Source organism: Agromyces lapidis (assembly GCF_009749405.1).
In the GTDB taxonomy this organism is placed as follows: Bacteria; Actinomycetota; Actinomycetes; order Actinomycetales; family Microbacteriaceae; genus Agromyces; species Agromyces lapidis.
Genome location: NZ_WBIQ01000007.1, coordinates 113,109 through 338,873, shown reverse-complemented (window position 1 = coordinate 338,873; position 225,765 = coordinate 113,109). Strand labels below are relative to the sequence as shown.

Here is a 225,765-nt window from a genome sequence, read left to right as displayed (position 1 = left end):
GTCGCCCGAACGCGCGAACCCTTGCCGACGACCGTGATGCCGCTGTCGGTCACGATGAAACCGCGCGCCAGATCTTCGCCGCGGTCGACGCCGATGCGCGCCCCCGCCTCGACGACGACCTCCTTGTCGAGGATGGCGCGCTGCACCGTCGCCCGTGCGTCGATGCGTGCGCGATCGAACAGGATCGAGTCGGAGACGTGCGCGCCCGACCCGACGACCGCCCACGGGCCGATCACGCTGCGCTCGACGTGCGCCCCCGAGATCACCGAGCCGAGCGACACGATCGAGTCGATCACCGTGCCGAGGGTGCCGCGTGCATCGCGGGTGAACTTCGCCGGCGGGGAGTTCAGCTGCTGGCTGAAGATGGGCCACTCGCGGTTGTAGAGGTTGAAGACCGGCATCACCGAGATCAGGTCCTGGTGCGCCTCGAAGAAGGAGTCGATCGTTCCGACGTCGCGCCAGTAGTAGCGGTCGCGGTCGGTCGAGCCGGGGACCTCGTTCTGCTTGAGGTCGTAGACGCCGGCGTCGCCCTGCGCGACGAAGGCCGGGATGATGTCGCCGCCCATGTCATGGCTCGAATCGTTGCGTTCGCCGTCGCGGAGCACGGCGTCGATGAGTGCGTCGGCGTCGAAGACGTAGTTGCCCATCGACGCGAGCACCTCGCCGGGGGAGTCGGGGAGCCCGACCGGGTCGGTGGGCTTCTCGAGGAAGCGGTGGATGCGGCCCGGGCGCGCGGGGTCGACCTCGATGACGCCGAACTGGTCGGCGAGCGCGATCGGCTGGCGGATCGCCGCGACGGTCGCCGAGGCGCCCGACTCGACGTGCGCGTCGATCATCTGCGAGAAGTCCATGCGGTACACGTGGTCGGCGCCGACCACGACGATGATGTCGGGGCGCTCGTCGTAGATCAGGTTGAGGCTCTGCAGGATCGCGTCGGCCGAACCCGAGAACCAGCGCTTGCCGAGCCGTTGCTGCGCGGGCACCGAGGCGACGTAGGAGTTCAGCAGGCCGTTCAGCCGCCAGGTCTGCGAGACGTGGCGGTCGAGCGAGTGCGACTTGTACTGGGTCAGCACGACCACCTGACGCAGGCCCGAGTTCAAGAGGTTCGAGAGGGCGAAGTCGATCAATCGGTACTGCCCGCCGAACGGCACCGCGGGCTTCGCCCGGTCCTCCGTCAGGGGCATGAGTCGCTTGCCCTCACCACCTGCGAGGACGATACCGAAGACCTTGCGCGAAACCATGAGGCAACTGTAACCAGCCTGCGCGACTTTGCCGCGTTCGGGTTTCGGCACGTGTCCTCCGCCCCTGCGCTACCGTTGCCTGCATGCGCGTCGACCTCCTCACCCGTGAGTATCCGCCCGAGGTGTACGGCGGTGCCGGCGTGCACGCCGCGGAGCTCGTCCGCGCGCTCCGCGCGAGCATCGACGTGCGCGTCCGCTGCTTCGGCGCACCCCGCGACGAGGCAGGAACGCGGGCCTACGCCATCCCGAGCGACTTCGACGAGGCGAACCCCGCGCTGTCGACGATGGCGGTCGATCTGCTGATGGCCGGCGACGCCGCCGGGGCCGACCTCGTGCACTCGCACACCTGGTACGCGAACTTCGCCGGTCTCACCGCGAAACGCCTCCACGGCATCCCGCACGTCGTGACCGCGCACAGCCTCGAGCCGCTCCGGCCGTGGAAGGCCGAACAGCTCGGCGGCGGCTACCGGTTGAGCTCGTGGGTCGAGCGCACCGCATTCGAAGACGCCGACGCGGTCATCGCCGTGAGCGAGGGGATGCGCCGCGACATCCTGCGCGCGTACCCCGACCTCGACCCGTCGAAGGTCGACGTCGTCGTCAACGGCATCGACCTCACCGACTGGGCGCCGTCGCACGACGCCGACGCGGTGCGCGCGCTCGGCGTCGACCCCGAGCGGCCCTCCATCGTGTTCGTCGGCCGCATCACCCGGCAGAAGGGGCTGCCGTACCTGCTGCGCGCCGCGCGCCTGCTGCCGCCCGAGGTGCAGCTCGTGCTCTGCGCAGGCGCACCCGACACCGACGAGATCATGGCCGAGGTGACCGCACTCGTCGACGGGCTCCGTGCCGAACGCGAGGGCGTCGTCTGGATCGACCGCCACCTTCCGCGCCACGAGCTGACCGCGCTGCTCACCGCGGCCACGACCTTCGTCTGCCCGTCGATCTACGAGCCCCTCGGCATCGTGAACCTCGAGGCGATGGCCTGCGGGGCGCCGGTCGTCGGCACCGCGACCGGTGGGATCCCCGAGGTCGTCGACGACGGCGTCACGGGCGTGCTCGTGCCGATCGAGCAGGCCGACGACGGCACCGGCACGCCGCTCGACCCCGAGCGGTTCGTCCGCGATCTCGCCGAGGCGCTGACGCGGGTCGTGGGCGATCCGGCACGCGCCGCCGAGATGGGCGCCGCCGGGCGGCGCCGCGCCGAGACGCACTTCGCGTGGGACGCGATCGCCGCGCGCACGATCGAGGTGTACGAGCGGGTCCTCGCTCGCTGACCGGATGTGCGCCCGCTCGCCTGCGTCGGGCAGGCCCCCGGCTCCCGATAGCATTGACGCATGGCGAGTGCGAGTACAGTTCTGCAGTTCCGCGACGTGTCGGTGGTTCGTGACGGCAATACGATCCTCGACGCGGTGACGTGGAGCGTCGCCTCCGACGAACGCTGGGTGGTGCTCGGCCCGAACGGTGCCGGCAAGACCACTCTCCTGCAGATCGCCGCAGCGGCCATGCACCCGACCTCCGGCAAGGCCGAGGTCCTCCAGGAGGCCCTCGGCAAGGTCGACGTCTTCGAGCTCCGCCCGATGATCGGCTTCGCCTCGACGGCGATGGCGCGCCGCATCCCGCGCGATGAGACCGTGCTCGACGTCATCCTCACCGCCGCGTACTCGGTGACCGGCCGCTGGAACGAGGAGTACGAGGGCATCGACCTCCGCCGCGCCGAGCGCGTGCTGAAGGAGTGGGGCCTCGACGGCTTCTCGGGCCGCCGATTCGGCAGCCTCTCCGACGGCGAGCAGAAGCGCGTGCAGATCGCGCGCTCCGTGATGACCGACCCCGAGCTGCTGCTCCTCGACGAGCCGGCGGCGAGCCTCGACCTCGGCGCCCGTGAGGAGCTCGTAGGTCTCCTCGGGGGCTACGCCGCCTCGCCGTCGTCGCCCGCGATCGTCATGGTCACCCACCACGTCGAGGAGATCCCCGTCGGGTTCACCCACGCGCTCCTCGTCAAGCAGGGCGGCATCGTCGCGGCGGGGCCGCTCGCCGAGGCGCTCACCGCCGAGAACCTCAGCTCGACCTTCGACATGACGATCGAGCTCAGCGAGCGCGACGGCCGCTTCGCCGCGCGCGCCGTCTGAGAAGTTCTCGCTCCGATTCTGCTAAACTCGTTAGCTGGCCCTACCGCCGATATGCTTTCCCGCTGATGAACGGCACCGCGAAGGTGTCTCGTTCGTGCAGCAGGAGCTCGAAATCCATCGTCCGCTCTCTCAATCGAAATCCAAGGAAGTCTCCATGAAGACCGACATCCACCCCGAGTACAACGCCATCGTCTTCCGCGACCTGGCTTCGGGCGCCACGTTCCTCACGCGTTCGACCGCGACGAGCGACAAGTCGATCGAACTCGACGGTGTCACCTACCCGGTCATCGACGTCGAGATCTCGAGCGAGTCGCACCCGTTCTACACGGGCAAGCAGCGCATCATGGACTCGGCCGGCCGCGTCGAGAAGTTCAACCAGCGCTTCAAGGGCTTCGGCAAGTAATCCAGCCGAACCGAGGGGGCGGGCGACGCGAGTCGCCCGCCCCCTCGCCGTACCCGCCGCGCCTGCTACGGTCGCCGGATGACCACGCGCGATCAGGCTGACGCACGCCGAATGCGGTTGCCCACGCTCGGCGACGGCCGCGTCCGCCTGCGCGCGTTCGGGCCGCAGGATATCCCGCTCATCATCGAGGCGGCCGATGATCCGATGATCCCGCTCATCACGACGGTGCCGCGGTCAGCAGATCAGCGATCGGCGCGGGCGTACCTCTCGCGCCAGGCGCGCCGGCTCGCGACCGGTGAGGGCTACTCGTTCGCGATCGCCGACCACGACGACCGTGCCAGGGGGCAGATCGGCCTGTGGCCGCGTCGCGACGACGGCGGGCGCGCAGGCATCGGCTACTGGCTGGCGCCGTCGGCAAGGGGGCGGGGCTACGCCTCGGCTGCGGTCGGGCTCGTCGTCGACTGGGCCTGGACGCTCGGCCGGATCGAACGACTGGAGCTGTTCATCGAGCCGTCGAACGCCGGCTCGATCTCGGTCGCCGAGTCGACGGGCTTCACCCGCGAAGGGCTCCTGCGATCCTGGATGCCTGTCGGCGGGACGCGACGCGACATGCTCGTGTACTCCCGCATCCGAGATCGGGACGGTGCCGCCCCGGCTGCGCTCAACGGACCGGCCACGCCCCGGAGGTCGTGAACTCGGGCTCGCCGTTGCGGCGACGCCACGACTGGTAGCTCTCGGCCTGCTCTCGGCACCAGTCGACCTGACGGGCGTGCAGCTCGGCGACCGCGACCGTTGCGAGTTCGGGGTGGGCGCGGGCGATCGCCTGCGCCACGCGCCCCGCCGCGATCGCGTCGGCGCCCGCGTTGTGGGCGTCGTCGAGCACGACGCCGTAATGCTCGGCCGCCGCAGAGAGGGTGCGCTTGCCGCGACGGTACCGGTCGACCGCCTTGTCGATGACGAGCGGGTCGATGACGGGCCCCGGGCCCGGCAGGGGAGCGAGACCGTAGCGGGCGGCCTCGCGCTCGAGGATGGTGAGGTCGTAGGCCGCGTTGTACGCGACGATCGGCAGGCCGCGCTCGGCGGCGTCGGCGAGGGCCGCGATGATCTCGCCGACGGCGGTGGCCGCCGACTGCCCCTCGAGGCGGGCGCGCTCGGTGGTCACCCCGTGGATGACCGAGGCCGCCGTCGGGATCTCGATGCCCGGGTCGACGAGCCACTCGCGCTGCTCGAGCACCTCGCCGTCGGCGCCGAGCACGCCGACGTGCGCGGTGACGATGCGGCTGACGTCGACGTCGATGCCGGTGGTCTCGAGGTCGAAGACGGCGAGGGTGTTCGCCCACAGGGCGGCATTCGTGGCATCCATGTGCGAAAGGCTATGCAGCGCCACCGTCATCGCCGGCGCGGCGCGGCGCGTGTCCCGGCATCCGAGAGGTCTGCGCCCGGCGACGCGGCTTTCGCGCAGGCGGAATCCGTAGAATGGCCGGGATGATCGAATCGCCCTACGCCGCCGCGCTCGCCCGCATTCCCGTCAGGGCCCACCGGGTCGACGTCGACGGCACCGACACCGCTTGGTGGGAGTACGGCGACGCGGATGCCCCCGTGCTCGTGCTCGTGCACGGCTTCCGCGGCGATCACCACGGACTCGAACCCGTCGTGGCCCAGCTGCCCGGCTACCGCATCGTCTCGCCCGACCTGCCGGGCTTCGGCGAGTCGGCGACCTTCGCCGACCGCGAGCACGACATCGACGGCTACGCGCGCTGGCTCGGCGCCTTCATCGAGGCCGTCGGCATCGAGGGCGACTACGACCTGCTCGGGCACTCCTTCGGATCGATCGTGTCGTCGGCGGCCGTCGCGGGCGGGCTCGCCCCGCGCCGGCTCGTGCTCGTGAACCCTATCGGCGCCCCCGCCCTGCAGGGGCCGCGCGGCGTCATGACGCGCCTCGCGGTGCTCTACTACCGCGCGGCCGCCGCGCTGCCCGAGAAGGCCGGCTTCGCGCTCCTGCGCAACGGCGCGGTCGTGCGGGTGATGAGCGTCACCATGGCGAAGACCGGCGAGCGCGACCTCCGACGTTGGATCCACGACCAGCACGACCGCTACTTCTCCGACTTCGGCGACCGCGACCAGTTGCTCGAGGCGTTCCGGGCCTCCGTCGGCCACGACGTGAGCGAGTACGCCGAGCGCATCACCGTGCCGACCCTCCTCGTCGCCGCCGAACGCGACGACGTGACCCCCATCGAGGCGCAGCGCCGCCTCGTCGGCCGGTTCCCCGATGCGACGCTCGAGGTGATCCCCGAGGTGGGACACCTCATCCACTACGAGACCCCCGGCGACGCCGCCGCGCGCATCGGCCGCTTCCTGCGCACGGAGTCGCACGCATGAGGGTCGTCGTCGACTGCCGCTACACCCGCATCGGGCACCACGACGGCATCAGCCGGTTCACCGCGGGCCTCGTCGGCGAGCTCGCGAAGCTGCACCCCGTCACGATGCTCGTGAGCGACCACCGTCAGCTCGACATGCTGCCCGACCTGCCGTGGCAGCTCGTGAGCTCGCCGACGAGCGCGCGCGAGCCGTTCGTGGCGCGCCAGGTGCGTCGCCTGCGCCCCGACATCGTGTTCTCTCCGATGCAGACGATGGGCTCGTGGGGTCGCGACTACCGCCTGCTGCTGACCCTGCACGACCTGATCTACTACGAGAACCGCACGCCGCCGCGAGACCTGCCGGCCCCCGTGCGCCTGCTCTGGCGGCTCTACCACCTCGCCTGGTGGCCGCAGCGGCTGCTGCTGAACCGGGCCGACGCGGTCGTCACCGTCTCCGAGACGACGGCCGGGCTCATCCGCGAGCACCATCTCACCGATCGTCCGATCACGGTCGTCTCGAACGCCTCCGACGACCTCGGTGCACCCGAGCTGCCGCGCGCCCGCCCCGAGGGGCATCGGCTCGTGTACATGGGCTCGTACATGCCGTACAAGAACGTCGACACGCTCGTGATGGCCGTCGCGGCACTGCCCGACCACGAGCTGCACCTCCTCAGCCGGATCGGCCGCGAGGAACGGGAACGGCTCACCCGGCTCGCTCCGGAGGCACGGCTCGTCTTCCACGACGGCGTGACGGATGCCGCGTACGCCGAGCTGCTCGCGGGCGCCACCGCGCTCGTGCACGCCTCGCGGGCCGAGGGCTTCGGCATCCCGCTCATCGAGGCGATGCGCCTCGGCACGCCGGTCGTCGTGAGCGACATCCCGATCTTCCGCGAGATCGGCGGCGACGCCGCGCTCTACTTCGATGCGGGCGACGCCGATGACCTCGTTCGGGCGCTCGGCGACCTCGAATCCGACGACATCTGGCAGGAGCACTCCGCCCGCTCGGTCGAACGCGCGGCGCAGTACACCTGGGCCGGCTCGGCTGCGACCCTGCTCGAGCTCATGCGGCGCACGGTCGCCGAGCACGGTGGGCGCGGAAGGCGTCGCAAGCGGCGCTGAGACGTCGGGCGCCGCCGCCCGGCCGATCAGTCCTCGGTACCCGTGAGCCGTTCGGGCTCGACGAGCTCGAGTGCGCCCGCGGCATGTCGCAGCAGGTGCACCGAGCCGTTCGTGATCGCGTACCCCGCTCCGGGCAGCGTCCACTCGCTCAACCCGAGGATGAGCGAGTGGATCACGCCGCCGTGCGAGACCACGACGACGCTGCCGCCGGGGTGGGCCGCCGCGATCTCGGCGAGCGCAGCGCTCGCACGGGCGATGACGGTGGAGCGCGGTTCGAGCCCCTCGATCGTCGCCGCCTGCGCCTCGACCGCCATCCGGCCGGCGTGGTCCAATCCCTCGAGCACCCCATGGCTGCGCTCGGCGAGCGAACCCATGAGTCGTGGCGCGGGCAGCGCGAGCACCCCGGCGATGATCTCGGCGGTCTCGGTCGCGCGCGCGAGCGTGCTCGCGTACACGGCGTCCCAGTCGTCTCGGGCGAGCCGCTCGCCAGTCTCGGCGGCCTGCGCGCGCCCCGTGTCGTTCAGCGGGATGTCGGTCATGCCCTGGATGCGACGCTCGCGGTTCCACTCGGTCTCGCCGTGGCGGACCAGGGCGATCAGCGTCGGTTCGGGGTGTGGCGAGGCATCCGTCATGTCGAAGACTCTCGCATGTCGCGGGCCGCGTTCACGAACCGAGCGCCTCGGCGAAGGCGGTGAGCGTCTCACTCGCACCGGCGTCGATCTTGACGGCGGCCCGGGAGTCGCCCTTCGTGACCCCGCGGTTCACGACGATGATCGGGAGCTTCCGCCGTCGCGCCTGCTCGATGAGACGCACGCCCGAGTTCACGATGAGCGAGGAGCCGGCGACGAGGAACACGTCGGCGCCCGCGACGAGGGAGGCGGCGGCCTGGAAGGTCGGTGCCGGCACGAACTCCCCGAAGAACACGACGTCGGGCTTCAGGATGCCGCCGCAGACGGTGCAGACGGGAATGACCATCGACTCGACATCATCATCGACGACGACGTCGCCGTCGGGCGCCTGACGGACCGACTTCTCGAGGTCGATGCCCGGGTTCAGCAGCGTCAACTCCTCCGCGATCGCCTGCCTCGCGTAGTGCTGGCCGCAATCGAGGCAGACGACGCGATCCATGCCGCCGTGCAGCTCGACGACGTGGCGGCTGCCCGCGCGCCGGTGCAGTCCGTCGACGTTCTGCGTGACGACGCCCGCGACCGCACCCGCGGCCTCGAGCGAGGCGAGCGCGAGGTGTCCTGCGTTCGGGCGGGCGCTGCCGAAGTGCCGCCACCCGAGATGGCTGCCGGCCCAGTAGCGCTTGCGCGCCTCCTCTGTGGCGAGGAATCGCTGCACGGTCATGGGCGTGCGCACCGGAGCCCCCTCTCCGCGATAGTCGGGGATGCCGGAGTCGGTGCTGACCCCGGCCCCGGTGAGCACCGCGATGCGCGCCCCGCGCATGAGGTCGATCGCCTCGCGCACCAGTTGCCCGGTGTCGGGCGTCGCGTCGATTCCGATCTCCACGGAGGCTCCATTCAGACGAGGTTGACCTGATTGTAAACACCGTCGTTTTCCGGATTGTTTCCGAGGCTGGCACTCTTGAGGGGAGGAGATCCATGCACATCGAACGAGTCCGCGACGCGGCATCCGATTCCGTCGCCGACTACGCACGGCTCACCGACGTGACCCTGCGCAGCGCCCGAGAGCCGGAGCAGGGGCTGTACATCGCCGAATCGGCGAAGGTCATCGGGCGGGCGATCGCCGCTGGGCACCGCCCGCGCTCGGTGCTCATGGAGGAGAAGTGGCTCGCCGGGCTCGAGCCCGTGCTCGCCCCGTTCGACATCCCCGTGCACCTCGCCGACCCCGCACAGCTCGAGGAGATCACCGGGTACCGCGTGCACCGGGGCGCCCTCGCGGCGTTCGAGCGGCCCGAGCTGCCCGACCCGGCCGAACTGCTCGCCGGCGCCCGGCGCGTGGTCGTCCTCGAGGACATCGTCGATCACACGAACGTGGGGGCGATCTTCCGATCGGTGGCCGCGCTCGGCGCCGACGCCGTGCTCGTGACGCCGCGCTGCGCCGACCCGCTCTACCGCCGCAGCGTGCGCGTCAGCATGGGCACCGTCTTCCAGGTGCCGTGGACCAGGCTGCCCGAGTGGGGCGAGGCCGCCGCACTCCTGCACGGCGCCGGGTTCACCACTGCCGCCCTCGCGCTCGCCGACGACGCGGTGCCGCTGCGCCGGCTCGCCGCCGACCCGCCCGAGCGCCTCGCCCTCGTCTTCGGCGCCGAGGGCGACGGCCTCAGCCGCAGTGCCCTCGAGGCCGCCGACGCGGTCGTCACGATCCCGATGCGCCACGGCGTCGACTCCCTGAACGTCGCGGCAGCCGCGGCCGTCGTGATCTACGCCCTCGCCCTGCCGGAGGAACAGACCCCGTGACCGATACGACCGCGCACGCGGACACCGCACGCCCCTCCGACCCCGACGAGCGCCGGCGCGTCTACCGGCGCCGTCGCATCGTCGTGTTCGGCAGCCTCGCCGTCGTGATCGCCCTGCTCATCGGTGGCGGGGTCTACACCGCGAACGCGCTCGGCGCCCCGGTGCCGGCCGCCGCGCCCGAGGTCGAGCAGCCCGCTCCCGTCGTCGCCGCGGCGCAGCCGCTCGCGCTGCCGGGCTTCGGCGGCTACGCCGTGGGCGCGGTCGGCTTCGACGGGCTCCTCGCCGCGGGCAACGCCGATCAGCCGATGGCGTCGGCGAGCATCACCAAGATCATCACCGCGCTCGTGATCCTCGAGCAACACCCGATCCCTGCGGGCGAGAACGGCCCCGACATCGAGTACACCGACGCCGACGTCGACATCTACTGGGACATGATCGCCCAGAACGGCTCGGTCGCGCCCGTCGAGGCCGGCGCGACGCTCAGCCTCCGCGAGAGCCTCGAGGCGCTGCTGCTGCCGTCGGGCAACAACTACGCGATCTCGCTCTCGAACTGGGCGTTCGGCTCCGAACAGGGGCTCGTCGACGCCGCGCGCACCTGGCTCGACGCCCACGGGCTCGCGAACACGCGCATCGCCGACGCGAGCGGCCTGTCGCTCGAGAACGTGTCGACGCCCGCCGACCTCGTGCAGCTCGGCGAGCTCGCCCTCGCCGAGCCCGTGCTCGCCGAGATCGTCGCGACGCAGGAGGTCGACATCCCCGAGCTCGGCACGCTCGAGAACTCGAACAAGCTGCTCGGCACGCACGGCGTCGACGGCATCAAGACCGGCACCACCGACGACGCCGCGAACCTGCTGTTCTCGGCCGACTACGCGGTGGGCGACACGACCGTGACGGTCGTCGGCGTGGTGCTCGGCGGCGAGAACCACGCGATGCTCCGCGAGGCGATCGCGAAGCTGCTCGACAGCGTCGCACCCGGATTCCACGAGGTCGTGCCCCTCGAGGCCGGCCAGGAGCTCGCCGGCTACGACACCCCGTGGGGCGACACCGCACGCGCACGGGCCGCCGACGGGGCATCCGTCGTGGTCTGGAGCGACACCCCCGTCGTGGTCGAGGTGCGCGCGGAGCCGCTCACCCTCGCGGACGAGGGCGAGGAGGTCGGCACCGCCGTCGTCCGGGCGGGCGCGCAGGAGATCACCGTGCCCCTGGTGCTCGACGCCGAGATCGACGACCCGGGCACCTGGTGGCGGCTCGCGAACCCCTCGGGGCTCGCGCCCGCGACCGCTCAGTCCGGCAGCGAGTAGGGACCCGCGTCGGGCCGCTTCGGCGAGACCAGGTCGCCCGACGACTGGTGGCGGATGCGCCGCACGACCCACGGCACGAGGTACTCGCGCGCCCACGCGAGGTCTTCGACGCGAGCCTGACGCCAGGTCGTCGACGGCAGCGGTTCGGGCTTCAGCGGCTCGAGGTCGTTGTCGACGTTGAGGGCCGAGAGCACCATGCGCGCGACGGTGTGGTGGCCGAGGGAGTTGAGGTGCAGGCGGTCGGGCGACCACATGCGCTGGTCCTGGATCGCGGTGAGCGCCCACTGATCGGCGACGAGGCAGTCGTACTTCGCCGCGATCGTGCGGAGGTTCTCGTTGTAGATGGCGACCTTTCCGCGGATGCCGCGGAACACGGGCGAGAAGCCGACGTCGACACCCGTGAACAGCACGATGGTCGCGTGGTCGCGCGAGAGGCGTTCGATCGCGTACTCGAAGCGAGCGGCGATCTCGTCGGGATCCGTGCGCGGGCGGATGACGTCGTTGCCGCCCGCCGAGATCGTGATGAGGTCGGGGCGCAGCGCGACCGCGGGCTCGAGCTGCTCGTCGATGATCTGCTGGATGAGCTTGCCGCGCACCGCGAGGTTCGCGTACGCGAAGTCCTCGGTGCCCTGCGCCAGCTCTTCGGCGACGCGGTCGGCCCAGCCGCGGTGGCCGCCGGGGACGGAGGGCTCGGGATCGCCGATGCCCTCGGTGAACGAATCGCCGATGGCGACGTAACGCGACCAGGGATGCTGCTGGGTGACCATCACTCCATTCTGCACAACGTGTCGGTTCGAGGATGTCGCAGGGCTCCGCTACCCTCGAATCCAGTGAGTACAGCGACACCATCCGGGGCCCATCCGGGCACCTCGGCGGCCGAACACCTCTCACCCTCGTTCCCCGAGCGGGCCGCCTGGGGTACCGCGTCGAAGCTGCGGGCCTGGCAGGCCGAGGCGCTCGAGCAGTATCTCGACGAGCTCCCGCGCGACTTCCTCGCCGCCGCGACGCCGGGCGCCGGCAAGACGACGTTCGCGCTCCGCCTCGCCGCCGAGCTCCGAGGCCGACGCATCATCGACCGCATCACGGTCGTCGCGCCCACCGACCACCTGAAACGCCAGTGGGCCGACGCCGCGGCGCGCGTCGGCATCCGGCTCGATCCCGGGTTCCGCAACGCGCACGGCCGCTCGGCCAGGCACTATCACGGCGTCGCCGTCACGTACGCGCAGGTTGCGATGCGGCCCGCGCTGCACCGCGAGCTGACGCTCTCGGGGCGTTCGCTCATCATCCTCGACGAGGTGCACCACGGCGGTGACACGCTCTCCTGGGGCGATGCGATCCGCGAGGCCTTCGAGCCCGCGACGAAGCGGCTCTCGCTCACCGGCACGCCGTTCCGCTCCGACACGGCCCCCATCCCGTTCGTGCGCTACGAGCCCGATGCGCAGGGGGTGCGCCTCTCGAAGACCGACTACGACTACGGCTACGGGCGCGCCCTCGCCGACGGCGTCGTGCGTCCCGTCATGTTCATGGTCTACGCCGGGCACATGCGCTGGCGCACGAAGGCCGGCGACGAGATGGAGGCGAAGCTCGGCGAGGACAACACGAAGGACATCACGTCCTCGGCGTGGCGCACGGCGCTCGAGCCGAGCGGCGAGTGGATCCCCGCGGTGCTTCGGGCCGCCGACCGCCGGCTGACAGAGGTGCGGCAGTCGATCCCCGACGCCGGCGGGCTCGTGCTCGCCACCGACCAGACCGTCGCGCGGGCATACGCCGACATCCTGCAGCAGATCAGCGGCGAGCCCGTCACCGTGGTGCTCTCCGACGACAAGGAGGCATCGGGCCGCATCGAGGAGTTCTCGGGCAACACCCGGCGGTGGATGGTCGCGGTGCGCATGGTCTCCGAGGGCGTCGACGTGCCGCGCCTCGCGGTCGGGGTCTATGCCACGAGCTCCTCGACGCCGCTGTTCTTCGCCCAGGCGATCGGGCGCTTCGTGCGGGCCCGCCGCCGCGGTGAGACCGCCTCGGTGTTCCTGCCGAACGTTCCCGTGCTCATGGCGCTCGCGGCCCAGCTCGAACGCGAGCGCGACCACGCCCTCGACCGGCGCGGCGGCGCCGACGCCGACGACGACGGCCTCGACGACAGCATGCTCGAGTCGGCGAACCGCGAGGAGCGCGCTTCGGAGGAGATGGAGTTCGGCACCTGGGAGGCGCTCGGCTCCGACGCCTCGTTCGACCGGGTCGTGTTCGACGGCACCGAGTTCGGCACGCTCGCCGAGCCCGGCAGCGACGAGGAGTTCGACTTCATCGGCATCCCGGGGCTGCTCGAGCCCGAGCAGGTCTCGGAGCTCCTGCGCCACCGGCAGGCACGGCAGGCGCGCAGGGCGGGGGAGCGTCGCAAGCACGCCGCCGCCGCTCAGGCCGACGGCGAGCACGATGACGGCGCCTCGTCCGAGCCGGTCGCGCTCTTCCGCACCCTGAAAGAGCAGCGCTCGCTGCTCAACAGCATCGTGGGACTCTACGCCCGCCAGAGCGGCCAGTCGCACTCGAGCGTCCATGCGGAGCTGCGGCGGGCGTGCGGCGGGCCCGAGGTCGCGCAGGCGACGGTGACCCAGTTGCAGTCGCGCATCGAGCTCGTGCGACGACGACTCTCGGGGCGATGATGGTCGCGTGAAGATCAACGGGTTCGCCGACGTGTGCCTGCGCACGCTGATGCTGCTGGGGGCGCAGCCGGGCGAGCAGCTCACGAGCCGCGAGATCTCCGACCGCATCGGGGTGCCGTACCACCACGTCTCGAAGGCGGTGCTCGAACTGCGACGGCGCGGTGCCCTCGACGTCGCGCGTGGCCGCATGGGCGGCGCCCGCATCACCGAGGCGGGGCTCGCGCTGAGCGTGGGCGCGCTGCTGCGGTCGCTCGACGGTCATCAGGATCCCGTCGACTGCATCACGAGCGACGGCACCAGCTGCCCGCTCATCGCGGGGTGCCGATTGCGATCGGCGCTCCATCGGGCGCGCGAGGCGTTCTACGCGACGCTCGACGGGCTGACGGTGGAGGCGCTCACGGCGAGCCCGTCGCTCGTCGCGCTGCCGATCCCCGGCGTGCGCGAGGCATCCGGCGCCGTCTGATTTGCACCCGCTTTTCTACAGGGTGTAGAACTGATCTCGGAATCTGGCATAGCAAATGCCAGATACGAAGTTCCGAGGAGAACCATGCTTTCCGAGCAGTCCCGTCCCGTCATCGAAGCCACGCTGCCCGTCATCGGCGAGCGCATCGGCGAGATCACGCCGAAGTTCTACGCCCGCCTGTTCACCGCGCACCCCGAGCTGCTCGACGGCATGTTCAGCCGGGCGAACCAGCAGAACGGCACCCAGCAGCGGGCGCTCGCGGGGAGCATCGCCGCCTTCGCCTCCCACCTCCTCGCGCACCCCGACACCCTGCCCGAGGCGGTGCTCTCGCGCATCGCGCACAAGCACGCCGCCCTCGGCATCCCCGAGTCGGGCTACCCGATCGTCTACGATCACCTCTTCGCCGCCATCGCCGACGATCTGGGCGACGCCTGCACGCCCGAGGTCGCCGCGGCCTGGACCGAGGTGTACTGGCTGATGGCCGACGCCCTCATCGCGATCGAACGCGGCCTGTACGCGCGCCAGGCGAACGACGTCATGTGGGCCGAGTGGCGCGTGACCGCGAAGGAGGCCGCGGGCGCCGGGTCGATCACCTTCCGCCTCGCGCCGGCCGATGAGACGCCCGTCACCCGGGCGACACCGGGCCAGTACGTCTCGGTGCGCGTGCAGCTCGCGGACGGGCTGCACCAGGCGCGGCAGTACTCGCTCTCCGACCGGGTCGACTCGCTCACCGAGCGGGTGTTCACGACGAAGCTCGACGAGGGTGGGGAGGTCTCGCCGTTCCTGCACGGACACGTGAACGTCGGCGACGTCGTCGAGCTCTCGAACCCCTACGGCGACATCGAGCTCGACGACACCGACGCGCCCATCGTGCTCGCGACGGCCGGCATCGGCTGCACGCCGAGCGCCTCCATCCTGCAGTCGCTCGCGGGGTCGGCGTCCCGGCGCCCCGTCCTCGTGCTGCACGCCGAGCAGCGTGCCGAGAACTGGGCGCTCGAAGCGCAGATGCGCGAGGCTGTCGCGGCGCTGCCGAACGCCGAACTCCGCCTCTGGCTCGAGGAGCCCACGACCGCGGCCGACGCGGAGGCCGGCTTCATGAGCCTCGACGGCGTGGAGATGCCGGCGGGAGCGAAGCTCTACCTCTGCGGGCCGCTGCCGTTCATGCGCTCGATCCGGTCGCAGGCCATCGCCGCCGGGGTGGCCCCGACCGACATCCACTACGAGGTCTTCGGACCCGACGTCTGGCTCGCCGCGTAGGGGGCTCTACGGCCGAGGACGTCGGCGGCATCTTCCGTGCCACCGGCGCCCTCGGCGGTCGTCAGGATCGCCTCGCCGTCCCGCGCGCAGGAGGCACGGGGCATCCGCGGCCGGGCGATACCATGTCGCCCATGGCTCGCCGCACCCGGGTGCTCGTCGTCGCGATCATCGTCTCGTTCATCGCCTTCCTCGACGGCGCCGTCATCAATGTGGCGCTGCCCTCGCTGGCCGAAGAGCTCGGCGGCGGTCTCGCGCTGCAGCAGTGGGCGGTCGACGCGTACCTCCTGACGCTCGGCGCGTTCATCCTGCTCGCCGGCTCGCTCTCGGACTCGTTCGGGCGCGCGCGCATGATCCGCATCGGCCTCTACGGCTTCGGCGTGACCTCGGTCGCCTGCGCGATGGCGCCCGACGGCGTGTTCTTCGTCATCGCCCGCGCGTTCCAGGGTGCCGCCGGCGCACTGCTCGTGCCGAGCTCGCTCGCACTCATCGTCGCGACGTTCCCGATCGCCGAACAGGGCAGGGCGATCGGTCGCTGGACGGCGTGGACGACCGTCGCGTTCCTCATCGGGCCGCTCTTCGGCGGGCTGCTCGTCGATCTCGTGTCGTGGCGCCTCGTGTTCTGGATCAACATCATCCCGATCGCCGTCGCGCTCGTGATGCTGCGGGGCATCGCGCGCGACGAGCCGGTCACCGAGCGCGCCCCGATCGACTGGACCGGCGCCGCGCTGTGCGTCGCCGGCCTCGGCGGCACGGTGTTCGCGCTGATCGAGGGAGAACGGCTCGGCTGGGGTTCGCCGATCGTGCTCGTGCCGCTCGTCGTCGGCGTGATCGCGCTCGGACTCTTCGTCTGGTGGGAGCGGCGCACCCCGCAGCCGATGCTGCCGCTCAGCCTGTTCGCGGCGCGCAACTTCGCCGCGGGCAACCTCGCCACGCTCTTCATCTACGCGGCGTTCTCGCTCGGCCCGTTCGCGATCACGATCTTCCTGCAGGAGTTCGGCGGGTTCTCCGCCACCGCCGCGGGCCTCGCCACGCTGCCGCCGACGATCATGCTCGTGCTCCTCGGCTCGTGGTTCGGCGGCCTCTCGACGAGGTTCGGCCCGAGGATCTTCATGACCGCGGGGCCGATCATCGTCGCCCTCGGCTACCTGCTCACGCTCGCGGTGACCGAGGAGGTCGTCTTCTGGACCGAACTCCTCCCCGGAATCGTCGTCTCTGGACTCGGCATGGCGATCACCGTCGCCCCGCTCACCGCCGCGATCCTCGGCGCCGTCGATCCCGCCAGGGCGGGCATCGGATCGGCCGTCAACAACGCCGTCGCCCGCATCGCGGGCCTCGTGGCGATCGCCTCGATCGGCGTCATCGTCGGATCGACGCTCGACGTCGACGGCTACCACCGGGCGGCGATCGCGACCGCGGCGCTGCTCGTCGTCGGGGGAGTCGTCTCCTGGCTCGGGATCCGCAATCCGCCTCAGGCGGCGCGCGTCGAGGCGCCTTCGTCTGCGTCGCCGGCCGACTGATCGGCGACGGGGCCGCCGACTTCCGGCGCGCCCGCCGCGTCGAGTGCGGCGAAGAGGTCGGCCGCGAGGTCGTCGACGTGCTCGAGCCCGATCGAGAGCCGCACGACGGCCTCGCCGGGCTTCGCCTCGCCGGCGACGGGTCGGTGCGTGAGCGACGCCGGATGCTGCACGAGCGAGTCGACCCCGCCGAGCGAGACCGCGTGGGTGACGAGCTCGCACGACTCGGTGAAGCGCACGGCGGCGTCGAAGCCGCCCGCGAGTTCGAGCGCGATGATCGAGCCCGGACCCTCGAGCTGCGTGCCGAGGAGGCCCAGCGGGTCCTGCCCGGGCAGGCCCGGGTAGTGCACGCGGGCGACCGCAGGATGGCCCGCGAGACGCTCGGCGAGCTCGCGGGCGGTCGCCTGTTGGGCGCGCACCCGCAGCGGCAGCGTGCGGAGCCCGCGGTGCAGGAGGTAGGCGGCCATCGGGTGGAGGAGTCCGCCGGTGAGCGCCCGTACCCGGCGGAGACGCTCGACCCAGTCGCGGTCGGCGGCGACCACGCCGCCCATGACGTCGCCGTGACCGCCCAGGTACTTGGTCGCACTGTGCAGCACGAGGGTCGCGCCGTGCTCGGCCGGTCGCTGCAGCACCGGAGTGGCGAAGGTGTTGTCGACGAGCAGCGGCACCTCGCCCGCGGCGTCGGCGAGGCGGCGCAGGTCGACGAGCTCGAGCGTCGGGTTCGCGGGCGTCTCGACGACGACGAGCCCGGTGTCGGGGCGGATCGCGCCGGCGACCTCGTCGACCGTCGCCCAGGTCACCTCGGTGCCGAGCAGGCCGCTCTCGAGCACGTGGTCGGTGCCGCCGTAGAGCGGGCGCACCGCGATGACGTGGGGCCTGCCCGCCGAGGCCGTGGCGATGAGCACCGCGGCGAGCGCGGCCATGCCGCTGCCGAATGCGACGGCGCCGTCGGTGCCCTCGAGGCCGGCGAGCGACTCCTCGAAGCGCGCGACGCCGGGCTGCCAGAGTCGCTGGTACACCGCCGAGCGCCCCTCGCCGAGATCGTGGCCGGTGGCGAGCTCCTCGTAGCTGAGCCCCCCGGTCTCGACCGAGCCGAGCGGGTTCGTGGTCGAGAAGTCGATGACGGGAACGTGGGATCCGCTCTCTCGGACGCCGTTCATTCCGCCGTGGACGGCGCGGGTCTCGAGGTGCGACGACGATGTCTGCATGGCTCGCACTGAAGCAGATTCTGCTGAATCTCTCAAATCGGTCCGCACGATCATTGCGATACTCTGGATGCCTCGCAGAATCTGCAGAATCGATCCGCTTGGAGTCCACGCATGGCGCAGAAACCAGAACTCGACCGCGTCGACCGCGCACTGCTCCAGGCGCTCTCGACGAACGCCAGGGCCTCGGGCGCCGCGCTGGCCGCCGAGGTCGGCGTCGCGGAGTCGACCGTGTCGCTGCGGCTGCGCCGGCTGCAGGCGCTCGGCACCGTGCGCGGCTACCGCGTCGAGGTCGACCTCGCTTCGCTCGGGGTCTCACTGCAGGCGCTCATCGCCGTGCGGCTCGTGAAGCACGACCGCAGCGAGATCGACGCGTTCCGTGCGCAGGTTCCGCACCTGCCGGGCGTGCTCGGCGTGTTCCACATGGCGGGCGCCGAAGACTACCTGCTGCACGTCGCCGCGCGAGACGCCGAAGAGCTGCGCGAGTTCGTGCTCTCGCACCTCACGGGTCACCCCGCGGTCGCCCACACCGAGACGAACCTCATCTTCGAGCACGTCGACGGCGACGGCTGGAACAAGCTGGTCGGCTGAGGCGAGCCGGCGATCACCAGGATCTCGGATCCTCCCGAGCCGGTGGCGCCGATCGGGTGGTGATCTCCGAGATCACGGCGTCGACCGACCCCGGCTCGCGCCGTTCGGCGATCCGAAATGCTGTCAATCCGGGCGAAACGGCGGCCTCGCTGCGTCGACGCCGATAGCGTGAACGTCGGCCGTGACCGCGGCCGCGCACTGGCGCGGGTACCCGGCGGCCTCCCCATCCACCGGTGCGCCCGTGACGACGGAGGAGAGCACATGACCGACGAGCAGCCCCAGGGCACCCCCGCCGACCGTGACCGCTGGCGCCGTTACCTCGCGGCCGAACGTGCCGAAGCGGCCGTCTACCGCGAACTCGCCGCCCGTCGCGACGGCGAGGAGCGCGAGATCCTGCTCGCCCTCGCTGCGGCCGAGGGCCGCCACGAGGCCCACTGGCTCCGCCTCCTGGGCGGCGACGACCGCGGAGTGCCCCGCGCCGACCTCCGCACCCGCATGCTGGCGTCACTCGCCCGACGCTTCGGCTCGATCTTCGTGCTCGCGCTGGCCCAGCGCGCCGAGGCCAGGTCGCCGTACGCGAGCGACCCGCACGCGACCCCGGCGATGGCGGCCGACGAGCGAATCCATGGCGAGGTCGTGCGCGGTCTCGCCGCGCGCGGGCGCCGCAGTCTCGCCGGCACGTTCCGCGCCGCCGTGTTCGGAGCGAACGACGGACTCGTCTCGAACCTCGCGCTCGTGCTCGGCATCGGCGCGACCGGCGTCGCCCCGGGGGTGGTGCTCTTCACCGGCATCGCGGGTCTCCTCGCCGGCGCGCTCTCGATGGGCGCGGGCGAATACGTCTCGGTGCGTTCGCAGCGGGAGCTGCTCGAGGCATCCGCCCCCGACCCGACTGCGCGCGAAGCGCTGCCGCACCTCGACGTCGACGCGAACGAGCTGGCCCTCGTCTATCGGGCGCGCGGCATGGAGGAGCAGGAGGCGGTCGACCACGCCGCCCTCGTCGTCGCCCGCGTGCAGGCAGCCGAACAGGTGCACGCCCCGACCGACGCCCTCGCCGTCGCCGAGCACGACGACGAGGCCGTCGGCACGGGCATGTCGGCCGCGATCTCGAGCTTCCTGTTCTTCGCCTCCGGCGCGCTCATCCCCGTGCTGCCGTACCTCTTCGGCATGACCGGGGTCGCTGCGATCGTCACCGCGACCGTGCTCGTGTGCATCGCCCTCCTCCTCACCGGCGCGACCGTCGGGCTGCTCTCGGGCGCGTCGCCGCTCAAGCGCGCGTTCCGCCAGCTCGCGATCGGAATCGGCGCCGCAGCCGTCACCTACCTGCTCGGGCTCGCGTTCGGTACGAGCCTCGCCTGACTCGTCGCCTGCGTCGGCGCGGGCCCGCCGCCGGGGCGGTCGCCCGGCGGGCCACCGTCCCGGCGTGAGGCGATGATCATCAGGCAGGCGATCAGCGCGATCGCGGTGCCGAGCGCGCAGAGTCGGACGACGACCGCGGACGCGCGCGCGCCGAAGCGCCCGCGGGCGAGCGCGAGCAACCCGAGGCCCGCCAGCCCGCCCGCGGCGTTCGCGATCACGTCGGTCGAGTCCGTGCTGCCGATGGCGAGCACGTACTGCAGGGCTTCGAGCGCGAGGCTGAGGGCGGCCGAGATCGCCGTGACCCGCCACCATCGCCACCCCGGGGCGAGCAGGCCGAGGTAGACGCCGAACGGCACGAAGAACGCGATGTTCGCGAGCACCTCGCGGGGCGCGCTGGCCCCGAACTCCGAGGTGTCGGCGAACGGCACGAGCTTGATCACCCGATCCTGCGCCTCGCCGATCCAGGGCGTCCCGCCCTTCCACAGCACGATCCACACGAGCAGCGCGAGATACGTCGCGAACAGCACGATCACGAGTGCCCGGGCCGGCATGCGAAGCCGGGATGCCTCGGCGGCGGGTGCGGCCGGTCGGGTCGTCGTCGTCGTCATCGTTGCATCCGCGGATCCTCGGTGGGGTCGGCGTACGGCTCGGGGCAGCCGTCGGCGACCGCCGCGGGACGCAGCTCGAAATGCCACGACTCGTTGGCGTAGATCTGGCAGAGCCCGTACGCGGCCCCGTGCTCCGAGAGCCACGAGGTGGCCTGCCACTCGCCGAGATCGATCGCGTCGCCCTGCACATGCGGCGAGGTCTCCGCGGTGGCGACCCAGCGCGCCGCCTCCTCCGCCGAGCCGTACTCGGCGACGGCGTCCCGCAGCAGCTCCTCCTGGTACTCGGCGGATCGCCAGCCGCTGTTGACGACGAAGGCGATGCCCTCGGCCTCGGCGTCCGTCGCCGCACGGCGGACGGCGTCGAGGAGCACGGGGTCGAGATTCGCGACCGCCGCCTCGCCGTCGTCGAAGACGGATACGCCGGCGCCGACACGACCGTCCCCGTCGACCGCATCGTCGCCGTCGCGTGCCGGCCCCGCACCGGGGATCGGCTCGCCGCCCGTCGGCGGCATCGCCGACGACGACGGCCCGCCGAGGGATCCGGCGACCGCCGTCACGAGCATCGTCGCGCCGATCGCGAGCGCGAGCGCGAGCGCGATGAGGAGGGCGAACGGGTTCGCACGGCGGGCCGCAACCGGGCGGCGTGCGGTTCCGATGCGGTATGCGGAGGTTTCAGGGCGGGCCTTCGTGGTCATGCAATCAGCCAACGGGAGCGGCTGTTGCCGGAGCGTATCCGCTTTCGCATACACCGGCGATATGCGCCGCCTCGTACCATCGGAAGCGTGCGCGTGCTGATCGTCGAGGACGAACCACTCCTGGCCGGAGCCATCCGTGACGGGCTTCGGCTCGAGGCGATCGCCGCCGACATCGCGGGCGACGGCGACACCGCGCTCGAGCTGCTGAGCGTGAACTCCTATGACCTCGCGGTGCTCGACCGCGATATCCCGGGCCCGTCGGGCGACGAGGTCGCCCGACGCATCGTCGCCTCGGGCAGCGGGACCCCGATCCTCATGCTCACCGCGGCCGATCGGCTCGACGACAAGGCCTCCGGTTTCGAGCTCGGCGCCGACGACTACCTCACCAAGCCGTTCGCGCTTCGCGAGCTCGTGCTGCGGCTCCGTGCGCTCGATCGACGACGCGCGCACAATCGGCCCCCGGTTCGCGAGATCGCGGGGCTGCGGCTCGATGCGTTCCGGCGGGAGGTGCACCGCGACGGGCGCTACGTCGCGCTCACCCGCAAGCAGTTCGCGGTGCTCGAGGTGCTCGTCGCCGCCGAAGGCGGGGTGATCAGCGCGGAGGAGCTGCTGGAGCGCGCCTGGGACGAGCACGCCGACCCCTTCACCAACGCCGTGCGCATCACCGTTTCGGCGCTGCGGAAGCGACTCGGCGAGCCGTGGCTGATCGCCACGGTTCCCGGAGTGGGCTACCGCATCGACACCGGGCGGACCGCCGCCGACCGGGCGGGCGGGCGCCCGGACGACGGCGGTGAAGGGCATGGGGACGGTGACGTACGTGGATAGGGCACCGGGGCTCAGCGTCCGTCTCAAGCTCACCCTGAGCTACGCGGGCTTCCTCATGGTCGCCGGCGCGCTGCTCCTCGCGGTGGTCTGGGCGTTCCTCCTGCGCTATGTTCCGGCCGAGGCGATCGCGACCATCGGCGGCTTCGTACCGGGGCGCGACGACCTCATCCGGGCCTTCGCGCCCGCGGTCGCCTGGGCCCTGCTCTTCCTCCTCCTGCTCGGGCTCGCGGGCGGCTGGTTCCTCGCCGGCCGGATGCTCGCCCCGCTGCGGCGCCTCACTGCGGCCACGCGGCGGGCCGCGACCGGTTCGCTCTCGCACCGCGTCGAACTGGAGGGCCGTCGCGATGAGTTCCGCGAACTGGCCGACAGCTTCGACGCGATGCTCGCGCAGCTCGAGGCCCACCTCGACGAGCAGCGTCGCTTCGCCGCGAACGCCTCGCACGAGCTGCGCACTCCGCTGTCGATCACCCAGACTCTGCTCGAGGTCGCCCACGACGACCCGCAGAGCGACACCACGGCCCTCATCGAGCGCCTGCAGACGGTCAACACGCGTGCGATCGAGCTCACCGAGGCGCTGCTCCTGCTGAGCCGCGCAGACCAGCAGTCGTTCGCCCGCGAGCCCGTCGATCTCTCGCTGCTCGCCGAGCAGGCTGCCGAAACGCTGCTTCCGCTCGCCGAGCAGCGCGGCATCGCGCTCGACGTCTCAGGAGACGTCGCCGTCGCGCTCGGCTCGCCCGCGCTCCTGCTGCAGCTGACGACGAACCTCGTGCACAACGCGATCGTCCACAACCTGCGTGCCGACGGCGCCGTGCGGGTCACGACCGCATCGCGCCCGGGTGAGGCGGTGCTCGTCGTCGAGAACACCGGCGAGCGACTCGACCCCGCGCTCGTGTCGACGCTGACCGAACCGTTCCGCCGTGGAAACGTACGCATCAGAACCGATCGGGGCGGCGTCGGACTCGGCCTCGCTATCGTGAAGAGCATCGTTCGGGCGCACGGCGGCACCCTCACCCTCGCGTCACGCGACGGGGGAGGGCTCCGCGTCGTCGTGACGCTGCCGGCCGCGTCGTGACCACCCGCTGCCGATGATCCCTTCGCCCCCGAGGAGTCCCATGACCCGCCCTGTCGCCCTGATCACCGGCGCCGGCCGCCGCAACACGATCGCCTGGGCGATCGCCGTCGCTCTCGCCGCCGACGGCTGGGACATCGCATTCAGCCACCTCGGCGAATACGACCGTCGGATGGCCCTCGGCGGCGACCCCGATCGCGACCCCGCCGCGCTCGAGGCCGAGCTGCGCGCGCTCGGTTCCCGGGTGATCGCGCTCGACGCGGATCTCGCCGACCCCGAGGTGCCGGCACGACTCATCGCCGCCGCGGCGGAGCTCGGCCCGGTTCGCGCACTCGTGCTCTCCCACGCGCAGGGCGTCGACTCGGGCATCCTCGACACCTCCCTCGAGAGCTTCGACCGGCATTTCGCCGTGAACGCCCGCGCAGCCCTGCTGCTCGTGCAGGCGTTCGCACGGCAATTGCCGGCCGCAGGCGGCGGCGCCAGCGGCGGCGGCGGCGGCGGGCGCATCGTCGCGCTCACGAGCGACCACGTCGTCGGCAACGTGCCCTACGGAGCGTCGAAGGGCGCCCTCGATCGCATCGTGATCGCCGCTGCCCGCGAGCTCGCCCCGCTCGGCATCACCGCGAACCTCGTGAACCCGGGCCCGGTCGACACGGGCTGGATGGATGAGGCGACCCGCGCAGCGCTCACCGCCCAGCAGCCCACGGGCCGGCTCGGCACCCCCGACGACGCGGCGAGGCTCGTGCGCTTCCTCGTGTCCGACGAGGCGCGCTGGGTGACCGGCCAGCTCATCCACAGCGACGGCGGCTTCTCGATCTGAGCCGGAGACCGTGACGGCTCCGCGCGCGCGGCTCCGCGCGCGACGGGTTCAGGCCGGCGTGGTGACGAAGTCGATGAGCTCTTCGACCCGGCCGAGCAGGGCCGGCTCGAGGTCGCCGTAGCCGCGGACCTGCCCGAGGATGCGCTGCCACGCGCGGGCGATGTCGGCCTGGTCCTCGTGCGGCCAGCCGAACGCCTCGCAGATGCCGTGCTTCCACTCGGTGCCGCGCGGGATGATCGGCCATTCGGTCCTGCCGATGCGTGCCGGCTTCACGGCCTGCCAGATGTCGATGTACGGATGCCCCACCACGAGCACGTGCGCGCCGTGGGGGCCGCGGGCGACGGCGTCGGCGATGCGCTGCTCCTTCGAGCCGGGCACCAGGTGGTCGACGAGCACACCGACCTTCCGCCCCGCACCGGGGCGGAACTCCGCGAGCGTCTCGGGCAGCACGTCGACGCCCTCGAGGTACTCGACGACGACCCCTTCGACGCGGAGGTCGGCGCCCCAGATCTTCTCGACGAGCTCGGCGTCGTGACGCCCCTCGACGAAGATGCGGCTCGGCAGTGCGACCTTCGCGGGAGATGACTCGGCGACGAACGAGCCGGACGCGGTGCGCAGCCGGCCGGTCGGCGCCTTCGGCTTCGGTGCGACGAGCTGCACGGCGCGACCGTCGACGAGGAAGCCGTGACCGAGCGGGAACATCCGGTGCTTGCCGAAGCGGTCCTCGAGGGTCACGGTGCCCTTCGCGACGCCGACCACTGCACCGCAGAAGCCCGACTCGGCGAGTTCGACGACGAGGTCGCGTTCGGCCTCGACCGCGGGGATCACCGTGCGGCCTCGGGCGCGCCAGTCGCCCGAGAGCACGTCAGCGCCGTAGCGGTCGGTCGGATCATGGTCGAAGGGAGGCGTCGCGGGCACCGATCGAGGCTATCGGAGGCCGGGCGACGTCGCTGAACGACACGAGCAGCCGCGGGCAGGCTGCAGGCGAGCCGCGCGGCAATGTTCACCGGAAGTCGCGCGAACGGGAGGGCGCGGCGACGGTGAGCGACTCGAATCGGTCGACGATGAGATTCGTCACTCCCTCTTTCGAACGCTCGAGGATGCCGCGCACGACCATCGCGGGTGCCTCCCGGGCGATGCGCCGGTACCGGTTCCAGACGCCGACCCCGGCGATCACGTTGAGGGTGCCCGATTCGTCTTCGAGGTTCAGGAAGGTGATGCCAGAGGCCGTCGCAGGGCGCTGCCGATGCGTCACGACCCCGCCGACCTCGACCCGCCGACCAGATTCGACGTCGCGCAGGCGATCGATGCGGATCACCCCGCGCTCGTCGAGCCGCTCGCGGATGTGGCGGATCGGATGGTCGTCGGGGGAGATGCCGGTCGACCAGAGGTCGTAGACGACCTGCTCGGCGGGCGAGAGCATCGGCAGGAGCGGCGGCTGCACCACGACCACCGAGCCCGGCAGGAACTCGGCGCGATCCTGCGCCGCCTCGCCGGCCAGCCACAGCGCCTCGCGTCGGGAGAGCCCGAAGCCGTCGAAGGCGCCGGCCGCGGCGAGCGCCTCGAGCTGCTCGGTATCGAGCCCGGCCCGCCGCGAGACGTCGGCCATGTCGCGGTAGGGGCCGTGCGCCTCGCGTTCGTCGACGATGCGCTGCGCCACCTGCTGGCCGATCGCCTGCACGTCGGCGAGGCCGAGCCGCACGGCGAAGGCGGCGTCGCGCCGGTGCTCGGCCGAACGATCGGGCGCCGAGCGGTCGAAATCGCCGATCGGGGGCTGCTCGGCGTCGGTGCACGAGTGGAGCCCGCTCGGCGGGCGGCGGCGGTCGTCGGGCGACCACGTGGCATCCGCCCCACCGCCTGCGCTGCCCGAGCCGACCGCCGGCTCGAGCACCTCGAGCCCCGCGTGCGCGCCCGAACGCAGCACGTCGGGTCGCAGCACCCGCACCCCGTGTCGGCGCGCATCGGCGGTGAGGGTCTGCGGCGAGTAGAACCCCATGGGCTGCGCGCGCAGCAGTGCGGCGAGGAACGCCGCGGGGTAGTGCAGCTTCAGCCAGGAGCTCGTGTAGACGAGCAGTGCGAAGGCGAGGGCGTGGCTCTCGGCGAAGCCGAAGTTCGCGAAGGCCTCGATCTTCGCGTAGATCGCCTGGGCGTCGTCGTCGGAGATGCCGTTGGCCGCCATGCCCTCGAAGAGCTTCGCACGCAGCTTCGAGATCTTCTCGACCCCGCGCTTGGACCCCATCGCCCGGCGCAGCAGGTCGGCGTCGGCGGCCGTGCAACCGCCGACCGCGACCGCCATCTGCATGAGCTGCTCCTGGAAGAGCGGCACGCCGAGGGTGCGTTCGAGAACCGGCTTCAGATTCGGGTGCAGGTAGCTGACGGCCTCCTCGCCGGTCCGACGGCGGATGTACGGGTGCACCGCGCCGCCCTGCACCGGGCCTGGCCTGATGAGCGCGATCTCGACCACGAGGTCGTAGTACCGGCGCGGCTTCAGCCGGGGGAGGGTGCCCATCTGCGCACGGCTCTCGACCTGGAAGACGCCGATCGAATCGGCCCGGCAGAGCATGTCGTATACGGCGGCCTCTTCTTTGGGAATCGACTGCAGTTCCCACACCTCGCCCGTGTGCTCGCGCACGAGATCGAAGGTGTACTGCAGGGCGGCGAGCATGCCGAGCCCGAGCAGGTCGAACTTCACGAGGCCCATCCAGGCGCAGTCGTCCTTGTCCCATTGCAGGACCGTGCGGTTCGGCATGCGGGCGTGCTCGATGGGGCAGACCTCGCCCACCGGCCGGTCGGTGAGCACCATGCCGCCCGAGTGGATGCCGAGGTGGCGCGGGAAGCCGAGCACCTGCTCGGCGAGCGCGATCACCGGCGCGGGGATGTCGTGGTCGTCGGTCTCGACGACGGCCCCCCAGCGTTCGACCTGCCGCGACCACGCGTCCTGCTGCCCGGCGCCGTAGCCGAGCGCCTTGGCCATGTCACGCACCGCGACCTTCGGCCGGTAGCTGATGACGTTCGCCACCTGCGCGGCGTTCTGCCTGCCGTACTTCGCGTAGACGTACTGGATGATCTCCTCGCGCCGATCGGAGTCGAAGTCGACGTCGATGTCGGGCTCCTCGTCGCGCAGGGCCGAGAGGAAGCGTTCGAAGGGCAGGTCGAACTTGATCGAGTCGACGGCGGTGATGCGCAGCGCGTAGCAGACGGCCGAGTTCGCCGCCGAACCGCGCCCCTGGCAGAGGATGCCTCGCCGCCGGGCTTCGCTCACGAGATCGTGCACGATCAGGAAGTAGCCGGGGAAGTCCTTCTGCTCGATCACCGCGAGCTCGTGCTCGAGCCGCGCGCGCACCTGCTCGGGCACCCCCGGATAGAGCTCTGCGGCGCCCTGCCAGACGAGTTCGCGCAGCCAGCTCATCGAGGTGTGCCCCGCTGGGACCTCTTGCCGGGGCAGCCGCGGACGGGCGCTGCGCAGCGTGAAGCCGAGTTCGCCCGCGAGCACGACCGAGTGCTCGACCGCACCCGGGTAGCGGGCGAAGCGGGCCGCCATCTCGGCGCCGCTGCGCAGGTGCATGCCGTCGGAGGCCGGCAGCCACCCGTCGAGCTCGTCGAGGCTGCGCCGGGCGCGCACCGCCGCGAGGGCGTTCGCGAGCCGATGCTCGGGCGGGGTCGCGTAGTGCACGGCGTTCGTCGCGAGGAGGGGGAGCCCCGCCCGTTCTGCGAGCCCCGCGAGCACGTCGTTCGCGCGCTGGTCGGCCGGGGCCCCGTGATCGAAGAGCTCGACCACGACCTGCTCGCGTCCGAAGAGCGCGATCAGGCGGTCGAGCTCGCGCCACGCGGCCTCCGCGCCGCCGAGGTCGAGGGCGCGGCGAACCGCGCCCTTCCGGCACCCGGTGGGGATGACCCATTCGCCGCCCGCGCGTTCGGCGAGCTCCTCGAGCCCGTAGACGGGACGGCCCTTCTCACCGCCCGCGAGCTGCCCGGCGGTGATCGCCGCGGCGAGCCGATGGTAGCCCTCCTCGCGGCGGGCGAGCACGAGCAGGTGCTCGCCCTCGGGGTCGGCGGCGCCCATCTGCGGGGCGCTGAGTCCGAGCGAGAGCTCGGCACCGAAGACGGTGCCGAGCTCTGGGAAGCTCTCGGCCGCCTCGGCGAAGCGCACGATGCCGTAGAAGCCGTCGTGATCGGTGATCGCGAGTCCGGCGAGGCCGAGCCGATGCGCCTCCTCGACGAGCTGCTCGGGCGCCGAGGCGCCGTCGAGGAAGCTGTAGTTCGAGTGCGCGTGCAACTCGGCGTAGGGCACCACCGGCCCGTCGGGTGCGGCGAGGCCCTCGCTCGGCCGGTACGGCTGGCGCTTGCGGCTGAACGCCGGGCCGTCGCCGCCGTCGGCGATGAGCTTCGATGCGCCGGGGTTCGGGCGACGCCGGTCGGAGAGCGTGCGCTCGAGCTCCGACCAGGGGATCTCGGGGTTGTTCCAGCCCATCAGTCGTACCTCGCCTCGGCCCACCAGCCCTCGTCGTCGCGCACGAGCAGCCACGCGCAGCCGTCGTGGTCGACGATCTGGAAGCGGTGCACGCGGCGGGCCCGTTCGGCGTCCCACCAGCGTTCGACGACGGGCCACGGCCCCGCCCACGCCCGCACCTGCGCGGAGGCGCCGCTGCCGACCGCGAAACGCACGGGCGGGGCCGAGATCGCTCCGCGCTCGTCGATCGCGACGGGGGCACCGGCCGCGTCGAGCAGGGCGACCGGATGCCGCTCGCGGAACACGCTCGCCGGCGCGAGCGCGGGCAGGCTGCCGGGCCACGGCGCCTCACGGCGCTCGGGTGCGCGATCGCCCCACGGCACGAGCACCTGACGGTCGGCGAGCATGCGCCCGCCGCCGACCGCCGCCGTCACCACGCCCTCGTGCCCGAGCATGCTCTGCACCCGGGTCAGCGCGTGGTGCACGCGCTCGTCGGGCCCCTGACCCCAGAGCCCGGCCTCGTGGTTCGCGGTGCCGTCGACCCTCTCGGGGATCACCCGCAGCTTCGTGATCGGCGAGGCGAGCCCGGTGTCGGCGAGGCCTGCGCCCTGCAGCTGCCAGCGCACCCGGTCGACCACGTCGGCCGGGGTGAACCAGCGCGGGTGCAGCCAGCTGCGGGCGGAGTGCCCGCCCCGTTCGTCGTCGAGCTCGACCCGGATCGCCGTGCATACGAGCCGCGCCGCACGCATGCGGTCGATGAACTCCTCGGCCCGTACCCGGAACGCGAAGGCGAGCTGGTCGATGCGGTCGAGCGGCGGCTCGAACTCTGCGGTGATCTCGAACTCGGGCGGGGGAGTGCGGGCCGCGACTCCGGTCGCCTCGCGCCCGGCCGCGCGATCGTGGCCGAAGGCGCCTGCGGCGCCGAAGCGCCGGCGCACGTCGCCGTGCGGCAGCGCGGCGAACTCGCCGAGCGTGCGCACGCCGAGCCGGTTGAGCAGCGTGCGGGTGCGCTCGTCGACGACGAGACCGACGGGCAGCGGCGCGAGGAACGCAGCGGAGCCGCCCGGCGCTACGATGCCCACGGGCGAGGAGCGCACGGCCCGCGCCGCCTGCTCGGCCGCGAAGGGGCCGTCGGCGATGCCGACCCGGGCGCCGGCCACCCCGAGCCGCTCGACGGTCTCGAGGAGGGCCTGCGCCGCGGCATCCTCACCGCCGTAGTACCTCGCCGGCCCACGCGCGCGCATCGCGAGCGTGCCGGGGCGCACGATCTGCACCCCGGGCACGGTCTGCTCGACCTGCCGAACCACCGGTTCGAAGGCGCGCACGTCGAGCACCGGGTCGTACGGCAGCACCGTGATCGCGGGGGAGCGGTACTGCGCCTCGCGCAGCCGGAGCCCCCGCACGACCCCGTCGCGACGGGCGGCCGCCGAGCACGAGTGCACCGCGCCGCCCTCGGTGAGCGCGAGCGGCGCCTCGGGGTCGAGCCCGGCCTCGCGGGCTGCCGCGAAGACGGGCCAGTCGGGGCACCAGAGCACGATCGCCCGGGCGGGGGAGACGGCGGTCATGCCGGTCTCCGGAAGTCGGCGTGGAGCACCGGAGCGAGCCTCGATGCCGCAGTGGACGGGCGCCCCGTGCCCGCCCCGTCCGGGTCGTTCGCCGACTCGGTGGCCACCGCGAACCCGAGCGCGCGATCGGGCAGGCGCAGCCTCGAACGCCGCCGCTTCGCGAACCCGCCCCGGCCGGCCGCGCTCACGACGACCTCGCGCTCGTCGAGCAGGCCGTGCCCCAGTTCGAGGCCGTGCCATTCGCTCATCTCGACGCCGAGGCTCGCGTCGGCGCCGGGCCAGGCCCCTGCGGCGATGAGCGTGGCGCCGCGCTCGCGCAGGCGGGCCGCGAGCCGTGACGCCTCGGCGGGAGCGACCCGATCGGCCGGCCGGACGGCGACGACGGGGATGACGTCGGCCAGGGCCGCCACCACCGCGAGCCACTGCCGGCCGGGCTCGGGGACGAGCACGAGCCGTTCGAGTTCGATGCCGAAGCGGGCGGCCGCCTCGACGCCGAACTCGGGCATGCCCACGACGGCGACCCAGCGCCCGCTCGCCGAGGGCGCCGCGAGCAGCGCCATCACGAGGGTGGTCGACCCCTGCGCCTCGACGACGGTGCCCTCGCGCAGGCTGCCGCCCGGCAGGAGCCCCGCGAAGGCCGGGTGGGTGGGCACCGCGCGGGTCTCGAGCCGGGTGGACTGCATGCCCTGGATGCGCGCCTGCAGCTCGTCGACGCGCTCGAGCCGAGCGGTCGAGGAGCGGAGCGGAGCAGCCGGGGTCACCTCTTCAGTTTCGAACAAATGTTCGAATACGGCAAGTCGGATGCACCGACCGTCCACCCGGTTCGGATGTCGGCGGGGCGGGGTAGCCTGACGCCATGTGCGGACGCTTCGTCATCTCCGATACCGCCCCCGACCTGGTGGCGCTCTTCGACATCGACACGGTCGGCGAGGGGCTGCCCGAGCCGAGCTGGAACGTGCGGCCGACCGAGCAGATCCCGGTCGTCATCGAGTCGAACAAAGAGGGGCCGGTCGTACGGCGCCTCGAGTCGGCGCGCTGGTCGCTCGTCCCCTCGTTCTCGAAGGAGCTGAAGCTCAAGTACCCGACCTTCAACGCCCGGTCAGAGGGGGTCGCGACCTCCTCGGCGTTCCGCGCCTCGCTGCAGGGCAAGCGAGCCCTCATCCCCGCCGACGGGTACTACGAGTGGCACACGGTCGGCAAGCGCAAGACGCCGTACTTCATCCACTCGGGCGAGGGCCCCATCGCCTTCGCCGGGCTGTACTCGTGGTGGCGCGACCGCACGAAGGCCGACGACGACCCGGCGCGCTGGGTGCTCACCGCGACGATCATCACCGCCGACGCGACGGGCGGGCTCGCCGACATCCACGACCGCATCCCGGTCATGCTGCCGCCCGAGTTCTGGTCGACCTGGCTCGATCCCGAGACGAGGGGCGACCAGTCGCTCGTCGATGAGGCCGTCGCCGCGTCGAGGCCGATGGTGCCCGAGCTGCGTTTCCACGAGGTCGCACCGCTCGGCGACAACGGCCCCGAGCTCATCGAGCCCGTCGAGCCGAGCGAGACGCTCTGACGCACCGCTTTGAGCAGCAACAGGCCGCATCACCCGTCGCGCAGCGAAGCGCAGACGAGCCGAGGAGGATTACGGCTGGTCGTTCGCCAACGGTGAGAGCGGCCGCTCGAAGAAGGTCTCGAGGACGACGGTCGCCTGCGTGCCGCTCACTCCGTGGATGGCATAGATCCGGCGCAGCACGTCTTGCAGCTGCTCAGTGGTCGCGGTCCTCACCTTCACCAGCACCGAGGCGCTGCCGGCGATGACATGCGCCTCCAGGATCTCGGGCAGCGCGGCGAAGTCCGGCGCCGAATCTCCCATCCAGGACGTCGAGTCGACCATGACGTAGGCGAGGACGTTCCTGCCGACGGCAGCCGGGTCCAGGTCGACGGTGGTGCGCTTGATGACGCCACGTTCCCGCAGCTTGCGGACGCGCTCATGGGCCGCGCCGGCCGACAGGCCGACGGCCTGACCGAGCGCGGCATAGGGCTGGGTGGCGTCCTCCTGGAGCCGAGCCAGCAGGAGGCGGTCGAGGTCATCCACAGTTCTCCATTCGGCTTGAAGTGCTTGTGACAGTATCCCATACTGTGATTCGTCAGCATCATTGGTTGACATTCGGAGTATGGGTTTGAGGAGTGGACACGATGAGCGGCGATCGCGTGGGGCTGTACGAGATGCTCGATGAGCGGTTCCGAACCGGAAGGTGCATGAACGGCGACGAGGCGCTCGAGGTCCTGTTCACCGGCTGCCGCTGGGCCGAGGGGCCGATCTACGTGCCGACGTGGCGACAGGTGGTCTGGAGCGACATCCCCAACGACCGGATGCTCCGGTGGGATGAGGAGACGGGTGCGGTCGGCGTCTTCCGCCGCTCCGCCGGGCACAGCAACGGCAACACCCTTGACGGGTGCGGCCGGCTGATCACCTGCGAGCAGGGCAATCGACGAGTGACCCGGACCGAGCACGACGGCACCGTGACGGTGCTGGCCGACCGGTGGAACGGCAAACGCCTGAACAGCCCGAACGATGCGGCCGTGAAGTCCGACGGTTCGATCTGGTTCTCCGACCCCGACTTCGGAATCACGAGCGACTACGAGGGGTATCGCGCCCAGAGCGAGATCGGCTCCAACAACGTCTACCGGATCGATCCGGACACGGGCGGGGTGCGCCTCGTCGCGGACGGATTCGGAGCGCCGAACGGACTGGTGTTCTCGTCAGACGAGCGGCAGTTGTTCGTCTCCGACACTCGAGCGGGCGTCATCCGGGTCTTCGCTGTGCGTGACGACGGCACACTCTCCGACGGCCGTGTCTTCGCTGAAGCGGCGGAACGCGAGCGTGCCCGCTTCGACAACCTCCGTTTCGACGACGGCGGCCGCCTGTGGGTCGCCGCGATGGACGACGGCGTGCACTGCTACGACCCCGACGGCACCTTGATCGGCCGTCTCAATATTCCCGAGGCGGTCGCCAACATCTCGTGGGGCGGCGCCAAGCGCAACCGCCTCTTCATCGCGGCAGAGACCAGCCTGTACTCGGTCATGATGGGCGTGACCGGCACGCACCCGACCGGGCCGGGGCGGCGGCCCTGGCTCGAGCCCGCAGCGCGGTGAACGCGGCTTCGACTCACCAGACGGGCCTGCTCGGTCACGCCGAGGTACTCGGCCTTCACCTGCAGTGGGCGGAGTAACCCGACCGCTCGGTTGACGCGGGTACCCCAGGGGTCGAGACTCCGACGACGCACCGTGGGTTCCGACCCCGGAAACGCAAGAAGGCCGGATCAGCATCTGATCCGGCCTTCTCGACACAAGCGTGCGCGAGGGGGGACTTGAACCCCCACGCCCGTTAGGGCACTAGCACCTCAAGCTAGCGCGTCTGCCATTTCCGCCACCCGCGCTTGTGTTTCTCCGCTGATCTCTCAGCGGCCGTAGAAGAGATTAGCACGGTTTCCGGGGCCGTTTTGACCAAACGGCGCCCTGCGCTGGCCCACCCCGATGAAACCCCGGATGGCATGCCGAAAAACCGGTTCCGGACGACCTTCCCCGACGTCTGGAGCCGCGGATCGGGGCCAGCGACTAGCGTGGAGCACATGGCCGAGGCATCCGAGAATTCAGCGACGAACCCCGTGACGAACCCGACGGGGGCTGCCCTCGACGAGACGGCCGTGATCGCCCGCGATCTCATCCGGTTCGACACGTCGAACTACGGCTCGGGCAAGGCGAACGGCGAGCGCGAGGCCGCCGAGTACGTCGAGGCGAGGCTCGCCGCCCTCGGGCTGGCGCCCCAGATGTTCGAGCCCGAGCCCCGGCGCACGAGCGTCGTCGCTCGAGTGCCCGGCAGCAACCCCGAGAAGCCGGCGCTCGTCGTGCACGGCCACCTCGACGTGGTCCCCGCCGACGCCCGCAACTGGAGCGTCGACCCCTTCGCCGGTGAGATCCGCGACGGACTGCTCTGGGGACGCGGAGCCGTCGACATGAAGGACATGGACGCGATGATGCTCGCCGCCCTCGGCGACATCCTGAAGTCGGGCCGGCTGCCCGAGCGGGAGCTCGTCTTCGCCTTCTTCGCCGACGAGGAGGCCGGCGGCGGTGCCGGTTCGAGCTGGCTCGTCGACCACTACCCCGAGCTCTTCGCCGGGGCGACCGAGGCCATCAGCGAGGTCGGCGGGTACTCGATCACCGTCGGCGGCCGGAGGGCGTACCTGCTGCAGACGGGGGAGAAGTCGCTGCTCTGGATCAAGCTCGTCGCCCGCGGTGTCGCGGCGCACGGATCGCGTCGCATCCGCGACAACGCGATCACGCGACTGGCCGAGGCCGTCGCGGTGCTCGGTCGCACCGACTGGCCGATCCGGCTCACCGACACGACGCGCGAACTCCTCGGCGAGATCGCGGGTGTGCTCGGCGTCGACCCCGAGCAGGTCTCGCCCGACGAGCTCGCCCTCGCGACCGGCTCGGCCTCGGGATTCATCACGGCCACGCTCCGCACGACCTCCAACCCGACCCTGCTCGAGGCCGGCTACAAGCACAACGTCATCCCCGACCGGGCCGAGGCGCTCATCGACATCCGCACCCTTCCGGGCGAGGAGGAGGCGGTGCTCGCCGAGGTGCAGGCGCTCGTGGGCGACGACATCGAGATCGAGATCGTGCACCGCGACGTCGGGCTCGAGAGCTCGACCTCCGGCAGCCTCGTCGACGCGGTGAAGCACTCGCTCGCGGTGCACGATCCGGGTGCGCCGGTGTTCCCGTACCTGCTGTCGGGCGGCACCGACAACAAGGCGCTCAGCCGGCTCGGCATCGACGGCTACGGCTTCGCTCCGCTCCGGCTGCCCGAAGGCTTGGACTTCCCTGCGATGTTCCACGGTGTTGACGAGCGGGTGCCGCTCGACGCACTAGTCTTCGGGAGGCAGGTCCTCCGCGACCTGCTCCTCGAGTACTGACCGGCCCGCCGCAGGCCGAAGCAGAGATCCGCCGCGCGCGGAGACGGAAGGCGACAGCACCACGTGATCGAAGCGCTCATCCTCGGATTCGTCCAGGGCCTGACCGAGTTCCTCCCGATCTCCTCGAGCGCACACCTGCGCATCCTGGGGGAGTTCCTGCCCGGCGCGCAGGACCCGGGGGCGGCGTTCACCGCCATCACGCAGCTCGGCACCGAGACGGCCGTGGTCGTGTTCTTCTGGCGCGACATCGTGCGCATCGTCTCGCACTGGTTCGGCTCGTTCACGGGCCGCGTGCCCCGCAACGACCCCGATGCGCGCATGGGCTGGCTCATCATCATCGGCTCGATCCCGATCGTGGTGTTCGGCATCCTCTTCCAGGACGCGATCGAATCGACGCTCCGCTCGCTCTGGATCACGGCGACGATGCTCGTCGTCTTCGGCATCATCCTCGGCCTCGCCGACTGGGCGGGGGCGAAGCGCCGCAGGCTCGACCAGCTCACGTATCCGCACGGCGTGCTCTACGGCTTCGCGCAGTCGCTCTCGCTCATCCCGGGCGTCTCACGCTCGGGCGGCACGATCACGATGGGGCTCCTGCTCGGCTACGAGCGCGCGGCGGCCGCCCGCTACGCGTTCCTGCTCGCGATCCCCGCCGTCTTCGGCAGCGGCTTCTTCCAGCTCGTGAAGAGCCTCGACGAGCCCTCGGTCTACGGCCCCGTCGAGACCGCGGCGGCGACCCTCGTCGCCTTCGTCGTCGGCATCCTCGTGATCGCGTTCTTCATGAGCTGGATCTCGAAGCACAGCTTCCTGCCGTTCGTGATCTACCGCATCGTGCTCGGCGGGCTCATCTTCGTCCTGCTCGGCACCGGCACCATCCAGGCCTGATTCGCCCGTCGCCGCGTCGCCCGATGCGCGCGGGAGTGCCGCCCGGGTACGTCGGGAGCGTCCTCGCGCGCCGTCGGGTTCTCGCGCGCCTCGTGGCGCGAGCCTCAGCCCGCCGCGCCCGTCAGGGGGCGGCGGGGCCGCCGCGCCCGTCGGCGCGTCCCTCGGGTCCGTCGCCGCGGCGACGGAGGTAGCGCTCGAACTCCTTCGCGATCGCCTCGCCGCTCGCCTCGGGGGCGTCGACCGCGTCGCGGGCCTGCTCGAGCTGCGTGATGTAACCGGCCATCTCCTCGTCCTCCGCGGCGAGCGCGTCGACACCGGCCTCCCAGGCCTGTGCGTCGACCTCGAGGCTGCCGCGGGGGATCGAGAGCCCGGTGAGCTCCTCGAGCTTGCCGAGGAGGGCGAGCACCGCCTTCGGCGACGGCGCGTTGTGCACGTAGTGGGGGACGGACGCCCAGAGCGACACGGTCGGGATGCCGACGCGCTCGGCCTGGTCGGCGATGACGCTGAGGATGCCCACAGGGCCCTCATACGTCGAGCGCTCGACGCCCAGGGCGTCGCGAACCTCGGGGTTCTCGCTCGACGCGAAGACGGTCAAGGGCCGCGTGTGCGGGGCGTCGGCGAGCATCGCACCGAGCAGCACGACGCCGTCGATGTCGGCGGCGAGGGCCGCGTCGACGAGCTCGGCGGCGAAGGCCTTCCAGCTGCGCGCGGGTTCCGCGCCCATGAGCACGTGCAGTCCGGATGCCCCGGGGCCGGTCACCGGGTCGTCGAGGTCGACCCGGCCGCTGGGGCCGAGGATCGCGGCCCCCGGCCACTCGATCCGGCGCGCACCGTCGTCGCCCGTGACGATCGTGGGGCGGGTGAACTGGTAGTCGAAGTAGATCTCGGGGTCGACCGCGGCGATCTCGACCAGGCCGAGCCGCTCGCTGAGCAGTTTCGCGGCACCGGTCGCCGCCTCACCGGCGTCGTTCCAGCCCTCGAAGGCGACGACGAGCAGCCTTCGACCTTCGAATCCGGCCGGCTGATTCACTGCTGGTGCCCCGCTTCCCGCCCCGGACGCCCGGGGTCCTCTCCACAATAGGGCGTGCCCGTAGACTTGGGGGTTGTGACCACACGCCTGCCTGCCGCCGCCCTCTGGGACATGGACGGAACCCTCGTCGACACCGAACGCTATTGGATGGCCGCCGAGGAGGAGCTCGTCGAGGCCTTCGGCGGCAGCTGGAGCCACGACGAGGCGCTCGCGCTCGTCGGCAGCGGCCTCTGGGAGTCGGCCCGGGTCTTCCAGGCGAAGGGCGTCGACCTCGACGCCGACACGATCGTGAACCGCCTGACCGGCCGGGTCAGCGAGATGCTCGTCGAGCATGGGGTGCCGTGGCGTCCGGGGGCCCGCGAGCTGCTCGAGGCGCTGCGCGAGGCATCCGTGCCCACCGCGCTCGTCACCATGTCGCTGCGCTCGATGGCCGATGAGATCGTCTCGGCGATCCCCTTCACCGCGTTCGACGTGATCGTCACCGGCGACTCGGTCGAGCACGCGAAGCCGCACCCGCAGCCGTACCTGCAGGCGGCCGAAGCACTCGGTGTCGACATCGCCAGGTGCGTCGCCTTCGAGGACTCGCCGACGGGTCTCACCTCGGCCTTCACCGCCGGTGCGGTCGCCGTCGGCATCCCCAACATCCTCGAGCTCGACGACGCACCCTCGACGGTCATCTGGCCGACGCTCGAGGGCACGACCGTCGCCGACGTCGCCGCGCTCCTCACCGAAGAAGAGGTCGCACGATGAACGCGAGCCGCGGCGAGCAGAGCGGGCCCTTCCGCGTCGGCGACCGTGTGCAGCTCACCGGCCCCAAGGGCCGCATGCACACCATCACCCTCGAGCCGGGCCAGATGTTCCACTCGCACAAGGGCCTCATCGCGCACGACGACCTCATCGGCCTGCCCGACGGCTCGGTCGTCGCGAACCAGGTCGGCATCGAGTACCTCGCACTGCGCCCGCTGCTCAGCGACTTCGTGATGTCGATGCCCCGCGGCGCGGCGATCGTGTACCCGAAGGACGCCGCGCAGATCCTCGCGCAGGCCGACATCTTCCCGGGTGCGACCGTGGTCGAGGCCGGTGTCGGTTCGGGGGCGCTCTCCCTGTGGCTGCTCCGGGCGATCGGCGCGAACGGGCGACTCCACTCCTTCGAGCGGCGCGACGACTTCGCAGAGGTCGCCCGCGGCAACGTCGCGACCTTCCACGGCGCGGTGCCCGAGAACTGGTCGATCGGCCTCGGCGACCTCGCCGAGGTGCTGCCCGAGACGGTCGACGACGGCAGCGTCGACCGGGTCGTGCTCGACATGCTCGCACCGTGGGAGTGCCTCGACGCCGTGTCGGCCGCACTGAAGCCCGGCGGCGTGCTGCTCTGCTACATCGCGACCGCCACCCAGCTCTCGCGCGTCGCCGAGGCGATCCGGGCGACGGGGGAGTACACCGAGCCCCAGTCCTCCGAGACGATGGTGCGCGGCTGGCACGTGCAGGGCCTCGCGGTCCGCCCCGACCACCGCATGATCGCCCACACCGGGTTCCTCATCACGGCTCGCCGCCTGGCGCCCGACACCGTACTGCCCGAGCTCAAGCGCCGGCCCTCGAAGACCGAGTTCTCGGCCGAAGACGTCGAGGCATGGACGCCCGGCGCGCTCGGCGAGCGGCAGGTCAGCGACAAGAGCCTCCGCAAGCGCGTGCGCGCGGCCGGCGCCGCGGCGCGCAAGGCCGGTTCCACAAGCCCCGCCGACGAGACCTCCCCGTCCGACTCGGACGGGTAGGCTTTCATCGCCCCTCCGCGACCCATCGAAGAATCGAGGATCAGTGCGCTCGTCATTCGCGCTCATCGCCACGGCCGGCCTCGTCGCCGTCGCCCTCACCGGCTGCACCGCCCAGGCGCCCGCGCCCGAGGCCACCACGGGCGGCTCGTCCGAGCTGGTCGAGGCGACCGGTGAGTTCGGCTCCGCGCCGAAGGTCGACTTCCCGACTCCGCTCATGCCGAGCGAGACCGAGTGCACCGAGATCATCGAGGGCGAGGGGCCGCTGCTCACCGAGGGGCAGATGGCCCTCGTCGGACTCGCCGTCTACAACGGCGCCACCGGCGACGAGCTGCAGGTCACGGGCTTCGGCGATGAGGACGCCGTGCCGCTCACGGTCTCGGACACGACGCTGCCCGGCCTGATGAAGGGCCTCACCTGCGCACGCGAGGGTTCGCGCGTCGCCGTCGTCGTCCCCGAGAAGGACGGCTTCGGGCCGAACGGCAACGAGTCGATCGGCATCGCCCCCGGCGACAGCCTCGTGATGGTCCTCGACGTGCAGCGCGCATTCCCCTCGCGGGCCGACGGCGCCGTGCGCCTCAGTCGCGACGGGTTCCCCGCGGTCGTGCTCGCACCCGACGGGCGTCCCGGCATCACGGTGCCGAAGAACGACCCGCCCGAGCAGACCGAGGTCGAGGTGCTGAAAGAGGGTTCCGGCCCGGTCGTCGAGTCGGGCGACACGGTGGTCGTGCAGTACACGGGCGTCCTCTGGGACGACAACAGCGTGTTCGACTCCAGCTGGGAGAACGGCAGCCCGGTGACGTTCACGGTCGCCGAGGGCGAGGGCTCGCAGGTGATCCCCGGCTTCTCGAAGGCGATCATCGGCCAGACCGTCGGCTCCCAGGTGGGCGTCATCGTCACGCCCGAAGACGGCTACGGCGACCAGGCGAACGCGAAGATCCCCGCCGGGTCGACCCTCTTCTTCGTCGTCGACATCCTGGGCGTGCTCTGATCGCGCCTGCGCGTCCGACCGACGCGAGCGGTTCAGTATGATCGCTCCTGTGGCCGGGGGAGAGCGCAGGAGCGAAGTGAAGGTGCCGGTCGAAGACCGACTGTTCAGTCTGGTGCTGGCGCTGCTCGCGACCGAGACGGGGCTCTTGAAGTCCGAGATCCTCTCGACCGTGCGCGGCTACGCCGAGCGATTCGACTCCGCGGGGGCGAACGCGAACCTCGAGCGGCAGTTCGAGCGCGACAAAGACGACATCCGCGAACTCGGCATCCCGCTCGAGACCGTCGAATCGCCCGATCGACCGGGCGACAACCAGGCACTGCGTTACCGCATCCCGAAAGGGCAGTACGAGCTCCCCGAAGAGGTGCGGTTCACGCCCGACGAGCTCGCGCTCCTCGGCCTCGCGGCCGAGGTCTGGCGCGAGGCATCCCTGTCGGCCGACTCGCAGCGCGCGCTCACGAAGCTGCGCTCGCTCGGCATCGAGCCGCACGAGCCCGTCATCGGCTACGCGCCGCGCCTGCGGGTTCGCGATGCGGCGTTCGAGCCGCTGCGCCAGGCCCTCGATCGTCGGCAGGCGGTGCGATTCCGATACTTCAAACCGGGTGAGCAGGCGCCGCGCCAGCGAACGGCGAACCCGCTCGCGGTCGTGCTGCACGAGGGTCGCTGGCATCTGCACGCCTTCGACCTCGACGCGCAGGAGCCCCGAACCTTCCTCCTCTCGCGCATCGTCGGCGAGGTGACCACCGTGCCCGGATCGAGCTTCGAGGCGCCGCCGCCGGGCATCCAGGACCAGGTGATCGCCGACCTCAGCGCGCTGCGCCTCGCGAACGCCGCCGATCTCGCGGTCTCCGCGGGCAGCGATGCAGAGGTGCGCCTCGGCAAGCGCGCGGCACTGCGCGACGAGGACGCGGGCGTGATCCGGCTCCATTACACCGATGCCGCCGTCTTCGCCGATGAGCTCGCGGCGTACGGACCCGAGGTCCGGGTGCTCTCGCCCGGCTCGCTCCGCGACGCCGTGCGAGCGCGGCTCACGGCGGTCGCCGAGGCGCATCGCGAAGGAGACATCCGATGAGCGCGAAGCGCGCCCGCCCGCTGAAGGCGCCCGACAAGCTCGTCTTCCTGCTCTCGTTCGTGCCGTACCTGCTCGAGCAGCAGGTCGTCGACGTCGACGAGGCCGCCGCGCATTTCGGCATCGGCGCGGAGGAGATCCGTGATGCGGTGCGGCTGATCGCGACCTCCGGGCTTCCCGGTGCGACCGGCACGTATCAGCCGAACGACCTCTTCGACATCGACTGGGACTCCTTCGAGGACGACGATGTCATCGTCATCGTGCATCATGTCGCGATCGACGACGCGCCGCGGCTCTCCGCGCGCGAGGCGTCCGCGCTCATCGCCGGCCTCCAGTACCTCTCCGCCCTTCCCGAGAACGCCGGGAGCGCCTCGCTCGCCGCGCTCATGCAGAAGCTCACCGCCGGCGCCTCAGCGGCGCCGAGCCGCCTCGCCGTCGCCGAATCCGAGGCCGATGCCTCGCTCGCGCGCATCCGCGAGGCTGTCGCGGGCGGCCGCCAGCTCGAGTTCGACTACCGCAATGCGCTCGGCGTCGGCGGGCGCCGCCGCGTCGACCCGCTGCGCATCCTCTCGCAGGACGCCGACTGGTACCTGCAGGCCTACTGCCACACCCGGGAGGACGTGCGCAACTTCCGTGTCGACCGCATGAGCGACCTCGTCGTCTCCGAGGTGCCGATCGACGAGCACCCCGAGCGCGAGGTGCCCGACACCCTGTTCCAGACCTCGGAATCCGACTTCGACGTCGTCGTGGACGTCGCGCCCGAGGCGCTGCCGCTCCTCGCCGACTATCTCGCCGATTCGACGACCGTCGAGGTCGACGGGCGCCTGCGCGTCACCCTGCGTCTCGCGCACGTGCACGGCCTGAAACGGCTCGTCGCCGGGCTTCCCGGCCTGGTGACCGTCGTCGGGCCTCCCGAGGCGCGCGCCGCGGTGGCGGGATGGGCTGAAGCGGGCCTCGCGGGCTACTCCGATGCCGAAGACCCCGCACGCTCCGACGACCCCCCGCGCTGACCCGCCCGACGCGACGCGCGGGCATCCGTCCACGGGAGTGGACGGACGGAAACCTCCGACAGGTAGACTGTCGCCAACATCCCCCGAGAAACGGACGAATACCTATGTGGCAAGGCTTCACCGGTTGGCACGCGCTGATCATCCTCGTGGTCATCCTGCTGCTGTTCGGCGCCCCCAAGCTTCCGGCGCTCGCCCGCAGCCTCGGGCAGTCGATGAAGATCCTGAAGACCGAAGTGCGCTCCGACAAGGGTGACGGCGACGCAGCCGCCGCTGACGAGCAGCCGAAGTCAGAAGAGCCGGGTTCCGGCAAGAGCGCCTGACCTCGATGACCGCGGTGAAGGATCGCGGAGAGAAGAACCGCGAGAAGCGCATGTCGCTCGGCGCGCACCTCATCGAGTTGCGCAAGCGGCTGTTCATCTCCGCGATCGCGATCGTCGTCGGCATGGTCGCCGGCTGGGTGCTCACCGACCTGTACGTCTGGGACGCCATCCAGGAGCCGGTCGTCCGCGTCGCCGAAGCACGTGGGCAGGACGCGGCGACGGCGATCGTCTTCCCGACGATCTCGAGCGCGTTCGATCTGCGCCTGCAGATCGCACTGACCCTCGGCCTGGTGATCTCGAGCCCGGTGTGGCTGTACCAGATCTTCGCGTTCCTGGTGCCCGGCCTGAACAAGAAGGAGCGCAGCTTCACGCTCGCGTTCTTCATGACGGCGATCCCGCTCTTCTTCGCGGGCTGCGCGGCAGGCTGGTTCGTGCTGCCGAACATCGTCGAGCTGATGACGAGCTTCGTGCCCGAGGGTGCGATGTCGCTGCTCACGGCGAAGGAGTACATCGACTTCGTGCTGAAGCTCGTCGTCGCGATCGGCATCGCCTTCGTCGTGCCGGTGTTCATCGTGCTGCTCAACTTCGCGGGCGTGTTCAGCGCTGCGGCGATCATCAAGTCGTGGCGCGTCGCCATCCTCGTGATCGTGCTGTTCACGGCGATCGCGACGCCCTCGGCCGACGTGGTCTCGATGTTCATGCTCGCCATCCCGATGATCGGCCTGTACTTCGCGGCCTGGTTCATCGCGAGCCTGCATGATCGCCGTGTCGAGCGTCGCAACCGACTGGAGTTCGGCGACGCTGTCTAGGCTGGAGGGGTGATGAGCCTCTCGCCGGCCGAGCGCTATGCGCTGTCCCGTCAGCAACGCCGGCAGCCCCGGCTCGCCGAGTTCGCCGCGTCGGTGGGCTTCGACCTCGACCCGTTCCAGCGCGCCGCCTGCGCCGCGCTCGACGACGGCCGGAGCGTGCTCGTCGCGGCGCCGACCGGGGCCGGCAAGACGGTGGTCGCCGAGTTCGCGGTCTACCTCGCCATGCAGGAGCCCGGCGCGAAGGTCTTCTACACGACGCCGATCAAGGCGCTCTCCAACCAGAAGTACCAGGAGTTCGTCGACGCGTGGGGCGCCGAGAACGTCGGCCTGCTCACCGGCGACACGAACGTCAACTCGGGTGCCCGCATCGTCGTCATGACGACCGAGGTGCTGCGCAACATGCTCTACGCCGAGTCGCCGCTGCTCGACCGCCTCGCCTACGTGGTCATGGACGAGGTGCACTACCTCGCCGACCGCTTCCGCGGCGCCGTGTGGGAGGAGGTCATCATCCACCTCCCCGAGGCGGTGCGACTGGTCTCGCTCAGCGCGACGGTGTCGAACGCCGAGGAGTTCGGCGACTGGCTGCAGGCGGTGCGCGGCGACACCGATGTCATCGTGTCCGAGGACCGGCCGGTGCCGCTCGAGCAGCACGTGCTCGTCAAGCAGAAGCTCGTCGATCTCTTCGACTCCTCGGGGCAGGCCGCGACGCATCGGGTGAACCCCGAGCTGAAGCAGCTGGCGCGCATGGGCGGGCGTTCGATCTCGCAGCGTTCGCAGCGAGGTCGGCGTGGCGGCGACCGCGGCCGGTTCCACCAGGGCGGGCCGGGCTCGGGGCGGCTCGACCGGCCAGAGGTCGTGGCCCTGCTGCAGGGCAAGAACCTGCTGCCCGCGATCGTGTTCATCTTCTCCCGCGCCGGGTGCGACCAGGCGGTCCGCCAAGTGCTCCGTTCGGGCATCCGGCTGACCGAGGCGCACGAACGCAGCGAGATCCGCGCGATCGTCGAAGAACGGGCGAGGATGCTCCGCGACGAGGATCTCGCGGTGCTCGGCTACTGGGAGTGGCTCGAGGGGCTCGAGCGCGGCGTGGCCGCCCACCATGCGGGCATGCTGCCCGCGTTCAAGGAGATCGTCGAGGATCTCTTCCAGCAGAAGCTCGTGAAGGTGGTCTTCGCGACCGAGACGCTCGCGCTCGGCGTGAACATGCCGGCCCGTTCGGTCGTGCTCGAGAAGCTCGAGAAGTTCAACGGCGAGGCGCGCGTGCCCATCACCCCGGGGGAGTACACGCAGCTGACCGGTCGGGCCGGTCGGCGCGGCATCGATGTCGAGGGGCACTCCGTCATCCAATGGGTCGACGGCCTCGATCCCGAGTCGGTCGCGGCGCTCGCCTCGCGGCGCAGCTATCCGATGAACTCGAGTTTCAAGCCGACGTACAACATGGCGGTGAACCTCATCGACCAGTTCGGGCGCGACCGCACCCGCCAGATCCTCGAACTCTCCTTCGCGCAGTTCCAGGCCGACCGCGCCGTCGTCGACCTCGCCAGAACCCTCCGCAAGCAGGAGGAGTCGATGGCGGGGTTCGAAGACGCGATGCGCTGCCATCTCGGCGACTTCGCCGAGTACGCGACGCTGCGCCGCGAGATCGGCCGGATCGAGCGGCAGTCGTCGAAGGGCAATCCGTCCCACGCCCAGCGCGAGCGCATGCAGCGGGAGCTCGTCGCCGCCCGCAAGGCGCTTCGCGCCCATCCGTGCCACGGCTGCGCCGAACGCGAGCAGCACGCGCGCTGGGCCGAGCGCTGGTGGCGTCTGAAGCAGGAGCACGACGAGCTCCTCCGGCAGATCCGCACGCGTACGGGGCAGATCGCGAAGCAGTTCGACAAGGTCGCCGAGGTGCTGACGAAGCTCGGCTATCTCGAACGCGACGAGCAGGGGGCGGTCGTCTCGACGCCGGCCGGTCGAACCCTGAAGCGCATCTACGGCGAACGCGATCTGCTCGTCGCCGAGTGCCTCCGGCACGGCCTGTGGAACGGCCTGGATGTCGCGGGGGTGGCCGCGATGGCCGCATCGCTCGTCTACGAGCCGCGACGCGACGATCGCAACGTCGACTTCCGTCTGCCGCGCGGCGGCTTCCGGGAGGCCTTCGATCGCACGCTCGACGTCTGGAGCGCGCTCGACGACCTCGAGCGGGATCACCGCCTGCCGGGCAGCGACCAGCCGTCACCCGCGCTCGCGTCGGCGATGCACTCGTGGGCGCGAGGCGGCGACCTCGGCGGGGTGCTCGAGGACACCGAACTCGCGGCGGGCGACTTCGTGCGGCTGACGAAGCAGGTCGTCGATCTGCTCGACCAGATCTCGATCGTGGCCGACGCCGAGCTCGGAGCCACGGCGCGCGCTGCGATCGATGCGGTCCGTCGCGGCGTCGTCGCCTACGGCACGGTCGCGTGACGACGGCGCTATCGGCGCGCGTGACCCGGCGGTGCGTCGCATAGGCTGATCTGGTGCCCGAGAGCCCCACACGTCGCCTCCTGCCGCTGCCACTCTGGGCCGCCTTGCTCGCCGCCGCGGTGGGCGGTTCGGTCTACGACATGGGGTTCCCCGGGCTCGGCATCTGGCCGCTCGCCTTCGTCGGCATCGCGCTCGCACTCCTCAGCCTCATCGGTCGACGGGCGTGGGACGCGGCGCTCGTCGGGTTCGTCTTCGGGCTCGCGTTCTACCTGCAGCAGGTGTCGTGGACCACGCTCTATCTCGGCCCGATCCCGTGGCTCGCGCTCTCGATGCTCGAGGCGCTCTTCGTCGCGGGCGGGGCGGTGCTCATCACCCTCGCATACCGGTGGGTGCCCCGCGCGAACGACTCGCGCTGGGTCCGCCTGATCGTGCTGCCGCTGCTCGTGGCCGGCCTCTGGATCGTGCGCGAGACGGCGACCGGCACTCTGCCGTACGGCGGGTTCCCGTGGGGGCGCGCTGCGCTCAGTCAGGCCGAGAGTCCCTTGGCGGAACTCGTCTCATGGGTGGGGTCGACCGGTCTCGGCTTCGTGATGGTCGCGATCGTCGCCGGGGTCATCGAGTGGGTGCGGCTTCACGGATGGCGCGACCTCCGCACCGCGGTGCCGGTCGCCGCGCTGCTCGTCGTGGCCGTCGTGCTGCCGGCGTGGCCGACGACTGCGGTCGGCGAGCTCCGCGTCGCGAGCGTGCAGGGCAACGGCCCCTCCGGCTACTTCGACGAGCGCGCCCCCGGCGATGTGCTCGCAGCTCAGCTCGCGGCGACCGAGCCGATCCTCGACGAGGAGGGCGTCGACGTCCTCCTCTGGCCCGAGGGCGGCTCCGACATCGACCCGACCCGCAGCGCGGCCGCGGCCGAGGTGTTCGACTCGCTCGGCACCGCCCTCGACGCCCCGGTCGTGCTGAACACCGTCACGGTGCGCGGGGAGGAGTACTTCAACACGTCCCTGCTCTGGCGTGCGGGGGAGGGCGCCGTCGACAGCTACGACAAGCGGCATCCCGTGCCCTTCGGTGAGTACATCCCCGACCGCTGGTTCTACGACGCCATCGTTCCCGAGCTGACCGGGCTGGTGCAGCGCGGGTACTCGCCCGGTGTGAACCCGCCGGTGTTCGACCTCGGCCCGGCCGTCGCCGGCCTGGCGATCTGCTTCGACGTCATCTACGACGAAGTGATCTGGGAGGGCGCCCGCGACGGCGCGGAGGTCTACCTGCTGCAGACGAACAACGCCGACTTCCGAGGCACCGACGAGAACCAGCAGCAGCTCGCGATCGCCCGGCTGCGAGCGATCGAGACCGGTCGCTCGGTGGTCAACATCTCGACGGTCGGCACGAGTCAGGTCATCGATCCGACGGGTCGGGCGATCGACGCCCTGCCCGCGGACGAGCCGGGCGCGATGGTGACCGACGTCGAGTTGCGGCAGGGCATCACCCCGTCGGTGGCACTCGCGGGATGGGTGCCGATCACGATCGTGCTCGCGGCGCTCGCGGGGCTCATCGCTGCGGGCGTGCTCGCGACCCGATCAGGGTCGCGTCGGGTACCGCGCGACTGAGAATTCGTCGCCGAGCGCTCGGCTCAGGCGCCGATCTTCTGCTGGCCGCGACGCGCGCGCAGGTACGTGAGACGCTCTTCGAGCAGCTCTTCGAGCTCGGCGCGCGTACGGCGCTCGAGCAGCATGTCCCAGTGGGTACGGGCGACCTTCTCGCCCGAGCGGTCGATCTCGACCGGCTTGGAGTCGACGAGGAGGGTCGCTGCGGCGCCGCACTGACGGCACTCCCAGGTCTCGGGAAGTTCGGCGTCGGCCGAGAAGGTCATGACCGTCTCGTGGCCGCAGGCCTCGCAACGATACGTGTGCTCCGCACGGTCGGCGAACACCACGCCGTCTTCGCTCTGCAGGCTCTGTGCGCCGATTCGCATGCCTCGAAGGCTCCGGTCCGCCATGGTGTGCTCCCTTACTCGATCGTCTGACATTGTCAACGATCAAGCTGGGCGTTCCCTTTCCGCAGCCTGATGTTTTGCGGGGAATTCTCAGCTTCGAGCCGCGATGACCTGCATCGCGAGGTCGGCGCGATCGGTGACGAGCCCGTCGACGCCGAGGTCGAGGAGACGGTTCATGTCGGCGGGATCGTTCACCGTCCAGACATGCACCTCCGCGCCGACGCGGTGCGCGAGATCGATGAGCGGACGCGTCGCGAGCCGCACCGGCCCGCTGCGCTCGGGGATCTGGAGCGCGAGCCCGCCGTGGAGGGCGCGAGTGGCCGAACCCGGGGAGCGGAGGAATGCGGCGCTCCGGAATCGGAGCACTGCGCTGCCGCCGACCGAGGTGACGGCGCCCGGCGCGAGCTGCGCGAGGCGCTGCCGACGACGCTCCGAGAAGCTCGTGAGCAGCACCCGGTTCGCCGACCGCGTGCGTGCGATCGCGGCGATGGTCGGTTCGACCGCCGCCTCCTCTTTGACGTCGATGTTGAACCGGGCGTCGGGAAAGGCGTCGAGCGTCGCCTCGAGCGACGAGAACCCCTGCCCGTGGCCGAGGTCGATCCGGCCGAGCTCATGCATGGTCAGCTGGCCGACGGCGACCTTGCGGCCCGCGACGCGTTCGAGCGACGGGTCGTGCGACACGACCGCGATGCCGTCGTGGCTGGCGTGCACGTCGGTCTCGAGGTAGGCGGCGCCGACCGCGATCGCCTTCGCGAACGCGAGCAGGGTGTTCTCGGGCGCATCGACCGCGAGGCCCCGGTGCGCGAGCACGCGGGGCCCCGTGGGCTCGAAGTACGTGGAGGCCACTCGGTGACTCACGCCTGCGGCGGGAGAGTTCCGGGCGGGGCCGCGGCTGCGGCTGGCCCAGCACCGCTCGCCGGGGCGGCACCCGCCGCCGGGGGAGTGAAGGCCCGGCCGATGCCCTTGAGCGCCTCGGTCAGCTCGCTCGGGATGACCCAGAGCTTGTTCGCGTCGCCCTGCGCCAGCTGCGGCAGCATCTGCAGGTACTGGTAGCCGAGCAGCTTCGGGTCGGGGTCGCCCTTGTGGATGGCGTCGAACACCGTGAGGATCGCCTCGGCCTCGCCCTGAGCGCGCAGCACGGCCGCCTTCGCGTCGCCTTCGGCCTGGAGGATCGCGGCCTGCCGCTGCCCCTCCGCGGTGAGGATGGCGGACTGCTTGGTGCCCTCGGCCGTGAGGATGAGCGCGCGGCGGTCGCGCTCGGCGCGCATCTGCTTCTCCATCGAATCCTGGATCGAGATGGGCGGGTCGATCGCCTTCAGCTCGACGCGCGACACGCGAATGCCCCACTTGCCGGTCGCCTCGTCGAGGACGACGCGCAACTGTCCGTTGATGTTGTCGCGCGAGGTCAGCGCCTCCTCGAGGTTGAGGCCGCCGACCACGTTGCGCAGGGTCGTCGTCGTCAGCTGCTCGACCGCGCCGAGGTAGTTGGCGATCTCGTACGTCGCCGCGCGGGCGTCGGTGACCTGGAAGTAGACGACCGTGTCGATCGAGACGACCAGGTTGTCCTCCGTGATGACGGGCTGCGGAGGGAACGAGACGACGGTCTCGCGCATGTCGACGAGCGGACGCAGCCGATCGATGAACGGCACGAGGATGTTGAGGCCCGGCGTGAGCGTCTTGTGATAGCGGCCGAGTCGTTCGACGACGCCCGCGTACGCCTGGGGGATGATTCGCACGGATCGGGCGATGACCACGATCACGAAGATGACGATCGCGACGACGACGATCGTCACGATGATGCCGGACACGTCCATTACTCGGCCGTTCTCCTCTCTACGGGCACGACGACGGCCGTCGCACCATCGATGCCGGTGACGAGCACACGCCCGCCGACCGCGACATCCGCCTGCTCGGTCGCCGGCGACAACCGGGCCGTCCAGGTCTCGCCGTTCTGCAGCCGGACCTGGCCGCCGTGCCCGCCGACCGTGTGCACGACGGTGCCCTCGGCGCCGATCAGTGCATCGACGTTGCTGCGCGCCGGGTCTGAACCCCGCCTGAGCGCGCGGAGCAGCGGCGGCCTGAGCACCAGGATCAGGGCGACCGCGACGATCGCGGCGATGACGAACTGCGCCCACCAGGGGATGCCGAAGAGGCCCGACAGGAGTCCGGCCACGCTGCCGAGCGCGAGCATGAGGAACGTCATCTCGAGCGTGAACACCTCGATCGTCGCGAACGCGAGAATCAGCACGAGCCATGCGATCCACGCGTACTGGGTCAGCACATCCAAATCGGGTCTCCTTCGCACGCGGGTCGGCTGATTCGAAACTAGCAGTGCCGGGAGCGGCATGGGGGAGTTGATAGTCTCGGTTCGCCGCGGCGACGCTCGTGCGCCGGCCCGCTCTGAACTTCGAGGAGACCTCCAGTGACCAACCCTCTCGCTCCCGGCTCGCTCGCCGGCCGCGTCGCGCTCGTGACCGGATCGTCGCGCGGAATCGGCGCCGACACCGTCCGTTCCCTCGCCGCAGCCGGCGCCTCGGTGGTCGTGAACTACCGCAGCAAGGCCCCGCGCGCCGACAAGGTGGTCGCCGAGATCGTCGCGGCCGGCGGTACCGCGATCGCCGTCGGGGCCGACCTCACCGACCCCGCCTCGGTCGCCGAGATGTTCGAGCGCACGGTCGCCGAGATCGGGCCGATCGACGTGCTCGTGCTGAACGCCTCGGGCGGCATGGAGACCGGCATGGGCGAGGACTACGCGATGCGCCTGAACCGCGACGCGCAGGTCAACGTCGTCGACGGGGCGCTCCCGCACCTCGCCGAGGGCGCGCGCATCGTCTTCGTCACCAGCCACCAGGCGCACTTCATCCGCACGACGCCGACGATGCCCGAGTACGAGCCCGTCGCGCTCTCCAAGCGCGCCGGAGAAGACGCCCTGCGCGCCAAGCTCCCCGAGTTCGACGCCGCGGGTGTCGAGTTCGTCGTCGTCTCGGGCGACATGATCGAGGGCACGATCACGGCGACGCTCCTGGAGCGCGCGAACCCGGGTGCCATCGACGCTCGCAAGCAGGACGCCGGCCGCCTCTACAACGTGGCCGAGTTCGCCGCCGAGGTCGCCGCAGCGGTCGTCGACCCGGTGCCCGCCGACCACACGCGCTATGTGGGGGATGTCTCGGGCTTCGCCCCCGAAGCCTGAGCCGACCAGGCGAGAACGAGAAGAAGGCCGGCCCCGGAGCATCCGGGGCCGGCCTTCTTCATCGCCGAGAGGCGGGCGCTCAGGCGGTCGCGCCGCGACCGAACGTGAATGCACGCACGATCTGCACGATGCCGAGCACGATGAGGCTGATGCCCACGATGATGAAGAGCACGACGGCGCCCCAGATCGGCGAGAAGAGCAGCACGATGCCGGCGACGATGCTGAGCAGGCCGAAGAAGATCGCCCAGCCCTTCGACGGTGCGTCGCCGACCTGCACGAGCGCGACGACGCCCTCGACGATCCACAGCACGCCGATCAGGATCGCGATGAAGACCGCGAGGAAGGCGGTCGTCGCACCGAGGTTCGCGAACGCCAGCACTGCACCGACGATGAACAGAAGGCCGAGGATGATGTCGAGCGCCCTCGCGCCGCCCGAGATCCCCTTCGAGAAGATCCCGAGGCCGAGGTAGGCGATGCCCGCGATGAGGAAGTACACCGCGAGGATCGCAGTGAGCACGACGGCCGAGTCCTTCGGCCAGAAGGTGATCAGGATTCCGACGATGAGCGCCACCGCGCCGCTGATCCCGAGGGTCGCGCGGACGGTGTTGATCGCTGACTTCGAGAGTTCTTCGGAGTCCAGTGAGAACGTGGCGAAGAGCCCGGTGCTCTGCGGGTTCGACATGGGTGTGTCCTTTCGTGGGGCGAGTTGAGGCAAGGTTATGGCCGAATGCAAGCTGGGCATTGGATGTGAATGCGCGCGTCGCAATGCGACGGAGTGCGTCGGAGGAGTGCCGTTCGCCGACGCCGCGCCTCGCATCGGTCATGAATCGAGAAGCCGCGGATGCCTCGGGCGGACTACCGTGACGCCATGTGCCTCATCATCCGCGCCCGTGAATTGCCGGTCGACGAGCCCGTGACCGCCGACGGCGCGGGTTCCGCGTCACCTGACGATGTCGGTGCGAACTGCTTAGATCGAATGATCGACCTCGAACAGGGCGGGCCCGAGGCGCGAGCTGCGCAGGTGCCCGACCCCCGACTCGCGATGGAGAACCGATGAGCACCGCCTCACCGCACCAGGCCGACCGCCACGACCTCATCCGCGTGCAGGGCGCGCGCGAGAACAACCTCAAAGACGTCGACGTCGAGATCCCCAAGCGCCGGCTGACGGTGTTCACGGGGGTCTCCGGATCGGGCAAGAGCTCGCTCGTGTTCGACACGATCGCCGCCGAGTCGCGGCGCATGATCGACGAGACGTACAGCGCGTTCGTGCAGGGCTTCATGCCCTCGGTGCCGCGGCCCGACGTCGACGTGCTCGACGGGCTCACGACCGCGATCCTCGTCGACCAGGAGCGGTTGGGCGCGAACCCCCGGTCGACCGTCGGCACCGTGACCGATGCGAACGCGATGCTGCGCATCCTCTTCTCCAAGCTCGGCGAACCGTACATCGGCGGGCCGACGGCGTTCTCGTTCAACATCCCGACGCAGAAGGCGAGCGGGGTGATGACCGGCCCCGGCGGCGAGAAGAAGATCGTGAAGGACGCGATCTACCTCGGCGGCATGTGTCCCCGATGCGAGGGGCGCGGCTCTGTCTCGGACCTCGACCTCGCGCAGATCGTCGACGAGACGAAGTCCCTCGACGACGGCGCCATCATGGTGCCCGGCTACACGGCCGACGGCTGGATGGTGAAGGGGTTCTCGCAGTCGGGGTTCTACCCGGCCGACAAGCCGATCGAGCAGTTCACCGAGAAGCAGCGGCACCTGTTCCTCTACGGCGAGGTCACCAAGGTCAAGATCAGCGGCATCAACATGACCTACGAGGGGCTGATCCCGAAGATCACGAAGTCGATGCTCTCGAAAGACCTCGACGCGCTGCAGCCCCACATCCGCGCCTTCGTCGAGCGGGTCGCGACGTTCGCGCGATGCCCCGAGTGCGACGGCACACGCCTGACCGAGGGTGCCCGTTCGTCGAAGATCGACGGCGTCAGCATCGCCGACGCGTGCCGCATGCAGGTCACCGATCTCGCCGCATGGGTGCGCGGGCTCGACCTGCCCGAGGCCCGGCCGTTGCTCTCGGCCCTCAGCGCGAACCTCGACGCGTTCGTCACCCTCGGGCTCGGCTACCTCAGCCTCGAGCGACCGAGCGGCACCCTGTCGGGCGGCGAGGCGCAGCGCATCAAGATGCTCCGGCACCTCGGGTCCTCGCTGACCGATGTGACCTACGTCTTCGACGAACCCACCATCGGCTTGCATCCGCATGACATCCAGCGCATGAACACGCTCCTCCTGCAGCTGCGCGACAAGGGCAATACCGTGCTCGTCGTCGAGCACAAGCCCGAGACCATCGCGATCGGCGATCACGTCGTCGATCTCGGCCCCGGGGCGGGTCGCAACGGCGGCGAAATCTGCTTCGAGGGCACCGTCGAGGGGCTCAAGTCGAGCGGCACCCTCACGGGCCGCCATCTCGACGACCGTGCGACGCTCAAGGCGTCGGTTCGCGCCGCCGACGGTGCGATCGAGGTTCGCGGCGCCGACGAGAACAATCTCGAGAACGTCGATGTCGACATCCCGCTCGGGGTGCTCACGGTCGTCACCGGGGTCGCCGGCTCGGGCAAGAGTTCGCTCATCCACGGATCGGTCGCCGGGCGCGACGGCGTCGTCTCGATCGATCAGGCCGCGATCAAGGGGTCGCGGCGCAGCAACCCCGCGACCTACACCGGACTCCTCGAGCCGATCCGCAAGGCGTTCGCGAAGGCGAACGGTGTGAAGCCGGCACTCTTCAGCGCGAACTCCGAGGGCGCCTGCCCGAGCTGCAAGGGTGCGGGCGTGATCATCACCGAGCTCGGCTTCATGGACACGATCGAGACCCCGTGCGAAGACTGCGGCGGCAAGCGGTTCCAGGCAGGGGTGCTCGAGTACAAGCTCGGCGGGCTCGACATCACCGAGGTGCTCGACCTGCCGGTCGCCCAGGCACACCGCTTCTTCGACTCCGCAGAGGCGAAGCTCCCGGCCGCGGTGAAGATCCTGAAGCGTCTCGAAGATGTCGGGCTCGGCTATCTGAGTCTCGGTCAGCCCCTCTCGACGCTCTCGGGCGGCGAGCGGCAGCGCGTCAAGCTCGCCATCGCCATGGGGGAGCCGGGCGAGGTCTACGTGCTCGACGAGCCGACGACCGGTCTGCACCTCGCCGACGTCGAGAACCTCCTTGGCCTGCTCGACCGATTGGTCGATTCGGGCAAGTCGGTCATCGTCATCGAGCACCACCAGGCCGTCATGGCGCACGCCGACTGGATCATCGATCTTGGTCCCGGTGCCGGCCACGATGGCGGGCGCATCGTCTTCGAAGGCGCGCCGGCCGATCTCGTCGCGTCGCGGTCGACGCTCACGGGCGAGCACCTCGCGGAGTACGTCGGCGCATGAAACAGCCTCGTCTCGCTGCGCCCCGCATCGATGAACTCCGACTCGTCGACCTCGTCGAGGGCGACGAGGCCGAGCTGTCGGCGAGCCAGGCGCTCGAAGGGCGGCGGTTCACCGGCCTCGATCTCAGCGAGCGCGACCTGACCGGTCTCCGGCTCACCGAGTGCGAGCTGCGCGGAGTCGTCGCGCACGACGCACGGCTTCGCGGCTCGGTCATCAGGGAGACCCTGATCGAGCGGCTCGAAGCGCCGGTGCTGCACGCACCGCGCGCCGAGCTGCGCGACGTGGAGATCTCAGGATCTCGCCTCGGTTCCGTCGAGTTCATCGACAACCGCTGGCAGTCGGTGCGGTTCGTCGGCTGCAAGCTCGGATTCGTCAACCTCCGCGGCTCCGAACTCCGCGATCTCCGCTTCACCGATTGCGACATCGAGGAGCTCGATCTCGGCAATGCCCGGGCCGAGCGTGTCGCATTCGACGGCTGCGAGCTCCGAGCGCTCGCCGTCACCGGGGCGACGCTCCGTGATGTCGATCTCCGAGGGCTCGATTTCACCGCGATGTCGACGCTCGACGGCATTGCCGGTCTTCGCGGCGCGACGCTCGACCACATGCAGGTCGCACTGCTCGCCCCGAGTCTCGCGAGCCACCTCGGCATCAGAATCGCCGATTGACCGGGTATTCCCGCACGCAAGCGAATCGATCAGTTTCAGAGAAGACCAATCGGTGCACCCGTCGATAGTGTCGGAGACGAGAGCTTCAACACCCAACCGCCCGAAGGGGATCGATATGGCCGAGACGAAGGCGACCGCTGCGAAGACGAAGTCGTACGACGGGTTCACCGAGGAGGAGCGCGCGGCGATGAAGGAGCGCGCCGCTGAGCTCAAGAAGAGCGCGCGCGCCGGTACGGCCGCAGAGAAGGCGGCCGCGGCCGCCCAGGAGGTCGTCGACAAGATCGCCGAGATGGAGGACGCCGATCGACTGATCGCCGAGCGCATCCACGCCCTCGTCCTCGAGCACGCACCGCAGCTCGCACCGCGACTCTGGTACGGAAGCCCCGCCTACGCGCTGAACGGCAAGGTGCTCTGCTTCTTCCAGGAGTCGACGAAGTTCAAGCTCCGCTACTCGACCCTCGGCTTCAACGACGTGGCGAAGCTCGACGACGGCACGATGTGGGCGACCTCGTTCGCGATCACCTCGCTCAGCGAGGCCGATGAGGCCCGCTTCGTCGATCTCATCACGCGCGCCGTCGTGTGATCAGCCAGAGCTCAGAACTCAACCGCCCGACCTCCGGGGATACGGGTGGATGTGGTGGGGGAGAGGGTGCTGTCGTCGTACTACGCCGCACCGCTCGCGGCGGTCGGCGAGATCAGCAGTCGTCCGAATTCGGCGAAGACCAGGTCACCGGAGCGTCGGGCAGACGGCGACACCGTGTCGAGGTTGACGAAGCCGTGGACCATTCCCTCGAGATCGTGGTGGGCGATGAGACTTCCCGCGGCCTCGAGACGATCCGCCAGCTCTGCGCCCTCATCATGGAGCGGATCATGTTCGCTTGTGACGACGATCGTCGGAGGCATCCGAGTGACCGGAAGGGTCAAGGGGCTGTAGGCGTCTGCATCGGGTCGTACACCGGGAAGCCACTTCTCGATGAACCACTGGAGCGCCTCGGTCGTCAGGCCCCACCCGCGCGCCTTCGAGCGGGTGCTCTCGCGGCTCAACTCGAGGTCGGCGTTCGGGTTCAGGAGGAGCAGCCCCTTCGGCATCGTGCCGTGCGCGACAAGCCGACGAGCGGCAAGGTACGCGATGAGAGCGCCTGCGCTGTCACCCGCAAGGCCGAGCGGGGTCGTCGGCAGCTCACCGAGTATCGCCTCCAACACCGCGACGACATCGTCGACGGCCGCCGGCGCCGGATGCTCCGGAGCAAGGCGGTAGGCCACGGCGACGACGTCCACATCGCCCAGCACGGCGAGCCGTCGACAGGCGCGGTCATGCGATTCGAGGTCCCCGAACACGAAGCCTCCGCCGTGAACGTAAACCAAGGTCGGCCGGGGGCGATCCAGGTGCAGGTACCGGCGAACGGGGACGCGCACCTCGCCTTCCACGAACGAGTCCTCGACCATCGGCAGCTCTGGGCCTCGCGGGCGGAACCGCCCAGCACGGAGTTCTCGGAGCACGGGCTCAGCCTCCGGCTCCCGACGAACGGTGTCCAACCACCGGGTTAGTTCCTTGTCCGCGATCACCGGCCCACATTATCGAGGTTCCGAGCCGCCTTGGAGCCCGAGATTCCGGCTGCAACGGGGGAGAAGCACGATCGTGAAGGCGCTTCTTCAGTTCCGGGCCGGCTTCCCGTTGAATCGACCGCTTCATCCCTGCTCGGCCCACGCCTGGAGCTGACCGGCCAGTTCCCGATCGGTCAACCGCCGTACCATCCGATGATTCCCCACTCAGCGTCGACGGCACCGCAGATCGCGTTGATCTCGTCCTGAGCTGCTCCGATCTTGTCGAGCTGGTCGGACCACGTCGCCGGGTCGTCCGACCTGCCCAAGTGGACGTTCATCGCATTCGCCGCCTCTTTCAGCCGGGTCACCGGAGCGTCGAGTCCCGAATCCTCCAACGATTCGTCGATGCGATTCAGGTCCCACGCTGCCGTGAAGTAGAGACCACCAGCGGTTTCGGCGTCGATGGCGCCCTCGGGCGCAGCCTGCACATTGAAGATCAGCGACAGGGGAGTCGTGAGTTGATCGCACGCTTCGGCATCCTCCGTCACGGCCGGCGATGGCGGCGCCGTGGAGGCGGGCGCACCGGCACCGGTCTGGGTGCATCCCACCAGCAGCGCAACGAAGGCGCAGGCGATGCCGGCCGAGACGATCTTGTGCGGCTCGACTTCAGCAGCGGACAGTCGGCGCATCCCGTTAGGCACTGGGCTCATCGGCAGGATCGGGGAGGTATGCCGTGAAGTCGATCGGTTGGGTCGTCGGTTGCTCCGAGTCGATCGGCCCGCGTGGGAGCATCGTCGATTCCTTTCTCTGCCGGAAGCGCGACTGATGCGACGAGATCGTGCAGCCAACCGCTGGTACATGGATATGTCCGGCAATGACCGATCGGTTCCACCATTTGTTCATTCGTTCTCGAACGCTCGTGATTATGTCGGAAAGGATGCGACGAGCCGTCGTCACGCGCTGCGTGCACGGCATCGCTCTTCCGCGCTCGTTCGATATCAACCGCGAATCGGATGTCGACCTGGGCGAATTAGCGACGCTGAACGGCAGAACGACGCGCCAATCCCGCAAAAGAAGACAATGCCGATAATGCACATTATGTCGGCAAGTGAATCCAGAACTTGCAGGAGCATGCAGGATCTGGAAGATCTGCTCATCCCCTGTTCTACGCCATATATTGAGTCTGATCTGCTATTTCTCGTGGAGCGACGCGCTCCCGCGGTCGGTGAGTGAAGGATGGCCGCAGCATCGACGAAGAACTGCGCGGCCAACGCAATGCGAACGGCTGAGCTATTTCGGCCGGCGAGTGCGGATCCCGGCCGACGCGGCGGATCTACTCAGCGAGACGTTCATCGTGGCGTGGCGGCGCGGCGACCGAATGCCCGTTGAGCCCCAGCAAGCCCGGATGTGGCTGTTCGGCGTCGCGAGGCGGGTCCTCGCGAACGCCGCCCGTGGCGCCGCCCGCCATTCCAACCTCACGGACAAGCTGCGCGCGCATCTCGATTCGCTGCCGACCGAGCATGTCGACACAGAAGCCCTCGACATCCGCGCCGCTCTCGACGCCATCCCCGACGACCAATCCGAACTGGTACGTCTCGTCCTCTGGGACGGATTCACCGTGCCCGAGGCAGCCACAATCCTCGGAATCAGCGATTCGACCGCGCGCGGTCGATACCAACGAGCCCGCGCCCAACTCCGCGAACTCCTCCATGAGCACCAATACGAAGGGAACACGCCGTGAATGCACAACCGATCGACCCGGCCGCTATCTCGTTGCCGCCTACTCAGCCGGTCGATATCACCGACTATCTCCCCGATCCGAGGAACGAACCGACCGCCTGACCGGCCCGATAGCGGGTGCCCACCGGACTCTCATCAGGCGGTGACCGTAACGATCGATCGGCAGTTCGCGACTCCGGCACACCGGCTGTGTCTATTGACTTTCGATAGGACGCCTATCGAAAATCGATGGATGGATCACGGCCTTCCACGCCCATCTCGTAGACTCGTGATCTTCACCCAGTCGCTTCTGGGTGTGCTGTTCCTCGTCGGCGTTGGGGCGATCGTCCTCCTACCCGGCATCAGTGCGGAGATCGCGGCGAGCCTCCCGGAGTACGCTGATCTGCGCATGCCGCTTCTCGCCTTGTCGACTGCGTTCATTGTTCTCACACTCGTCGCGCTGGGCGCGCTCTCACTGCTCGTGCACCGCATCTACTGCGGACCAGTGCTTGCCCACACATCAATGCTCTGGGCCGACTTGCTCGTCACCTCGCTCGGAGGGGCGGTGGTCATCGTGATCACCAGCGTCGTCGTAGTCAGCAACGGGCAGGCGGGCAGCCCGTTCCTCGGCCTCATTCAGGTGATCGTCTGTCTCGTTCTCGTCGTGTTGGCCCGCGTTGCCTTCGTCCTCCGATCGCTGATTCGGCGCGCGATCCCGATGCGCGTCGAACAGGATGAGGTCATCTGATGCCGATCCGCATCTCGATCGATCGACCGCGTGCTGATCGGGCGCGGTATGAGCGTCGGCGACTTCGACGAGGCGATCGGCATCACGCCTGCGAACGTCAGATTGTGCACTCTGTCGAACAACGCCAATGACACCTCCTCCCCCTTCCTCCGGCAGGCTCGGGCCGGAGTGAGATGAGCGTCGGCCGCAGCATCTGTCGTAGACAGCAACGAGTCGTGCCCACCGTCAGGCGGCGGGACCCTGGCTGCGACGGGAACAGGTGGCCACGGGCCATCCTTCGCTGCGGGTCTCGCGCTGACCGTCGGCGGACTCCTGCTTCTCGGCCAGATGGGCCTGCGCCGGCGTCGCCCCAGGCCGGGAAACTCGACCAGCTAGGTATTGTTCAAGAACTCCCGCCGCACCTCCGCGACTCCGTTCAGCTCGCCTCGCAGCTGAAGGAGGAACCCGAGGCCTCGGTCCTCCAGAGTGGTAGCGTTCCCCCAATCGCCGGAAGCCCACCTCTAGCAGGGCTCGCCGCGCGCTCCTATCCTGACGGTATGAAGCTGACGCTCGCGCTCGTGGTTGGCGCGATCGCGACGCTTCTGTCGGGGTGCGGGGTATCTAGTGCGACGAGTCTTTCTGTGCAACGTGCCGGCGGTTCGATCATGATCGCCGCCTCGACCGAACCCGACGCCGTGATGGAGGCCCAGATCGTCGGTATCTTGACCCGCACCGCGCAGGGATGTCTCGCGGTCGCCTCCGGCAGTGAGCTGCATGTTCTCGTGTTCCCGTTCGGTTCCACGCTCGCGGAAGCCGGGCAGAGCGTCGAGGTGCCCGAGATCGGAACCGTGCACCTCGACGATCCGATCGAAGGCGGCGGCGGCGGCTACATCCACCTGTCAAACATGCCGGAGGAATGCCGTCTGGGCGACGAGTTCGCCGTCTGGCAGACCGTGAGCAGCTGAGCGCTCACCCTCGCGCGCATGGATTGTCCAGTGTGCCGCGCGGGCTCAGCTCGGTTGACGGCGCACCTGAAAGCGCAGGTGAAGCACCCGGTTGCCCTGAATCACCACCTCGGGATCCTCCAGCAGATGCTGCGCGTCGACCGATCCGAAGTAGCGCTTGCCGGACCCGAACACGACGGGTACGACGTCCATACGCACCTCGTCGACCAGACCCGCGGCAAGCATCTGGCCGCCGACGTCACCGGCGGCGACCTCGATCATGCGGTCCCCCGCAAGCTCCTGCGCCTTGGCCACGGCCGCCTCGACCCCGTCGACGAAGTGGAACGGCGCCTCGAGATTCCAGCCCTCGGGCGCGGGGCGGTTCGTCACGACCACCACGTGGTCGATCCCGCTCGGAGGCGTCCCATCCCAGCCGTCCGTCAGATCGAAGACGTGCCGGCCGGCGATCGTCACCCCGATCTGATCCCAGTACTGCCGGGTGTAGTCGTAGGACGCCTGCGACACCTTCAGCACGCCGCTCTCGTCCAATGGGACATCCCCGCTGGTCAACCAATCGAACAGTGGTCCTGGCTGGTCGTTCTCGTCCGCGATGAAGCCGTCGATTGACACGGAGGCGTACATGACGATTCTGCCCACGGTGCTCTCCTCTGCGTCGGGTGCCCCAGAGCAAGCGTGTCGTGAGCTGTCGCGCTTGTAAAGAAGCCGATCGGCGATCGGCGGCCGATTGTCCAGAGCGTCACCGGGATGTTGCGAAAGACCCGCTGCCGCAGGCGACGGTGATCGAGTCCACCAGACTGGTTGCATGACCGAGCCCTACATGCTGATCAGCGACGCCCCTCCCCTCGAGGACTACCTGCGCCTTCGTCGCGAATCAGGATTGTCACCCAAGACCCCTGAGCAGGGTGCCGGTGCGATCGCCGGCAGCTGGTCGGCGTGCCACATCGTCGACACCGCCGGCACCGTGGTCGCCATGGGCCGCACCATCGGCGACGGCGGCTGGTACTTCCACATCGTCGACATCGCCACCAACCCGGCACACCAGCGCCGGGGTCTCGGCCGACAGGTCATGGAATGGCTCATCGCCGACGTGCTCGAGCGTGCCCCGGCAGGCGCGTACGTCAGCCTCATCGGAGATCCTCCCGGGCAGCGCCTCTATCGTTCGCTCGGTTTCAACGACGTCACCCCGAGCCTCGGAATGGCAATGCGATCGGCCTGACCACTCCCCGCGCGAATCAGCGGAGAGGAGTTGTCAGCGGGCCACGAATGCGATCGGCGGCGGCGTCCCTGCTGTCCGGTTCGCACTGGGAGCATCGCGGAAGGCCGGGTCAGGACCTTCATCGAAGCCGCTTCTTCGACGAGGATGCCACTGACCGTCCGCTGATCGATCCGGTCCGCGAAGATCGGGTGCAGCGCCGCCCGAACGACGAGACTTGATGACGAAGGAGGCACCGTGATCACCGCACTGAACCGGGTCATCGACGCCGTCGAGGCCCATCTCACCGACGACCTCGACCTCACCGTGCTCGCGCGAGAGCTCGGCACCACCGAGTACCACCTCCGGCGAATGTTCTCGTCGCTCGCCGGCATGCCGGTGTCCGAGTACGTCAGACGACGGCGCATGACCGTCGCCGCGGCCGAGGTGCTCGGCGACGACGAACTGCTCACCATCGCGGTTCGTTACGGCTACGGCTCCACCGAGGCGTTCGGCCGTGCGTTCCGGGCGATGCACGGCGCGATGCCCGGCGAGGTTCGCCGAGCCGGCGGCCCCCTTCGCACACAACCGCAACTCAGGTTCCGCCTGACCGTCGAAGGGTCCACCCCGATGCACACCCGAATCGTCGACCGCCCGAACTTCCGGCTGATCGGCCACGCCGCGCGAGTGCCGCTCATCCACCACGGCGCCAATCCGCACATCCAAGCGCACATCGCCGCCCTCCCCCTCGAGGAGCATGCCCGGCTCAAGGCACTGAGCTCCGCCGAGCCTGCCGGCCTCCTGCAGGTCGCCGCCGACGTCGACCCCGACGCCATGGAAGGCAGCGAACTGACCTATCTGCACGGCGTGGCCGTCGGCGAAGCGACGGACGCCCCCGACGATCTCGACCGGATCGACGTGCCGGCCGGCACGTGGGCGGTGTTCCGCAGCGACGGCGCGTACCCGGCGACGTTGCAGGCGACCTGGGCTGCGACGGCGACCGAGTGGTTCCCGTCGAATCCGTGGCGACTGCGGCCAGGGCCGTCGATCGTGTCGATCCTCGACCGCTCCCCCGACTTCAGCACGGCGACGTGCGAACTGTGGCTGCCGGTCGAACGCGCCGAGACGACGTGACGCTTCGCACGACCTCGCGGTCGCCCGCCGCGTCGCCCGCTCAGAGCGACTTGCGCATCTGCTGGGTCGTGACCACGTAGCCCGCCGAGTCGTACAGCGAGATGGCGACGGCGTTCGGCCCGAACACGTTGAGCTCGAGCGCCCCGACTCCCGCCTGACGCACCGCCTCCTCGACAGCGGCGAGCAGCGCTCGTCCGAGCCCGCTCCCCCGCCGCTCCTCGACGATCTCGATGTCGTAGAGGAAGGCGACGTCGGGTGCACCGCGCGGGTGGTCGAGCCCGACCCAGGCGCGGCCGACCGGTTCGCCCGCTGCGTCGACGCCGCGCAGCACGAGCATGCGCGGCGTGTCGACACCCTGCGGGAGCGCGGCCGCGTTCTCGTCGAGCGCCCGCTGCACGGCGCCCTCGCGCGGCCAGCGCCCGGCCGTCACCTGTTCGTCGGCGTACGCCTCGGCGAGGTCGCGCTGCCAGTCGGCGTACTCGACCGGAGCCATCGTTCGTACGGTCACCGTCACCATGCGAGCCATGCTGGCACAGCACATCGGTGCCGGTCGAGTGGAATGGAGCGGACGACGGGGTTCGAACCCGCGACCTTCACCTTGGCAAGGTGACGCGCTACCAGCTGCGCTACGTCCGCAATGGGGCGTTCACCCCGGTATCGACCCGGTGAGGGCCGACTCGAATGAGTATACCTGAAACGGGATACATCCATTCGCCGCGCGGCATGCTCGCCGGGCGTCCGAGACGCCGCGACCGGCCCCGCGCCCCGGCGGCCGCCGCCGCGCGGGACGATCGACGTCAGCCCGCCGAGGACTGCGCCGCCCGCTCGGCGCGCCGGCCGCTCAGCGGCATGCCGAGCTCGTTCAGCGGGGCGTTCGTGGGCCGCTCGGGCAATCGCTCCTCAGTCGGGCACGTCATCACGATGTTGCCCGCCGTGTCGTCGAATCGATGCTCGGAGATCGCCTCTCCGCAGACCGGGCACGGCCGGGTCTGCAGTTCCGCGGGATCGTCCTGCTCGATCCCTTCGGTGATGGGCGGGGCGCCGAAGATCGGCTCGAGTGCGTGATCGACTCGATCGAAGAACCGGGTGAATGCGTTGCCGTCATCAGGGCGGCTCGCTGCGTCGCGTGCCATACGCCAGATGCTACGCCCTGAGGCATCCTCATTGCCAGTGTCGCGGTCGTAGGCTGACTGCATGACGGATGCCTCGCTCCCCCGCCCGGTCACGATCATCACCGGCGCGAGCCGCGGTATCGGCGCTGCGATCGCCGAACGCCTCGCCGCCGAGGGCCACGATCTCGTGCTCACCTATCGCGAACGCGCCGACGAGGCCGACGCCGTCGCGCAGCGCTGCAGTGCCGCAGGTGCGAAGGTGCTGCTCCTCCAGGCCGACCTCGGCGACCTCGACGCGGCGGCGAACGTGGTCCCCGCGGCGATCGCCGCGTTCGGGCGGGTCACCGGTCTCGTCAACAACGCCGGCATCACCGGCCGCATCGGCCCGTTCCTCGACGCCCCGCTCGAGGAGACGGAGCTCCTCTTCCGCGTGAACGTGCTCGCGCCGATCGTGCTCACGCGGGCGGCCGTCGCGCACATGGCGACCGACCGCGGCGGTGCGGGCGGGTCGATCGTCAACATCTCCTCGGGCGCGGCGAAGTCGGGCGCACCGAACACCTACATCCCGTACGCGATGAGCAAGGCCGCGCTGAACGCGCTGACGACCGGCGCCTCGAAGGAGTTCGGGCCGGTCGGCGTGCGCGTCAACACCGTCTCGCCCGGCACGACGCGCACCGAGATCCACGCGGCGGCCGGTCGCCCCGACGCGCCCGATGAGCGCGCCCCCGGCATCCCGATGCGCCGCCCCGGCGAAGCTCACGAGATGGCGGGCGCCGTCGCCTACCTGCTCTCCTCCGACGCGAGCTACACCTCGGGGGCCGACATCCGCATCGCCGGCGGCAACTGAGCGCTTCCTGCGAGCGCTCGCAGCGACGAGCGCCCGGTCAGTGCTCGCCGAATCCCGAGGCGGCGAGCTCGGCGAGGGCGTCGACCTCGTCCGACCCGGCGACGTCGTCCGTGGCGATCTCGACCTCCGCGCCTTTCGTCAGCCCGAGCGACATGATGCCGAGCAGGCTCTTCGCATCGGCGCCGTTGACGGTCACCCGGTGCGCGAATGTCGCCGCGAGCTTCGCGAGTTCGGCAGCGGGCCTGGCGTGCAGGCCGTCGGCGTTCACGAGCGTCACGGTCCGCGAATAGCCGGATGCCCCGGCGCCGGCGCTGCTCGGGAGGTCGGCGTCCGCCGCGGCCGGCTCCGCCGACCCACCGCCTCCCTCGCCACGATCGCCGCGTGCCGACTCGGCTGCAGCCACCACGGCGTCCAGCGCGTCACCGGCCTCAGCCGCCACCGACGCCGCGACCCCGCCTTCGACGAGGGGCGCGTCGACGAGCCGCACGCGTGCGCGCAGCTCGTCGTCGAGGAAGTCGAGCGCCGTCTCCGTCGTCAGGATCGCCGAGCCGAGATCGCAGAGCACCACGACCCCGCTGCCCGAGTCGGCGGCGGCGATCGCGGCCGAGACGAGGTCGAAGCTCGTGCCGATGCGACCGTCGTCGGTGCCGCCCGCGGGTTCGAGCGCCGCGGTCGGCGCCATCTGGCGGGCGAGTTCGACGAGGCCCGCGGCGATCTGCGACGAGTGCGAGACGAAGACGAGACCGACCTTGCCCGGGGTCCCTCCGCTCATGCTCCGGCCCCGTCGGCCGCGGCGTCCGCCCCGGCGCGCAGCAGCAGCGCGCTCGACTCGGCGCCGGGGTCGCGGTGGCCGGCCGAGCGCTCACCGAGGTAGCTTGCCCGTCCCTTGCGTGCGACGAGCGGCTCGGTGGCGACGGCTCCCGCTTCTGCGGCGGTCGCCGCGGCGGCGAACACCTCGGCGGCGTCGGCGCCCGCGCTCGCCGCGGCCGCGGCGGCCTCGACGGCCGGCGTCCACGCGTCGACCATCGTCTTGTCGCCGAGCTCGGCTTTGCCACGGCTGACGATGCCGTCGCGGGCGGCGGCGAGCAGGCCGGCGACGGCCGCGCCGTCGAGCGAGGTCGCCCCGCCGACCGCGCCGGAGGCCTTCAGGTACGCCGTGCCGTACAGCGGCCCCGCTGCCCCGCCGACCGTCGAGATCAAGGTCGTCGCGACGAGTTTCAGCACGTCACCCGGCGTCGAGCCGGCGGGCAGGTCGTCGAGCTTCGCACCGACCGCCTGGAATCCGCGGTCCATGTTCTCGCCGTGGTCGCCGTCGCCGATCTCGCGGTCGAGCCTGATCAGCTCGACACGGTTCTCTGCCATCTGATCCGCGCTCCGCCTGACCCAGTCGACCGCCCAGGTGATGTCCAATCCCACCGGTTCCCCCTCGCTTCTCGTTCTACCGGCCCCATCGCAGTGCAGCGGTGTGCACCGGGGCATCCCAGAGTTCGATCATCTCGTCATCGAGCTTCAGCAGGGTGATCGACATCCCCTGCATCTCGAGCGAGGTGATGTAGTTGCCGACGAGCGATCGGGCGATCGGGATGCCCCGCTCCGCGAGCACCTCGGCCGCCCGGCGGTAGGCGAGGTAGAGCTCGATCTGCGGTGTGCCGCCCATGCCGTTCACGAACAGCAGCGCGCGCTCGCCGGAGGCGTACGGCAGGTCGTCGAGGATCGGTTCGAGCAGCCGGTCGACGAGTCGGTCGGCCGGCTCGAGCGCGACGCGCTCGCGGCCGGGCTCGCCGTGGATGCCGATGCCGATCTCGATCTCGTCCTCGGCGAGCGTGAAGCTCGGCTCACCGGCGTGGGGCACGATGCACGGCGTGAGGGCGAGGCCCATCGACCGGGCGCCCGCGTTCACGCGCTCGGCGATCGCGACCACCTCGTCGAGCGAGTCGCCGCGCTCGGCGGCCGCACCCGCGATCTTCTCGACGAGCACGGTGCCGGCGACGCCACGACGCCCCGCCGTGTACAGCGAGTCCTTCACGGCGACGTCGTCGTTCGTGATGACCGCGCGCACGGTGATGCCCTCGGCCTCGGCCAGGTCGGCCGCCGTCTCGAAGTTCAGCACGTCGCCCGTGTAGTTCTTCACGATGTGGAGCACGCCCGCGCCTCCGTCGACCGCCTTCGTCGCCGCCAGGATCGGATCGGGCGTCGGCGAGGTGAACACGGCACCCGGCACGGCGGCATCCAGCATGCCGAAGCCCACGTATCCGGCGTGCAGCGGCTCGTGCCCGCTGCCGCCGCCGCTCACGATGCCGACCTTGCCGGCGATGGGCGCATCAGCGCGCACGACGTGGATCGGGTCGGTCTCGACCCTCACCAGATCGGCATGCGCGAGCGCGAATCCTGCGACCGACTCGTCGACCACGCGCTTCGGGTCGTTGATGATCTTCTTCACGGAAACCCCTTCCGCCGCGGCTGCCTGGGGTCGTGCGGCTATGCATCGACCCCGACGCAGCACTCCTCCGCCAACCTACGCCCGCGAGCGCCTCGTATGTAAGGGGCATTCCGACGATTCCGGCCCGGCCATTCCCCCCGATGGGGCCACGAGACTATCGTGACCCTTGAGCGGGGGCGACGAAGCTCCCGCATCGGAGGGGGTTGAAATGAATCTCGGAGTCATCTTCCTTTCGGAGATGGTCGGCACGGCGATGCTGGTGCTGCTCGGTTGCGGCGTGGTCGCCAATGTCGCGCTCATCAGGAACAAGGGTCACAACGGCGGGTTCCTCATGGTGAACATCGGCTGGGGCCTCGCGGTCTTCGCCGGCGTCATCGTGTCGTATGCGTCCGGGGCCCACATCAACCCGGCGGTCACGCTCGGTCTCACTGCGAACTTCCTCGGCAAGGGCGAGACCGAGTTCGTTCCAGGCATCCCCATCGACGGGGCGTCCATCGCGACCTACATCGGTGCGCAGATGGTCGGCGCGTTCTTGGGTGCCATCTTCTGCTGGCTCGCGTACAAGCAGCACTTCGACGAGGAACCCGAGGCCGCCAACAAGCTCGGCGTGTTCTCGACCGGCCCGGCGATCCGTTCGTACGGGTGGAACCTCGTCACCGAGATCATCGGCACCTTCGTGCTGGTGTTCGTCATCCTCGGATTCGGTTACGGCGGAACCCCGGCCGAGCTCGGGGCGATTCCCGTCGCCTTCCTCGTGATCGCGATCGGTGCGTCGCTCGGTGGTCCGACCGGCTACGCGATCAACCCGGCCCGAGACCTCGGTCCACGTATCGCGCACGCCATTCTGCCCATCAAGGGCAAGGGCGGCAGCGACTGGTCCTACTCGTGGGTGCCGGTCGTCGGCCCCATCATCGGCGGTCTCATCGCCGGGTGGTCGGCGCTCGCGCTGCTCCCCGTGCTCGGGTGACCAGCGGCGGCGGGGCCGGTTCCGGCTCCGCCGCCGAACCGCCCAGCCATCGAAACGAGCGTGCGCGGCGACGGGCCTCGCGCGCATGAATGAGAGGAAGTCATGGCCGACTACATCCTGGCGATCGACCAGGGCACGACCAGTTCCCGCGCGATCATCTTCGACAAGGCCGGATCGATCGTCTCGACCGGGCAGCTCGAGCACGAGCAGATCTTCCCGAAGGCGGGCTGGGTCGAGCACGACCCCGCCGAGATCTGGCGTAACACCCGCGAGGTGATCGGCCAGGCCCTCGGCAAGGCCGATCTGACCCGGCACGACATCGCCGCGGTCGGCATCACGAACCAGCGCGAGACCGCCGTCGTGTGGGACAAGACGACCGGCGAACCGGTCTACAACGCGATCGTCTGGCAGGACACCCGCACCCAGCCCATCGTCGACCGGCTCGCGGCCGACGGCGGAGTCGAGCGGTTCAAGGAGCAGGTCGGCCTGCCGCTCGCGACGTACTTCTCGGGCACGAAGATCGTCTGGATCCTCGAGAACGTGCCCGGCGCGCGCGAGAAGGCCGAGGCCGGCGACCTGCTGTTCGGCACCACCGACACCTGGGTGCTCTGGAACTTGACCGGTGGCCCCGACGGCGGCGTGCACGCGACGGATGTCACGAACGCGAGCCGCACGATGTTCATGGACCTCGAGACCCTCGCCTGGGACGACGGCATCCTTGCCGCGTTCGGCGTGCCGCGCTCGATGCTCCCCGAGATCAAGAGCTCGTCCGAGGTCTACGGCACCGTCGAACCCTCGAGCCTGCTGCGCGAGGTCCCGGTCGCCGGAATCCTCGGCGACCAGCAGGCGGCGACCTTCGGTCAGGCCGCGTTCGACGCCGGCGAGTCGAAGAACACCTACGGCACGGGCAACTTCCTGATCTTCAACACGGGCGAGGAGATCGTCCACTCGAAGAACGGGCTGCTCACCACGCTCGGCTACAAACTCGGCGACCAGCCGCCGCACTACGCGCTCGAGGGCTCGATCGCCGTCACCGGATCGCTGATCCAGTGGCTGCGCGACAACCTCGGCCTGTTCTCGAGCGCCCCCGAGGTCGAAGACCTCGCGAAGTCGGTCGAGGACAACGGCGGCGCGTACTTCGTGCCGGCCTTCTCGGGGCTCTTCGCGCCGTACTGGCGACCCGACGCCCGCGGTGCACTCGTGGGACTCACCCGCTTCGTCAACAAGGGCCACATCGCCCGGGCGGCACTCGAGGCGACCGCGTTCCAGACGAGGGAGGTGCTCGATGCGGTGAACGCCGACTCGGGCGTCGAGCTCACGGAGCTGAAGGTCGACGGCGGCATGATCGCGAACAACACGCTCATGCAGTTCCAGGCGGACATTCTGGGCGTGCCGGTCGTGCGCCCGGTCGTCGCGGAGACGACCGCGCTCGGCGCGGCCTACGCTGCCGGTCTCGCGGTCGGCTTCTGGTCGAGCCTCGACGAGCTGCGCGCGAACTGGCAGGAGGACTCCCGCTGGGAGCCGTCGATGGACGCCGCGGAGCGCGACCGGCAGCTCCGGCTCTGGAAGAAGGCGGTCTCGAAGACCTTCGACTGGGTCGACGAGGACGTGAAGTAGCACACGTCGAAGACCGCGCGAGGGCCCTGTGGATGCCACGGGGCCCTCGCCGCTGTCGGGGTCAGCGCTTGGTCGCCGCGATCCACTCGTCGAGCTTCGCGGCGGCGGCGCCCCGGTCGATGGTCTCCTCGGCGATCGCCATCTTGTCGCGGAAGCGGTCGAGGATCGGCCGCTGGAACTGCGACGGGTCCTTCGCGAGCTCGAAGGCGACGAGACCGGCCGCCGCGTTCAGCACCACGATGTCTCGGACTGGTCCGCGCGCACCGCCGAGCACCTCGTGCACGATCGCGGCGTTGTGCGCGGCGTCGCCGCCGGTGAGCTGGTCGATGCTCGCGCGGGCGATGCCGAGGTCGCGGGGGTCGAGGTCGTGCTCCTTCACCGTGCCGCCCGACACCTCCCACATGTGGCTGTGTCCGGTGGTCGTCAGCTCGTCGAGCCCGTCGTCGCCACGGAAGACCAATGCGGTGGCGCCGCGGGTCTGGAAGACGCCGACGATGAGCGGCACACGGTCGAGGTGCGCGACGCCGACCGCAGAGGCCTCGGGTCGGGCAGGGTTGCAGAGCGGACCGAGGAAGTTGAAGACGGTCGGCACCCCGAGCTGAGCCCGGACGGCTCCGGCATGGCGGAATCCGGGATGGAACGCTGCGGCGTAGGCGAAGGTGATGCCCGCCTCGTCGAGCACCTTCGTCACGCGCTCGGCGGGCAGCGCGAGGTCGAGTCCGAGCGCCGCGAGCACGTCGGAGGAGCCCGACGCCGAGCTCGCCGCGCGGTTGCCGTGCTTGATCACGGGGACGCCCGCGGCCGCGGCGACGATGGACGCCATGGTCGAGACGTTCACGGTGCCGAAGCGGTCGCCGCCCGTGCCGACGATGTCGAGCGCCATCGGGTCGGCGTCGAGCGGAACGGCGTGCTCGAGCACGGCATCGCGGAAGCCCACGATCTCGTCGACCGTCTCCCCCTTGATGCGGAGGGCGACGAGGAAAGCTGCGAGCTGCGCCTCGGTCGCGACGCCGGTCATGACCTGCTCCATGCACCAGGCAGCATCCGAAACACTCAGATCTACCCCCTGTAGAAGGGAGTTCAGGATGTCGGGCCAATTCTGGTGAGCGGGCATGTCCCGATCCTATCCGCCGGATTCGCGGCGGATTCACGGGCTTCCCACAGCCCGACTTAGGGTTCCCTTACCTCGCTCGCGCGACACGGTCCGCACGGATGACGAAAACTCAGGCCTGATTTCGGCCATAATGGGGGGGTGACGAGCACCTCAATCACTTATCAGGCGAGCGCGCCCGTGATCAATCGACCGAACACCGTAGCGGTGGGAACGATCGTCTGGCTGGGCAGCGAGGTCATGTTCTTCGCCGGCCTCTTCGCGATCTACTTCACGCTGCGATCGACGTCGCCCGAACTCTGGGCGTTCGAGGCCGATCGACTCAACTTCCCGTTCTCGCTGACGAACACGATCATCCTCGTGCTCTCGTCGTTCGCGTGCCAGTTCGGCGTCTTCGCGGCGGAGCGCATGCAGCCGTACGCGACCGGCGCGTGGTACAACGTGGCGAAGTGGGGCATGGTCGAGTGGTTCTTCCTCACCTTCGCCATGGGCTCGATCTTCGTCGCCGGCCAGGTCTGGGAGTACGCGACCCTCGTCTCGGAGGGCATCGCGATCGACTCCAACGCCTACGGCTCCGCGTTCTACCTGACGACCGGCTTCCACGGTCTCCACGTCACGGGCGGCCTGATCGCGTTCCTGCTCATCATCGGCCGCGTGTTCGCCGTCAAGAACTTCGGCCACCGCGAAGCCACGAGCGCAATCGTCGTCTCGTACTACTGGCACTTCGTCGACGTCGTCTGGATCGGCCTCTTCCTCGTCATCTACGTACTGAAGTAAGCCGCCCCGAGAAGCGTCAACCCTCATGCCCGTGAACAGGAAGAACCACATGACTCGCTCGAAGCGACGCGCCGGACGCCGGCACCCGCTCGCCACCGCCGCGCTCCTCGCGCTCGGTCTCGTCTTCACCGGCGGCGCCTACGCAGCGCTCAGCACCGGCACCGTCGCCCAGGCCGAAGTCGACCCGAACTCGCAGCAGACCATCGAAGAGGGCAAGAAGCTCTTCCAGGCGAACTGCGCGACCTGCCACGGCCTCGAGGCCCAGGGCACCGACAACGGCCCGAGCCTGATCGGCGTCGGCGCCGCATCCGTCGACTTCCAGGTCGGCACCGGCCGCATGCCGATGCAGATGCAGGGCCCGCAGGCTCAGCAGAAGCCCGTGCAGTTCACCGACGAGCAGGTCAAGCAGCTCGCCTATTACGTCGCCTCGCTGGGCCCCGGCCCCGAGATCCCGAGCGACCACCTCGTCAACGGAGGCGGTGACGCAGCCAACGGTGCTGAGCTCTTCCGCATCAACTGCGCGATGTGCCACAACGTCGCGGGCGCCGGCGGCGCGCTGACCGAAGGCAAGTTCGCTCCCCCGCTCACGGATGTCTCGGGCGTCCACATCTACGAGGCCATGGTCACGGGCCCGCAGAACATGCCGGTGTTCAACGACCTGAACATCTCGCCCGAAGACAAGCGCGACGTCATCACGTACCTCAAGTACGTCCAGGACAACCGTTCCCCCGGCGGATTCGAGCTCGGCTCGCTCGGCCCGGTCGCGGAGGGCCTGTTCATCTGGATCTTCGGTCTCGGCGCGATCGTCGCGATCACCGTGTGGATCACGGCGAAGTCCAACTAGCGCACGCCCGGCACTGAAGAAGCTACGAAGGAGAACCATGGCACAGGACGACCACAGCAGCGCGGAGATCGCCGCTGCCGACTCGTCGCACGCCGCGCACGATTCAGCCGTCTCGCCGGGTACCGCGGTCATCGCCGCTGACGCGTTCGAGAACCCCGGATTCCCGCCGCACCGGCCCCGCGTCACCGACGAAGACCCGAAGCGCGAGAAGCGTGCGCAGCGCACCGTCTACACGCTCTTCTACCTGTCGATCCTCGGCAGCGTCTGGGCCATCGCCGCCTACATGCTGTTCCCGATGGAGTCGAACAACGTCGGCGACGTGCGACTGAACAACATGTTCATCGGCCTCGGTGCGACGCTCGCGCTGTTCGGCATCGGCTTCGGCGCAGTGCACTGGGCGAAGGCGATCATGACCGACGTCGAGCTCGCCGACGAGCGCCACCCGATCGGCGGCTCCCCCGAGACGCAGGCGGCGGCCGCGCAAGTCTTCGCCGACGCCGACCGCGAGTCGGGCTTCACCCGTCGTGCAGCGATCCGCAACAGCCTCATCGGTGCCCTGCTGGTCTTCCCGCTCCCGGCCGTCGTTCTGTTCCGCGGGTTCGCCCCGCAAGACCAGATCCCCGTCGAGCTGCTCAGCCACACCATGTGGAAGAAGGGCACGCGCCTCGCGCTCGACCCCTCGGGCACGCCGATCAAGGCCGCCGACGTCACCATCGGCAGCGCGTTCCACGTCATCCCCGAGGGCCTCACCGAGCTCGAGCACGGCAAGCTCGAAGAGAAGGCCAAGGCGGCAGTGCTGCTCATGCGCCTGAACCCCGAGGAGCTCAACGAGCTTCCCGAGCGCGAGAGCTGGTCGTACGAGGGAATCGTCGCCTACTCCAAGATCTGCACCCACGTCGGCTGCCCGGTCGCCCTGTACGAGCAGCACACGCACCACCTGCTCTGCCCCTGCCACCAGTCGCAGTTCGATGTGGCGAACCACTGCGAGGTCATCTTCGGCCCGGCCAAGCGGCCCCTGCCGCAGCTGCCGATCGCCGTCGACGATGAGGGCTACCTCATCGCGCAGAGCGACTTCACCGAACCCGTCGGCCCGAGCTTCTGGGAGCGCCATTGAGCACCGCACCGTCCGCCACAGCGCCGCAGAAGCGGTCGTTCACCGCGGCAGCCTCCGTCTACGTCAACGAACGGACGAGTGTCGCCGGCTTCGTCAAGGAGCTCGGTCGCAAGGCGTTCCCCGACCACTGGTCCTTCCTCCTCGGTGAGGTCGCCCTCTTCGCCTTCGTCGTGGTGCTCATCTCGGGTACCTTCCTGACGTTCTTCTTCCAGGCGTCGATGGCAGAGGTCCACTACGACGGCTCCTACGTGCCGCTCAAGGGCGTCGAGATGTCGGTGGCGATGGCCTCGACGCTCGACATCTCCTTCGACATCCGCGGAGGTCTCTTCGTCCGTCAGATGCACCACTGGGGCGCGCTGCTGTTCGTGGCCGCCATCGGCCTGCACATGCTGCGCATCTTCTTCACCGGTGCGTTCCGCAAGCCGCGCGAGCTGAACTGGGTGATCGGCTTCATCCTCTTCATCCTCGCGATGGCCGAGGGCTTCACGGGCTACTCGCTCCCCGACGACCTGCTCTCGGGCAACGGCCTCCGCATCATCGACGGCATGGTCAAGGGCATCCCGCTGATCGGCACCTGGACCTCGTTCCTCCTCTTCGGCGGTGAGTTCCCCGGTACGCAGATCGTCGGTCGTCTCTACACCCTGCACATCCTGCTCCTCCCGGCGCTCGTGGTCGCGCTCGTGGCGCTCCACCTCGTGTTCGTCGTCGTGCACAAGCACACCCAGTACGCAGGCCCGGGCAAGACCCAGCAGAACGCCGTCGGCCCGCCCATCCTCCCGATCTACGCGGCCAAGGCCGGCGGGTTCTTCTTCATCGTCTTCGGCGTGCTCGCGCTCATCGCTTCGATGTTCACGATCAACCCGATCTGGAACTACGGCCCGTACGACCCGTCACCCGTCTCGGCCGGTACGCAGCCCGACTGGTACATCGGCTTCGCCGACGGCGCCCTGCGTCTCATCCCGCCGGGCTGGGAGTTCGTGTGGCTCGACCGCACCTGGTCGTTCAACATCCTCGTGCCGCTCATCGTGCTCGGTGGATTCATCGTCACGGTGCTCATCTACCCGTTCATCGAGGCCTGGGTGAAGGGCGACAAGCGCGAGCACCACATCGCCGATCGTCCCCGCAACGCCCCGACCCGCACCGCCATCGGCGCCGCCGGTGTCACGTTCTACGCCGGCCTCTGGGCCGCAGCGAGCTCCGACATCCTCGCAACCCACTTCTGGCTGACCATGGAGGGCGTGATCCACGCGCTCCAGGCCACGGTCATCATCGGGCCGTTCATCGCGTACTTCATCACGAAGCGCGTCTGCATCGCCCTGCAGAAGAAGGACCGCGAGATCGTGCTGCACGGCTACGAGTCGGGTCGCATCGTCAAGCTCCCCGGTGGTGAGTTCATCGAGGTGCACCAGCCGCTCGACGAGTACGAGCGCTGGCGTCTGGTGAGCTTCGAGAGCTACGAGCCGCTCATGATCCGTCCGAACGCCCGTGGCAAGATCACGGTCGGACAGCGGATCCGCGCCTCGTTCTCGCGCTGGTTCTTCGAGGACCGCATCGCACCGGTCTCGAAGGGCGAGCTCGAAGCCGGCCACGACGGCCACCACTGACGCACTCGTCTGACAGTTCCGGGCACCGAACCATGTCGATCGACTCGACTTGGCTTCGGTGCCCGAACTGTTTCCTCGACCTCTCCCCCGTCGACGACCGCACGTTCGGGTGCGCGACGGGCCATCGATTCGACCGGTCGAAGCACGGTTTCCTCACGCTGCTCCCTCCGAAGGCGCCGCGCACAGTGGGCGACGATCCAGCGATGCTGCGCGCCCGCGCCGATCTGCTCGGCAGCGGTGCGTACGCCCCGATCTCCACTGCCCTCGTCGACGCCGTCCGCTCGATTCCCGATGCGACGCAGGCGAACCCCGCCGGTCGCCCCGGATCCGGGCTGCGCGTCGCCGACCTCGGGTGCGGCACCGGGCACTACTCGTCGGAACTCGCTCGTGCCCTGCCCGAACTCGAGTTCCTGCTCGCCGACCGCTCCCCCGACGCGGTCCGCGCGAGCCTGCGCGGGCTCCCCGCCGCGACCGGAGTGGTGCTCGACATCTGGCGTCCGCTCCCGATCCGCACCGGCCGCGTCGACGTCATCCTCAACGTGTTCGCACCGCGCAACCTCGAGGAGTTCGCGCGTGTACTCGTCCCTGGCGGAAACCTGCTCACCGTCGTGCCCACCGAGCGGCACCTGATGGAACTGCGCCGCGACGGCCTCATGCTCGACATCCCCGGCGGCAAATCCTCACGTCTGATCGAGCAGCTCGCAGAGGCCGGCTTCGCGTTGAGCTCGAACGCCCCGGTCGAGTACGCCCTCGATTCTGATGCGACGACGAGACTGCTGCTCGCCGAGATGGGGCCGTCTGCGCACCACGCCGCGGCACTCGCCCAAGACGCCGCAGGCGGGCGCGCGAAGTCCGACGCCATCGAGTCCGTCACGGTCTCGATCGAACTCCTTCACTTCACTCTGGCCGCGCACACCTGAGACGACTGGCACGGGTGGCGTGCGAAACCAGGTTCGCGGTTCCATACTGACTGCGTGGACGACTGCTGCAGCGCCGGTGACGACGGCCGTGCTCACAGGGAGACCGGGGCCGGCGGCAACGAGCGCTACGACGCCGTCTTCGACGAGCGGTTCGCCCATCGTGTCGCGCGGCAGTACACCAAGCGGGGCCTGACGCTGCCGGAACAGCGGATCGTCGACTACCTCGTCGACGAGGTCGGCATCGACGGCGCGCGGATCCTCGAGATCGGCGGCGGCGTCGGCGAGCTGCAGCTGGCGTTGCTCGAACGCGGCGCATCGAGCACGGTCAATCTCGAGTTGTCCGCCGCCTATGAGGAGACCGCGAACCGACTCGCGTCCGAAGCGGGTGTGATCGATCGCATGACCAGAACGGTCGGAGTGGATCTCGCCGAGCGCCCGAACGCGGTCGGCTCTGCCGACATCGTCGTGCTGCATCGTGTGGTCTGCTGCTACCCCGACGCCGAACGGCTGCTCTCCGCAGCGGCCGACCGTGCGACCTCGGCGCTCGTCTTCAGCCATCCGCCGAGGAATCTCATCAGCCGAACCGGTGCCGCATCGGTGAATCTGATGATGTGGCTCGTCGGGCGGAGCTACCGCGGATTCGTCCACTCCCCCGAGGCCATGGTCTCGGTCGTCGCGGCCCACGGGCTGCAGGCGGACTATCGGCGTCACGATCGTGCGTGGTGCATCGTCGGCGCGCGACGCTGACCGGCGCGCTCGCGCAGACGACGAAGCCCTCGACACCGCAGTGGTGTCGAGGGCTTCGGGCGTTCGAGAGGTCAGCGCGCGAAGTTGCCGCGGTAGTACTCGTAGACCCAGCCGACGAGGCTGATGAGTCCGATGCCGACCGCGATGAACGAGATCCAGAATCCGACCGCGAGGCCGAGGAACAGGAGCGCGGCTGCGCCGGCGAGCATGATCGGCCACCAGCTCCACGGGCTGAAGAAGCCGAGCTCGGCGTCACCGTCGTCGATGTTGGCGTCGAGGCGGTCTTCGGGCAGTTCGGCGCCCTGGGCCTTGTGCACCCGTCCGAGGTAGAACGCGATGAACCCGGAGAGGATGGCGCTGAGGCTGATCGTGACGGTGCCTGCCCACTCGGGGTGGTTGAGCCCGTGCGAGGCGTTGTCGACCCAGCTCCACGCCACGTAGACGCCGGCCATGATCACGAAGAAGACCGTCAGGATCCAGAACAGGATGACGTTGGCGCGCATTACTTGATCTCCTCCGTGGCGGCGTCGTACGTCGGTGCCTCAGGGGCGTCCTTCGCGGGTCCGATGCCGACCGGGATGCCGGCCTCGGGGTGGTTCAGGTCGAACGCGGGACGCTCCGAGCGGATGCGCGGGATCGACGTGAAGTTGTGCCGCGGCGGCGGGCAGCTGGTCGCCCACTCGAGCGAGCCGCCGTAGCCCCACGGGTCGTTGACCGTGACCTTGGGCGCACGACGAGCCGTGATGTAGACGTTGAGGAAGAACGGGATCATCGAGACGGCGAGGATTCCCGCGCCGATCGTCGACAGCTGGTTCATCCAGGTGATGTTGTCTTCGGGCAGGTACGAGTAGTACCGGCGGGGCATGGCCACGACACCCAGCCAGTGCTGGACGAGGAAGGTCGTGTGGAAGCCGATGAAGAGCAGCCAGAAGTGCCACTTGCCGAGCGTCTCGTTGAGCATCTTGCCGGTCCACTTCGGCCACCAGAAGTAGAAGCCGGCGAACATCGCGAACACGACGGTACCGAACACCACGTAGTGGAAGTGGGCGACGACGAAGTAGGTGTCGGAGACGTGGAAGTCGAGCGGCGGCGACGCCAGGATGACACCGGTGAGACCACCGAAGACGAAGGTGATGAGGAAGCCGAGCGACCAGATCAGCGGCGTCTCGAAGGTGATCGATCCGCGCCACATCGTGCCGACCCAGTTGAAGATCTTCACACCGGTCGGGACCGCGATGAGCATCGTCATGAGGGCGAAGAACGGCAGCAGCACCGAGCCGGTGACGTACATGTGGTGGGCCCACACGGTGACCGACAGGGCCGCGATCGCGATCGTCGCGTAGATCAGCGTCTTGTAACCGAAGATCGGCTTGCGGCTGAAGACCGGGAAGATCTCGGAGACGATGCCGAAGAACGGCAGCGCGATGATGTAGACCTCGGGGTGGCCGAAGAACCAGAACAGGTGCTGCCACAGGATGACGCCGCCGTTCGCGGGGTCGTAGATGTGGGCACCGAACACGCGGTCGGCGGCGGCCGCGAGCATCGCGGCGGCCAGGACCGGGAACGCCATCAGCACGAGGATCGAGGTGACGAGCGTGTTCCACGTGAAGATCGGCATGCGGAACATGGTCATGCCGGGGGCGCGCATCGTGATGATCGTGGTGATGAAGTTCACCGCACCGAGGATGGTGCCGAAGCCCGAGAGACCGAGACCGATCATCCAGAGGTTGCCGCCGACACCCGGCGAGAACGTCGTCGATGCGAGCGGCTGGTATGCGAACCATCCGAACGAGGCGGCACCCTGCGGGGTGAAGAAGCCGGCGACCGCCATGAGCGAACCGAAGTTGAAGAGCCAGTACGCGAAGGCGTTCAGACGCGGGAACGCGACGTCGGGCGCACCGATCTGCAGCGGCATCAGTACGTTCGCGAAGCCCGCGAACAGCGGGGTCGCGAACATCAGCAGCATGATCGTGCCGTGCATGGTGAACAGCTGGTTGTACTGCTCACGGGTCTGGATCAGCTCGAGGCCGGGCTCGAACAGCTGGGCGCGGATGATCAGCGCCATCACGCCGCCGATGCAGAAGTAGATGAACGCGGTGATCAGGTACATGTACCCGATGACCTTGTGGTCGGTGGACGTGATCCACTTCACGAGGATGTTGCCCTTGCGTTCGACCTTCGAGGCGCCGAACGGCAGGCTGCTCGACTGAGGTCGAGCCGGTGCGGTCGTGGTGCTCATTCGGCTTCGTGCTCCTCATTCAGTTCAGGCGCGCCCGTGCCGGGCAGGTTCTGATTGCGGTCGAACTCGCTCGACAGCTGGCCCTCCTGGCCCGCGTCGCGGAGCGACTCGATGTAGTCCTCGTACTCGGCCTCCGAGACGACCTCGACGTTGAAGAGCATGAGCGAGTGGTACTCGCCGCAGAGCTCGGCGCACTTGCCGGCGTAGGTGCCCTCGCGCTCGGGGACGAACGACATGTAGTTCGTCTTGCCCGGGAACATGTCTTTCTTGTAGAGGAAGTCGACGACCCAGAACGAGTGGATGACGTCGCGCGATTCGAGTTCGATCTCGACGTTCTTGCCGACGGGCAGGTACAGGGTCGGCAGCTCGGACTGGACGAGCGAGCCCTTGGGGCCCTCGTCGTCGAGCTGGCCCTGGATGCCGGGCGAGTAGACGTCTTCGTTCACGTAGTTGAAGTCCCACGCCCACTGCTTGGCGATGACCTCGACCTTGACCTCGACCTCGTCTTCGGCGAAGCGCTGCTCGATCGCCTGCTGGTCACGCGCGGTGAACGCGAAGAACCCCAGCACGAGGATGAGCGGGACGATCGTGTAGAAGACCTCGATCGGCATGTTGTAGCGCAGCTGCACCGGAAGGCCGGTCTGGCCCTTGCGGCGGCGGTATGCGATGACCGCCCAGATCGTCAGACCCCACGTGATGACGCCGACGATGAGCAGCACGATCCACGAGGTGACCCACAGGCCCGAGATTCGCTCGGTGTGGTTCGTGACCGGTGCCTCGCCTTCGACGAAGCCGGGGAGGAATCCGTTCAACTGAGCCTGCGTGCACCCGGCGAGTACGAGGCTGAGTGACGCTGCGATCGGGATTGCAGCCCATCGGAGACGGCGATTGTGGCGCACCGGTGACCTTTCGGGAGACTCGAAGGCGCTTCACAGCGAAGCGCATTGATCGTTGTCTAGCCTACTCCGACTCCGCCCCCGAGGTGTGCATCCGAGGGCGGTGTCGGGCGTGCCGCGCGGCGGAAATCGTGTTCGATCTGCAGAAAACACGAAAGGAGGCCGCTTTTCGCGGCCTCCTTTCGGCGGGATGGCGTATGGCTCAGTGGAACGAGTCACCGCACGCGCAGCTGCCCTGCGCGTTGGGGTTGTCGATCGTGAAGCCCTGCTTCTGGATCGAGTCCTCGAAGTCGATCGAGGCTCCGTCGAGGTAGGGCACGCTCATCTTGTCGACGACCACTTCGACGCCCTCGAAGTCGACGACTGCGTCGCCGTCGAGCAGGCGCTCGTCGAAGTACAGCTGGTAGATCAGCCCCGAGCAGCCGCCGGGCTGCACCGCGACGCGCAGACGCAGGTCGTCGCGGCCCTCCTGCGACAGCAGGCTGCGCACCTTGTCGGCGGCGGGGTCGCTCAGCTTCACGCCGTGCGTGGTGTCGGTGATCGTGTCGCTCATGTCTCTCCTCGATGCGTCTGGAAACGCGTGATCCTCATCCAATGGTAACCGCCGGAGCCTGGCCGACGGCAGGGAGCGCTCAGGAATCTCCGTCGCGCGCGTCGAGCCGCGCGAGGAAGAGCGCCTCGGCGAGCAGTGAGCGCTGGAAGACGCCCAGGTGCAGCGACTCGTTCGGGCTGTGCGCCCGCGAATCCGGGTCCTCGACGCCGGTCACGAGGATCTGCGCCGAGGGGAACTCGTCGACGAGCTCGGCGATGAACGGGATCGAACCGCCGACGCCGATCTCGACCGGCGCCGTGCCCCAGGCGTCCTCCATCGCACCGCGGGTCTCGGCGACCGCCCATCCGCTCGTGTCGACGAGGAACGGCTGACCGGTGTCGACGTCCTCGAAGGTGAGCTTCGCGCCGAAAGGCACGTTGCGCTCGAGGTGCGCGCGGATGGCCTCATAGGCCTCGCGGGCGTCCTGGCCGGGCGCGACGCGCGCGCTCACGCGCACGCGCACGCCGGGCACCAGGGTGTTCGAGGCGTTCGCGATGTCGGGCGCGTCGATGCCGGTGATCGTGATGGCCGGCTGCGACCAGATGCGCGAGAGGATCGTGTCGTTGCCGACGGGGGCGACGCCCTCGAGCAGTCCGGTCTCGGCCCGCAGCTGCGCCTCGTCGTAGTCGGGCGTCTCGAGCCCGGCCGAGGTGAGCCCGTCGACCGCCACGGAGCCGTCGGCCGCCCAGAGGGTGTCGAGCAGTCGGATCGCAGCGAACATCGCGTCGGGCACCGCGCCGCCGAACATGCCCGAGTGCGAGGCGTGGGCGAGCGTGTCGATGCGGAGGTTGAACGCGACCGCGCCACGTAGCGCGACGGTGATGGCTGGCGTCTCGAGATCCCAATTGCCCGAGTCGGCGACGATGATCGCGTCGGCCGCGAGGAGGTCGCGATGTGCGTGCAGGAAGTTGCCGAACGACTGCGAGAGGTACTCCTCCTCGCCCTCGATGAAGAGGGCGATGCCCAGGTCGAGGTCGTGGCCGAGCACCGAGGTGAGGGCGCGGATCGCGCCGACGTGCGCCATGATCCCGGCCTTGTCGTCGGCGGCGCCGCGGCCGTAGAGACGGTCGCCGCGGAGCGTCGGTTCGAACGGCGAGGAGTCCCAGTCCTCGTCGCGTCCGGGCGGCTGCACGTCGTGGTGCGCGTAGAGCAGCACCGTCGGGCGGCCGTTGCGGGCCGCGCGGTGGGCGATGACGGCCGGCGAGCCGAGCTGCGGGTCGTCGTCGCCTTCGGCACCGGCGACCGGGGCGCGGCGGACGTCGACGAGGTCGAAGACGTCGAGGCCGCGAACGAGCTCGGCGACGGCCTCGGCGCTCGCCTGGAGGTTGGCGGGATCGAATGCGGGCCAGGACACCGAGGGGATCTTGACGAGGTCGGTCAGGTCGGCGATCGTCGACGGGAATCCGTCGGCGACGGCCGCACGGATCGCCTCGACCTGCGGGTTCGCCGCATCGGCTCCGGCGACAGTGGGGAGAGAGTCGGTCATGCCGGTAATCTTAAGGGGAACCGATTCGAGGACCCCGTGGCAAAGCAACCCAACAGCACCGAGCAGCCGAGCGCCGAGACGCTCGAAGAGACCCAGGCACGACTGAAGAGCGGCGGCAAGGGCGCGCCGACTCCGACGCGTGCCGAACGCGAGGCCGCCAACAAGCGCCCCCTCGTGCCGAACGACCGCAAAGAGGCGGCCAAGCAGGCGCGCGTGAAGGCCGCTGACGCCCGCGAGAAGGCCCGGGTCGGCATGGCCATGGGCGACGAGCGGTATCTGCCCGCCCGCGACCGGGGCCCGCAGAAGAAGTACGTGCGCGACTACGTCGACGCGCGCTTCAGCATCGGCGAGGTGCTCATCCCCGTCATGTTCGCGGTCATCGTGCTGACGTTCATCCCGAGCGCCGAGGTGCAGGCCATCGGCATCATGTCGCTCTGGGCGTTCTTCCTCGTCGCGGTGATCGACGTGATCATCCTCGGCCAGGTGCTGACCCGCAAGCTCGCGGCGAAGTTCGGCGCCGACAAGGTCGAGAAGGTGCGCTGGTACGCGGCGATGCGCGCGCTCCAGCTGCGCGCCCTGCGTCTGCCGAAGCCGCAGGTCAAGCGTCGTCAGTACCCCGCCTGATCGATTCGAGCACCGAGGATGCTACGGGGCCGGCCGGCCACGTGGCATCCTCGCGTTTCGGCGACGTCAGGAGCGCTCGTACGCACCCCGGCGGATGAGCGGGACCCGCATCTCCTCGTCGCTCAGCGAACCGTGCTGGCCGATCATGGACTCGGCCTGCCGGTCGGCGGCCCGCCGGTCGTAGTAGGCGATGCCCGATCGCGCCGCGACGAGGAGCTCGCCGATGCGGGACTCCACCTCGGGAGCCACCTCGCCGAAGAGCCCTGCGGCGATCGCCTCCTCGCGGGTCATCACCCACGAACGGTCCGACTCGGCTGCGCGCCAGTGCTCGACGAGTCGCGCACGCGATGCGGCATCGAGGCTCTCCTCGAAGTAGAGCTGGAGCAACCGGGGCTCGCCGCCGACATGGCGGACGCCGTCGACGAGCTCGGGCTTCGCGTCGATGAAGACGTGCCGGTGGGCGGGCACGTCGACCACGCCGTGGTCGGCCGTGACGAGCAGGCCGGTGCCCCGTGGCATCCGTCGTTCGAACGCCGCCACCTCGGCGTCGAGCTGCTCGAGCAGCCCCAACCAGCGGGCCGACTCCCAGCCGTCGGCGTGCGCCGCCCGATCGAGTTCGGGGATGTACAGGTAGACGAGGGCCGGCACTCCCCCGTCGAGCACGCCGAGTGCGGCCTCGAAGCGATCGGCCATGCTCTGGCCGGCCACGTAGCGCGCTCCGCGCAGCACGGCGCGGGTGAAGCCGGATTCGGCGTATCGCGGCGCACCGATCGCGACCGCGTCGACGCCCTCGGCCGCGGCGGACTCGAAGATCGTCGGGCGCAGCTGCCAGGTCTCGGGACGCATGCCGGAGTCCCAGCCGTTGAGCTGGTTGACGAGTCGATCGTGCTCGCGATCGAGCGTGCGGTAGCCGACGAGACCGTGGGCGCCGGGCATCGTGCCGGTCGTGAGGCTCGCGAGGGCGGCAGCCGTCGTCGACGGGAAGACGGTGTGGATGACATCGCGCTTCGACATGCTGCCGGCGAGATGGCGGGCGTGGCCGGCGCGCTGCCGCAGATTCGCCGCGCCGAGCCCGTCGACGAGCACGACGACCGCGCTGCGCGCCGGCGCGAGTCCGAGCGGGTTCGGCGCCCCGGTGAGGCTCGCGAGCGAACTGCCGAGCACCGCGGTGAGGCGCGGGGCGGTGTCGGCGGGCACCGGTAGCATGGCAGACATCGCGCCCAGTCTGGCACAGGCAGGGCGCGCCCCCGTTCCCCCGCGTGCCCGGCACGCACGGACCAGAAACCACGGATGACCCGAGCCACATCGCAGCCCGCCGACGAACCGATCGTCGAGCGCATCGAAGACGTCGACGTCGCCACCGAGATGCAGGGCTCGTTCCTCGAGTACGCCTACTCGGTGATCTACTCGCGAGCCCTCCCCGACGCCCGTGACGGCCTGAAGCCCGTGCAGCGGCGCATCCTCTACCAGATGAGCGAGATGGGCCTCCGGCCCGACAAGGGCCACGTGAAGTCCGCCCGCGTCGTCGGCGAGGTCATGGGCAAGCTCCACCCGCACGGCGACACCGCCATCTACGACGCGCTCGTGCGCATGGCGCAGGCGTTCACCCTGCGCGTGCCGCTCATCGACGGCCACGGCAACTTCGGTTCGCTCGACGACGGCCCCGCCGCCCCCCGCTACACCGAGGCGCGACTCGCCTCGACGGCGCTCGCGATGACCGAGGGTCTCGACGAGGATGTCGTCGACTTCGTGCCGAACTACGACAACCAGCTCACCCAGCCCGAGGTGCTGCCTGCTGCGTACCCGAACCTGCTCGTGAACGGCGCGGCCGGCATCGCCGTCGGCATGGCGACGAACATGGCGCCGCACAACCTCATCGAGGTCGTCGGCGCCGCCCGCCATCTCATCGCCAACCCCGATGCCACGCTCGACGAGCTCATGGAGTTCGTGCCCGGCCCCGACCTGCCCACGGGCGGCACGATCGTCGGCCTCGCCGGCGTGAAAGACGCCTATGCCACCGGTCGCGGCAGCTTCAAGACGCGCGCGAAGGTCTCGGTCGAGCAGATCACGGCGCGCAAGACCGGCCTCGTGGTCACCGAGCTGCCCTACCTCGTCGGCCCCGAGAAGGTCATCGAGAAGATCAAGGACGGCGTCAACGCCAAGAAGATCAACGGCATCTCCGACGTCACCGACCTCACCGACCGCACCAACGGCCTGCGGCTCGTCATCGGCATCAAGACCGGCTTCAGCCCCGACGCGGTGCTCGAGCAGCTCTACCGGCTGACCCCGCTCGAAGACTCGTTCAACATCAACAACGTCGCCCTCGTCGACGGCGGCCCGCAGACGCTCGGGCTGCGCGAACTCCTGCAGGTGTACGTCGGCCACCGCATCTCGGTCGTCACGCGCCGCTCCGAGTACCGTCTCGCACGACGTCGCGAACGGCTGCACCTCGTCGACGGCCTGCTCATCGCGATCCTCGACATCGACGAGGTCATCCAGCTCATCCGCGGCTCCGACGACACGGCGGCCGCCCGCAGCCGGCTGATGGAGGTCTTCGACCTCAGCCAAGTGCAGGCCGAGTACATCCTCGAGCTGCAGCTGCGCCGCCTCACGAAGTTCTCGCGCATCGAGCTCGAGACCGAGCGCGACAAGCTGCGCGCCGAGATCGCCGAGCTCGAGGCGCTGCTTGCGAGCCGCCACCGCATCGAGGCCCTCGTCTCCGACGAGCTCGCCGAGACGGCCGAGCGCTACGGCACCCCGCGCCGCACCCTGCTCACCGATGCGCGTCCGTCGATCGCTGGCGCTGCGGCCAAGCGGGCCGCCGCGGCAGCGCTCGAGGTGGCGGATGTCCCCTGCCGGGTCTTCCTCTCGGTGACGGGCCGCATCGCGCGCGTCGATCTGCCCGAGGGCGCGGAGGGCGCGCCGACCATCACGGTGCCCGCCCGTCGCAGCAAGCACGACGCGATCGCGTCGACGCTCGACACGACGAGCCGGGCCGAGATCGGCGCGGTGACGAGTCGCGGGCGGCTCATCCGATTCACGCCCGTCGACCTTCCGATGCTTCCGCCCACCTCGGTGCAGCTCGGCGCCGGGGTGAAGGTCGCCGACTACCTCGCGCTGCCCAACCGCGATGAGCGAGTGCTCGCGATCGTGTCGCTCGACGCCGACCGGTCGATCGCCATCGGCACGAAGCAGGGCGTCGTGAAGCGCGTCGCGACGGGCGGCTACCCGAACAAGCCCGAGTTCGAGGTCATCGGCCTCAAGGCCGGTGACGAGGTCGTCGGCGCCGTGCAGGGCGACGAGAGCGACGAGCTCGTGTTCGTCGCCTCCGATGCGCAACTGCTGCGCTTCTCCGCGTCGTCGGTACGTCCGCAGGGCTGCCCCGCGGGCGGCATGGCGGGCATCAACCTCGGTTCGGGCGCGCACGTGATCCACTTCACGAGCATCTCCGCCGACGAGACCGCCGACTCCGTCGTCGTGACCGTGGCCGCATCGACCGATACCCTGCTCGGCACCGACCCGGGCAGTGCGAAGGTGAGCGACTTCGCCGAGTTCCCGGCCAAGGGCCGCGCGACCGGCGGCGTGCGGGCGCAGCGCTTCTTGAAGGGCGAGGACGCACTGCACCTCGCCTGGGTCGGGCCCTCCCCCGCGCTCGCCGTCGGCCCCGACGGCAGCACGCGCGAGCTGCCCGACTCGGGTGCGAAGCGCGACGGCTCGGGCCAGCCGCTCGAGTCGGTCGTCGCGGCGGTCGGGCGCCGAGTCGGCTGACGGCCTCAGAGACGCAGAAAGGAGGCGGGCACCCGATCGGGTGCCCGCCTCCTTCGTGCTGATCCCCTTCGATCACGCAACATGCGTCGAGCCCGCGCCACTTCACGTGGCGCGGGTGCGCATGTGGCGCGAGGCGTGAGCAACGTGCGACCACAGCGCGGCGCGCGCGGCGGCGCGCGGTGCGGCTCAGGCGTCGATGCGGTCGCGCTCGAGCGCGTCGGAGCTCTCGATGATGAACTCCTTGCGGGGGGCGACGTCGTTGCCCATGAGCAGTTCGAAGACCCGCCCGGCGTTCTCGGCGTCGCCGATACCGACCCGGCGGAGCGTGCGGTGCCGGCGGTCCATGGTGGTCGTCGCGAGCTGGTCGGCGTCCATCTCACCGAGGCCCTTGTATCGCTGGATCGGATCCTGGTAGCGCTTCTTCTGCTTGTCGAGCCCCGCCAGCACGCCCTTCAGCTCGGCCTCGGAGTACGTGTAGATCGTCTCGTTCGGCTTCGAGCCCGGGTTCATCACGACGACGCGATGCAGCGGTGGCACGGCCGCGAACACGCGCCCCTCTTCGATCATCGGGCGCATGTAGCGGAAGAAGAGGGTGAGCAGCAGCGTTCGGATATGGGCGCCGTCGACGTCGGCGTCGGCCATCAGGATCACCTTGCCGTAGCGTGCCTGCGCGAGATCGAAGCTGCGCCCGGAGCCCGCACCGATGACCTGGATGATCGAGGCGCATTCGGCGTTGCCGAGCATGTCGGCGACGCTCGCCTTCTGCACGTTGAGGATCTTGCCCCGGATCGGCAGCAGCGCCTGGTGCTCGCTGTCGCGGGCCAGCTTCGCCGTGCCGAGGGCCGAGTCGCCTTCGACGATGAAGAGCTCGCTGTGCGCCACGTCGTTCGAGCGGCAGTCGACGAGCTTCGCCGGCAGCGACGAGCTCTCGAGGGCGTTCTTGCGGCGCTGGGTCTCTTTGTGAGCCCGCGCGGAGATGCGCGACTTCATCTCGGCGACGACCTTGTCGAGCAGCAGCGCGGACTGCGCCTTGTCGTCGCGCTTCGTCGAGGCGAACCGGGCGCCCAGCTCCTTCGCGAGCACGCTCGAGACGATGTTGCGCACGGCGGGGGTGCCGAGCACCTCTTTCGTCTGGCCCTCGAACTGCGGTTCGGGCAGTCGGACGGTGATGACGGCGGTGAGGCCGGCGAGCACGTCGTCCTTGTCGAGCTTGTCGTTGCCCGCCTTGAGGCGCCGTGCGTTCTGCTCGACCTGCTGGCGCAGGAACTTCAGGAGGCCCTGGTCGAACCCGGCCTGGTGCGTGCCGCCCTTCGGCGTCGAGATGATGTTGACGAAGGAGCGCACGACCGTGTCGTAGCCGGTGCCCCAGCGCAGGGCGATGTCGACGTCGCAGGTGCGGGTGAGCTCGGTGGGCACCATCGCACCGCCCTCGCTCAGCACAGGCACCGTCTCGGTGAAGTTGCCGGCCCCGCTCAGGCGCCAGATGTCGGTGATGCCCGAGTCGGGGGCGAGGTGGTCGACGAACTCGGAGATGCCGCCCTCGAACTGGAACGAGGTGGTGTGCGGGGTCTCGCCGCGCTCGTCGGTCACGTCGATCGCGAGACCCGGAACGAGGAACGCGGTCTGCCGAGCGCGCCCGAGCAGTTCATCGGTCTGGAACTCGGCGCCCTTCGTGAAGATCTGCCGGTCGGCCCAGTAGCGGATGCGAGTGCCGGTGACGCCCTTCTTGACCTTGCCGACGACGCGGAGCTCGCTGCGCTCCTCGAAGGGGGTGAACGGCGCATCGGGCGAGGGGGCGCCGGTGTCGGCGAAGATGCCCGGCTCGCCGCGATGGAACGACATCGCCCACGTCTTGCCGTCGCGGTCGACCTCGACGTCGAGCCGCTCGGAGAGCGCATTCACGACCGACGCGCCGACACCGTGCAGGCCGCCGGAGGCTGCGTACGAGCCAGAACCGAACTTGCCGCCGGCGTGCAGCTTCGTGAACACGACCTCGACGCCGGAGAGGCCGGTCTTCGGCTCGACGTCGACGGGGATGCCGCGCGCGCGGTCGCGCACCTCGACGCTGCCGTCGTGATGGAGGAGCACGCCGATCTCGGAGCCGTGGCCCGCGAGCGCCTCGTCGACCGAGTTGTCGATGATCTCCCAGACGCAGTGCATGAGGCCGCGCGAGTCGGTCGAGCCGATGTACATGCCGGGTCGCTTGCGCACCGCCTCGAGCCCTTCGAGGACGGAGAGATGGCGGGCGGAATAGTCGGAGCTCACGTCGAACAAGCCTAGTGAGCGTCACCGACACCGTCGTGCAGGCGCTACGCGCTGAGCGAAATGCCCGGCGACATGGAAGGCAGCCGCTCCCCCGCATGTTTTCATTGATGAACGGACATTCATGAGCACGGAGGAGGAGCCATGACCCAGTACACCGAGACCACCGGTGCGGTCGATGAACTCGAGACCCCCTACGAGCTCACCGCGCTCGACCGCTGCGACGCCTGCGGCGCGCAGGCGTACATCCGCGTCGTCGTCGCGAGCGGCGAACTCCTCTTCTGCGCCCACCACGGTCGCAAGCACCAGGAGAAGCTCTCGCAGATCGCCCACAGCTGGCACGACGAGTCGAGCCGCCTGCTCGCCGACGACAAGCGCTGAGCGCCACCGATCGCACGAGAAACGCCCCGGGTCATCCCCGGGGCGTTTCTGATTGACGGGCTCGCGAAGACCCATCGAGCGGTCAGGCGGTGGACGCCTCGATGCCGGCCGCTCGCAACTGCGCGGCACGCGCCGCCGCTGCATAGCCGTCGACCTCGCCCGCGCGCTCGCCCGGGGCGTAGGCGAGTCCTGCCCGCTCGGCCATGATGCCGAGCAGGTGATCGGCGAATGCGGGGTTCTTCGCGAGCACCGGCCCGTGCAGGTGGGTTCCGAAGACGGCGCCCATCACGACGCCCTCCTGGCCCGAGTCGCGGCCGTTGCCCTCGCCCGAGCGCACACGGCCGAGCGGCGAGCCCTCTGCGCCGACATAGTCGCGCGCGTGGTTCTCGAATCCGACGACGGCTCCGAACAGCGGCGACTTCACGACGAGGTCGCCCGTGACCCGGCCGTCGCGGGGCACCGCGCGCCCGGGCAGGATGCCGAGGCCCTCGATGCTCCGCCCGCCGGCGGTCTCGATGCCCCAGCTGAGCAGTTCCCAACCGGTGCCGACGGCGAGGACGGGCACGCCTTCGGTGCCCCAGCGTCGCAGCTCGTCGTGCAGGCCGAGCAGCGCTTCGCGGCTCGTCTCGAGCGAGGCGTCGCTGCCCGAACCGAGCACGACCGCGTCGACCCGCTCGGGCAGCGCCGCGCGGTCGTCGACCGCCACGACCTCGGCCTCGAGGCCCGCCCATCGCGCTCGCCGCGCGAGCACTGCGGCGTTCTGCGCGTCGCCGTTGGTGTTCTGCAGCGTCGGCAGCAGCGACACGATGGTGAGGGTCATTCCGTTCCCGTCAGTCCGAGGTGGGCGCGAGTGCGGCGCATCGAGTCGGCCGAGAAGACGATCGTCTTCACGCCGCGCTCGGGTGCGGGCGCAGCGAGGAAGTCGTCGAGGGCCACCCCGAGCTCGGGCTCGACCCGGTCGATCTCGACGCCGTCGTAGGCGAGCATGAGCGCAGCCTCGGCGGACTTCGACCCGCTGACGATCTTCACGCGCCCGAGCGAGGCCGCGTCGGCCGGCCAGAAGTACGAGGGGTCCCGCACGTCCGAGCCGATCGCGAAGAGGATGTCGCTCGTTCCGGGCTCGATGCTGTCGACGTTGAGCTGATAGCTCGCCGGGTTCTGCACGAGCACGAACTCGACCTCCTGGCCGCGCACCGTGACGCGCTCGCCGCGCCCGAAGACCGCCGGGATGGCGCTGAGGGCCATCGCGGCCGTCTCGCGCGAGAAACGTTCGCCGAGCACGGCGCGCGCGGTCTCGTAGGCGCACGCCGCGTCGACCGCGTAGTGGATGCCTCGGGCCGGAATCCCTGCCCGCACCTCGGAGCCGCGGTCGTCGAGCACGACCTCTCGCCCCTCGACAGCGTCGATGACGAGCCCGCCGCCTGCAGCGAGTCGCCGCCCGGCGGTCTCGGTATAGCCGAGCCCGCGAGGGGCGGAGTCGAGCACGGCCTGCGAGACGCCGAAGCGGTGGACGGCGACATCCGATCGCAGCTTCGCCGCCAGACGCTCGAGGTAGGCGTCATCGGCGTTCACGATGACCGCCTCGCCCGCACGTGCCGCGATGCGGCCGAGCATGCCTGCGACCATCTCGGAGTCGTGGAATCGGTCGATCTGGTCGACCATCACGTTCGTGAGCGCGACGACGCGAGCGTCGACGCCCTGCATGACGAGGGCGCCATGGCCTTCGTCCATCTCGAGCACGGCGACATCGCCGGGTACTCGGCCTCGCCAGTCGGCCTGCTCGAGGAGGGCGGAGGTCAGCCCCTGGCTGATGTTCGCCGTCGACGGGTTCGTGAAGACGTCGACGCCGTGCTCGCGGAGGATCGCGACCAGCATCTTCGTCGTCGTCGACTTGCCCGCTGACCCCGAGACCACCACGAGCCCCTGCGGAAAGCCCGAGAGGGTGCGCTTCAGGTAGTTCGGAGCGATGCGGTTGACGACGAGCCCTGGGACGGCCGAACCGCCGCCCGGCTTGCGCAGCCGGGCGGCGAATCGGGTGAGTCGGCCGACGAGGATCGCCGGCGCGTAGCGCACCGGCGGCCTACTCGAGGTAGTCGCGCAGCGACTGCGACCGCGACGGGTGGCGGAGCTTCGCCATCGTCTTCGACTCGATCTGGCGGATGCGCTCGCGCGTCACGCCGAAGGTGTCGCCGATCTGGTCGAGGGTCTTCGGCATGCCGTCGCCGAGGCCGAATCGCATGCGGATCACGCCCGCCTCACGCTCGGAGAGCGAGTCGAGCAGCGACTCGAGCTGCTTCTGCAGCATCGTGAAGCCGACGGCATCGGCCGGAACGACGGCCTCGGTGTCCTCGATGAGGTCGCCGAACTCGCTGTCGCCGTCTTCACCGAGGGGCGTGTGCAGCGAGATGGGCTCGCGTCCGTACTTCTGCACCTCGATGACCTTCTCGGGGGTCATGTCGAGTTCGCGGCTGAGCTCTTCGGGCGTGGGTTCGCGGCCCAGGTCCTGCAGCATCTGCCGCTGCACGCGCGCGAGCTTGTTGATGACCTCGACCATGTGAACCGGGATGCGGATGGTGCGGGCCTGGTCGGCCATGGCGCGGGTGATCGCCTGACGGATCCACCAGGTGGCGTAGGTCGAGAACTTGAAGCCCTTGGTGTAGTCGAACTTCTCGACCGCACGGATGAGGCCCAGGTTGCCCTCCTGGATGAGGTCGAGGAACTGCATGCCGCGCCCGGTGTAGCGCTTGGCGAGCGAGACCACGAGGCGCAGGTTGGCGCCGAGCAGGTGGCTCTTCGCACGCTGGCCGTCTTTCGCGACCCACTGCAGCTCACGACCGAGCTGCGAGCGCTTCTCCGCGTCGGTCATCGCCGACAGCTTCTCTTCCGCGAACAGGCCGGCCTCGATGCGCATGGCGAGCTCGACCTCTTCGGCCGCGTTCAGGAGCGCGACCTTGCCGATCTGCTTCAGGTAGTCCTTGACGGGGTCGGCCGTCGCGCCCGTGATCGCGGACGAGTAGACGGGCACCTCGTCTTCGTCGTCGGCTGCGCGCAGCACGAGCGCGCCCGTCGGGTGCGGGTCGACCGCGATGGGCTTCGCGTCGTCATCGCCCTCGTCGGTGCCGTCGACCTCGACCTCGTCGAGCTCTGCGGGCTCGACGTCGTCCTCGTCGTCGTCGGACGCCTTGCCCTTCGCCTTGGTGCGGGGCTTCGCGGCGGTCTTCGCCGTCGCGGTGCGCGGGGTCTTGGACGCGGTCGTCGTCTTCGCCGCAGCCTTGGCTGCGGGCGCCTTCGCGGGCGCCTTGCTCGCGGCCGACTTCGCGGCGGTCTGGCGCTTCGCGGCGGGCGCCTCAGCCTCGCCGGCCGCCTTCGCCTTCGTCGTTGCCATACGTATGAACCTCTCCTACCGTCGGCCGGCGTGTGCCCTCGTGGAGGGCGCGGCTCGAGCTGTCGGTCCGATCGTTTTCGGACACTATGAGGACCCATGTCAAGTCCGCGTGGTGGCGCGACCTCGGTCGTGCCCGCGGACCCGAACGGGTCCTGCCTTAATTATACAGCCCCGCAGCCGCGCGCACGCACATGCGGCACCCCGGCGTTCACCACTGGTCAACGCCCGGCGGCACCCGGGAATTCCTTCGGATCAGCGCACGTCAGCCCGAACGCGGCGGTTCGTCGTCGCGCGAACGCCGGAAGGCGAGGAACTTCTCGAGCTCGGCGGCGATCTCGTCGGCGCTCGGCAGCTCGCCGTCCTCGTCGGTGAGCGGCGACCGCAGCGTCGTGCCCTCCATGTAGGCGTCGTGCCGCTCCTCCAGCGTGCCGACGAGCTTCGCGAGCTCGCCGTTCTCGCCGACCTGCTCGTCGATGCGTCCGAGGAACTCACGGCCCTGCTCGCGCAGTGCGTCGGTCGGGAAGATGCGACCCGTCGCCGCGCTGATCGCCTCGAGTGCGGCAACCGCCGCCGACGGATACTCGGCGTCGGCGAGGTAGTGCGGGATCAGGAGCACGAATCCCGTCGTCGGATGGCCGAGTTCCACCAGGCGGTACTCGATCAGGTGCAGCGCGTTCGACGGCACCTGGGTCGTCGGCCGCCACACCGACATCGTCTCGATGAGCTCCTCGCGGTTTCCGCTCACGGTGACGCGGATGGGCCTGGTGTGCGGCACCGGCATGGGGATCGAGTTCACCCAGGTCGTCGACGAGACCTGGAACTCGTCGACGAGCAGCAGCACCGCGGCGCTGAACTGCTCCCACCGGAAGTCGGGCTCGAAGCCGGTGAGCAGCAGGAACGGACGACCGAGTTCGTCGCGAGCGAGTTCGAGCGCCAGCCGGGGCGGTGTGTAGTCGCTCAGGTGGTCGCCCTCGAAGAGGATGATCGGGCGGCGGGCGCGGTAGTCGAGGAGCTCGTCGATGTCGAAGGTCGCGACGACGGTCGTGTCGAGGGTCTCCCGCAGGTACTCGGTCGTCTGCGCGACCGCGCCGCCCGCATCGGCGGAACCGGTCAGGCCGGCGACGAGCGGCAGGCCCGGCGGCACCGACACGTCGGCGTTCAACTCGAAGAGGGAGCGGGGATCGCGCATGATTCCAGCCTAGTGACGCTCTTCGCGGGCCCTCCCGAACGCGGCCTCGGACCTTCATGCCCAGAGCGAACACGTACCATCGGGAGTCATGACCGTTCCCACGCTCTCCGTCACCTCCTCCCCCGCATCCGCCGCCGACGCCGACGTCGTGCTGCTCGTCGCAACGAAGGGTGCCGACGGAGCCGAACTGATCGCCGCCGAAGGATTCGAGTGGGTCGCCCCCCAGCTCGTCGCTCTCGGCGCGACCGGGGCGAGCGAGGAACTCACGCGGATCCCCGGCCACGAGGGCGGCGCCCGCGTGATCGCGGTCGTCGGCGTCGGCGAGCAGGCGGATGCCGCGAGCCTCCGCCGCGCCGCGGGCTCCGCCGTCCGCCGCCTGACCGCCACCGAGTCGGTCGCGATCGCCGCGACCGTCGACGACGCGGGCGAGGCAGCGGCCCTCCTCGAGGGCGCGGCCCTCGGCGCCTACGCCTACAACGAGTACCGCAGCGAATCGAAGCCCCCGGTCGCCCGAATCGAGCTGCACAGCGGGTTCGCCGCCGAGGAGATCGGCCTCGGACGCGTCCGATCGGTCGTCGCCGCCGTGGCGCGCACGAAGGACCTGGTGAACGCCTCCCCCTCCGAGCTCTACCCCGAGACCTTCGCCGCGCTCGCCGTCGAGGCCGCGACCGCGGTCGGCGTGACGAGCAGGGTCTGGGACGAGGCCGAGCTCGAGGCCGACGGGTTCGGCGGCATCGCCGGCGTCGGGCAGGGCTCGAGCCGAGGTCCTCGGCTCGTGCGCCTCGAATGGGCTCCCGCTGAGGCATCCACCCATGTCGCCTTCATCGGCAAGGGCATCACCTTCGACTCGGGCGGCCTCTCGCTGAAGCCGATGGCTTCGATGGTCGGCATGAAGACCGACATGGCGGGCGCTGCGGCCGTGCTCTCCGCGATCGTCGCGATCGCCGAGCTCGGGCTGCCGATCCGGGTCACCGGCTGGCTGTGCCTCGCCGAGAACATGCCGTCGGGCACCGCGATCCGGCCGAACGACGTACTGCGCATCCGCGGCGGCAAGACCGTCGAGGTCGTCAACACCGACGCGGAGGGACGCCTCGTGCTCGCCGATGCGCTCGTCGCCGCGAGCGAGGAGCAGCCCGACGCCATCATCGACGTCGCGACGCTGACCGGCGCCCAGGTCGTCGCGCTCGGCCACCGCATCACCGGCCTCATGGGCGACGACGAGCTCGTCGCGCGCGTGCGCGCCGTCGCCGACGCGGTCGACGAGACCACCTGGCCGATGCCGCTGCCCGCCGACCTGCTGCCCCTGCTCAAGTCCGACGTCGCCGATCTCATGAACACGAAGCTCGGCATGACCGTGCCCGGCATGCTCCTCGCGGGCGTGTTCCTGCAGCAGTTCGTCGGCAAGAAGGACGGCTCCGAGGAGCGGATCCCGTGGGCGCACCTCGACATCGCGGGGCCCGGCCACAACGGCGGCGCCGGGTGGGGATTCACCGGAACGGGCGCGACCGGAGCGGCGGTCCGCACGCTCGTCGCACTGGGCGAGGAGCTCTCCGCCAAGTAGTAAGGTCGTATGGGCGAGAACGTCGCCAATACGCCCTGCCGCGGCGACACGCCGGCGGCAGTCCGTGACGCAGATCAGATGCGCAAGGGAGATTGCGGTTGTCCGAGCAGAACTTTGACATGGTCGTCCTCGGCGGAGGCAGCGCGGGTTATGCCGCTGCGATTCGCGCCGTCGAACTCGGGCTCACCGCGGTGGTGATCGAGAAGGACAAGCTCGGCGGCACCTGTCTCCACCGCGGCTGCATCCCGACGAAGGCGCTGCTGCACGCGGCCGAGGTCGCCGAAGTGTCGAAGGACGCCGCCAAGTACGGCGTGAAGACCGCCTTCGAGGGCATGGACATCAACGGTGTCTCCGCGTACCGCGAGGGCATCGTCGCCAGCAAGTGGAAGGGCCTGCAGGGCCTGCTCAAGGCCCGGGGCATCCCCGTGGTCGAGGGCGAGGGGCGCCTCGTCGCGCCGAGCACGGTGCAGGTCGGCGACGACCGCTACGTCGGCAAGAACGTCGTGCTCGCCACCGGGTCGTACTCGCGCTCGCTGCCCGGCCTCGAGATCGGCGGCCGCGTCATCACGAGCGAGCAGGCGCTCGAGCTCGACTTCGTCCCCAAGAAGGTCGCCGTGCTCGGCGGCGGCGTCATCGGCGTCGAGTTCGCGAGCGTCTGGCGCTCCTTCGGGGCCGAGGTGACCATCATCGAGGCACTCCCCCACCTCGTGCCCAACGAGGAGGAGTCGATCTCGAAGCAGCTCGAGCGCGCCTTCCGCAAGCGCGGCATCGAGTTCTCGCTGGGCGTTCGGTTCCAGGGCGTCACGCAGGACGAGCAGGGTGTCGTCATCACCCTCGAGAACGGCCAGAGCTACGACGCCGAGCTGCTGCTCGTCGCCGTCGGCCGCGGCCCCTCGACCCAGGGCCTGGGCTTCGAAGAGGCCGGCATCACGATGGATCGCGGCTTCGTGCTGACGAACGAGCGCCTCGCGACGAACGTCCCCGGCGTCTACGCCGTCGGCGACATCGTGCCCGGCCTCCAGCTCGCGCACCGCAGCTACCAGCAGGGCATCTTCGTCGCCGAAGAGATCGCGGGCCTGAACCCGATCGTCGTCGAAGACGTGAACGTCCCGAAGATCACCTACTGCGAGCCCGAGATCGCCTCGGTCGGCTACACCGAGGCGAAGGCCGCCGAGAAGTTCGGCGCCGAGCAGATCAGCTCGTACGACTACAACCTCGCGGGCAACGGCAAGTCGAGCATCCTCGGCACCGGCGGCTCGGTGAAGGTCGTCCGCGTGAACGACGGCCCCATCGTCGGCGTCCACATGATCGGCGGGCGCGTCGGCGAGCTCATCGCCGAGGCCCAGCTGGCGGTGAACTGGGAGGCGTACCCCGAGGACATCGCCCCGTTCATCCACGCGCACCCGACGCAGGCCGAGGCCTTCGGCGAGGCCGTGCTGAAGCTCGCCGGCAAGCCGCTGCACGCCATCTGAGCCCCGCTGCCCGCCCAACGACTGCAATAAGCTAGAAAGCGTTCCCACGCTGTGAAGGAGACAAGCGCATGAGCGAATCCGTCAGCCTCCCGGCACTCGGTGAGAGTGTCACTGAAGGCACGGTCACCCGCTGGCTGAAGAATGTCGGCGACCGTGTCGAGGTCGACGAGCCGCTGCTCGAGGTCTCGACCGACAAGGTCGACACCGAGATCCCGTCGCCCGTCGCGGGTGTCATCGAGGCGATCCTCGTCCAGGAGGACGAGACCGTCGAGGTGGGCACCGCGCTCGTGACGATCGGCGACGGCTCCGGTGCCGCGGCACCCGAGGCCGCCGCCCCCGAGGCAGCTGCACCCGCGCCCGCTGAGGCTCCCGCCGCCGAGCCGGTCGCCGCACCGCCTGCAGCCGAGCCCGTCGCTCCGGCGGCACCGGTCGCAGCTCCCGAGCCCGTCGCGCCTCCGGCCGCTCCCGAGCCCGTTGCTCCGGTCGCAGCTCCCGAGCCCGTCGCGGCACCGGCACCGGCACCGGCACCGGCACCGGCCGCACCCGAGCCTGCCCCGGCTTCGGCTGCGCCGGCCGCCCCCGCTGCGGCTCCCGCACCCGCGGCGGCTCCGGCGCCCACTGCCGGCGCCCACGCCGGCCCCTCGGGCTACGTCACCCCGATCGTGCGCAAGCTCGCGAACGAGCAGGGCGTCGACCTCGCCAGCGTGACCGGCACCGGTGTCGGCGGCCGCATCCGCAAGCAGGACGTGATCTCGGCGCAGGCGGCACCCGCTGCCGCCGCCGCAGCGCCGGCCGTGCGCACGCCGCTCGAGACCTCGCCGCTGCGCGGCACCACCGTGCCGATGACGCGTCTGCGCAAGGTCGTCGCCGAGCGCGCGGTCGTCTCGATGACGTCGACGGCGCAGCTCACCACCGTCGTCGAGGTCGACGTGACCCGCGTCGCGCGATTCCGCGACCGCGTCAAGGGCGACTTCCTCGCGAAGACCGGCAACAAGCTCTCGTTCCTGCCGTTCTTCGCCCTCGCTGCGGCCGAGGCGCTGCGCGCCTACCCGATCATCAACTCGACGGTCGACGGCGACAGCATCGTCTACCCGGCGCAGGAGAACATGAGCATCGCGGTCGACACGGAGCGCGGCCTGCTCACGCCGGTCATCCGCAACGCGGGTGAGCTCGACATCGCCGGCCTCGCCGCGCAGATCGCCGATCTCGCCGACCGCACGCGCAACAACCAGCTGAAGCCCGATGAGCTCGCGGGTGGCACGTTCACCCTGACGAACACCGGCTCCCGTGGCGCACTGTTCGACACGCCCGTCGTGTTCCTGCCGCAGTCGGCGATCCTCGGCACCGGCATCGTCGTCAAGCGTCCGGTCGTCGTGAGCCAGGACGGCGCCGACGCGATCGCCGTGCGCTCGATGGTCTACCTCGCCCTGTCGTACGACCACCGCATCATCGACGGCGCCGACGCCGCCCGCTTCCTCACCGCGGTCAAGGACCGTCTCGAAGAGGGTGCGTTCGACGCCGACCTCGGCATCTAGTCGAAGAGTTCTCGAAGACGCCAACCGGCCTCGCTCCTCATCACGAGGAGCGAGGCCGGTTCGCGTTCGGGGTCGGCGTACGGCACTGTCACGAGCACGGCGTCGCCCATCTCCGCGGTGACGGCGATCTCGTCGAGGGCGTAAACGGTCGGCTCGACCGTCACGCCCTCGCGCGCCCCCGAGAGCTTCGCGAGATCGGCTCGCTCGATGGCCGAACCCGCTTGATCGACCTGCTCGAGGCACGCCGCGTCGAGGGCCCCGAAGCAGTCCTCGCGGAGCGCGAGCAGCGCCGCAGCGGCCTCGATCGGATCCTCGACCGGCCCGCCCTCGGCCTCGACGGTCGCGCCGGCTGCCGAGTCGTCGTGGGCCGCAGCACGATCGTCGCCCTCGGCGGTGGTCTCACTTTCGGCGGCGCCCTCCGCCGCACCGCCGGGAGCGGCGGCGGCGCCCCCCGGCCCCGCGCCACCCTCGGCGTCGCCGGCAACGTGCTCATCGGCCGGCGGCACGAGCGTCAGCAGCAGCACGAGCGCGGCGCCGCCCACCAGGCCCGCGACGAGCACGGCACGACGACGTGCGAGGAGGCCCCGCCCCAGGCGAGACGTGAACGACCGGACCGGATCGACATCGGCGAGCTCCGCGCCGTGCTCGAACGCGTCGGCCGGCACCTGCGCGAGTGCCGCCAGGGTTCCGAGCAGCCCGCGACGCCTCGACGGCACGGTAACCGCCCCTGCCTTCGCGTCGTCGGCCCGGCCGTGCGGCTCGGGCGCACCCGACAGACCCACCGCGCCGGGTGTCGCCGGAGCCACGAGGCGCGCGGGGGCGGCCCCGAGCTGAGCGGTCGCGCGAATCCCGCGCACCGGCGCGGCGACGGCCGACTCGAACAACGTCCGCTCCAGCAGCGCCTCGCTGCGGACGAACGGACGAGCCGAGGCCGCGTCGCTGATCGCGGCGACCGCCCGGTCGAGACTCCCGAGGGGCCGCGTCGCCTCGGCCACCGCCGCGACGAGATCGGACAGCGCCGAATGACCGGCACGGAGGAGTTCGGTGCGTTCGATCGCGCTCGAGACCTCGTCGAGCCGGCGGATCGCGCCGAGTCCGATGAGCCTCGGGCGGCCGGCTCCGTCGATGAGCACGTCGTTCGGCGCGAGCCGAGTGTGCACGAAGCCGGCCTCGGCCAGCCCCGCGACGGCGACCGCGATGGGGGCGAGCACCGTGACGGCCTCCCCCGGATCGAGCGTCCGCTCCGTCAGCAACCTCGCGAGCGTCGGTCCGGCGATCCGCTCGACCGCGAGCACGCAGCGCCCGTCATCGAGCGCCGTGACGTCGATGAGCGCAGGCAGCGTGCCCGTGGCATCCGCCGTCATCGCCGAGATCTCGGCGGCGACTCGCGCGTCGTCGCCACCCGCTTCGTAGATGCGCAGGGCGACCACCGGTCGCGGCGATGCGGCCTGCGCCGGGTGCAGGCTGCTCGCGAGGAAGACCGCGGCACGATCGCCCGAGGCCAGGCGCCGCAGCAGCCGATAGCCCGAGATCACCGCGCGGTCGTCGCCCGTGGACGACTCAGGAGCGGGCCCCGGAGCCGGAACCGTGTGGGTTGCAGTGGCCGCGTCCCGTCGGCGGCGCGAGTGACGTCTCATCCCCGAACTCTCCCCGACCGCGCCCGCTCGCATCACCTCCGACGAGCGAATCGGGTGGACGACGTCTCACCGAACCGTTGGGGAGGACGAGTCGCCTAGACTGGCCGAATGCTCGACATCGTCGTCACGGGGCTAAGCGCCAACTCCGTGCCGTACATCGAGGGTCTCGACCTTCAGCGCGCCGTCCATCGCGCGGTCGTCGCGGGCGAAAGCCCCGACACCGTCCTCCTCCTGGAGCACCCCTCCGTCTACACCGCCGGGAAGCGCACCGCTCCCGATGAGCGACCCGATGACGGCACGCCCGTCATCGACGTCGATCGAGGCGGCAAGATCACCTGGCACGGACCGGGTCAGCTCGTGGGGTATCCGATCATCCACCTCAGCGAACCGGTCGACGTGGTCGGCTACGTCCGCCGGCTCGAGAGCGTCCTCATCGACGTGCTGCAGGGCGTCGGCATCGACGGCCGTCGCGTCGACGGACGTTCGGGCGTCTGGGTCGGCCGCGAAGGCGGTGAGAACAAGATCGCGGCCATCGGCATCCGCGTCGCCGACGGCGTCACGATGCACGGGTTCGCACTCAACTGCTCGAACTCGCTCGAGCCGTACGAGAAGATCGTCGCGTGCGGCATCCGCGACGCGGGCATCACGACGATCAGCCGCGAGCTCGGCCGCACGGTCACGCCGGCCGACCTCGTCGACGACGTGAGCGCGCGCCTCCGCCTCGAGTTCGAGGAGGCGTTGGCCGCGTGAGCACCGTCCCCGAGGGGCGCAGGCTCCTGCGCCTCGAAGTCCGCAATGCCCAGACGCCCATCGAACGCAAGCCCGAGTGGATCAAGACCCGCGCGAAGATGGGACCCGAGTACCGCGCACTGCAGTCGCTCGTGAAGAGCGAGGAGCTGCACACGGTCTGCCAGGAGGCCGGCTGCCCCAACATCTACGAGTGCTGGGAGGATCGCGAAGCGACCTTCCTCATCGGCGGTTCGCAGTGCACGAGGCGCTGCGACTTCTGCCAGATCGACACCGGCAAGCCGGCCGACTTCGACGCCGACGAGCCGCGTCGCGTCGGCGAATCGGTCGTTCGCATGCAGCTGCGGTACTCGACGGTGACGGGCGTCGCCCGCGACGACCTGCCCGACGGCGGCGCCTGGCTCTACGCCGAGACGATCCGCGAGATCCACCGGCAGTCGCCCGGCACCGGGGTCGAGATCCTCGTGCCCGACTTCAACGGTGTGCCCGAGCTCCTCGCCGAGGTGTTCTCCGCACGGCCCGAGGTCTTCGCGCACAACGTCGAGACCGTGCCGCGCATCTTCAAGCGCATCCGTCCGGCGTTCCGCTACGAGCGATCGCTCGACGTGATCACGCAAGGCCGCGATGCTGGCCTCATCACGAAGTCGAACCTCATCCTCGGCATGGGCGAGGAGCGCGAGGAGATCTCGCAGGCCCTTCGCGACCTCCACGACGCGGGCACCGACATCATCACGGTGACCCAGTACCTGCGTCCGAGTCCGCGGCACCTGCCGGTGGCACGCTGGGTGCGACCCGAGGAGTTCCTCGAGATCAAAGCCGAGGCCGAGGAGATCGGCTTCCTCGGCGTGCTCTCCGGCCCCCTGGTGCGATCGTCGTACCGGGCGGGCCGGCTCTGGGCGCAGTCGATGCGGGCGAAGGGCCGCGAGCTCCCCGTCGAGCTCGCCCACCTCGCCGACGCGTCGCTCGGGTTCGCACAGGCCGTCGGCTGATCCCGACCCGCGCCGCCCACTCCACCTGCTCGGATCGCGATGTCCCACGCGGTCCGAGCAGGCCCCGGCCGCCGGTATCCTAGGAACCATGGCACGCACCAAGGACGCATCGAAGGCTCAGAAGGAGCCCGGCCGCCTCAAGCAGATGTGGCAGGTCTTCCAGATGACCCGCCGCTACGACTCGACCGCGCAGTGGCTGATGCTCCTGGCGTTCCTCGGGCCGATCATCGTCGGCCTCGCGCTCGCGCTGCTGCTCAGCGAGGGCAACGGCTTCACCATCGCCCTCTGGATCGTCGCCGGCGTCCTCGCCGGCCTCCTCCTCGCCCTCGTGGTGCTCGGCCGCCGTGCCGAGCGCGCCGCGTACTCGCAGATCGACGGCCAGCCGGGCGCCGTCGGCGCCGTGCTCCGCAGCGGTCTGCGCGGCAGCTGGGTCGGCAACGAGATGCCCGTCGCCGTCAACGGCAAGACGCAGGACGCGGTGTACCGCGCCGTCGGCAAGGGCGGTGTCGCACTCATCAGCGAGGGCCCGGTCTCCCGCACCCAGCGCATGCTCGACGACGAGCAGCGCAAGGTCGCCCGGGTGCTCCCGAACGTGCCCATCACGCTCATCTCGGTCGGGCACGACGAGGGTTCGATCGAGCTGTACCGTCTCGCCGCGACCCTGCGCAAGACGAAGAAGGCGCTGACGAAGCCCGAGGTGCTCGCGGTCTCGAACCGACTCAACTCCCTCCAGACGGCGCTGCCGATCCCGAAGGGCATCGACCCCATGAAGGCGCGGCCGCAGCGCGGCAAGATGCGCTGAGCGCACACCTCGACCACGCGGCATCCGTCTCGATTCGACGGGTGCCGCGTTCGTCGTTCAAGGCGAGGATGCCTCGCCGGCGACTACGAGCGGATGAGCACCGTGCGAGCGACCTTGTCGTGGAAGCCGCGCTGGTCGGAGTCCCACACGAGCGCGGGGATCACGAGGAGCAGGAGGCCGGTGCGCACGATCGGGCGGACGAAACCGACCCAACCGCCCTCGACCGCGACGACGTGCATGCCGAACAGGCGGTGGCCGAGGCTGCCCCCGATCGTCGGGATGAAGACGATCTGCAGCACCGCGAACACGAGGGGCGTGACCCAGGTGTACGCGACCGATTCGTAGGGCGTCACGAGCAGCGAGAGCAGCATCGCGCTGCCCCAATCGACGAGCAGGGCGAGGATGCGCCGGCCCGCACGGGCGACCGAACCACGCCCCTCTTCGGGGAGTCCGAGTCGTTCGCCGGGCCACCGGCTCGGTTCGAGATCACCGAAGGTCTGAGGATTTGCGTCGGGCACCAGATGATTCTACCGAAGCCGGGCTGGCGTAACATGGCCGAAACATTCCGGTCATGGTCGGGAAACGGCGCGCGGATAGCGTCGCTCGTGGCTGTGCAAGACCGTTCCGCCACCCGCCCCTTGGAGACGCCGAAACATGTTCACTGATTCGTCCGAAGTGCTCAAATTCATCAAGGACACGGATGTCAAGTTCCTCGACATCCGTTTCACCGACCTTCCGGGTGTGCAGCAGCACTTCAACATCCCGGCGTCGACGGTCGACGAGGAGTTCTTCACGGTCGGCCAGCTCTTCGACGGCTCCTCGATCCGCGGCTTCGCGAACATCCACGAGTCCGACATGCAGCTCATCCCCGACGTGACGACCGCGTACATCGACGCGTTCCGCGCCGAGCGCACGCTCATCATGGTCTTCGACATCTACAACCCGCGCAACGGCGAGATCTACTCGAAGGACCCGCGTCAGGTCGCCAAGAAGGCCGAGAAGTACCTCGCGTCGACCGGCATCGCCGACACCGCGTTCTTCGCCCCCGAGGCCGAGTTCTACATCTTCGACGACGTGCGCTACGAGGTCAACCAGCACTCGAGCTTCTACTCGGTCGATTCCGAAGAGGGCGCCTGGAACTCGGGCCGCAAGGAGGAGGGCGGCAACCTCGGCAACAAGACGCCCTACAAGGGCGGCTACTTCCCCGTCTCCCCCGTCGACAAGCAGGCCGACCTGCGCGACGACATCTGCCTGAAGCTCATCGACGCCGGCCTTCAGCTCGAGCGCTCGCACCACGAGGTCGGCACGGGCGGCCAGGCCGAGATCAACTACCGCTTCGACACGATGGTCGCCGCTGCCGACGACATCCTGAAGTTCAAGTACATCGTCAAGAACACGGCCGAGCAGTGGGGCAAGACGGCGACGTTCATGCCCAAGCCGGTCTTCGGCGACAACGGCTCGGGCATGCACACCCACCAGTCGCTCTGGAGCGAGGGCAAGCCCCTCTTCTACGACGAGGCCGGCTACGGCGGCCTCTCCGACGTCGCCCGCTGGTACATCGGCGGCCTGCTGAAGCACGCCCCCGCCGTGCTCGCGTTCACGAACCCGACGGTGAACTCGTACCACCGTCTGGTGCCCGGCTTCGAGGCGCCCGTGAACCTCGTCTACTCGGCCGGCAACCGCTCGGCGTCGATCCGCATCCCGATCACGGGCACCAACCCGAAGGCCAAGCGCATCGAGTTCCGCGCTCCGGATGCCTCGGGCAACCCCTACCTCGCGTTCGCCGCGCAGCTCATGGCCGGCCTCGACGGCATCAAGAACCGTATCGAGCCGCACGAGCCCGTCGACAAGGACCTCTACGAGCTGCCGCCCGAGGAGGCCAAGGCCATCCCGCAGGTTCCCGGCTCGCTCGGCGAGGCCCTCGCGGCCCTCGAGGCCGACCACGACTTCCTGCTCGAAGGCGGCGTGTTCACCAAGGAGCTCATCGAGACCTGGATCGACTACAAGCGCGAGAAGGAGCTGAAGCCGCTGGCTCTGCGTCCCCACCCGTTCGAGTTCGAGCTCTACTACGGCGTCTGATCACCCGCAGCCCCCTGCTGCCAGGAAGGGCCGTCCCGCGTACGCGGGACGGCCCTTCCGTCGTTCAGGGCGCAGTGCGTCTCGTCGCGTGCCGGCATGACCGCGGATGCCACGGGGCGACCCCGTGGCATCCGCGTCGTGGTTCGCGGCGCGGGTCAGACGGTGGGTTCGCGCTTCGGCTCGAGGCCGTAGAAGCCGCGCTCGAACACCGCGCGGGAGCGACGCGTGAGCTGCAGGTAGTCGTGCTCGAGCTGGGTCGCCGAACCGGCGGGATACCCCATGATGCGGGCGACGCCCTCGAGCTGTGAGCGCTCGACGGGCAGCACGTCGGTGGTGCGGTCGAGCCAGAGGGTCAGCGCCGATCGGGCGCGCGAGGCGAACACCCAGGCGGCTCGAAGGGTCTCGGCCTCGTCGGAATCGATGAGCCCGGCCTCGGTCGCGGCCTCGAGGGCCCCGAGGGTCGACGTCGTGCGGAGCGCGGGGATCTCGGCGGCGTGCTGCAGCTGCACGAGCTGCACGAACCACTCGACGTCGGAGATCGATCCCCGGCCGAGCTTCAGGTGCCGGGTGGGGTCGGCGCCCTGCGGCAGGCGCTCGTTCTCGACGCGGGCCTTGATGCGCTTCACCTCGCGCACCGCCTGCTCGGCGATCGCGTGCGGATAGCGCACGGTGTCGGCCAGCTCGGTGAAGTCGTCGATGAGCGCGGCGTCGCCGGCGACGCCGCGGGCGCGCAGGAGTGCCTGGGCCTCCCAGGTGAGCGACCAGCGGGAGTAGTAGGCGCGGTACGCGTCGAGCGAGCGGGCGACGACGCCGTTTCGCCCCTCGGGCCGGAGGTCGGCGTCGAGATCGAAGGGCAGCCGTGCGTCCTCGGAGAGGCGCACGAGCTCGCTCACGATGCGGAGGGCCCGTGAGTGCGCGGCGTCGGCCTCGGCGCCCTGCAGCCGGTACACGTAGATGATGTCGGCGTCGGAGCCGATGCCGAGCTCCCGGCCGCCGAAGCGCCCCATGCCGATCACGGCGAACTCGATGCCGTCGGGCTCCTCGCCCCGGATCGCCGACACGAGGGCGGCGATGTGGTTCTCGGTGAGGTCGCTGAGCCCGTGGCCGAGCTCTTCGACGGTGCAGACGTCGAGGATCCCCGCGAGGGCGAGGCGCAGCATCTCACGTCGACGGATGGCTCGGAAGATCTTCGCAGCGTCGTCGGTCTCGCCGTGACGGCGGAGCACGGCGCGCGTCTCGTCCTGCAGTGCGGCGAGCGACCGCGGCCGCAGCTCCTCGAGGTCTTCGAGCCACGCGACGGCCTCGGGGGCCCGCTCGAGGAGTTCAGCCGCGTAGCGGGAGCCCGCGAGCACACGGGTGAGGCGGAGCGCGGCGTCGGAGGAATCGCGCAGGAGCCGGAGGTACCAGTGCGTCGTGCCGAGCGTGTCGCTCAGGCGCCGGAACGAGAGCAGGCCGAAGTCGGGATCGGTGCCCTCGGCGAACCACGAGATCAGCACGGGCATGAGGTGCCGCTGGATCGTCGCACGCCGCGAGAGTCCTGAGGTGAGGGCGGCGATGTGCGCGAGCGCCCCGCGCGGATCGCGGAACCCGATCGCGGCGAGGCGGGCCTCGGCCTGCGCGCTCGTGAGCTCGAGGCCCGAGGCGGGCAGCGCCGCGACCGCGGACAGCAGCGGGCGGTAGAAGAGTCGCTGGTGGAGGCCGCGCACGCGCTGCCTGGTCGACTGCCACACCCTCGTGAGTTCTGCGGCGTCTCGGCCGAGCCCAGAGGCTCTGGCGAGCACGCGCAGTCGGTCTGCGTCGCGGGGCATCAGGTGGGTTCGGCGCAGGCGTTCGAGCTGCAGGCGGTGCTCGAGCACCCTGAGCACGCGATAGTCGCGCGAGAACTCCCCCGCCTCCTCACGACCGACGTAGCCGCCGTCGGCGAGTGCCCTGAGCGCGAGCAGGGTTCCGCCCTGGCGGATCGAGTCGTCGCTCGACCCGTGCACGAGCTGCAGCAGCTGCACCGTGAACTCGATGTCGCGGAGCCCCCCTGGGCCGAGCTTCACCTGCACATCGACCTCGTCGGCGGGAATGTGCTCGGTGACCCGCTCGCGCATGCGCTGGACCGACTCGACGAAGCCCTCGCGGCTCGAGCTCGACCAGACCATCGGCGCGACCCCCGCCGCGTAGCGGGCGCCGAGCTCGAGGTCGCCGGCGAGCGGGCGCGCCTTCAGCAAGGCCTGGAACTCCCAGCTCTTCGCCCAGCGCTCGTAGTACTGGAGGTGCGAGTCGAGGGTGCGCACGAGCGCGCCGTCCTTGCCCTCGGGGCGCAGGTTCGGGTCGACCTCCCAGAGCGGCGGCTCGACGCCGTGTTCACCGATGAGGCGCATCGCCACCATGGCGAGACGCGTGGCGATCTCGACGGCTCGCGGCGTCGCCACGACCGCCTCGTCCTGAGACTCGGCGACGAAGATCACGTCGACATCGCTGACGTAGTTCAGCTCGCGCGCGCCGGCCTTGCCCATGCCGATGATCGCGAGCCGCGTCGCCGCGAGCTCCGCCGCGGCGTAGCGGCCGGGCGCGGCGGGCGCGCCCTCGTCGCGCGAAACGATGCGTCGCGCCCCGGCGACCGCCGCGTCGAGGGCCGCACCCGCGAGGTCGGCGAGCCCTGCGGCGACGACGTCGACGACGTCGACGGCGTCGTGGCGAGTGAGATCGTAGACCGCGATGCCCGTGAGCAGTCGACGGTACCGGGCGCGGATCGCGGCGGCGACGACGTCGGGCTCGAGGGCGGCGGCGCCCGACAGTTCGTCGACCGCGGCGAGCAGGAGGGTGCGGGCCTCGGCGGACGACGGCGGCGGCACCGGCAGCGCGCGCAGCAGTGCGATGTCGGCGGGATGGCGGCTCAGGAAGTCGGCGAGACCGCGCGATGCGCCGACAAGTCGCGCCAGGCGATCGGCCGCTGCGGGCTCGGCGAGCACCGCGACGAGTTCGGCGGGCGCACGGTCGTGGAGGCGCTCGAGCTCGGCGAGTGCCGAGTCGGGATCGGCCGCGGCGCCGAGCGCCTCGAGCAGCGCTTCGCCGTCGACGCCCGTCGCCTCGGCGAGTCGCCCCAGGCCGGCCGACGCCCGATCGAGATCTTCGAAGCCCGCCCGCGCGAGCCGACCGAGCGTCGGAGCCTGTCGAGACACGCGGTCAGAGGATCTCGAGGTTGCGCTGCAGCTCGAACGGCGTGACCTGCGAACGGTAATCGCGCCATTCGGCCCGCTTGTTCGCGAGCACGTAGTTGTAGACCTGCTCGCCGAGCGTCTCGGCGACGAGTTCCGAGCCCTCCATGTACTCGATCGCGTGGTCGAGGCTCGCCGGCAGCGGGTTGTACCCGAGCGCGCGACGTTCGCTGTCGGTGAGGGCCCAGACGTCGTCTTCGGCCTCGGGCGGCAGCTCGTACCCCTCTTCGATGCCCTTCATGCCGGCCGCGAGCAGCAGCGAGAAGGCGAGGTAGGGGTTGGCCGCCGAGTCGATCGCGCGATACTCGACGCGGGCGCTCTGGCCCTTGTTGGGCTTGTAGAGCGGCACCCGCACGAGCGCCGACCGGTTGTTGTGGCCCCAGCAGATGAAGCTCGGGGCCTCGTCGCCGCCCCAGAGGCGCTTGTACGAGTTCACGAACTGGTTCGTCACGGCCGAGATCTCGTTCGCGTGGCGCAGGAGGCCGGCGATGAAGTGACGGCCGATCTTCGAGAGCTGGTACTGCGCTCCCGGCTCGTAGAAGGCGTTCGTGTCGCCCTCGAAGAGCGACAGGTGGGTGTGCATGCCCGAACCCGGGTACTGCGAGAACGGCTTCGGCATGAACGTCGCGTAGACGCCCTGCTCGATCGCCACCTCTTTCACGACCGTGCGGAAGGTCATGATGTTGTCGGCGGTCGTCAGCGCGTCGGCGTAGCGGAGGTCGATCTCGTTCTGGCCGGGACCCGCCTCGTGGTGGCTGAACTCGACCGAGATGCCGAGGTCTTCGAGCATGCGCACCGAACGACGACGGAAGTCGTGCGCGGTGCCGCCCGGCACGTTGTCGAAGTAGCCGGCCGAGTCGACGGGGATGGGGCCGTCCTCGCCGAACTTCGACGAGCGCAGCAGGTAGAACTCGATCTCGGGGTGCGTGTAGAAGGTGAAGCCGCGATCGGCCGCCCGCTCGAGCGTGCGCTTCAGCACGTTGCGCGGATCGGCGACGGCCGGCTCGCCGTCGGGCGTCGTGATGTCGCAGAACATGCGGCCCGTCGGGTCGATGTCGCCGCGCCACGGGAGCGTCTGGAAGGTCGACGGGTCGGGGTAGGCCAGCAGGTCGGACTCGAAGGTGCGGCTGAGCCCCTCGATGGCGGAGCCGTCGAAGCCGATGCCCTCGGTGAAGGCGCCCTCGACCTCGGCGGGTGCGATCGCGACCGACTTCAAGGTGCCGACGACGTCGGTGAACCAGAGCCTGACGAACTTGACGCCCCGTTCCTCGATCGTGCGAAGAACGAAGTCACGCTGCTTATCCATCCACACCCTCTCTCGCATCATCCAGAGTACTGGCTCGCACTCCCTTCACCGCGACGTTCCATGGGCGGATGCCTCCGCCGCGTGTGCGAGGATGGCGACATGTCAGGCGAGCCCCAGACCGCAGCATCCGACGACCAGCCGGTCGAGCAGAACCCCTACGGGGGCGCGCCGACGCCGGGTGCCCCGAAGCGGGTGCGCACGCGGCACTTCCAGAACGCGAAGCGCGACGGCATCAAGATCACCGGGCTCACGAGCTACGACCAGCTCACGGCGCGCATCTTCGACGAGGCGGGCATCGACTTCCTCCTCGTCGGCGACTCGGCCGGCAACAACGTGCTCGGCTACGAGACCACCCTCCCCGTCACCGTCGACGACCTGATCCCCCTGACCCGCGCGGTCGCCGGCGCCGTCAAGCGCGCCTTCGTCATCGCCGACATGCCCTTCGGCTCGTACGAGAACGGTCCCGAGGACGCGCTGCACACCGCGGTGCGCTTCATGAAGGAGACCGGCGCCCACGCCGTCAAGCTCGAGGGCGGTGAGCGCAGCCACAAGCAGATCCGCCGCATCGTCGGCGCCGGCATCCCGGTCATGGCGCACATCGGCTACACCCCGCAGAGCGAGCACGGCCTCGGCGGCCATGTCATCCAGGGCCGCGGCGACGGCGTCAAGCAGCTCCTCGCCGACGCGAAGGCCGTGCAGGACGCGGGCGCATTCGCCGTCGTGCTCGAGATGGTTCCCGCCGACGCGGCGCGTCAGGTCACCGAACTGCTCGACATCCCGACGATCAGCGTCGGCGCAGGACCGCACACCGACGGGCAGCTGCTCGTCTGGACGGACTGGGCCGGCCTCACGATCGGACGCGTGCCGAAGTTCGTCAAGCAGTACGCCGATCTCTCGGGCATTCTGGCGAACGCGGCCAAGGCGTGGCGCGACGACGTCGAGTCGGGCAGCTACCCGAACGCCGAGCACTCGTACGAGTAGGGCGCGGCGGCGGCGCTCCCGGTCAGTTCTCGGAGGCGTCCTCCTCGGCCCACTTCGCGCTGTTCGCCCGCAGGATCTCGAGCGCTCGCTCGGCCTCGGCGTGCGTCTCGAACGGGCCGACGCGATCGACTGACGGCGAGACGAACCCCTGCTCGACCTCGCCCGTCTTCAGGTTGTACCAGTACCGGTGCTCGATGTCCTCGGCCATAGGCTGATCCTATGCCCAAGGACCCCTCCTGCCACCTGATCCCCGGCCGTCTGTCACCGAACCGCGCCGTCCCGGCGTCGATCGCCCGACCCGAGTACGTCGGTCGCGCCGCCCCCGCCGCGAACCGCGACGGCGACCGCTACACGCCCGACGAGGTCGAGCGCATCCGTGCGGCCGGGCGCGTCGCCGCCGGCGCGATCGAGGCCGCGGCCGCCGCGATCAGGCCGGGCGTCACGACCGACGAGCTCGACCGCATCGCGCACGAGTTCATCGTCGCGCACGGCGCCTACCCGTCGACGCTCGGCTACCGGGGCTACCCGAAGTCGAGCTGCACCTCGGTCAACGAGGTCATCTGCCACGGCATCCCCGACGACACCGCGCTCGCCGACGGCGACCTCGTGAACATCGACGTCACCGCCTACCTCGACGGAATGCACGGCGACCTCAACCACACCTTCGTCGTCGGCACGGCGAGCGAGGAGGCGACCCTCCTCGTCGAGCGCACGCGCGAGGCGCTGGCGCGTGGCATCCGCGCCGTCGCCCCCGGACGCCAGGTGAACGTCATCGGCCGGGCGATCGAGGCGTACGCGAAGCGCTTCGGGTACGGGGTGGTGCGCGACTACACCGGTCACGGCGTGGGGCGCGCGTTCCACACCGGTCTCGTGATCCCCCACTTCGACGACCCGAGCGCGACGACGCTGATCGAACCCGGCATGGTGTTCACGATCGAGCCGATGCTGACCCTCGGCGGGATCGAGTGGGACGTCTGGGACGACGACTGGACGGTCGTCACCCGCGACCGCTCGCTGACCGCCCAGTTCGAGCACACCCTGGTCGTCACCGAGCGCGGCACCGAGATCCTCACGCTGCCCTGAGCCTCGACGAGCGCCCCGTCCCCGCGGGATAGTGTGATTCGCATGAGCACGCAACTCGGGATCGGCATCGACATCGGCGGTACGGGCATCAAAGGGGCCGTCGTCGACCTCGGCTCGGGTGAACTGGTCTCCGATCGCATCAAGGTGAAGACGCCCGAGGGCGGTCGGCCCGACGACATCCTCGCGGCGACCGAGGAGCTGCTCGGGCGGCTCTCCGCCGACTTCGACGACTCCCTCCCCCTCGGCGTCTGCTTCCCCGCGATCGTGAAGCACGGGCGTACGCTCTCGGCCGCGAACATCTCGCACGAGTGGATCGGCCTGCCCGCCGAAGAGCTGTTCGAGCAGACCTTCGGCCGCGAGATCCACTTCATCAACGACGCGGATGCCGCCGGCTACGCCGAATCGCGCTACGGCGCGGCGGTCGACGCCGACGGGCTCGTCATCCTCACCACGCTCGGCACCGGCATCGGCTCGGCGTTCCTCTACGACGGCGTGCTCGTGCCGAACACCGAGCTCGGGCACATCGAGCTCGACGGCACCGAGGCCGAGAAGCGCGCGGCCTACTCTGCGATGGAGCGCGAGGGGCTCGACTGGGCGCAATGGGCCGAACGGCTGCAGCGCTTCTACGCGCACGTCGAGTTCATCTTCTCGCCCGACCTGCTCGTCATCGGGGGCGGGGTCTCGAAGCACCACGAGCAGTTCCTGCCACTGCTCGAGCTGAAGACCCCGATCGTGCCGGCGGTGCACCGCAACAACGCGGGCATCCTCGGCGCCGCGTCCCTCGCGGCGAAGTAGGGGCCGAGCGGGCCGGCCGAGACGCCGGGTCCGACTCACCGGAGTCGGCGATTCACTCCTGCTTCGCAGCGGACACGTCGACGCAGACGACTCCCGTGTTGCCGTCCTGGTCTGCGATCACCGTGAGCGAGGGCGCATCGCGGTCGTCGACGACCGTCCCGCCCGCGGCGACGGCGGCGGCGATCCGCTGCTCGGCGACCTCGGGCGCCACGTAGACCTCGAGGTGGAACCGCTGCCGCGCGGTCTCGTGCTCGTCGCCGTCGCCGTCGCCGAACCACAGGTTCGGCACCCGTGCCGTGGCGTCTCTGACCTCGTCGCTGGGCGACCCGCGCCCCTGCGACTCGGCGCTCCCGGTGAGCAGCGCGGCCCACACCGGGGCGATCGTCGCGGAGCGGGTCGTGTCGAGGCCGAGCTCGATCTCACTGACCGAGGCGGGGTCGGCGACGATCCCCTGGTCCGCGGCGATCTCGGTGATCCGTCGCGCGAGGTCGACGTCCTGCCGGGTCACCCATTCGACGAGGTGCTCGATGCCCTCGCCGTCGCGGTAGACCGCGTCGTCGCTGACCAGCTCGAGATCGACGTGTCCCTCGCCGATCGACACGCGCGGGTGGTGGCCGAGGGCGTCGCCCGCTTCACCCACCGCGACGACGAACCGTGCGCCGGAACTGAAGCCGTCGACCACGAAGCGGGCATGCAGGCCCTGGGCCAGCTTGCGCCAGTCGGTCAAGTTCGCCGCGGCGATCTGCTCGCCCTTCAGCATGTCCATGGACGCGGAGTCTAGCTCCGGTCGGCCGCGGCGGCCATCGTCGCAGCTCGTAAGCAGACTCGCCGTCGGATTCGGGCGGGTGCCCGCCGGCGAGCGGAGGAGTGCGAGCGGGCCGGCTGATACGCCGGGTTCTGTTCACCGGGCGCTTGCGCGACACCGGCTGGACGGCCATCTCTCTCGGGGGCACGTTGCCGTGACCCTCCAGCGGCCTACCCGGGAACGGGACGGGTCGCCCCATAGTTCCCTGTCTGGCCTTGCTCCGGACGAGGTTTACCGAGCCGACCGCGTCACCGCGGCCGCTGGTGGGCTCTTACCCCACCGTTTCACCCTTACCCGGCGCTTGCGCACCGGGCGGTCTGCTTTCTGTGGCACTGTCTCGCGGGTTGCCCCGGGTGGGTGTTACCCACCGTCCTACCCTGTGGAGCCCGGACGTTCCTCGGCGCACGATCGGAACCGTGCGACGCGACCGTCTTGCCGACCCACTCGCCCTTGCAGTCTACCGTCAGAGACCCGACTCGTCGGTGCGCACGAGGATGCGGTCGCACTCGGGGCACTGCACGACCTCGTCGGGCGCTGCGCGGCGCACCTGCTCGAGGTCGGAGCCCGTGAGCGTGATCGTGCAGCCGCCGCAGGTGCGCTGGCGGAGCAGGGCCGCGCCGACGCCGGCACCGCGGGCGCGACGCTGCTCGTAGAAGGCGAGCAGTTCGGCGGGGACCCCAGCGGCGACGACCTCGCGGTCGCGTTCGGTCTGCTCGCGCTCGACGGCGAGCGTGCCAGCGGCCTCGTCGCGCTCGGCTTCGAGCGCGGTCACCTCGGTGACGATCGCGGCACGCTGCAGGTCGATGCTCGACACGGCGACCTCGGCCTCCTCGACGCGCTCCATGACGACGAGCTCCTGGTCTTCGAGGTCGGAGCGGCGCTTCGCGAGCGACGCGAGCTCGGCCTCGAGCGCGGTGACGTCCTTCACCGAGGAGGTGTGCTGGAGTCGCTCGCTGTCGCGGGCCATCCTCGCCTCGACGAGCGCGACGTCGGACTCGAGCCGCGCGAGTTCGGCCTTCGCGTCTTCGAGCGCGCCGATCGCCTCGGCGCGGGTGCCGCGCACGGCGGAGTCGCGCTGCGCGAGCTCGGCCAACGGAGCGGTCTGCGGCAGTGAGCCGAGGCGGTGCGCGAGCTGCGCGACCCGGGTGTCGATCGACTGCAGGCGCAGCAGCTCTTGCTGCTCGGCGGGGCTGGCCTTCACGTGTTGCTCCTCGTGGGGGTCGGGATGGAAGAAGTCATCATTGCACGACCTGGAAATCCCAGGGGTCGGTGCGGATCTCGCTCACGGCGACCTCGACGCCGGGCAGAGCCGCGCGCAGCTCGGCCGCCGCGGTCTCGAGCCAGAGCCATTCACTCGCCCAGTGCGAGAGGTCGACGAGCGCGGGGCCGCCGCCGAGCATGGCCTGTTCGCGAGCTTCGGAGGCGGGGTGATGCCGGAGGTCGGCGGTGACGTAGACGTCGGCGGCGCGCACGAGCGGGTGACCGAGCAGCGAGTCGCCGGCGCCGCCGCACACGGCGACGGTCTCGACCGGGTCGTCGAAGCCGCCCGCGACGCGCACGCCCGTCGCCGTCGGCGGCAGCACCTCGGCGAGACGGCGCGCGAGTCGCCCGAGGGTCGTCGGCTCGGCGAGACGGCCCACGCGTCCGATGCCGGTCGCGCCGTCGTCGGATGCCTCGATCGGCCGCGTATCGACGAGCCCGAGCCGCTCGGCGAGCACCGCGGAGGTGCCGGTCGCGACGACGTCGGCGTTCGTATGTGCGGCGAGCAGCGCGCTGCCGCCCCGGATGAGCTTGGCGAGCAGTGCGCCCTTGTATCGGTCTTCGGCGATGCTCGTGACGCCGCGCAGCAGCAGCGGGTGATGCGCGATCAGAAGGTCGGCCCGCTGTTCGACTGCCTCGTCGACGGTGGCGGCGACGGCGTCGACCGCGAGCAGGACGCGGTGGACCGGGGCGTCCATCGCTCCGGAGACGAGCCCCGAGGCATCCCACGGCTCGGTGCCCGAGGCCGGCCACAGTCGTTCGGTGACGGCGAGGACATCGGCGAGTTGCTGGGGCACCCGTCCAGCCTAGCGTCGGGCCTCCGCGGCGACGAGCGGCCGCCCGCCGGATCGACGTCGCCTCGTCAGGCGGGTGCGCCGCTGACGCGCACGAGCATCTTGCCCGTGTTCGCGCCGCGCATCATCGCGAGGAAGGCGTCGACGGTGTTCTCGATGCCGTCGACGACGGTCTCGTCGTACGCGATGCGACCCTCGGCGAACCAGCCCGTCATCCGTTCGGTGAACTCGGGCGCGAGGTGCAGATAGGCCGCGAGCGTGAACCCGGTGACCTCGAGACCGCGGGTGATGATGTTCGCCAGGTTGTCGGGCCCCGGCACCCGCTCGGTGGTGTTGTAGCCGGCGATGGCACCGCAGAGTGCCAGGCGCCCGCCGTCGTTCATCACGTCGAGCGCCGCCTCGAGGTGATCGCCGCCGACGTTGTCGAAGAAGACGTCGACCCCCTCGGGCGCGAGTGCGGCGAGCTGCTCGCGCACCGGAGCATCCTTGTAGACGAAAGCCGCGTCGTAGCCGTACTTCTCCGTGAGCAGGGCCGCCTTCTCGGCGGTGCCGGCCGACCCGATCACCCGCTTCGCGCCGAGGAGCTTCGCGATCTGTCCGACGGCGGTGCCGACAGCTCCGGCCGCACCCGAGACGAAGACGGTGTCGCCCTCCCGCAGATCTGCGATGGCGGTGAGGCCGACGTAGGCCGTCAGCCCGGTCATGCCGAGGATGTGCAGCCGAAGCGACGACGGGACGCCGGGCACCTCGGGCACGGCGCGGAATGACGCGGCCGGCGCCTGGACGCCGTCGGCCCATCCGTGCTGGTGCAGCACCACGGTGCCCACGGGCAGCTCAACGGCAGCCGAGGCGACCACGCGACCGATCGCGCCGCCGGCGATCACCTCGCCGAGTGCGTAGGGGGCGACGTAGCTGCGCACGTCGTTCATCCGCCCGCGCATGTACGGGTCGACGGAGACGAACTCGTTGGACACGCGCACCTCCCCCGGCGAGAGCTCGGGGTGCACGACGGTGACCGTGCGGAAGTCGTCGTGCGTCGGCCAGCCCTGCGGGCGGCGGGCGAGGTGGATCTGCGTGCTGGTGGAGTTGCTCATGGCTCTTCTCTGCGAATGCTGCGAGGGCAAGGTCGGGTTGGGTGGCGGGAAGCCGGAATAGTCGGGGCGGTCGGCTCGGGTCAGAGCGCGAGTCCGATCGCGAGCGCGAGGACGCCGAGCGCGGGGATGACCCCCTGCTTGAGCGCAGCGCCGGCCTTGTCGGGGCTCGACAGCAGCAGGACGAGGCTCGCGGCGACCATCGAGCCGGCACCGGTGAACACGAGCGTCGCGCCGATGACGGGCTCACCCGCGGCGAAGAACACGATGCCGGCGGCGACCGCGACGGCCAGGAAGAGGTTGTAGAACCCCTGGTTGAACGCGAGCTCCTTCTGCACCGCGGCCTGTTCGACCGTGCCGGTGCCGAAGATGCTCCGGGCCCGCTTGCTCGTCCAGGCGATGGACTCGAGATAGAAGATGAAGACGTGCACGAGCGCCGCGATGCCGGCGAGCACGAGTCCCGCGATGACCATGGGAGTCCTTTCGAAGCGGCGGAATGCCGCGGATGATTATTGTACCGTTCGATCCAATATATACTGGATCGACCGGTACGCAAATCGAAGGGATCGTCGATGGGACGCACGCAGACGTTCGACACGGGCGACGTCGTGCGCGCCGCGCGCGCGGTGTTCTGGGAGCACGGCTTCGAGAGCGCAGCCTTGCCCGAGCTCGAGCGCGTCACCGGCCTCAGCCGATCGAGCATCTACCACGCGTTCGGCTCGAAGCGGGGCCTGTTCGACGCGGCCGTCGACAGCTACCTCGACGAGGTGATCCGCCCCCGGCTCGCCCCGATGACCGTCGACCCGGTCGCCCCGACCGCACTCGAGGAGTACCTGACCGGCCTGCGCGAGGCGCTGGCCCGGCACGGCACGCTGCCGGCGACGAGTGGGTGCCTCCTCGTCAACGCCTCCGCCTCCCCGATCGGGCACGATGACGCCGTGGCGCGCACGATCGCCTCGTACCGGGCGGAGCTCCGTGCAGCTTTCGGAAACGGGGTCCGAGCCCGCGTGGCGGGCGCGACGCGCGATGATCAGGATCTGCTCGCCGACATCTGCACCGGGCTCGTCATCTCGGCGTTCGCGTCGGTCCGCGTCGAACCCGCGGCCGCGGCCGGATACCTCGACAACGCGAGGGCTCTCATCGCCGCGCATCCCGCCTGACCCCGCGGCCCGGGGTTCGGCGTGCGATGGAGGGAGTGGGCCCTGCCGGGCTCGAACCGACGACATCCACGGTGTAAACGTGGCGCTCTACCAACTGAGCTAAAGGCCCGCCGCGCGTGCGACGCATCCGCAATGCTATCGCGGCGACGGAATGCGCGGCGCGGCCGGTGCGCTCAGTCGTCGCGCAGGGATGCGAGCGCTTCGCGGTACTGCTCGATCGAGCGCGGCTCGCCGGGCGGCGTCGCGAAGGCTGCGCGGATCACGCCGCCCTCGTCGATCACGAAGGTCGCACGGGCCGCGTGGCCGCGATCCTCGACGAAGACGTCGTACGCCCTGGCGACTTCGCCGTGCGGCCAGAAGTCGGCGAGCAGCGGGAACGTGTAGCCCTGCTCCTCCGCCCAGGCGCGCAGCGCGAACTTCGAGTCGACCGAGATGCCGACGAGGTGCACGCCCGCGTCGTCGAACATCGAGAGCTGGTCGCGCAACGCGCAGAGTTCGCCCTGGCAGGTGCGCGAGAAGGCGAGCGGGAAGAAGACGAGCACGACCGGCTTCTCGGCGCGGAGCGCGGCGAGCCCGACCGTTCGGCCGAGGTGGTCGAGGAGTTCAAAGTCGGGGGCTGGGGCACCGATCTGCAGCGGCATCCGTTCTCTTCTCTGCTTTGTCGGAAGGCTGAGCGAAGGCACAGCCGACCGAGCCGAAACGTTGTGCGAATGTCACTAGTATGGCCAAGTGTGATCGGTCGAAACCCGGCCGTTCGTCGTGCGCGCGCAGCACCCCGCGCGCAGTAGATCTGCCGTAGAGAAAGGTCGAGTGTGACTGTCAACGACCAGGACCCTTACTCCGTCGAGGCGCTGGACGCCGATCCCGAAGAGACGAGCGAGTGGGCCGAATCCCTTGACGCGCTCGTCGCCGAGAAGGGCCACCAGCGCGGGCGCGAGATCATGCTCAGCCTGCTCAAGCGCTCGAAGGAGCTCCACCTCGGCGTGCCGATGGTGCCGACGACCGACTACCTGAACACCATCGCCCCCGAGAACGAGCCCGCGTTCCCCGGCAACGAAGACGTCGAGCGCCGCTACCGCGCCTGGCTCCGCTGGAACGCCGCCATCCTCGTGCACCGTGCGCAGCGCCCGGGCATCGCCGTCGGCGGCCACATCTCCACCTACGCGGGCGCAGCGTCGCTCTACGAGGTCGGGCTCAACCACTTCTTCCGCGGCCAGGACCACCCCGGCGGCGGCGACCAGATCTTCTTCCAGGGCCACGCCTCCCCCGGCATGTACGCCCGCGCGTTCCTCGAGGGGCGTTTCGGCGAGAACGACCTCGACGGCTTCCGCCAAGAGAAGTCGCGTGCGCCGCACGGACTCTCGAGCTACCCGCACCCGCGTCTCATGCCCGAGTTCTGGCAGTTCCCGACCGTGTCGATGGGCCTCGGCCCGATCAACGCGATCTACCAGGCCCAGCTCAACAAGTACCTCACCAACCGCGGCATCAAGGACGCCAGCGACCAGCAGGTCTGGGCGTTCCTGGGCGACGGCGAGATGGACGAGGTCGAGAGCCGCGGTCAGCTCCAGGTCGCCGCGAACGAGGGCCTCGACAACCTCAACTTCGTGATCAACTGCAACCTGCAGCGCCTCGACGGCCCCGTGCGCGGCAACGGCAAGATCATCCAGGAGCTCGAGAGCTTCTTCCGCGGTGCCGGCTGGAACGTCATCAAGGTCGTCTGGGGCCGCGAGTGGGACGACCTGCTCGCGCGCGACCACGACGGCGCGCTCCGCAACCTGATGAACGTCACGCCCGACGGCGACTACCAGACGTACAAGACCGAGTCGGGCGCCTACGTGCGCGAGAACTTCTTCGGACGCGACCCGCGCGCGCTCGAGCTCGTCTCGCACCTCAGCGACGACGAGGTCTGGGGCCTCAAGCGCGGCGGCCACGACTACCGCAAGATCTACGCGGCGTTCAAGGCGGCGACCGAGCACAAGGGCCAGCCCACGGTCATCCTCGCGAAGACCATCAAGGGGTACGGTCTCGGCAAGTCCTTCGAGGGGCGCAATGCGACGCACCAGATGAAGAAGATGACGCTCGACAACCTCAAGACCTTCCGCGACGAGATGCGCATCCCGATCTCCGACGCGCAGCTCGAGGAGAACCCGTACCTGCCGCCGTACTACCACCCCGGCCAGGACGACGAGGCGATCCAGTACCTGCAGGAGCGCCGTCGCGAGCTCGGCGGCTTCGTGCCCGAACGTCGCTCGAAGCACGTCGCGCTCAACCTGCCCGACGACTCGACCTACGCGATCGCGAAGAAGGGCTCGGGCACGCAGGAGATCGCCACCACGATGGCCTTCGTGCGCCTCCTGAAAGACCTGATCCGCTCGAAGGACTTCGGCCACCGCATCGTGCCGATCATCCCCGACGAGGCGCGCACCTTCGGCATCGACGCGTTCTTCCCCACCGCGAAGATCTACAACCCGAACGGCCAGCACTACACCTCGGTCGACCGCGAACTGCTGCTCGCCTACAAGGAGAGCCCGCAGGGCCAGATCGTCCACGTCGGCATCAACGAGGCGGGCGCATTCGCCGCGTTCACGAACATCGGCACCTCGTACGCCACGCAGGGCGAGCCGCTCATCCCGGTGTACGTCTTCTACTCGATGTTCGGGTTCCAGCGCACGGGCGACGCGATGTGGGCCGCCGGCGACCAGATGGCGCGCGGCTTCATCATCGGCGCGACCGCCGGGCGCACCACCCTCACGGGTGAGGGCCTCCAGCACGCCGACGGCCACTCGCCGCTGCTCGCCTCGACGAACCCCGCGGTCATCTCGTACGACCCCGCCTACGGCTACGAGATCGGGCACATCATGCGCGCCGGCCTCGAGCGCATGTACGGCGGCAACCACGCCGACCCGAACGTCATGTACTACCTCACGGTGTACAACGAGCCGATCGTGCAGCCCGCCGAGCCCGAGGGCGTCGACGTCGAGGGTCTCCTCCGCGGCATCCACCGCCTCTCGGAGTCGAACGCAGCCGGGCCCAAGGCGCAGCTGCTCGCCTCCGGCGTGGCCGTGCCGTGGATCCTCGAGGCGCAGCAGCTCCTCGCGGAAGACTGGGGCGTCTCGGCCGACGTCTGGTCGGTCACGAGCTGGTCGGAGCTGCGCCGCGACGGCCTCGCCTCCGACGAGCACAACTTCCTGAACCCCGACGCCGAGCGGCGCGTGTCGTACCTGACGCAGAAGCTCGCGGGGGCCCGTGGCCCGTTCGTCGGCGTGTCCGACTACATGCACGCGGTGCCCGACCAGATCCGTGCCTACGTGCCCGGCCAGTACGCGACCCTCGGCGCCGACGACTTCGGGTTCTCCGACACGCGTCCCGCCGCCCGCCGCTTCTTCAAGATCGACGGCCCCTCGGTGGTCGTCCGCACGCTCGAGATGCTCGCCGAGCGCGGCGAGGTCGACCGCGCGCTGCCCGCACAGGCGATCGAGAAGTACCGTCTGCACGACGTCAACGCCGGCACCACCGGATCGGCCGGCGGCGAGAGCTAGCAGGCGACGAGGTGGCGACGAAGCCGAAGACGAAGGCGGAGACGCTCGCGTGGTTGCGGACCATCGCGGGCGAGCTCGCGACCGCGACGCTCAAGCGGCTCGAAGACACGTTGCCGTGGTACGGCGACATGCCGCCGAGCCGCCGCTCCGCCGTCGGCCTCGTCGCCCAGGCCGGAATCTCATCGTTCATCTCATGGTTCGACGACCCTCGATCGACGCCCTGGATCGCCGCCGACGTGTTCGGTGCGGCTCCTCGTGAGCTGCTGCGGTCGGTGAGCCTGCAGCAGACGCTGCAGCTCATCAGGGTGACGGTCGAGGTCGTCGAGGACCGCGTGAAGGACGGCAGCGAGCCGCTCCGCGAGGCGATCCTGCTCTACTCGCGCGAGATCGCCTTCGCCGCGGCCGACGTGTACGCGAGGGCCGCCGAGGCCCGCGGCCTCTGGGACGCCAGGCTCGAGGCACTCGTGGTCGACTCGATCCTCTCGGGCGAGGCCGACGACGAGCTGCCGAGCCGCATCGCGGCGCTCGGCTGGCACGGTCACGGCGAGGTCGCGGTGCTCGTCGGCACCGCCCCCAAGCAGCTCGACGTCGACCACGTGCGTCGCGCGGCACGGCACATGCACGCCGACGTTCTCATCGGCGTGCAGGGCAACCGCCTCGTGCTCGTCATCGGTCGGGCCGACCCGCTCGCCCGCGAGGCTGAGGAGGCGATCGGCACCGCGCCGGCGCTGACCTTCATGGAGATCGCCGCGCAGCTCGAACCGCACTTCGGCCCCGGTCATCTCGTGCTGGGGCATGCGGTGCCGAACCTCGTCGACGCGTCGAAGAGCGCCAAGGCGGCCCTGGCAGGATTCGCCGTCGCCCGATCGTGGCGCCACGCTCCACGGCCCGTGCACGCCGACGACCTGCTTCCCGAGCGCGCCCTCGCCGGCGACCCGCTCGCCCGCGCGACCCTCGTGCACCGCATCTACCGCCCGCTGCGCGCGCACTCCACCGAGCTGCTCACGACGCTGTGGAGCTATCTCGACAACGGCCGCTCGCTCGAGGCGACGGCTCGAGAGCTCTTCGTGCACCCGAACACGGTGCGGTACCGCCTGAAGCGCGTCTCCGACGTGATCGGTTGGGATGCCACGGGTGCCCGCGAGGCGCTCATCCTGCAGTCGGCGCTCATCATCGGGTCGATGAGCGATCACGAGCACGGCAGCACGCCGCCGCGTCGGCCCTGATCACGACTCGCACGGTCGACTTCACGCGCGTCCCGCACTTCCGCTGTGTCGTCGACACAAGGGTTTCGCGAAGAGCTTGTAGCGTGTGCACACCACTTGCGGCCCGGTGATTGGCAGACTGGGGTGGTGATCGTCGTCGTCTGCCCTGGACAGGGCTCTCAGACCCCCGGATTCCTCGCCCCCTGGCTCGACGTGCCCGGCTATGCCGAGCGCCTCGACGCGTTCTCCGCGGCCGCGGGCCTCGACCTCGCCGCGCACGGCACCGTCAGCGACGCCGACACCATCCGCGACACCGCGGTGGCGCAGCCCCTGATCGTCGCGGCCGGCCTGCTCACCCTCGGCGGGCTCCTCGCCGACGGGCGTGCCGAGCGCATCGGCGGCATCGCAGGTCACTCGGTCGGCGAGATCACCGCGGCCGCCGGCTCCGGCGTGCTCAGCGACACCGACGCGATCGGCTTCGTCGCCGAGCGCGGTCGCGCCATGGCGGATGCCGCGGCGCAGGTCGCGACCGGCATGAGCGCCGTCATCGGGGCCGACGAGGCAGAGCTGCTCGCCCGACTCGCCGCGCTCGGGCTCGAGCCCGCGAACTTCAACGGCGGCGGGCAGATCGTCGTCGCGGGTGCGCTCGACGCGCTCGAGCAGCTGAAGGCCGAGCCCCCGGCCGGTGCGCGGGTCATCCCGCTGCAGGTCGCGGGCGCCTTCCACACGCGCTACATGCAGCCCGCTGTCGAGCGCCTTGCGCAGGTCGCCGCGACGCTCGTGCCCGCCGATCCCGACCTGCCGCTGTGGAGCAACCGCGATGGCGGCCGCGTAGCATCCGGTGCGACCTTCCTCGAGCTGCTCGTCGGCCAGGTCTCCTCGCCCGTGCGCTGGGACCGCTGCATGGCCTCCTTCGCCGAGGCCGGCGTGACCGGCATCATCGAGCTCGCCCCCGCCGGCGCACTCGTCGGGCTCGCGAAGCGCGCCCTCAAGGGCGTGCCGACCGTCGCCGTGAAGACCCCCGACGACCTCGCCGCCGCGATCGACCTCATCGATCAGGCCGCCTGATCCCCCGCATCACGAGAAAGCCGAGCATGACGAGACCAACTCTCCAGCAGTCGCACGGGCCCGCGTACACCCGCATCTACGCCCTCGGCGCCGCCCGCGGTGCGAACGCGGTGCCGAACGACGACCTCGTCGGCCCGATCAACTCCTCCGACGAGTGGATCCAGCAGCGCACGGGCATCATCACCCGCGCCCGCGCCGGCGCCGACGTGTCGGCGCTCGATCTCGCCACCGAGGCGGCGAAGGAGGCGATCGCACGTTCGGGCGTCGCTCCCGAGCTCATCGACCTCGTGATCGTCGCGACGATCTCGAACGTGCAGCAGACCCCGTCGATGGCCGCCGTCGTCGCCGACCGGGTGGGCGCGAACCCCGCCGCGGCCTACGACAGCAACGCCGCGTGCGCCGGCTACGCCTATGCGGTCGCCCAGGCCGACGCCCTCATCCGCACGGGCGGCGCGCACTACGCGCTCGTCATCGGCGCCGAGAAGCTCTCGGACGTCGTCGACCCGACCGATCGGAGCATCTCGTTCCTGCTCGGCGACGGTGCCGGTGCCGCGGTCATCGGCCCGAGCGACACGCCCGGGATCGCACGCACCGTGTGGGGCTCCGACGGCTCGAAGGCGGGTGCGGTCGGCATGAACGGCACGCTCACCGAGTTCCGCGACGGCACGGCCGAGTGGCCGACGCTGCGCCAGGAGGGCCAGACGGTCTTCCGCTGGGCCGTCTGGGACATGGCGAAGGTCGCGAAGCAGGCGCTGGATGCCGCGGGCGTCACGAGCGCCGACCTCGCCGCCTTCATCCCGCACCAGGCGAACATGCGCATCATCGACGAGTTCGCGAAGCAGTTGAAGCTGCCCGAGTCCGTCGTGATCGCGCGCGACATCGCGACGACCGGCAACACCTCGGCCGCGTCCATCCCGCTCGCGACGCACCGTCTGCTCGAAGAGCACCCTGAACTTTCCGGGGGCCTCGCCCTCCAGATCGGCTTCGGCGCGGGCCTCGTGTTCGGCGCCCAAGTGGTGGTTCTTCCCTGAACCGCCGACCCCTGTCCATCTAGACTGTCTCTCGGTCAAACGAGACACCCCTCAAGGAGAAGAACCATGGCATTGTCCACCGAAGAAGTGCTTGCCGGCCTGGCCGAGCTCATCAACGACGAGACCGGCATTGCAACCGACACGGTTGAGCTGGACAAGTCGTTCACCGACGACCTCGACATCGACTCGATCTCGATGATGACCATCGTCGTCAACGCCGAAGAGAAGTTCGACGTGAAGATCCCCGACGAAGAGGTCAAGAACCTCAAGACCGTCGGCGACGCCGTCAGCTTCATCGTCAAGGCCCAGGCCTAGTCGCTGCGACGAGCGGGCCGCGGCATCGCCCGGCCCGCTCGATCCGTTTCCTTCGCCTTCCTCCCCCGGAGTGTTTTCGTCATGACCAAGAAGATCGTCATCACGGGTATCGGTGCGACCTCGCCCATCGGCGGCACCGCTCGTGACAGCTGGAACGCGCTGCTCGCCGGCGAGTCCGGCGCCCGTGCCCTCGAGCACGACTGGGTCGCCGAGCTCGAACTGCCCGTGACCTTCGCAGCGACCGCCAAGGTCGCCGCGTCCGAGGTGCTCGAGCGCCACGAGATGAAGCGGCTCGACCCGTCGAGCCAGTTCGCGCTCATCGCCGGCCGCGAGGCCTGGGCCGACGCGGGCGCCCCCGAGGTCGAGCCCGAGCGGCTCGCCGTCGACTGGGCGACCGGCATCGGCGGCGTCTGGACCCTGCTCGACGCATGGGACACCCTGCGCGAGCGCGGCCCCCGTCGCGTGCTGCCCATGACCGTGCCGATGCTCATGCCGAACGGCCCGGGAGCTGCGGTCGGCATGGACCTGCACGCCCGCGCCGGCATCCGCACCGTCGTCTCGGCATGCGCATCGAGCACCGAGTCGCTCGTCAACGCCTACAACCAGCTGCAGGCGGGCGAGGCCGACGTCGTCATCGCCGGCGGTTCCGAGGCGGCGATCCACCCGATCACCATCGCCTCGTTCGCCTCGATGCAGGCGCTCTCGAAGCGCAACGACGACCCGGCGACCGCGTCGCGCCCGTACGACGTCAACCGCGACGGCTTCGTGATGGGCGAGGGCGCCGCCGCGCTCGTCGTCGAGACCGAGGAGCACGCCAAGGCCCGTGGCGCACGCATCTACGCCGAGCTGCTCGGCGGTGCCGTCACGAGCGACGCGTACCACATCACGGCGCCCGACCCCGCGGGTCTCGGGGCGTCGCGTGCGATGCGCGCGACCCTCGAAGCGGCGGGCCTCGGGCCCGCCGACGTCGCGCACGTCAACGTGCACGCGACGAGTACACCGGTCGGCGACATCGCCGAGTACACGGCGCTCCGCGAGGTCTTCGGTGATCACCTCGACAACATCGCGATCAGTGCGACCAAGGCATCGACCGGGCACCTGCTCGGCGGCGCCGGCGCGATCGAGGCGATGTTCACGGTGCTCGCGCTCCACGAACGCACCGCTCCCCCGACGATCAACGTCACCGAGCTCGACCCCGAGATCCCGCTCGACGTGGTGCGCGAGCCGCGCACGCTCGCCGACGGCGAGCTCGTCGCGATCTCGAACTCGTTCGGCTTCGGCGGGCACAACGCCGTCGTCGGATTCCGTTCGGTCTGACGCCAGTGCATGACGAAGGTCCCGGTGCGATTCGCACCGGGACCTTCGTCGTCGTCGGGCCCGCTGCTTCACTCGTACGTCTGCCGGGGACTCGTCCATCCGACCTCCGCGTCGCGCCGCAGCGGGCCCGCGATCCTCATCACCCCACCTGGTGCAGCCAGACGACGGGGGCGAAGTCGCTGGCATGACGGAACGGCTCGAGTTCGTCGTCCCAGGCCTGGCCGAGCGCGAGCCGCAGTTCGCGGTGCACCTCGAGCGCGTCGAGCCCGCCCACCTCGAGGGCGTAGCGGACGCGGTCCTCTGGGATGACGGTGTTGCCGGCGGCGTCGGTCTGCGCGAAGAAGACGCCGAGCTCGGGCGTGTGCATCCAGCGGGCTCCGTCGTTGCCGGGCGTGGGGTCTTCGCTCACCTCGAAGCGCAACTGCTCCCAGCCGCGCAGCGCCGACGCGATCTTGGCGCCGGTGCCGGGTTCGCCCTCCCAGTAGAACTCGGCGCGCATGGCACCGCGAAGCACGGGCTGTTCCTGCCAATCGAAATTCACGGGTACGCCGAGGGCGCGCCCTGCTGCCCATTCGACGTGCGGACAGAGCGCCCGCAGCGAGGAATGCACGAACAGCACACCCCGCGCGGAGCGTGCGGCCCGCGCGACCGTCTCTGCCATCTCCTTCTCCGTTCTGCTGAGGTGCGTCTTCCCCTACGACCTCTGAACGGCGGGTGGCCGGATGTTCGATTGTGCGCGACAAGCGCCGCATCGCCGATTATGCCCCGGATCAGGGCGGTTCACAAGAGGCCGGGCCGCGGCCGCGCGCTGCGATCCGAAGATCACTATGCTCGGTGAGGTATTCGCTCGACACGAAGGAGTCGCGATGGCCGTTCGTGAGGCGCTCTTGGCATCGCTCATTCCCGGCCCCGGCTACGGCTTCCAGCTGCACGGTGCGCTCACTGCTCGAACGGGCGGCCGGCGCCAGGTGAACGTCGGTCAGAGCTACGCGACGCTCGAACGTGCGACCAAGGCGAAGCTGATCGAGGCGGCCGGCACCACCGAGGACGGCCTGCCGCTGCACCGGCTCACCGCGACCGGCCGCGGCGCCGCCGATGCCTGGCTGGGCGGCGAGGATGCCTCGGGCGCCGACCCGTGGGACGAGACCGTCGACCGCGTGCTGATCGCGGCCTCGCTGCCCGGAGTGGACGTGTCGCCGATCGTGGCGGCCGAGGGTCGGCGCTGGCGCGAACGGCTCGAGGCGGCCGAGTTCGTCGACGATGCCGGCCCCGAGTCGGCATCGGGCACGTCGGCCGACCCCGCGCTGGCCGCGCTCGCCCGTGCGGCCGACGCCGCGCGGGCCCGGGCGGCGATCGACTGGCTCGAGCGCGTGGCCGTGGCCGTGGCATCCGGGCCGTCGCTCGAGCTCGTGCCGAGCGCCGAGCGCCCGCGACGCGGGCGCCGCCCCTCGGCGCCCCCCGAGAGCGACGCCGACCCTCAGCCCTCGGCCATCGCGTAGCTGTCGACCACCGCGAGGTCGAGCGGGAAGTCGACCGGGAAGTCGCCGAAGAGCAGCCGCCCCGAGTCGGCGGCGCACTCGGCGACCGCTGCGGCGACCTCGTCGGCGCGGTCGGCCGGCGTGTGCACGATGATCTCATCGTGGAGGAAGTACACGAGGTGCGGGACCGCCTCGAACGCTCGACCGGAACGCGCGGCCAGGGTGCTCGACGGGGCGAGCGTGCTGAGCCGCGTCCTGAGCGCCGCCATCCAGCAGAGCGCCCATTCGGCGGCGCTGCCCTGCACGACGAAGTTGCGGGTGAATCTGCCCCACTCGCGCGCGGCGGACCGTGCACGCCGCTCGTCGACGGCCGTGGCGTCGGGGTCGCTCGCCCGCGCCTGCGTCTCGCGCCACGAGGCGGGGGGCACCGGCGACGAGCGGCCGAGGTTCGTGGTGACCTGACCGCCGCGCTCCCCCACCGCGGCGGCGCGGTCGACGAGTGCCATCGCACGCGGGTAGGCGCGCGCGAGTCTCGGAACGAGCCGGCCGCTGTCGCCCGTCGTCGCACCGTACATCGCGCCGAGGATCGCGACCTTCGCCTGGTCGCGCGTCTCGACGACGCCGGCGTCGACGATGCCCCGATAGAGGTCGGTGCCGCGGGCGGCGCCGGCGAGGGCCTCGTCGCGGGCGAGCCCGGCGAGCACGCGCGGTTCGAGTTGGGCTGCGTCGGCGACGACGAGCTTCCACCCGGGGTCGGCCACCACCGCGGCCCGCACGTTCTTCGGCAACTGCAGGGCGCCGCCGCCTGAGGTCGCCCACCGACCGGTGGCCGTCCCGCCCGGCACGTAGTCGGGACGGAACCGCCCGTCCACGATCCACTCGTCGAGCCACGACCAACCGTTCGCGCTGAGGAGCCTCGCGAGCCGCTTGTACGCGAGCAGCGGTTCGATCGCCGGATGATCGTGCTCGCGCAGCTCCCATTTGCCCGTGGAGGCGACCTGGATGCCCGCCCGCCGCAGTGCACGCAGCAGCTCGACCTGCGAATCGAGGTTGACCGTGGGCTGCTCGAGCGCGGTGCGCACTTCGAGGGCGAGCGCCTCCATTCGAGCGGGCTTCCAGCCGTGCTTCGGCTTCGCGCCCAGCTCGCGTTCGAGCACGGACTCGTGCACGACGCGATCCCAGGGCAGGCCGGCCGACCGCAGCTCGACGCCGATGAGCGCCCCCGCCGACTCGGCGGCGAGCAGGAGCTGCATCGCCCGCGGTCGCGCGCTCGTCTCGACGAGCCGCATCTGGCGCAGGTATTCGACGACGACGGCGTCGACCGGCACGTCGCCGGCGAGAGCACCGGATGCCTCGGCGGCACCCTCCGACGCATCGGCAGACCCGGCGCTCGCCGGTGCGGAGCCGGCGGCATCGACCGAGAACGACTCGTCGTGGACCTCGTCGAACTCGTCGAGGTCGAACAGCGCGGTCGCTCGTGCGGACGCCGCGACACTCGGGGCGACCGCGATCGCGCCGTCGACGCCGGCGAGGTTGGGGGCCGCCGAGAGCCAGCGCGGGCGAGGCTCGGCGCCTGCCGCGCGAGCTGCGACGACATCGGCCGAGCCCTCGACGATCGCGCCGCCGAGCAGGAGGTCGTGGCAGCGTTCGACACGCACGCCCGCCGCGAGCAACGCCGGATACCAGCGGCGCGCGTCGCTCCACACCCACCGGGGGCGCTGCCGCTCGAGCTCGGCGACCGCGGCCGGCAGCCCGGCGGGCCCGAGCACCGCGAGCGGCTGGGAGGGATCGGCGAGATCGACGAGCGCGACCCGGCCGCGCGGCGCCGTTCCGATTGCGATCCGCATCCCTACATTCTCGTGCCGGGCACCGACAACGTTCACCGCGGATGCCGCGTCCCGGCCGCATGTCGGTGGTGAGGGGCAGGATCATCGCCATGAGGAGCACACGGGGCGGCGCATGGTCGCCGTGAGATTCCGCTGCGGGCACGGGGCCGCTGCCGGCGACGGCACCGTCACGATCTCGCGCGGGTGCCCGATGTGCATGCTCGTCGACGAGATGCAGCGTTCACGCAGTGAACTGCTGCGCAGGGTGGCGCCCGCACAGCGCGCGCGACTTTCGGTCGAGACCCGCATCGGCGCCGAATACGACTGGCGATGCGAGCGCGGCCACGACCGCTACACCGCGACCGTGCGCGAGGCGCTGACGAGCCCGGGCTGCCCGAAGTGCCGCCGCAACGCCGCCGGGCCGAGCGCCGCCCGTGAGGCCGGCCTCGCCTACATGAACCACGGGCTGCGCACCCGAACCTCCGCGACCGAGCAGCGCCTGCGCGTTCTGCTCGGCGAGCGCATCCGCCTGCACCACCGGGTGAACGCCGTACGGATCGCGCGCACGTTCTACGGCCGCCAGGAGGTCTGGCCCGACATCCTGGTGCCGCAGCTGCGCATCGCCGTCGAGTACGACGACCCGGGCCGCTCGCGACGGGCGCACTCGGGTCTCAAAGCCGCCTCAGACCTCGAGAAGGACGAGGCGCTGCGCGAGGTCGGATGGGACGTGATCCGCATTCGAACCGCCGGCCTCGAGGCGATCAGCCCGACCAGCATCGTGTGCCGCGCGCTCACCGTCGAGGTCGTCGACGAGGTGGTGGCGATCATGCGACGGCTGCGCGGCGACGCGGCAGTCGATGCGCTCGCCGTCACCGGGCCCGCGCGGGCCGCCGCTTCATCGTGAATCGACTGCCGTGAATCGACTGCTCTGAGCAGCCGCTTCCCGATGGAGGCGGTCGCGAATCGACGGCATGATGAAGGCAGGCACCGATGAAGGGCACACCATGCTGATCTATTCGATGAGCGCCTCGGTCGACGGCTACATCGCCGACCGCGACGGAGGGTTCGACTGGTCGGTCCCGAGCGAGGAACAGTTCCGCTTCCACCTCGAAGAGACCCGCTCGCTCGGCGGCGTCGTGTGCGGCCGCAGGCTCTACGAGACGATGCTTCCCTGGGAGAACGACCCCTCGCTGCGCGATGAAGAACTCGGTGCCGAATTCGCCGACGCCTGGAACGCGCTGCCCAAGGTCGTCTTCAGCCGCACGCTCGACCGCGTCGAAGGCAACGCACGCCTCGCGCGCGGTTCGCTCGCAGAAGAGGTCGCCGCCGCGCTCGCCGCGACCGACAAGCACGTAGAGATCGGTGGTGCGAGTCTCGCCGCCGAGGCGATCGGACTCGGTCCCGTCGACGAGTTCCGCATCTTCCGCAACCCCGTCATCGTCGGCGGTGGAACTCCCCTGCTGCCGCCAGTGGCCGAGCAGATCGACCTCGAGCTCGTCGAGACGCGCACCTTCGCGTCGCGGGTCGTCTACGAGCGGTATCGGCTCGCAGGAGCCGAGCGGTCCTGACGCGGCCTCGTCGAGGACTCCGGCGGTTCGACCGGAGACGCTCCTCCTCGACGGCGCTCAGGTCACGAGCTGCGTGAACAGCTCGTAGACCATGAAGGCGGGCCAGAAGATCCCCTGGAAGAACGCCCAGATGAACAGCCAGAACTCGTCGGCTCGCTGGAAGAAGAAGACCCATGCGCCGATGACGCCCAGTCCGTAGATGGCGCCGCCGCCGGCGAAGCATCCCGCATTCGAGCTCTGGTCAGTCATCTCGCACCTCCTGGGCACGGTCGATCACGCATCGAGGGCCGAACCTCGCGGCCGGCCGAACGACCCGCCGGGACCGCCGAACGCCACCCCGGCTCTCGCCGCTCAGTGTACGCGCGGCCGGCCCCGGCCGACACCATGCCCTTCCTCAGTCGATCGGTTCGAACTCGTTGAGCCGCCAGGTCTGGTCGAACCAGGGTTCCAGGGGGCCGTAGAGCCGGAAGAGCTGGAACCAGGCCTTGCCCGGGATCGTCTCGACCCAGTTCGATTCCTTGCCCTCCGGCGCGGCCGGCCCGAAGTAGAGATCGTACGAGCCGTCGTCGTTGACACTGATCTTGCCGTCGTTGCTGGCGATCGCCGGATACGGCGTCGAAGGGACGACCAGCAGCGACCGGGTCTGGGTGTCGTAGACGTCGACCGCCCAGAAGTTCTTCGCGGGCGGGTTCGCGTCGACGTGCAGGCGGTAGGTCCTGCCGCCGTCGAGCAGGTCGCCGTTCGCATCGTGCACGGTGTACGCGTAGGCCGAGCCCGCCCCAACCTGGGCGTGCGCCATGGCCGGCGTGATGACGGTGGCGAGGTAGTGGAACTGGGTTCGGGCATCGAGGAGTCGGGCACCGTTGCGCAGGAACTCGTAGCTGCCGCCCACGAATCCGTTGCGCCACGAGCCGTACAGCACGGCGTCGGGATCGCGCGGTGCGTAGGCGATCACGCGGGCGATGCCGGCCGCGATCGGCGCGGCCCGCTCGAGGATCGCCTTCTGCCTGGCGTCAGGGGCGAACGGCTGTCCGTTCACGATCCCGATCGCGGCGAGCTGCCCGGCGCGCTCTGCGTCGAGCGCCTCGACCGGCTCCTCCTGCACGAGCTCGGCGACCTCCTCGAAGAACGAGAAGTCGTTGGCGTGCACAGTGTTGATCGCGAGTTCGGAGAGGTTGACGAACTCGTTCTCCTCGGGATCCCCTGCCTGCGCCAGCGGATAGATGCGCGTCTGCTTCATCGCAGGAACGCCACCGAGGGCCCGCAGCACCACGAAGTTCGTGTAGGTCGGCGTGCTGTACGTGAAGTATCCGTCGGGGATCTCGCCGTCGTAGCCCGGCGGAAGGAACAGGTACTTGCCGCCCGCCCCCCGATCGGGGCCGGCGATGCCCATGTCGGCCACGTAGCGGAACCAGAAGTCGTCGACCACGCAGAGCGACTGCGGCGGCGCTTCGATGACCGTCGGGCCCCACGCCTTCAAGTCGAGCATCGTGACGCCGTAGGTCGTCTCCGTGTTCGGGGTGAGATACAGCGCCTTCGAGGTCGCCCGCGGCTCCGTGATGCCGATCTGCCGAGCCGTCTCGACTCCCGCAGCGCGCAGCCCGTTGCGGAAAGCCACGAGCGAAGCGCCCGGCACGGCGTTGAGGAACACCTCGATGCCGCGCATGAGGTCGAGTGCGTCGTACGCGGTCTCGACGGTCTCGGGCAGCGGCAGCCCGTCGAAGAATCGAAGCTCGCCGAACGGCGATGGTACGCGGTCGGCGGTACTCAACGAGGCCACGGCCTCCACCATCTCTTCGGTGCTGAGCCCCGTGCGGTTCTGGTCGGACATGCATCTCCCCCATGTGCGGTGTTCGTGCCTTCACTCTGGCAGCGGCCCGCCCGCGGGACAAGCGGCGCCGACGGCGGGCGCCCGATCATCCGTGAACCGGTCGACTACTGAGCCACTTCCGGCTTCTTTACGTGCGCGGCGGGATGTTGTTGTTCATCCGGAACAGGTTGTCGGGATCGTATGTCGTCTTGGCCGCCACCAGCCGGTCGTAGTTCGCTCCGTACGAGGCGCGCACGAGTGCCTCCTTCTCTTCGCCGAAGCCCACGAAGTTCAGGTAGGGACGGTCTGTGGCGAATCGCTCCTGCATCGCCGCCCACGTCTTTCGAGTCCAGTCGATGCACCGCTCGGTCGCCTCGGGATCGAACCACGAGGTGTCGAGGCTGAGCAGGTACTTGGCGTCGCGCTGGGCGAATGCCGTGGCATCCGGAGCGACCCGCTCGATCTCGCCGCCCAGCTGCCAGAAGTTCACGATCGCGTCAGGCGACGGCCGGTCGGCGGCGGCTTCGACGACCGCGTCGAGCAGGTCATCGCTCGGCTCCCCGACGAGCAGCGACTTCCAGTAGTAGTAGCCGCCGGAGGGGAAGAACGCATCGAATGAGCTCTGGGCGACCGCCCAGGGCGCGCGCCCGCTGAGGTCGAGGATCGGCGTGGCCCAGTCGAGCACCGGCGCCAGCAGCCGCTCCCCCTCGTCGGGATCGCCCGAGTAGACGACCAGGGCGACGACCATCGGCATCCCATGCAGTTCCGCGGGGAAGTCGTCGACCGCCGGCACGCTCCAGAACATCACCTGCGGCCCGAATTCGTCGGGCGCGGTCGCGCAGAAGTCCCGGTACTTCCGCAGCACGGCCGGCGCATCGTCGAGCGAGAAGATCGGGGCCGCCTGGTAGATCTCGGGTCCGACCGGATGCAGGGCGAACTCGAACGACGTGACGACGCCGAAGTTGCTCCCGGCGCCCCGCACCGCCCAGAACAACTCGGGATTCACCGAGTCGCTCGCGGTGCGCACCTGCCCGTCGGCCGTGACGATCTCGACCGACCGCAGGTTGTCGAGCGCCAGCCCGTACTTGCGATGCAAGGAGCCCAGACCGCCGTGCAGCGTCAGGCCCGCGACCCCGGTGGTGCTCACCTGGCCGCCCGGCGCGGCAAGACCCCACAGCTGCGTCTCACGGTCGACGTCGCCCCACGTCGCACCGCCCTGCACACGAGCGACGCGGCGCTCGGGATCGACCTGCACGCCGCGCATCTCGGTGAGATCGATCACGATCCCCCCGTCGTTGACGGCGTTGCCGGCGACGTTGTGCGCACCGCCGCGGATCGAGACGAGCAGGCCGTGTTCACGGGCGAATCCGACCGCGTCGACCACGTCGGCCGTTCCATGGCACTGCACGATCAACGCTGGACGCCGATCGATCAGCCCGTTCCGCACCCGGCGAGCATCGTCGTAGGCGGTATCGCCCGGCTGGATGACGCCACCGCGCACCCCCGCTGCGAACTCCTGGATCCGTTCCGCGTCGATCGACGCCGCTGCTTCGGTGCTCATGTCAGGCTCCTTCGGCACTCGCCGGAACCGGTCCGATCGACGGAGGAACCGGGCGGGGCGTCGTTTCGCCGTGCGTCCCGAGCGTGGGTGTGAAGGCGTCGATCGCAGGATCCGACTTCGTCACCCATCATCCTCTCCCCCGACCTGCGACGTCCAGAACCGAGAGCACTGAGGTTTGTGAGCATCGCGTCGGCCGCACTGACCCGCGACGTGATCGCCCCGATTCGCCCCATGGCCGAAGTCGTCGGGTGCGAGGAGCCCGACGGGTTCGGCGTGATGTCGCCCGCACTCGCCGGGCGGGCTGCTCAGGCTGGCGGGACCTTCGGCCATCCAGGGGAAGCGGTTCCGCTCTTGAATTGGGCCGTGGATGACAGTTCGGCCGTCCATGAACAGGGGGACGCACATGGAAGCGGAAGTACTCGACGACGTCTCATCTCCCGTCGGCGTCGATGCCCGATGGCGGTCTTTGCTCCGGCTCGGTGCCGGCGCAGCGCTGTTCGTGGTGATCATGATCCCGATCCAGGCGCTCGTATTCATCCTCATCCCTCCGCCGCAGACGGTCCTCGAGTACTTCGATCTCTTCGAGCGCAACCCATTGCTCGGCCTACTGGATCTCGACCTTCTCTTGACGATCGACTACCTTGCGATGATCCCGTTCTACTTGGCATTGTTCGTGGTGCTCAAGTGGTCATCGGCGACCTCGGCTCTGGTGGCCCTGGTGGTGGGCCTGCTCAGTGTGACGCTCTTCCTGTTCTCGCGCGAGGCGACGTTCTCGATGTGGCTCCTGAGCAGCCAGTACGCCTCCGCAGACACCGCAGTGCAACAGGCGGCGCTGGTGGCCTCCGGCCAGACGCTGCTCACGCTCTACGACGGTGGCTCGTTCGGGCTCAGCTACCTGCTCGGCGCCGTCAGCACGCTGATCTTCTCGGTCGCCATGGTCAGATACCGTGTCTTCGGGCTCCTCCCCGGCATCGTCGGAATCATCACCGGAGTCACCATGCTCGTCCCGGCCAACCTGGGCCAGATCGGCGTGTCCGTCGCGATGCTGTCGCTGATTCCGACGGCGCTGTGGCTGATTCTCCTGAGTCGCGCGTTCTTCCGCACCGCCACGTCCATCGCTTCGGACAGCGGCTCCGACCGCAACGCAGTTGCCCGAATGTGATTAGGGTTCGTAGGGCGGACGGGACTTGAACCCGTGACCGATATCGCCGCTCCTGCAGTTTCCAGACTACTCGGGTTGCCTCGGAGCGCCTTGACCCGGTTCGGATCGAATAAACGTTGGATCAACGTGAAGAGTTCACGTCCGCGCCCATCCCGTGATGTCCCGAGACCTGACAGTCGGCGAAGCGCCCAGCCCCGTCAGGCTAGGCGCTGGAACGAGCGGAGGTGGTTCTCCGAGCCGGCGAGGAGCCGCTCGAGCACGCTCACCACATCGGCCTCGTCCTCGGCCGCGATGGCCGCACTGAGGTCGGTGATGTCCTTCTCCTCGATCAGGATGCCGACCTGGATGGCTTCGTCGAGGCTCGTCGAGCCGCGCGCGACCAATTGGTCGTACAGGGCCTGCAGGTCCGGATCGGCGAAGACGCCGACCTCCGCCGAGCGCGGATCGGCGATGCCGCGATCGCCGAGGAGCGGCGCGACCAGGCTCTGGTGGGTGGTCTCGCTCTCGGCGATGTTGGCGAAGATGCCGGTGCCCCACTCTTCGCCGAGCGTGACGTAGACGTCGTGAGCGAGCTTCTCCTCCTCGATGAGGAAGAGCAGGGCGGTGGTCGTGTCGTATGGCGCGACGGCTTCGGGCTCGGGAGCATCGGCCGTCGGAGGTTCCTCGGAGGGCGTCGTTGCGATCGTCGCGGGCGCGGCATCCGGACTCTGTCTCGGCGCACCCGTCAGGGTTATGGCGACGCCGACGCCCGCGAGCACCACGGCGCCCGCCACGATGCTCGTGGTGATGGTCAGCTTCTTCATGGCCCTGCCTCCCTCAATCGCACCGGCGTGGGTCGCCGATCACTACGGCACCGTGTGGCGCTCGCCGCGCTTGGGCGGCACGTACGTGCAGGTGTCGCCCGCGCAGAGCTGCGGCTTCTCCCTGCTGAACCGGCGCTGGAGCTCGCATCCCACGCAGATGCCGAAGGCGCTCTCGATGAAGAGCAGGCTCAGGCAGACGCTGCAGAGTGCGAGCTGGATCTCGGCGCTGACGCCGAGGAACCCCATCGCGGTGCAGGAGACGAGGGCGAGCACGAGCCCGATGATCCAGGCGAGCCTCTTCTGTTGCGCGCCGACCCATTCGGGGCGCTGGCGGCGCACGATGAGCGACCCGATGACCAGGCTCGGCGTGTACCGCGTTCCCACGAACAGCCGCATCGACATGTCGAACAGGAAGGTCAAGCCGAACACCCGCAGGAGTTGCAACTCACCGGTCAGCGCCGCCGTCGTGACGGCGACGATCCCGAAAAGCAGGAGCAGCCCTGCGGATGCACGCACGGCACGTTCGTTCACGACCGGGATGTCGATGCCGTCGACGAGCTGGCCGATGACGGGAACCTCGGGTTCCGACTTCGCCGGCGTCGCCATGGTTCGTCACCTCAACGCGAGAACAGGCGCGCGAAGAAGCCGGGCTCCTTCGCGTGCCCCTCGCAGCGCTGACTGCGCGGCACGCCTCGCATGACCTGGTCGACATGCTGGCCGCAGCCGGCCCAGGTCATCTTTCCGCACTTGCGACAGGTGACTGCACTGCACATGGATGGTTCTCCTCGGGTTGGGGTTCGGGGGCGGGTCAGGGCGCTCAGCGCTGGGCGTGGTTACCGTCGCACCACTGTGCGACGGGCACGATTTGCCTCACATCGTCGACGTGCTGGCCGCAGCCGGACCAGGTCGTCTTTCCGCAGGTGCACGGGACGGGACTGCACATGATGGGCTCTCCTCAAGGGTGTGTGGTGTGGTGGACGAGGCTTAGGCGACGAGTGCAGGAACCGCCGAGCTGGCCCTCGTGCCGGCGCTCCAGGTCAGGTATCCGCCGTCGAGGTTCACGGCTTCGCGGCCGAGCTGGGCGAGCAGCCGCACGCCGGTGTGGCCGCGCTGGCCGACCTTGCAGTGCACGATGAGGCGCCCCTCGGGCAGCTCGTCCGTGCGCGATCGGATCTCGTCGAGCGGGATGTTGATCGAGCCCGGGATAGCGCCGTCGGCGTGTTCTCCCGCCGTGCGCACGTCGACGAGGGTCGCACCCGCGTCGAGTTCAGCCTCCAGCTCATGCCACTGGATCGAGGGGGTGAGGCCGTCGGCCGCGTTGAGTGCGACGTAGCCGAGCATGTTGACCGGATCCTTCGCCGACGAGTACTGCGGCGCGTACGCCAGCTCGAGGTCGGCGAGCTCGGAAGCCGTGATGCCGCCCGCGATGGCCGTGGCGATCACGTCGATGCGCTTGTCGACCCCGTCGCCACCGACGCCCTGAGCGCCGAGGATCTCATCGGTCACGGCGTCCACCACGAGCTTGAGCGACATCGACTCCGCACCGGGGTAATAGCCGGTGTGAGAGGCCGGGTGGGTATGGAAGACGCGGATGTCGCGGCCGATACGCCGTAGCAGCTTCTCGTTCCAGCCAGTCGCCGCGATGGTGAGGCCCATGACGCCGACGACGGCGGTGCCGAGGGCGTCGCGCACCCGGATCGTCTTGCCCGTGATGGCGTCGGCCACGAGGCGACCATGCCGGTTGGCCAGGCCCGCGAGCGCGACGAGCCGCTGCTCACCGGAGATGGCGTCGGTCTTCTCGACCGCGTCGCCGATCGCGTAGATGTGCGGGTCGCTCGTGCGGAGCTGGTCGTCGACCCGGATGCCGCCGCGCTCGCCGATCGCGAGGCCGGCCCCCTTCGCGAGGGAAGTGTCGGGCCGCACGCCGATGGAGGCGAGCACGAACTCGGCGGAGACCACCGAACCGTCGGAGAGGGTCGCCGTGTCTGGGCCGAGCTCGGTGACCTGCGTGCCGAGGCGCACGTCGACTCCGGCGGCGCGGAGGCGGTCGGCGACGGGGCCGGCCATCTCGGGGTCGAGGGGCGGCAGCACCTGGTCGCCGAGCTCGACGAGCGTCACGCCGAGGCCGCGGTGCACGAGGTTCTCGACCATCTCGAGACCGATGAATCCCGCGCCGATGACCAGCGCACTGTTCGGAGCGACGGTGAGCTCGGCCATCGCGGCGTCGACGTCGTCGATGTCGCGCAGCGTCAGCATGCGCTCGCCGCCGGGAAGCGGGGGCCGCACGGGCGTCGCCCCGGGCGAGAGCACGAGCGCGTCGTAGGCCTCATCGGTCTCCTCCCCCGTCGTGAGGTCGCGGACGCGAACCGTCTTGGCGTCGCGGTCGATCGAGACGGCCTCAGTGCGCACGCGCACGTCGAGGTTGAACCGGCTGCCGAGCGACGCGGGGGTCTGCAGGAGCAGGCTGTCGCGCTGCTCGATGACGCCGCCGAGGTAATAGGGCAGTCCGCAGTTCGCGAACGAGACATGGCCACCGCGCTCGAGCACCGTGATCCGGGCGTTCTCGTCGAGCCGGCGCAGGCGGGTGGCGGCGGACATGCCGCCGGCGACTCCGCCGATGATGAGGTAGCGCTTCTGGGTCATGAGCCCATGGTACGGATACCCCGGGGGTATTGTCAAAATACCCTCGGTGTATTCACAGGCACGTGCGCGGGCGGCGCGTCAACCCGTGCGAATCGCGCCCATCACGCCGAGATCCTCGTGGTCGAGGATGTGGCACGCTGGCGATTCCTCGAGCGACCCGTGCGAGACCTCGGTGTCGATACGGTCATGGTCGAACTCGCGGCCGTCTATCGTGAGCCCATACCGCCCGCCCGGCTCCATCGCGAGCGTCAGGGTGCGATGCAGGGGTTCACTCACGGCCGTAGCGACTCAGCGACCTCTGGCTCGGCCGCCGGCTCGGCACCGTCGGTGCCGGGCGCACCCCTGCGGTTGAGGATGCGCCGGATGACGGCATCCACCCCGGCGCCCACCACCGCAGCCACCGCGATGGCGAGCACGATCGCCACGAGGGGCTGCTCATGCAGCCACTGCCCCGCGACGATGCCGAAGAGCGCCGAGTACGCAGCCCACGTGACGCCAGCCGCGATCGAGAGCGGCAGGAAGCGCCGGAACGGATACCTCGTGGCACCGGCCGTCATGTTCACGGCAATGCGTCCCACCGGGACGTAGCGCGCGGTGAAGATGAGCAGCGCTCCGCGGCGGTCGAGCCCGCGGCGCGCCCAGTCGAGCGTCGCGGCGACGCGCTTCGTCCGCATCCAACGGAAGCGGGTCGTGCCGAGAACTCGCCCAAGTCGGTAGGCGATGTTGTCGCCGACGATGGCACCGGCACCGGCGACAGCGATGAGCAGCAGCAGGTTCGGCTCCCCTGCGGCGACCGAGACGGTGGCGGCGCCGACGACGACGGTCTCGCTCGGGACCGGCGGGAAGAACCCGTCGATCACGCACACAGCGAACACCACGAGGAACAGCCAAGGGGATGCCGCGAGGTCGGTCACGAGAGTGTTCAGCAGTGTCAGCAGGTCCATGGCTGCGACGCTACGGGCGGGCCCGTGGGCGCTACATCCGACCGAAGGTTCGACTGCACCATACTTTCGTCAGTGTTCCGGATTCGTTCGGCTTTCTACTATGGGGGGATGCTGCGTTCCGGTCGTCCGAGGCGAGAGAAGTGGCCGACGCCGCTCGGCGTCGTGACGCTGCTCTTCGCGACGTCGATCGCGTTGCCGTTGGCCCGGTGGGGTGACTCGGCTCTGGTGCTCGCCCTGCTCCCCGCCGTGGTCGCGGGCTACCTGGCCGGACGCCGCATGGCGGGGCTCATCCCGGCCGTAGTGACGTTCACGGTCGTACTCGCGCTCTCGCTGCCGGTCTCGTACCTGATGCCCGGCACGGCGCCGCTCGGCGACTGGATGGCGAGCGTGCTGATCGCACTGCTGACCGTGGTCGCCCCGTGGTGGTACGGCAGGTTCCGCCTGCTGCGCGCCGAGCAGCAGAAGTCGGACGCCGCGATCCTGGCCGCACGTGCGCAGGCCGAGGAGCGCGCTCGCATCGCCGACGACCTCCACGACACGATCGGGCACGAGCTCGCCCTGATCGCAGTGCAGGCGGGCGCGCTCGAGCTCGGACGCGACCTGGCACCCGACCAGCGGGAGCAGTTCCGCGAACTGCGCGAGGCCGCGGTGCGCGCGAGCGGTCGCCTGCAAGACGTGGTGAAGATGACCAGACCCGACGGGCCGAGCCGCATGGACCCGGTCGGTGGCGAGGGCATCGAGTCCCTCGTGGCCGGTGCGCGCGATGCCGGCATGACCGTCCGCGCCGAGATCGACCGTGTGGCGATCGCCGGGGCTCATCCGCTCATCGCGGAGCTCGCCGTGCGCACGGTCCGCGAAGGCCTGACGAACTCGGTGCGCCACGCGCCGGGCGCGGAGGTCGTCGTCGGCGTGACGCAGGACGGGCCCGATGCGATCGCCGTATGGGTGCGCTCGGGTGCTTCGACCGGAGGCGAAGCACAGGGCGGCGGGCACGGCATCCCGAGCCTTGGTCGTCGTGCGGAGCTGCTCGGCGCGACGATTCAGGCGGGGCCCGACGAACACGGCTTCGAGTTGCGACTGCGTGCGCCGGCGGAGCCTCTGCCGTCGGCGCACGACACGACCGGGGCGGCCGAGGTGGCGCTGCGGTCGAACGCGCAGACGGCCCGTCGGCGTGTGCTGCAGGCAGCGGTGGTCCCGGCGACGATCCTCGCGCTCACGCTCGTCGGGTTCCTCGTCGTCCAGGCGATCACGGTGGCGCACACGGCGATCTCGTCGAACGCCTACGAGGGGATCGGGCTCGGCACCACGCGGGCGGAGCTCGCTCCGCTTCTCCCTGCCGGCATTCCCGGCCCGGTGCCGATCGTAGGCGAGCCGCCGCTGCCCGACGGCTCGGAGTGCGAGTACTTCGCCGCGCGCGATGGCTGGCTTCACTTCACCGATGCGACGTACCGACTCTGCTTCGAGCAAGGCGTGCTCGTCGAGAAGATCTTGCTGGAGGCGTCGTGATCCGCGTGCTCATCGCCGACGACGAGGCCATGATGCGGGCGGGGGTACGCGCGATCCTTGAGTCCGACACCGAGATCGAGGTCGTCTTCGAGGCAGCCGACGGTCACGAGGCGATCGCGGGGGCGCAGCGCCACCGGCCCGACGTGGCAGTACTCGACATCCGGATGCCTCGGCTCGACGGCCTCGCCGCTGCCTCCGAGATCGCGGCCACCGTTCCGGCCACGCGCGTCGTAATGCTGACGACGTTCGGCGAGGACGAGTACATCGAACGCGCGCTCGGCGGTGGCGCGCTGGGATTCCTGTTGAAGGCGGCGGACCCGAGGGAGCTGATCGCCGGCGTGCGCGTGGTCTCGGAAGGCGGCGCGTATCTCTCACCCGACATCGCCCGCCGCGTCATTGCGCCCTACCGCGACGGCGATCGGCTCCGCAGCGCGAAAGCTCGGGAGGCGATCGCGGCGCTCACCGATCGCGAGCGCGATGTGCTCAGGCTGCTTGCCGCCGGCGCCTCGAACGCCGAGATAGGCGCGCAGCTGCATCTCGTGGAAGGGACCGTGAAGGGATACGTGAGCGCGATCCTCGTGAAGCTCGAGGTGCGGAACCGCGTCGAGGCGGCGGTGCTCGCGCATCGGGCGGGGATCGTCACGGTGGGGTGACTTGACGACGAGATGCTCGGCGATCGCATGTCGTCAGCACCGGCTCCAAGCCGATTGCGGAGAGTCGTTCGGCGTTCATACCTACGAGGTATGCGAGGCCATTCCAGCTGAACCGAGGGCAGTCATGGGTGACTCGAACACGCCACCACAGAACGATTGAGTTGCAGAATAAACGGCCAATAAGTGGCACACGCATCAGGTCTCATCCTTTTCACTCGGACGAGAATCCCTGATCAGATCAATTTCACCGTAGGGCGGACGGGACTTGAACCCGTGACCGATGGATCTCCTCGGCCCGCGGCCGCCATCTCGGCCCAAGCCGGGATGCCTCGATCTTTCTCGACGTGATCAGGAACTTCTTGCCGGGATCGCCGCGATCTGTTGTCGATGCTACCCGATGCGCTCGGCCGTCCTCGGGGCATCTCGGGTCAAAAGTGTTGAATAAACGTGCGCGGATCAAGTCCCCGAAGTGGGCCGGACCGCAGTGCCGGCTGCGCGACAGGTACGATCCGTCGCCGCGTTGTGGAATCGAACGTTCGTGCCGTCGGCTTATGGGCATCACTATGTACGCACCGCACGCGTCGGTAGATCGCTGCGGAGCGTACGCTGGTAGCCGACGACGATCAGACGGCGATTCGGAGGATCTTCGGGCATCACCGAACCTCTCATCGTGCCCGAGCGGAGATGAGGCTTCGATGATCTGGGCGATTCGGGATGCCTAGCAGCAGTCCTGGTCGCACTGTTCGGGCGGGCAGATTGTCGGGTCGCAGCAGTCCATCAAGTCACCTCCTCTTCCATTTCCTCGAAGAGCTCGAGCGGTGATTCGACTTCGCCACGCCACGCTTCAATACCCTCGCGTACGGCGAGGGCCGCAACGACCAGTGCGGCGACTGAGTCAGCCCACGTCCAGCCGAACAGGGAGTTCAGCAGCAGGCCGATCAGCACGGTCCCGGAGAGGTAGATGCACAGCAGAAGCTGCTTGGCGTCGGCCTGCACGCTGCGGGACTCGAGCTCGCGGCCGGTACGGAACTGGAACCAGGCGAGAGTGGGCATGATTACCAGACTCGCGACGGCGATTGCGATGCCGAGGGGGCTGTGTCCGACGGGTTCGACGCCGGTGAGCGCGAGGATCGCGTCGACGGTCACGTATGCGGCGAGGGCGAAGAACGCGATCCCGATCGCCCGCACGGTCGGCTTCTCCCAGCGTTCAGGGTTCTTCCGGGTGAATTGCCACGCGACGGCCACGGCCGAGAGCACCTCGATGAACGAGTCGAGGCCAAAACCGATTAGGGCCGCCGACGAGGCGGCGGCGCCGGCGGAGACCGCGATGATCCCCTCCAGCACGTTGTAGGTGATCGTGAACCCGACGATCAGTCGAACCCGGCGGTGCAGGACGGCGCGCCGCTCGGTCGTGAGCGCTTGGCTCATCGTGCCGCCTCTCCGCAGCAGCCCGGCACCGAGCAGAACGGATCGATGCACGGTGCGTCCTCGTCCACCGCGAGGGTGACCTCGAGCAGCGAGGTCAGCGCGCGAGTCAGGTGCGGGTCTGAGATCTCGTAGCGGGTCTGCCGCCCCTCGGGCTCCGCGACTACGATGCCGCAATCGCGAAGGCACGCCAGATGATTCGACACGTTCGACCGTGTCAGCCCCAACTCGCGAGAGAGCACCGCCGGGTAGCTCGGCCCATCCAGCAGCGTCATCAGGATTCGTGAACGGGTCGGATCGGCCATCGCTCGGCCGAGCCGGTTCATCGTGTCCACACCGCTAGCAATAGTCAGCACACGATGACTATACAGCTATCACTGACCTGTTGGTCATGTGTTGATGGTTCGATCAGCACGCGCATCTCGTTCGCGCAGGTGCGAACGAACTCGTGGCGGTTGCTCGGTAGAGGCTCGTACCGAGGCACCCGAGTTGTGGGTCAGCCCACCCCTGACCGGTCCTTCGAGAGGGACGGCACGGGCGGCACGAAATCGAGCCTCCGACCAGTTCAACCAGTGTCTGCGTCACGACAGCGAGCGGCGCGGTTGCGGGCTCGGCCGAAGAGCGAGCGTTCACCGCAGAACCACATACTAGAGTTCCGGGTCGCGCCACCGAAGACGGTCGGCGCGCGTCTCCGGCCGCCGGGGCCAGCGACCCGCCCCGTGAACAGCATCACCGCGAGGAACGCCAGGTAGAGCGAGACAACGCGCAGGAACGTAGGCGCCTCGGAGCCGACGGCCGCGATCTGCGAGCCGATGCGGAGGCGAGGGTGAACCGCGCCCTTGCTGCCACGCAATCCTCGGGGAACGGCACGGCTTCATGGCCGCGTGAGCATCGAGCGTCGCCGCTTGGCAGGACGACAGGCATCACGTCAAGCCCGGCGAGATTCCGCCTCGACCATCAGTGTCGGGCACGTCTGGCGGGCGCCTGTCGCTGCAGCCGGCCTCCAATATGGCCCGGGGTACCAGACTTCGCCGTCGTGGCGCAACGCCCTTGCCGCGCCGTGGCTCACCTGATCACGTGGAGGCGGTACAACCGAGGAGGTTCGAGCAACATGTCCATGGATCGGAATGCAGTCGACCGGCAGCAGGACCGACAGGCCAGTCACGTCGAGCACGACCAGACGAACCATGCGGAATCCGGCGAGGGCGACGCGCAGCAGTCGAAGCAGGTGCTGAAGGTGTACCTGCGCTTCGCCGCGATGATCCTGACCTCGATGGTGGTCATGTACTTCGTGATGTTCGCAGGCTCGTGGGAGTGGACGCACATCCGGTTCAGCCAGAGCCGCATCTTCATGGCCGTGACGATGGGCGGCACCATGGGACTGGTCATGCTGGCCTGGATGCTCGGCATGTACAAGAGCACGAAGGGCAACATCGCCGTCATCGCCGCGAGCGTGCTCCTCATCGGCGGCGGCATCGCCCTCGACCGCACGCAGGCCACCGTGAACGACACGTCGTTCATGCGCGCGATGATCCCGCACCACTCACTGGCGATCACCCGGTCCGAGCGGTTCCAGAACGAGGACGTCCGCGTCTGCGAGCTCGCCGTCGAGATCAGCGAGGCGCAGCGACGCGAGATCACCGAGATGGACTGGCTGATCCGCGACATCGAGGAGAACGGCCCGGCGACGACCGCCGCCGAGGCGGAATCGCGCGCCGTGCCCGACTTCGGCGAGCCGGCCGATCGGACCTGTCCCGCCGACTGACGTCGGGCCTCGCCGGACCGTTGGCCGAAGTCGCAGGGACGAAGGTCACGGAGCGCAGGGCCTCGAGGTGGGACGCTTCCGTTGACTCCCAAAGGAACCGGCACCATGGATACGATCGGCAACCTGCCCGCCGGAAGCTCAAACGTCGGCGTCGTGCTTGCCGCGAGCGGCATCTCGAAAACGTACAAGCAGGGCGTGTGGCCGTTCCGTCGCCGAAACCATGTGCTCGAGGGCGCCGGCCTGTCGCTCAACCGCGGTGAGATCGTCGGGCTGGTGGGCGAGAACGGGTCGGGCAAGTCCACGCTCATGCAGATCCTCGTTGGCGCACTCCCGGCCGACGCCGGGTCGGTCGAGCTGCACGGCTCGATGGGCTACTGCCCGCAGCGGCCTGTCGTCTTCGAGCGGCTCACGTGCGATGAGCATTTCGAGTTGTTCGGGGTCGCCTACGGGCTGACCCGAGAGGAACGCCGCGCTGCGCAGGCGCGGCTCTACGACGATCTCGACTTCGCCCGGTACGCGGACGAGCGCGCCGACCGGCTCTCCGGCGGAACGCTCGCGAAGCTCAACCTGGCCCTCGCGCTGCTGCCCGATCCGATGGTGCTGCTGCTCGACGAGCCCTACGCGGGATTCGACTGGGACACCTACCTCAGGTTCTGGGGCATGGTGGGGCGGCGCCGCGAATCCGGGCAGGCCGTGCTGGTGATCAGCCACTTCATCGCCGACGAGGAGCGCTTCGACCGGATCATCGAGCTCCGGGAAGGAAGGACGGCGCCGAAATGAGGGCGATCGCCGTTCTCACTCGCCGGTTCCTGGTCGAATACATCCGAAACCCGGTCAACCTGCTCGTTCTGGTGCTGATCCCGGTCGTGTTCGTGCTCGTGGCCGCTGAACCGATGGCGGATGCCGCGGAGCTCCTCGGTGGCACCGGGAATGCGGTCGAGACGGCGACGACGGGCTGGGCCGCCGCGTTCCTCGCCGCGCTGGCGATGTACTTCCAGACCCGGCAGGCACACTCCGCGGACCGGCGACTGGTGCTCGCGGGTCTCCCGACCTGGACGCTGGTGGTCTCCCGCATGACGACCGGACTGCTCATCGCGGTCCTCGTGTCGGCTGCGGCGCTCGCGACCCTCTTCCTCCGAACCGAGGTCGACGACCCCTTCCGGGTGGCCGCGGGCACGCTGATGTTCGCCCTCATCTATGTCGGCATCGGCGCCGCCGTCGGCGCCCTGGTGAAGGATCAGGTCAACGGCACGGTCGTGATCCTGCTCATCTGGATCCTCGATGTCTTCTTCGGCCCCGCGCTCACTTCGCCCGACCGTGTGGAGCTTACCCGCTGGATGCCGACGCACTACGTGACGCTGTGGATGGTCGACCTGCCCTCAGGGCACGGAGGGAACCTGGGCGACCTCGGCATCGCGCTGGTGTGGGTGGGGACGGCACTGCTCGGCAGTGGCCTGCTGCTTGCGCGCGCGACCCGCGCAGGCCACCGCCCGCACGGTTCCCGCCGCCCGGGTTGGGCCGGCCAGGTCGGTGAGAGCTTCCGCAAGGGAGTGCGCCAGTACGGACGGAACCCGGCGCTGTGGGCGCTCCTCGTCGCGGTGCCGTTCATCTTCATCTGGCTGTCGAAGCTCATCACGGAAGAGCAGTACTCGGTGATGCGCGTGCTCGACGACGGGCGGGAGATCGACGTCCGGCTCTGGCTGCCCGACACCCACGCGGGCACCATGGCTCCGATCGCGGTGGCCTCGCTCGCGACCGTCGCGGGCCTGTTCATCGCACTCGGCAACCGAGAGGGTGATCGCCGGCTCGTCCAGTCAGGGATGCATCGGTCGGCGCTGCTGCTCGGCCGATTCGGCGAGGTCGGGGTGGCGGTCCTGATCACCTCCGCGGCGTCCTTGGCGGTCACCGCGATGGTGTTCCCAGCGAAGCAATGGCCCGGCTTCGTGGGCGGCATGCTGCTGCTCGCGGCGGTCTACGCGTTGCTCGGGATGTGCCTGGGGTTCCTCCTCGGGCGGGTCGCCGGCGTGCTCATCGCGTTCGTCGTGCCGTTCCTCGACCTCGGGATCACACAGAGTCCCATGCTCCGGCTCGAGCCCCCCGGACCGGCGATCCTGCTCCCCGGCTACGGCCCATATCGGCTGCTGATCGACACCGGACTCACCGACGAGTTCGACGAAACCGGCGGACTGCTCATCGGCCTCGGCTGGGTTGCCGCACTCACCGTGGTAGTCACGATCATGTTCGTCAGTCGCACCAGCGCCGCTCGCCGACACGCGCGGGCTGCCAAGCACCTTCGGCTGCGCGAGGCCGCATCCGGATGACCTCGACGCCGCGGCGTTCGAGTGCGGCGGGACACGGAGGGACGGGAGGAGGCGAGGTGTCGAACTGGTACGTGATCACCGGCGGCCCGAGTTCCGGGAAGACGACCATGGTCAACCTGCTCCGGCAGCGCGGCTACCAGACCACGATCGAGCACGCACGCCACTACATCGACCTGCAGCGTCTGGGGGGCCGCACCGTCACCGACATCCGTTCCAAGCAGCTCGAGTTCCAGCGCAGCGTGCTTGCCATGCAGCTCGAGCAGGAGGCCGCCTTGGATCCTGACGAGATCGTCTTCCTCGATCGCGCACTCCCCGATTCCCTGGCGTACTACCGCTTCCTCGACCTGCCGCCGGACCCGTCCCTGTCAGAGGCGCTGACGCGGGTCAAGTACCGGAAGGTCTTCCTCCTCGACCTGCTGCCACTCGCCAAGGACTACGCCCGCACCGAGGACGCAGAAGCCCAGCACCAGATCCAGGGATTGCTGCTCGACGTGTACGAGGGCTTGCACCTCCCGCTCACGCGAGTGCCGGCGCTTCCACCGGACGAGCGCGTCGAGTTCGTCCTCGCCCGGCTTTGAGGCAGGCATCGATCGTCGATGGTTCCGGGTCGAAGGGCCCGACGTTCGACGTCGACGCGGAGTTGAATTGTATGGCAGCGATGGGAGGCCAGAGATGATGTGGGACTACGGAATGGGCGGATGGTGGATGTGGGTCCCGGTGGTGCTGATCCCCCTGCTCATCATTACTGGAATCATCGTCATGATCGTGCTGCTGGTGCGCTCGGGGGGATCGGCAGGTCGTGGTCCGAGCGGGCCGAGCGACACCACCGACCCGGCTCGTCGACTGCTCGAGGACCGCCTGGCGCGGGGCGAGATCACCCCAGAGCAGTACCGGGAGCTGCTGAACACCCTGGAAGAGGGTCGCCGCCGCTAGAGGCCGGGCTACTGCCGGATCAGCGCGGGGAAGGGACCGGCGTCTCTGCGACATGCGCCTCGGGGGTGGTCGGTGCTTGTTCCGGGAGGCGCAGCCGCTTCAGCAGGAGCGCGTTGGCGGCGACGATGACGCTGGAGCCGGACATGCTGATCGCCGCGATCTCCGGGCTGAGCATGATCCCGAAGGCGGGGTAGAACACTCCGGCGGCGATGGGCAGGGCGACCGCGTTGTAGCCGATGGCCCAGCCGAGGTTCTGCCGCATCTTCCGGAGCGTGCCCTTCCCGATGCTGAGGGCGACGGCGACGTCCATCGGATCGGATCGCATGAGCACCACGTCGGCGGTCTCGATGGCGACGTCGGTTCCGGCGCCGATCGCGATGCCGAGGTCGGCTTGCGCCAGCGCGGGTGCGTCGTTGACCCCGTCGCCGACCATCGCGACCTTCTTGCCGGCCCGTTGGAGCTCGGCGACCTTGGCGCTCTTGTCCTCGGGGAGAACCTCTGCGATGACAGTGTCGATGCCGAGGAGCCCGGCGATGCGCTCGGCGGTGGGCTGGTTGTCGCCGGTGAGCATGACGGCTTCGATGCCTGCGTCATGCAGGGCGGCGATGCTGGCCTTCGCGGTCTCGCGCGGCGCGTCCGCGAGGGCGATGACGCCGGCGGCCTCGCCGTCGACGGAGATCAGGATCGCGGTGCGGCCGGCGCGGGCCCATGTCTGCTGGGTCGCCTCCACCGCTGTGGTGTCGACCCCCTCCTGGGCGAGCAAGCGAGCATTGCCGAGCAGGATGCGGCGGCCGTCGACGGTGGCCATCGCCCCCTGTCCGGTGACATTCTTGAACGAACTTGCCTGGCGCCGCGGCACACCGAGAGCCTCGCCGTACGCGACGATCGCTTTGGCGAGCGGATGCTCGGACTCCCGCTCCGCTGCCGCGGCCAACGACATCAGCTCCGAGGCGTCCATGTTGAACGGCTGGAAGTCGGTGACCTCGGGCTCACCCTTGGTGAGGGTGCCGGTCTTGTCCAGCACGACCGTGTCGATGCGCGCCGCAGTCTCGATGCCGGTGGCGTTCTTGAACAACACGCCGCGTTTCGCGCCGAGCCCCGTGCCGACCATGATCGCCGTCGGCGTGGCCAGCCCCAGTGCGTCGGGGCAGGTGATGACCACGACGGTGATCGCGAACAGGATCGCGGTCGGCACCTCGGCGCCGGCCAGCAACCAGGCCAGGAACGTTGCGGTGCCGCCGATCAGGGCGACGAGGACCAACCAGAACGCGGCTCTGTCAGCCAGCCGCTGGCCGGGGGCCTTGGAGTTCTGGGCCTCCTGCACCAGCGCGACGATCTGCGCCAGCGCGGTATCCGCGCCGACCTTGGTCGCCCGGACGCGCAGCGTCCCGGTGGTGTTCACCGTCGCGCCGATCACCTCCGAGCCGGGCTGCTTGGCCACAGGAAGGCTCTCCCCAGTGACCATGGACTCGTCGATCTCGGACTCGCCGTCCTCGACCTGCCCATCGGTGGGCACCTTCGCGCCCGGGCGCACCAGCATCAGGTCGCCCGGCTGCACCTCCGAGGTGGGAACCTCGACCTCCTCGCCGTCCCGGATCACCACCGCCCGAGGTGGGGCGAGCTCGAGCAGCGTGCGGATCGCATCGTTCGCGCCGCCGCGGGCGCGCATCTCCACCCAGTGCCCCAGCAGCACGAACGTCGCCAGCACCGTCGCAGCCTCGTAGAACACCTCACCGCCGCCGGTGAGGGTGACCACCAGGCTGTACAGCCAGCCGGCGCCGACGCCCACCGCCACGAGCACCATCATGTCCAGGGTGCGGGCCCGAAGCGCCCGCCATGCGCCGTCGAAGAAGATCCACGCCGCGTAGAAGATCACGGGCAGCGACAGCAGCAGCGCGAATACGTCATCGCGCAGCCCGAACGGCGCCGGCACGGTGAACCCGATGACTTCCCGTCCGATCGGCGACCACAGCGTGATCGGGATCGAGAGGATCAGCGCGACCAGGAACCGGTTCCGCATGTCCCGGATCATCGCGTCCATCGTCATGCCGGCGTGGTGACCGCCGTGCCCCATCACATCCTGCGCGGTGCGCGCGGCCGGAGCTGACTCGGGTGCATGCGCGCCGTGATCCTCGGTAACGGATGCCTCCGGCGTGACATCCGCAGACTCGGGCCGGGGCGACGGGTGGTGATCTCCCGCCGGAACGTGGTCGGCGTGAGGTTCCATGGTGGGGTCGCAGATGTGATCGGGGACGGACTGCCCGGCACAGTGGTACCCGCAGTCTCGGACCCATCGACGCAGTTCGGCGACGGAGGTGACGCCCGGGTCGAAACTGACATTCGCCGTCTGGGCCACGGGGTTCGCTTCAACCGCGAGCACTCCGGGCTGACGTGAAAGATACGCTTCGGCGACGCCTTTCGACGAAGCCCACTGGACGCCGGAGACCTCCAGCACGACCGTGGCCGTTTGCTCAGTCATATCCGAGCTCCTCACATCGTCTTACAGCGATGACCGGACCACGCCGCCCGTCAGAGGTCCGCGACCACGCGGTAACCCGCCTCCGTCACGGCGTGCTCAACGTCTGCCGGGTTCACCGGTGCCGAACTGGTGACCGTGACCGTCGAGGCTCCGTCGGGCACCAGGCGGATGTCCACGCCGGTGACCCCGGCAACATCGTGGAGTTCTTCGGCCACGCTCGTCACGCAATGCGAGCAGGTCATGCCCTCGACGAGGTAGCTCGCGCTGACCTGTCCGGTGGCGGTGGCGGTGGCGGTGGCGGTGGTCGAGTCGTCGACCACGGCCGGAGCGGCGCAGCATGCGCAGCCGTTCTTGTCGCTCAGGCCCAGATCGCGTGTACGCAGGTCGCTCATCGGAGGAGTCCTTTCAGTCCAGGAGTCAGGATCGCACGAGCCGGGCGATTGCGGCGCTGGCTTCCGTGAGCTTCTCGGCGGCAACCCGACCGCCGTGCTCGGCGGCCTCGGTAACGCAATGGTTGAGGTGATCCTCGAGCAGGGCGAGCGCGATCGAGTCCAGCGCACTCGTCGCCGCTGAGATCTGCGTCAGCACGTCGATGCAGTACGCATCCTGCTCCACCATCCGCGCCACGCCACGCACCTGCCCTTCGGCGCGGCCGAGTCTGGCCACCAGTGCGGCCTTGTTCCCCGTGTACCCGTACATCACACATCACCTCCAACGCCGAAGATACCCGTCCCGGGTATGAAGGCGATAGGACGGAGGTCCCATCGGGTCGGCTGATGGTGGACCGCGGGGAACACGGCTCGGCGAGCCAACGCGGGAGTCTCAGCAAGTCGGTCGGGCCGGTGGAGTACTCTGTGCGGGTATCCGGCTGGTGCTCGTACGCGACGGAGGTGACATGGGTCTGACTGCGATCCGCCGTGTCGTCCTCCCGGGCGTGCGAACTGCGCGCAGCGCGCTGCTCAGCGTGCTGCTGATGGCCGCGGTCGCGCTCGGACTGGTCGCCATGCATGACAGCGCATCCGAGCATGTCGCGCACGCTGCCGTTTCGACCGGCACCGCGACGCATGCCGACCAGCACAGCGGGGCCGACGCCACGCCACTGGCGGTAACGATGACGTCAGTGGTGGCGGGGGCGACCGCGTTCGCCGCCGAGTGCGGCAGCGACTGCGCAGCCGACCTGCTCGGCTGCGCGGCAGCGGCGCTGGCCTGCGCCATGATGATCGCCCTCGGGATCATGCTCGCCCTCGCGTCGCGCCCGGCCATGTTCAGGCGCCTCCTCGACGCCGGCGGCGCTGTCCAACTCGTGGCCCGCGAGATCTTCGGCGGTCATCGCCGACCCGACCTGCACGTTCTCTCGATCAGTCGAACCTGATTCAGCAGGCGGCCGTCCGACCCCTCGGACCGCTGCGCTTCTGCTACCAGATTTCGAGATCGACAGAACGGAACGGAATGCTCACCGCACGCACCACCCTGACCGCGGCGACCGCACTTGTGGCCGCACTCACCTTGGCCGGATGCACGGCCACCCAGCAGAACGAGACCGAGAACGCCCCGGCCGCGTCGGCGTCACCGACGGCGGAAGCGGTCTTCAACGACGCGGACGTGACGTTCGCGCAGATGATGATTCCGCATCATGAGCAGGCGATCGAGATGAGCGACAGCCTTCTCGAGAAGGACGGTGTCGACGAACAGGTCCGCGAGCTCGCCGAGCAGATCAAGGATGCCCAGCAGCCCGAGATCGACCAGATGACGGACTGGCTCGACGAGTGGGGCGCGGACGAGAGTATGGGCCCCGCTGGCCACGACATGGGCGCCATGGGTGACGGGATGATGTCCGGGGAGGACATGGGCCGCCTTGACGATGCCACCGGCGCCGAGGCATCCGCCCTGTTCCTCGAGCAGATGATCATGCACCACGAAGGCGCCATCGACATGGCCGAGGTCGAGGTCGAGAACGGCGAGAACCCCGACGCCGTCGCCCTGGCCGAGCAGATCATCGAGGACCAGACCAACGAGATCGCCGAGATGCAGGACCTGCTCGCCGCACTCTGACCCTCCCCGAGACCGGATGCGGCCCGCTCCCCCGCCGGCCGCATCCCACCAGGGTGGGGGCCCGATCATGTCCCGACGAGGGCCCCCACCCGCCTTTCCCTGGAGACCCCATGCCCCCCCTGTCCCACGCCCGTACCCGCGCGAAACGGCCGCGACGCATGAGCCGGCCCGCCCCGACCACGCGACGCGAACTCCGCATCGCCGAATCAACCGCACGCACGCGCCGGCCCCGCTCGCGGAGGACGGCCGCCGCACCGGCACCGGTCGCCCGTCCAGCTCGGCGCCGGCGGCGCCGGCCGCTGTCGGCCGCGACCGCGATCGCCGCGGTGTCCCTCATGGCCGTGAGCCTGTCCGTACCGGCTCTCGCGATCGCCCCAGTGGGGCAACCGTGGCACGCCGCGGCCGCGGGGCCTGCGGCCGACGGGCAAACCGTGTCCGTTCCTGCCGACGTGACGATCAGCCCGCTGGCTCATGAGGGTTACGTCTCAGCAAGAGCCCGGACCTCCGGGAACTATGCACAGATGGCGGCGACATTCACCAACTACTCCGGCCCCATCCAGTGGCCCTTCCGAGCCGGAGTTCCCATCAGCACGGACTTCGGTCCGCGCATCCCACCTTGCTTCGGGTGCTCGAGCTTCCACAAGGGCATCGACATGAACCCCGGGAACGGTTCGCCCATCCAGGCGATCTCAGCCGGCGTCGTCCGCGAGCTCTCCCGCATCGACAACGGGGGCCTCGGCGTGTACGTGATGGTCGACCACAACATCGACGGTCAACGCGTCACCAGCGTGTACGCGCACATGCAGGAGGGCTCGGTCACGGTCAGTGAGGGCCAGTCCGTCGATGTCGGCGACATCCTGGGCCTGGTCGGCAACACCGGCCAGAGCACCGGCCCGCACCTGCACTTCGAGATCCTCCTCGACGGCACCACCCCTACCGACCCGTACGCGTGGCTGAGTGAACGGGTCATCCCGTGAACCACCGAACCCCGACCCGCGCTCGAGCTCTGCTGACGATGGCCGTCATGGCGTCATCCGTGGCCGCACTCAGTGCCTGCACCAGTGCGCCGCCCACGGTCCCAGCCTCGACCGAGGACCCCGTTCTCGGTCACATCCATGCGCTGGACTACGACCCGGAGAGTCGACGCACCTACGCGTCCGCGCACAACGGCGTCTGGGTGGTGCCCACCGACGAGCTCCCTGACACCTACCCAGGCGGCGGGCTGGGTCCGTCAACCGCGACCCAGGTCGCCGGCAGAGCACAGGACACGATGGGATTCACCGTGGCCCGCCCAGGCCTCGTGCTCGGCTCCGGACACCCCGACCCCGACGAGCAACCGGACCTCACCTCGCCGAACCTCGGCCTCATCGCCAGCACCGACGGAGCCGAGACCTGGGTGTCGGTCTCGCTCCGGGGCGAGGTCGACTTCCATGACCTCGAGACGGCGGAACTCCCCGACGGTGAGCTGCGGATCTTCGGGCACGATGCCTCCGACGCGACGGTCAGAGTCAGCGACGACACCGGAGGGTCCTGGCGCGCCATGGCACCCATCCAAGCCCGCGACCTCGCCGCCGACCCCCAACGTCCCGACCGGGTGTATGCCACCACCGCCCAAGGACTCGTCCGCAGCGACGATGCGGGCGCGACCTTCACGCCGGTACCCGATGCGCCCGCCCTGTACCTGGTCACCGTCACGGATAATGGCGAGATCATCGGCATCGACACGGATGGCGTCATCCGCCGCTACGACGGAACGACCTGGACAGCACACGGCCGAACCGACGGCGTCCCCGAGGCCTTCGCTTACGTCGGCGGAGCCGCCCCGTGGCTGCTGATCGCGGACCAGCGCGGGCTCATCGCCACCGACGACTTCGGCGACACTGTCACGACGCTCCTCCCGATGGCGGGTTGATCGGTGTGAGGCTGAGCCGACGAGGGCGACGTACGCGCGGGACCTCAGGCCCTGCAGGCAGGCAGATGAACGGCGAAACTTCTCTGGGGAAGGCGATCCCTTCGTGACGCGGGCGAGGTAGAGCGAAGCACCGGACATGACCGCACGGATTCATGGAGAGGAGCACCACATGTCGCCTTCGGATCACACGGCGACCACCCCGGATGAGCTCGGGCTGGAGCTGATCGACCGGTGGTGGCGGGCCGCCAACTACCTGTCGGTCGGGCAGATCTACCTGCTCGACAATCCGCTCCTGCGGGAGCCGCTTCGCCCGGAGCACATCAAGCCGAGACTGCTCGGCCACTGGGGCACCACGCCGGGCCTCAATTTCATCTACGCCCACGTGAACCGGGCGATCGTCCAACGCGACCTCGACATGATGTACGTGATGGGTCCAGGCCACGGCGGGCCCGGTCCACTCGCGGCGTCCTGGCTGGAAGGGTCGTACACGGAGACCTACCCGAACGTGACGCGAGACGCCGAGGGCATGCGGAGGCTGTTCCGGCAGTTCTCGTTCCCCGGCGGCGTGCCCAGCCACGTCGCCCCGGAGACACCCGGTTCGATCCACGAGGGCGGCGAACTGGGCTATGCGCTCTCGCACGCGTATGGCGCGGCGTTCGACAACCCCGACCTCATCGTCGCGGCGGTGGTGGGTGACGGCGAAGCCGAGACCGGCCCGCTCGCGGCGAGCTGGCATTCGAACAAGTTCGTCGACCCGCGACGCGACGGCACCGTGCTGCCCATCCTGCACCTCAACGGCTACAAGATCGCCAGTCCAACCGTCCTCGCCCGGATCACCCCGGAGGAGCTCGACCACCTCCTGCGCGGATACGGACACAACCCTCGCTACGTTGAGGGATCCGACCCGGCGCAGATGCACCAGGACTTCGCACGCGCGCTCGACGAGTGCTTGGACGAGATCGAGGAGATCAAGCGCCGCGCCGGCGAGGAGGACCACTCCGACCGGCCCCGCTGGCCGATGATCGTGCTCCGCTCCCCGAAGGGCTGGACCGGGCCGGCCGAAGTGGACGGCAAGCCCGTCGAGGGAACGTGGCGGTCCCATCAGGTGCCGTTCGCCGAGGCACGCGAGAATGACGCGCATCGCGAGATCCTCGAGCGGTGGCTTCGCAGCTACCGTCCGGACGAGCTCTTCGACGAGAGCGGCGCGCCGGCCGCCGAGATCGCCGACCTGCATCCTGCGGGGATCCGCCGGATGAGCTCGAGCCCGCATTCCAACGGTGGGCAGGTGCTGCGAGAGCTCCGCATGCCGGACTTCCGGCAGTACGCGATACCGGTATCGGCGCCCGGCGGATCCGACGCGGAGTCGACGCGTGCGCTCGGCGGGTTCCTGCGCGATGTCCTGTCGGACAACGCCGACAACTTCCGGGTCTTCGCTCCCGACGAGAACAACTCCAACCGGCTCAATGCCGTCCTCGACGTCACGGAGCGCACGTGGAACGCCGAGATCATCGCCGGCGATGATCATCTCGCGCCCGACGGGCGGGTCATGGAGATCCTCTCCGAGCACACCTGCCAGGGATGGCTCGAGGGCTACCTGCTGACCGGACGCCACGGATTCTTCTCCTGCTACGAGGCATTCATCCACATCGTGGACTCGATGTTCAACCAGCACGCCAAGTGGCTGACCACCACCAACGACATCCCCTGGCGGCGCCCGATCGCGTCACTGAACTACCTGCTGACCTCGCACGTCTGGCGGCAGGACCACAACGGCTTCTCCCACCAGGACCCGGGATTCATCGATCATGTCGTGAACAAGAAGTCCGACGTCATCCGCGTCTACCTGCCCCCGGATGCGAACACCCTTCTCTCGGTCGCCGACCACTGCCTCCGCAGCCGCCAGTACGTCAACGTCATCGTCGCCGGCAAGCAGCCCCAGCCGCAATTCCTGTCGATGGATGCCGCGATCGAGCACTGCACCAAGGGGATCGGCATCTGGGACTGGGCGAGCAACGACGAGGGGGAGAAGCCAGACGTCGTCATGGCGTGCGCCGGTGACGTGCCGACGCTCGAGACGCTCGCCGCGGTGTCGATCCTTCGTGACGCCTTCCCGAACCTCCGGATCCGCGTGGTGAACGTCGTCGACCTCCTGCGGCTGCAGGACCGTCAGGCCCATCCACATGGCCTGGCGGACCAGGACTTCGACGCGCTGTTCACAACCGATGTCCCGGTGGTCTTCGCGTACCACGGGTACCCGTCACTGATCCACCGCCTCACCTATCGCCGGGCGAACCACGCGAACTTCCACGTGCACGGCTACCGCGAGGAGGGCACGACCACGACGCCGTTCGACATGTGCGTGCTCAACGAGATCGACCGCTTCCACCTCGCCCTCGACGTGATCGACCGGGTTCCGAGCCTGCGGGACGTCTCCAGCCACGTCCGAGAGGAGCTGCGGGACCGCCTCATCAGGCACACGGTGTACATCCGAGAGCACGGGGACGACCTGCCCGAGATCCGGGATTGGGTCTGGCGAGATGCCGCGTCGACGGAGCCGGCAGAACCACGGGGCTGAGATGGCCGAGTCAGGATCTGCCTCCGGGGCGAGCCTGCCCTCGGCCGACGAGGCGTTCGGGGACACCCACGGTGTGCTGATCAGCATCGACGCAGTCGTGATTCCGACGTTTCCGGATGGCGCGCTGCAGCCGCTGCCGGGAACCGTCGCGCTGCTGCAACGCATTCGCACGGCCGGCCTGCCGGCTGGAGTGATCGCCCCGGATCGAGACGCGCATGAGCTCCTGGTCCAAACGGGCCTGTCCGACCTCTTTGACGTCATCGTCGATGCCACGACGATCGAGGATGTCCGCGCCACCGGCGGCCCGCACGCCTCGCCTTTCCGGCAGGCGGCGCGGCGGATGGGCGTGGCATCCGAGCGCACCGTGGTCATCGACACCACGGCCGCCGGTGTCGAGGACGCCAAGCGCGGAGGCTTCGGATTGGTCGTCGGCATCGACCGGTTCGAGCCGAGGACCGAGCTCGAGGCTGCAGGCGCGGACCTGGTCGTCCATGACGTGAGCGAGCTCGACCTCGGTGCCACGAGGGCCGACCCATGGGTACTCGGCTACCGCGGCTTCGATCCAGCGCATGAAGGCCACCGGGAAGCCCTGACCACGCTCGGCAACGGTCGGATGGGCACGCGTGGCGCGCGTCCAGAGCACTCGGACGACGGCACCCACTACCCCGGTACCTACCTCGCCGGCATCTACAACCGGCTCGAGAGCACCATCCACGGCCGTGCGCTGGCCGAGGAGCATCTCGTCAACGCCCCCAACTGGCTGCCGCTCGACCTGCGCATCGAGGACGGCGCATGGTGGTCGAGTGGCGCGGTGCCCGCATCCGAAGAGCGTCACGAGCTTCACCTGCATGATGCCGTCTCGCTCCGGCGAGTCACCCTCCACGGCCCTGATGCGCGCCGGCTCGCCGTGATCCAGCGCACCGTCGTCTCGATGGGCGACCCGCACCTGGCGATGCAGGAGACGACCGTCACACCGATCGGCTGGAGCGGCCGGGTGACGATCCGCGCGGGCATCGACGCGGGAGTTCGGAACGCGAATGTCGCATCCTACGTCGGCAGCGATTCGACGCATCTCGCCGAGCCCACGTTCCGCGCCGAGGACTCGGTGCTCCTCTGCGAGGTGGAGACCCGGCAGAGCGGCGTCAGGATCGCCACCGCGGCGCACATGACCGTCAGCGGAACCGACGAGGACCCGACGACCAAGGTCGTCGAGTCAGGTCGCCGCCAGGAGTTCGAGTTCGACATACCGATCGGCGATGGCAAGCCGGTGACCCTCACGAAGGTCGTCGCGATCTTCACATCGCGGGACACCGCGATCTCCTCGCCTGGCGACGCGGCCGTCGACCGGGTCCGCGACGCGGCATCCCGCACCGCCCAACTTCGTGAAAGGCACGCCGCTGCGTGGCGCCTGCTGTGGGAGCGGTTCGCCGTGACACTCGACGCCGACCTTCTGAGCCGACTCGTCCTGAACCTGCACATCTTCCACCTCCTCCAAGCCATCTCGCCGCACACCGCCGAAGCCGACGCGGGCGTTCCGGCCCGGGGCCTCCACGGCGAGGGGTACCGAGGACACATCTTCTGGGACGAGGTGTTCGTCCTGCCCGTGATGGGACTGCGGCTACCGCATGTGGCCGAGGCGCTCCTCGACTACCGCTGGCGACGGCTCCCCGCTGCTCGGCGGGCGGCACGTGGAACCGGGCGGGATGGCGCTCTGTTTCCCTGGCAGAGCGGCAGCGACGGACGCGAGGAGACGCCCGCGCTGCTCTACAACTCCCGATCGTCGCGCTGGATGCCGGACAATTCGCGGCGCCAGCGACACGTCGGCCTCGCGATCGCCTGGAACGCCTGGCAGCACTTCCAAGTCACGGGCGACCTCGAGTGGCTGGCGCAGCGCGGGGCGGAGCTCATGGTCGAGGTGACCCGGTACTTCGTCTCGCTCGCCGAGTTCGACGCCGACGACGGCCGGTACCACATCTCCGGAGTGATGGGACCAGATGAGTACCACGACGGCTACCCGGACGCTCCGGGAAGCGGGCTGCGCGACAACACCTACACCAACGTGATGGTCTCCTGGCTCTGCGCTCGAACGTGCGAGGCACTGGACGTCCTGGAGGGTCACTTCCGCGGGGAGCTCGAGGAGAGGCTCGGGGTCCGCGACGACGAGATCGCCAAATGGGCGGATGTCGGTGCACGCCTCGCCGTTTCCAGGCACGCCGACGGCATCCTGAGCCAGTTCAACGGATACGAGAGCCTCGCGGAGCTCGACTGGGCCCGCTACCGCGCCCGCTACGGGAACATCGGACGTCTGGATCTCATCCTCGAAGCCGAAGCCGATTCGACCAACCGCTACAAAGCCGCCAAGCAGCCCGACGTCGTGATGCTCGTCTACCTCCTCGGCATGGACGGGCTGCGAGGACAGCTCGAGCACCTCGGATTCCGGTTCACCGACGAAGACGTGGTCCGGACTGTGGAGTACTACTCGTCGCGAACCAGTCACGGTTCGACGCTGAGTCGGGTGGTCCACGCCTCGGTGTTTGCGGGATTGGATGCCGACAGGGGCTGGGAGCTGTTCCGCGAGGCGCTGATCGCCGACCTCGACGACACGCAATGGGGCACCACCCGCGAGGGGATCCACCTCGGTGCCATGGCGGGCACCATCGACATCATCATGCGCTCGTTCGCTGGGCTCCGGGTCACGGAGGGGGAACTGCACTTCTCGCCACGTCTGCCCGCACGTCTGCGGCGGGCCGGTTTCCAGTTCGCCTATCGAGGCCATCGCGTCGACGTCCAAGTCACCCCGGGATGCGTCGAACTCTCGCTTCAGCCGAGTCGTGCCGCTGCGCTTCGCGTCCGAGTCGGTGAGGCCACCGCTGCCCTGAAGGGCGGGGAGCGTCATGAGTTTCTCGTCACGCCCAAAGGATCCCTCCCACGATCCACACAGAGGAGGACACCATGAACACCATCAACGTCGTGAACGGCTTCGGCGTCATCGGCAAGCGCGTGGCGGACGCTCGAGGCACCGCAAAGCCAATCGAAGCCCCCCGCAGTCAAGCGGAGACCGCATCTGCCACGATCGTCAACGACACAGACATGTGGCATTCCAGGCACCTCCACGGGCACACCTTTCAGCACGCGGGCGGGGGCCGCGGAAGGATACCTCCATCGTCCGGCCTCGCCGCAAGCTGGCGGCCGATTTGATGACGACAGCCCGGGGCGCTGGCTCAGGTTGCCACAACCTCTACCAGGGCGAGACGCAGATAGTCGGGGTGCTCGCGTACGCGGCATGAAGTCCGGGCTTGCGGAGGCGGATGCGTCGAGCACCCGCCACAGTCGGCGCCGTGAGCCCCGTCGCCGCTGGAGTGCCACGGGACCAAGGGCGCGTCCTCTCGGTGACCCGAGTGGAAGCGTGGCATCCAGGCAAGCGGGAGGTCCTGATGAGGGAAGCAGAAGCGTTCCGGGTGGTCGTGGGCGTGGACGGCTCCAGGCCATCGATCCACGCCCTGGCATGGGCGGTCAGGGAAGCGCGCCTGCGTCGGGGAACGCTCCGAGTCCTCACCGCGTGGGACTATCCCGCCGTCATCGCCGGAATGGATGGCGTGCTCGACGTCTCGCACATCGAGGACGCGACCCGGCGGACCCAGTCCGTCGCACTGAGCAAGGTCGCGCACGACGACGTCCCGGTTTCTGCAGAGGTGCTCAGGGGATCCCCGGGATCCGTCCTGGTCGAGGCCTCGGTACATGCCGACCTCATCGTCATCGGTTCACGCGGCCTCGGCGGATTCGGCGGTCTGCTGCTCGGCTCGGTCTCGGCCCAGGTCGCCCGGCACGCTGCGTGTTCGGTGCTTGTTGTGCGCCCAGGCGAAGATCTGCCTGATCGGTAGGTCCGTCAGCGGCCCCGGCTTCTGCGCGGGACGATTACGAGTCCCGCCGCGAGGCGCGCAGCCAGCCCCGACCCCGATTCGTGGCGAGCAGACCATCTCGTTCCCAGGTAACAAATCGATAACACGAAACTCCCAGAGAGGCTGCCTAGGGTTGCCGAGATCCCCCAGCCCCCAACCCAGTTAGCCCCACAGAATGAGCACCTCTCAGCGCGGCCGCCGTGCGGCCGGGCCCCCCAGCACGCTTTTCCGACTCCGCCCTCGAGGCCGCCCCGCCCCGTCGAGCGAAACACGCTCCCAGCGACCCTCGATGGCGGAGCCGCCAGCGAGACCGCGGCGTCGGCGGCCGAAACGATCCGTCCTTTCGCTCTCCGCGATGCTGTTCGCCGGGGGTATGGCGGTCGCCACCAGCGTGCCCGCCATTGCGATCACCACCAGCCACACCGACACCAGTGCAACATCCCAGACGGCAGCGATCGTGGGCGACCCTCAGTCGCTCGAAGTGGCCGCAGACGCGGCGGTGTCGACGATCACCCCGGGTACGTACGTCGTTGAATCCGCTCCGCCTCCGCCCCCGCCCCCGGCTCCCATCGCCGTAGCCGAGCTCGAGGCGGAGCCCGTGTTCAACGGTCCAGTCGTGGCGTGGCCGGTGCTGTATCCCGACCGCATCAGCAGCTCGTTCGGCCCTCGGACGGCACCATGCGCCGGATGCTCGACGGACCACGACGGCGTCGACTTCAACTCGGGTGACGGCACGCCGGTGATGGCCGTCGCGGCCGGCACCGTCATCAGTTCCACGGATGCCGGCGGCGGCTACGGCGTGATGATCGAGATCGAACACCAGGTCGACGGCTCAACCGTCACGAGCCTGTACGCGCACATGAGCTACGGATCCCGGCTGGTCGAGGTGGGAGATACCGTCTCGGCGGGCGAGCAGATCGGATCGATCGGTTCCACCGGACAATCCACCGGCGCCCACCTGCATCTCGAGATGTACGGCACCGACGGAGTCCGGTTCGACGGGTACGCCTGGCTGGCGGCCCGAGTCGGCTAGGTGTAGTTTCCCGGCACGTTGTAAACGTGTCATGTAGCGAAAACCTCCGGGACGATGTGGGTCACCACACTCGCATCGGCCACCGGAGGTCTTCGCGACTCACGCTAACGCGCTTCTGACGCCTGCGGGGCCAATGATAGGCCGGTGCGACACCCGCTAGGAGTGATGTTCGCCACTACTTATGCATCGCGCTTGAGGCCCTGTCTACCCCGTGGACGCGACCAATCCTCAGGTCTATCCTGTGCCCGTCTGACGACCGTCAGGCGTCACACCATGACACGGAACCGGAGAACGACGATGCAACGACGCGCGTCACTCATCACGGCCGCCGTCTGCGCCCTGGGGCTCACAACGCTCGGGCTCAGCGCACCGGCCGCGGCCCATCCAGACGATCAGCACGGCACCCTCGAAGGTCACCTGACCGGCGACGGTGAATGGGGCAAGATCGACCTGAAGGCGGTCCTCGAGCTCACCGAGACCGACGACCTGATCGCCGATGTCACCGTCTCCCCCGACGGCAACACCGCCTACCTGGCGAACTGGGGAGAGCCCGATTGCGCCGGCCCTGAGACCGGCGGCCAGAAGAGCCCGGATGCCGGCGCCTACATCGTCGATATCTCCGGCGTCGATCAAGATCCGTTGATCGAGCCGGAGTTGATTGGGTTCATCCCCTCGCATCAGGACACGCGTCCGGGTGAGGGCATGCAGGTGATCGAGCTGACCACCGATCGCTTCACCGGCGATGTGCTCGTTATGAACAACGAGCCGTGCGGCAAGAACGCCAAGGGTGGCGTCAGCCTGTGGGATGTCACCGACCCGTCCGACCCGAAGAGGCTCGCCGCGAACGTCGGCGACAAGGAGCCGGGCAGCTCCGACGTCAACCAGATCCACAGCGCGTTCGCGTGGGACACGGGTGACCACGCCTACGTGGTCCTCACCGACAACGTCGAGGGACAGGACGTCGACATCCTCGACATCACCAACCCGAAGCGGCCGAAGCTGATCGCCGAGTACGACCTGAACGACTTCGACGTCGACCAGCCCGAACTCGGACTCACCGACTCGTTCCTCCACGACATGGTCGTGAAGCAGTTCGGTGACCAGTGGATCATGCTGCTGTCGTACTGGGATGGCGGGTTCGTGCTGCTCGACGTGACCGATCCGGCCAACGCGGAATTCATCGCCGACACCGACTTCCCCGAGGTCGACCCCGAGCTGCTCGAGTCGCTGGGTGTCTCGCTCACCCCCGAGGGCAACGCGCACCAGGCGGAGTTCACGATCGACGGCAACCTCTTCATCGGGACCGACGAGGACTTCGCGCCGTACCGCACCGATGCGCTCAACATCACCACCGGCGAGTACGCGGGCGAGTACGAGTCGGTGATCGTGCCCGGCGGCCAGCCCCCTGCCGCCCTCGAGGACCTGACCCTCAGCGGCCCGGTCGTGTACGGCGGTTATGGCTGCCCCGACTCCGAGCCGCTCCCGAGTCCTGAGGACATCCCTGGGTACCTCGAATCACTGGAGGAAGGCGACGAGACCATCATCGTGCTCCAGCGCGGACCCACGGGCGACCCGAGTGCGACCGAAGAAGCCTGCTTCCCCGGTGAGAAGGCCCACGAGGCCGCACTCGCCGGATGGGACTCGGTGCTCTTCGTCCAACGGCACGTGGATCCCGACGAGGCGTTCTGCGGTTCCGGTGCATTCGTGGATGAGATCGTCGCGATCTGCACCACCCACGAGGCGTTCCACAAGCTGTTCGGCCTCGACCCGGTCGAGGGTCCGTGGAGCTACCCCGAGGACCTCGCGATCGGCACGATCGGCGAGCGCATCGAGGTCGGTTCGATCTTCGACGGATGGGGCTACGTGCACCTCTACGACACCGCGACCATGGCCGAACTCGACACCTACGCGATCGACGAGGCGCACGACCCGGACTACGCGTTCGGCTACGGCGACCTCTCGGTGCACGAGGTAGCCGTCGACCCGCAGGATCCGTCGCTCGCCTATCTCGCCTACTACTCAGGTGGCCTGCGCGCGATTCAGATCATGTGCGACGGCGAACCGTACGACCCGGAGACCGTGACCGACACCAGCGGGTGCGAACTCGTCGAGGTCGGCGGCTACCTCGATGAGGCAGGCAACGACTTCTGGGGCGTCGAGACGTTCGTCGGTGAGGACGGCATGACCTACGTCCTCGCCAGCGACCGCGACAGCGGCCTCTGGATCTTCGTGGACCCGTGATCGACAAGTCCGACTGAGCAGGAGAGGGCGGGGGAACTCCCCCGCCCTCTTCCGTATCCACCGCCGGCGCGAGAGATACGGTGCTCTCACGGCGGCGTGGGACGAAGTGACAATGCCGAGTGCTCCGTGCTGCTTGCGCGCTCACGCACCGGTGGGCTGAGGGTGGATCTCGTCGCGGTCGTGCTCTCGCTCGCCCGACGCGGGCTGCGGCGGCGGCCGGACTGAGCGGCGTCGCGAGGGCCGTATTCCACAAGGACCGGCCGCGCCACGTCGAGTGCACGGCGAGCGCCGCCGCGGGCCGCCTCCGATCGCGCCGGCACGGAGGCTCCGCCGCCCTGGCGGGCGGTGATGCGCCGCGGCCAGAGCGCCGGTGCCCCGAGCGCGCCGGCCAGGGCGAGGACCCCGAGGATCGACCACGCCGTGGTGACGCCGGCGGCCGTGCCCACCCACCCGGCGAGGGGGTAAGTGACGAGCCACGCGAGGTGCGACAGCGAGAACTGGGCGGCGAACGCCGCGGGCAGTCCCACCGGGGTCGTGGCCGAGCGGATCACACGCCCGGTCGGGGTCACTACCATGGCCGTGCCTGCGCCGATCGCCGTCCAGATCGACGCCATCAACCACCACGAGACCATGCCGGTGGCGCTCATGACGACGGCCGCGATCACGCCCGCTACAAGCACGCCAGCGCCTGCGATCATGACGGTGCGTTCCGCGATCCGGTCGAGGAGGCGGGGAAGCAGCAGCGCGACGACGAGCGTGCCGCCCCCGGAGGCAGCGAGCATCCATGCGACGTCGGACTGGCCGCCGCCGAGCTCGTCGCGCACGACGTTGACCGTGCTGACAATGACAATCGACCCGGCCGACGCGACGACGAGATTCAGCGCCAGGACCCCGCGCAGCCGGGGAGTGGCGGCGAAGGTGCGGATGCCCGAGGTTACCCGGTCCCAGGCCCGGGCCTGACCGGTCGGGCGGGCATTCGGCACCCGTGCCGAGAGCACGAGGATCGCCGAGACGACGAAGCCGACGGAGGTGCCGACGAACAGCACGTTGAAGCTCATGAAGGCGAGGGCGACGGCCGCGAGCACCGGACTGAGCAGGCTCTCCATCGTGTAGGCCACCTGCGACGCGGACAGCGCCCGCGTGTACGCGGCCTTATCGGTCACCAGGTCCGGGATGACCGCCTGGAACGTGGGCGTGAACGCGGCCGAAGCGGACTGCAGCACTCCGATCAGCACATAGACGTGCCACACCTCCGTCACGAACGGCAGCGCGAGGACCACCGCGGCCCGAACCACGTCGAGCAGGATCAGGAACAGCCGCCGCGGCAGGCGGTCCGCGTACGCGGCCGCCAAGGGCGCGATAATCACGTACAGCACCATCTTGATGGTCAGCGCGGTGGCGAGCACCGCGCCGGCGCTCGGGCCCGCGAGATCGTAGGCGAGCAGGCCGAGCGCCACGGTGGCCAGGCCCGTGCCGAACAGCGCGATGACCTGCGCGCCGAACAAGTGGCGGTAATCACGGATCTGGAACAGGCGCATGGTGACGACTCCTCGAGTGGTGTGCAATGCACAACACAACCGGATACCCCCTGGGGGTATTCCCGATCCGGTCTCGAACGCGTGCGGGTTCCGGTGCCCGTGGCCGTGCCCGCGTACCCGGGCGTCGACCATGCCGTTGTCTGTCAGTGTCGACGCCGATCCTCATGCTCGTCGCCGGCCGTGGTGAACGTGTCGGTCCCGTCCTCCCGGTCACGCGGCGGTGGACCGACAGGTGGTGTGCCTCGGGCGTCTGCCGCATCAGCGCCCAAATCCGTGCGACCTCGCGGCAGATCGCTCGTCGCCGAGCACGATCCCGAGGACCTGCTCGGTCCGCGCATCCCGCGAACCAAGCGGATATCGGTTCGTACCGGGACCCAGTCGATCGAGCTCGAATAGCCCCTGTTCTCCCGAGTCACCTCGAGCTCAGCCAAGACGGATATCAACTCAACCGCCGTCAGGCCAGCTCACGCGAACACTGTGCAGGAAGCTCCTGCACGTGGCCGTAAGAACAGCGAGGTGTCCGTACGAAATCACTGATCAGACGCCCAATTTGTGGGGCGGACGGGGATCGAACCCGTGACCGATGGATCTACCGCGCCCGGGCTGACTGTCTCGGCCTGAGCCGGGATGCCTCGGACAATCTCGCCGTGATCAGGAGTTCCTTGCCGCTGCGATCGTTGTCGAGCTTCGATGTTACCCGTTGATCTCGACCGTTATCGAGACATCTCGAGTCAAAAGTGCTGGATAAACGTGCGCGGATCAAATCCGTTCAGCACCCCGCGGACCCACGAGCTGAATCCCGCTGTGAGCTTCGGGGGCTGGACTCGACGTCGACGGGGCATTCGCGGCGACCCGGGCTCGGCTGGGAGCGACGAGCGTTCGCGAGCTCTGTCAGCCCGCTGAGCGATCCGTCGACGCCCGGTCTTCCACTGCGAGGTGAGCGGGTGTAAGCGCAGGGACGACGTGGACGAGGACGACCATGCCGACGAGTTCGACGAGGGTCTGGGTGACGACCGCTAGCGGCGCGAGTCCGAGCTCGGCAGGCAGGGCGAGGGCGAGCGGAAGGACTACGAGGGAGTTGCGGGTGACGCCGCTGAAGGCCACGGCGCGGGTGCCCGGGATGTCGAGCCGGGCGAGCCGGCCGGCGCCGAGGCCGACGAACAGCATGACGACGAGGAAAACCACATAGAGCGGCACCAGCCGGAGCAGGGTGAGCGCCTCGGCGCCCACGGCCGCGATCTGCGAGCCGATGATCACGGCGAGGGTGAGCATCATCAGCGGCACCATCGCCGCGGCCATCACCGCCTCGACCCTCTGACCGACGCGATGGCGCCGCGCGACGGCCTGCACGATCGCCGCGCCGATCAGCGGGATGACGATGAGGATCAGGAACGCTTCGACGAACGGCCCGACCTCGATCTGCTCGGTGATCCCCGGCCCCGCGAATAGCAGCAGGTAGACCGGCAACAGCAGGATCTGCAGGAGCATCAGCAGCGGGGTCGCGGCGAGCAGGCGCGCGCGGGCGCCGCCGGCGAGGCCGGTGAAGACGACCACGTAGTCCACGCACGGGGTGAGCAGCACCAGCAGCAGCCCGATGAACAGGCCGCCGTCGTCGACCACGAAGCGGGACACGGCGAACACCACGATCGGCACGACGGCGAAGTTCACGACCACCACCGTCGCCAGGAAGCGCCAGTCGCGGAACGCCCTCCCGAGTTCGATGATCGGGACGCCGAGGAACGTCGCGAACAGCAACAATGCGAGCACCGGGTTCGTCGCGGCCTCGAGTGCCGGGGCGACATCCGGTGCGGCCAGCCCCACGATCGCGCCGACCGCGATCGCCGCGAGGTAGAGCGCCACCTGGTGGCGGTCCCACCACGAGATCACTCGACGCATCCGTTCATGCTACGGACCCGCTTGACCTTCGAGCGACTTCAAGCCCTACCGTCGACCGCATGACCGACACGACCTGGGCGCCCGACGCCTGCACCCTGCCCACCATCGACCGCCCACTCCGGGAACGGGAGTTCAGCGGACTGTTCCGCACGTCGCTGCGCGCGGCGAGCATCCCGACGCCGACGCGTGCCGAGCTTGTTCTCGACGCCGACAGCGAGCCGGCCGCGCGCGAGCTCGCCGGGCGCGAGACGTCCTGCTGCTCGTTCTTCGAGTTCGGTTTCGTCCCGGAAGGTGACACGCTCACGATGATGATCGAGGTGCCCGCGTCGAGGGCCGACGTGCTCGCCGCGCTTGTGGAGTCCGCCCGGCGCGACGCGGGCCTGACAAAGCAAGGGGACGCGGCGTGAGCCCGCGCCCACGGCGGCGGGGCGGGGCTGCGCTCGGTGCTATCGGAATCGGAGTCCTGGCCTGCGCGGCGTGCTGCGCCGGGCCGTTGATCGCGCTGGTCGGCAGCATCGGCGCCGCCTCGCTGCTCGGCGCCTACTGGGTGCCCGGGCTGCTGGTCGTGGTTGCGGCCGCCGCGGCCGCGTTTGGCGTGTTGCTCGTGCGTCGGCGACGTGCGAAGGCCTGCACGGTGCCGGCCGGCCCGAGGATGATCGACTTGCCGACCACCCGCCCCGACGCCGAGCGCGTGGTCAGCGGGCCCGGGCCGTCCAGACCGTGACACCCGGGGCCGGCTCGACCGGTTCGGCCGTCGAGCCGCCGCCGATCGCGGCACACGCACACGCGTCAGAGCACATCCCGCTCGGGGCCTCCTGCGACAACCGGTCCTGCGTCGCACGCAGCTCGTCCGCCAGCCTCGTCAGCTCCGTGATCTGCGCCTCGATCTGCTCGAGCCGCCCTCCCACGACGGCGCGCATGTCATGTTGAACGTGCACGCACACGTCCGACTCGCGAGCGGCGACCAGCTGCCGCATCTCCGGCAGGCTCAGCTGCAGCCGCTTCGCCCCGGCCAGGAACGCCAGCCGCGCGAGATCGCCCTCCCCGTAGACGCGATACCCGTTCGGCTCCCGATTTGCCGGGCCGAGCAGCCCCTCCGACTCGTAGAACCGGATCGTGCTCGACGGCAGACCCGACCGCTTCGACGCCTCAGCGATACGCATCCCAGTCATGACGCCAGCGTAAACCTTAGAGTCGCTTCAAGGTCCACTCGACCTGCTCTTCGCATACGGCAGAGCGTCGACTATCGCGACGTCCCAGCCGCTCGCGGCCCCCCAGGTCGCGGCGGCGATCCCGCCATGCCGGTCCCGACGACGATCAGGTCGTGCCTGCGTTCAGGCATCGCCGAGCACTTCCCGCAGCTGCGCCGTCGTCGGCGCACCGGCTGGGCCCGCCGGGGTGGCGTAGATCCGGCACGCGAGACCGACCGGGGCGTTCGGGTCGGCGAACGGGTCGACCCCGTCGACCAGGATGCTCGGCGAACCACGGAACCCGATCCGCTCGGCCTGCTCCGCCGTGGCGACGAGCTCCCTCCGCAGCGTCAGGTCGCGTCTCCCGGAGATGAGCTCGGTCAGCCGGGCGTCGGCGGTCTTCCAGTTCGGGCACCCGTCGAAGTACTGCAGCGTGATCTCCATGTCCGCGACGCTAGGCCTTGTACTGCGCTTCAAGGTCAAGGGCGTAGCATGGCGGCATGCGGATCGGAGAACTCGCCGACGCGGTGGGCGTGAGCACCCAGGCCGTCCGGTATTACGAACGCGAGCGGCTCATGCCCGCGCCGACGCGTGGCGGCAACGGCTACCGCGCGTACGACGACCAGGCCGTCGCGAGGATCGCTTTCATCCGGACAGCACAGTCGGCCGGGCTCACCCTCGTCCAGATCCGCAGCATCCTCGACCTGCGCGACCGGGGCGTGATCCCCTGCGACCACGTCTCGGACCTCATCGACGACCGGCTCTTCGAGGTCCGCCGCCGCATGGCCGAGCTGGCCGCCCTCGAGGAGGAGCTCGTCCAGCTCCGCGACCGCAGCGAACGCCTCGACCCAGCCGACTGCAGCGACGGCGACATCTGCCACATCATCGCTGTCCAGCCCCAGCCCTCAGTACTCGAGTAGGCCCGCACACTGAAACGGCCAGCCTGGTGACCGGCAGCGGCCCGCTCCCTCCCCCATCCGCCGCCAGTCGTCAGCGCAGCCATTCTGGTTCGACACCCCACGTGACAGGCTTCGTCCATGGACAGTCAGCGGCGCTTCCGGACCCCGGTCGCAGTCGACAAGCGCGGGCGCACCATCGTGCCGATCCCGTTCGACCCGGATGAGGCCTGGGGTGTGAAACCGCGCCACCCGGTGCGCGGGTCGGTCGCCGGCTGTTCGATGCGCGGCACCGTCGAGCAGCAGGAAGACGGACCCGTGATCACTCTCGGACCGGCATGGACACAAGTCCCACTCCGCGACGGGGCCGAAGTCGAGGTCATGCTCGAGCCCGAAGGACCGCAGCGTACCGATCTCGCGCCCGACATCGCGACAGCACTCGCCGCCGAACCGGACGCCGCCGCGTTCTTCGACTCCCTCGCGCAGTTCTACCGCAAAGCGTGGCTGCGGTGGATCGACTCGACCAAGCGGAACCCCGAGCAGCGTCCCGTTCGCATCGCGGAGATGGTCCGGAACCTGCGGGAAGGGCGCAAGGAGCGGCCGTAGCTTGAGGCGTGCCCGAGCGATGCAACCGAGACCGCCTCGTAGTCCCTTGCCTCAAAGTGGATCGCCCGAGTTCACATTCGCGGGGGCTCGATAAATTCCCGCCATTGGCTCCCTCGGGCCCTCGCCTGGCGGGGTGGCCTTGATCTCATTTCAATTTCGCCCGATTCAGCTGAAGTCGCTTCCCGAATCACCCGCCAGACCTTCGGCTAAATCCAAGAAGTCACGCAGACACACCAACTTCCAGGCCGAGACGCCACGAGTTCCGGCGAAAGTCTTCGAGGTAGTCCCCTGTTCGCTCTTCTCCGTACACCGGCCGAGGAGCAGAATTACCGCTGATCAGGAGTTTGTGGGGCGGGCCAGGATCGAACTGGCGACCGATGGATTATGAGTCCACTGCTCTAACCGGCTGAGCTACCGCCCCTGGAGCGAACTCAGTCGGGAAGGATGACTGGGATCGACTCGGTGACCGGATCGGTCACTCGCTCACCACGATACAGACTCTCGAACGTGTCGAGCGTGCGGGTGATGTCGTGCGCCTTGATGAGCTTGGCCGAGGCGGCCTTGAGGGCGTTGTACTCGTCGGGCGACGCCTCGAGCACGGTGCGGAGCTTCGCGGCGAGGTCCTCGGGGTTCGATGGCTCGAAGAGGTACCCGTTCTCACCGTCGTGCACGAGGTGCGGCAGCGCCATCGCGTTCGCGGCGACGACGGGCAGCGCCGAGGCCATGGCCTCCATCGTCACGATCGACTGCAGTTCGGCGATCGACGGCATCGCGAGCACGGATGCCCGGTGGTAGGCCTCGCGCAGCTCCTCGTCGGTGACGTAGCCGGTGAAGGTCACCCGGTCGGCGATGCCGAGTTCGACGGCGAGGTGCTCGAGGTTGCGCTTCTGGTCGCCGCCGCCGACGATCTCGACCTTCGCGTCGAGTGCGGCGGGCAGCAGCTTGAGGGCGCGCAACAGCACGTCGATCTGCTTCTCGCCGGTCACGCGGCCGACGAAGAGGATGCGGTTCTCGGTGCGCGACTCCCAGTTGGGCGAGTACTTGTGCGCGTCGATGCCGCAGGAGATCGCGTGCACGTTCTCGAGGCCGGTGTGCTTCTCGAGGAAGTCGGCGGCGCGACGCGTGGGGGTGGTGACGGCTTCGGCTCGACCGAAGGTACGGCCGGCCGCCTTCCAGGCGAGGCCGACGGCCCGGTCTTGCCACGCCTTCGGCAGCAGCGAGAACTCGAGCATGTTCTCGGGCATGACGTGGTTCGTGCCGATGATGCGGATGCCGCGCTTCTGCGCTTCGATCGAGAGGCCACGACCGGTGATGATGTGCGACTGGAAGTGCACGACGTCGGGTTTCACCTCGTCGATCACGCGGGCGCTGTTCTGCTTGATGCGCCAAGGCAGCGCGAAGCGCAGCCAGTCGTGCGGGTACCAGCGCCAGCTGCGCAGGCGGTGCGCGGTGAGCTCCTGCCCCTCGTGCACCTCCTTCCACGTGCCGTGCTTGCGGCTCGCTGCCGGGGCCATGACGTGCACGTCGTGGCCGCGTTCGACGAGGCCGGCCGCGAGGCGTTCGGCGAATCGGGCGGCGCCGTTGACGTCGGGGGCGAAGGTGTCGGCACCGATCAGGATCTTGAGGGGGCGATCGAGCTCGGCGCCGGCGGGCGTACCCGCACCGGGGGTGTCAGACACGGGTCGTGTTTCCTCACAGTTCTGGGGGCGGGACGGTCGGTCCCGTCGAGGCCGCGGCGCGCGCGATGGGCGCGGCGGACTGAATCCGACCTTAGTCTACGCAGCGCAGCCGTGCGGGCGCCGTGCTCGCATGTCGGAAGCTCGTCGCGATCTGCGCTCAGAGCCTGGTCTGGGGGTGGTTCTTCGCGAGTTGGAAGACGCCCCACACGGCGATCGCACCGGCGACGATGTACACGCCGATCGCCCACGGCGGTGCCTGGGATGCCTCGCCGAGGACAGCGATGCCGATGATGACCGCGACGAGCGGGTCGACGACGGTGAGGCCGGCGATGACGAGGTCGGGCGGACCCGAGGCGTAGGCGTTCTGCACGAAGTACGCGCCGATGGCCGTCGCGGAGAGCATGCCGACGATGCAGAGCAGGGTGAGCCAGCCGAACTCGCCCTGCTCGAGCTTGCCGAGCACGACCTTGGCGAGCGTCGCGACGAAGCCGTAGACGATGCCGGCCATGATCACGTAGTAGATCGCCCGGATCTTCGCACGGAACAGCGCGAAGGTGATGCCGGCGATCGCGAGCACGACCGCGAGGATGATGAGGATGACGACCAGCTGGCGATCGGTGACGGGCTTGTCGACCGCGGTGAACGCGGCGACGCCGACGAAGAGGAAGACGCCGCCGACGCACATGATGATCGCGATGATCGTCTTGCGGTTCAACTGCACGTGGTTCACTCGCGAGTTCACGATCGCGGTGACGACGAGCGCGATCGCGCCGAGCGGCTGCACCACGATGAGCGGTGCGAAGTAGAGGCTCGAGAGCTGGAACACGATGGCGAGCCCGAGCATGAGCGTGCCGATGACCCACGACGGCCGCGCGAGCAGCAGCGCGAGCTGCTTGAGGTTGAGGCCCTTGCCGAGCGTGTCGACCGTGTGCTTCTCGACCTTGACGACGCCGCGGTGCTGGAACTGCGCACCGAGCGAGAGGAAGACCGCGCCGATGAGCGCGAGCGGGATACCGATGAAGGTCTGGGGGTCGAGCGGGATCTGCTCGACGATTTCGCTCAGGTCGGGATCCACGCAATGACCCTACCCGTTCGCCGACGGATATCCTTGCCGAATGGCCGTACGCCCCATTCGAATCTCCGGTGATCCGGTGCTGCACTCCCCCGCCCTCCCCGTCGAGACCATCGACGACGAGCTGCGAACACTCGTCGCCGACCTGTTCGAGACGATGGACGCCGCGCCCGGCGTCGGGCTCGCAGCCCCCCAGGTCGGCGTCGGCCTGCGCCTCTTCACCTACGGCTGGGTCGACGAGGAGGGCACGAAGTGGCGCGGCGTCGCCATCAACCCCGAGCTGTGGATCACGCCCCCGCCCGCCGGCGAGCCCGACCTCGACGAGGAGTCCGAGGGCTGCCTCTCGTTCCCGGGTGAGCGTTTCGGCCTGCGGCGCGCCGAACACGCGATCCTGCGCGCCACCGACCTCGACGGCGAGCCGTTCGAGATCGAAGCGCACGGATGGCTCGCGCGCATCTTCCAGCACGAGTTCGACCACCTCGACGGCACCCTCTACACCGACCGGCTCGGCGAACGCGATCAGAAGATCGTCGCGAAGATCAGCCGCAAGCTCGGTTGGGGGCGCCCCGGTCAGCAGTGGATGCCCGGCGTCGACGACCTCGACGCCTGAGTTCACGGGCGGATGCCACGTGCGGCACGCCGCCCGTGCGCGCAGCGACGCGCACGCGGCATCCGCTCAGGTGAACGCCCGGATGCCGGCGGCGACGGCCGCGGCGACGATGACGACCACGACGAAGGGCACGCGGAGCGCGTAGAGCGCCGCCGCGACGATCACCGCGGGGACGCGGGCGTCGATGACGATGTCTTGACCTGCGCCGAGGGTCTGCACCGCGATGAGCGCCGCGAGGAGCGCCACCGTCAAGAGGTCGGCGATGCGCGCCGGGCGTTCGCGTTCGAGGAAGCCGGCGGGCACGAGGTGTCCGGCGAGCTTCAGCGCGAGGGTCGCGGCCGACGCGATGAGGATGATGTGCCACGTCGTCATTCAGTGCGCCTCCGGGAGAACAGGTCGAACCACCCGACCACGACGGCGACGACCGCCGCGACGAGCACGGGCAGGCCGGGCATCAGCACGGGCATCGTGATGGTCGCGACGACGGCGGCACCGACCGCGACGGCGCCCGCCTGGAACTTCTTCAACCGCGGCCACAGGAGGCCGAGGAACGCCGCGGCGGCGGCCGCGTCGAGCCCCCACGCCCGCGTGTCGCCGATCGCGTCCCCGATGAGGGCACCCGCGAGGGTCGTGAGGTTCCAGCCGACGAAGATCACGATGCCCGTCACCCAGAAGCCGGTTCGGGCCGCCCGGTCGTCGGACTGCGCGAGTGCGACGGCGGTCGACTCGTCGATCGTGATCCAGGCGGCGGCGACGCGACGCCAGACGCTCGCGGGGCGGCCGTCGGCGTCGGGCGGGGTCACGAGCGGCTTCATGCGCATGCCGTAGATGACGTTGCGGATGCCGAGCATCGCGGCCGTGGCGATCGCCGAGCCGCCCGCCGCGACGCCGCCGGAGGCCAGCACACCGACGAGGGCGAACTGCGAGCCTCCCGTGAACATCACGAGGCTGAGGAAGCAGGTCTGCCAGACGTCGAGCCCCGAGGCGACCGCGAGCGCGCCGAAGGAGATGCCGTAGACCGCCGTCGCCAGGCCGACCGCGAAGCCGTCGCGACGGGCTGCGCGGCGCGCGGTCGCGACATCCGTTGCACTGGTGAGTTCAGCGCCGTCGGCGCCGCCGACCGGAAGGAGTTCGTCGGGGCGCTCAGCCATCTCGCTCCTCGGCCGTCGCCGCGGCGGCGGTGATGCGCTCGGCGATGCGGAGCTCGAGGTCGTCGAGCTCGCCCGAGACGTCGGTGACGAGCCACGCGCGATCGCGCTTGCGGCCCGTGATCTCACGGATGACGCCTGCCGCTTCGAGCCGTGCGACCGCGGGCGCGAGGTTGGCCGGGCCCGAACCCGTGACCCGGCCGATCTCGTCGATCGAGAAGACGGGGTGGTCGAGCATCGCCGCGATGAGCTTCGCCCCCGCCGAGTCGGCGCGGAACGGCACCGCGGCAGCCCACTGCTGCGGAAGCTCGATGAGGCGCTCGGCCGAGACCCGTGACTCCTCGGCCGCGAGCCGAAGGCCGTCGGCGAGGTCGGCGACGAACGGCGCGACCCGACCGACGCGGTACTCGTCGATGAAGGCGAAGTAGCGCTCGCGCTGGGCGAGCAGTGCGCTCGCGACCGGCACGACGCTCGTGCCCGTGACCCCTCGACGCCGGAGCACCGCGTTGATGATCGCCCGACCGATGCGGCCGTTGCCGTCGGTGAACGGGTGGATCGACTCGAACTGCGCGTGCCCCACGGCCGCCTGCACGACGATGGGCACGTCGTCGCGATTGAGGTAGGCGACGAGGTCGGCCATGAGCGCCTCGACCCGCCCGGGCGCGGGCGGCACGTGGAGCGCCGCGCGCGGCGCGTGGTCGCTGCCGCCGATCCAGTTCTGCATCGTTCGCCAGCGGCCGGCGTAGCGGCCGTCGAGCGGGTCGTCGCCGAGCAGCCGCCGGTGGGCCTCGAGGATCGCGTCGCAGGTGATCTCACGGTGGGAACCGGCCTCGTCGACGAGGCCGGCCAGTGCGCGCGTTGCGGCGACCATGCTCTGCGCCGAGCTGTTCGAGCGGCTGCCCGCGAGGGCGCGGGCGAAGTCCTCGGCGCTCGCGTCTTCGTACTCGATACGACTCGAGGCGACCGAGTCGGTGCGCATCAGGAAGCGGCCGAGCGCGGCCAGGCCGCCCGTGGCGTGCTCGGCCCGCGCGATCTCGACGACCGCGCGCTCGCACGCGGCGGCGAGGCTCGGCGGCGCCTGGAGGTCGAGTCCGGCGATCATCGGCGGAACGCTCGCGTCGACGTGATCGAGGGTGCGGTCGTCGCGACTGCCGCCGCGCACGGCCTGGCGCCACGGCAGGCGCTCGACGTCATGCGCGGGCCAGTCGTGCTGCTCGACGAGATTCGTCACGCTGCTCTCCCTCCAACCGAAATCTTCTCGTCTGAGATTATCATTTTCGATATCTAAGTGATACTAACGAGCGGAAGGTTCAATCGCGTGCTGCACGAGCACCGGAGCCTGAACCGCCCACTCCCCCGGCCATCCTCCGTGACGTACAGTGGCCCCAACACAGCAAGAAACGGAATCCCGATGGAGCTCAGCGCGGTACTCACGGTCATCGCCCTCGCAGGGCCACAGCCATTCAGCCTCCGAATCACGCCCACTCAAGAAACCCGACGGCGCGAGCGGAAGCTTGTTCGCTGACGTCGCCGCAAGCGATCCGCTCCGAACACGGAAGTGATCGAGGCATGAACGACACACGCGATGACGGCCCGGAGATGAGGCCAGGACGCGAAGCGGCAATCCGCCATCTCGTGCTCGAGCATCTCGAAGGATCCCGCGAGCGAAGGGCGCGTCGGCGCCGTCGTCGCTGGGTCGCATGGGGCGGCGTCGGCGTCCTCGCCGTCGGGCTCGGTGCGACCGCTGCAGGGATCGCCCTGCAGCCGCAGAGCGTCTCGAACGACCAGGTCATCCACTGCCTCACGTCCGATACGCGAGCCGCCGACGGCAGCTATCCCGGCGCCATGGCGTCCATGGCGCATGACGACGATGCTGAACGAGCGGCGAACGCCATCGAGGTGTGCACGATGACGTGGCAACAGGGGGCGCTCGAGCCCGGCTTCGACCCGACATCATCGACGAACGCCCCGGGCGTCGTGCCGGAGGCGTTCATCCTCTGTGCGATGCCGGATGGGAGCGCGGCCGTCGTGCCGTCGTCAGAGCCGGCCATTTGCTCGCGTCTCGGCCTCGCGCCACTCGACACCGGTGATTCGCCGATGGCTCCCGTATGGCGGACCACGACAGACCGGGCCACCGGCGACGCAGGCGTCGGCGCTGCAGCGCAGACCGTCGGCCGCGGGCTGCTGCGCGTCCAGCCCGCTTCTCGGCCACATGGGTGAACTGCCTCAACGCAAAAGCCCCGCATTCACATGGAATACGGGGCTTGTTCGCTCCCCCACTTGGACTCGAACCAAGAACCTATCGGTTAACAGCCGATTGCTCTGCCAATTGAGCTATGGAGGATCGCTTGCGCGCATCGATACTCTAGCAAAGGGATGCCCCGACTCCCAATTCGAGGCAGCCTCGCGTCTCGGCGTCCTCGGAAGCGGCTCAGTAGCCGGCGTCGAGGTCGATCCGACCGAGGAATTCCCCCTCGCCGAGGAAGGCGCGCACGTTATGCTCGACGCGTGCGGCGAGCAGCGCCGGCGTGGTCGCCATCGCGTCGGCGACGTGCGGCGTGATCACGCAATCGGGCGAGCTCCACAGCGGATGCCCCGTCGGGAGCGGTTCGGGATCGGTGACGTCGAGCCCGGCCCCGCCGAGGCGACCCGACTCGAGCGCGGCGACGAGCGCCGAGGTGTCGACGATCGCACCGCGTCCGACGTTCACGACCACGGCGCCGGGTGCAAGCGCGGCGAGCACTCCGGCATCGACGGCGCCCCGGGTCTCGTCGGTCAGCGCCGCCGCGACGATGAGCACGTCGGCCCCGGTCGCGACCTCGACGAGACGATCGAGCGTCACCGTGCGAGCAGCGCCGGCGACCTCGCCGGCACTGCGACGCACGACGGAGGCGCGCACCCCGAACGGCGCGAGCAGTCGCAGCAGCTCGGTCGCGATGCCGCCGGCTCCGACGATGACGACCTCGGCGCCGTGCAGGCTGCGGCTCGCGTGGTCGCGCCGCCACTCGCCCGCCCGCACCCGTCGCGGGATCCGGCGGAGGAGTGCCAGCGTCAAGGTCAGCGCGTGTTCGGCGACCGGCCCGGCGTACACGCCCTTGCCGCTCGTCCACACGCGCCCGTCGCCGCGGAAGCGCGGCAGCACCTCGGCGAACGGGTCGATGCCGGCCCAGGGCAACTGCACCCACTCGACGCCGGGGGCACGCTCGAGCGCCTCGACGAGTGCCGCGCCGCCTGAGGAGCCGCTCCACACGATGCCCCGAGTGCGCTCGTCGAGCGGGGCGACCGCTCCCCCGGCCCGCTCGACCGCAGCCACCAGTTCGGGCTCGGCATCGGGCACGACTGCGATCGTGCCGCGAGCGTCGATCGGGCCGCGCGCGGCCGAGGCATCCGTCATGCCAGAGGCTCGGCCAGGTCGTCGATGATCGCGTGCCCGCCGTCGAGCGCCCCCGCGAGGGCCTGCACATACGGGTGATGCGGGTCTTGGAAGACCTCCTCGATGGTGCCGATCGCCGCGAGTTCGCCGCGATCGAGCACCGCGATGCGATCGGCGACGCTGCGCAGCACCGGCAGGTCGTGAGTGATCAGCACCGCCGAGAACGCGTGACGTTCGCCGAGCTCGGCGATGAGCTGCGCGACCGCGTCGCGCACCGTCAGGTCGATGCCCGCCGTCGGCTCGTCGGCGATGAGCACCGAGGGGCCGAGCACGAGCGCACGCGCGAGCGCGACGCGCTGGCGCTGCCCGCCGCTCAGCTCGTACGGGTACTTCTCGAGCATGCCGAGCGGCAGCCGCACCCCGTCGAGCATGGTGGCGACCCGGGTCGCGAGCGCCCTGGCGTTGTACCGGCGGTCGCGCTCGAGGATGGGCTCTCCGATGATCTCGGCGACGCTGTGGTCGGGCGGCAGCGTCGACGCGGCATCCTGCGGCAGGTAGCCGACGTGGAACCGGTACTCGGCGACCTTGCGCTTGGGCAGCCCGCGCAGCGGCTGACCGAGCACGGTCGCCTGACCGCCCGTGATGACCGGGCGCGCCTCGTTCGATCGCGGCTCGAAGGCCGCGCCCGAGAGCACCTTCGCGAGCGTCGACTTTCCGCTGCCCGCGCTGCCGAGCACGCCGAGCACCTCGCCCGGCGCGACCTGAAGGGTCAGGCCGTGCAGGGCGACGTGCGCCGGGCTGGCGCCGCGCGGCGGGTACTCGAGCGACAGGTCGCTCAGCACGATCGGATACCCGTGGGCCGCGCCGCGCATCAATTCGCCTCCCGGATTCGGCGGAGTTCCTCTCGGCGTTCGGCCTGCGCCACCGGGTCGGGCACCGGCAGCGAGGCGAGCAGGCGCTGCGTGTACGGGTCGCGCGGCGACCCGAGCACCTCGACCCCCGTGCCCTCTTCGACGAGGCGCCCGTGGTACAGCACCGCGATGCGGTCGGCCAGCAGGTCGACGACGGCGAGGTCGTGGCTGATGAACAGCGACGCGAAGCCGAACTCGCGCTGCAGTTCGGCGAAGAGCTCGAGCACGCGCGCCTGCACCGAGACGTCGAGCGCGCTCGTCGGCTCGTCGGCGATGAGCAGCTCGGGCTCGAGGGCGAGCGACCGCGCGAGGCTCGCGCGCTGGCGCTGGCCGCCCGAGAGCTCGTGCGGGTAGCGGTCGCCGTACGCCTTCGGCAGCTGCACGGCCTCGAGCAGCTCGTCGACGCGGGGGCGCGCCGCGGCGGCGTCACCGGCCCGGCCGTGGATGATGAGCGGCTCGGCGACGCACTCGGCGATCGTCAGCAGCGGGTTGAAGCTCGACGCCGGGTCTTGGAAGACGAAGCCGATGCGGCTGCGCAGCGGCCGGAACTCGCGCTCCGAGAAACCGTTCATCTCGTGTCCGAGCACCCGGAGCGAACCGCCCGTGACCTTGGTGAGGCCCGCGATCGCGCGCCCGATCGTGGTCTTGCCCGAACCCGACTCGCCGACGAGCCCGAGCACCTCACCGGGGCGGATCACGAGGTCGACGCCGTCGACAGCGCGGAAGCCGGGCTTGCCGAATCGCCCGGGGTAGACGATCTCGAGTCCCTGCGCGGCGACGACCGGAGCCTGCTCCGTCCACCCCTCGGGGCGGGCCGCCGCACGCTCGGCGGTCTTCGCCGAACCGGTGCCGACGTAGGGCACCGCGGCGAGCAGCGCTTTCGTGTACTCGGCCTTCGGTGCTGAGAACAGCGTCTTCGCATCGGCCTCTTCGACGACCTTGCCCTGGTACATGACCGCGACCCGGTCGGCGAGGTCGGCGACGACGCCCATGTTGTGGGTGATGAGCACGATGCCCATGCCGAACTCGTCGCGGCATCGGCGCAACAGGTCGAGGATCTCGGCCTGCACCGTGACGTCGAGCGCCGTCGTCGGCTCGTCGGCGACGATGAGCCCCGGGTCGAGCACGAGTGCCATCGCGATCACGATGCGTTGCTTCTGACCGCCCGAGAACTCGTGCGGGTAGTGGTCGATGCGCTGCTCGGGCTCGGGGATGCCGACGCGACGCAGCACGTCGATCGCCTTCGCGCGGGCCTCCTTCTTCGAGAGGTCGGAGTGCGCCCGCAGCCCCTCGATGATCTGCCACCCGACCGTGTACACCGGGTTGAGCGCCGTCGACGGCTCTTGGAAGACCATCGCGACGTCGGTGCCGCGGATGGCCCGCAGCGATCGCTTGGAGATCGAGACCACGTCGTGCTGGGCCGTTCCGGCCTTGTTCGACAGGATCACCGCCCCGCTCGTCGTCGCCGTCTCGGGGAGGAGCCCGAGGATCGTCTTCGCAGTCACGGTCTTGCCGCTGCCCGACTCGCCGACGATGGCGAGCACCTCGCCGCGTTCGACCGACAGCGAGACGCCGTCGACCGCCTTCACCGCACCGGCGTCGGTCGAGAACGAGACGCCGAGCCCTTCGATGCTGACCACCGTGCTCATGGCTTGACCTCGATCCCGTGTTCGTCGAATGTCGCTTCGTCTTCGAGTCCGGCGAGCCCGCCGGGTCCGGCCGTCAGCGTGCCGCCGGGCACGACCGAGGTCTCGGCGACCACGCCGGCCGACTGCGCGACCCTGCGGCGCCCGCGCAGGCGCGGATCGGCGAGGTCGTTGAGGCTCTCGCCGACGAGCGTGATGCCGAGCACCACGAGCACGATCGCGAGACCCGGGTAGAGCGCGGTCCACCAGATGCCGCTCGTCACGTCGGAGAGCGCCTTGTTGAGGTCGTAGCCCCACTCGGCCGCGGCGGTCGGCTCGATGCCGAAGCCGAGGAAGCCGAGGCCCGCGAGGGTGAGGATCGCCTCGGACGAGTTCAGCGTGAAGATGAGCGGCAGCGTGCGGGTCGCGTTGCGCAGCACGTGCCGGAACATGATTCGGCTGTTCGAGGCGCCGAGCACCTTGGCCGACTCGACGAAGGCCTCGGCCTTGATGCGCACGGTCTCGGCGCGGATCACCCGGAAGTACTGCGGGATGAACACGACCGTGATCGACAGGGCCGCCGCGAGCACACCGCCCCACAGGTTCGACTGGCCGCCCGAGATCGCGATCGCCATGACGATCGCGAGCAGCAGCGAGGGGAACGCGTAGATCGCGTCGCACACGACGACGAGCAGCCGGTCGAGCCAGCCGCCGAAGTACCCCGACAGGAGACCGAGCAGCACGCCGGCGAAGATCGACAGGATCACCGCGATGATGATCACGAGGATCGCGGTCTGCGCGCCCCAGATCGTGCGGGAGAGCACGTCGTACCCGCCGACCGTGGTGCCGAACGGATGCTCCGCCGAAGGCGGCTGCTGGCTGCCGAACGGGCCGTCGGCGTCGCGCAGCTGCGCGAAGCCGTACGGCGCGAGGAGCGGCGCGAAGATCGCGGTAAGGATGAAGATCGCGGTGACGACGAGGCCCGTGATGAGCATGCCGCGCTGGAGCCCCACGCTCTGGCGGAGCTGGTGCACGACGGGAATGCGGTCGCGGAGCCGGCGCTTCGGCGCGGGCGCCGCGACGGGGGTCGATTCGGTGGTCGACATGTCAGTACCTCACCCTCGGGTCGATGAGCGCCGCGATGATGTCGACGATGAAGTTCGTGAGCGCCACGATGACGGCGAGCAGGGCGACGATGCCCTGCACCGCGACGAAGTCGCGCGCCTGGATGTACTCGACCAGCTGGAAGCCGAGGCCCTTCCACTCGAAGGTGGTCTCGGTGAGCACCGCGCCGCCGAGGAGGAGCGCGATCTGCAGGCCGATGACCGTGATGATCGGGATGAGCGCCGGACGGTAGGCGTGCTTGCGCAGCAGTCGCGATTCGGCGACGCCGCGCGAGCGGGCCGCGTCGACGTAGTCGGTGCCGAGCGTGCCGATGACGTTCGTGCGCACGAGCCGCAGGAACACGCCCGCCGTGAGCAGGCCGAGCGCGATCGCCGGGAGCACGGCGTGCGCGAGCACGTCGCCGAGCACCGCGGGGTCGCCCGTCATGATCGCGTCGATCGTGTAGAAGCCCGTCTTGTTCGGCAGGAACTCCATCTCGATCTGCGAACCGGTCGAGGCGCGGCCGGCGACCGGGAGCCACTTGAGCCACACCGCGAAGACGAGCTTCAGCAGGAGGCCGGCGAAGAACACCGGCGTCGCGTAGCAGAGGATCGCGAAGACGCGGAGCAGCGCGTCTTGGCCCTTGTCGCGGAAGTAGGCCGCGATGAGGCCGAAGGGGATGCCGACCGCGAACGCGACGATGAGCGCGTAGAAAGCGAGCTCGACGGTGGCGCTGCCGTAGGTGACGAGTACCTCGGTGACCGGCCGGTTGTCGCTGATGGTCATGCCGAAGTCGCCGGTGAAGACACCGCCCATGTACTCGAGGTACTGGATGATGAGCGGCCGGTCGAAGCCGGCGGCGTGGATGCGCTCGGCGAGCTGGTCGGGCGGCAGCTGGCCGCCGAGGGCTGCGGTGATCGGGTCACCGGTGGTGCGCATGAGGAGGAACACCACGCTCACCAGGATGAACACCGTGGGGATGATGAGGAGTGCGCGGATGAGGATGTAGCGGCCGAGGCTGCCGCCCGAGGATCTCGTGGATCGCTTTCGGGCGGGATCAGCGCCGGTGGCGGCCGTCGTCGTTGAGGTCAATGTTCGCCAATCAGGGGTGTGGCTCGAATGCGGGTGGCCCGCTCCGAAGAGCGGGCCACCCGTTCCGGTCTGAGAGCGACTCTAGTCGCTCAGCTCGCTCAGCCCTTGGTCAGCGAAGCGAAGCGGAACTTGAACGAACCGTCGAGGACGGCACCGTCGATGTCGGTGCCGGTGACGGCGACCTGGGCACCCTGGAGGTAGGGCACGGTCGACAGGTCGGCCGCCACCTTCTCCTGGATCTCCTCGATGATCGCGGTGCGCGCGGCGACGTCGGTCGTCACGGCCTGCTCGAGGATGAGGTCGTTGACCTCGGGGTTGTCGTAGTGGTTGCCGAGGAAGTTCTCCTTGAGGAAGAACGGCGTCAGGTAGTTGTCGGCGTCCGAGTAGTCGGGGAACCAGCCGAGCTGGTAGGCCGGGTAGACGTCGGCGACGCGGTCCTCGGAGTACTGCACCCACTCGGTGGTCTGCAGGTTCACCGTGAACAGGCCGTCGGCCTCGAGCTGGTCCTTGATGAGCGCGTACTCATCGGCCGACGAGGGGCCGTAGTGGTCGTTCGAGTACTGCAGGTTCAGCTCGACCGGGGTCGTGACGCCGGCAGCCTCGAGGGCCGCCTTGGCCTTCTCGGCGTCGGGTGCACCGGCGCCGTCGCCGTAGAGCTCCTTCAGCGGCTCGACCGCGCCGGCGAGGCCCGCGGGGATGTACGAGTACAGCGGCGTGTAGGTGCCCTTGTAGACCTGCTCGCCGAGCTCTTCGCGGTCGATCAGGCCCGCGACGGCCTGACGGACGGCGAGCGCCTTGGCCGGGTCGGCCTCAGGAGTCTTCGCGCCGTAGGGCTGCGTGTCGAAGTTGAAGACGATGTAGCGGATCTCGCCGCCGGGGCCGTCGACGACGTTGACCGCGTCGTTGCCCTTGAGGTCTTCGATGTCGGTCGCAGACAGGCTGCGGTACGCGACGTCGATGTTGCCCTCCTGCACGTCGAGCTTCATGTTCGACGACTCGGCGTAGTACTTCAGGTTGACCGTGTCGGTCGACGCCTCGGCCAGCAGGCCCTGGTACTCGGGGTTCTTCGTGAACGAGATCAGGTTGTTGAAGTCGTAGCTCGCGATCTGGTACGGGCCACCGAAGGCCTTCGCCTCGACGATGTCGTCGTCGGAGGTGAGCTCGTCGGGCGAGAACACCTCGTCGTCGACGATTGCGCCCGGGAAGCTCGTGAGGATGAGCGGGAAGACCTGGTCGTTCTCGGCCTTGAGGTGGAACACGACCGTGGTGTCGTCGGGGGCGTCGACGCTCTCGAGGTTGTAGAGCAGGCTCGACGCGCCGTTCGGGTCGGCGATCTTCAGCTGACGGTCGAACGAGAACTTCACGTCGGACGAGGTGAGCTCGTTGCCGTTCGCCCACTTGAGGCCCGCGGGCAGCGTGACCGTGTACTCGGTCGGCGCCGTGAACTCGGCCGTCTCGGCGAGGTCGGGCACGACGTCGGTGCTGTTGTAGTCGGTGTTCAGCAGGTACGGGAAGACCTGCGTCTGCACGGCCAGCGAACCGTTGTCGTACGAACCGGCCGGGTCGAGCGTCGTGACCTTGTCGGTCGTGCCGACCGTGATCGAACCGCCCGAAGCGTTGTCGCCGTCGCCACCGCCGGCCGAGCAGCCGGCGAGCACGAGCGCGGCCGCCGAGAGTCCGGCAGCCGCGATGAGCGCGCGACGGCCGTTCTTGGTTGCGGATGTCATATCCGTCTACCTCTTCCTGTCAGGACTGAAGCGCACCGCGGCTTCCACGGCGCGTTCTCGTATCACTCAGAGGTAGCACAACGATCCGAAGTCATGCAGGGAGGTGCCGTCGAACGTCGGAATGTTTACCGATCTGCAACCTTGCGCGCAACGGATCGTCGCACGGCGTCGCACGGCGACGGATTCCGTCAGTCGGCGCGAAGCGCCCGTCGCTCCTGCTCGAGCTCGACGAGTGCGCGCTGCAGCGCCGAGAACGTCGCCTGATCGGCCGTCGACAGCCGCTGCAGCCGGCCGAGCAGCTCGGACTTCTGGCGCAGCAGCTCGCGATCGATGAGCGAGCTCACCACCCCGCGCGCCCAGGCCTCGAGCTCGGCGTCGTTGCGCTGCGGCACCGGCAGCACCGCGAGCTGCTGCACGACCCCGGCGAACGGCGCGGGCACCTCGGCCACGACCCGATCGATGCGCAGCCGTGGGTCGGTCGACCCGAGCACCGCGGCGACCCCGTCGCGCACGACGGCGAGGGTCGCGTCGCCGAAGCGCGAGTCGACCGCGTGCCTGAGCAGTTCATCGCCCACCCGGTCGGGATACTGGAGCATGGCCTGCAGCGCATCGCGCTCGAGCCTCGTCGAGGGGTCGTTCGGCAGGCTCGCGATCGAGAACGGGCGCTCGGTCGCCTCCCCCGCGTTCGAGGCGGGCGGTGCGGATGCCTCGGCGCGCGCGTTGCCCGCGGCGGCCGGCGTGCGGCCACGGGCTCCCCCGCCGGCGCCGCGCACGGCACGGGTCACCTCGGCGAGCTCCACGCCGAGCATGCGCGCGAGTTCGCGCGTATACCCGGGCCGCAGGGAGGCGTCGCGGATCTCGGCGACGATGGGCGCCGCGGCGCGGAGCGCGCCGACCCGGCCCTCGACGGTCTCGAGGTCGTAGCGGTTCAGCGTGTGCCGGATCACGAACTCGAACATCGGCACCTTCGTCTCGACGAGGGTGCGCACAGCACCGTCGCCGCGGGCGAGGCGGAGGTCGCAGGGGTCGAGGCCGTCGGGGGCCACCGCGACGAAGGTCTGCGCCGCGAAGCGCTGCTCTTCGGCGAAGGCGCGCATCGCGGCCTGCTGGCCTGCGGCGTCGCCGTCGAAGGTGAAGACGACCTCGCCGACCCCCGAGTCGTCGCCGAGCACGCGCCGCAGCACCTTGATGTGGTCGACGCCGAACGCCGTGCCGCAGGTCGCGATCGCCGTCGTCACCCCGGCGAGGTGGCAGGCCATGACGTCGGTGTACCCCTCGACCACGACGACGCGATGCGTCTTCGAGATGTCGCGCTTGGCGAGGTCGAGCCCGTAGAGCACCTGCGACTTGTGGTAGATCGCCGTCTCGGGGGTGTTCAGGTATTTGGGCCCCTTGTCGTCGTCGAGCAGGCGCCGCGCGCCGAAGCCGACGGTCTGGCCGGTGACATCCCTGATGGGCCAGACGAGCCGGCCGCGGAACCGGTCGTAGACGCCGCGGTCGCCCTGGGAGACGAGGCCGGCCGCACTGAGCTCTTCAGCCGAGTAGCCCTTCGCCTTCAGGTGGTTCGTCAGCGCGTCCCAGCTCTTCGGCGCGAAACCGACGCCGAACCGGCGCGCCGCCTCGGCGTCGAAGCCGCGCTCGCCGAGGAACCGTCGGCCGATCTCGGCCTCGGGCGAGCCGAGCTTCTCGACGAAGAACTCGGCGGCGGCCTGGTTCGCGGCGAGCAGCCGGGCGCGGTTGCCGTGGTCGGGTGCCTGACCCCCGTCTTCGTAGTGCAGCTCGAATCCGATGCGGCCCGCGAGTCGCTCGACCGCCTCGGTGAACGAGACGTGGTCCATGCGCTGCAGGAAGGTGTAGACGTCACCCGACTCGCCGCAGCCGAAGCAGTGGTAGTAGCCGACGCCGGGCCGCACGTTGAAGCTCGGGCTGCGCTCGTCGTGGAAGGGGCAGAGCCCCTTCAGCGATCCGACTCCCGCCGACTTCAGGCTGACGTGGTCGCCGATGATGTCGGCGATGTTCGTGCGGGCCTTCACCTCGTCGACATCGCTCTGTCGAATTCGGCCCGCCATGCTCACATCCTAATCTCGGTCGACGGTTCACTGGGCGGGTCTGCGACGGCGCAGGCCGCGTCGCTCAGCGCTGCACGAGCCGCTCGTACCAGCTGAGCGCCGACTGGTCGGTGAGGCTCGCGACCTGGTCGACGACGACCCGCTTGCGCGCGGCGTCGTCGCCCGCGGCCGCCCAGTCTTCTGCGAAGCCGGCGTCGAGATGCTCGTCGCCGCTCGCGTACAGCACGTCGGCGAGCGAGCCCAGCACCTGCCGCTGCTGGAGGTAGATCGGCTGACGCGTGTTGCGCGACATCACGAAGGCCGCGACGATGCCCTTCAGCACCGCGATCTCGGCCTGGATCTCGCGCGGCACGACGACGTCGGCGTCGAAGCGGATGAGGCTCGCGAGCGGGAACGCCGAGCGCGTGGCCTCCGTCGCCGAGTGCGCGAAGCGGCCGATCAGCTGGCTCGTCAGGTTCTTCAGCCTGGCCTGGTCGCGTCGGCTGCCCGTCCACTCGTCGAGCCAGCCGTCGAGCGAGTCGAGCCGGTCGAACGCCGCGATGAGTTCGTCGTGCGTGATCGCGCCGCCCACCCACTCGTGCATCGAGGAGACGAGCTCGTCGTGGTCGACGCGGGCGCCGAGCGCCGCGACGTCGATGTAGCCGCCGACGATCGCGTCTTCGAAGTCGTGCACCGAGTAGGCGATGTCGTCGGAGAGGTCCATCACCTGGGCCTCGATGCAGAGCCGCCGCTCGGGCGCGCCGGCGCGCAGCCAGTCGAACACGGCGACGTCGTCGTGGTAGAAGCCGAACTTCTGCCGCCCCGAGGGGTCGGCGACGCCCGTCGCCTCGGGCCACGGGTACTTGCAGCTCGCATCGAGGCTCGCCCGCGTCAGGTTGAGTCCGTAGCTGCGGCCGTCGTCGCCGAACACCTTCGGCTCGAGGCGGGTGAGCAGCCGCAGGGTCTGCGCGTTGCCCTCGAACCCGCCGATGTCGGCGGCCCAGTCGTTGAGCGCCTTCTCGCCGTTGTGACCGAACGGCGGGTGGCCGAGGTCGTGCGCGAGGCAGGCCGTGTCGACGACGTCGGGATCGAGGGCGAGGTTCTCGGCGAGCTCGCGGCCGATCTGCGCGACCTCGAGCGAGTGGGTGAGTCGATTGCGGGCGAAGTCGAGCCCCGAGGTCGGGCTGAGCACCTGCGTCTTCGCCGCGAGCCGGCGGAGTGCGCTCGAGTGCAGGAGGCGCGCCCGATCGCGCGCGAAGTCGCTGCGCCGTGACGAGTGCTCTTCGGGCAGCAGCCGTTCGGAGTCGACGGCCTCGTAGCCGCCGAAGAGTCGATCTGCCACCCCGCTACCCGCCGCTCGTGTCGAGTTCGGCGTCGACGAGGGTCACCCGGTCGTGGCCCACGAGCTCTTGGGAGTCGAGCCAACCCTCGGGCAACGTCGGATTCTTCGGAGTGCCGGCACGGCCGCGCGGCCCCTCAGCGCCCTCGCCGGGGTACGGCATCGACCAGTCGAGCGTGCCGAGCAGGTCGTCGAGCATCGCGAGCGACTCGACGGTCGCGAGGCGCGCGCGCAGGTCGCCGCCCACCGGGTACCCCTTGAAGTACCAGGCGACGTGCTTGCGGATGTCCCGGCAGCCGCGCTCCTCGCTGCCGAAGAACTCGGTGAGGAGTTCGGCGTGCCGCCGGAAGGTCTGCGCGACCTGTCCGAGCGACGGACGGAACAGCCCGCCGTCGTCGCCCGCGAGCTCGCCGCGGAACCCCGCCGCGAGATCGCCGAAGAGCCAGGGGCGCCCGAGGCATCCGCGACCGACGACGACGCCGTCGCAGCCCGTCTCATCGACCATGCGCAGGGCGTCGGCCGCCGACCAGATATCGCCGTTGCCGAGCACCGGCACGCTCGTCACGGTCTCTTTGAGCTTCGCGATGGCCGACCAGTCCGCCTGGCCCGAGTAGAACTCGGCGGCGGTGCGCGCGTGCAGCGCGACCGCCGAGACACCGGCGCCCTCGGCGATGCGCCCCGCCTCGAGATAGGTGAGGTGGTCGGCGTCGATGCCCTTGCGCATCTTCACCGTGAGCGGGATGTCGCCCGCGGCCTGCACCGCACCCTCGACGATGTCGCGGAAGAGGCCCGTCTTCCACGGGAGGGCGGAGCCGCCGCCCTTGCGGGTGACCTTCGGCACGGGGCATCCGAAGTTCAGGTCGATGTGATCGGCCCGGTCTTCGGCGACGAGCATCGTGACGGCCTCGGCGACCGTCTTCGGGTCGACGCCGTAGAGCTGGATCGAGCGCGGCGTCTCGGACTCGTGGTGCGTGATCAGGCGCATCGACTCGGGCGTGCGTTCGACGAGCGCGCGCGAGGTGATCATCTCGGAGACGTAGAGGCCCGCGCCGAACTCGCGGCAGAGCCGGCGGAACGCCGTGTTCGTGATGCCGGCCATGGGCGCGAGCACGACGGGCACGTCGAGCTCGATGCCGCCGATCGCGAGCGGGCCTGCGGGAAGCGTGGTGGTTGAGGACATCACCGTCGATTCTCCCAGAGATCGGGGCGCGCTCGCCCGATGCCCGCGTGCGCGCCTAGGATTCACTGCAATACGACCATGGGGAGGACGAGATGGCGGAACTCACGGGCGCCGATCGGGTTCGGGCGGATGCCGCGGCGCGCGGCCTCGACGTCGAGATCATCGAGCGGCCGGCCGCACGCAGCCTCGAGGAGGCGGCCGAACTCCTGGGCATCTCCCCCGGCGACATCGTGAAGTCGCTCGTCGTCAAGCGCAGCGACGACACCTACCTCTTCGCGCTCGTGCCCGGCGGCCGCAAGATCAGCTGGGCGAAGCTGCGCGCCCTCGTCGGTGTCAACAAGCTGCAGCTGCCCGACGCGTCGCTCGCGCTCGCCGCGACCGGCTACGAGCGCGGCACCATCACCCCGCTCGGCTCGACGACTTCGTGGCCGGTGTTCGTCGACGAGTCGATCGCCGGGCGTCGTGTCTCGATGGGTGCGGGCGAGCACGGCCGCAGCCTCTTCGTCGACGCCGACGCCCTCATCGCGGCGTTCGACGCGACGGTCGCCGACCTCAGCGATCCCGAGTAGCGGAGACGCTCGGCCGTTCCGGGAATGCCCGGCGCACCCGAGGCGTTCGCATCCATCGTGACTTCCCCCATCAAGATCGACATCTGGTCCGACATCGCCTGCCCGTGGTGCTACATCGGCAAGCGCCACTTCGAGGAGGGCCTCGCGGCGCTCGGCGACGACGCACCCGACGTCGAGATCGAGTACCACTCCTATGAACTCGCGCCCGACACCCCCGTCGACTTCGAGGGCAGCGAGGTCGACTTCCTCGCCAAGCACAAGGGCCTGCCGGCCGAGCGCGTGCAGCAGATGCTGCAGCACGTCACGGGCGTCGCCGCGAACGCCGGCCTCGACTACGACTTCGACGTCCTCCAGCACACGAAGACGTTGAAGGCGCACGAGCTCCTGCACTTCGCGAAGGCCCAGGGCCGCCAGCTCGAGCTGTCGGAGCGCCTGTTCAAGGCGTACTTCACCGAGGGCCGCCACGTCGGACGCATCGACGAACTCGTCGAGCTCGCCGTCGACGCCGGACTCGACGCCGACGGCGCCCGTGAGGCGCTCGAGTCGGGCCGCTACGCCGCCGACGTGCAGGCCGACATCGCGCAGGCCGGCGCCTACGGCATCAACGGCGTGCCGTTCTTCGTGTTCGAGGGCAAGTACGGTGTCTCGGGTGCGCAGCCCGCCGAGGTCTTCGGCCAGGTGCTCACCCAGGTCGCGGGCGAGCGCGACGGCGCGGCCGCGTGAGCGTCGAGATCGGGGCGGATGCCTCAGCCACTGCCCCGTTCGAGGCGCCGTCGTCGGGCGGCGCGCTGCCCGCGGCATCCGGCTCGCCGTTCACCATGCTGCCCGGCGACGCCGGCGCCATGATCTGCGAGGGCGACGTCTGCTTCGTGCCGGGGCTCTCGGTCGAGTAGCACGCAGTAGGGTGTGCGGGTGCCCGACTCCCCCGCCGCCCATGCTGCGCCGGCCGCGCCGCGTCGCATCCTCGTCGCCGGGGCGAGCGGTGCGGGCAAGACGACGCTCGCGCGCCGCATCGCCGACGCCGCCGGGCTGCCCTACCAGGAGATCGACGCCCTCTATCACGGGCCCGATTGGACGCCGCGGCCGAGTTTCGTCGACGAGGTCGACGCCTTCACGGCGCAGGCCGGGTGGGTGACCGAGTGGCAGTACGAACCGGTGCGTGACCGACTCGCCGAGCGCGCACAGCTGCTCGTGTTCCTCGAATACTCGCGTACGCGGGTGATGCGACAGGTGATCGCGCGAACCGTGCGTCGCCGGCTGCGTCGCGAGGAGCTCTGGAACGGCAACGTCGAGCCGGCGTTCCACACGATCTTCAGCGACCCCGAGCACATCGTGCGCTGGGCGTGGCGCACGCACGGCACCCGGGCGGCCCTCGTCGAGGAGGCCGCCGCCCGGAATCCGGGGCTCGAGGTCGTGCGGCTGCGGCACCCGCGCGCGGCCGAGGCGTGGCTTCGCCTGACCTTCCCTTCCGCGAGATAGCGATATATCGTTGAGTATCGTTCGCATATCGCGGGAGGTCATCATGAACGGCAACGGCTCGACCGGCGGATTCGGCGGCGCAGGCTTCGGCGGGACGGGGCCCGGCAACCCGGGCGCCGCGATCTGGGAGGCGATGGAGCAGTTGCGATCCTCGTTCGACCAGCGCCCCGGCATGCGGCGCATGGCCCGCGGCGACGTGCGCGCGGCGGTGCTGGCACTGCTCGCCGAGCAGCCGATGCACGGCTACCAGATCATCCAGGAGATCGACGAGCGCAGCGGCGGTTCGTGGAAGCCGAGCGCCGGCTCGGTCTACCCGACCCTGCAGCTCCTCGCCGACGAGGGGCTGATCGTCGCCGACGAACTTCAGGGGCGCAAGACCTACTCGCTCACCGAGGCGGGCCGCGACGAGGCCGCCGCGGCGGCCGACCGTCCGGCACCGTGGGCGTCGCCCTCGGCCCAGGGCGGCGCGCACCGCGCACTCTCGAAGGCGGGCGTCGAACTCGCCGCCGCCGCCGCGCAGCTCGGCCGCAGCGGTTCGCCCGAGCAGATCCAGCAGGCCGTGACCGTGCTCGACGAGGCGCGGCGCCGGCTCTACTCGATCCTCGCCGAGGGCTGACCCGGGTGCAGCACCGGGTGCCGTCCGCCCCGCGACGCGAGAGGATGGCGGCATGACCGACGGCGCCCACCGCGCGCGCTCCCGCCGCATCCTCGGGTTCGCGGCACGCCAGCTCGTGCAGATCTGGTGGTTCGAGCTCGTGCTGCCCAAGCTCGGCCTCGGTGGTCTCGCCGACCGCTCGCGCGAACGACGGATGCGGACGCTCGCGTCGCGGTTCCGCGCCCTCGCGGTCGAGCTCGGCGGGCTCATGATCAAGGTCGGGCAGTTCCTCTCGGCCCGCCTCGACGTGCTGCCGCCCGAGATCACCTCCGAGCTCACCGGCCTTCAGGACGAGGTTCCCGCCGTGCCGTTCCCCGAGATCCGCGCGCTCGCCGAGGCCGAGCTCGGGGCCCCGCTCGACGCGGTCTTCGCCCGATTCGACGAAGTGCCCGTCGCGGCGGCCTCGCTCGGGCAGGCGCACAGCGCCCGACTCTCGGCGCGCGATGCCGCCGAGACCGGGCTCGCCGAGGTCGTCGTCAAGGTGCAGCGCCCCGGCATCGACCAGATCGTCGCCGTCGACCTGGCGGCGCTCCGTCGCGTGGCGGGCTGGCTGCGCCGCGTGCGCGTGGTCGCCGACCACGTCGACGCCCCGGCCCTCGTCGAGGAGTTCGCGCAGACGAGCCACGAGGAGATCGACTACCTGCACGAGGCGCAGAACGCCGAGCGCTTCGTGGAGTCGTTCGCCGACGAGCCGCGGGTGAACGCGCCTGCGGTCGTGTGGGAGCGCACGACCCGGCGGGTGCTGACGCTCGAGGACGTGACGGCGATCAAGATCAACGACACCGACGCGCTGCGGGCCGCCGGCATCTCCCCCGCCGATGTCGCGCGCGTCTTCGCCGAGGTCATGTTCGACCAGGTGTTCACCCACGCGTTCGTGCACGCCGACCCGCACCCCGGCAACATCTTCGTCACGCCGGTCGTGCGCGACCCTGCGAGCGGCACGCCCGCACCAGGCATCCCCTGGCGCCTGACCTTCGTCGACTTCGGCATGATGGCCGAGGTTCCAGGCGAGCTGCGGGCGGGCCTCCGCTCGCTCGTGATCGCGGTCGCGTCGCGCGACGGCCACGGAATGATCGAAGCAGCGCACGAGATCGGGGTGCTCATGCCGTCGGCCGACACCGGCGAGCTCGAGCGGGCGCTCACGCAGTTGTTCGAACGATTCGGCGGCATGGGCTTCGCCCAGCTGAAAGAGGTGGATCCCCGCGAGTTCCGCGACTTCGGCGTCGAGTTCGGCGACGTCATGCGCTCATTGCCCCTGCAGCTGCCCGAGCGCCTTCTGCTGCTCATCCGGGCGATGGCGCTCACCTCGGGCATGTGCAGTTCGCTCGACCCCGAGTTCAACGTGTGGGACGCGGTCGAACCGTACGCGACGCAGCTGCTGAACGAGGAGCGCGGCGACCTCGCGCAGGACCTCCTCGGGCAGGCGATGTCGAGCGCCGGAATCCTCTGGGGCATGCCGAAGCGCATGGATGCGCTGATCACCAAGGCCGACCAGGGCCGCATGTCGTTCGACACCTCGCGCCTCGAACGACGACTCGACCGGCTCGAGGGCGTCGCCCGCCGGATCCTCTCGGGCGTGCTGTTCGCCGCACTCCTCATCGGCGGCGCGCTGCTCCTGGCCCCGAACCCCGAGCTCGGCACGACCCTGATGATCGTCTCCGTGCTGCCGCTGCTGCACGCGGTGTTCGCCGGGGTGTTCGGCCGACGACGACGGCCGCGCTGAGGCACGTCGCTCGACGGAGCTCGGCCTCAGCTGACCGTCGGGGCATCGACCGCCCCGCCGAACCGCCGGTTGCGGCGGGCGTAGACCTCGATCGCCTCCCACAGCTGGGTGCGCGAGAAATCGGGCCAGAGCGTGTCGAGGAACACCATCTCGGCGTACGCCGACTGCCAGAGGAGGAAGTTCGAGGTGCGCTGCTCTCCCGAGGAGCGCACGAACAGGTCGACGTCGGGCAGCTCGGGCACGTAGAGGCGCTTCGCGATGAGCTTCTCGCTCACCGCAGAGGGCCGCAGCCGGCCGGCCGCGACGTCGTCGGCGATGGAGCGCACGGCGTCGGTGATCTCGTTGCGTCCGCCGTAGTTGACGCACATCGTGAGCGTCAGCACGTCGTTGCCGGCGGTGAGCCTCTCGGCGAACTGCAGCTCGTTGATGACCGAGGCCCAGAGGCGCGGCCGACGGCCGGCCCAGCGGATGCGCACGCCCCACTCGTTGAGCTGGTCGCGCCGGCGGTGCAGCACGTCGCGGTTGTAGCCCATGAGGAAGCGCACCTCCTCGGGCGACCGCTTCCAGTTCTCGGTCGAGAAGGCGTACACCGACAGGTGCTTCACGCCGGCCTGGATCGCGCCGGCGACCACGTCGAGGAGTGCCGCCTCCCCTGCCTTGTGCCCCTCGATGCGGGTGAGCCCGCGCTGGTTGGCCCAGCGCCCGTTGCCGTCCATCACGATCGCGACGTGCTCTGGCACCGCCCCCTTCGGGAAGACGGGCGGGTACACGCCCGTCCAGTCGAGCGGCTTGTAGGGCACGGCGTCACGGTGGGTGAAGGGCTTCGGGGTCACGTGGTCCTCAGGGGGCGGGGTGCGTGGCGGATGCCTCGCGGCTGACGTGCGGCAGCGAACGGAGGCCCCGCTCGAGATGCCACTGGGTATAGGCGGCGACGATGCCGCTCGCCTGGTTGCGGTCGCGTTCGGGTGCTGCTTCGGCGTAGCCCCAGTCGCCCGAGAGCAGCGCGCCGAGCAGTGCCACCGTCGTGCGCTCGATGCGCGGGGTGCCGGGCGGCGCGCACTCGTCGTCGCAGACGACCCCGCCGAGTTGCACGACCACGGCCGTGTGCTCGCCGGAGCGACCGCAGCGCGCGCAGTCGCCGAAGCTCGGCGCCCACCCTGCCAGGGCGAGGGCGCGCAGCAGATACGAGTCGAGGGTGAGGCTCGCCCCGTGCTCGCCGCGGGCGAGCGAACGCAGGGCGCCGACGAGCAGCAGGTACTGCTGCAACGAGCCCTCGGACTCGGTGAGCTTGTCGGCGGCCTCGACCATCGCGTTCGCCGCGGTGTACGCCGCATAGTCCTGCGTGATCTGGGCGCCGTACGAGCCGAGCGACTCCGCCTGGTTCACGACGTCGAGGCTGCGGCCCTCGTAGAGCTGCAGGTCGGCCACCATGAACGGCTCGAGGCGGGCGCCGAACTTCGAGCCCGTGCGTCGCACCCCCTTCGCGACGGCGCGCACCTTGCCGTGCTCTCGTGTGAGCAGCGTGAGGATGCGGTCGGCCTCGCCCAGCTTGTGGGTGCGCAGCACGACGGCTTCATCTCGGTACACGGGCACAGCTCGATTCTCCCATCTCTGCAGCCCGCGGCATCCGTGATTCACTGTGAGCGTGGAAACCGCAGAGTTCACGATCCCTCTCTGGCTCGACCTCACCGCCGTCGGCCTCGGCGGCGTGCAAGGCGCACTGTTCGCATCCGGATTCCGCGGCGAACGCCGCCTCGACCTGCTCGGCGTCGCGATCGTCGGCATCGTGATGGGATTCGGCGGCGGTGTCATCCGCGACCTCCTGCTGAACCAGCCGATCGGCGCGCTGCAGAGCAACTGGTACCTCGTCACGGCGATCGCGGCCTCGCTCGTCGGCATGCTGCTCGCTGCTCCCCTGCAGCGCCTCAACGGGGTCATCGTCGGGCTCGACGCGGTCGTGATCGGCATGTTCGGCGCCTTCGGCACGACGAAGGCGCTCGACCTCGGCCTGCCCGTGCTTCCGGCGGTGTTCGTCGGCGTCGCGGCCGCCGTCGGCGGCGGCATCCTGCGCGACATGCTCATGAGCCTGCCGGTCGCGATCATGCACGTCGGCTCGCTCTACGCGGTCGCCGCCGCAGCCGGATGCCTCGTGCTCGTCGGCCTCGACGCCTTCGGCGTGCCGCTGCTCATCGCGGGCATGGTCTGCATCGTCGTGACGAGCATCATCCGCTGGCTCGCGGTGATCTTCGACCTCTCACTGCCCGAGCAGCGCATGCTCTACCGTCGCAAGGTCGCGACGGAGACCGGCGTGCTGCCGGTCATCCGCCGCTGACGCGCCGAGTCACGCGCTCCGCACCCCGCACCCCGCACCCGCACCCGCACCCGCACCCCGCCGTTCCCGGGGTCACTTTCCGCCAGATCAGGATGCTTCGCGGTATCCTGTTGACCGAAAACGACCCCCGGAGCGGGTGGAACGGGGACAGGCCGGCTCAGATCGCGGCGGCGGCGAGCTCGGGCTCGGGAGTGCGCACGCGCAGCGCGCGGTTGACGGCCGAGACGACGGCCTTCAGCGACGCGGTCGAGATGTCGGCGTCGATGCCGACGCCCCACAGCACCGTGCCCTCGACCTCGAGCTCGACGTAGGCGGCCGCCTGCGAGTCACCGCTCGCCGAGAGCGTGTGCTCGACGTAGTCGCGCAGCTTCACCTCGACCCCCTCGGCGCCGAGCACGTTGAGGAACGCCGAGATCGGGCCGTTGCCGCTCGCATCGGCCTCGACGCGCTCTGCGCCGTCACGCAGGCCGACTCGCACGTTGACGACCCCGTCGAGGGCGCTCTCGGTGCGCAGGCTCAGGAGTTCGAACCGGCCCCACTTCTCGTCGGGACGGTTCTGCGGCGCCGGCAGGTACTCGTCGGTGAAGACGCGCCAGATGTCGTCGCTCGAGACCTCGCCGCCCTCGGCGTCGGTCTTCTGCTGCACGACACCCGAGAACTCGATCTGCAGGCGTCGCGGCAGGTCGAGCGCATGGTCGGTCTTCAGCAGGTAGGCCACTCCGCCCTTGCCCGACTGCGAGTTCACGCGGATGACGGCCTCGTAGCTGCGGCCCAGGTCGCGCGGGTCGACCGGCAGGTACGGCACCGCCCACTCGAGCTCGTCGACGGCGACGCCGCGGCGCTCGGCCTCGGCGGCCATCGCCTCGAAGCCCTTCTTGATCGCGTCTTGATGAGAACCCGAGAACGCCGTGTAGACGAGGTCGCCCGCCCACGGGTGCCGCTCGGGCACCGGCAGCTGGTTGCAGTACTCGACGGTGCGCTTGACCTCGTCGATGTCGGAGAAGTCGACCTGCGGGTCGATGCCCTGGGTGAAGAGGTTGATGCCGAGCGCGACGAGGTCGACGTTGCCGGTGCGCTCGCCGTTGCCGAAGAGGCAGCCCTCGATGCGGTCGGCGCCGGCCAGGTAGCCGAGCTCGGCGGCGGCGACGGCCGTGCCGCGGTCGTTGTGGGGATGCAGCGAGAGGATGACGTTCTCGCGGTGCGCGAGGTGCCGGCTCATCCACTCGATCGAGTCGGCGTAGACGTTCGGCGTCGCCATCTCGACGGTGGCCGGCAGGTTGATGATGACCTTGCGCTCGGGCGTCGGCTCGAGGATCTCGATCACCTGGTTGCAGACGTCGACCGCGAACTCGAGCTCGGTGCCGGTGTAGCTCTCGGGCGAGTACTCGTAGTAGACCGTCGTGCCCGGGATCGTCGCCTCCTGCTCACGGCACTTGCGCGCGCCGTGCAGGGCGATGTCGATGATGCCCTGCCGGTCGGTGCGGAACACGACCTCGCGCTGCAGAATGCTCGTCGAGTTGTAGAGGTGCACGATCGCCTGCTTCGCACCCGCGATCGCCTCGTAGGTGCGCTCGATCAGGTGATCGCGCGCCTGCGTCAGCACCTGGATGGTGACGTCGTCGGGGATGGCGTTCTCGTCGATGAGGCTGCGCACGAAATCGAAATCGGTCTGGCTCGCGCTCGGGAACCCGACCTCGATCTCCTTGTAGCCCATCTTCACGAGGAGGTCGAACATGATGCGCTTGCGCTCGGGACTCATCGGGTCGATGAGGGCCTGGTTGCCGTCGCGCAGGTCGACGGCGCACCAGCGGGGCGCCTGCTCGATGCGCTTGGACGGCCACGTGCGGTCGGGCAGTTCGACCGAGATCTGCTCGTGGAACGGACGGTACCGGTGAACGGGCATCGCCGAGGGCTGCTGGGTGTTCTGCATGAGGTGCTCTTCTCGCTTGTTCGGATGGATTCAGCCGACGACGAACTCCGCAGCGAGGGAGGCCTTCGAACTAGGACTCGCTGCGGCAGCTAAGGAGAAGCAGACCGTGAAGCACGGCACAAGGCTAACATCCGAGCACGGCGACCGCATGCATGTGACGCGCCCGCAGGCGCGAGCGGGCGAACGGAAGCGAGCGGCGGCCTCCCCCGAGGCCGCCGCCCGCCCTTCCCTCCCGTCCCTCGCGGTCCCCCTAGTCGACCGCGAGGGCGACCACCGGCGAGACGCGCATCGCGCGCCGCGCCGGGGCGATGGATGCGACGAGCGTCAGCACGCCCGCCGCGACGATGAGCACCCCGACCATGACCCACGGGACGCCCGGCATGACGAACACCGGATCGCCCTGCGCCCCGCCGAGGAGTGCCTGCGCGCCCGCCCAGCCGTAGCCGAAGCCGAGCACGAGCCCGGTGAGGGTGGCGGCGACGGTGAGCGCGGCGCTCTCCACGACGATCATGCGGCGCAGCTGCCCGCGGTCGAAGCCGAGCGCCCGCAGGAGTCCGAGTTCGCGCGTGCGCTGCATCACGCTGAGCGAGAGCGTATTGACCATGCCGATCGCGGCGATCAGGGCGCTGAACCCGATGAGCACCGTGAACACGGCGATCGTCGCGTTCAGCATGTCGTCGATGCCGGCGTACACCTCGGGCTGCGCCTCCTGCGCTGCGAGCAACATGGCGCGGTACGACTCCATCGTCACCGAGAAGGTCGTGACGAGGGTGACGCCGATCACGAGGCCGATCGTCATGCGCGAGCTCCGCTCGGGGTTGCGCACGGCGTTCTCGGCGGCGAGCCGCGCCGCCGGCGAGCGGCCGAAGAGGCGGCCCACGAGTCGCAGCACCGGCGGCATCACGACATCGGCGCCGAGCACGACGCCCGTGAACGAGAGGATGCCTCCGGCGAGGCCGATGAGCACGCCCATCGGGTCGGTGAGACCGACCACCACCCCGGTGACGAGGAGGCCGATGCCGATGGCGACGAGCACGATCGCCGTGACATTGCGACCGCGGCGGCGTCCGAGCTCCTCGCGGTCCTGCGCGTTCGAGTTCGAGATCGCCTCGATCGGGCGCACCCTGAGCACGCGCCGCGACCCGACCCACGAGGCCAGCCAGGTGGTGAGCACGACGGCGATCGCGGGCAGCACGACGGCGGGGTTGAGGTAGTCGTACTCGGTCGGGGGCAGCATGCGGTTCGCGACGGCGAACTGCTCGACGCCGAACGCCGCACCGGTGCCGGCGAGCACGCCGATCGCGGCGCCGGCGATGCCGACCACGAGCCCCTCCTTCGCGATCTGCGCGCGCTGCGCGCGCGCACTCGATCCGATGAGCCGCAGCAGCGCGATGGTGCGGGTGCGACCGGCGACGACCGTCGCCACGGTGTTCGAGGTGACGATCGCGCTCACGTACACGGCGATCACGACGAACACGGTCGCGACGAAGCCGAGCATGAGGGCCACGGTGTCGCTCTCGCCGGTGACGTCGTCGGCACGGATCGCGGCGGCGAGGAGCCCCGTCACGTGCAGCAGCAGCACCCCGAAGGTGCCGGCGAGGGCGGCGACCAGGAGCGTCGGCCACTGGTCCTTCATCCGGGTGCGCATCAGGCCGCCAGTTCCATCGACAGCATGAACGCCGAGATCTCCTCGGGCGTCGAGCGGCCTGCGTCGCGCACGATCTTGCCGTCGGCGAGGAACAGGATGCGATCGGCGTGACTCGCCGCGACGGGGTCGTGCGTGACCATCGCGATCGACTGTCCGTAGCGCGCGCTCGCGACCGCGAGGAGACCCAGCACCTCGCGGCCCGTGCGCGAGTCGAGGTTGCCCGTGGGCTCGTCGGCGAACACCAGGTCGGGGCGCGTCGCGAGCGCCCTCGCGATGGCGACGCGCTGCTGCTGCCCGCCCGAGAGCTCGTGCGGGCGGTGAGTGAGGCGACCGCCGAGGCCGAGCGTGTCGAAGAGCTCGTCGATCCACGCCTGCTCGTCCTGGGTGGGCCTGCGGCCGTCGAGCTCGAACGGCAGCATCACGTTGCCGCGCACGTCGAGGGTGGGAACGAGGTTGAACGACTGGAAGATGAACCCGATGCGGCGCCGGCGCAGTACCGTGAGCGCCGCATCGCCGAGCTCGGTGATGTCGGTGTCGCCGAGCCAGACCCGACCGGCCGTCGGCGAGTCGAGGCCGGCCATGATGTGCATGAGCGTCGACTTGCCCGAGCCCGACGGCCCCATGATCGCGGTGAACTCGCCGCGGCGAAGGCCGAGCGAGACGTCGTCGAGTGCGGTCACCGCGCCGGCACCGTGGCCGTAGCGCTTGGCGAGGCCCGCGACGCGGGCGATGAGACCGAGGTCTGAGGGTTGGATCTGCATGTCTTCGACGCTACGGATGCACCGTGGCCCGGTCATCCGACGAGCGAACGGTTCGCCGTCATCCTCTGGGATGACGCCGACGCCGCACCGTTAGGCTCGCAGGATGCACGCCGAACCCGCCACGTATCCGGTTCTCGACCGAACCGCGCTCGACGCCGCGGTGAGGAAGGCCTCGTTCACCGGGGTCGTGACGGTCGACGTCGGTGACGAACGCCGCTTCGAGCGGGTCGAAGGGTATGCGCACCGCGCCCTGCACGTGCCGAACACCACGCAGACCCGGTTCGCGATCGCAAGCGGCGCCAAGACCTTCACGGCCCTGGCCGTGCTCCGCCTCATCGAAGAGGGCGTCCTGTCGTTGGACACGCGCGTCCGCGGCATCCTGGGCGCCGACCTGCCACTCATCGACGACGACGTGACGGTCGCACAGCTGCTCACGCACACGTCCGGCATCGGCGACTACCTCGACGAAACGGCCGACTGGAACGCCTCCGACTACGTGCTGTCCGACCCCGTGCATCTCCTCGCCGATACGGAGGCGTTCGTGCCCGTCGTCGACGGCTACCCGCAGGCGTCCCGGCCCGGCACGCGGTTCGCGTACTGCAACGGCGGCTACATCGTGCTCGCGCTGATCGCGGAGCGCGCGAGCGGGACGACGTACCACGACCTCGTCGACGCCGAGGTCTGCGCGCGCGCCGGCCTGGGGAGGACGTCTTTCCTGAGGTCGGACGACCTCCCGGGCGACGCGGCCCTCGGCTATCTCTTCGAGGAGGGCGATCGTACCAACGTGCTGCATCTGCCGGTGCGGGGCAACGGCGACGGCGGCATCTGGACCACCGCCGACGATCTCCACAGGTTCTGGCGCGCGCTCACCGAAGGCCGGATCGTGAACGAGGAGACCTTCGAGCAGATGACCCGACCGGCGTTCGCGGGCGTGCGATACGGGATGGGCATCTCACTCGGCGCGAAGAGCCCCCGACTCATCATCGAGGGGCACGACGCGGGGGTGTCATTCCGTTCCGTTCACAACCGGGACACCGCCACCACCCTGAGCGTGCTCGGCAACAGCTCCGAGGGTGCGTGGCCGGTCATCTCGCTGCTCACGGGCGTCGTCTAGGACGTTACTCGGCGGACCGCAGCTCGTGCTCGTACGCGAAGACCACGAGCTGCACGCGGTCGCGCAGGCCGAGCTTCGCGAGGATCCGGCTCACGTGCGTCTTGACGGTCGCCTCGCTCAGATACTCGGAGGCGGCGATCTCGCTGTTCGAGAGCCCACGCGCGGCGAGGGCGAAGATCTCGCGCTCTCGCGGCGTCAACTCGGACCAGGCAGCCGGTGCGGGACGCCCCGCCGGCGCGGTCCCGACGTGCGCGAACAGCGCGCGCGTCGCCGAGGCGGCGATCACCTGGTTGCCCTGGTGCACCGTGCGGATCGCCGCGAGGAGGAACTCGGGATCGGCGTCCTTCAGCACGAACCCGCTCGCACCGGCGCGGATCGCGCGTGCGGCGTTCTCATCGAGGTCGAAGGTCGTCAGCACGAGCACCCGCGGGGCCGTCCGGCCGTCGCGGTCCGCGTCGGCGAGGATCCGCTCGGTCGCGGCGATGCCGTCGGCGAGCGGCATCCGCACATCCATCAGGATGACGTCGGGCCGCTCGGTCGCGGCGAGGGCGATCGCCGCGACGCCGTCGCCCGCCTCGCCCACCACGTCGAGGTCGGGCTGCGATTCGACGAGCATGCGCACGCCGGCGCGGAAGAGGGCTTGGTCGTCGACGAGGGCGACTCGGATGCTCATGCGGTCCTTCCGGGTTGGGCCGGGATTCGGGCGGTCAGGCGGAACAGGCCGTCGTCGCCGGCCGCGGCGTGCAGGCTGCCGCCGGTGAGCTGCGCGCGTTCGCGCATGCCGGGGATCCCGTGGCGGAACGCGTGCGAGTCGGGCGCTGAGGCATCCGGCCGTTGCGAATTGACGAGCCGGAGTTCGACGCCCATCTGATCCCAGGCGAGTTCGAGCACGACCGGTTTCGTCGTGTCGCCGTGGCGCAACGCGTTCGTGAGCCCCTCCTGCACGATGCGATATACCGCGATCTGGTGGCCTGTGCCGAGCTCGGGGCGCGCACCCGTCTCGGAGTACCGCACATCGAGCCCGGCCGCACGCACCTGTTCGAGCAGGGCGCCCAGATCGTCGAGCGCCGGCTGGGGCGATGCGCTCTCGTGGTGACGGAGCTCGGCGAGCAGCAGCCGCACGTCGCCGAGCGCGCCGCGCGCGACGCCGGCGATCGTGCCGAGCGCGTCGACGGCCGACTCGGGCCTGGTGCGGGCCGCGAAGCGCGCCCCGTCGGCCTGCGCGATCACGACCGCGAGCGAGTGGGCGACGACGTCGTGCATGTCGCGGGCGATGCGATTGCGCTCCTGCTCGACGACGTACCGGTACTGGGCGAGCTCGCGTTCGCGATTCGCGACCTCCTCGCGGCGCGCCACCTCGCGGTTGTCGCGCACGGCGCGGACGAGGAGGCCGGCCGTCCATGCGAGCACGAGCACCGCGATCGAGGCGACGAACAGCATGCCCGTGAGCACCAGCATGCCGATCGCGTCGCTGCCTCCGATCGCCGACGCCCCGCCGAGCAGCGGCTTCACGACGGCGAGGTACCCGGTCGCGAGGAGCGCCCCGACTCCCGCCGATCCGAGTCCCAGCCACTTCACGACCCGGCCGCCGTGCGCGGCGGTCGAGTAGAGCACCCCGAGCACGGCGACGTCGTAGAGCTGCAGGTCGCGCAGCAGCAGCATCTGCGTCAGCGCCGAGGCCCAGGCGACGGCGAGCGACCACCGCACGTCGAAGCGGCGGATCGCGAGGGCGGCCGTGAAGCCCGACAGGATCACGAGATCGGCGATGCCGCCGAGCAGTGCGAAGGGCAGGCACATGAGTGCGAACACGCCGGCGAGCACGATGTCGGTCGTGAGTTTCGCGCGGCTGATCCTGGTGGGCACCGATCCACCGTACGCGCTCGAACGGGCGGCGGTCGCAGTTCGCGCGCTGAATCATCCTCGAGTCGTACGAGCCGCCCGCCGCGGCGCCGGAGCGTTCAGGTCAGAACCCGAGACGGCCGAGCTGTTTCGGATCGCGCTGCCATTCCTTCGCGACCTTGATGTGCAGTGCGAGGTGCACCTTGCGCCCGAGCAGTCCCTCGATCTGCGCTCGCGCGGTCGTGCCGACCTCGCGCAGGCGCGCACCGCCCTTGCCGATGATGATGCCCTTCTGGCTGTCGCGCTCGACGTAGAGGTTCGCGTAGATCTCGAGGAGGTCCTTGTCCTCCCGTTCGACCATGTCGTCGACGACGACGGCGATCGAGTGCGGCAGTTCGTCGGAGACGCCCTCGAGGGCGGCCTCGCGGATGAACTCGGCGATGCGGTCCGACAGGTCTTCATCGGTGAGGGCGTCGGCGGGGTACAGCGGCTGCTCGGACTCGGGCAGGAGCGTCAGGAGTTCGGCGACGAGCACGTCGAGCTGCTCGCCGCGCGGCGCCGAGACGGGGATGATGGCCGCCCACTCGCGCAGCTCGGAGACCGCCAGCAGCTGCTCGGCGACCTTGGCCTTCGACGTCGCATCCGTCTTGGTGACGATCGCGACCTTCTTCGCGCGCGGGTACCGCTCGAGCTGCTCGTTGATGAAGCGATCGCCCGGGCCGATCGGCTCGTTCGCGGGCACGCAGAACGCGATCACGTCGACATCGCCGAGCGTCGACTGCACGAGCGTGTTGAGGCGTTCGCCGAGCAGGGTGCGCGGGCGGTGCAGTCCCGGGGTGTCGACGAGGATGATCTGGCCGTGCTCGCGGTGCACGATGCCGCGGATCGCCCGGCGCGTCGTCTGCGGCTTCGAACTGGTGATGGCGACCTTCTGGCCGACGAGCGCGTTCGTGAGCGTCGACTTGCCGACGTTCGGGCGCCCGACGAAGGACACGAATCCGGCACGGTAGTCAGTCACGATGGTTCCTCTCGACGGAGTCTCCCGCATCGAACGCGGTGCGCGCGTCGATGAGGGCCTGATCTGCCTCGACGAGAATCGTCGAGATGCGCTTGCGACGGCCTTCGGTGCGTTCGGCCTCGAGGCGCAGGCCCGAGACCATCGCGTGCTCGCCCGAGGCCGGCAGGCGCCCGAGCTCCTTCGCGAGCAGTCCCCCGGCGGAGTCGACGTCGTCGTCCTCGAGGTCGAGCCCGAACAGCTCGCCGAGCTCGTCGACCGGAAGGCGCGCATTGACGCGGTACCGCCCCTCGCCCAGGTCTTCGACCTGCGCGGCCTCGCGGTCGTACTCGTCGGAGATGTCGCCGACGAGCTCTTCGATGAGGTCTTCGAGGGTGACGAGCCCTGCGATGCCGCCGTACTCGTCGACGACCATCGCGAGATGGTTCGACTCGAGCTGCATCTGCCGCAGGAGCGCGTCGGCCTTCATCGAGTCGGGCACGAACACCGCCGGCCGCACCAGCTCGCCGACGGTGAGCGACTCGGCGTCGAGCGGCCGCTCGAACCCGAGCCGGGCGAGGTCGCGGAGGTAGAGGATGCCGGCGACGTCGTCGGCGTCGTGCCCGATCACCGGGATGCGCGAGTAGCCGGCCTTCAGGAACACGGCCATCGCGTTCGGCAGGTGCGCGGTCGCATCGATCGTCACCATGTCGGTGCGCGGCACCATGACCTCGCGCACCACGGTGTCGTTGAACTCGAAGATCGAGTGGATGAGTTCGCGGTCGCCCTCTTCGAGCACCTCGAACTCGGCGGCCTCGTCGACCATGCTGAGCAGCTGCTCCTCGCTCGAGACGCCGGCGAAGCGCAGGCTGCCGGGCGTGACCCGGTTGCCGAGCGAGACGAGCGCGACCGCGAGCGGTCCGATCAGCACGCGCAGGAAGTGCACGAGCGGGGCGGTCAGTCGCAGCACCATCGGCGCGTGCTCGCGTCCCACGCTCCGCGGGCTCGCACCGACGAGCACGAACGACGCCGCCGTCATGATGAGCGCGGCGCACAGCAGCACGAGCCAGATGTCGTCGATGAAGAAGGTGAACGCGAGCGTCACGAGCACCGCGGCGGTCGTCTCCGCGATGATGCGGACGAAGTTCACGGTGTTGACGTGGGCGCCGGTGTCGTCGGCGATCGCGAGGATCGACCGCCGCGCGCGGGCGCCGACGGCGAGTTCGGTCAGGTCGGCGCGCGAGCTCACGCCGACCGCCGCGTCGACGGCGGCCATGAGGCCGCCGAACGCGACGAGGAGGAAGGCGGCGCCGAGGAAGAGCCAGGGCAGCATGGTCAGCGGCGGCGCTCCTGCATCGCGAAGCCCACGAGGATGTCGCGCTGGAGGCCGAACATCTCTTTCTCTTCATCGGGCTCGGCGTGATCGAACCCGAGCAGGTGCAGGATCCCGTGCGTCGTGAGCAGGAGCAGTTCGTCGACGAGGCCGTGCCCAGCGGTGCGGGCCTGCGACTCGGCGACCTGCGGGCAGAGCACGATGTCGCCGAGAAGTCCGGGCGGGGTCGGCGCCTCCTCGGTGCCGGGCCGCAGCTCGTCCATCGGGAAGCTCAGCACGTCGGTCGGGCCGGGCTCGTCCATCCACTGCACGTGCAGCTGCTCCATGGCGCCCTCGTCGACGAGCACGATGGCGAGTTCGGCGTCGCGGTGCACGTGCATCGCGTCGAGCGCGTAGACCGCGAGTCGCTGGATCGCCGCCTCGTCGACCTCGATCGCGGATTCGTTGTTGATCTCGATGCTCAAGACGTGCCCCTTCTCGGCAGATGGTCGCGGGGACCCGCATGTCCGCGCCGCTCGGCGCGGTTCGCGAACTCGCGGGCCTCGGCGCGCTCGAAGCGCTGGGCCTGCTGCCGCTGGTCGAACTCGGTGTAGGCGTCGACGATGCGGCCGACGAGGGTGTGCCGCACGACGTCGTCGCTCGTGAGCCGGGCGAAGTGGATGTCGTCGATGCGATCGAGGATGCGGGTGACCAGGCGGAGTCCCGAGGCGCCGCCCGGCAGGTCGACCTGGGTGACGTCGCCGGTGACGACCATCTTCGAGCCGAACCCGAGCCGGGTGAGGAACATCTTCATCTGTTCGGGCGTCGTGTTCTGCGCCTCGTCGAGCACGACGAACGAGTCGTTGAGTGTGCGGCCGCGCATGTATGCGAGCGGCGCGACCTCGACCGTGCCCGAGGCGAGCAGCTTCGGCACGAGCTCGGGGTCCATCATCTCGTTGAGCGCGTCGTAGAGCGGACGCAGGTACGGGTCGATCTTGTCGGTCAGGGTGCCCGGCAGGAAGCCCAGCCGCTCACCCGCCTCGACGGCCGGCCGGGTCAGGATGATGCGGCTGACCTCCTTGCGCTGCAGCGCCTGCACGGCCTTCGCCATCGCGAGGTAGGTCTTGCCGGTGCCCGCGGGGCCGATGCCGAACACGATCGTGTGCTCGTCGATCGCGTCGACGTAGGCGCGCTGGCCCTCGGTCTTCGGCCGGATGGTCTTGCCCCGGCTCGAGACGATGACCTGGCCGAGCAGTTCTGACGGCTTCGCGTCGGGGTCGGCGTCGAGCATGCGAGCTGAGCTCCTCACTTCGGTCGGGGTCGGATCCTGGTCGTGGCGCACGAGCTCGAGCAGTTCTTCGATGAGCCGGCGCACGCGGCGCCGCTCGTCGACCTCGCCCCGGATCGAGATCTCGTTGCCGCGGACGTGCACCTCGACGCCCGGGTACTCGCGCTCGACGGTCGTGAGCAGTCGATCCTGCGGGCCGAGCAGGCGCACCATCGCCACGCCGTCGATGCGGAGGCGCTCCTCGTCGGCGCCCGCCTCGGGCGCGTCGCGATCGAACGATTCAGGCTCCGGCAAGCGTGCCCTCCTCGAGGCCGCCGGCGAGCACGTGCGCGTGCACGTGGAAGACGGTCTGGCCGGCGGATGCCCCGGTGTTGAACACGAGCCGGAACTCGCCGTCGCCGAGCTCGGCGGCGACGCCCTGCGCGACCGCGACGAGTTCGGCGAGCAGCGCGGGGTCGCCCGCGGCGAGGCCCACGATGTCGCGGTAGTCGGCCGTCTTCGTCGTGACGATCACGTGCACCGGCGCCTTCGGCGCGATGTCGTGGAAGGCGATGACCCGGTCGGTCTCTGCGACGATGCGGGCGGGGATCTCGCGCGCGACGATGCGTTCGAAGACGGTCGGTTCAGCGGGCGAGTCGGTCATCACCCCATCGTAGCGAGCGATCGGCTACCACCGCCCGAGCGCCGCGTTGAGCACGGCGATCGCCGCGGGCCCGGCCGTCGAGGTGCGCAGCACCGAGGCGCCGAGACGAACGGGCTCGGCGCCCGCCGAGGTGAGCTTCGCGAGCTCCTCCGGCGAGATGCCGCCCTCGGGCCCGACGACGAGCGCGAGGTCGCGACCGTCGGGGCGCAGCTCGGAGAGCGGCGTGGTCGCGGTCGGGTCGAGCAGCAGCATCCGAACGCCCTCGAGGCGCGCGGGAAGCTGCGCCGTCGTCGCGACCGGGGCGACCTCGGGCAGCCACGAACGGATCGACTGCTTGACGGCCTCGCGGACGATGCTTGCCCAGCGGGCGCGGCCCTTCTCGGCCTTCGGGCCCTCCCACCGGGAGACCGAGCGCGCCGCAGCCCACGGGACGACCGTGTCGACGCCGAGCTCGGTCGCGGCCTGGACGGCCAGTTCGTCGCGGTCGCCCTTCGCGAGCGCCTGCACGAGCGTGATCGAGACCTCGGGGCGCTCCTCGACGAGCACCTCGTCGGCGAGCAGGGTGAGCTCGCGCGACTCGGTGGCGACGACCTGGCCGCGCACGACGACGCCCCGGCCGTCGCCGATCGAGATGCGCTCGCCGGGTCGCACCCGGGCGACCGTGACCGCATGGCGAGCCTCGTCGCCCGTGAGCCGGAGCTCGGTACCGGGCGCGAGCGCCGCGAGATCGAGGGTCTCGTCGAGGTAGAGGCTGCTCATCGCAGGGCCGCTCAGCCGAGGAACCGGTCGCGCAGGCGCGCGAAGAGCCCCTGCTGGAAGTGGGTGAGCTCGGGTGCGGACGACTTCTTCGATGCGGCGAACTGCGAGATCAGGTCGCGCTCCTTCGACGAGAGCTTCGTCGGAGTGACCACCTGCACCCCGACCTTGAGGTCGCCGCGGCCGTTGCCCCGCAGGCGGGTCACGCCGCGGTCGCGCACGGTGACGACCTCGCCGCTCTGCACGCCGGCCTTGAGCTCGATCTCGACGTCGCCGTCGAGCGCGTGGATCGTGGCGGTGGTGCCGAGGATCGCATCGGTCATCGCGACCTCGAGGGTCGCAAGCAGGTCGTCGCCGTTGCGGCTGAACACGTCGTGGTTCTTGACCTTGATCTCGAGGTAGAGGTCGCCGTTCGGGCCGCCGGCGGGGCCGGCCTCGCCCGAGCCCGGCATCTGCAGTCGCACGCCCGTGTCGACGCCTGCGGGGATGTCGACGGGCACCGTGCGCCGCGCCCGCACGCGGCCCTGCCCCTGGCAGGAGACGCACGGCGTCGCGATGATCGTGCCGTAACCGCGGCAGGTGCCGCACGGGCTCGAGGTCATCACGTTGCCGAGGAGCGAGCGGACCTGGCGCTGGATCTGACCGCTGCCGCGGCAGATGTCGCAGGTGACCGGCGAGGTGCCCGGCTGGCAGCACGACCCCTGACAGGTCTCGCAGCGCACGGCCGTGTCGACCTCGATCTCGCGGTGCGTGCCGAAGATCACCTCGTCGAGGCCGACCTCGACGCGGATCAGCGCGTCCTGCCCGCGCTCACGCCGCGACCGCGGCCCACGACTCTGCTGCCCGGCGCCGAAGAAGGTCTCGAAGATGTCGCCGAAGCCCCCGAAGCCCTGACCGCCGAAGCCGCCCTGGTCGCCGAGGTCGTACTGCTGGCGCTGCTTCGGGTCGGAGAGCACGTCGTACGCGTGCGTCACCTCTTTGAACCGTTCGGATGCCTCGGCACCGGGGTTCACGTCGGGGTGGAGTTCGCGAGCCAGTCGGCGGTACGCCTTCTTGATCTCGTCGGGCGTCGCTTCGCGCGAGACGCCGAGGACCTCGTAGTGGTCGGCCACGGAGGGCTTGTCCTTTCGATTGCGGATGCCGGTCGTGAGACGGGCGGAAGGTCAGCTCTCGCCGAGCGTGCGGGAGAGGTAGCGGGCGACCGCGCGGACGGCGGCCATGCTGTTGGAGTAGTCCATGCGGGTGGGGCCGACGACTCCGAGGCGCGAGATGTCGCGCCCCGGGATCTCGAAGGCACTCGAGACGATCGAGGTCTCGCCGAGCCCGAAGGAGGCGTTCTCGCGCCCGATGCGCACAGCGACGGCGTGCTCGTCTCCGGACATCTCGCCGAAGAGCTTCAACAGCACGACCTGCTCTTCGATGGCCTCGATCACGCCGAGGATCGAGCCGGCGAAGTCCTGCTCGGTGCGCACGAGGTTCGCCGCGCCCGCGACGACGAGCCGATCGCTGCGCTGCACCCGCGCCTGCTCGGCGAGGGTCGCCGCGAGCGTGTGCAGCACCGCCGCGTGGCGCGGATCGACGGCGTCGATCTCGCCCGAGAGCAGCGCGGTGGCATCGGCCATGGTGGTGCCGGCGACCAGTTCGTTCAGACGCAGCCGGAGCTCGGCGAGCGTCGCCTCCTCGACCGGCTGCTCGAGCTCGGCGAGCCGCTGCTCGACCTGGCCCGAATCGGCGATGAGGATGCAGAGCACCCTGGTCGGCGAGAGCGAGACGAGCTCGACGTGACGCACCCGCGCGCTCGCGAAGCTCGGGTACTGCACGACGGCGAGCTGCCTCGTGAGCTGCGAGATGAGGCGCACGGTGCGGGCGAGAAGCTCGTCGAGGTCGCTCGACTCGCCGAGGAAGGTCTCGATGGCCTGCCGCTGCGCCGAGCTCAGCGGGCGCACCTCGGTCAGCTGGTCGACGAAGACGCGGTAGCCCTTGTCGGTCGGGATGCGGCCCGAGGAGGTGTGCGGCGCGGCGATCAGCTCTTCTTCTTCGAGCAGCGCCATGTCGTTGCGGATCGTGGCCGCGGAGACGCCGAACGCGTGCCGCTCGACGATCGTCTTCGACCCGACGGGTTCGCGCGACGCCACGTAGTCCTGCACGATCGCCCGAAGCACGGCGAGACTGCGTTCTGAGGCCATGCCCCGCTCCCTCCGACGACTTAGCACTCGATCTGTCTGACTGCTAATCATATCGCGACATCGGGCGACGAGGCTGTTGCCCCCGGCGGTTCGCAGCGCTACCGTATGGAGGTCCCGCGAGTCCTCTTCGGCCGCGAGCCCCCTCCCGCAACCCGAGACCACCGAAGCCCGAAAGGCGCGCAATGACCGAGCCCAATCCCCAGCAGCCCGATCCGAACAGCCAGCCCGCGGCTGCCGGACCCCTCACCCAGGAGCAGGACCTGCAGTGGGCCTCCTTCGCCCACCTCGGCGGCATCATCGGGTTCCTGCCCTCGCTCATCATCTGGCTCGTCTTCAAGGACCGCGGGCAGTTCACGAACACCGAGGCGAAGGAGGCGCTGAACTTCCAGATCACCGCCACGATCGCCTACGTCGCCATCCTCGTGGTGAACTCGGTCCTCACGGCGATCACCTTCGGCTTCTGGGCGCTGATCGGCTGGATCCTCCCGCTCGCCCTCTGGGTCGTCGTCATCGTCTTCTCGATCCAGGGCTTCGTCAAGGCGAAGGACGGCAATCACTACCGCTACCCCTTCGCGATCCGCCTCATCAAGTAGCAGCACCTTTTCGAGCGCGCCGTCGGGGCTCTTCCCGCGGCGCGCTCTGCTGTGCCAGCATGACGGTTGACGAAGTCTCGCCTTCGGGCGACCCGATCAAGGAGAACTCCATGTCCGACGCCACCCCGCCTCCCCCGCCGGCGAACCCCTACCAGCAGAGCCAGCCGCTGAGCCCCTCAGACGAGAAGCTCTGGGCGACGCTGATCCACATCGGTGGGGCGATCTTCAACTTCCTGCCGGCGCTCATCGGCTACCTCGTCCTGAAGGACAAGGGCCCCTTCATCCGCGGGCACTCCGCGACGGCGCTGAACTTCCAGCTGACGATCCTCATCGCGTACGTCGTGAGCGGCCTGCTGATGTTCGTGTTCATCGGCTTCCTGCTCTACCCGGCCGTGTGGGTGCTGAACATCGTGTTCTGCATCATCGCCGCGATCGCCGCGAACAAGGGCGAGCCGTACACGTACCCGCTCGCGATCAAGTTCGTGAGCTAACTCTCGAGCAACTGCCGAACGACCGCGTCGGCCAAGAGCCGCCCTCTCCTGGTGAGCGTCAGCACACCCGAGAGGGCGGCTTTCGCGTCGACGAGACCGTCGGCGATGAGCGCGGCGACCGCGTGCCGGCCCCCGGTCTGCAGCGTCGAGATCTCGAGCCCCTCGCGGATGCGAGCCCGGAGCAGCACCCGCTCGGTCTCGCGGGTCGGCCCGTCGAGCACCTCGCGGCCGACGGCGGGCGACACCCCTGCGGCGATGCGATCGGCGTACGCCGAGGGGTGCTTCGCATTCCACCAGCGCACGCCGCCGACATGGCTGTGCGCGCCAGGGCCGACACCCCACCAGTCGTCGCCCCGCCAGTAGCCGAGGTTGTGGCGCGAGCGCCGCTCGGGGCTCGACGCCCAGTTGCTCACCTCGTACCACTCGTACCCGGCGGCGGCGAGCTGCTCGTCGACGAGCTCGTACATGTCGGCCTCGAGGTCGTCGTCGGGGGTCGCCAGCTCGCCGCGGCGGATCTGCCGGGCGAGCTTCGTGCCGTCCTCGACGATGAGCGCGTAGGCGCTCAGATGGTCGGGGCGCTGCGCGATCGCGTGCTCGACGCTGCGACGCCAGTCGTCGAGCGACTCCCCCGGCGTGCCGTAGATGAGGTCGAGGCTGACGTCGAGGCCGGCGTCGCGCGCCCACCCGACGACGAGCGGCACGCGCTCGGGGTCGTGGGTGCGGTCGAGCGCGGCGAGCACATGCGGCACGGCCGACTGCATGCCGAACGAGACGCGGGTGAAGCCGCCGTCGGCGAGCCGGGCGAGGTCGTCGGGCCCGACCGAGTCGGGGTTCGCCTCGGTCGTGACCTCGGCGCCCGGCGCGAGCCCGAACTCGTCGCGAACCGCGCCGAGCATGGCGACGAGGTCGTCGGCGGGCAGCAGGGTCGGCGTCCCGCCGCCGAAGAAGACCGTCTGCGCCGGTCGAGCGGGCAGCCCGGATGCCTCGAGCACGCCACGTGACATCCGGATCTCGCCGATCGCCTGCCCGGCGTAGTCGCTCTGCTTCGCCCCGCGCAGTTCGTCGGAGGTGTACGTGTTGAAGTCGCAGTAGCCGCAGCGCACCCGGCAGAACGGCACGTGCACGTAGACGCCGAAGGCCCGGGAGTCGGCACCGAGTGCGACCGAGGCGGGCAGCAGGCCGTCGGCCGGTGCGGGGTCGCCGAGCGGCAGCGCGGCGCCCACGGCTACGCTCCGCTCGCGGGGTGGAGCGCCCGGAGCTCGTCGCGCGTGAGCTCGCGGCGTCGGCGGCGCCGCAAGGGGGCGAGCACGCTGCGCACGCCGCCCGCGGTGGCGAGGATGGATCGGATCGTCAGCCACACGGTGTCGTCGTCGCGGTGCTCGAGGATGAACGACTCCTCGCCCGTCTCGGCGCCATTCGAGGTCGTGCCGTACGCGAACCCGATGCGGTTCGGCTCGTCGATGACGTAGACCACGAGCACGGGGGTCTTCGCCGCACCGAAGCGGCGACGCCGCACGAGGGTCGCCGTCATGCCTGCGGCGATGTACGCGGTGCCGTCGGCGCCGAAGCGGTCTTCACTACGGGGCGCGGGCTGCTCGGTGAGCGGCGCGCCCTCGGGGTCGAACACGATGCCCGGGTACTGCGCGCCCGTGCCCGCCGAGACGTCGGCGACCGTGAAGCCGGCACCGCGCTGCACCCCCCACGTCATGAGCGCCTCGGCGGAGCGCTCGAAGCGCTCGCGGCCCGAGCCGAGCCGCACCGAGTCCTCGGCGGGGCGGAGCCCGGTCGGCGGGTAGCGGAGGAAGTCGGGATCGAGGGTCGCGCCGATCGCGCCGTAGGTGACGGACTGGTCGGTGAACGTGCTTCTGCGAGTCATGCCGAGCTCTACTTCTTCGCGTCCTTCTTCTCGACGTCGCCGCTCAGCGCCGCGATGAACGCCTCCTGCGGAACCTCGACACGGCCCACCATCTTCATGCGCTTCTTGCCCTCCTTCTGCTTCTCGAGGAGCTTGCGCTTGCGGCTGATGTCACCGCCGTAGCACTTGGCCAGAACGTCTTTTCGCATCGCGCGGATCGATTCACGGGCGATGATGCGGGCGCCGATCGCGGCCTGGATCGGCACCTCGAACTGCTGCCGCGGGATGAGTTCGCGCAGGCGACCCGTCATGAGCACGCCGTACGCGTAGGCCTTGTCGCGGTGCACGATCGCGCTGAACGCGTCGACCTGCTCGCCCTGCAGCAGGATGTCGACCTTCACGAGGTCGGCGGCCTGGTCGCCCGTGGGCTCGTAGTCGAGGCTCGCGTAGCCCGCGGTCTTCGACTTCAGCTGGTCGAAGAAGTCGAACACGATCTCGCCGAGCGGCATGTTGTAGCGGATCTCGACCCGGTCCTCGCCGAGGTACTCCATGCCGAGCAGCGTGCCGCGGCGCGACTGGCAGAGCTCCATGATGGTGCCCACGTAGTCCTTCGGGGCGAGGATCGCGGCCTTCACGACCGGCTCGCGCACCTCGGTGATCTTTGCGCCCGTCGGGAACTCGCTCGGGTTCGTCACCGTGACGGTCTTCTTGTCTTCGGTGGTGACCTCGTAGACGACGCTCGGCGCCGTCGCGATGAGGTCGAGACCGAACTCGCGCTGCAGGCGCTCGGTCACGATCTCGAGGTGGAGGAGTCCGAGGAAGCCGCATCGGAAGCCGAAGCCGAGCGCGACCGAGGTCTCGGGCTCGTACACGAGCGAGGCGTCGGAGAGCTTCAGCTTGTCGAGCGCCTCGCGGAGCTCGGGGTAGTCGCTGCCGTCGATCGGGTAGAGGCCCGAGAACACCATCGGCAGCGGCTCGGTGTAGCCCGCCAGCGCTTCGGTCGCGGGCTTCACGGCCGTGGTGACGGTGTCGCCGACCTTCGACTGGCGCACGTCCTTCACGCCGGTGATGAGATAGCCGACCTCGCCGACGCCGAGTCCCTTCGACGGCTGCGGCTCGGGCGCGCTCACGCCGATCTCGAGAATCTCGTGGGTCGCCCTCGTCGACATCATCTGGATGCGCTCGCGCGGCTTCAGCTGCCCGTCGATCATTCGCACGTAGGTGACGACGCCGCGGTAGCTGTCGTAGACGGAGTCGAAGATCATCGCGCGGGGCGGCGCGTCGGCATCACCGACCGGGGCCGGAATGCGCTCGACGACGCGGTCGAGGAGCTCTTCGACGCCGACGCCCGTCTTTCCCGAGACCTTGAGCACGTCGTCGGGCGAACCGCCGATGAGGTCGGCGAGCTCCTTCGCGTACTTCTCGGGGTCGGCGGCCGGCAGGTCGATCTTGTTCAGCACCGGGATGATCTCGAGGTCGTTCTCGAGGGCCAGGTAGAGGTTGGCGAGGGTCTGCGCCTCGATGCCCTGTGCGGCGTCGACGAGCAGGATCGCGCCCTCGCACGCGGCGAGCGAGCGCGAGACCTCGTAGGAGAAGTCGACGTGGCCGGGCGTGTCGATCATGTTGAGGGCGTACGCGCGGTCGCCCTGCTGCCACGGCATGCGCACAGCCTGGCTCTTGATCGTGATGCCGCGCTCGCGCTCGATGTCCATGCGATCGAGGTACTGGGCGCGCATGTCGCGGTCGCTGACGATGCCCGTGATCTGGAGCATGCGGTCGGCGAGCGTCGACTTGCCGTGGTCGATATGCGCGATGATGCAGAAATTGCGGATCGACGCAGGGTCGGTGGCGGCGGGCACCGGCGGGTTCACAGCTCTCGGAGACATCCCGACGATTCTCCCATGACTTCGCTTCAGACTTTCGACGGATGCCTCGCGGCAGGCCCCGAGGCTACGCTCGAAGCACCATGACGACGGCTGCGACGACACTTCCGAGCGACGAGCGCGTGGCGCGATCGGCGCTGCGGCCGGTGTTCGTGGCGCTCCGGCTGGGGCTCCACCTCCTCGTCGTCGGGCTCACCCTCTTCGTGATCGTGCGCGCGCTCCTCGCCGACGATCCCGGCGAGGTGCCCATCACCATCCTCGCCGTCGCCTTCCTCGCCTGCTACGGCGCGGGCGTCGCGGCCGCGCACCGGCATGTGCCGACCTTCGCCCGCGTGCTCTGGCTCACCTCGCTGCTCGCGCTCTGGGTCGGCATGTCGGCGCTCACGCCCGACGCGGCGTTCCTCGCCTTCCCCCTCTTCTTCCTCGAGCTCCACGTGCTCGCCGCCCCGATCTCGGTGCCGCTCGTCGTCATCACCTTCGGACTCTCGGTGTGGGGCACGGCCACGCACCTCGGCTTCGAGGTCGGATCGATCCTCGGGCCGCTGATCAGCGCGGGCGTCGCGATCGTGATCGGGCTCGGCTACCGCGCCATGTCGCAGGAGACGCAGGAGCGCCAGTCGCTCATCCTCGATCTCATCGCGACCCGCGAGGAGCTCGCGGCCGCGAGCCGCGAGGCCGGCACGCTCGCCGAGCGCGAACGGCTCGCCCGCGAGATCCACGACACCGTCGCGCAGGGGCTCTCGAGCATCCAGATGCTGCTGCACGCGGCCGAGCGCGACGTCGACGACGAGCGGGTCGCCGAGAAGCTCCGACTCGCCCGCGAGACCGCAGCCGAGAACCTCGGCGAGGCACGTCGGTTCATCCGCGAGCTCACCCCGCCCTCCCTCGACGAGCAGACCCTGCCGGCCGCGCTCCGCCGGCTCACCGAGGCGGTGAACGAGCAGGCGAGCCAGGCGGGTGCCGACACCCACGTCGAGTTCGCGACGAGCGGCGACCCCGTGCTCCTGCCGATGACGCTCGATGCGGCGCTGCTCCGCATCGCGCAGGGCTCGCTCGCGAACGTGCTGCGCCACGCGGAGGCGCGCGCCTGCTCGCTCACGCTCAGCTACCTCGGCGACGAGATCGCGCTCGACATCGTCGACGACGGCCGCGGCTTCGACGCAGATGCGGTCGCGCGCCGGGCCGATCCGGCCGAGTTCGGGCTCCGCGCCATCCGTCGGCGCGCCGAGGAGCTCGGCGGCACGGCCGACGTCGAGACCGCCCCCGGCGAGGGCACGGCGGTCTCGGTGCGCATCCCGGTGGTGGCGTCATGATCCGGCTCCTCCTCGCCGACGATCACCCCGTCGTCCGCGCCGGCATCCGGGCGATGCTCGAGTCCGAGTCGGACCTGCAGGTCGTCGCCGAGGCCGCCACCGCCGAAGACGCGGTGCGGCTCGCCCGGGGCGACACGGTCGACCTCGTGCTCATGGATCTCCAGTTCCCCGGCGCCATCCAGGGCGCGGAGGCGACCCGGCGAATCCGGGCGGTTTCCGGCGCACCGCGAGTGCTCGTGCTCACGAACTACGACACCGACGCCGACATCCTCGGTGCGATCGAGGCGGGGGCGAGCGGCTACCTGCTGAAGGATGCCCCGCCCGACACGCTGCTCGCCGCGGTGCGCGCGGCCGCGGTCGGCGAACAGGCACTCGCGCCCGGGCTCTCGTCGCGGCTCGACGCCTCGCAGGCGTCGGGCGAACGGCTCACCGTTCGCGAGGCCGAGGTGCTCGCACTCGTGGCCGAGGGCCGCACCAACCGCGAGATCGGCAAGACGCTGTTCCTCAGCGAGGCGACCGTGAAGTCCCACCTCGTGCACATCTTCACCAAGCTCGGCGTCGGCTCACGCACCGCGGCCGTCGCGCGCGCCCGCGAACTCGGGGCGATCCGGGCGGGCTGAGCGATGCCTCGCGCACGCATCGTGCTCGTCCACGGCATCCGCACCTCGGCGACGATGTGGCGGCGGCAGCTCGATGCGCTGGCGGCGCACGGCCTCGAGGCCGTGGCGATCGACCTGCCCGGTCACGGCACCCGCCTCGGCGGCGACTTCTCGATCGACGAGGCCATGACGATCATCGACGCGGCGCTGAACCCGCCCGACGCGGATGCGGCCTCCGACGCCGCCGTGCCGCGGCTGCTCGTCGGTTTGAGTCTCGGCGGGTACCTCGCGATCGAGTTCGCGGCGCGGCATCCCGACCGGCTCGACGGGCTCGTGGCGGCGTCCTGCGGAACGCTCCCCCACGGCTCGGCCCTTGCCGCCTACCAGTCGATCGCGGCATCGATCGCCCGACTGCCCGACCGCGGGCGCGGGCTCAACGACGCCATGGCGGCGGTCTTCCTCAGCAAGGAGTCCGTGCGCGACGTCGTCGCCGGCGGCGTCGCGCTCGACGTGATGGGCCCGGCGCTCACCGCCGTGGGGCGGCTCGATCCTCGGGCGGCCGTCGCGAAGGTGCGCGTGCCGATCTGGTTCGTCAACGGGCGGTACGACCACTTCCGGCTTCAGGAGCGCACGCTCCTGCGCGCGGCGCAGGACGCGCGGCTCGTGATCGTGCCCGGGGCGACGCACCTCGTGAGCCTCACCCGTCCCGACGATTTCACCGCGGCCGTGCTCGGCGCCGTCGCCGAGCTCGACCGTCGTGCCGCCGTGCGCCGCCGACTCGACGCTCGGCGCATTGGTGCCGCTCGCGCGTAGCTGGTATCGTTGCCTGTTGGCTTGCCGTGTGGGTCCCACCCCGCACGATCGCCGGGCACGAGCCCCTCTACCTCGTGACGGCACATCCTGTACCCACACGAGAACGAAAGACGAACCACACGTGGCAAACATCAAGTCGCAGATCAAGCGCATCAAGACCAACCGCAAGGCCGAAGAGCGCAACAAGGCCGTGAAGAGCGAGGTCAAGACCGTCGTCCGCGCCGCTCGCGAGGCCATCGCCTCGGGCGACAAGGAGAAGGCCACCGCTGCCGTCCGCGTCGCCGGCCGCAAGCTCGACAAGGCCGTGTCGAAGGGCGTCATCCACAAGAACCAGGCCGCGAACCGCAAGTCGGCGATCGCGAAGCAGGCCGCCGCGCTCTGAGTCGCGTCGCACTGCAGTCCGGCTGAAGGCCCCGCTCCGGCGGGGCCTTCGTCGTTCCCGGATGCCTCGCGAAGCGCTCCCCGCTCGCCTGCGGCCCGGCGTATCGGCGCGGGACGAACGTTCTCGGCCTGCGCCGCCCGCACGTCCCGCACCGCCTGCACGGCCTCTGCGCCAGTTCGACCGGCGCAGAGCCCACCGAAGCGGCGCAGCGCGTGGTCGCGCGCGGCGGACGCCGCGCCAGCCGGGCCGCGCTCGCGGAGGCCGCGCTCGCCGGGGGCCGCGCTCAGCGGCGGCCGCGGGCGGCGATCACGCCGACGAGACGCTCGAGCGCGAAGACCGGGTCGCGCTCGGCACCCTTGACCGCGGCGTCGGTCTGGGCGAGCGTCTCGATGGCGACGCCGAGGCCGGCGTCCGTCCAGCCGGCCAGATCACGACGAGCGCGGTCGACCTGCCACGGCGCCATGCCGAGCGAGGAGGCGAGCTGGCCGCCGCTCCCCCGCGAGCCCGAGACCTTCGCCATCGTGCGCAGCTTCATCGCGAAGGCGGCGACCATCGGCACCGGGTCAGCCCCGCTGTCGAGGGCGTGCCGCAACGCGATGAGCGCCTCGCCGTGACGGCCGGCGATGGCCGCGTCGGCCACCGCGAAGGAGTTCGTCTCGACCCGACCGCCGTAGTACCGGGCGACGACCGCCTCGGTGATGTCGCCGGGCGCATCGGACAGCAGCTGGCGGCTCGCGGCGGCGAGCTCGCGCAGATCGTCGCTGAACGCCCCGACCAGGGCTCGCAGCGCGCCCGGTGCGATCTTGCGCCCCTCCGCGCGGAACTCGGCGACGACGAAGTCCTGCTTCTCCGCGTCTTTCTTCAGCTCGGCGCAGACGATCTCTATGCCGCCACCGCCGCCTGCTCGGATCGCGTCGAGCAGCTTCTTGCCGCGCACGCCACTGCGGTGCCGCAGCACGAGCGTCGTGGCGTCGGCGGGCTGCTCGAGGTACTCGAGCGCGTCGAGGAGGAAGTCGTCGCTGGACTTCTCGACCCCGCTCACCCGGATGAGCCGGGGTTCGCCGAACAGCGACGGGCTCGCGAGCGTGAGGAGCTCACCCCGGCGGTAGCCGTCGGCATCGAGATCGCTGACCTCGAGCGCCGGGTCTTCGGAGCGCAGGAAGTCGCGCAGCATGCCGATCGCGCGCTCGGCGAGCACGTCTTCGGCGCCGGAGACGAGCACGATCGGCGCCGGCCGCACGGCGTGCCACGCCAGCTGCGGAATCGCGACCTTCGTTCGCGCTGAAGCGCCTGCTGCGCGTGCTGCCACCCGTGCCTCCCTGTTCCGTCGTCAAGTCTAGGGTCGGCCGCCGACACCGGGACACGGTGGCCGAAGCGGCGCCGACAGTAGTCTGAGTACGGTCCGGAGAAGACTCACTGCGCGTCGCGAGGGAGAGCAACGGGATGAGACCACTTCGATACTCGATCAACGTCACGCTCGACGGCTGCTGCCATCACGAGGCAGGGCTCCCGCCCGACGAGGAGTCGATGCGCTACTGGACCGCCGAGATGGAACGGGCCGATGCCCTGATCTTCGGCCGTGTGACCTACGGGATGATGGAGTCGGCGTGGCGACGGCCGGCCACCGGCACGTGGCCGGACTGGATGCGTGAGTGGGAGATCCCGTTCGCCGAAACGATCGACCGGGCGAAGAAGTACGTCGTGTCGAGCACGTTGAGCGGGGTCGAGTGGAATGCCGAGCTCGTGCGGGACGATGTGGGGCGAGCGGTCGAGCGACTCAAGCGAGAACCGGGCGAGGGCCTGTTCGTGGGTGGCGTGACGCTTCCCCTGGCGCTGGCGGATCTGGGACTGATCGACGAGTACGTGTTCCTCGTGCAGCCGGTCCTCGCCGGGCACGGGCCGACGCTGCTCGCAGGGCTGCGCGAGCGCATCCAGCTCGAACTCGTGGATCGCCAGGAGTTCCGGTCGGGAGCGGTCGCCATGCGGTACCGGCCCGCATGAGTGACGGATCGACCTGATTCGTCCGGGCGCGTCCACCGTGCCGGCCGGTGATCCGCCCTGGCAGAGCACCTCGGAGTCGTCGCCCGGGACCGCCGACGAGGCGTCCAACTCGGCTCGCAGGGCGCTTCGAACCTCGGGTCCACGCCGCTCAACCGTGCATCGCGCCGGCGCCGCCGACGCCGCGTTCGCTCCACACGCGCATCCCGTTCCCATCGGGTGAGAGCACGATCGTGCCGGAGAGGTCGGTGCGCAGCGGCATCGTGCGGGTGCGTTCGAGCAGTTCGAGCAGCCGGTCGGTCGGATGCCCGTATCCGTTGTCGGCTCCGACGCCGATGAGCCCGACCGACGCACCGAGCCGTTCGTACAGCGCATCGCGCTGATCGGCCGAACCGTGGTGCGCGACCTTCACCAGATCGACTCGCCCGAGCCCCGAATCCGTGAGCATGCGCCGCTGCGCATCTTCTCCGAGGTCGCCGAGGAACACCCCGCGATAGCTCGGGGCCGCGACCTCGAGCACGACGCTCGCGTCGTTGCCGGGCGGTGTGTCGGGTACCGGCCAGAGTATGCGCCACTGCGTGCGGCCGAGCGCGCCATGGGCGCCGGCCGTCACCGCGGTCGCCTCGGCACCCTCGGCGAGCAGCGGGTCGAGCGCCCGCGACGACCGTTCGCCGTCGAGCGGTCCGTGCAGCACGGTCGTGACCATGCCCTCGACCGCGGCGACGCCCCCGACGTGGTCGGCGTCCCAGTGCGTGAGCACCAGCAGGTCGATGCGCTCGACGCCGAGCAGATCGAGGCATCGGGTGAGCACAGCCGGGTCGGGCCCCGCGTCGATGAGCGCGGTCGCCTCCCCCGACCGCAGGAGCACGGCATCGCCCTGGCCGACGTCGCAGGCGGCGACCTCCCAGTCGCCCGGGCGCGAGATGCGGGTGATCACCTGTCCGCCCACGACGACGCCGAGCTGTACCGCGACGGCGATCACGAGCAGGGCGACCATGCTCGTGCGTGCTCGCCGACCGAGCGGCCGCCCCAGCACGAGTCTGAGCGCGAGCGCGGTGCAGACGGCGAGCAGCAGCGCGCCCGGGGCATCCGGAAGCCAGGGCAGGCGACCACCCGGCAGCGCCGCCAGGGTGTTCGCGACGACCGCGATCCACTGCGCCGGCAACCACGCGAGCTGCATGGCCGCGTAGCCGAGCGACGGCAGCACGGGCAGCAGCAGGCAGCCGATGAGGCCGGCCACGGTGCCGAGCGGCGCGGCCGGGGCCGCGAGCAGGTTCGCGGGCACCCCGTAGACCGCGATCGCCGGGTCGAGCAGCACGAGCACCGGCTGGCATGCGAGCTGCGCCGCGAGCGGCACACCGAGCATCACGGCGAACGGAACCGGCATCACGCGTGCGAGCGCCCGCGAGAGCGGCCCGGCGAGCACGAGCAGGCCAGCGGTCGCGCAGACCGAGAGCGCGAAGCCGTAGTCGCGCGCGTACCAGGGGTCGACGACGAGCAGCACGACGACCGCCAGCGCGAGCGCCGCGAGCCCGCCGCCGGGCCGCCCGGCCGCGACCGCGATGAGCACGACGACGGCCATCACGGCCGCCCGCACGACGCTCGACTCGGGCGTCACCAGTACGACGAACGCACCGAGCGCGAGCAGTGCGATGATCACGCGGATGCCCCGGCGCAGCCCCAGCGCCGCGGCCAGCGCGAAGGCGGCGGCCGTGACGATCGCGCAGTTCGCCCCCGACACCGCCGTGAGGTGGCTGAGCGAGCTCGCCTTCATCGCCGCGTCGAGCGGCTCGCCGACCGCGCTGGTGTCGCCGATCGCGAGCCCCGGCACGAGCGCTCCGCCGTCGCCGCCGAGCCGCGTGGCCGCGTCGGCGAAGCCGGTGCGCAGGCCGGCGCTCCAGCCGAGCCAGGCAGGAGGCGCGGCCACCTCGACGTCGGACTGGGCGCGCAACCGGAAGGCGGAGGCCTCGACCGAGGGTTCGGGCGACGCACGGGCGCGGAAGCAGAGCACCGCGCCGAGCTGGAGCGTCGCCGGAACCGCATCGACGATCCCGCTCACCGGCACGGGTGCGACCGCGGCTCCGTCGACCCGCACGATCCGCCCCTCGATCCGCATCGAGGAGCGCACCGGGCCCGACGCTTCGCCGGTGCGGTCGTCGTCCTCGACGGCTTGCGTCGCCGACCATGCCGGCGACACCGAGACCATCGCGCGCGGCGCCGCGGTGAGCTCGATGACGACCGCGACGGTCGAGCGTGCGTCGGCCGCACGCGCGAGCGGCGAGGCATCCCTGGCGGAGAGGGCGATGCCGGCCGAAGTCGCGACGAGCGCCGCCGCGACGGCGGCGATCGACGCGGTCGCGGCCACGGAACCGAGCCGAGATGCCCGCCCCCGAATCCCGTACCCGTACCCGTGCCCGAGCAGTGCGGCGAGCAGCAGCGCGGCCGCGAGTACCCAGAGCCACGTCGGAGCGACCCACTGCGGAACGCCGGCGTCGGGTGCGGCCACGACCAGCCAAGCCGCCGCCCAGGCCGCCGCAGCAGGCACGACCAGCCTCGCGTCGCGCATTCAGGGGGCCACCAGCTCGGCGAGCCCCGAGTAGACGGCGTCGCCGATGCCCGCCACGTCGAGCAACTGCTCGGTGCTCGTGAACGGCCCGTTGGCCTCACGCCAGTCGATGATGCGCTGCGCGAGCGCCGGGCCGATGCGCGGCAGGGTGTCGAGTTCTCCGACATCGGCCGTGTTGAGATGCACCTTGCCGTCGGCTGGGGCGCCCGCGCCTGCGCCCGCGGCCGGCGGCGGGGCCGCGCCGACGACCGGCACGACGAGCTGCTCGCCGTCGGCGACCGTGCGGGCGAGGTTCACCCCGGCCGGGTCGGCCTCGACCGTCAAGCCTCCGGCGGCGGCGATCGCGTCGACCACCCTCGCACCCTCGCCGAGCTCGACGAGCCCGGGTTCGGCGACCGCGCCGAGCACGTGCACGAGCACCACGGACGGTGAGGCGCCCGTCTCGACCACGGCGCCCGAGCCGTCGGCTCCCCCGTCGCCGGCGGAGCCGGAGAACGACACGCTGGGCTGCGCTCCCGCGCCCGAGCTCGCGAACGACAGCATCGCCGCGACGGCGACCGCCGCGATGAACAGCGCGACGGCCGCCCCCACGCCGAGTCGCACGCGCGCCGACGCCCGCCGCGCCGAAGGATCGAGCGCAGCGAGCGGATCGGATGGTTCGGAGCGCGGCATGCCCGCAATCTACGAGCGCCCGAGGCGGCGGAAGGCGCCGAGACGAGAAGCGCCGGAACATCCGCGGCGCGCGTCGATTGTCGAGGAGAGGTCGCCCGCGCGCGGCAGCCCGCGACGCCCGGTGGGCGCCGTCAGCGCGATCGTCGAGAATTCGGCGCCGACCGCGCGAAACGTTCGACGACCGCCCGCGCTCGCACGCCGATCCGTCGCACGGGGGCTCCGAACGGCACCTGCTGCAGCATCGCTCTGAGCCTCGGAATCCGCCGCGACCGGCGAAGCTCGCGCCGCGCGCGGGCCCGGGAGAGTTCGCGCGCCCAGGCCGCGACGACGCGACGTTCGTCGAACGCGCGCGCACTGCGCCGGGCCGCCCGTCTCATGGCCGCGACCTTCCGCGGCGACATGCGCTGCAGCGAGCCGATCGCGGCCGCGAGCGCCTCGATGTCGCCGCTCGGCACGAGCAGCCCGTTCCTGCCGTCGCGGATGAGATCGGCCGGGCCGTAGCGGATGTCGTAGGCGATCGGGATGCAGCCGGCCGCCATCGACTCGACGAGCACGAGCGGGAACCCCTCCGAGCGCGAGGTCAGCAGCAGGAACGACCTCGCCGCGAGATGCCGGCGCGCATCGGGGGTGAAGCCGTGCAGCTCAACGCCCGGCGTGCCGGCGGACAGGCGTTCGAGCGTCTCGCGCTCCTCACCGTCGCCGTAGACATCGAGCGTGAGCGGAGCTGCGGAGTCGCCCTGAGCGGCCGTCACCGCCCGGATCGCGTCCGACACCCGCTTCCGCGAGGTGAGCGAGGCGAGGACGATGCCCGCGCCCACCGGTCGACGTGCCGAATCGCGCCCGGGCCGGCGCGGCGGCGAGAGCACCTCGCGCGGCGGCCGTGCATTCGGGATGACGGCGAGATGCTCGTGCGGACCGCTGATCTCGGCGACCTCGGCCGCCTGACGCCGCGACAGCAGCGCGACGAGGTCGAAGTCCTCGAGGTGCTCGAACACCTCGCGCCGCGAGGCGCGCACCGGGTGCTCGGAACCCGGGCCCGCGCGGTGGGAGGCGTGCACCACGTGCGCCGTGATGACGTGCGATCTTCGGTAGCCCAGCATGAACGGGGCGATCGTCTTGCTGTCGACGATCAGGTAGCTCGGGCTCGACGCCGTGAGCGCGTCGAGCCAGGCCGTGTAGATCGGCCACGCGCGCCGCCAGGAGCGGACCGGCCTTCCCACGGCGTCGCAGAGCACCAGCGAGCGCCCGCCGAGCTCCCCCCGGCACCGGGTGTCCCTCCTGTCGCTGAGCACGAGGCTGCCGTCCTCGCGGAGGTGATCGATCTGCAGCAGGCGACCGCCGTCACGACGCACGCGGGCGATCACCCGTCCGTCGTCGCGGTGCAGCGTCTCGTGGGCCTCGTCTTCGCCGATCGGCGTGAACGCGTCACGGTCGAGGCGCAGGCGGCCGCCGGGCAGCGGATTCGCGCGCAGCCACTCGTAGAGGTTGACGATCGCGACCCCATCGGCGAGGACGCCGCGCTCGCGGAGCCGAGCCTCGAGCGCAGGGGTGTCGGGGCAGACGTCGAAGGTCAGGACCTGTACACCCACCCCGGCGAGCCGTGCGAACGAGGAGGAACGCGCGAGCAGCGCTGCGGTCATCCCGCCGTAGTCGTCGGGAATCGACCAGGTCACTGCGAAGTGGCGGCCACGGGGCATCCTGACTCGAACGGTCGCGCCCCCATCACGATCGAACATGCTTCGACGCTATTGCGACAGCCTTTGCAGCATCTGTGTGCACAGCGGAGCGGCGGCCGACCCGGGGTCGGCCGCCGCTCGGTCGTCGAACGCGCCGCCGTCAGCCGCGCGTCGCGATGTTCACGAGCCGCGGTGCCCGCACGATCACGTTCACGATCTCGCGATCGCCGACCGAGCGGACCACCGCCTCGGAGGCGCGGGCGAGCTGTTCGAGCTCGTCGGCCGAGATCTTCGGCGAGACCTCGAGGCGGTCGCGCACCTTGCCGTCGACCTGCACGACGGCCGTGACCTGCTCCTCGATGAGGAGTGCGGGGTCGGCCTTGCGCCACGGCACGAGTGCGATCGTCGGCTCGTAGCCGAGTCGCTGCCACATGTCTTCGGCGGTGTACGGCGCGAACACGTCGAGGATCATCGCGGTGACCTCGGCAGCCTCGCGCACGGCGGCATCGGATGCCCCCGGCCCCGAATCGATCGCCTTGCGGGTCGCGTTCACGAGCTCCATGAGGCGCGCCACGATGACGTTGAACTTGTACGCCTCGGCCAGCCCCGGGGCATCCGCGAGCAGTCGGTGGGTGGCCCGGCGGAGCGCCCGGTCACCGGTCGACCAGTCGACGTCGGGCGACGAGGTCACCTCGCCGGCGATGCGCCAGGCGCGCGCGAGGAACTTGGCGGAGCCGACGGGCGACAGGTCGGCCCAGTCGATGTCGTCTTCCGGCGGGCCGGCGAAGGCGAGGGTCACGCGAAGCGCGTCGGTGCCGTGCGCGGCGAGCTCGGACGCGAACTCGACGAGGTTGCCCTTCGACTTCGACATCTTCGAGCCGTCCATGAGCACCATGCCCTGGTTGAGCAGCGAGGTGAACGGCTCGGTGAAGCCGAGGTAGCCGAGGTCGAACAGCACCTTCGTGATGAACCGCGAGTAGAGCAGGTGCAGGATCGCGTGCTCGACGCCGCCGACGTACTGGTCGACGGGCGCCCACTTCTCGGCCTCGGCCGGGTCGAAGGCCCGCGTGTCGTCGTTCGCGTTCAGATAACGCAGGTAGTACCAGGAGCTGTCGACGAAGGTGTCCATCGTGTCGGAGTCGCGCTTGGCCGCGCCGCCGCAGTTCGGGCAGGCCACGTTCACCCAGTCGTCGGCCGCGCCGAGCGGGCTCGAGCCCTTCGGCTTCAGGTCGAGGCCGGCCGCGTCGGGCAGGCGCACCGGCAGCTCGCTCTCGGGCACCGGCACCTCGCCGCAGTCGGCGCAGTGGATGATCGGGATCGGCGTGCCCCAGAAGCGCTGCCGCGAGATCAGCCAATCGCGCAGGCGGTAGTTCTTCGCCGCGTGCCCGGTGCCGCGCTCGTCGAGGATCTCGATCGCACGACGGATCGCGTTCGACTTCGAGAGGCCGTCGAGCGGGCCCGAGTTGATGAGACGGCCCTCGCCGGTCAGCGCGACACCGG

The 225,765-nt window shown here is 70.0% G+C and carries 217 protein-coding genes, 5 tRNA genes, 1 other RNA gene and 1 pseudogene (2 of these 224 running past the window's edge); 112 read left to right on the top strand and 112 right to left on the bottom strand.

The window, feature by feature from the left end; all coding sequences use genetic code 11:
• Nucleotides 1-1,241, bottom strand: partial view of a glucose-1-phosphate adenylyltransferase gene (gene glgC, locus GQQ93_RS12545; protein WP_157424556.1) — the 5' portion only. It extends 7 nt beyond the left edge of the window; the window shows 1,241 of its 1,248 coding nt (coding positions 1-1,241); its start codon is at nt 1,239-1,241; its stop codon lies beyond the left edge, outside the window.
• 83 nt (nt 1,242-1,324) lie between these two features.
• On the opposite strand from glgC, the gene glgA reads away from it, so the two are divergent.
• From glgA to GQQ93_RS12525, 4 genes are all read left to right on the top strand, one after another.
• Nucleotides 1,325-2,512, top strand: coding sequence for a glycogen synthase (gene glgA, locus GQQ93_RS12540; protein WP_157424555.1), 1,188 nt, complete (start codon nt 1,325-1,327; stop codon nt 2,510-2,512).
• Nucleotides 2,513-2,572: 60 nt separating this feature from the next.
• Complete coding sequence (locus tag GQQ93_RS12535; protein ID WP_157424554.1) at nt 2,573-3,364, top strand: ABC transporter ATP-binding protein; 792 nt, start codon at nt 2,573-2,575, stop codon at nt 3,362-3,364.
• A 154-nt stretch (nt 3,365-3,518) separates the two neighbouring features.
• A complete protein-coding gene (locus GQQ93_RS12530; RefSeq protein ID WP_022888198.1) occupies nt 3,519-3,767 on the top strand; it encodes a type B 50S ribosomal protein L31 in 249 nt (82 codons plus the stop codon).
• A 78-nt stretch (nt 3,768-3,845) separates the two neighbouring features.
• Nucleotides 3,846-4,460 (top strand): GNAT family N-acetyltransferase, encoded by a 615-nt coding sequence (locus GQQ93_RS12525; protein WP_246192305.1) that lies wholly within the window; start codon nt 3,846-3,848, stop codon nt 4,458-4,460.
• Here the strand turns inward: GQQ93_RS12525 and GQQ93_RS12520 are convergent.
• Complete coding sequence (locus GQQ93_RS12520) at nt 4,429-5,130, bottom strand: 3'-5' exonuclease (protein ID WP_157424553.1); 702 nt, start codon at nt 5,128-5,130, stop codon at nt 4,429-4,431. The genes GQQ93_RS12525 and GQQ93_RS12520 overlap by 32 nt on opposite strands.
• 122 nt (nt 5,131-5,252) lie before the next feature.
• On the opposite strand from GQQ93_RS12520, the gene GQQ93_RS12515 reads away from it, so the two are divergent.
• Both GQQ93_RS12515 and GQQ93_RS12510 read left to right on the top strand, forming a co-directional pair.
• On the top strand, nt 5,253-6,146 hold the full coding sequence (locus GQQ93_RS12515; RefSeq protein WP_376863922.1) for an alpha/beta fold hydrolase: 894 nt from the start codon (nt 5,253-5,255) through the stop codon (nt 6,144-6,146).
• Entirely contained in the window at nt 6,143-7,243 is a 1,101-nt protein-coding gene (locus GQQ93_RS12510; RefSeq protein WP_157424551.1) for a glycosyltransferase family 4 protein, read from the top strand. The genes GQQ93_RS12515 and GQQ93_RS12510 overlap by 4 nt, the downstream gene beginning before the upstream one ends.
• A gap of 26 nt (nt 7,244-7,269) precedes the next feature.
• Here the strand turns inward: GQQ93_RS12510 and GQQ93_RS12505 are convergent, their stop codons facing one another.
• Nucleotides 7,270-7,875, bottom strand: a complete 606-nt coding sequence (locus GQQ93_RS12505; protein ID WP_157424550.1) for a histidine phosphatase family protein — start codon at nt 7,873-7,875, stop codon at nt 7,270-7,272.
• Between the two features lie 31 nt (nt 7,876-7,906).
• Nucleotides 7,907-8,692: a Sir2 family NAD-dependent protein deacetylase gene (locus GQQ93_RS12500; protein WP_157424622.1), complete on the bottom strand. Its 786-nt coding sequence runs from the start codon at nt 8,690-8,692 to the stop codon at nt 7,907-7,909.
• 155 nt (nt 8,693-8,847) lie between these two features.
• Between GQQ93_RS12500 and GQQ93_RS12495 the strand changes: the two genes are divergently transcribed.
• Nucleotides 8,848-9,666: a TrmH family RNA methyltransferase gene (locus tag GQQ93_RS12495; protein WP_157424549.1), complete on the top strand. Its 819-nt coding sequence runs from the start codon at nt 8,848-8,850 to the stop codon at nt 9,664-9,666.
• Complete coding sequence (locus tag GQQ93_RS12490; protein WP_157424548.1) at nt 9,663-10,967, top strand: D-alanyl-D-alanine carboxypeptidase family protein; 1,305 nt, start codon at nt 9,663-9,665, stop codon at nt 10,965-10,967. The genes GQQ93_RS12495 and GQQ93_RS12490 overlap by 4 nt, the downstream gene beginning before the upstream one ends.
• Here GQQ93_RS12490 and GQQ93_RS12485 read toward each other — a convergent pair.
• Nucleotides 10,949-11,734 carry an SGNH/GDSL hydrolase family protein gene (locus GQQ93_RS12485; protein ID WP_157424547.1) on the bottom strand — a complete coding sequence of 262 codons (786 nt, stop codon included), beginning with the start codon at nt 11,732-11,734 and terminating at the stop codon, nt 10,949-10,951. The genes GQQ93_RS12490 and GQQ93_RS12485 overlap by 19 nt on opposite strands.
• Before the next feature lie 63 nt (nt 11,735-11,797).
• Here GQQ93_RS12485 and GQQ93_RS12480 point away from each other — a divergent pair, with 63 nt between their 5' ends.
• The 4 genes from GQQ93_RS12480 (at nt 11,798) to GQQ93_RS12465 (ending at nt 16,861) form a co-directional block, all read left to right on the top strand.
• Nucleotides 11,798-13,624, top strand: coding sequence for a DEAD/DEAH box helicase (locus tag GQQ93_RS12480; RefSeq protein ID WP_246192304.1), 1,827 nt, complete (start codon nt 11,798-11,800; stop codon nt 13,622-13,624).
• A gap of 7 nt (nt 13,625-13,631) precedes the next feature.
• Entirely contained in the window at nt 13,632-14,087 is a 456-nt protein-coding gene (locus GQQ93_RS12475; protein ID WP_157424545.1) for an RrF2 family transcriptional regulator, read from the top strand.
• 84 nt (nt 14,088-14,171) lie between these two features.
• Nucleotides 14,172-15,344 (top strand): globin domain-containing protein, encoded by a 1,173-nt coding sequence (locus GQQ93_RS12470; RefSeq protein ID WP_157424544.1) that lies wholly within the window; start codon nt 14,172-14,174, stop codon nt 15,342-15,344.
• A 131-nt stretch (nt 15,345-15,475) separates the two neighbouring features.
• The gene (locus GQQ93_RS12465) at nt 15,476-16,861 is read left to right on the top strand and encodes an MFS transporter (protein ID WP_343032747.1); all 1,386 of its coding nucleotides are present in this window, start codon (nt 15,476-15,478) and stop codon (nt 16,859-16,861) included.
• Here GQQ93_RS12465 and GQQ93_RS12460 read toward each other — a convergent pair.
• Nucleotides 16,813-18,066: a trans-sulfuration enzyme family protein gene (locus GQQ93_RS12460; protein ID WP_157424542.1), complete on the bottom strand. Its 1,254-nt coding sequence runs from the start codon at nt 18,064-18,066 to the stop codon at nt 16,813-16,815. The two genes, GQQ93_RS12465 and GQQ93_RS12460, sit on opposite strands and share 49 nt — an antisense overlap.
• 111 nt (nt 18,067-18,177) lie before the next feature.
• On the opposite strand from GQQ93_RS12460, the gene GQQ93_RS12455 reads away from it, so the two are divergent.
• Nucleotides 18,178-18,654 carry an Lrp/AsnC family transcriptional regulator gene (locus GQQ93_RS12455; RefSeq protein WP_157424541.1) on the top strand — a complete coding sequence of 159 codons (477 nt, stop codon included), beginning with the start codon at nt 18,178-18,180 and terminating at the stop codon, nt 18,652-18,654.
• Between the two features lie 261 nt (nt 18,655-18,915).
• On the top strand, nt 18,916-20,010 hold the full coding sequence (locus GQQ93_RS12450) for a VIT1/CCC1 transporter family protein (protein WP_157424540.1): 1,095 nt from the start codon (nt 18,916-18,918) through the stop codon (nt 20,008-20,010).
• On the opposite strand, the gene GQQ93_RS12445 is transcribed toward GQQ93_RS12450, so the two are convergent.
• Together GQQ93_RS12445 and GQQ93_RS12440 are read right to left on the bottom strand one after the other, a co-directional pair.
• A complete protein-coding gene (locus tag GQQ93_RS12445) occupies nt 19,971-20,618 on the bottom strand; it encodes a VanZ family protein (protein WP_157424539.1) in 648 nt (215 codons plus the stop codon). The genes GQQ93_RS12450 and GQQ93_RS12445 overlap by 40 nt on opposite strands.
• Nucleotides 20,615-21,313 (bottom strand): M15 family metallopeptidase, encoded by a 699-nt coding sequence (locus tag GQQ93_RS12440; RefSeq protein ID WP_246192303.1) that lies wholly within the window; start codon nt 21,311-21,313, stop codon nt 20,615-20,617. Before GQQ93_RS12440 ends, GQQ93_RS12445 begins: the two co-directional genes overlap by 4 nt.
• 87 nt (nt 21,314-21,400) lie before the next feature.
• Here GQQ93_RS12440 and GQQ93_RS12435 point away from each other — a divergent pair, with 87 nt between their 5' ends.
• Genes GQQ93_RS12435 through GQQ93_RS12425 form a run of 3 tightly spaced genes read left to right on the top strand, consistent with a single transcriptional unit; the run spans nt 21,401 to nt 24,027 of the window.
• The gene (locus GQQ93_RS12435) at nt 21,401-22,138 is read left to right on the top strand and encodes a response regulator transcription factor (protein WP_212277329.1); all 738 of its coding nucleotides are present in this window, start codon (nt 21,401-21,403) and stop codon (nt 22,136-22,138) included.
• A complete protein-coding gene (locus tag GQQ93_RS12430) occupies nt 22,131-23,210 on the top strand; it encodes a sensor histidine kinase (protein WP_157424538.1) in 1,080 nt (359 codons plus the stop codon). The genes GQQ93_RS12435 and GQQ93_RS12430 overlap by 8 nt, the downstream gene beginning before the upstream one ends.
• A gap of 40 nt (nt 23,211-23,250) precedes the next feature.
• Entirely contained in the window at nt 23,251-24,027 is a 777-nt protein-coding gene (locus GQQ93_RS12425; protein WP_212277328.1) for an SDR family oxidoreductase, read from the top strand.
• A gap of 48 nt (nt 24,028-24,075) precedes the next feature.
• Here the strand turns inward: GQQ93_RS12425 and GQQ93_RS12420 are convergent, their stop codons facing one another.
• The 4 genes from GQQ93_RS12420 to GQQ93_RS12405 all read right to left on the bottom strand — a co-directional run bounded on the left by GQQ93_RS12420 (nt 24,076) and on the right by GQQ93_RS12405 (nt 30,803).
• Nucleotides 24,076-24,945 carry a DUF3097 domain-containing protein gene (locus tag GQQ93_RS12420; RefSeq protein WP_212277327.1) on the bottom strand — a complete coding sequence of 290 codons (870 nt, stop codon included), beginning with the start codon at nt 24,943-24,945 and terminating at the stop codon, nt 24,076-24,078.
• An 85-nt stretch (nt 24,946-25,030) separates the two neighbouring features.
• Nucleotides 25,031-28,498 (bottom strand): error-prone DNA polymerase, encoded by a 3,468-nt coding sequence (locus GQQ93_RS12415; RefSeq protein ID WP_157424536.1) that lies wholly within the window; start codon nt 28,496-28,498, stop codon nt 25,031-25,033.
• Complete coding sequence (locus GQQ93_RS12410) at nt 28,498-30,042, bottom strand: DNA polymerase Y family protein (protein ID WP_157424535.1); 1,545 nt, start codon at nt 30,040-30,042, stop codon at nt 28,498-28,500. Before GQQ93_RS12410 ends, GQQ93_RS12415 begins: the two co-directional genes overlap by 1 nt.
• On the bottom strand, nt 30,039-30,803 hold the full coding sequence (locus tag GQQ93_RS12405) for a hypothetical protein (RefSeq protein WP_212277326.1): 765 nt from the start codon (nt 30,801-30,803) through the stop codon (nt 30,039-30,041). Before GQQ93_RS12405 ends, GQQ93_RS12410 begins: the two co-directional genes overlap by 4 nt.
• A gap of 95 nt (nt 30,804-30,898) precedes the next feature.
• On the opposite strand from GQQ93_RS12405, the gene GQQ93_RS12400 reads away from it, so the two are divergent.
• On the top strand, nt 30,899-31,609 hold the full coding sequence (locus GQQ93_RS12400) for an SOS response-associated peptidase (protein WP_157424534.1): 711 nt from the start codon (nt 30,899-30,901) through the stop codon (nt 31,607-31,609).
• Between the two features lie 69 nt (nt 31,610-31,678).
• Here the strand turns inward: GQQ93_RS12400 and GQQ93_RS12395 are convergent, their stop codons facing one another.
• Nucleotides 31,679-32,131, bottom strand: a complete 453-nt coding sequence (locus tag GQQ93_RS12395) for an Lrp/AsnC family transcriptional regulator (RefSeq protein ID WP_157424533.1) — start codon at nt 32,129-32,131, stop codon at nt 31,679-31,681.
• A 101-nt stretch (nt 32,132-32,232) separates the two neighbouring features.
• Between GQQ93_RS12395 and GQQ93_RS12390 the strand changes: the two genes are divergently transcribed.
• The gene (locus tag GQQ93_RS12390; RefSeq protein ID WP_157424532.1) at nt 32,233-33,192 is read left to right on the top strand and encodes an SMP-30/gluconolactonase/LRE family protein; all 960 of its coding nucleotides are present in this window, start codon (nt 32,233-32,235) and stop codon (nt 33,190-33,192) included.
• A 200-nt stretch (nt 33,193-33,392) separates the two neighbouring features.
• Here the strand turns inward: GQQ93_RS12390 and GQQ93_RS12385 are convergent.
• Nucleotides 33,393-33,476: transfer RNA gene (locus GQQ93_RS12385), tRNA-Leu, on the bottom strand.
• 192 nt (nt 33,477-33,668) lie between these two features.
• Here GQQ93_RS12385 and GQQ93_RS12380 point away from each other — a divergent pair.
• Together GQQ93_RS12380 and GQQ93_RS12375 are read left to right on the top strand one after the other, a co-directional pair.
• The gene (locus GQQ93_RS12380) at nt 33,669-35,015 is read left to right on the top strand and encodes a M20/M25/M40 family metallo-hydrolase (RefSeq protein ID WP_157424531.1); all 1,347 of its coding nucleotides are present in this window, start codon (nt 33,669-33,671) and stop codon (nt 35,013-35,015) included.
• Nucleotides 35,016-35,078: 63 nt separating this feature from the next.
• Nucleotides 35,079-35,897 carry an undecaprenyl-diphosphate phosphatase gene (locus GQQ93_RS12375; protein ID WP_157424530.1) on the top strand — a complete coding sequence of 273 codons (819 nt, stop codon included), beginning with the start codon at nt 35,079-35,081 and terminating at the stop codon, nt 35,895-35,897.
• 121 nt (nt 35,898-36,018) lie between these two features.
• Here the strand turns inward: GQQ93_RS12375 and GQQ93_RS12370 are convergent, their stop codons facing one another.
• Entirely contained in the window at nt 36,019-36,927 is a 909-nt protein-coding gene (locus tag GQQ93_RS12370) for a proteasome assembly chaperone family protein (RefSeq protein ID WP_246192302.1), read from the bottom strand.
• Between the two features lie 75 nt (nt 36,928-37,002).
• On the opposite strand from GQQ93_RS12370, the gene GQQ93_RS12365 reads away from it, so the two are divergent.
• From GQQ93_RS12365 to lnt, 9 genes are all read left to right on the top strand, one after another.
• Nucleotides 37,003-37,677, top strand: a complete 675-nt coding sequence (locus GQQ93_RS12365) for an HAD family hydrolase (RefSeq protein ID WP_157424529.1) — start codon at nt 37,003-37,005, stop codon at nt 37,675-37,677.
• The gene (locus GQQ93_RS12360; protein WP_157424528.1) at nt 37,674-38,696 is read left to right on the top strand and encodes a tRNA (adenine-N1)-methyltransferase; all 1,023 of its coding nucleotides are present in this window, start codon (nt 37,674-37,676) and stop codon (nt 38,694-38,696) included. The genes GQQ93_RS12365 and GQQ93_RS12360 overlap by 4 nt, the downstream gene beginning before the upstream one ends.
• A 43-nt stretch (nt 38,697-38,739) precedes the next feature.
• Nucleotides 38,740-39,684: an FKBP-type peptidyl-prolyl cis-trans isomerase gene (locus GQQ93_RS12355; RefSeq protein WP_157424527.1), complete on the top strand. Its 945-nt coding sequence runs from the start codon at nt 38,740-38,742 to the stop codon at nt 39,682-39,684.
• 49 nt (nt 39,685-39,733) lie between these two features.
• Nucleotides 39,734-40,753, top strand: coding sequence for a helix-turn-helix transcriptional regulator (locus tag GQQ93_RS12350; RefSeq protein ID WP_246192301.1), 1,020 nt, complete (start codon nt 39,734-39,736; stop codon nt 40,751-40,753).
• Nucleotides 40,750-41,760, top strand: a complete 1,011-nt coding sequence (locus GQQ93_RS12345; protein WP_157424525.1) for a helix-turn-helix transcriptional regulator — start codon at nt 40,750-40,752, stop codon at nt 41,758-41,760. The genes GQQ93_RS12350 and GQQ93_RS12345 overlap by 4 nt, the downstream gene beginning before the upstream one ends.
• A gap of 104 nt (nt 41,761-41,864) precedes the next feature.
• The gene (tatA, locus tag GQQ93_RS12340) at nt 41,865-42,080 is read left to right on the top strand and encodes a twin-arginine translocase TatA/TatE family subunit (protein ID WP_157424524.1); all 216 of its coding nucleotides are present in this window, start codon (nt 41,865-41,867) and stop codon (nt 42,078-42,080) included.
• A 50-nt stretch (nt 42,081-42,130) separates the two neighbouring features.
• Nucleotides 42,131-42,889, top strand: a complete 759-nt coding sequence (gene tatC, locus GQQ93_RS12335; protein WP_157424618.1) for a twin-arginine translocase subunit TatC — start codon at nt 42,131-42,133, stop codon at nt 42,887-42,889.
• 12 nt (nt 42,890-42,901) lie between these two features.
• Nucleotides 42,902-45,331 carry a DEAD/DEAH box helicase gene (locus GQQ93_RS12330; protein WP_157424523.1) on the top strand — a complete coding sequence of 810 codons (2,430 nt, stop codon included), beginning with the start codon at nt 42,902-42,904 and terminating at the stop codon, nt 45,329-45,331.
• A gap of 53 nt (nt 45,332-45,384) precedes the next feature.
• Nucleotides 45,385-46,935 (top strand): apolipoprotein N-acyltransferase, encoded by a 1,551-nt coding sequence (gene lnt / locus GQQ93_RS12325; protein WP_246192300.1) that lies wholly within the window; start codon nt 45,385-45,387, stop codon nt 46,933-46,935.
• Nucleotides 46,936-46,958: 23 nt separating this feature from the next.
• Here lnt and GQQ93_RS12320 read toward each other — a convergent pair whose 3' ends face one another.
• From GQQ93_RS12320 to GQQ93_RS12305, 4 genes are all read right to left on the bottom strand, one after another.
• On the bottom strand, nt 46,959-47,324 hold the full coding sequence (locus GQQ93_RS12320; protein ID WP_022888234.1) for an RNA polymerase-binding protein RbpA: 366 nt from the start codon (nt 47,322-47,324) through the stop codon (nt 46,959-46,961).
• An 87-nt stretch (nt 47,325-47,411) separates the two neighbouring features.
• Complete coding sequence (locus tag GQQ93_RS12315; protein WP_157424522.1) at nt 47,412-48,167, bottom strand: glycerophosphodiester phosphodiesterase family protein; 756 nt, start codon at nt 48,165-48,167, stop codon at nt 47,412-47,414.
• 8 nt (nt 48,168-48,175) lie between these two features.
• Nucleotides 48,176-49,135: an SPFH domain-containing protein gene (locus GQQ93_RS12310; RefSeq protein ID WP_157424521.1), complete on the bottom strand. Its 960-nt coding sequence runs from the start codon at nt 49,133-49,135 to the stop codon at nt 48,176-48,178.
• A complete protein-coding gene (locus GQQ93_RS12305) occupies nt 49,135-49,602 on the bottom strand; it encodes an NfeD family protein (protein ID WP_246192317.1) in 468 nt (155 codons plus the stop codon). The genes GQQ93_RS12310 and GQQ93_RS12305 overlap by 1 nt, the downstream gene beginning before the upstream one ends.
• A 141-nt stretch (nt 49,603-49,743) precedes the next feature.
• Between GQQ93_RS12305 and GQQ93_RS12300 the strand changes: the two genes are divergently transcribed.
• On the top strand, nt 49,744-50,511 hold the full coding sequence (locus GQQ93_RS12300; RefSeq protein WP_157424519.1) for an SDR family oxidoreductase: 768 nt from the start codon (nt 49,744-49,746) through the stop codon (nt 50,509-50,511).
• 79 nt (nt 50,512-50,590) lie between these two features.
• Here GQQ93_RS12300 and GQQ93_RS12295 read toward each other — a convergent pair whose 3' ends face one another.
• A complete protein-coding gene (locus tag GQQ93_RS12295; RefSeq protein ID WP_157424518.1) occupies nt 50,591-51,193 on the bottom strand; it encodes an HdeD family acid-resistance protein in 603 nt (200 codons plus the stop codon).
• Nucleotides 51,194-51,379: 186 nt separating this feature from the next.
• Between GQQ93_RS12295 and GQQ93_RS12290 the strand changes: the two genes are divergently transcribed.
• The 4 genes from GQQ93_RS12290 to GQQ93_RS12275 all read left to right on the top strand — a co-directional run bounded on the left by GQQ93_RS12290 (nt 51,380) and on the right by GQQ93_RS12275 (nt 55,173).
• Nucleotides 51,380-51,568, top strand: coding sequence for a hypothetical protein (locus GQQ93_RS12290; protein ID WP_157424517.1), 189 nt, complete (start codon nt 51,380-51,382; stop codon nt 51,566-51,568).
• Complete coding sequence (locus tag GQQ93_RS12285) at nt 51,565-53,925, top strand: ATP-binding cassette domain-containing protein (protein ID WP_157424516.1); 2,361 nt, start codon at nt 51,565-51,567, stop codon at nt 53,923-53,925. The genes GQQ93_RS12290 and GQQ93_RS12285 overlap by 4 nt, the downstream gene beginning before the upstream one ends.
• Nucleotides 53,922-54,590: a pentapeptide repeat-containing protein gene (locus GQQ93_RS12280; RefSeq protein ID WP_157424515.1), complete on the top strand. Its 669-nt coding sequence runs from the start codon at nt 53,922-53,924 to the stop codon at nt 54,588-54,590. Before GQQ93_RS12285 ends, GQQ93_RS12280 begins: the two co-directional genes overlap by 4 nt.
• A 115-nt stretch (nt 54,591-54,705) precedes the next feature.
• Entirely contained in the window at nt 54,706-55,173 is a 468-nt protein-coding gene (locus GQQ93_RS12275; RefSeq protein WP_157424514.1) for an iron chaperone, read from the top strand.
• Nucleotides 55,174-55,253: 80 nt separating this feature from the next.
• On the opposite strand, the gene GQQ93_RS12270 is transcribed toward GQQ93_RS12275, so the two are convergent.
• Both GQQ93_RS12270 and GQQ93_RS12265 read right to left on the bottom strand, forming a co-directional pair.
• Nucleotides 55,254-56,156, bottom strand: a complete 903-nt coding sequence (locus GQQ93_RS12270; RefSeq protein WP_157424513.1) for an alpha/beta hydrolase — start codon at nt 56,154-56,156, stop codon at nt 55,254-55,256.
• Nucleotides 56,157-56,329: 173 nt separating this feature from the next.
• Nucleotides 56,330-56,824 (bottom strand): hypothetical protein, encoded by a 495-nt coding sequence (locus GQQ93_RS12265; protein WP_157424512.1) that lies wholly within the window; start codon nt 56,822-56,824, stop codon nt 56,330-56,332.
• A gap of 419 nt (nt 56,825-57,243) precedes the next feature.
• Here GQQ93_RS12265 and GQQ93_RS12260 point away from each other — a divergent pair, with 419 nt between their 5' ends.
• From GQQ93_RS12260 to GQQ93_RS12250, 3 genes are all read left to right on the top strand, one after another.
• Nucleotides 57,244-57,876, top strand: coding sequence for an RNA polymerase sigma factor (locus GQQ93_RS12260; protein WP_425482269.1), 633 nt, complete (start codon nt 57,244-57,246; stop codon nt 57,874-57,876).
• A 267-nt stretch (nt 57,877-58,143) separates the two neighbouring features.
• Nucleotides 58,144-58,602, top strand: a complete 459-nt coding sequence (locus tag GQQ93_RS17895; protein WP_170296188.1) for a DUF2975 domain-containing protein — start codon at nt 58,144-58,146, stop codon at nt 58,600-58,602.
• A 536-nt stretch (nt 58,603-59,138) separates the two neighbouring features.
• Nucleotides 59,139-59,546, top strand: a complete 408-nt coding sequence (locus GQQ93_RS12250; RefSeq protein ID WP_157424509.1) for a hypothetical protein — start codon at nt 59,139-59,141, stop codon at nt 59,544-59,546.
• 45 nt (nt 59,547-59,591) lie between these two features.
• Here the strand turns inward: GQQ93_RS12250 and GQQ93_RS12245 are convergent, their stop codons facing one another.
• Nucleotides 59,592-60,182: a dihydrofolate reductase family protein gene (locus GQQ93_RS12245; RefSeq protein ID WP_157424508.1), complete on the bottom strand. Its 591-nt coding sequence runs from the start codon at nt 60,180-60,182 to the stop codon at nt 59,592-59,594.
• 166 nt (nt 60,183-60,348) lie between these two features.
• Between GQQ93_RS12245 and GQQ93_RS12240 the strand changes: the two genes are divergently transcribed.
• Nucleotides 60,349-60,762, top strand: coding sequence for a GNAT family N-acetyltransferase (locus GQQ93_RS12240; RefSeq protein WP_157424507.1), 414 nt, complete (start codon nt 60,349-60,351; stop codon nt 60,760-60,762).
• 234 nt (nt 60,763-60,996) lie between these two features.
• On the top strand, nt 60,997-61,872 hold the full coding sequence (locus GQQ93_RS12235; RefSeq protein WP_157424506.1) for an AraC family transcriptional regulator: 876 nt from the start codon (nt 60,997-60,999) through the stop codon (nt 61,870-61,872).
• Between the two features lie 40 nt (nt 61,873-61,912).
• On the opposite strand, the gene GQQ93_RS12230 is transcribed toward GQQ93_RS12235, so the two are convergent.
• The 3 genes from GQQ93_RS12230 to GQQ93_RS12220 all read right to left on the bottom strand — a co-directional run bounded on the left by GQQ93_RS12230 (nt 61,913) and on the right by GQQ93_RS12220 (nt 63,005).
• Entirely contained in the window at nt 61,913-62,389 is a 477-nt protein-coding gene (locus GQQ93_RS12230; RefSeq protein WP_170296187.1) for a GNAT family N-acetyltransferase, read from the bottom strand.
• A 43-nt stretch (nt 62,390-62,432) separates the two neighbouring features.
• A tRNA-Gly gene (locus GQQ93_RS12225) sits at nt 62,433-62,508 on the bottom strand.
• Between the two features lie 161 nt (nt 62,509-62,669).
• Nucleotides 62,670-63,005, bottom strand: a complete 336-nt coding sequence (locus tag GQQ93_RS12220) for a hypothetical protein (protein ID WP_157424504.1) — start codon at nt 63,003-63,005, stop codon at nt 62,670-62,672.
• Between the two features lie 61 nt (nt 63,006-63,066).
• On the opposite strand from GQQ93_RS12220, the gene GQQ93_RS12215 reads away from it, so the two are divergent.
• Complete coding sequence (locus GQQ93_RS12215) at nt 63,067-63,831, top strand: SDR family NAD(P)-dependent oxidoreductase (RefSeq protein WP_157424503.1); 765 nt, start codon at nt 63,067-63,069, stop codon at nt 63,829-63,831.
• Nucleotides 63,832-63,868: 37 nt separating this feature from the next.
• Here the strand turns inward: GQQ93_RS12215 and dhaM are convergent, their stop codons facing one another.
• Genes dhaM through dhaK form a run of 3 tightly spaced genes read right to left on the bottom strand, consistent with a single transcriptional unit; the run spans nt 63,869 to nt 66,271 of the window.
• On the bottom strand, nt 63,869-64,603 hold the full coding sequence (dhaM, locus tag GQQ93_RS12210; protein ID WP_157424502.1) for a dihydroxyacetone kinase phosphoryl donor subunit DhaM: 735 nt from the start codon (nt 64,601-64,603) through the stop codon (nt 63,869-63,871).
• On the bottom strand, nt 64,600-65,247 hold the full coding sequence (dhaL, locus tag GQQ93_RS12205) for a dihydroxyacetone kinase subunit DhaL (protein WP_157424501.1): 648 nt from the start codon (nt 65,245-65,247) through the stop codon (nt 64,600-64,602). Before dhaL ends, dhaM begins: the two co-directional genes overlap by 4 nt.
• 22 nt (nt 65,248-65,269) lie before the next feature.
• Nucleotides 65,270-66,271 carry a dihydroxyacetone kinase subunit DhaK gene (gene dhaK / locus GQQ93_RS12200; RefSeq protein WP_157424500.1) on the bottom strand — a complete coding sequence of 334 codons (1,002 nt, stop codon included), beginning with the start codon at nt 66,269-66,271 and terminating at the stop codon, nt 65,270-65,272.
• A 208-nt stretch (nt 66,272-66,479) separates the two neighbouring features.
• Here dhaK and GQQ93_RS12195 point away from each other — a divergent pair, with 208 nt between their 5' ends.
• Together GQQ93_RS12195 and glpK are read left to right on the top strand one after the other, a co-directional pair.
• Entirely contained in the window at nt 66,480-67,238 is a 759-nt protein-coding gene (locus GQQ93_RS12195; protein WP_157424499.1) for an MIP/aquaporin family protein, read from the top strand.
• 102 nt (nt 67,239-67,340) lie between these two features.
• Nucleotides 67,341-68,855, top strand: a complete 1,515-nt coding sequence (glpK, locus tag GQQ93_RS12190; RefSeq protein WP_157424498.1) for a glycerol kinase GlpK — start codon at nt 67,341-67,343, stop codon at nt 68,853-68,855.
• A 61-nt stretch (nt 68,856-68,916) separates the two neighbouring features.
• Here glpK and trpD read toward each other — a convergent pair whose 3' ends face one another.
• A complete protein-coding gene (gene trpD / locus GQQ93_RS12185; RefSeq protein WP_157424497.1) occupies nt 68,917-69,969 on the bottom strand; it encodes an anthranilate phosphoribosyltransferase in 1,053 nt (350 codons plus the stop codon).
• A gap of 138 nt (nt 69,970-70,107) precedes the next feature.
• Between trpD and ctaE the strand changes: the two genes are divergently transcribed.
• The 7 genes and pseudogenes from ctaE to GQQ93_RS12155 all read left to right on the top strand — a co-directional run bounded on the left by ctaE (nt 70,108) and on the right by GQQ93_RS12155 (nt 75,972).
• Nucleotides 70,108-70,743 carry an aa3-type cytochrome oxidase subunit III gene (ctaE, locus tag GQQ93_RS12180; protein ID WP_157424496.1) on the top strand — a complete coding sequence of 212 codons (636 nt, stop codon included), beginning with the start codon at nt 70,108-70,110 and terminating at the stop codon, nt 70,741-70,743.
• A 49-nt stretch (nt 70,744-70,792) separates the two neighbouring features.
• Nucleotides 70,793-71,587 carry a cytochrome bc1 complex diheme cytochrome c subunit gene (gene qcrC / locus GQQ93_RS12175; protein WP_157424495.1) on the top strand — a complete coding sequence of 265 codons (795 nt, stop codon included), beginning with the start codon at nt 70,793-70,795 and terminating at the stop codon, nt 71,585-71,587.
• A 37-nt stretch (nt 71,588-71,624) separates the two neighbouring features.
• On the top strand, nt 71,625-72,701 hold the full coding sequence (qcrA, locus tag GQQ93_RS12170; RefSeq protein WP_157424494.1) for a cytochrome bc1 complex Rieske iron-sulfur subunit: 1,077 nt from the start codon (nt 71,625-71,627) through the stop codon (nt 72,699-72,701).
• Nucleotides 72,698-74,305, top strand: coding sequence for a cytochrome bc1 complex cytochrome b subunit (gene qcrB, locus GQQ93_RS12165; protein ID WP_157424493.1), 1,608 nt, complete (start codon nt 72,698-72,700; stop codon nt 74,303-74,305). Before qcrA ends, qcrB begins: the two co-directional genes overlap by 4 nt.
• A 32-nt stretch (nt 74,306-74,337) precedes the next feature.
• Nucleotides 74,338-74,463, top strand: a pseudogene (locus GQQ93_RS18260) (putative RNA methyltransferase); the annotation flags it as partial.
• 45 nt (nt 74,464-74,508) lie between these two features.
• On the top strand, nt 74,509-75,225 hold the full coding sequence (locus GQQ93_RS12160; RefSeq protein ID WP_170296186.1) for a methyltransferase domain-containing protein: 717 nt from the start codon (nt 74,509-74,511) through the stop codon (nt 75,223-75,225).
• 54 nt (nt 75,226-75,279) lie between these two features.
• Complete coding sequence (locus tag GQQ93_RS12155; RefSeq protein WP_157424491.1) at nt 75,280-75,972, top strand: methyltransferase domain-containing protein; 693 nt, start codon at nt 75,280-75,282, stop codon at nt 75,970-75,972.
• Between the two features lie 71 nt (nt 75,973-76,043).
• Here GQQ93_RS12155 and GQQ93_RS12150 read toward each other — a convergent pair whose 3' ends face one another.
• From GQQ93_RS12150 to GQQ93_RS12130, 5 genes are all read right to left on the bottom strand, one after another.
• Entirely contained in the window at nt 76,044-76,475 is a 432-nt protein-coding gene (locus GQQ93_RS12150; protein ID WP_157424490.1) for a cytochrome c oxidase subunit 4, read from the bottom strand.
• The gene (ctaD, locus tag GQQ93_RS12145; protein ID WP_157424489.1) at nt 76,475-78,211 is read right to left on the bottom strand and encodes an aa3-type cytochrome oxidase subunit I; all 1,737 of its coding nucleotides are present in this window, start codon (nt 78,209-78,211) and stop codon (nt 76,475-76,477) included. Before ctaD ends, GQQ93_RS12150 begins: the two co-directional genes overlap by 1 nt.
• Nucleotides 78,208-79,110, bottom strand: a complete 903-nt coding sequence (ctaC, locus tag GQQ93_RS12140) for an aa3-type cytochrome oxidase subunit II (protein ID WP_157424488.1) — start codon at nt 79,108-79,110, stop codon at nt 78,208-78,210. The genes ctaD and ctaC overlap by 4 nt, the downstream gene beginning before the upstream one ends.
• Before the next feature lie 199 nt (nt 79,111-79,309).
• Nucleotides 79,310-79,660, bottom strand: coding sequence for an iron-sulfur cluster insertion protein ErpA (gene erpA / locus GQQ93_RS12135; RefSeq protein WP_157424487.1), 351 nt, complete (start codon nt 79,658-79,660; stop codon nt 79,310-79,312).
• Between the two features lie 79 nt (nt 79,661-79,739).
• A complete protein-coding gene (locus tag GQQ93_RS12130) occupies nt 79,740-81,185 on the bottom strand; it encodes a dipeptidase (RefSeq protein ID WP_157424486.1) in 1,446 nt (481 codons plus the stop codon).
• Nucleotides 81,186-81,221: 36 nt separating this feature from the next.
• Here GQQ93_RS12130 and GQQ93_RS12125 point away from each other — a divergent pair, with 36 nt between their 5' ends.
• Nucleotides 81,222-81,809, top strand: a complete 588-nt coding sequence (locus tag GQQ93_RS12125) for a DUF3043 domain-containing protein (RefSeq protein ID WP_157424485.1) — start codon at nt 81,222-81,224, stop codon at nt 81,807-81,809.
• Between the two features lie 66 nt (nt 81,810-81,875).
• On the opposite strand, the gene GQQ93_RS12120 is transcribed toward GQQ93_RS12125, so the two are convergent.
• Nucleotides 81,876-83,024: an alkaline phosphatase family protein gene (locus tag GQQ93_RS12120; protein WP_157424484.1), complete on the bottom strand. Its 1,149-nt coding sequence runs from the start codon at nt 83,022-83,024 to the stop codon at nt 81,876-81,878.
• Nucleotides 83,025-83,099: 75 nt separating this feature from the next.
• Here GQQ93_RS12120 and GQQ93_RS12115 point away from each other — a divergent pair, with 75 nt between their 5' ends.
• Nucleotides 83,100-85,577 (top strand): DNA gyrase/topoisomerase IV subunit A, encoded by a 2,478-nt coding sequence (locus GQQ93_RS12115; protein WP_157424483.1) that lies wholly within the window; start codon nt 83,100-83,102, stop codon nt 85,575-85,577.
• Between the two features lie 186 nt (nt 85,578-85,763).
• On the opposite strand, the gene GQQ93_RS12110 is transcribed toward GQQ93_RS12115, so the two are convergent.
• Nucleotides 85,764-87,842 (bottom strand): DNA gyrase/topoisomerase IV subunit B, encoded by a 2,079-nt coding sequence (locus GQQ93_RS12110; RefSeq protein ID WP_157424482.1) that lies wholly within the window; start codon nt 87,840-87,842, stop codon nt 85,764-85,766.
• A gap of 141 nt (nt 87,843-87,983) precedes the next feature.
• Between GQQ93_RS12110 and GQQ93_RS12105 the strand changes: the two genes are divergently transcribed.
• A complete protein-coding gene (locus GQQ93_RS12105) occupies nt 87,984-88,220 on the top strand; it encodes a DUF7455 domain-containing protein (protein WP_022887733.1) in 237 nt (78 codons plus the stop codon).
• A gap of 82 nt (nt 88,221-88,302) precedes the next feature.
• On the opposite strand, the gene GQQ93_RS12100 is transcribed toward GQQ93_RS12105, so the two are convergent.
• From GQQ93_RS12100 to GQQ93_RS12085, 4 genes are all read right to left on the bottom strand, one after another.
• Entirely contained in the window at nt 88,303-89,040 is a 738-nt protein-coding gene (locus GQQ93_RS12100) for a type 1 glutamine amidotransferase (RefSeq protein WP_157424481.1), read from the bottom strand.
• Nucleotides 89,037-90,293 carry a Mur ligase family protein gene (locus GQQ93_RS12095; protein ID WP_157424480.1) on the bottom strand — a complete coding sequence of 419 codons (1,257 nt, stop codon included), beginning with the start codon at nt 90,291-90,293 and terminating at the stop codon, nt 89,037-89,039. Before GQQ93_RS12095 ends, GQQ93_RS12100 begins: the two co-directional genes overlap by 4 nt.
• Nucleotides 90,294-90,300: 7 nt before the next feature.
• Nucleotides 90,301-91,605: an RNA polymerase sigma factor gene (locus GQQ93_RS12090; protein ID WP_157424479.1), complete on the bottom strand. Its 1,305-nt coding sequence runs from the start codon at nt 91,603-91,605 to the stop codon at nt 90,301-90,303.
• Between the two features lie 262 nt (nt 91,606-91,867).
• Nucleotides 91,868-92,794 (bottom strand): proteasome assembly chaperone family protein, encoded by a 927-nt coding sequence (locus GQQ93_RS12085; RefSeq protein ID WP_157424478.1) that lies wholly within the window; start codon nt 92,792-92,794, stop codon nt 91,868-91,870.
• A gap of 88 nt (nt 92,795-92,882) precedes the next feature.
• Here GQQ93_RS12085 and GQQ93_RS12080 point away from each other — a divergent pair, with 88 nt between their 5' ends.
• From GQQ93_RS12080 to sucB, 3 genes are all read left to right on the top strand, one after another.
• Nucleotides 92,883-94,355 (top strand): leucyl aminopeptidase, encoded by a 1,473-nt coding sequence (locus GQQ93_RS12080; RefSeq protein ID WP_157424477.1) that lies wholly within the window; start codon nt 92,883-92,885, stop codon nt 94,353-94,355.
• A 98-nt stretch (nt 94,356-94,453) separates the two neighbouring features.
• Nucleotides 94,454-95,827, top strand: coding sequence for a dihydrolipoyl dehydrogenase (gene lpdA / locus GQQ93_RS12075; protein WP_157424476.1), 1,374 nt, complete (start codon nt 94,454-94,456; stop codon nt 95,825-95,827).
• A gap of 68 nt (nt 95,828-95,895) precedes the next feature.
• Nucleotides 95,896-97,362: a 2-oxoglutarate dehydrogenase, E2 component, dihydrolipoamide succinyltransferase gene (gene sucB / locus GQQ93_RS12070; RefSeq protein WP_157424475.1), complete on the top strand. Its 1,467-nt coding sequence runs from the start codon at nt 95,896-95,898 to the stop codon at nt 97,360-97,362.
• Here the strand turns inward: sucB and GQQ93_RS12065 are convergent.
• Complete coding sequence (locus GQQ93_RS12065) at nt 97,359-98,999, bottom strand: serine/threonine-protein kinase (RefSeq protein WP_157424474.1); 1,641 nt, start codon at nt 98,997-98,999, stop codon at nt 97,359-97,361. The two genes, sucB and GQQ93_RS12065, sit on opposite strands and share 4 nt — an antisense overlap.
• Before the next feature lie 108 nt (nt 99,000-99,107).
• Between GQQ93_RS12065 and lipB the strand changes: the two genes are divergently transcribed.
• From lipB to GQQ93_RS12050, 3 genes are all read left to right on the top strand, one after another.
• On the top strand, nt 99,108-99,749 hold the full coding sequence (lipB, locus tag GQQ93_RS12060; RefSeq protein ID WP_157424473.1) for a lipoyl(octanoyl) transferase LipB: 642 nt from the start codon (nt 99,108-99,110) through the stop codon (nt 99,747-99,749).
• The gene (gene lipA, locus GQQ93_RS12055) at nt 99,746-100,735 is read left to right on the top strand and encodes a lipoyl synthase (RefSeq protein ID WP_157424472.1); all 990 of its coding nucleotides are present in this window, start codon (nt 99,746-99,748) and stop codon (nt 100,733-100,735) included. The genes lipB and lipA overlap by 4 nt, the downstream gene beginning before the upstream one ends.
• An 88-nt stretch (nt 100,736-100,823) precedes the next feature.
• On the top strand, nt 100,824-101,537 hold the full coding sequence (locus GQQ93_RS12050; protein WP_157424471.1) for a DUF4191 domain-containing protein: 714 nt from the start codon (nt 100,824-100,826) through the stop codon (nt 101,535-101,537).
• An 83-nt stretch (nt 101,538-101,620) separates the two neighbouring features.
• Here the strand turns inward: GQQ93_RS12050 and GQQ93_RS12045 are convergent, their stop codons facing one another.
• Complete coding sequence (locus GQQ93_RS12045; protein WP_157424470.1) at nt 101,621-102,058, bottom strand: RDD family protein; 438 nt, start codon at nt 102,056-102,058, stop codon at nt 101,621-101,623.
• Nucleotides 102,059-102,191: 133 nt separating this feature from the next.
• Between GQQ93_RS12045 and glnA (GQQ93_RS12040) the strand changes: the two genes are divergently transcribed.
• On the top strand, nt 102,192-103,616 hold the full coding sequence (gene glnA, locus GQQ93_RS12040; RefSeq protein ID WP_157424469.1) for a type I glutamate--ammonia ligase: 1,425 nt from the start codon (nt 102,192-102,194) through the stop codon (nt 103,614-103,616).
• A 155-nt stretch (nt 103,617-103,771) separates the two neighbouring features.
• On the opposite strand, the gene GQQ93_RS12035 is transcribed toward glnA (GQQ93_RS12040), so the two are convergent.
• Both GQQ93_RS12035 and glnA (GQQ93_RS12030) read right to left on the bottom strand, forming a co-directional pair.
• On the bottom strand, nt 103,772-106,786 hold the full coding sequence (locus GQQ93_RS12035; RefSeq protein WP_157424468.1) for a bifunctional [glutamine synthetase] adenylyltransferase/[glutamine synthetase]-adenylyl-L-tyrosine phosphorylase: 3,015 nt from the start codon (nt 106,784-106,786) through the stop codon (nt 103,772-103,774).
• Nucleotides 106,787-106,790: 4 nt separating this feature from the next.
• Nucleotides 106,791-108,128, bottom strand: coding sequence for a type I glutamate--ammonia ligase (gene glnA / locus GQQ93_RS12030; RefSeq protein ID WP_157424467.1), 1,338 nt, complete (start codon nt 108,126-108,128; stop codon nt 106,791-106,793).
• 99 nt (nt 108,129-108,227) lie between these two features.
• Here glnA (GQQ93_RS12030) and panB point away from each other — a divergent pair, with 99 nt between their 5' ends.
• Entirely contained in the window at nt 108,228-109,109 is an 882-nt protein-coding gene (gene panB / locus GQQ93_RS12025) for a 3-methyl-2-oxobutanoate hydroxymethyltransferase (RefSeq protein WP_157424466.1), read from the top strand.
• 22 nt (nt 109,110-109,131) lie between these two features.
• Here panB and GQQ93_RS12020 read toward each other — a convergent pair whose 3' ends face one another.
• Nucleotides 109,132-109,317, bottom strand: a complete 186-nt coding sequence (locus GQQ93_RS12020) for an SPOR domain-containing protein (RefSeq protein ID WP_157424465.1) — start codon at nt 109,315-109,317, stop codon at nt 109,132-109,134.
• An 11-nt stretch (nt 109,318-109,328) separates the two neighbouring features.
• On the opposite strand from GQQ93_RS12020, the gene map reads away from it, so the two are divergent.
• Together map and ppgK are read left to right on the top strand one after the other, a co-directional pair.
• Nucleotides 109,329-110,192 carry a type I methionyl aminopeptidase gene (gene map, locus GQQ93_RS12015; protein ID WP_157424464.1) on the top strand — a complete coding sequence of 288 codons (864 nt, stop codon included), beginning with the start codon at nt 109,329-109,331 and terminating at the stop codon, nt 110,190-110,192.
• Nucleotides 110,193-110,234: 42 nt separating this feature from the next.
• Nucleotides 110,235-110,987, top strand: coding sequence for a polyphosphate--glucose phosphotransferase (gene ppgK, locus GQQ93_RS12010; protein ID WP_157424463.1), 753 nt, complete (start codon nt 110,235-110,237; stop codon nt 110,985-110,987).
• Between the two features lie 52 nt (nt 110,988-111,039).
• Here the strand turns inward: ppgK and GQQ93_RS12005 are convergent, their stop codons facing one another.
• From GQQ93_RS12005 to GQQ93_RS11980, 6 genes are all read right to left on the bottom strand, one after another.
• A complete protein-coding gene (locus tag GQQ93_RS12005) occupies nt 111,040-111,753 on the bottom strand; it encodes a 4a-hydroxytetrahydrobiopterin dehydratase (protein WP_157424462.1) in 714 nt (237 codons plus the stop codon).
• 104 nt (nt 111,754-111,857) lie between these two features.
• Nucleotides 111,858-112,235, bottom strand: an RNA gene (gene rnpB, locus GQQ93_RS12000) — RNase P RNA component class A.
• Nucleotides 112,236-112,255: 20 nt separating this feature from the next.
• Nucleotides 112,256-112,993 carry a zinc ribbon domain-containing protein gene (locus GQQ93_RS11995; protein ID WP_157424461.1) on the bottom strand — a complete coding sequence of 246 codons (738 nt, stop codon included), beginning with the start codon at nt 112,991-112,993 and terminating at the stop codon, nt 112,256-112,258.
• A gap of 37 nt (nt 112,994-113,030) precedes the next feature.
• Nucleotides 113,031-113,849: a Nif3-like dinuclear metal center hexameric protein gene (locus tag GQQ93_RS11990; RefSeq protein ID WP_157424460.1), complete on the bottom strand. Its 819-nt coding sequence runs from the start codon at nt 113,847-113,849 to the stop codon at nt 113,031-113,033.
• Nucleotides 113,850-113,914: 65 nt separating this feature from the next.
• Nucleotides 113,915-114,940, bottom strand: a complete 1,026-nt coding sequence (locus GQQ93_RS11985; protein WP_157424459.1) for an NADP-dependent oxidoreductase — start codon at nt 114,938-114,940, stop codon at nt 113,915-113,917.
• Between the two features lie 80 nt (nt 114,941-115,020).
• A complete protein-coding gene (locus GQQ93_RS11980; protein WP_157424458.1) occupies nt 115,021-115,410 on the bottom strand; it encodes a DUF1304 domain-containing protein in 390 nt (129 codons plus the stop codon).
• A gap of 99 nt (nt 115,411-115,509) precedes the next feature.
• Between GQQ93_RS11980 and GQQ93_RS11975 the strand changes: the two genes are divergently transcribed.
• Nucleotides 115,510-116,097 carry a TetR/AcrR family transcriptional regulator gene (locus tag GQQ93_RS11975; protein ID WP_157424457.1) on the top strand — a complete coding sequence of 196 codons (588 nt, stop codon included), beginning with the start codon at nt 115,510-115,512 and terminating at the stop codon, nt 116,095-116,097.
• A 36-nt stretch (nt 116,098-116,133) separates the two neighbouring features.
• Here GQQ93_RS11975 and GQQ93_RS11970 read toward each other — a convergent pair.
• Nucleotides 116,134-116,206: transfer RNA gene (locus tag GQQ93_RS11970), tRNA-Val, on the bottom strand.
• Between the two features lie 64 nt (nt 116,207-116,270).
• The gene (locus GQQ93_RS11965) at nt 116,271-116,738 is read right to left on the bottom strand and encodes a peroxiredoxin (RefSeq protein ID WP_157424456.1); all 468 of its coding nucleotides are present in this window, start codon (nt 116,736-116,738) and stop codon (nt 116,271-116,273) included.
• 171 nt (nt 116,739-116,909) lie between these two features.
• Between GQQ93_RS11965 and aceE the strand changes: the two genes are divergently transcribed.
• The 6 genes from aceE to GQQ93_RS11935 all read left to right on the top strand — a co-directional run bounded on the left by aceE (nt 116,910) and on the right by GQQ93_RS11935 (nt 124,572).
• The gene (gene aceE / locus GQQ93_RS11960; RefSeq protein WP_157424455.1) at nt 116,910-119,636 is read left to right on the top strand and encodes a pyruvate dehydrogenase (acetyl-transferring), homodimeric type; all 2,727 of its coding nucleotides are present in this window, start codon (nt 116,910-116,912) and stop codon (nt 119,634-119,636) included.
• Between the two features lie 11 nt (nt 119,637-119,647).
• Entirely contained in the window at nt 119,648-120,862 is a 1,215-nt protein-coding gene (locus GQQ93_RS11955) for a PucR family transcriptional regulator (protein ID WP_157424454.1), read from the top strand.
• Between the two features lie 126 nt (nt 120,863-120,988).
• Nucleotides 120,989-121,909 carry an ACP S-malonyltransferase gene (locus GQQ93_RS11950; RefSeq protein WP_157424453.1) on the top strand — a complete coding sequence of 307 codons (921 nt, stop codon included), beginning with the start codon at nt 120,989-120,991 and terminating at the stop codon, nt 121,907-121,909.
• A gap of 26 nt (nt 121,910-121,935) precedes the next feature.
• Nucleotides 121,936-122,940 (top strand): beta-ketoacyl-ACP synthase III, encoded by a 1,005-nt coding sequence (locus GQQ93_RS11945; RefSeq protein ID WP_157424452.1) that lies wholly within the window; start codon nt 121,936-121,938, stop codon nt 122,938-122,940.
• Between the two features lie 66 nt (nt 122,941-123,006).
• A complete protein-coding gene (locus GQQ93_RS11940) occupies nt 123,007-123,255 on the top strand; it encodes an acyl carrier protein (RefSeq protein WP_026378239.1) in 249 nt (82 codons plus the stop codon).
• Between the two features lie 81 nt (nt 123,256-123,336).
• The gene (locus GQQ93_RS11935; RefSeq protein ID WP_157424451.1) at nt 123,337-124,572 is read left to right on the top strand and encodes a beta-ketoacyl-[acyl-carrier-protein] synthase family protein; all 1,236 of its coding nucleotides are present in this window, start codon (nt 123,337-123,339) and stop codon (nt 124,570-124,572) included.
• Nucleotides 124,573-124,711: 139 nt separating this feature from the next.
• Here GQQ93_RS11935 and GQQ93_RS11930 read toward each other — a convergent pair whose 3' ends face one another.
• Nucleotides 124,712-125,233, bottom strand: coding sequence for a DUF3145 domain-containing protein (locus tag GQQ93_RS11930; RefSeq protein ID WP_157424450.1), 522 nt, complete (start codon nt 125,231-125,233; stop codon nt 124,712-124,714).
• Between the two features lie 205 nt (nt 125,234-125,438).
• On the opposite strand from GQQ93_RS11930, the gene GQQ93_RS11925 reads away from it, so the two are divergent.
• Complete coding sequence (locus tag GQQ93_RS11925; RefSeq protein ID WP_170296185.1) at nt 125,439-126,071, top strand: PadR family transcriptional regulator; 633 nt, start codon at nt 125,439-125,441, stop codon at nt 126,069-126,071.
• Here GQQ93_RS11925 and GQQ93_RS11920 read toward each other — a convergent pair.
• Complete coding sequence (locus tag GQQ93_RS11920; RefSeq protein ID WP_157424448.1) at nt 126,050-127,897, bottom strand: bifunctional 3'-5' exonuclease/DNA polymerase; 1,848 nt, start codon at nt 127,895-127,897, stop codon at nt 126,050-126,052. The genes GQQ93_RS11925 and GQQ93_RS11920 overlap by 22 nt on opposite strands.
• A gap of 112 nt (nt 127,898-128,009) precedes the next feature.
• Here GQQ93_RS11920 and GQQ93_RS11915 point away from each other — a divergent pair, with 112 nt between their 5' ends.
• Both GQQ93_RS11915 and GQQ93_RS11910 read left to right on the top strand, forming a co-directional pair.
• Complete coding sequence (locus GQQ93_RS11915; RefSeq protein WP_157424447.1) at nt 128,010-128,780, top strand: hypothetical protein; 771 nt, start codon at nt 128,010-128,012, stop codon at nt 128,778-128,780.
• Between the two features lie 100 nt (nt 128,781-128,880).
• On the top strand, nt 128,881-129,444 hold the full coding sequence (locus GQQ93_RS11910; RefSeq protein WP_157424446.1) for a dihydrofolate reductase family protein: 564 nt from the start codon (nt 128,881-128,883) through the stop codon (nt 129,442-129,444).
• Nucleotides 129,445-129,501: 57 nt separating this feature from the next.
• Here GQQ93_RS11910 and GQQ93_RS11905 read toward each other — a convergent pair whose 3' ends face one another.
• From GQQ93_RS11905 to GQQ93_RS11895, 3 genes are all read right to left on the bottom strand, one after another.
• The gene (locus GQQ93_RS11905; RefSeq protein WP_157424445.1) at nt 129,502-129,693 is read right to left on the bottom strand and encodes a hypothetical protein; all 192 of its coding nucleotides are present in this window, start codon (nt 129,691-129,693) and stop codon (nt 129,502-129,504) included.
• A gap of 145 nt (nt 129,694-129,838) precedes the next feature.
• Nucleotides 129,839-131,275 carry a DUF1254 domain-containing protein gene (locus GQQ93_RS11900; RefSeq protein ID WP_212277325.1) on the bottom strand — a complete coding sequence of 479 codons (1,437 nt, stop codon included), beginning with the start codon at nt 131,273-131,275 and terminating at the stop codon, nt 129,839-129,841.
• Between the two features lie 127 nt (nt 131,276-131,402).
• Nucleotides 131,403-132,815, bottom strand: coding sequence for an FAD-binding oxidoreductase (locus tag GQQ93_RS11895; RefSeq protein ID WP_212277324.1), 1,413 nt, complete (start codon nt 132,813-132,815; stop codon nt 131,403-131,405).
• 403 nt (nt 132,816-133,218) lie between these two features.
• On the opposite strand from GQQ93_RS11895, the gene GQQ93_RS11890 reads away from it, so the two are divergent.
• Complete coding sequence (locus GQQ93_RS11890) at nt 133,219-133,977, top strand: hypothetical protein (protein ID WP_157424444.1); 759 nt, start codon at nt 133,219-133,221, stop codon at nt 133,975-133,977.
• A gap of 197 nt (nt 133,978-134,174) precedes the next feature.
• Here the strand turns inward: GQQ93_RS11890 and GQQ93_RS11885 are convergent, their stop codons facing one another.
• From GQQ93_RS11885 to GQQ93_RS11860, 5 genes are all read right to left on the bottom strand, one after another.
• Nucleotides 134,175-134,780: a DUF2202 domain-containing protein gene (locus tag GQQ93_RS11885; RefSeq protein WP_157424443.1), complete on the bottom strand. Its 606-nt coding sequence runs from the start codon at nt 134,778-134,780 to the stop codon at nt 134,175-134,177.
• Between the two features lie 42 nt (nt 134,781-134,822).
• Complete coding sequence (locus GQQ93_RS11880) at nt 134,823-135,386, bottom strand: DUF4395 domain-containing protein (RefSeq protein WP_157424442.1); 564 nt, start codon at nt 135,384-135,386, stop codon at nt 134,823-134,825.
• A gap of 378 nt (nt 135,387-135,764) precedes the next feature.
• Nucleotides 135,765-137,423 carry an FAD-dependent oxidoreductase gene (locus GQQ93_RS11870; protein ID WP_157424440.1) on the bottom strand — a complete coding sequence of 553 codons (1,659 nt, stop codon included), beginning with the start codon at nt 137,421-137,423 and terminating at the stop codon, nt 135,765-135,767.
• A gap of 78 nt (nt 137,424-137,501) precedes the next feature.
• Nucleotides 137,502-137,699: a hypothetical protein gene (locus GQQ93_RS11865; RefSeq protein ID WP_157424439.1), complete on the bottom strand. Its 198-nt coding sequence runs from the start codon at nt 137,697-137,699 to the stop codon at nt 137,502-137,504.
• Nucleotides 137,696-138,367 carry a DedA family protein gene (locus tag GQQ93_RS11860; protein ID WP_212277323.1) on the bottom strand — a complete coding sequence of 224 codons (672 nt, stop codon included), beginning with the start codon at nt 138,365-138,367 and terminating at the stop codon, nt 137,696-137,698. The genes GQQ93_RS11865 and GQQ93_RS11860 overlap by 4 nt, the downstream gene beginning before the upstream one ends.
• Before the next feature lie 108 nt (nt 138,368-138,475).
• Here GQQ93_RS11860 and GQQ93_RS11855 point away from each other — a divergent pair, with 108 nt between their 5' ends.
• The gene (locus GQQ93_RS11855) at nt 138,476-139,873 is read left to right on the top strand and encodes a sensor histidine kinase (RefSeq protein ID WP_157424438.1); all 1,398 of its coding nucleotides are present in this window, start codon (nt 138,476-138,478) and stop codon (nt 139,871-139,873) included.
• Nucleotides 139,870-140,526, top strand: a complete 657-nt coding sequence (locus GQQ93_RS11850) for a response regulator transcription factor (RefSeq protein WP_157424437.1) — start codon at nt 139,870-139,872, stop codon at nt 140,524-140,526. The genes GQQ93_RS11855 and GQQ93_RS11850 overlap by 4 nt, the downstream gene beginning before the upstream one ends.
• A 777-nt stretch (nt 140,527-141,303) precedes the next feature.
• Here the strand turns inward: GQQ93_RS11850 and GQQ93_RS11845 are convergent.
• Both GQQ93_RS11845 and cmtR read right to left on the bottom strand, forming a co-directional pair.
• Nucleotides 141,304-141,954 carry a cation efflux transmembrane domain-containing protein gene (locus tag GQQ93_RS11845; RefSeq protein ID WP_157424436.1) on the bottom strand — a complete coding sequence of 217 codons (651 nt, stop codon included), beginning with the start codon at nt 141,952-141,954 and terminating at the stop codon, nt 141,304-141,306.
• Entirely contained in the window at nt 141,951-142,307 is a 357-nt protein-coding gene (gene cmtR, locus GQQ93_RS11840; protein WP_157424435.1) for a Cd(II)/Pb(II)-sensing metalloregulatory transcriptional regulator CmtR, read from the bottom strand. Before cmtR ends, GQQ93_RS11845 begins: the two co-directional genes overlap by 4 nt.
• 761 nt (nt 142,308-143,068) lie before the next feature.
• Here cmtR and GQQ93_RS11835 point away from each other — a divergent pair.
• From GQQ93_RS11835 to GQQ93_RS11815, 5 genes are all read left to right on the top strand, one after another.
• Nucleotides 143,069-143,716: a DUF305 domain-containing protein gene (locus GQQ93_RS11835; protein WP_157424434.1), complete on the top strand. Its 648-nt coding sequence runs from the start codon at nt 143,069-143,071 to the stop codon at nt 143,714-143,716.
• Nucleotides 143,717-143,821: 105 nt separating this feature from the next.
• Nucleotides 143,822-144,496, top strand: a complete 675-nt coding sequence (locus tag GQQ93_RS11830; RefSeq protein ID WP_157424433.1) for an ATP-binding cassette domain-containing protein — start codon at nt 143,822-143,824, stop codon at nt 144,494-144,496.
• Complete coding sequence (locus tag GQQ93_RS11825) at nt 144,493-146,037, top strand: ABC transporter permease (RefSeq protein WP_157424432.1); 1,545 nt, start codon at nt 144,493-144,495, stop codon at nt 146,035-146,037. The genes GQQ93_RS11830 and GQQ93_RS11825 overlap by 4 nt, the downstream gene beginning before the upstream one ends.
• Nucleotides 146,038-146,093: 56 nt before the next feature.
• Nucleotides 146,094-146,615 (top strand): AAA family ATPase, encoded by a 522-nt coding sequence (locus tag GQQ93_RS11820; RefSeq protein WP_246192298.1) that lies wholly within the window; start codon nt 146,094-146,096, stop codon nt 146,613-146,615.
• A gap of 94 nt (nt 146,616-146,709) precedes the next feature.
• Complete coding sequence (locus GQQ93_RS11815) at nt 146,710-146,970, top strand: SHOCT domain-containing protein (RefSeq protein ID WP_170296184.1); 261 nt, start codon at nt 146,710-146,712, stop codon at nt 146,968-146,970.
• A gap of 19 nt (nt 146,971-146,989) precedes the next feature.
• Here the strand turns inward: GQQ93_RS11815 and GQQ93_RS11810 are convergent, their stop codons facing one another.
• The 3 genes from GQQ93_RS11810 to GQQ93_RS11800 are packed head-to-tail and all read right to left on the bottom strand — an operon-like array spanning nt 146,990 to nt 150,148.
• Nucleotides 146,990-149,449 carry a heavy metal translocating P-type ATPase gene (locus GQQ93_RS11810; protein WP_157424430.1) on the bottom strand — a complete coding sequence of 820 codons (2,460 nt, stop codon included), beginning with the start codon at nt 149,447-149,449 and terminating at the stop codon, nt 146,990-146,992.
• 50 nt (nt 149,450-149,499) lie between these two features.
• Nucleotides 149,500-149,841, bottom strand: coding sequence for a heavy-metal-associated domain-containing protein (locus GQQ93_RS11805; RefSeq protein WP_157424429.1), 342 nt, complete (start codon nt 149,839-149,841; stop codon nt 149,500-149,502).
• Nucleotides 149,842-149,866: 25 nt separating this feature from the next.
• Nucleotides 149,867-150,148 (bottom strand): metal-sensitive transcriptional regulator, encoded by a 282-nt coding sequence (locus GQQ93_RS11800; protein WP_157424428.1) that lies wholly within the window; start codon nt 150,146-150,148, stop codon nt 149,867-149,869.
• Between the two features lie 196 nt (nt 150,149-150,344).
• On the opposite strand from GQQ93_RS11800, the gene GQQ93_RS11795 reads away from it, so the two are divergent.
• From GQQ93_RS11795 to GQQ93_RS11750, 10 genes are all read left to right on the top strand, one after another.
• Entirely contained in the window at nt 150,345-150,821 is a 477-nt protein-coding gene (locus tag GQQ93_RS11795; protein ID WP_157424427.1) for a hypothetical protein, read from the top strand.
• Between the two features lie 77 nt (nt 150,822-150,898).
• Nucleotides 150,899-151,501 (top strand): DUF305 domain-containing protein, encoded by a 603-nt coding sequence (locus GQQ93_RS11790; RefSeq protein WP_157424426.1) that lies wholly within the window; start codon nt 150,899-150,901, stop codon nt 151,499-151,501.
• A 521-nt stretch (nt 151,502-152,022) separates the two neighbouring features.
• Entirely contained in the window at nt 152,023-152,478 is a 456-nt protein-coding gene (locus GQQ93_RS17890; protein ID WP_170296183.1) for a M23 family metallopeptidase, read from the top strand.
• A gap of 47 nt (nt 152,479-152,525) precedes the next feature.
• Nucleotides 152,526-153,413 carry a F510_1955 family glycosylhydrolase gene (locus GQQ93_RS11780; protein WP_170296182.1) on the top strand — a complete coding sequence of 296 codons (888 nt, stop codon included), beginning with the start codon at nt 152,526-152,528 and terminating at the stop codon, nt 153,411-153,413.
• Nucleotides 153,414-153,582: 169 nt separating this feature from the next.
• On the top strand, nt 153,583-155,988 hold the full coding sequence (locus GQQ93_RS11775; RefSeq protein WP_157424423.1) for a phosphoketolase family protein: 2,406 nt from the start codon (nt 153,583-153,585) through the stop codon (nt 155,986-155,988).
• Nucleotide 155,989: 1 nt separating this feature from the next.
• Nucleotides 155,990-158,944 (top strand): glycosyl hydrolase family 65 domain-containing protein, encoded by a 2,955-nt coding sequence (locus GQQ93_RS11770; RefSeq protein WP_170296181.1) that lies wholly within the window; start codon nt 155,990-155,992, stop codon nt 158,942-158,944.
• On the top strand, nt 158,941-159,186 hold the full coding sequence (locus GQQ93_RS11765) for a multicopper oxidase domain-containing protein (protein ID WP_157424421.1): 246 nt from the start codon (nt 158,941-158,943) through the stop codon (nt 159,184-159,186). Before GQQ93_RS11770 ends, GQQ93_RS11765 begins: the two co-directional genes overlap by 4 nt.
• Nucleotides 159,187-159,422: 236 nt before the next feature.
• Nucleotides 159,423-159,869: a universal stress protein gene (locus GQQ93_RS11760; RefSeq protein WP_157424420.1), complete on the top strand. Its 447-nt coding sequence runs from the start codon at nt 159,423-159,425 to the stop codon at nt 159,867-159,869.
• Between the two features lie 373 nt (nt 159,870-160,242).
• Complete coding sequence (locus tag GQQ93_RS11755; RefSeq protein ID WP_170296180.1) at nt 160,243-160,920, top strand: M23 family metallopeptidase; 678 nt, start codon at nt 160,243-160,245, stop codon at nt 160,918-160,920.
• A gap of 297 nt (nt 160,921-161,217) precedes the next feature.
• Nucleotides 161,218-163,161, top strand: a complete 1,944-nt coding sequence (locus tag GQQ93_RS11750; RefSeq protein WP_157424418.1) for an LVIVD repeat-containing protein — start codon at nt 161,218-161,220, stop codon at nt 163,159-163,161.
• An 86-nt stretch (nt 163,162-163,247) separates the two neighbouring features.
• Here GQQ93_RS11750 and GQQ93_RS11745 read toward each other — a convergent pair whose 3' ends face one another.
• Both GQQ93_RS11745 and GQQ93_RS11740 read right to left on the bottom strand, forming a co-directional pair.
• Nucleotides 163,248-164,699 carry an MFS transporter gene (locus GQQ93_RS11745; protein ID WP_157424417.1) on the bottom strand — a complete coding sequence of 484 codons (1,452 nt, stop codon included), beginning with the start codon at nt 164,697-164,699 and terminating at the stop codon, nt 163,248-163,250.
• 891 nt (nt 164,700-165,590) lie between these two features.
• Nucleotides 165,591-166,595, bottom strand: a complete 1,005-nt coding sequence (locus GQQ93_RS11740) for a bile acid:sodium symporter (RefSeq protein WP_212277322.1) — start codon at nt 166,593-166,595, stop codon at nt 165,591-165,593.
• 59 nt (nt 166,596-166,654) lie between these two features.
• On the opposite strand from GQQ93_RS11740, the gene GQQ93_RS11735 reads away from it, so the two are divergent.
• Nucleotides 166,655-167,002 carry a hypothetical protein gene (locus GQQ93_RS11735; protein WP_157424416.1) on the top strand — a complete coding sequence of 116 codons (348 nt, stop codon included), beginning with the start codon at nt 166,655-166,657 and terminating at the stop codon, nt 167,000-167,002.
• Nucleotides 167,003-167,088: 86 nt separating this feature from the next.
• Entirely contained in the window at nt 167,089-167,319 is a 231-nt protein-coding gene (locus GQQ93_RS11730; protein WP_212277321.1) for a hypothetical protein, read from the top strand.
• On the opposite strand, the gene GQQ93_RS11725 is transcribed toward GQQ93_RS11730, so the two are convergent.
• Together GQQ93_RS11725 and GQQ93_RS11720 are read right to left on the bottom strand one after the other, a co-directional pair.
• Nucleotides 167,291-167,767, bottom strand: coding sequence for a MerR family transcriptional regulator (locus GQQ93_RS11725; RefSeq protein ID WP_157424415.1), 477 nt, complete (start codon nt 167,765-167,767; stop codon nt 167,291-167,293). The two genes, GQQ93_RS11730 and GQQ93_RS11725, sit on opposite strands and share 29 nt — an antisense overlap.
• Nucleotides 167,768-167,929: 162 nt before the next feature.
• On the bottom strand, nt 167,930-168,229 hold the full coding sequence (locus tag GQQ93_RS11720) for a thioredoxin family protein (RefSeq protein ID WP_157424414.1): 300 nt from the start codon (nt 168,227-168,229) through the stop codon (nt 167,930-167,932).
• A 56-nt stretch (nt 168,230-168,285) separates the two neighbouring features.
• Here GQQ93_RS11720 and GQQ93_RS11715 point away from each other — a divergent pair, with 56 nt between their 5' ends.
• Together GQQ93_RS11715 and GQQ93_RS11705 are read left to right on the top strand one after the other, a co-directional pair.
• On the top strand, nt 168,286-168,705 hold the full coding sequence (locus GQQ93_RS11715; protein WP_157424413.1) for a heavy metal-responsive transcriptional regulator: 420 nt from the start codon (nt 168,286-168,288) through the stop codon (nt 168,703-168,705).
• Between the two features lie 117 nt (nt 168,706-168,822).
• Nucleotides 168,823-169,287, top strand: a complete 465-nt coding sequence (locus GQQ93_RS11705) for a YdeI/OmpD-associated family protein (protein WP_157424412.1) — start codon at nt 168,823-168,825, stop codon at nt 169,285-169,287.
• Between the two features lie 347 nt (nt 169,288-169,634).
• Here GQQ93_RS11705 and GQQ93_RS11700 read toward each other — a convergent pair.
• The 3 genes from GQQ93_RS11700 to GQQ93_RS11690 form a co-directional block, all read right to left on the bottom strand.
• Nucleotides 169,635-169,708: transfer RNA gene (locus GQQ93_RS11700), tRNA-Ile, on the bottom strand.
• 10 nt (nt 169,709-169,718) lie between these two features.
• Complete coding sequence (locus tag GQQ93_RS11695) at nt 169,719-170,966, bottom strand: glycosyltransferase (protein ID WP_246192297.1); 1,248 nt, start codon at nt 170,964-170,966, stop codon at nt 169,719-169,721.
• Between the two features lie 157 nt (nt 170,967-171,123).
• Nucleotides 171,124-172,041, bottom strand: a complete 918-nt coding sequence (locus GQQ93_RS11690; RefSeq protein ID WP_157424411.1) for a DMT family transporter — start codon at nt 172,039-172,041, stop codon at nt 171,124-171,126.
• Nucleotides 172,042-172,081: 40 nt separating this feature from the next.
• Between GQQ93_RS11690 and def the strand changes: the two genes are divergently transcribed.
• Nucleotides 172,082-172,648 carry a peptide deformylase gene (gene def / locus GQQ93_RS11685; protein ID WP_157424410.1) on the top strand — a complete coding sequence of 189 codons (567 nt, stop codon included), beginning with the start codon at nt 172,082-172,084 and terminating at the stop codon, nt 172,646-172,648.
• 66 nt (nt 172,649-172,714) lie between these two features.
• On the opposite strand, the gene GQQ93_RS11680 is transcribed toward def, so the two are convergent.
• Genes GQQ93_RS11680 through GQQ93_RS11670 form a run of 3 tightly spaced genes read right to left on the bottom strand, consistent with a single transcriptional unit; the run spans nt 172,715 to nt 175,027 of the window.
• Nucleotides 172,715-173,020 carry an AzlD domain-containing protein gene (locus GQQ93_RS11680; RefSeq protein ID WP_157424409.1) on the bottom strand — a complete coding sequence of 102 codons (306 nt, stop codon included), beginning with the start codon at nt 173,018-173,020 and terminating at the stop codon, nt 172,715-172,717.
• Nucleotides 173,017-173,799 (bottom strand): AzlC family ABC transporter permease, encoded by a 783-nt coding sequence (locus GQQ93_RS11675; protein WP_157424408.1) that lies wholly within the window; start codon nt 173,797-173,799, stop codon nt 173,017-173,019. The genes GQQ93_RS11680 and GQQ93_RS11675 overlap by 4 nt, the downstream gene beginning before the upstream one ends.
• A complete protein-coding gene (locus GQQ93_RS11670) occupies nt 173,792-175,027 on the bottom strand; it encodes a Fic family protein (protein WP_157424407.1) in 1,236 nt (411 codons plus the stop codon). Before GQQ93_RS11670 ends, GQQ93_RS11675 begins: the two co-directional genes overlap by 8 nt.
• Nucleotides 175,028-175,365: 338 nt before the next feature.
• Between GQQ93_RS11670 and GQQ93_RS11665 the strand changes: the two genes are divergently transcribed.
• Nucleotides 175,366-176,016: a hypothetical protein gene (locus GQQ93_RS11665; RefSeq protein WP_157424406.1), complete on the top strand. Its 651-nt coding sequence runs from the start codon at nt 175,366-175,368 to the stop codon at nt 176,014-176,016.
• A 51-nt stretch (nt 176,017-176,067) separates the two neighbouring features.
• Here GQQ93_RS11665 and GQQ93_RS11660 read toward each other — a convergent pair.
• The 10 genes from GQQ93_RS11660 to dusB form a co-directional block, all read right to left on the bottom strand.
• Nucleotides 176,068-176,140, bottom strand: a tRNA-Asn gene (locus GQQ93_RS11660).
• Nucleotides 176,141-176,227: 87 nt separating this feature from the next.
• Nucleotides 176,228-177,190: a D-isomer specific 2-hydroxyacid dehydrogenase family protein gene (locus GQQ93_RS11655; RefSeq protein WP_157424405.1), complete on the bottom strand. Its 963-nt coding sequence runs from the start codon at nt 177,188-177,190 to the stop codon at nt 176,228-176,230.
• Nucleotides 177,187-178,041 (bottom strand): ATP-binding cassette domain-containing protein, encoded by an 855-nt coding sequence (locus GQQ93_RS11650; protein ID WP_157424404.1) that lies wholly within the window; start codon nt 178,039-178,041, stop codon nt 177,187-177,189. The genes GQQ93_RS11655 and GQQ93_RS11650 overlap by 4 nt, the downstream gene beginning before the upstream one ends.
• Nucleotides 178,041-179,729 carry an ABC transporter ATP-binding protein gene (locus tag GQQ93_RS11645; protein WP_157424403.1) on the bottom strand — a complete coding sequence of 563 codons (1,689 nt, stop codon included), beginning with the start codon at nt 179,727-179,729 and terminating at the stop codon, nt 178,041-178,043. The genes GQQ93_RS11650 and GQQ93_RS11645 overlap by 1 nt, the downstream gene beginning before the upstream one ends.
• Nucleotides 179,726-180,811, bottom strand: coding sequence for an ABC transporter permease (locus tag GQQ93_RS11640; protein WP_157424402.1), 1,086 nt, complete (start codon nt 180,809-180,811; stop codon nt 179,726-179,728). The genes GQQ93_RS11645 and GQQ93_RS11640 overlap by 4 nt, the downstream gene beginning before the upstream one ends.
• Nucleotide 180,812: 1 nt before the next feature.
• Nucleotides 180,813-181,901 (bottom strand): ABC transporter permease, encoded by a 1,089-nt coding sequence (locus tag GQQ93_RS11635; protein WP_157424401.1) that lies wholly within the window; start codon nt 181,899-181,901, stop codon nt 180,813-180,815.
• Between the two features lie 98 nt (nt 181,902-181,999).
• Entirely contained in the window at nt 182,000-183,628 is a 1,629-nt protein-coding gene (locus tag GQQ93_RS11630) for an ABC transporter substrate-binding protein (RefSeq protein WP_157424400.1), read from the bottom strand.
• A gap of 188 nt (nt 183,629-183,816) precedes the next feature.
• Nucleotides 183,817-185,697, bottom strand: coding sequence for a DNA primase (dnaG, locus tag GQQ93_RS11625; protein WP_157424399.1), 1,881 nt, complete (start codon nt 185,695-185,697; stop codon nt 183,817-183,819).
• Between the two features lie 64 nt (nt 185,698-185,761).
• Nucleotides 185,762-187,018 carry a deoxyguanosinetriphosphate triphosphohydrolase gene (locus GQQ93_RS11620; RefSeq protein ID WP_157424398.1) on the bottom strand — a complete coding sequence of 419 codons (1,257 nt, stop codon included), beginning with the start codon at nt 187,016-187,018 and terminating at the stop codon, nt 185,762-185,764.
• 4 nt (nt 187,019-187,022) lie between these two features.
• Nucleotides 187,023-188,195 carry a tRNA dihydrouridine synthase DusB gene (gene dusB, locus GQQ93_RS11615; RefSeq protein ID WP_157424397.1) on the bottom strand — a complete coding sequence of 391 codons (1,173 nt, stop codon included), beginning with the start codon at nt 188,193-188,195 and terminating at the stop codon, nt 187,023-187,025.
• 92 nt (nt 188,196-188,287) lie between these two features.
• Here dusB and GQQ93_RS11610 point away from each other — a divergent pair, with 92 nt between their 5' ends.
• From GQQ93_RS11610 to GQQ93_RS11585, 6 genes are read left to right on the top strand one after another with little or no spacing between them, the layout of a single operon-like run.
• A complete protein-coding gene (locus tag GQQ93_RS11610; RefSeq protein ID WP_157424396.1) occupies nt 188,288-188,764 on the top strand; it encodes an aminoacyl-tRNA deacylase in 477 nt (158 codons plus the stop codon).
• Between the two features lie 57 nt (nt 188,765-188,821).
• A complete protein-coding gene (locus GQQ93_RS11605; protein ID WP_157424395.1) occupies nt 188,822-189,487 on the top strand; it encodes a DsbA family oxidoreductase in 666 nt (221 codons plus the stop codon).
• A complete protein-coding gene (locus GQQ93_RS11600; RefSeq protein WP_157424394.1) occupies nt 189,484-189,657 on the top strand; it encodes a hypothetical protein in 174 nt (57 codons plus the stop codon). Before GQQ93_RS11605 ends, GQQ93_RS11600 begins: the two co-directional genes overlap by 4 nt.
• 19 nt (nt 189,658-189,676) lie before the next feature.
• Nucleotides 189,677-190,243 carry a P-loop NTPase family protein gene (locus tag GQQ93_RS11595; RefSeq protein ID WP_157424393.1) on the top strand — a complete coding sequence of 189 codons (567 nt, stop codon included), beginning with the start codon at nt 189,677-189,679 and terminating at the stop codon, nt 190,241-190,243.
• Nucleotides 190,244-190,286: 43 nt separating this feature from the next.
• A complete protein-coding gene (locus tag GQQ93_RS11590; RefSeq protein ID WP_157424392.1) occupies nt 190,287-190,859 on the top strand; it encodes a PadR family transcriptional regulator in 573 nt (190 codons plus the stop codon).
• A gap of 52 nt (nt 190,860-190,911) precedes the next feature.
• Nucleotides 190,912-192,621: an ABC1 kinase family protein gene (locus tag GQQ93_RS11585; RefSeq protein ID WP_157424391.1), complete on the top strand. Its 1,710-nt coding sequence runs from the start codon at nt 190,912-190,914 to the stop codon at nt 192,619-192,621.
• A gap of 26 nt (nt 192,622-192,647) precedes the next feature.
• Here GQQ93_RS11585 and GQQ93_RS11580 read toward each other — a convergent pair whose 3' ends face one another.
• Both GQQ93_RS11580 and recO read right to left on the bottom strand, forming a co-directional pair.
• A complete protein-coding gene (locus tag GQQ93_RS11580; RefSeq protein WP_157424390.1) occupies nt 192,648-193,454 on the bottom strand; it encodes an isoprenyl transferase in 807 nt (268 codons plus the stop codon).
• 7 nt (nt 193,455-193,461) lie between these two features.
• Nucleotides 193,462-194,214, bottom strand: coding sequence for a DNA repair protein RecO (gene recO, locus GQQ93_RS11575; RefSeq protein WP_157424389.1), 753 nt, complete (start codon nt 194,212-194,214; stop codon nt 193,462-193,464).
• A gap of 52 nt (nt 194,215-194,266) precedes the next feature.
• On the opposite strand from recO, the gene GQQ93_RS11570 reads away from it, so the two are divergent.
• On the top strand, nt 194,267-194,953 hold the full coding sequence (locus tag GQQ93_RS11570) for a trimeric intracellular cation channel family protein (protein WP_157424388.1): 687 nt from the start codon (nt 194,267-194,269) through the stop codon (nt 194,951-194,953).
• Nucleotides 194,954-195,110: 157 nt separating this feature from the next.
• Here the strand turns inward: GQQ93_RS11570 and leuA are convergent, their stop codons facing one another.
• From leuA to GQQ93_RS11555, 3 genes are all read right to left on the bottom strand, one after another.
• On the bottom strand, nt 195,111-196,883 hold the full coding sequence (gene leuA / locus GQQ93_RS11565; protein WP_157424387.1) for a 2-isopropylmalate synthase: 1,773 nt from the start codon (nt 196,881-196,883) through the stop codon (nt 195,111-195,113).
• A 250-nt stretch (nt 196,884-197,133) separates the two neighbouring features.
• The gene (locus tag GQQ93_RS11560; protein WP_246192296.1) at nt 197,134-198,519 is read right to left on the bottom strand and encodes an FtsX-like permease family protein; all 1,386 of its coding nucleotides are present in this window, start codon (nt 198,517-198,519) and stop codon (nt 197,134-197,136) included.
• A gap of 11 nt (nt 198,520-198,530) precedes the next feature.
• A complete protein-coding gene (locus tag GQQ93_RS11555; RefSeq protein ID WP_157424385.1) occupies nt 198,531-199,292 on the bottom strand; it encodes an ABC transporter ATP-binding protein in 762 nt (253 codons plus the stop codon).
• A 103-nt stretch (nt 199,293-199,395) separates the two neighbouring features.
• On the opposite strand from GQQ93_RS11555, the gene GQQ93_RS11550 reads away from it, so the two are divergent.
• Entirely contained in the window at nt 199,396-200,406 is a 1,011-nt protein-coding gene (locus tag GQQ93_RS11550; protein ID WP_157424384.1) for a serine hydrolase domain-containing protein, read from the top strand.
• A gap of 4 nt (nt 200,407-200,410) precedes the next feature.
• Here GQQ93_RS11550 and GQQ93_RS11545 read toward each other — a convergent pair whose 3' ends face one another.
• From GQQ93_RS11545 to hrcA, 10 genes are all read right to left on the bottom strand, one after another.
• Nucleotides 200,411-201,079 (bottom strand): response regulator, encoded by a 669-nt coding sequence (locus GQQ93_RS11545; protein WP_157424383.1) that lies wholly within the window; start codon nt 201,077-201,079, stop codon nt 200,411-200,413.
• Nucleotides 201,076-202,269, bottom strand: a complete 1,194-nt coding sequence (locus GQQ93_RS11540) for a sensor histidine kinase (protein ID WP_246192295.1) — start codon at nt 202,267-202,269, stop codon at nt 201,076-201,078. Before GQQ93_RS11540 ends, GQQ93_RS11545 begins: the two co-directional genes overlap by 4 nt.
• Nucleotides 202,270-202,369: 100 nt before the next feature.
• On the bottom strand, nt 202,370-203,293 hold the full coding sequence (era, locus tag GQQ93_RS11535; RefSeq protein WP_246192294.1) for a GTPase Era: 924 nt from the start codon (nt 203,291-203,293) through the stop codon (nt 202,370-202,372).
• The gene (locus tag GQQ93_RS11530) at nt 203,256-204,572 is read right to left on the bottom strand and encodes a hemolysin family protein (RefSeq protein WP_157424381.1); all 1,317 of its coding nucleotides are present in this window, start codon (nt 204,570-204,572) and stop codon (nt 203,256-203,258) included. Before GQQ93_RS11530 ends, era begins: the two co-directional genes overlap by 38 nt.
• A gap of 2 nt (nt 204,573-204,574) precedes the next feature.
• Nucleotides 204,575-205,036, bottom strand: a complete 462-nt coding sequence (gene ybeY / locus GQQ93_RS11525; protein WP_157424380.1) for an rRNA maturation RNase YbeY — start codon at nt 205,034-205,036, stop codon at nt 204,575-204,577.
• Nucleotides 205,033-206,052, bottom strand: coding sequence for a PhoH family protein (locus tag GQQ93_RS11520; protein WP_157424608.1), 1,020 nt, complete (start codon nt 206,050-206,052; stop codon nt 205,033-205,035). Before GQQ93_RS11520 ends, ybeY begins: the two co-directional genes overlap by 4 nt.
• Before the next feature lie 67 nt (nt 206,053-206,119).
• Complete coding sequence (locus GQQ93_RS11515) at nt 206,120-206,482, bottom strand: HIT domain-containing protein (protein ID WP_157424379.1); 363 nt, start codon at nt 206,480-206,482, stop codon at nt 206,120-206,122.
• A gap of 24 nt (nt 206,483-206,506) precedes the next feature.
• A complete protein-coding gene (locus GQQ93_RS11510) occupies nt 206,507-207,241 on the bottom strand; it encodes a 16S rRNA (uracil(1498)-N(3))-methyltransferase (protein ID WP_157424378.1) in 735 nt (244 codons plus the stop codon).
• Nucleotides 207,242-207,252: 11 nt separating this feature from the next.
• Complete coding sequence (gene dnaJ / locus GQQ93_RS11505) at nt 207,253-208,350, bottom strand: molecular chaperone DnaJ (protein ID WP_157424377.1); 1,098 nt, start codon at nt 208,348-208,350, stop codon at nt 207,253-207,255.
• Between the two features lie 51 nt (nt 208,351-208,401).
• Nucleotides 208,402-209,424 (bottom strand): heat-inducible transcriptional repressor HrcA, encoded by a 1,023-nt coding sequence (gene hrcA, locus GQQ93_RS11500; RefSeq protein WP_157424376.1) that lies wholly within the window; start codon nt 209,422-209,424, stop codon nt 208,402-208,404.
• 182 nt (nt 209,425-209,606) lie between these two features.
• Between hrcA and GQQ93_RS11495 the strand changes: the two genes are divergently transcribed.
• Both GQQ93_RS11495 and GQQ93_RS11490 read left to right on the top strand, forming a co-directional pair.
• Nucleotides 209,607-210,017: a DUF4870 domain-containing protein gene (locus tag GQQ93_RS11495; protein ID WP_157424375.1), complete on the top strand. Its 411-nt coding sequence runs from the start codon at nt 209,607-209,609 to the stop codon at nt 210,015-210,017.
• Between the two features lie 110 nt (nt 210,018-210,127).
• Nucleotides 210,128-210,508, top strand: a complete 381-nt coding sequence (locus GQQ93_RS11490) for a DUF4870 domain-containing protein (protein WP_157424374.1) — start codon at nt 210,128-210,130, stop codon at nt 210,506-210,508.
• Here the strand turns inward: GQQ93_RS11490 and hemW are convergent.
• From hemW to lepA, 3 genes are read right to left on the bottom strand one after another with little or no spacing between them, the layout of a single operon-like run.
• Complete coding sequence (hemW, locus tag GQQ93_RS11485; RefSeq protein ID WP_157424373.1) at nt 210,505-211,731, bottom strand: radical SAM family heme chaperone HemW; 1,227 nt, start codon at nt 211,729-211,731, stop codon at nt 210,505-210,507. The two genes, GQQ93_RS11490 and hemW, sit on opposite strands and share 4 nt — an antisense overlap.
• A gap of 2 nt (nt 211,732-211,733) precedes the next feature.
• The gene (locus GQQ93_RS11480; RefSeq protein ID WP_157424372.1) at nt 211,734-212,384 is read right to left on the bottom strand and encodes a DUF1990 domain-containing protein; all 651 of its coding nucleotides are present in this window, start codon (nt 212,382-212,384) and stop codon (nt 211,734-211,736) included.
• A gap of 8 nt (nt 212,385-212,392) precedes the next feature.
• The gene (lepA, locus tag GQQ93_RS11475) at nt 212,393-214,249 is read right to left on the bottom strand and encodes a translation elongation factor 4 (RefSeq protein WP_157424371.1); all 1,857 of its coding nucleotides are present in this window, start codon (nt 214,247-214,249) and stop codon (nt 212,393-212,395) included.
• Between the two features lie 80 nt (nt 214,250-214,329).
• On the opposite strand from lepA, the gene GQQ93_RS11470 reads away from it, so the two are divergent.
• The 4 genes from GQQ93_RS11470 (at nt 214,330) to rpsT (ending at nt 217,353) form a co-directional block, all read left to right on the top strand.
• Entirely contained in the window at nt 214,330-215,559 is a 1,230-nt protein-coding gene (locus GQQ93_RS11470; protein WP_157424370.1) for a sensor histidine kinase, read from the top strand.
• Nucleotides 215,556-216,179 (top strand): response regulator, encoded by a 624-nt coding sequence (locus tag GQQ93_RS11465; protein WP_157424369.1) that lies wholly within the window; start codon nt 215,556-215,558, stop codon nt 216,177-216,179. Before GQQ93_RS11470 ends, GQQ93_RS11465 begins: the two co-directional genes overlap by 4 nt.
• A gap of 3 nt (nt 216,180-216,182) precedes the next feature.
• A complete protein-coding gene (locus GQQ93_RS11460; RefSeq protein WP_157424368.1) occupies nt 216,183-216,971 on the top strand; it encodes an alpha/beta fold hydrolase in 789 nt (262 codons plus the stop codon).
• A 121-nt stretch (nt 216,972-217,092) separates the two neighbouring features.
• Nucleotides 217,093-217,353, top strand: a complete 261-nt coding sequence (gene rpsT, locus GQQ93_RS11455; RefSeq protein ID WP_022890158.1) for a 30S ribosomal protein S20 — start codon at nt 217,093-217,095, stop codon at nt 217,351-217,353.
• A gap of 283 nt (nt 217,354-217,636) precedes the next feature.
• Here rpsT and holA read toward each other — a convergent pair whose 3' ends face one another.
• Entirely contained in the window at nt 217,637-218,662 is a 1,026-nt protein-coding gene (holA, locus tag GQQ93_RS11450) for a DNA polymerase III subunit delta (RefSeq protein ID WP_157424367.1), read from the bottom strand.
• A 134-nt stretch (nt 218,663-218,796) separates the two neighbouring features.
• On the opposite strand from holA, the gene GQQ93_RS11445 reads away from it, so the two are divergent.
• Nucleotides 218,797-219,354, top strand: coding sequence for a dihydrofolate reductase family protein (locus tag GQQ93_RS11445; RefSeq protein WP_157424366.1), 558 nt, complete (start codon nt 218,797-218,799; stop codon nt 219,352-219,354).
• 148 nt (nt 219,355-219,502) lie between these two features.
• On the opposite strand, the gene GQQ93_RS11440 is transcribed toward GQQ93_RS11445, so the two are convergent.
• From GQQ93_RS11440 to leuS, 4 genes are all read right to left on the bottom strand, one after another.
• Nucleotides 219,503-221,896 carry a ComEC/Rec2 family competence protein gene (locus GQQ93_RS11440; RefSeq protein ID WP_170296179.1) on the bottom strand — a complete coding sequence of 798 codons (2,394 nt, stop codon included), beginning with the start codon at nt 221,894-221,896 and terminating at the stop codon, nt 219,503-219,505.
• Between the two features lie 21 nt (nt 221,897-221,917).
• Complete coding sequence (locus GQQ93_RS11435; protein ID WP_157424364.1) at nt 221,918-222,589, bottom strand: ComEA family DNA-binding protein; 672 nt, start codon at nt 222,587-222,589, stop codon at nt 221,918-221,920.
• A 131-nt stretch (nt 222,590-222,720) separates the two neighbouring features.
• Nucleotides 222,721-224,325: a glycosyltransferase gene (locus GQQ93_RS11430; RefSeq protein ID WP_157424363.1), complete on the bottom strand. Its 1,605-nt coding sequence runs from the start codon at nt 224,323-224,325 to the stop codon at nt 222,721-222,723.
• A gap of 100 nt (nt 224,326-224,425) precedes the next feature.
• On the bottom strand, nt 224,426-225,765 hold the 3' portion of the coding sequence (gene leuS / locus GQQ93_RS11425) for a leucine--tRNA ligase (RefSeq protein WP_157424362.1). 1,234 nt of this gene lie beyond the right edge of the window; 1,340 of the gene's 2,574 nt are visible here — the last part of the coding sequence; its start codon lies off the right edge, out of view; its stop codon occupies nt 224,426-224,428.

Coding starts and splice junctions, on each gene's coding strand:
- GQQ93_RS11775 (WP_157424423.1), top strand. CDS start 153,583: ATGTCGCCTTCGGATCACACGGCGACCACCCCGGATGAGCTCGGGCTG.
- GQQ93_RS11985 (WP_157424459.1), bottom strand. CDS start 114,940: ATGAGCAACTCCACCAGCACGCAGATCCACCTCGCCCGCCGCCCGCAG.
- GQQ93_RS11705 (WP_157424412.1), top strand. CDS start 168,823: ATGGACAGTCAGCGGCGCTTCCGGACCCCGGTCGCAGTCGACAAGCGC.
- GQQ93_RS11745 (WP_157424417.1), bottom strand. CDS start 164,699: ATGCGCCTGTTCCAGATCCGTGATTACCGCCACTTGTTCGGCGCGCAG.
- dnaG (WP_157424399.1), bottom strand. CDS start 185,697: ATGGCGGGCCGAATTCGACAGAGCGATGTCGACGAGGTGAAGGCCCGC.
- dusB (WP_157424397.1), bottom strand. CDS start 188,195: ATGTCCTCAACCACCACGCTTCCCGCAGGCCCGCTCGCGATCGGCGGC.
- GQQ93_RS12525 (WP_246192305.1), top strand. CDS start 3,846: ATGACCACGCGCGATCAGGCTGACGCACGCCGAATGCGGTTGCCCACG.
- GQQ93_RS12100 (WP_157424481.1), bottom strand. CDS start 89,040: ATGACCCTCACCATCGTGTCGCTGCTGCCGACGCTGCAGAACACCAAC.
- GQQ93_RS11975 (WP_157424457.1), top strand. CDS start 115,510: ATGGGACGCACGCAGACGTTCGACACGGGCGACGTCGTGCGCGCCGCG.
- GQQ93_RS11810 (WP_157424430.1), bottom strand. CDS start 149,449: ATGACTGAGCAAACGGCCACGGTCGTGCTGGAGGTCTCCGGCGTCCAG.
- GQQ93_RS11510 (WP_157424378.1), bottom strand. CDS start 207,241: ATGAGCAGCCTCTACCTCGACGAGACCCTCGATCTCGCGGCGCTCGCG.
- GQQ93_RS12065 (WP_157424474.1), bottom strand. CDS start 98,999: ATGAGACGTCACTCGCGCCGCCGACGGGACGCGGCCACTGCAACCCAC.
- GQQ93_RS11515 (WP_157424379.1), bottom strand. CDS start 206,482: ATGACCGACTCGCCCGCTGAACCGACCGTCTTCGAACGCATCGTCGCG.
- GQQ93_RS11740 (WP_212277322.1), bottom strand. CDS start 166,595: ATGCGTCGAGTGATCTCGTGGTGGGACCGCCACCAGGTGGCGCTCTAC.
- GQQ93_RS12310 (WP_157424521.1), bottom strand. CDS start 49,135: ATGGACGTGTCCGGCATCATCGTGACGATCGTCGTCGTCGCGATCGTC.
- GQQ93_RS11945 (WP_157424452.1), top strand. CDS start 121,936: ATGACGAGACCAACTCTCCAGCAGTCGCACGGGCCCGCGTACACCCGC.
- erpA (WP_157424487.1), bottom strand. CDS start 79,660: ATGAGCGACACGATCACCGACACCACGCACGGCGTGAAGCTGAGCGAC.
- GQQ93_RS11870 (WP_157424440.1), bottom strand. CDS start 137,423: ATGACCCAGAAGCGCTACCTCATCATCGGCGGAGTCGCCGGCGGCATG.
- GQQ93_RS12445 (WP_157424539.1), bottom strand. CDS start 20,618: ATGACGACGACGACGACCCGACCGGCCGCACCCGCCGCCGAGGCATCC.
- GQQ93_RS12500 (WP_157424622.1), bottom strand. CDS start 8,692: ATGCGCGGGGCGCGCATCGCGGTGCTCACCGGGGCCGGGGTCAGCACC.
- def (WP_157424410.1), top strand. CDS start 172,082: ATGGCCGTACGCCCCATTCGAATCTCCGGTGATCCGGTGCTGCACTCC.
- GQQ93_RS11845 (WP_157424436.1), bottom strand. CDS start 141,954: ATGAGCCAAGCGCTCACGACCGAGCGGCGCGCCGTCCTGCACCGCCGG.
- GQQ93_RS12295 (WP_157424518.1), bottom strand. CDS start 51,193: ATGTCGAACCCGCAGAGCACCGGGCTCTTCGCCACGTTCTCACTGGAC.
- GQQ93_RS12415 (WP_157424536.1), bottom strand. CDS start 28,498: ATGGGCTGGAACAACCCCGAGATCCCCTGGTCGGAGCTCGAGCGCACG.
- GQQ93_RS12495 (WP_157424549.1), top strand. CDS start 8,848: ATGCACATCGAACGAGTCCGCGACGCGGCATCCGATTCCGTCGCCGAC.
- GQQ93_RS12425 (WP_212277328.1), top strand. CDS start 23,251: ATGACCCGCCCTGTCGCCCTGATCACCGGCGCCGGCCGCCGCAACACG.
- GQQ93_RS11860 (WP_212277323.1), bottom strand. CDS start 138,367: ATGGACCTGCTGACACTGCTGAACACTCTCGTGACCGACCTCGCGGCA.
- GQQ93_RS12130 (WP_157424486.1), bottom strand. CDS start 81,185: ATGACCGACTCTCTCCCCACTGTCGCCGGAGCCGATGCGGCGAACCCG.
- ctaD (WP_157424489.1), bottom strand. CDS start 78,211: ATGAGCACCACGACCGCACCGGCTCGACCTCAGTCGAGCAGCCTGCCG.
- glgA (WP_157424555.1), top strand. CDS start 1,325: ATGCGCGTCGACCTCCTCACCCGTGAGTATCCGCCCGAGGTGTACGGC.
- GQQ93_RS11825 (WP_157424432.1), top strand. CDS start 144,493: ATGAGGGCGATCGCCGTTCTCACTCGCCGGTTCCTGGTCGAATACATC.
- GQQ93_RS11460 (WP_157424368.1), top strand. CDS start 216,183: ATGCCTCGCGCACGCATCGTGCTCGTCCACGGCATCCGCACCTCGGCG.
- lepA (WP_157424371.1), bottom strand. CDS start 214,249: ATGTCTCCGAGAGCTGTGAACCCGCCGGTGCCCGCCGCCACCGACCCT.
- GQQ93_RS11495 (WP_157424375.1), top strand. CDS start 209,607: ATGACCGAGCCCAATCCCCAGCAGCCCGATCCGAACAGCCAGCCCGCG.
- GQQ93_RS12240 (WP_157424507.1), top strand. CDS start 60,349: ATGACCGAGCCCTACATGCTGATCAGCGACGCCCCTCCCCTCGAGGAC.
- GQQ93_RS12120 (WP_157424484.1), bottom strand. CDS start 83,024: ATGTCTGCCATGCTACCGGTGCCCGCCGACACCGCCCCGCGCCTCACC.
- GQQ93_RS12380 (WP_157424531.1), top strand. CDS start 33,669: ATGGCCGAGGCATCCGAGAATTCAGCGACGAACCCCGTGACGAACCCG.
- map (WP_157424464.1), top strand. CDS start 109,329: ATGCCCAAGGACCCCTCCTGCCACCTGATCCCCGGCCGTCTGTCACCG.
- GQQ93_RS12470 (WP_157424544.1), top strand. CDS start 14,172: ATGCTTTCCGAGCAGTCCCGTCCCGTCATCGAAGCCACGCTGCCCGTC.
- GQQ93_RS11645 (WP_157424403.1), bottom strand. CDS start 179,729: ATGAGCACGGTGGTCAGCATCGAAGGGCTCGGCGTCTCGTTCTCGACC.
- glnA (WP_157424469.1), top strand. CDS start 102,192: ATGTTCACTGATTCGTCCGAAGTGCTCAAATTCATCAAGGACACGGAT.
- GQQ93_RS11755 (WP_170296180.1), top strand. CDS start 160,243: ATGCTGTTCGCCGGGGGTATGGCGGTCGCCACCAGCGTGCCCGCCATT.
- GQQ93_RS11915 (WP_157424447.1), top strand. CDS start 128,010: ATGGTCGCCGTGAGATTCCGCTGCGGGCACGGGGCCGCTGCCGGCGAC.
- GQQ93_RS12455 (WP_157424541.1), top strand. CDS start 18,178: ATGGCGCAGAAACCAGAACTCGACCGCGTCGACCGCGCACTGCTCCAG.
- GQQ93_RS11480 (WP_157424372.1), bottom strand. CDS start 212,384: ATGACTCGCAGAAGCACGTTCACCGACCAGTCCGTCACCTACGGCGCG.
- GQQ93_RS11835 (WP_157424434.1), top strand. CDS start 143,069: ATGGATCGGAATGCAGTCGACCGGCAGCAGGACCGACAGGCCAGTCAC.
- GQQ93_RS11940 (WP_026378239.1), top strand. CDS start 123,007: ATGGCATTGTCCACCGAAGAAGTGCTTGCCGGCCTGGCCGAGCTCATC.
- GQQ93_RS12520 (WP_157424553.1), bottom strand. CDS start 5,130: ATGGATGCCACGAATGCCGCCCTGTGGGCGAACACCCTCGCCGTCTTC.
- GQQ93_RS12530 (WP_022888198.1), top strand. CDS start 3,519: ATGAAGACCGACATCCACCCCGAGTACAACGCCATCGTCTTCCGCGAC.
- GQQ93_RS12485 (WP_157424547.1), bottom strand. CDS start 11,734: ATGGTCACCCAGCAGCATCCCTGGTCGCGTTACGTCGCCATCGGCGAT.
- GQQ93_RS11490 (WP_157424374.1), top strand. CDS start 210,128: ATGTCCGACGCCACCCCGCCTCCCCCGCCGGCGAACCCCTACCAGCAG.
- tatC (WP_157424618.1), top strand. CDS start 42,131: ATGTCGCTCGGCGCGCACCTCATCGAGTTGCGCAAGCGGCTGTTCATC.
- GQQ93_RS12115 (WP_157424483.1), top strand. CDS start 83,100: ATGACCCGAGCCACATCGCAGCCCGCCGACGAACCGATCGTCGAGCGC.
- GQQ93_RS11795 (WP_157424427.1), top strand. CDS start 150,345: ATGGGTCTGACTGCGATCCGCCGTGTCGTCCTCCCGGGCGTGCGAACT.
- GQQ93_RS12290 (WP_157424517.1), top strand. CDS start 51,380: ATGTGCCTCATCATCCGCGCCCGTGAATTGCCGGTCGACGAGCCCGTG.
- GQQ93_RS11830 (WP_157424433.1), top strand. CDS start 143,822: ATGGATACGATCGGCAACCTGCCCGCCGGAAGCTCAAACGTCGGCGTC.
- GQQ93_RS11735 (WP_157424416.1), top strand. CDS start 166,655: ATGACCGACACGACCTGGGCGCCCGACGCCTGCACCCTGCCCACCATC.
- GQQ93_RS11725 (WP_157424415.1), bottom strand. CDS start 167,767: ATGACTGGGATGCGTATCGCTGAGGCGTCGAAGCGGTCGGGTCTGCCG.
- GQQ93_RS12230 (WP_170296187.1), bottom strand. CDS start 62,389: ATGGTGACGGTGACCGTACGAACGATGGCTCCGGTCGAGTACGCCGAC.
- GQQ93_RS12195 (WP_157424499.1), top strand. CDS start 66,480: ATGAATCTCGGAGTCATCTTCCTTTCGGAGATGGTCGGCACGGCGATG.
- GQQ93_RS12465 (WP_343032747.1), top strand. CDS start 15,476: ATGGCTCGCCGCACCCGGGTGCTCGTCGTCGCGATCATCGTCTCGTTC.
- GQQ93_RS11765 (WP_157424421.1), top strand. CDS start 158,941: ATGAACACCATCAACGTCGTGAACGGCTTCGGCGTCATCGGCAAGCGC.
- GQQ93_RS12410 (WP_157424535.1), bottom strand. CDS start 30,042: ATGACCGCCGTCTCCCCCGCCCGGGCGATCGTGCTCTGGTGCCCCGAC.
- GQQ93_RS11815 (WP_170296184.1), top strand. CDS start 146,710: ATGATGTGGGACTACGGAATGGGCGGATGGTGGATGTGGGTCCCGGTG.
- GQQ93_RS11610 (WP_157424396.1), top strand. CDS start 188,288: ATGGCGGAACTCACGGGCGCCGATCGGGTTCGGGCGGATGCCGCGGCG.
- GQQ93_RS11585 (WP_157424391.1), top strand. CDS start 190,912: ATGACCGACGGCGCCCACCGCGCGCGCTCCCGCCGCATCCTCGGGTTC.
- GQQ93_RS11980 (WP_157424458.1), bottom strand. CDS start 115,410: ATGGTCATCGCGGGACTCGTGCTCGCCGGCATCGCGGCGCTCGTGCAC.
- GQQ93_RS12535 (WP_157424554.1), top strand. CDS start 2,573: ATGGCGAGTGCGAGTACAGTTCTGCAGTTCCGCGACGTGTCGGTGGTT.
- GQQ93_RS11560 (WP_246192296.1), bottom strand. CDS start 198,519: ATGAAGGACCAGTGGCCGACGCTCCTGGTCGCCGCCCTCGCCGGCACC.
- GQQ93_RS11925 (WP_170296185.1), top strand. CDS start 125,439: ATGGCCGTTCGTGAGGCGCTCTTGGCATCGCTCATTCCCGGCCCCGGC.
- GQQ93_RS11790 (WP_157424426.1), top strand. CDS start 150,899: ATGCTCACCGCACGCACCACCCTGACCGCGGCGACCGCACTTGTGGCC.
- GQQ93_RS11715 (WP_157424413.1), top strand. CDS start 168,286: ATGCGGATCGGAGAACTCGCCGACGCGGTGGGCGTGAGCACCCAGGCC.
- GQQ93_RS12080 (WP_157424477.1), top strand. CDS start 92,883: ATGACCGTTCCCACGCTCTCCGTCACCTCCTCCCCCGCATCCGCCGCC.
- glpK (WP_157424498.1), top strand. CDS start 67,341: ATGGCCGACTACATCCTGGCGATCGACCAGGGCACGACCAGTTCCCGC.
- GQQ93_RS11880 (WP_157424442.1), bottom strand. CDS start 135,386: ATGGCGACGCCGGCGAAGTCGGAACCCGAGGTTCCCGTCATCGGCCAG.
- GQQ93_RS11855 (WP_157424438.1), top strand. CDS start 138,476: ATGCTGCGTTCCGGTCGTCCGAGGCGAGAGAAGTGGCCGACGCCGCTC.
- GQQ93_RS11680 (WP_157424409.1), bottom strand. CDS start 173,020: ATGACGACGTGGCACATCATCCTCATCGCGTCGGCCGCGACCCTCGCG.
- GQQ93_RS11935 (WP_157424451.1), top strand. CDS start 123,337: ATGACCAAGAAGATCGTCATCACGGGTATCGGTGCGACCTCGCCCATC.
- GQQ93_RS11530 (WP_157424381.1), bottom strand. CDS start 204,572: ATGCTGCCCTGGCTCTTCCTCGGCGCCGCCTTCCTCCTCGTCGCGTTC.
- GQQ93_RS11630 (WP_157424400.1), bottom strand. CDS start 183,628: ATGACATCCGCAACCAAGAACGGCCGTCGCGCGCTCATCGCGGCTGCC.
- GQQ93_RS12390 (WP_157424532.1), top strand. CDS start 32,233: ATGAGCGGCGATCGCGTGGGGCTGTACGAGATGCTCGATGAGCGGTTC.
- ppgK (WP_157424463.1), top strand. CDS start 110,235: ATGAGCACGCAACTCGGGATCGGCATCGACATCGGCGGTACGGGCATC.
- GQQ93_RS11885 (WP_157424443.1), bottom strand. CDS start 134,780: ATGAAGAAGCTGACCATCACCACGAGCATCGTGGCGGGCGCCGTGGTG.
- GQQ93_RS11675 (WP_157424408.1), bottom strand. CDS start 173,799: ATGGCTGAGCGCCCCGACGAACTCCTTCCGGTCGGCGGCGCCGACGGC.
- GQQ93_RS11445 (WP_157424366.1), top strand. CDS start 218,797: ATGAGACCACTTCGATACTCGATCAACGTCACGCTCGACGGCTGCTGC.
- GQQ93_RS11750 (WP_157424418.1), top strand. CDS start 161,218: ATGCAACGACGCGCGTCACTCATCACGGCCGCCGTCTGCGCCCTGGGG.
- GQQ93_RS11895 (WP_212277324.1), bottom strand. CDS start 132,815: ATGAGCACCGAAGCAGCGGCGTCGATCGACGCGGAACGGATCCAGGAG.
- GQQ93_RS12090 (WP_157424479.1), bottom strand. CDS start 91,605: ATGGCAACGACGAAGGCGAAGGCGGCCGGCGAGGCTGAGGCGCCCGCC.
- glnA (WP_157424467.1), bottom strand. CDS start 108,128: ATGGATAAGCAGCGTGACTTCGTTCTTCGCACGATCGAGGAACGGGGC.
- GQQ93_RS11890 (WP_157424444.1), top strand. CDS start 133,219: ATGGAAGCGGAAGTACTCGACGACGTCTCATCTCCCGTCGGCGTCGAT.
- GQQ93_RS11920 (WP_157424448.1), bottom strand. CDS start 127,897: ATGCGGATCGCAATCGGAACGGCGCCGCGCGGCCGGGTCGCGCTCGTC.
- GQQ93_RS11930 (WP_157424450.1), bottom strand. CDS start 125,233: ATGGCAGAGACGGTCGCGCGGGCCGCACGCTCCGCGCGGGGTGTGCTG.
- GQQ93_RS11520 (WP_157424608.1), bottom strand. CDS start 206,052: ATGGTGCGCCTGCTCGGCCCGCAGGATCGACTGCTCACGACCGTCGAG.
- GQQ93_RS11465 (WP_157424369.1), top strand. CDS start 215,556: ATGATCCGGCTCCTCCTCGCCGACGATCACCCCGTCGTCCGCGCCGGC.
- GQQ93_RS12330 (WP_157424523.1), top strand. CDS start 42,902: ATGAGCCTCTCGCCGGCCGAGCGCTATGCGCTGTCCCGTCAGCAACGC.
- GQQ93_RS11910 (WP_157424446.1), top strand. CDS start 128,881: ATGCTGATCTATTCGATGAGCGCCTCGGTCGACGGCTACATCGCCGAC.
- GQQ93_RS12020 (WP_157424465.1), bottom strand. CDS start 109,317: ATGGCCGAGGACATCGAGCACCGGTACTGGTACAACCTGAAGACGGGC.
- GQQ93_RS11555 (WP_157424385.1), bottom strand. CDS start 199,292: ATGCAGATCCAACCCTCAGACCTCGGTCTCATCGCCCGCGTCGCGGGC.
- GQQ93_RS12460 (WP_157424542.1), bottom strand. CDS start 18,066: ATGCAGACATCGTCGTCGCACCTCGAGACCCGCGCCGTCCACGGCGGA.
- GQQ93_RS11905 (WP_157424445.1), bottom strand. CDS start 129,693: ATGACTGACCAGAGCTCGAATGCGGGATGCTTCGCCGGCGGCGGCGCC.
- GQQ93_RS11770 (WP_170296181.1), top strand. CDS start 155,990: ATGGCCGAGTCAGGATCTGCCTCCGGGGCGAGCCTGCCCTCGGCCGAC.
- GQQ93_RS12250 (WP_157424509.1), top strand. CDS start 59,139: ATGAAGCTGACGCTCGCGCTCGTGGTTGGCGCGATCGCGACGCTTCTG.
- GQQ93_RS12050 (WP_157424471.1), top strand. CDS start 100,824: ATGGCACGCACCAAGGACGCATCGAAGGCTCAGAAGGAGCCCGGCCGC.
- GQQ93_RS12105 (WP_022887733.1), top strand. CDS start 87,984: ATGACCCAGTACACCGAGACCACCGGTGCGGTCGATGAACTCGAGACC.
- lipB (WP_157424473.1), top strand. CDS start 99,108: ATGCTCGACATCGTCGTCACGGGGCTAAGCGCCAACTCCGTGCCGTAC.
- GQQ93_RS12320 (WP_022888234.1), bottom strand. CDS start 47,324: ATGGCGGACCGGAGCCTTCGAGGCATGCGAATCGGCGCACAGAGCCTG.
- era (WP_246192294.1), bottom strand. CDS start 203,293: ATGCGGGAGACTCCGTCGAGAGGAACCATCGTGACTGACTACCGTGCC.
- GQQ93_RS12400 (WP_157424534.1), top strand. CDS start 30,899: ATGTGCGGACGCTTCGTCATCTCCGATACCGCCCCCGACCTGGTGGCG.
- GQQ93_RS12280 (WP_157424515.1), top strand. CDS start 53,922: ATGAAACAGCCTCGTCTCGCTGCGCCCCGCATCGATGAACTCCGACTC.
- GQQ93_RS12085 (WP_157424478.1), bottom strand. CDS start 92,794: ATGCGCGATCCCCGCTCCCTCTTCGAGTTGAACGCCGACGTGTCGGTG.
- GQQ93_RS12510 (WP_157424551.1), top strand. CDS start 6,143: ATGAGGGTCGTCGTCGACTGCCGCTACACCCGCATCGGGCACCACGAC.
- GQQ93_RS11435 (WP_157424364.1), bottom strand. CDS start 222,589: ATGCCGCGCTCCGAACCATCCGATCCGCTCGCTGCGCTCGATCCTTCG.
- GQQ93_RS12515 (WP_376863922.1), top strand. CDS start 5,253: ATGATCGAATCGCCCTACGCCGCCGCGCTCGCCCGCATTCCCGTCAGG.
- GQQ93_RS11800 (WP_157424428.1), bottom strand. CDS start 150,148: ATGTACGGGTACACGGGGAACAAGGCCGCACTGGTGGCCAGACTCGGC.
- qcrC (WP_157424495.1), top strand. CDS start 70,793: ATGACTCGCTCGAAGCGACGCGCCGGACGCCGGCACCCGCTCGCCACC.
- GQQ93_RS11665 (WP_157424406.1), top strand. CDS start 175,366: ATGAACGACACACGCGATGACGGCCCGGAGATGAGGCCAGGACGCGAA.
- GQQ93_RS12505 (WP_157424550.1), bottom strand. CDS start 7,875: ATGACGGATGCCTCGCCACACCCCGAACCGACGCTGATCGCCCTGGTC.
- GQQ93_RS12450 (WP_157424540.1), top strand. CDS start 18,916: ATGACCGACGAGCAGCCCCAGGGCACCCCCGCCGACCGTGACCGCTGG.
- GQQ93_RS11470 (WP_157424370.1), top strand. CDS start 214,330: ATGACGACGGCTGCGACGACACTTCCGAGCGACGAGCGCGTGGCGCGA.
- GQQ93_RS12285 (WP_157424516.1), top strand. CDS start 51,565: ATGAGCACCGCCTCACCGCACCAGGCCGACCGCCACGACCTCATCCGC.
- GQQ93_RS11760 (WP_157424420.1), top strand. CDS start 159,423: ATGAGGGAAGCAGAAGCGTTCCGGGTGGTCGTGGGCGTGGACGGCTCC.
- GQQ93_RS11655 (WP_157424405.1), bottom strand. CDS start 177,190: ATGACGGATGCCTCGGCCGCGCGCGGCCCGATCGACGCTCGCGGCACG.
- GQQ93_RS11640 (WP_157424402.1), bottom strand. CDS start 180,811: ATGTCGACCACCGAATCGACCCCCGTCGCGGCGCCCGCGCCGAAGCGC.
- GQQ93_RS12440 (WP_246192303.1), bottom strand. CDS start 21,313: ATGACCACGAAGGCCCGCCCTGAAACCTCCGCATACCGCATCGGAACC.
- GQQ93_RS11650 (WP_157424404.1), bottom strand. CDS start 178,041: ATGCGCGGCGCGGCCCACGGGTATCCGATCGTGCTGAGCGACCTGTCG.
- qcrA (WP_157424494.1), top strand. CDS start 71,625: ATGGCACAGGACGACCACAGCAGCGCGGAGATCGCCGCTGCCGACTCG.
- GQQ93_RS11965 (WP_157424456.1), bottom strand. CDS start 116,738: ATGCCGCTGCAGATCGGTGCCCCAGCCCCCGACTTTGAACTCCTCGAC.
- GQQ93_RS12265 (WP_157424512.1), bottom strand. CDS start 56,824: ATGCGCCGACTGTCCGCTGCTGAAGTCGAGCCGCACAAGATCGTCTCG.
- GQQ93_RS11900 (WP_212277325.1), bottom strand. CDS start 131,275: ATGTCCGACCAGAACCGCACGGGGCTCAGCACCGAAGAGATGGTGGAG.
- panB (WP_157424466.1), top strand. CDS start 108,228: ATGTCAGGCGAGCCCCAGACCGCAGCATCCGACGACCAGCCGGTCGAG.
- GQQ93_RS17890 (WP_170296183.1), top strand. CDS start 152,023: ATGGCGGCGACATTCACCAACTACTCCGGCCCCATCCAGTGGCCCTTC.
- GQQ93_RS11805 (WP_157424429.1), bottom strand. CDS start 149,841: ATGAGCGACCTGCGTACACGCGATCTGGGCCTGAGCGACAAGAACGGC.
- hrcA (WP_157424376.1), bottom strand. CDS start 209,424: ATGGCCTCAGAACGCAGTCTCGCCGTGCTTCGGGCGATCGTGCAGGAC.
- dhaM (WP_157424502.1), bottom strand. CDS start 64,603: ATGAGCGGAGGGACCCCGGGCAAGGTCGGTCTCGTCTTCGTCTCGCAC.
- GQQ93_RS11780 (WP_170296182.1), top strand. CDS start 152,526: ATGGCGTCATCCGTGGCCGCACTCAGTGCCTGCACCAGTGCGCCGCCC.
- GQQ93_RS11590 (WP_157424392.1), top strand. CDS start 190,287: ATGAACGGCAACGGCTCGACCGGCGGATTCGGCGGCGCAGGCTTCGGC.
- GQQ93_RS11720 (WP_157424414.1), bottom strand. CDS start 168,229: ATGGAGATCACGCTGCAGTACTTCGACGGGTGCCCGAACTGGAAGACC.
- trpD (WP_157424497.1), bottom strand. CDS start 69,969: ATGCCCGCTCACCAGAATTGGCCCGACATCCTGAACTCCCTTCTACAG.
- GQQ93_RS12220 (WP_157424504.1), bottom strand. CDS start 63,005: ATGGCACGCGACGCAGCGAGCCGCCCTGATGACGGCAACGCATTCACC.
- GQQ93_RS12160 (WP_170296186.1), top strand. CDS start 74,509: ATGCTGCGCGCCCGCGCCGATCTGCTCGGCAGCGGTGCGTACGCCCCG.
- GQQ93_RS12345 (WP_157424525.1), top strand. CDS start 40,750: ATGAGCGCGAAGCGCGCCCGCCCGCTGAAGGCGCCCGACAAGCTCGTC.
- GQQ93_RS11545 (WP_157424383.1), bottom strand. CDS start 201,079: ATGAGCATCCGAGTCGCCCTCGTCGACGACCAAGCCCTCTTCCGCGCC.
- sucB (WP_157424475.1), top strand. CDS start 95,896: ATGAGCGAATCCGTCAGCCTCCCGGCACTCGGTGAGAGTGTCACTGAA.
- GQQ93_RS12360 (WP_157424528.1), top strand. CDS start 37,674: ATGAACGCGAGCCGCGGCGAGCAGAGCGGGCCCTTCCGCGTCGGCGAC.
- leuA (WP_157424387.1), bottom strand. CDS start 196,883: ATGCAGAACACCCAGCAGCCCTCGGCGATGCCCGTTCACCGGTACCGT.
- GQQ93_RS12275 (WP_157424514.1), top strand. CDS start 54,706: ATGGCCGAGACGAAGGCGACCGCTGCGAAGACGAAGTCGTACGACGGG.
- GQQ93_RS12150 (WP_157424490.1), bottom strand. CDS start 76,475: ATGCGCGCCAACGTCATCCTGTTCTGGATCCTGACGGTCTTCTTCGTG.
- GQQ93_RS12005 (WP_157424462.1), bottom strand. CDS start 111,753: ATGGACATGCTGAAGGGCGAGCAGATCGCCGCGGCGAACTTGACCGAC.
- GQQ93_RS11430 (WP_157424363.1), bottom strand. CDS start 224,325: ATGTTCGATCGTGATGGGGGCGCGACCGTTCGAGTCAGGATGCCCCGT.
- GQQ93_RS11550 (WP_157424384.1), top strand. CDS start 199,396: ATGCACGCCGAACCCGCCACGTATCCGGTTCTCGACCGAACCGCGCTC.
- tatA (WP_157424524.1), top strand. CDS start 41,865: ATGTGGCAAGGCTTCACCGGTTGGCACGCGCTGATCATCCTCGTGGTC.
- GQQ93_RS12215 (WP_157424503.1), top strand. CDS start 63,067: ATGACGGATGCCTCGCTCCCCCGCCCGGTCACGATCATCACCGGCGCG.